The 230417-nt window shown below is 72.8% G+C and carries 199 protein-coding genes, 1 tRNA gene and 3 pseudogenes (1 of these 203 only partly in view); 124 read left to right on the forward strand and 79 right to left on the reverse strand.

The features are described from left to right. A protein-coding gene (locus B073_RS0103430; protein WP_018536687.1) for a methyltransferase crosses the window boundary here: on the forward strand, nucleotides 1–490 show its 3' portion. 266 nt of this gene lie to the left of the window's left edge; 490 of the gene's 756 nt are visible here — the last part of the coding sequence; its start codon lies beyond the left edge, outside the window; its stop codon occupies nucleotides 488–490. Between the two features lie 429 nt (nucleotides 491–919). Beyond that, a complete protein-coding gene (locus B073_RS0103435) occupies nucleotides 920–1321 on the forward strand; it encodes a DUF3040 domain-containing protein (protein WP_018536688.1) in 402 nt (133 codons plus the stop codon). Between the two features lie 445 nt (nucleotides 1322–1766). Here B073_RS0103435 and B073_RS0103440 read toward each other — a convergent pair whose 3' ends face one another. The 4 genes from B073_RS0103440 to B073_RS0103455 form a co-directional block, all read right to left on the reverse strand. Then, entirely contained in the window at nucleotides 1767–4193 is a 2427-nt protein-coding gene (locus tag B073_RS0103440; protein WP_037810835.1) for a transglutaminaseTgpA domain-containing protein, read from the reverse strand. Beyond that, a complete protein-coding gene (locus B073_RS0103445) occupies nucleotides 4190–5584 on the reverse strand; it encodes a DUF58 domain-containing protein (protein ID WP_018536690.1) in 1395 nt (464 codons plus the stop codon). Before B073_RS0103445 ends, B073_RS0103440 begins: the two co-directional genes overlap by 4 nt. Further along, complete coding sequence (locus B073_RS0103450; protein ID WP_018536691.1) at nucleotides 5584–6609, reverse strand: AAA family ATPase; 1026 nt, start codon at nucleotides 6607–6609, stop codon at nucleotides 5584–5586. The genes B073_RS0103445 and B073_RS0103450 overlap by 1 nt, the downstream gene beginning before the upstream one ends. Nucleotides 6610–6862: 253 nt before the next feature. After that, nucleotides 6863–7423 (reverse strand): beta-class carbonic anhydrase, encoded by a 561-nt coding sequence (locus B073_RS0103455; RefSeq protein WP_018536692.1) that lies wholly within the window; start codon nucleotides 7421–7423, stop codon nucleotides 6863–6865. 413 nt (nucleotides 7424–7836) lie between these two features. Here B073_RS0103455 and rsmH point away from each other — a divergent pair, with 413 nt between their 5' ends. From rsmH to B073_RS43240, 16 genes are all read left to right on the forward strand, one after another. After that, nucleotides 7837–8796 carry a 16S rRNA (cytosine(1402)-N(4))-methyltransferase RsmH gene (gene rsmH, locus B073_RS0103460; protein ID WP_026247022.1) on the forward strand — a complete coding sequence of 320 codons (960 nt, stop codon included), beginning with the start codon at nucleotides 7837–7839 and terminating at the stop codon, nucleotides 8794–8796. Continuing rightward, nucleotides 8793–9458 carry a hypothetical protein gene (locus B073_RS0103465; RefSeq protein WP_018536694.1) on the forward strand — a complete coding sequence of 222 codons (666 nt, stop codon included), beginning with the start codon at nucleotides 8793–8795 and terminating at the stop codon, nucleotides 9456–9458. The genes rsmH and B073_RS0103465 overlap by 4 nt, the downstream gene beginning before the upstream one ends. Before the next feature lie 111 nt (nucleotides 9459–9569). Next, nucleotides 9570–11519, forward strand: coding sequence for a peptidoglycan D,D-transpeptidase FtsI family protein (locus tag B073_RS0103470; protein ID WP_018536695.1), 1950 nt, complete (start codon nucleotides 9570–9572; stop codon nucleotides 11517–11519). An 18-nt stretch (nucleotides 11520–11537) separates the two neighbouring features. Further along, nucleotides 11538–13337: a Mur ligase family protein gene (locus B073_RS0103475; protein WP_018536696.1), complete on the forward strand. Its 1800-nt coding sequence runs from the start codon at nucleotides 11538–11540 to the stop codon at nucleotides 13335–13337. A gap of 62 nt (nucleotides 13338–13399) precedes the next feature. Then, a complete protein-coding gene (locus B073_RS0103480) occupies nucleotides 13400–14857 on the forward strand; it encodes a UDP-N-acetylmuramoyl-tripeptide--D-alanyl-D-alanine ligase (protein WP_018536697.1) in 1458 nt (485 codons plus the stop codon). A gap of 5 nt (nucleotides 14858–14862) precedes the next feature. Next, a complete protein-coding gene (gene mraY / locus B073_RS0103485; RefSeq protein WP_026247023.1) occupies nucleotides 14863–15927 on the forward strand; it encodes a phospho-N-acetylmuramoyl-pentapeptide-transferase in 1065 nt (354 codons plus the stop codon). Beyond that, on the forward strand, nucleotides 15924–17387 hold the full coding sequence (gene murD / locus B073_RS0103490; protein ID WP_018536699.1) for a UDP-N-acetylmuramoyl-L-alanine--D-glutamate ligase: 1464 nt from the start codon (nucleotides 15924–15926) through the stop codon (nucleotides 17385–17387). The genes mraY and murD overlap by 4 nt, the downstream gene beginning before the upstream one ends. Nucleotides 17388–17446: 59 nt before the next feature. Continuing rightward, the gene (gene ftsW, locus B073_RS0103495) at nucleotides 17447–18799 is read left to right on the forward strand and encodes a putative lipid II flippase FtsW (protein ID WP_018536700.1); all 1353 of its coding nucleotides are present in this window, start codon (nucleotides 17447–17449) and stop codon (nucleotides 18797–18799) included. Between the two features lie 6 nt (nucleotides 18800–18805). After that, entirely contained in the window at nucleotides 18806–19897 is a 1092-nt protein-coding gene (gene murG / locus B073_RS0103500; protein ID WP_018536701.1) for an undecaprenyldiphospho-muramoylpentapeptide beta-N-acetylglucosaminyltransferase, read from the forward strand. 22 nt (nucleotides 19898–19919) lie between these two features. Continuing rightward, nucleotides 19920–20735: a cell division protein FtsQ/DivIB gene (locus B073_RS0103505; RefSeq protein WP_018536702.1), complete on the forward strand. Its 816-nt coding sequence runs from the start codon at nucleotides 19920–19922 to the stop codon at nucleotides 20733–20735. Nucleotides 20736–21016: 281 nt separating this feature from the next. After that, complete coding sequence (gene ftsZ / locus B073_RS0103510; RefSeq protein WP_018536703.1) at nucleotides 21017–22255, forward strand: cell division protein FtsZ; 1239 nt, start codon at nucleotides 21017–21019, stop codon at nucleotides 22253–22255. A 13-nt stretch (nucleotides 22256–22268) separates the two neighbouring features. Then, entirely contained in the window at nucleotides 22269–23021 is a 753-nt protein-coding gene (pgeF, locus tag B073_RS0103515) for a peptidoglycan editing factor PgeF (protein WP_026247024.1), read from the forward strand. Further along, nucleotides 23018–23752: a YggS family pyridoxal phosphate-dependent enzyme gene (locus B073_RS0103520; protein WP_018536705.1), complete on the forward strand. Its 735-nt coding sequence runs from the start codon at nucleotides 23018–23020 to the stop codon at nucleotides 23750–23752. Before pgeF ends, B073_RS0103520 begins: the two co-directional genes overlap by 4 nt. A 123-nt stretch (nucleotides 23753–23875) precedes the next feature. After that, nucleotides 23876–24496 (forward strand): cell division protein SepF, encoded by a 621-nt coding sequence (locus B073_RS0103525; protein ID WP_018536706.1) that lies wholly within the window; start codon nucleotides 23876–23878, stop codon nucleotides 24494–24496. A 66-nt stretch (nucleotides 24497–24562) separates the two neighbouring features. Continuing rightward, a complete protein-coding gene (locus B073_RS0103530; protein WP_018536707.1) occupies nucleotides 24563–24856 on the forward strand; it encodes a YggT family protein in 294 nt (97 codons plus the stop codon). 49 nt (nucleotides 24857–24905) lie between these two features. Further along, a complete protein-coding gene (locus B073_RS43240) occupies nucleotides 24906–26012 on the forward strand; it encodes a DivIVA domain-containing protein (RefSeq protein WP_026247025.1) in 1107 nt (368 codons plus the stop codon). 226 nt (nucleotides 26013–26238) lie between these two features. On the opposite strand, the gene ileS is transcribed toward B073_RS43240, so the two are convergent. Then, complete coding sequence (ileS, locus tag B073_RS0103540) at nucleotides 26239–29382, reverse strand: isoleucine--tRNA ligase (protein WP_018536710.1); 3144 nt, start codon at nucleotides 29380–29382, stop codon at nucleotides 26239–26241. 566 nt (nucleotides 29383–29948) lie between these two features. Between ileS and B073_RS43545 the strand changes: the two genes are divergently transcribed. The 4 genes from B073_RS43545 (at nucleotide 29949) to B073_RS0103565 (ending at nucleotide 34249) form a co-directional block, all read left to right on the forward strand. Continuing rightward, entirely contained in the window at nucleotides 29949–30755 is an 807-nt protein-coding gene (locus tag B073_RS43545) for a TraR/DksA family transcriptional regulator (protein ID WP_078507887.1), read from the forward strand. A gap of 128 nt (nucleotides 30756–30883) precedes the next feature. Then, on the forward strand, nucleotides 30884–31486 hold the full coding sequence (gene lspA, locus B073_RS0103555; protein WP_018536713.1) for a signal peptidase II: 603 nt from the start codon (nucleotides 30884–30886) through the stop codon (nucleotides 31484–31486). 79 nt (nucleotides 31487–31565) lie between these two features. After that, entirely contained in the window at nucleotides 31566–32507 is a 942-nt protein-coding gene (locus B073_RS0103560; protein WP_018536714.1) for an RluA family pseudouridine synthase, read from the forward strand. 149 nt (nucleotides 32508–32656) lie between these two features. Then, complete coding sequence (locus B073_RS0103565; protein WP_018536715.1) at nucleotides 32657–34249, forward strand: Na+/H+ antiporter; 1593 nt, start codon at nucleotides 32657–32659, stop codon at nucleotides 34247–34249. Nucleotides 34250–34289: 40 nt separating this feature from the next. Here B073_RS0103565 and B073_RS0103570 read toward each other — a convergent pair whose 3' ends face one another. Beyond that, nucleotides 34290–35429 carry a mechanosensitive ion channel family protein gene (locus B073_RS0103570; protein ID WP_026247026.1) on the reverse strand — a complete coding sequence of 380 codons (1140 nt, stop codon included), beginning with the start codon at nucleotides 35427–35429 and terminating at the stop codon, nucleotides 34290–34292. A gap of 94 nt (nucleotides 35430–35523) precedes the next feature. Here B073_RS0103570 and B073_RS0103575 point away from each other — a divergent pair, with 94 nt between their 5' ends. Then, complete coding sequence (locus B073_RS0103575) at nucleotides 35524–36147, forward strand: dienelactone hydrolase family protein (RefSeq protein WP_199788103.1); 624 nt, start codon at nucleotides 35524–35526, stop codon at nucleotides 36145–36147. A gap of 65 nt (nucleotides 36148–36212) precedes the next feature. On the opposite strand, the gene B073_RS0103580 is transcribed toward B073_RS0103575, so the two are convergent. The 4 genes from B073_RS0103580 to B073_RS0103595 all read right to left on the reverse strand — a co-directional run bounded on the left by B073_RS0103580 (nucleotide 36213) and on the right by B073_RS0103595 (nucleotide 40481). Further along, entirely contained in the window at nucleotides 36213–37142 is a 930-nt protein-coding gene (locus tag B073_RS0103580) for a thioredoxin domain-containing protein (RefSeq protein ID WP_018536718.1), read from the reverse strand. Between the two features lie 328 nt (nucleotides 37143–37470). Further along, nucleotides 37471–38319, reverse strand: coding sequence for a thioredoxin domain-containing protein (locus B073_RS0103585; RefSeq protein ID WP_018536719.1), 849 nt, complete (start codon nucleotides 38317–38319; stop codon nucleotides 37471–37473). A gap of 112 nt (nucleotides 38320–38431) precedes the next feature. After that, a complete protein-coding gene (locus tag B073_RS0103590) occupies nucleotides 38432–39088 on the reverse strand; it encodes a hypothetical protein (RefSeq protein WP_026247027.1) in 657 nt (218 codons plus the stop codon). Between the two features lie 73 nt (nucleotides 39089–39161). Then, on the reverse strand, nucleotides 39162–40481 hold the full coding sequence (locus tag B073_RS0103595) for a DUF2252 family protein (RefSeq protein WP_018536721.1): 1320 nt from the start codon (nucleotides 40479–40481) through the stop codon (nucleotides 39162–39164). Between the two features lie 345 nt (nucleotides 40482–40826). On the opposite strand from B073_RS0103595, the gene dnaE reads away from it, so the two are divergent. Beyond that, nucleotides 40827–44375, forward strand: coding sequence for a DNA polymerase III subunit alpha (gene dnaE, locus B073_RS0103600; protein WP_018536722.1), 3549 nt, complete (start codon nucleotides 40827–40829; stop codon nucleotides 44373–44375). Nucleotides 44376–44504: 129 nt separating this feature from the next. Here the strand turns inward: dnaE and B073_RS47050 are convergent, their stop codons facing one another. Continuing rightward, nucleotides 44505–44669 carry a hypothetical protein gene (locus tag B073_RS47050; protein ID WP_018536723.1) on the reverse strand — a complete coding sequence of 55 codons (165 nt, stop codon included), beginning with the start codon at nucleotides 44667–44669 and terminating at the stop codon, nucleotides 44505–44507. A gap of 269 nt (nucleotides 44670–44938) precedes the next feature. Here B073_RS47050 and B073_RS0103610 point away from each other — a divergent pair, with 269 nt between their 5' ends. The 4 genes from B073_RS0103610 to B073_RS39020 all read left to right on the forward strand — a co-directional run bounded on the left by B073_RS0103610 (nucleotide 44939) and on the right by B073_RS39020 (nucleotide 49073). After that, nucleotides 44939–46207, forward strand: a complete 1269-nt coding sequence (locus tag B073_RS0103610) for an NYN domain-containing protein (protein WP_018536724.1) — start codon at nucleotides 44939–44941, stop codon at nucleotides 46205–46207. 115 nt (nucleotides 46208–46322) lie between these two features. Continuing rightward, nucleotides 46323–47312 carry an ATP-binding cassette domain-containing protein gene (locus B073_RS0103615; RefSeq protein ID WP_018536725.1) on the forward strand — a complete coding sequence of 330 codons (990 nt, stop codon included), beginning with the start codon at nucleotides 46323–46325 and terminating at the stop codon, nucleotides 47310–47312. 106 nt (nucleotides 47313–47418) lie between these two features. Beyond that, the gene (locus B073_RS0103620; RefSeq protein ID WP_018536726.1) at nucleotides 47419–48264 is read left to right on the forward strand and encodes an ABC transporter permease; all 846 of its coding nucleotides are present in this window, start codon (nucleotides 47419–47421) and stop codon (nucleotides 48262–48264) included. An 86-nt stretch (nucleotides 48265–48350) separates the two neighbouring features. Beyond that, nucleotides 48351–49073, forward strand: coding sequence for a DUF2567 domain-containing protein (locus B073_RS39020; RefSeq protein ID WP_018536727.1), 723 nt, complete (start codon nucleotides 48351–48353; stop codon nucleotides 49071–49073). A gap of 251 nt (nucleotides 49074–49324) precedes the next feature. Here B073_RS39020 and ybaK read toward each other — a convergent pair whose 3' ends face one another. The 3 genes from ybaK to B073_RS0103640 form a co-directional block, all read right to left on the reverse strand. Continuing rightward, nucleotides 49325–49849: a Cys-tRNA(Pro) deacylase gene (gene ybaK / locus B073_RS0103630; protein ID WP_018536728.1), complete on the reverse strand. Its 525-nt coding sequence runs from the start codon at nucleotides 49847–49849 to the stop codon at nucleotides 49325–49327. A gap of 65 nt (nucleotides 49850–49914) precedes the next feature. Then, a complete protein-coding gene (locus B073_RS0103635) occupies nucleotides 49915–50652 on the reverse strand; it encodes an LON peptidase substrate-binding domain-containing protein (RefSeq protein ID WP_026247028.1) in 738 nt (245 codons plus the stop codon). 48 nt (nucleotides 50653–50700) lie between these two features. Further along, the gene (locus B073_RS0103640; RefSeq protein ID WP_026247029.1) at nucleotides 50701–52302 is read right to left on the reverse strand and encodes a hypothetical protein; all 1602 of its coding nucleotides are present in this window, start codon (nucleotides 52300–52302) and stop codon (nucleotides 50701–50703) included. A 394-nt stretch (nucleotides 52303–52696) separates the two neighbouring features. On the opposite strand from B073_RS0103640, the gene hisD reads away from it, so the two are divergent. The 8 genes from hisD to hisF are packed head-to-tail and all read left to right on the forward strand — an operon-like array spanning nucleotide 52697 to nucleotide 58551. Continuing rightward, nucleotides 52697–54022 (forward strand): histidinol dehydrogenase, encoded by a 1326-nt coding sequence (hisD, locus tag B073_RS0103645; RefSeq protein ID WP_018536731.1) that lies wholly within the window; start codon nucleotides 52697–52699, stop codon nucleotides 54020–54022. An 8-nt stretch (nucleotides 54023–54030) separates the two neighbouring features. Further along, nucleotides 54031–55164 carry a histidinol-phosphate transaminase gene (locus B073_RS0103650; protein ID WP_018536732.1) on the forward strand — a complete coding sequence of 378 codons (1134 nt, stop codon included), beginning with the start codon at nucleotides 54031–54033 and terminating at the stop codon, nucleotides 55162–55164. Then, complete coding sequence (gene hisB, locus B073_RS0103655; protein WP_018536733.1) at nucleotides 55161–55766, forward strand: imidazoleglycerol-phosphate dehydratase HisB; 606 nt, start codon at nucleotides 55161–55163, stop codon at nucleotides 55764–55766. The genes B073_RS0103650 and hisB overlap by 4 nt, the downstream gene beginning before the upstream one ends. Beyond that, nucleotides 55766–55930 carry a hypothetical protein gene (locus B073_RS47055; protein WP_018536734.1) on the forward strand — a complete coding sequence of 55 codons (165 nt, stop codon included), beginning with the start codon at nucleotides 55766–55768 and terminating at the stop codon, nucleotides 55928–55930. The genes hisB and B073_RS47055 overlap by 1 nt, the downstream gene beginning before the upstream one ends. Next, nucleotides 55921–56601: an imidazole glycerol phosphate synthase subunit HisH gene (hisH, locus tag B073_RS0103665; RefSeq protein ID WP_051093904.1), complete on the forward strand. Its 681-nt coding sequence runs from the start codon at nucleotides 55921–55923 to the stop codon at nucleotides 56599–56601. The genes B073_RS47055 and hisH overlap by 10 nt, the downstream gene beginning before the upstream one ends. A gap of 14 nt (nucleotides 56602–56615) precedes the next feature. Next, entirely contained in the window at nucleotides 56616–57338 is a 723-nt protein-coding gene (gene priA / locus B073_RS0103670) for a bifunctional 1-(5-phosphoribosyl)-5-((5-phosphoribosylamino)methylideneamino)imidazole-4-carboxamide isomerase/phosphoribosylanthranilate isomerase PriA (protein WP_026247032.1), read from the forward strand. A gap of 40 nt (nucleotides 57339–57378) precedes the next feature. Continuing rightward, complete coding sequence (locus B073_RS0103675; RefSeq protein ID WP_018536737.1) at nucleotides 57379–57789, forward strand: Rid family hydrolase; 411 nt, start codon at nucleotides 57379–57381, stop codon at nucleotides 57787–57789. Nucleotides 57790–57795: 6 nt separating this feature from the next. Continuing rightward, on the forward strand, nucleotides 57796–58551 hold the full coding sequence (gene hisF, locus B073_RS0103680) for an imidazole glycerol phosphate synthase subunit HisF (RefSeq protein WP_018536738.1): 756 nt from the start codon (nucleotides 57796–57798) through the stop codon (nucleotides 58549–58551). A 13-nt stretch (nucleotides 58552–58564) separates the two neighbouring features. On the opposite strand, the gene B073_RS0103685 is transcribed toward hisF, so the two are convergent. Genes B073_RS0103685 through B073_RS0103695 form a run of 3 tightly spaced genes read right to left on the reverse strand, consistent with a single transcriptional unit; the run spans nucleotide 58565 to nucleotide 61915 of the window. After that, nucleotides 58565–59308 carry a succinate dehydrogenase/fumarate reductase iron-sulfur subunit gene (locus B073_RS0103685; protein WP_018536739.1) on the reverse strand — a complete coding sequence of 248 codons (744 nt, stop codon included), beginning with the start codon at nucleotides 59306–59308 and terminating at the stop codon, nucleotides 58565–58567. Continuing rightward, nucleotides 59305–61254 (reverse strand): fumarate reductase/succinate dehydrogenase flavoprotein subunit, encoded by a 1950-nt coding sequence (locus tag B073_RS0103690; RefSeq protein ID WP_018536740.1) that lies wholly within the window; start codon nucleotides 61252–61254, stop codon nucleotides 59305–59307. The genes B073_RS0103685 and B073_RS0103690 overlap by 4 nt, the downstream gene beginning before the upstream one ends. Before the next feature lies 1 nt (nucleotide 61255). Next, complete coding sequence (locus B073_RS0103695; protein ID WP_018536741.1) at nucleotides 61256–61915, reverse strand: succinate dehydrogenase; 660 nt, start codon at nucleotides 61913–61915, stop codon at nucleotides 61256–61258. 193 nt (nucleotides 61916–62108) lie between these two features. Between B073_RS0103695 and B073_RS0103700 the strand changes: the two genes are divergently transcribed. Continuing rightward, on the forward strand, nucleotides 62109–63008 hold the full coding sequence (locus B073_RS0103700; RefSeq protein ID WP_018536742.1) for a LysR family transcriptional regulator: 900 nt from the start codon (nucleotides 62109–62111) through the stop codon (nucleotides 63006–63008). A 39-nt stretch (nucleotides 63009–63047) separates the two neighbouring features. Here the strand turns inward: B073_RS0103700 and B073_RS0103705 are convergent, their stop codons facing one another. Both B073_RS0103705 and B073_RS46210 read right to left on the reverse strand, forming a co-directional pair. Next, nucleotides 63048–63680: a TIGR03085 family metal-binding protein gene (locus B073_RS0103705; RefSeq protein ID WP_018536743.1), complete on the reverse strand. Its 633-nt coding sequence runs from the start codon at nucleotides 63678–63680 to the stop codon at nucleotides 63048–63050. Between the two features lie 63 nt (nucleotides 63681–63743). Continuing rightward, nucleotides 63744–63887 carry a hypothetical protein gene (locus tag B073_RS46210; RefSeq protein ID WP_158690083.1) on the reverse strand — a complete coding sequence of 48 codons (144 nt, stop codon included), beginning with the start codon at nucleotides 63885–63887 and terminating at the stop codon, nucleotides 63744–63746. Between the two features lie 32 nt (nucleotides 63888–63919). Here B073_RS46210 and hisI point away from each other — a divergent pair, with 32 nt between their 5' ends. The 11 genes from hisI (at nucleotide 63920) to lgt (ending at nucleotide 72960) form a co-directional block, all read left to right on the forward strand. Then, nucleotides 63920–64300 (forward strand): phosphoribosyl-AMP cyclohydrolase, encoded by a 381-nt coding sequence (gene hisI / locus B073_RS0103715; protein ID WP_018536745.1) that lies wholly within the window; start codon nucleotides 63920–63922, stop codon nucleotides 64298–64300. A gap of 11 nt (nucleotides 64301–64311) precedes the next feature. After that, nucleotides 64312–65856 carry an anthranilate synthase component I gene (locus B073_RS0103720; protein ID WP_018536746.1) on the forward strand — a complete coding sequence of 515 codons (1545 nt, stop codon included), beginning with the start codon at nucleotides 64312–64314 and terminating at the stop codon, nucleotides 65854–65856. A gap of 55 nt (nucleotides 65857–65911) precedes the next feature. Next, a complete protein-coding gene (locus B073_RS0103725) occupies nucleotides 65912–66565 on the forward strand; it encodes a TIGR02234 family membrane protein (protein WP_018536747.1) in 654 nt (217 codons plus the stop codon). A gap of 86 nt (nucleotides 66566–66651) precedes the next feature. Beyond that, nucleotides 66652–66894 carry an HGxxPAAW family protein gene (locus tag B073_RS0103730; protein WP_018536748.1) on the forward strand — a complete coding sequence of 81 codons (243 nt, stop codon included), beginning with the start codon at nucleotides 66652–66654 and terminating at the stop codon, nucleotides 66892–66894. Nucleotides 66895–67016: 122 nt separating this feature from the next. Continuing rightward, nucleotides 67017–67445, forward strand: a complete 429-nt coding sequence (locus B073_RS0103735; protein WP_018536749.1) for a DUF2752 domain-containing protein — start codon at nucleotides 67017–67019, stop codon at nucleotides 67443–67445. Between the two features lie 199 nt (nucleotides 67446–67644). Beyond that, the gene (gene trpC, locus B073_RS0103740; protein WP_018536750.1) at nucleotides 67645–68454 is read left to right on the forward strand and encodes an indole-3-glycerol phosphate synthase TrpC; all 810 of its coding nucleotides are present in this window, start codon (nucleotides 67645–67647) and stop codon (nucleotides 68452–68454) included. Between the two features lie 28 nt (nucleotides 68455–68482). Next, nucleotides 68483–68653, forward strand: coding sequence for a tryptophan biosynthesis modulator TrpM (gene trpM, locus B073_RS49215; RefSeq protein WP_420706421.1), 171 nt, complete (start codon nucleotides 68483–68485; stop codon nucleotides 68651–68653). 167 nt (nucleotides 68654–68820) lie between these two features. Further along, on the forward strand, nucleotides 68821–70095 hold the full coding sequence (gene trpB / locus B073_RS0103745; protein WP_018536751.1) for a tryptophan synthase subunit beta: 1275 nt from the start codon (nucleotides 68821–68823) through the stop codon (nucleotides 70093–70095). Beyond that, entirely contained in the window at nucleotides 70095–70937 is an 843-nt protein-coding gene (gene trpA, locus B073_RS0103750) for a tryptophan synthase subunit alpha (RefSeq protein WP_018536752.1), read from the forward strand. The genes trpB and trpA overlap by 1 nt, the downstream gene beginning before the upstream one ends. A 78-nt stretch (nucleotides 70938–71015) precedes the next feature. Beyond that, entirely contained in the window at nucleotides 71016–71813 is a 798-nt protein-coding gene (locus B073_RS0103755; protein ID WP_026247033.1) for a DsbA family protein, read from the forward strand. Nucleotides 71814–71934: 121 nt separating this feature from the next. Beyond that, nucleotides 71935–72960, forward strand: a complete 1026-nt coding sequence (lgt, locus tag B073_RS39025; protein WP_018536754.1) for a prolipoprotein diacylglyceryl transferase — start codon at nucleotides 71935–71937, stop codon at nucleotides 72958–72960. Nucleotides 72961–73051: 91 nt separating this feature from the next. Here lgt and B073_RS39030 read toward each other — a convergent pair whose 3' ends face one another. Beyond that, nucleotides 73052–74344 (reverse strand): ADP-ribosylglycohydrolase family protein, encoded by a 1293-nt coding sequence (locus B073_RS39030; protein WP_018536755.1) that lies wholly within the window; start codon nucleotides 74342–74344, stop codon nucleotides 73052–73054. Nucleotides 74345–74702: 358 nt separating this feature from the next. Between B073_RS39030 and B073_RS0103770 the strand changes: the two genes are divergently transcribed. The 3 genes from B073_RS0103770 (at nucleotide 74703) to B073_RS0103780 (ending at nucleotide 81829) form a co-directional block, all read left to right on the forward strand. After that, nucleotides 74703–75434 (forward strand): VIT1/CCC1 transporter family protein, encoded by a 732-nt coding sequence (locus B073_RS0103770; RefSeq protein WP_026247034.1) that lies wholly within the window; start codon nucleotides 74703–74705, stop codon nucleotides 75432–75434. A gap of 322 nt (nucleotides 75435–75756) precedes the next feature. Further along, nucleotides 75757–80376: a glutamate synthase large subunit gene (gene gltB / locus B073_RS0103775; RefSeq protein WP_018536757.1), complete on the forward strand. Its 4620-nt coding sequence runs from the start codon at nucleotides 75757–75759 to the stop codon at nucleotides 80374–80376. Continuing rightward, nucleotides 80369–81829, forward strand: a complete 1461-nt coding sequence (locus tag B073_RS0103780; protein WP_018536758.1) for a glutamate synthase subunit beta — start codon at nucleotides 80369–80371, stop codon at nucleotides 81827–81829. Before gltB ends, B073_RS0103780 begins: the two co-directional genes overlap by 8 nt. A 146-nt stretch (nucleotides 81830–81975) precedes the next feature. Here B073_RS0103780 and B073_RS0103785 read toward each other — a convergent pair whose 3' ends face one another. Beyond that, on the reverse strand, nucleotides 81976–82542 hold the full coding sequence (locus B073_RS0103785) for a hypothetical protein (protein WP_018536759.1): 567 nt from the start codon (nucleotides 82540–82542) through the stop codon (nucleotides 81976–81978). A 67-nt stretch (nucleotides 82543–82609) separates the two neighbouring features. On the opposite strand from B073_RS0103785, the gene B073_RS0103790 reads away from it, so the two are divergent. After that, nucleotides 82610–83401, forward strand: a complete 792-nt coding sequence (locus B073_RS0103790; RefSeq protein WP_018536760.1) for an ArsR/SmtB family transcription factor — start codon at nucleotides 82610–82612, stop codon at nucleotides 83399–83401. Here B073_RS0103790 and B073_RS0103795 read toward each other — a convergent pair. After that, complete coding sequence (locus tag B073_RS0103795) at nucleotides 83379–83954, reverse strand: MarR family transcriptional regulator (protein ID WP_018536761.1); 576 nt, start codon at nucleotides 83952–83954, stop codon at nucleotides 83379–83381. The two genes, B073_RS0103790 and B073_RS0103795, sit on opposite strands and share 23 nt — an antisense overlap. Nucleotides 83955–84056: 102 nt before the next feature. Here B073_RS0103795 and B073_RS0103800 point away from each other — a divergent pair, with 102 nt between their 5' ends. Next, on the forward strand, nucleotides 84057–84779 hold the full coding sequence (locus tag B073_RS0103800; RefSeq protein WP_018536762.1) for an SDR family NAD(P)-dependent oxidoreductase: 723 nt from the start codon (nucleotides 84057–84059) through the stop codon (nucleotides 84777–84779). Between the two features lie 30 nt (nucleotides 84780–84809). On the opposite strand, the gene B073_RS0103805 is transcribed toward B073_RS0103800, so the two are convergent. Together B073_RS0103805 and B073_RS0103810 are read right to left on the reverse strand one after the other, a co-directional pair. Next, nucleotides 84810–85286, reverse strand: coding sequence for a PPOX class F420-dependent oxidoreductase (locus B073_RS0103805; protein ID WP_018536763.1), 477 nt, complete (start codon nucleotides 85284–85286; stop codon nucleotides 84810–84812). 89 nt (nucleotides 85287–85375) lie between these two features. Next, a complete protein-coding gene (locus B073_RS0103810; protein WP_018536764.1) occupies nucleotides 85376–85873 on the reverse strand; it encodes a hypothetical protein in 498 nt (165 codons plus the stop codon). A gap of 175 nt (nucleotides 85874–86048) precedes the next feature. Here B073_RS0103810 and B073_RS0103815 point away from each other — a divergent pair, with 175 nt between their 5' ends. After that, the gene (locus B073_RS0103815) at nucleotides 86049–86741 is read left to right on the forward strand and encodes an alpha/beta hydrolase (RefSeq protein WP_018536765.1); all 693 of its coding nucleotides are present in this window, start codon (nucleotides 86049–86051) and stop codon (nucleotides 86739–86741) included. Between the two features lie 19 nt (nucleotides 86742–86760). Here the strand turns inward: B073_RS0103815 and B073_RS0103820 are convergent, their stop codons facing one another. Then, nucleotides 86761–87684 carry a hypothetical protein gene (locus B073_RS0103820; protein ID WP_018536766.1) on the reverse strand — a complete coding sequence of 308 codons (924 nt, stop codon included), beginning with the start codon at nucleotides 87682–87684 and terminating at the stop codon, nucleotides 86761–86763. Between the two features lie 274 nt (nucleotides 87685–87958). On the opposite strand from B073_RS0103820, the gene B073_RS0103825 reads away from it, so the two are divergent. The 6 genes from B073_RS0103825 (at nucleotide 87959) to B073_RS0103850 (ending at nucleotide 96444) form a co-directional block, all read left to right on the forward strand. Beyond that, nucleotides 87959–88762: a S1 family peptidase gene (locus B073_RS0103825; protein WP_018536767.1), complete on the forward strand. Its 804-nt coding sequence runs from the start codon at nucleotides 87959–87961 to the stop codon at nucleotides 88760–88762. Nucleotides 88763–88877: 115 nt separating this feature from the next. Further along, nucleotides 88878–89552 carry a response regulator gene (locus B073_RS0103830; RefSeq protein WP_018536768.1) on the forward strand — a complete coding sequence of 225 codons (675 nt, stop codon included), beginning with the start codon at nucleotides 88878–88880 and terminating at the stop codon, nucleotides 89550–89552. 5 nt (nucleotides 89553–89557) lie between these two features. After that, complete coding sequence (locus B073_RS0103835) at nucleotides 89558–90706, forward strand: sensor histidine kinase (RefSeq protein WP_018536769.1); 1149 nt, start codon at nucleotides 89558–89560, stop codon at nucleotides 90704–90706. A gap of 98 nt (nucleotides 90707–90804) precedes the next feature. After that, complete coding sequence (gene pepN / locus B073_RS0103840) at nucleotides 90805–93345, forward strand: aminopeptidase N (RefSeq protein WP_018536770.1); 2541 nt, start codon at nucleotides 90805–90807, stop codon at nucleotides 93343–93345. 256 nt (nucleotides 93346–93601) lie between these two features. Continuing rightward, nucleotides 93602–95005, forward strand: a complete 1404-nt coding sequence (locus B073_RS0103845; RefSeq protein ID WP_018536771.1) for a pyridoxal phosphate-dependent decarboxylase family protein — start codon at nucleotides 93602–93604, stop codon at nucleotides 95003–95005. After that, entirely contained in the window at nucleotides 95002–96444 is a 1443-nt protein-coding gene (locus tag B073_RS0103850; protein WP_018536772.1) for a lysine N(6)-hydroxylase/L-ornithine N(5)-oxygenase family protein, read from the forward strand. Before B073_RS0103845 ends, B073_RS0103850 begins: the two co-directional genes overlap by 4 nt. A gap of 25 nt (nucleotides 96445–96469) precedes the next feature. On the opposite strand, the gene B073_RS0103855 is transcribed toward B073_RS0103850, so the two are convergent. The 7 genes from B073_RS0103855 to B073_RS0103885 form a co-directional block, all read right to left on the reverse strand. Continuing rightward, nucleotides 96470–96976: a Pycsar system effector family protein gene (locus B073_RS0103855; protein WP_018536773.1), complete on the reverse strand. Its 507-nt coding sequence runs from the start codon at nucleotides 96974–96976 to the stop codon at nucleotides 96470–96472. Between the two features lie 19 nt (nucleotides 96977–96995). Then, nucleotides 96996–97367, reverse strand: a complete 372-nt coding sequence (locus B073_RS0103860) for a hypothetical protein (protein WP_018536774.1) — start codon at nucleotides 97365–97367, stop codon at nucleotides 96996–96998. Continuing rightward, nucleotides 97364–98389 (reverse strand): hypothetical protein, encoded by a 1026-nt coding sequence (locus B073_RS0103865; protein WP_158690084.1) that lies wholly within the window; start codon nucleotides 98387–98389, stop codon nucleotides 97364–97366. Before B073_RS0103865 ends, B073_RS0103860 begins: the two co-directional genes overlap by 4 nt. Beyond that, complete coding sequence (locus B073_RS0103870) at nucleotides 98386–100512, reverse strand: hypothetical protein (RefSeq protein ID WP_158690085.1); 2127 nt, start codon at nucleotides 100510–100512, stop codon at nucleotides 98386–98388. The genes B073_RS0103865 and B073_RS0103870 overlap by 4 nt, the downstream gene beginning before the upstream one ends. A 5-nt stretch (nucleotides 100513–100517) precedes the next feature. Next, nucleotides 100518–101309 carry a hypothetical protein gene (locus B073_RS39035; RefSeq protein ID WP_051093905.1) on the reverse strand — a complete coding sequence of 264 codons (792 nt, stop codon included), beginning with the start codon at nucleotides 101307–101309 and terminating at the stop codon, nucleotides 100518–100520. A gap of 101 nt (nucleotides 101310–101410) precedes the next feature. Further along, nucleotides 101411–102106, reverse strand: a complete 696-nt coding sequence (locus B073_RS0103880; protein WP_018536777.1) for a Crp/Fnr family transcriptional regulator — start codon at nucleotides 102104–102106, stop codon at nucleotides 101411–101413. Between the two features lie 150 nt (nucleotides 102107–102256). Further along, complete coding sequence (locus B073_RS0103885) at nucleotides 102257–104065, reverse strand: bifunctional metallophosphatase/5'-nucleotidase (protein WP_018536778.1); 1809 nt, start codon at nucleotides 104063–104065, stop codon at nucleotides 102257–102259. Nucleotides 104066–104246: 181 nt separating this feature from the next. On the opposite strand from B073_RS0103885, the gene B073_RS0103890 reads away from it, so the two are divergent. Both B073_RS0103890 and pyk read left to right on the forward strand, forming a co-directional pair. Next, nucleotides 104247–104945 (forward strand): SIMPL domain-containing protein, encoded by a 699-nt coding sequence (locus tag B073_RS0103890; RefSeq protein ID WP_018536779.1) that lies wholly within the window; start codon nucleotides 104247–104249, stop codon nucleotides 104943–104945. A 145-nt stretch (nucleotides 104946–105090) separates the two neighbouring features. Next, nucleotides 105091–106527, forward strand: a complete 1437-nt coding sequence (gene pyk / locus B073_RS0103895) for a pyruvate kinase (protein WP_018536780.1) — start codon at nucleotides 105091–105093, stop codon at nucleotides 106525–106527. Between the two features lie 54 nt (nucleotides 106528–106581). Here pyk and B073_RS0103900 read toward each other — a convergent pair whose 3' ends face one another. Beyond that, complete coding sequence (locus B073_RS0103900) at nucleotides 106582–107349, reverse strand: hypothetical protein (protein WP_026247037.1); 768 nt, start codon at nucleotides 107347–107349, stop codon at nucleotides 106582–106584. A 109-nt stretch (nucleotides 107350–107458) separates the two neighbouring features. Continuing rightward, a tRNA-Leu gene (locus tag B073_RS0103905) sits at nucleotides 107459–107531 on the reverse strand. Nucleotides 107532–107631: 100 nt separating this feature from the next. Here B073_RS0103905 and B073_RS0103910 point away from each other — a divergent pair. Continuing rightward, a complete protein-coding gene (locus tag B073_RS0103910; RefSeq protein WP_018536782.1) occupies nucleotides 107632–108312 on the forward strand; it encodes an ANTAR domain-containing response regulator in 681 nt (226 codons plus the stop codon). Nucleotides 108313–108433: 121 nt separating this feature from the next. Here B073_RS0103910 and B073_RS0103915 read toward each other — a convergent pair whose 3' ends face one another. Continuing rightward, nucleotides 108434–108907: a PaaI family thioesterase gene (locus tag B073_RS0103915; RefSeq protein WP_018536783.1), complete on the reverse strand. Its 474-nt coding sequence runs from the start codon at nucleotides 108905–108907 to the stop codon at nucleotides 108434–108436. A 123-nt stretch (nucleotides 108908–109030) separates the two neighbouring features. Further along, a complete protein-coding gene (locus tag B073_RS0103920) occupies nucleotides 109031–111343 on the reverse strand; it encodes an FdhF/YdeP family oxidoreductase (RefSeq protein WP_018536784.1) in 2313 nt (770 codons plus the stop codon). Between the two features lie 202 nt (nucleotides 111344–111545). Between B073_RS0103920 and polA the strand changes: the two genes are divergently transcribed. Then, nucleotides 111546–114260, forward strand: coding sequence for a DNA polymerase I (polA, locus tag B073_RS0103925; RefSeq protein ID WP_026247038.1), 2715 nt, complete (start codon nucleotides 111546–111548; stop codon nucleotides 114258–114260). 68 nt (nucleotides 114261–114328) lie between these two features. Here the strand turns inward: polA and B073_RS0103930 are convergent, their stop codons facing one another. Next, nucleotides 114329–115219, reverse strand: coding sequence for a DUF4184 family protein (locus B073_RS0103930; RefSeq protein WP_018536786.1), 891 nt, complete (start codon nucleotides 115217–115219; stop codon nucleotides 114329–114331). A 182-nt stretch (nucleotides 115220–115401) separates the two neighbouring features. Here B073_RS0103930 and B073_RS0103935 point away from each other — a divergent pair, with 182 nt between their 5' ends. The 3 genes from B073_RS0103935 (at nucleotide 115402) to B073_RS0103945 (ending at nucleotide 118607) form a co-directional block, all read left to right on the forward strand. Continuing rightward, nucleotides 115402–117255 (forward strand): lytic transglycosylase, encoded by a 1854-nt coding sequence (locus B073_RS0103935; RefSeq protein ID WP_026247039.1) that lies wholly within the window; start codon nucleotides 115402–115404, stop codon nucleotides 117253–117255. 149 nt (nucleotides 117256–117404) lie between these two features. Beyond that, nucleotides 117405–117539 carry an SPW_0924 family protein gene (locus tag B073_RS45515; protein ID WP_018536788.1) on the forward strand — a complete coding sequence of 45 codons (135 nt, stop codon included), beginning with the start codon at nucleotides 117405–117407 and terminating at the stop codon, nucleotides 117537–117539. A gap of 72 nt (nucleotides 117540–117611) precedes the next feature. After that, entirely contained in the window at nucleotides 117612–118607 is a 996-nt protein-coding gene (locus tag B073_RS0103945; protein WP_018536789.1) for a DUF3068 domain-containing protein, read from the forward strand. Between the two features lie 153 nt (nucleotides 118608–118760). On the opposite strand, the gene hrpB is transcribed toward B073_RS0103945, so the two are convergent. After that, the gene (gene hrpB, locus B073_RS0103950; RefSeq protein WP_018536790.1) at nucleotides 118761–121364 is read right to left on the reverse strand and encodes an ATP-dependent helicase HrpB; all 2604 of its coding nucleotides are present in this window, start codon (nucleotides 121362–121364) and stop codon (nucleotides 118761–118763) included. Between the two features lie 67 nt (nucleotides 121365–121431). Beyond that, complete coding sequence (locus tag B073_RS0103955) at nucleotides 121432–122265, reverse strand: class I SAM-dependent methyltransferase (protein WP_026247041.1); 834 nt, start codon at nucleotides 122263–122265, stop codon at nucleotides 121432–121434. 374 nt (nucleotides 122266–122639) lie between these two features. On the opposite strand from B073_RS0103955, the gene rpsA reads away from it, so the two are divergent. Beyond that, a complete protein-coding gene (gene rpsA, locus B073_RS0103960; protein ID WP_018536792.1) occupies nucleotides 122640–124148 on the forward strand; it encodes a 30S ribosomal protein S1 in 1509 nt (502 codons plus the stop codon). A gap of 437 nt (nucleotides 124149–124585) precedes the next feature. On the opposite strand, the pseudogene B073_RS49220 reads toward rpsA, so the two are convergent. After that, nucleotides 124586–124768: pseudogene (locus tag B073_RS49220) on the reverse strand (sheath polysaccharide-degrading enzyme); the annotation flags it as partial. A gap of 372 nt (nucleotides 124769–125140) precedes the next feature. Here B073_RS49220 and B073_RS0103970 point away from each other — a divergent pair. The 4 genes from B073_RS0103970 (at nucleotide 125141) to B073_RS0103985 (ending at nucleotide 127909) form a co-directional block, all read left to right on the forward strand. Continuing rightward, nucleotides 125141–126094 (forward strand): PAC2 family protein, encoded by a 954-nt coding sequence (locus B073_RS0103970; RefSeq protein ID WP_026247042.1) that lies wholly within the window; start codon nucleotides 125141–125143, stop codon nucleotides 126092–126094. A 127-nt stretch (nucleotides 126095–126221) separates the two neighbouring features. After that, nucleotides 126222–126812, forward strand: coding sequence for a dephospho-CoA kinase (gene coaE / locus B073_RS0103975; RefSeq protein WP_018536794.1), 591 nt, complete (start codon nucleotides 126222–126224; stop codon nucleotides 126810–126812). Between the two features lie 23 nt (nucleotides 126813–126835). Next, nucleotides 126836–127291, forward strand: coding sequence for a cupin domain-containing protein (locus B073_RS0103980; protein WP_018536795.1), 456 nt, complete (start codon nucleotides 126836–126838; stop codon nucleotides 127289–127291). Between the two features lie 207 nt (nucleotides 127292–127498). Further along, nucleotides 127499–127909, forward strand: coding sequence for a tetratricopeptide repeat protein (locus tag B073_RS0103985; RefSeq protein WP_018536796.1), 411 nt, complete (start codon nucleotides 127499–127501; stop codon nucleotides 127907–127909). A gap of 57 nt (nucleotides 127910–127966) precedes the next feature. On the opposite strand, the gene B073_RS39045 is transcribed toward B073_RS0103985, so the two are convergent. Then, nucleotides 127967–128272 (reverse strand): DUF6343 family protein, encoded by a 306-nt coding sequence (locus tag B073_RS39045; protein WP_051093912.1) that lies wholly within the window; start codon nucleotides 128270–128272, stop codon nucleotides 127967–127969. A gap of 46 nt (nucleotides 128273–128318) precedes the next feature. Next, a complete protein-coding gene (locus tag B073_RS0103995) occupies nucleotides 128319–129881 on the reverse strand; it encodes a UvrD-helicase domain-containing protein (protein ID WP_018536798.1) in 1563 nt (520 codons plus the stop codon). Between the two features lie 609 nt (nucleotides 129882–130490). On the opposite strand from B073_RS0103995, the gene B073_RS0104000 reads away from it, so the two are divergent. The 4 genes from B073_RS0104000 (at nucleotide 130491) to B073_RS39055 (ending at nucleotide 139481) form a co-directional block, all read left to right on the forward strand. Beyond that, nucleotides 130491–133505 (forward strand): DEAD/DEAH box helicase, encoded by a 3015-nt coding sequence (locus B073_RS0104000; protein WP_026247044.1) that lies wholly within the window; start codon nucleotides 130491–130493, stop codon nucleotides 133503–133505. Continuing rightward, the gene (locus B073_RS42675) at nucleotides 133502–135100 is read left to right on the forward strand and encodes an SWIM zinc finger family protein (RefSeq protein WP_018536800.1); all 1599 of its coding nucleotides are present in this window, start codon (nucleotides 133502–133504) and stop codon (nucleotides 135098–135100) included. The genes B073_RS0104000 and B073_RS42675 overlap by 4 nt, the downstream gene beginning before the upstream one ends. Beyond that, nucleotides 135097–137037, forward strand: a complete 1941-nt coding sequence (locus B073_RS48695; RefSeq protein ID WP_026247045.1) for a helicase-associated domain-containing protein — start codon at nucleotides 135097–135099, stop codon at nucleotides 137035–137037. Before B073_RS42675 ends, B073_RS48695 begins: the two co-directional genes overlap by 4 nt. 218 nt (nucleotides 137038–137255) lie before the next feature. Continuing rightward, a complete protein-coding gene (locus tag B073_RS39055; RefSeq protein WP_018536801.1) occupies nucleotides 137256–139481 on the forward strand; it encodes an NB-ARC domain-containing protein in 2226 nt (741 codons plus the stop codon). Nucleotides 139482–139540: 59 nt separating this feature from the next. Here the strand turns inward: B073_RS39055 and B073_RS0104020 are convergent, their stop codons facing one another. From B073_RS0104020 to B073_RS46215, 3 genes are all read right to left on the reverse strand, one after another. Then, on the reverse strand, nucleotides 139541–141280 hold the full coding sequence (locus tag B073_RS0104020) for a CDP-glycerol glycerophosphotransferase family protein (RefSeq protein WP_018536802.1): 1740 nt from the start codon (nucleotides 141278–141280) through the stop codon (nucleotides 139541–139543). Nucleotides 141281–141712: 432 nt separating this feature from the next. Next, nucleotides 141713–143347: an NAD(P)/FAD-dependent oxidoreductase gene (locus B073_RS39060; protein ID WP_018536803.1), complete on the reverse strand. Its 1635-nt coding sequence runs from the start codon at nucleotides 143345–143347 to the stop codon at nucleotides 141713–141715. Then, nucleotides 143344–143490 (reverse strand): hypothetical protein, encoded by a 147-nt coding sequence (locus B073_RS46215; protein WP_158690087.1) that lies wholly within the window; start codon nucleotides 143488–143490, stop codon nucleotides 143344–143346. The genes B073_RS39060 and B073_RS46215 overlap by 4 nt, the downstream gene beginning before the upstream one ends. A gap of 580 nt (nucleotides 143491–144070) precedes the next feature. Between B073_RS46215 and B073_RS0104030 the strand changes: the two genes are divergently transcribed. From B073_RS0104030 to B073_RS0104050, 5 genes are all read left to right on the forward strand, one after another. Next, nucleotides 144071–145015 carry a quinone oxidoreductase family protein gene (locus tag B073_RS0104030; RefSeq protein WP_018536804.1) on the forward strand — a complete coding sequence of 315 codons (945 nt, stop codon included), beginning with the start codon at nucleotides 144071–144073 and terminating at the stop codon, nucleotides 145013–145015. Nucleotides 145016–145102: 87 nt separating this feature from the next. Next, nucleotides 145103–145984, forward strand: a complete 882-nt coding sequence (locus tag B073_RS0104035) for an IclR family transcriptional regulator domain-containing protein (protein ID WP_018536805.1) — start codon at nucleotides 145103–145105, stop codon at nucleotides 145982–145984. 106 nt (nucleotides 145985–146090) lie between these two features. Then, entirely contained in the window at nucleotides 146091–146537 is a 447-nt protein-coding gene (locus B073_RS0104040) for a hypothetical protein (protein ID WP_026247046.1), read from the forward strand. Between the two features lie 41 nt (nucleotides 146538–146578). Then, nucleotides 146579–147220, forward strand: a complete 642-nt coding sequence (locus B073_RS0104045) for a uridine kinase (protein ID WP_018536807.1) — start codon at nucleotides 146579–146581, stop codon at nucleotides 147218–147220. A 172-nt stretch (nucleotides 147221–147392) separates the two neighbouring features. After that, entirely contained in the window at nucleotides 147393–147854 is a 462-nt protein-coding gene (locus B073_RS0104050) for a type II toxin-antitoxin system PemK/MazF family toxin (protein ID WP_018536808.1), read from the forward strand. Between the two features lie 33 nt (nucleotides 147855–147887). Here the strand turns inward: B073_RS0104050 and B073_RS0104055 are convergent, their stop codons facing one another. The 3 genes from B073_RS0104055 to B073_RS0104065 all read right to left on the reverse strand — a co-directional run bounded on the left by B073_RS0104055 (nucleotide 147888) and on the right by B073_RS0104065 (nucleotide 150097). Further along, nucleotides 147888–148430 carry a DUF1697 domain-containing protein gene (locus B073_RS0104055; RefSeq protein ID WP_018536809.1) on the reverse strand — a complete coding sequence of 181 codons (543 nt, stop codon included), beginning with the start codon at nucleotides 148428–148430 and terminating at the stop codon, nucleotides 147888–147890. A 100-nt stretch (nucleotides 148431–148530) separates the two neighbouring features. Then, nucleotides 148531–149130, reverse strand: coding sequence for a methylated-DNA--[protein]-cysteine S-methyltransferase (locus B073_RS0104060; protein ID WP_018536810.1), 600 nt, complete (start codon nucleotides 149128–149130; stop codon nucleotides 148531–148533). A 91-nt stretch (nucleotides 149131–149221) separates the two neighbouring features. Then, nucleotides 149222–150097 carry a glycerophosphodiester phosphodiesterase gene (locus B073_RS0104065; protein ID WP_018536811.1) on the reverse strand — a complete coding sequence of 292 codons (876 nt, stop codon included), beginning with the start codon at nucleotides 150095–150097 and terminating at the stop codon, nucleotides 149222–149224. Nucleotides 150098–150589: 492 nt separating this feature from the next. Between B073_RS0104065 and uvrB the strand changes: the two genes are divergently transcribed. The 3 genes from uvrB (at nucleotide 150590) to B073_RS0104080 (ending at nucleotide 156394) form a co-directional block, all read left to right on the forward strand. Beyond that, nucleotides 150590–152728, forward strand: coding sequence for an excinuclease ABC subunit UvrB (gene uvrB, locus B073_RS0104070; RefSeq protein ID WP_018536812.1), 2139 nt, complete (start codon nucleotides 150590–150592; stop codon nucleotides 152726–152728). A 364-nt stretch (nucleotides 152729–153092) separates the two neighbouring features. Further along, nucleotides 153093–155243, forward strand: coding sequence for a TerD family protein (locus B073_RS0104075; protein WP_018536813.1), 2151 nt, complete (start codon nucleotides 153093–153095; stop codon nucleotides 155241–155243). Nucleotides 155244–155395: 152 nt separating this feature from the next. Beyond that, the gene (locus tag B073_RS0104080; RefSeq protein WP_018536814.1) at nucleotides 155396–156394 is read left to right on the forward strand and encodes a TerC family protein; all 999 of its coding nucleotides are present in this window, start codon (nucleotides 155396–155398) and stop codon (nucleotides 156392–156394) included. Between the two features lie 60 nt (nucleotides 156395–156454). Here B073_RS0104080 and B073_RS0104085 read toward each other — a convergent pair whose 3' ends face one another. From B073_RS0104085 to B073_RS0104095, 3 genes are all read right to left on the reverse strand, one after another. After that, a complete protein-coding gene (locus tag B073_RS0104085; protein WP_026247047.1) occupies nucleotides 156455–157111 on the reverse strand; it encodes an MBL fold metallo-hydrolase in 657 nt (218 codons plus the stop codon). 10 nt (nucleotides 157112–157121) lie between these two features. Further along, nucleotides 157122–157862: a maleylpyruvate isomerase family mycothiol-dependent enzyme gene (locus B073_RS0104090; RefSeq protein ID WP_018536816.1), complete on the reverse strand. Its 741-nt coding sequence runs from the start codon at nucleotides 157860–157862 to the stop codon at nucleotides 157122–157124. 181 nt (nucleotides 157863–158043) lie between these two features. Beyond that, a complete protein-coding gene (locus B073_RS0104095; RefSeq protein ID WP_037810846.1) occupies nucleotides 158044–159594 on the reverse strand; it encodes an FAD-dependent oxidoreductase in 1551 nt (516 codons plus the stop codon). 72 nt (nucleotides 159595–159666) lie between these two features. Between B073_RS0104095 and B073_RS0104100 the strand changes: the two genes are divergently transcribed. Together B073_RS0104100 and uvrA are read left to right on the forward strand one after the other, a co-directional pair. Beyond that, nucleotides 159667–160374 carry a TetR/AcrR family transcriptional regulator gene (locus B073_RS0104100; RefSeq protein ID WP_420706423.1) on the forward strand — a complete coding sequence of 236 codons (708 nt, stop codon included), beginning with the start codon at nucleotides 159667–159669 and terminating at the stop codon, nucleotides 160372–160374. Nucleotides 160375–160646: 272 nt separating this feature from the next. After that, complete coding sequence (uvrA, locus tag B073_RS0104105; RefSeq protein WP_018536819.1) at nucleotides 160647–163730, forward strand: excinuclease ABC subunit UvrA; 3084 nt, start codon at nucleotides 160647–160649, stop codon at nucleotides 163728–163730. Between the two features lie 92 nt (nucleotides 163731–163822). Here uvrA and B073_RS0104110 read toward each other — a convergent pair whose 3' ends face one another. Continuing rightward, nucleotides 163823–164788 carry a carbohydrate kinase family protein gene (locus B073_RS0104110; protein ID WP_018536820.1) on the reverse strand — a complete coding sequence of 322 codons (966 nt, stop codon included), beginning with the start codon at nucleotides 164786–164788 and terminating at the stop codon, nucleotides 163823–163825. Nucleotides 164789–164837: 49 nt separating this feature from the next. After that, on the reverse strand, nucleotides 164838–165866 hold the full coding sequence (locus tag B073_RS0104115) for a LacI family DNA-binding transcriptional regulator (protein ID WP_018536821.1): 1029 nt from the start codon (nucleotides 165864–165866) through the stop codon (nucleotides 164838–164840). Between the two features lie 383 nt (nucleotides 165867–166249). On the opposite strand from B073_RS0104115, the gene B073_RS0104120 reads away from it, so the two are divergent. After that, the gene (locus B073_RS0104120; RefSeq protein WP_018536822.1) at nucleotides 166250–166663 is read left to right on the forward strand and encodes a Rieske (2Fe-2S) protein; all 414 of its coding nucleotides are present in this window, start codon (nucleotides 166250–166252) and stop codon (nucleotides 166661–166663) included. Between the two features lie 21 nt (nucleotides 166664–166684). Here the strand turns inward: B073_RS0104120 and B073_RS0104125 are convergent, their stop codons facing one another. Next, complete coding sequence (locus tag B073_RS0104125) at nucleotides 166685–167644, reverse strand: hypothetical protein (protein WP_018536823.1); 960 nt, start codon at nucleotides 167642–167644, stop codon at nucleotides 166685–166687. Between the two features lie 239 nt (nucleotides 167645–167883). On the opposite strand from B073_RS0104125, the gene B073_RS0104130 reads away from it, so the two are divergent. From B073_RS0104130 to pgi, 13 genes and pseudogenes are all read left to right on the forward strand, one after another. Continuing rightward, on the forward strand, nucleotides 167884–168477 hold the full coding sequence (locus tag B073_RS0104130; RefSeq protein WP_018536824.1) for a papain-like cysteine protease family protein: 594 nt from the start codon (nucleotides 167884–167886) through the stop codon (nucleotides 168475–168477). A gap of 4 nt (nucleotides 168478–168481) precedes the next feature. Next, complete coding sequence (locus B073_RS0104135; RefSeq protein WP_018536825.1) at nucleotides 168482–169366, forward strand: hypothetical protein; 885 nt, start codon at nucleotides 168482–168484, stop codon at nucleotides 169364–169366. Nucleotides 169367–169482: 116 nt separating this feature from the next. Then, the gene (gene uvrC / locus B073_RS0104140) at nucleotides 169483–171549 is read left to right on the forward strand and encodes an excinuclease ABC subunit UvrC (RefSeq protein ID WP_018536826.1); all 2067 of its coding nucleotides are present in this window, start codon (nucleotides 169483–169485) and stop codon (nucleotides 171547–171549) included. Further along, on the forward strand, nucleotides 171546–172499 hold the full coding sequence (gene rapZ, locus B073_RS0104145) for an RNase adapter RapZ (protein WP_199788104.1): 954 nt from the start codon (nucleotides 171546–171548) through the stop codon (nucleotides 172497–172499). Before uvrC ends, rapZ begins: the two co-directional genes overlap by 4 nt. Continuing rightward, nucleotides 172496–173557 (forward strand): gluconeogenesis factor YvcK family protein, encoded by a 1062-nt coding sequence (locus B073_RS0104150; protein ID WP_018536828.1) that lies wholly within the window; start codon nucleotides 172496–172498, stop codon nucleotides 173555–173557. The genes rapZ and B073_RS0104150 overlap by 4 nt, the downstream gene beginning before the upstream one ends. Beyond that, nucleotides 173548–174537: a DNA-binding protein WhiA gene (gene whiA / locus B073_RS0104155; protein WP_018536829.1), complete on the forward strand. Its 990-nt coding sequence runs from the start codon at nucleotides 173548–173550 to the stop codon at nucleotides 174535–174537. Before B073_RS0104150 ends, whiA begins: the two co-directional genes overlap by 10 nt. A gap of 250 nt (nucleotides 174538–174787) precedes the next feature. Further along, complete coding sequence (gene gap / locus B073_RS0104160) at nucleotides 174788–175792, forward strand: type I glyceraldehyde-3-phosphate dehydrogenase (protein ID WP_018536830.1); 1005 nt, start codon at nucleotides 174788–174790, stop codon at nucleotides 175790–175792. A 111-nt stretch (nucleotides 175793–175903) separates the two neighbouring features. After that, a complete protein-coding gene (locus tag B073_RS0104165; RefSeq protein WP_018536831.1) occupies nucleotides 175904–177115 on the forward strand; it encodes a phosphoglycerate kinase in 1212 nt (403 codons plus the stop codon). A 6-nt stretch (nucleotides 177116–177121) separates the two neighbouring features. Further along, the gene (gene tpiA, locus B073_RS0104170) at nucleotides 177122–177898 is read left to right on the forward strand and encodes a triose-phosphate isomerase (protein WP_018536832.1); all 777 of its coding nucleotides are present in this window, start codon (nucleotides 177122–177124) and stop codon (nucleotides 177896–177898) included. Between the two features lie 140 nt (nucleotides 177899–178038). After that, on the forward strand, nucleotides 178039–178275 hold the full coding sequence (gene secG, locus B073_RS0104175; RefSeq protein WP_018536833.1) for a preprotein translocase subunit SecG: 237 nt from the start codon (nucleotides 178039–178041) through the stop codon (nucleotides 178273–178275). A gap of 152 nt (nucleotides 178276–178427) precedes the next feature. Next, nucleotides 178428–178763 (forward strand): RNA polymerase-binding protein RbpA, encoded by a 336-nt coding sequence (locus tag B073_RS0104180; protein WP_016578660.1) that lies wholly within the window; start codon nucleotides 178428–178430, stop codon nucleotides 178761–178763. 224 nt (nucleotides 178764–178987) lie between these two features. Further along, nucleotides 178988–180347: pseudogene (locus tag B073_RS39065) on the forward strand (MFS transporter). A gap of 57 nt (nucleotides 180348–180404) precedes the next feature. Beyond that, complete coding sequence (gene pgi / locus B073_RS0104190) at nucleotides 180405–182060, forward strand: glucose-6-phosphate isomerase (RefSeq protein ID WP_018536836.1); 1656 nt, start codon at nucleotides 180405–180407, stop codon at nucleotides 182058–182060. A gap of 89 nt (nucleotides 182061–182149) precedes the next feature. On the opposite strand, the gene pgl is transcribed toward pgi, so the two are convergent. Genes pgl through tkt form a run of 5 tightly spaced genes read right to left on the reverse strand, consistent with a single transcriptional unit; the run spans nucleotide 182150 to nucleotide 188807 of the window. Beyond that, entirely contained in the window at nucleotides 182150–182956 is an 807-nt protein-coding gene (gene pgl, locus B073_RS0104195) for a 6-phosphogluconolactonase (RefSeq protein ID WP_018536837.1), read from the reverse strand. Then, nucleotides 182953–184017 (reverse strand): glucose-6-phosphate dehydrogenase assembly protein OpcA, encoded by a 1065-nt coding sequence (opcA, locus tag B073_RS0104200; protein WP_018536838.1) that lies wholly within the window; start codon nucleotides 184015–184017, stop codon nucleotides 182953–182955. Before opcA ends, pgl begins: the two co-directional genes overlap by 4 nt. Then, complete coding sequence (gene zwf / locus B073_RS0104205; RefSeq protein ID WP_018536839.1) at nucleotides 184014–185546, reverse strand: glucose-6-phosphate dehydrogenase; 1533 nt, start codon at nucleotides 185544–185546, stop codon at nucleotides 184014–184016. The genes opcA and zwf overlap by 4 nt, the downstream gene beginning before the upstream one ends. Nucleotides 185547–185550: 4 nt before the next feature. Next, a complete protein-coding gene (gene tal, locus B073_RS0104210; protein ID WP_018536840.1) occupies nucleotides 185551–186669 on the reverse strand; it encodes a transaldolase in 1119 nt (372 codons plus the stop codon). Nucleotides 186670–186704: 35 nt separating this feature from the next. Further along, nucleotides 186705–188807, reverse strand: coding sequence for a transketolase (gene tkt / locus B073_RS0104215; protein WP_018536841.1), 2103 nt, complete (start codon nucleotides 188805–188807; stop codon nucleotides 186705–186707). A 538-nt stretch (nucleotides 188808–189345) separates the two neighbouring features. Between tkt and B073_RS0104220 the strand changes: the two genes are divergently transcribed. From B073_RS0104220 to B073_RS0104230, 3 genes are all read left to right on the forward strand, one after another. Then, entirely contained in the window at nucleotides 189346–190302 is a 957-nt protein-coding gene (locus B073_RS0104220; protein ID WP_078507890.1) for a heme o synthase, read from the forward strand. A 170-nt stretch (nucleotides 190303–190472) separates the two neighbouring features. Further along, nucleotides 190473–190859 carry a hypothetical protein gene (locus tag B073_RS0104225; RefSeq protein WP_018536843.1) on the forward strand — a complete coding sequence of 129 codons (387 nt, stop codon included), beginning with the start codon at nucleotides 190473–190475 and terminating at the stop codon, nucleotides 190857–190859. A 128-nt stretch (nucleotides 190860–190987) separates the two neighbouring features. Next, nucleotides 190988–192031, forward strand: a complete 1044-nt coding sequence (locus B073_RS0104230; protein ID WP_018536844.1) for a hypothetical protein — start codon at nucleotides 190988–190990, stop codon at nucleotides 192029–192031. 43 nt (nucleotides 192032–192074) lie between these two features. Here B073_RS0104230 and B073_RS0104235 read toward each other — a convergent pair whose 3' ends face one another. From B073_RS0104235 to B073_RS0104245, 3 genes are all read right to left on the reverse strand, one after another. Next, entirely contained in the window at nucleotides 192075–193067 is a 993-nt protein-coding gene (locus B073_RS0104235; protein ID WP_037810898.1) for a COX15/CtaA family protein, read from the reverse strand. An 84-nt stretch (nucleotides 193068–193151) separates the two neighbouring features. Continuing rightward, a complete protein-coding gene (locus B073_RS0104240; protein ID WP_018536846.1) occupies nucleotides 193152–193946 on the reverse strand; it encodes an ABC transporter permease in 795 nt (264 codons plus the stop codon). After that, nucleotides 193943–194902, reverse strand: a complete 960-nt coding sequence (locus B073_RS0104245; protein WP_018536847.1) for an ABC transporter ATP-binding protein — start codon at nucleotides 194900–194902, stop codon at nucleotides 193943–193945. The genes B073_RS0104240 and B073_RS0104245 overlap by 4 nt, the downstream gene beginning before the upstream one ends. A 219-nt stretch (nucleotides 194903–195121) precedes the next feature. Here B073_RS0104245 and B073_RS0104250 point away from each other — a divergent pair, with 219 nt between their 5' ends. The 11 genes from B073_RS0104250 (at nucleotide 195122) to B073_RS0104300 (ending at nucleotide 204142) form a co-directional block, all read left to right on the forward strand. Further along, nucleotides 195122–195940 carry a helix-turn-helix transcriptional regulator gene (locus B073_RS0104250; protein WP_018536848.1) on the forward strand — a complete coding sequence of 273 codons (819 nt, stop codon included), beginning with the start codon at nucleotides 195122–195124 and terminating at the stop codon, nucleotides 195938–195940. Next, nucleotides 195937–197358 (forward strand): Fe-S cluster assembly protein SufB, encoded by a 1422-nt coding sequence (sufB, locus tag B073_RS0104255; protein WP_018536849.1) that lies wholly within the window; start codon nucleotides 195937–195939, stop codon nucleotides 197356–197358. The genes B073_RS0104250 and sufB overlap by 4 nt, the downstream gene beginning before the upstream one ends. Before the next feature lie 60 nt (nucleotides 197359–197418). Further along, entirely contained in the window at nucleotides 197419–198606 is a 1188-nt protein-coding gene (gene sufD, locus B073_RS0104260; protein ID WP_018536850.1) for a Fe-S cluster assembly protein SufD, read from the forward strand. Further along, nucleotides 198603–198920: a non-heme iron oxygenase ferredoxin subunit gene (locus B073_RS0104265; RefSeq protein ID WP_018536851.1), complete on the forward strand. Its 318-nt coding sequence runs from the start codon at nucleotides 198603–198605 to the stop codon at nucleotides 198918–198920. The genes sufD and B073_RS0104265 overlap by 4 nt, the downstream gene beginning before the upstream one ends. A gap of 7 nt (nucleotides 198921–198927) precedes the next feature. Next, nucleotides 198928–199692, forward strand: a complete 765-nt coding sequence (gene sufC, locus B073_RS0104270; RefSeq protein ID WP_018536852.1) for a Fe-S cluster assembly ATPase SufC — start codon at nucleotides 198928–198930, stop codon at nucleotides 199690–199692. After that, on the forward strand, nucleotides 199689–200945 hold the full coding sequence (locus B073_RS0104275; protein ID WP_018536853.1) for a cysteine desulfurase: 1257 nt from the start codon (nucleotides 199689–199691) through the stop codon (nucleotides 200943–200945). The genes sufC and B073_RS0104275 overlap by 4 nt, the downstream gene beginning before the upstream one ends. Nucleotides 200946–201012: 67 nt before the next feature. Then, entirely contained in the window at nucleotides 201013–201471 is a 459-nt protein-coding gene (gene sufU / locus B073_RS0104280) for a Fe-S cluster assembly sulfur transfer protein SufU (RefSeq protein ID WP_018536854.1), read from the forward strand. Continuing rightward, nucleotides 201468–201803 (forward strand): metal-sulfur cluster assembly factor, encoded by a 336-nt coding sequence (locus B073_RS0104285; RefSeq protein WP_016578639.1) that lies wholly within the window; start codon nucleotides 201468–201470, stop codon nucleotides 201801–201803. The genes sufU and B073_RS0104285 overlap by 4 nt, the downstream gene beginning before the upstream one ends. Nucleotides 201804–201926: 123 nt before the next feature. Beyond that, nucleotides 201927–202085: a hypothetical protein gene (locus B073_RS43560; RefSeq protein ID WP_018536855.1), complete on the forward strand. Its 159-nt coding sequence runs from the start codon at nucleotides 201927–201929 to the stop codon at nucleotides 202083–202085. A gap of 143 nt (nucleotides 202086–202228) precedes the next feature. Next, nucleotides 202229–203218 (forward strand): 2,3,4,5-tetrahydropyridine-2,6-dicarboxylate N-succinyltransferase, encoded by a 990-nt coding sequence (dapD, locus tag B073_RS0104295; RefSeq protein ID WP_018536856.1) that lies wholly within the window; start codon nucleotides 202229–202231, stop codon nucleotides 203216–203218. A gap of 117 nt (nucleotides 203219–203335) precedes the next feature. Then, complete coding sequence (locus B073_RS0104300; protein WP_026247052.1) at nucleotides 203336–204142, forward strand: EI24 domain-containing protein; 807 nt, start codon at nucleotides 203336–203338, stop codon at nucleotides 204140–204142. Nucleotides 204143–204226: 84 nt separating this feature from the next. Here the strand turns inward: B073_RS0104300 and B073_RS47060 are convergent, their stop codons facing one another. Continuing rightward, nucleotides 204227–204367 (reverse strand): hypothetical protein, encoded by a 141-nt coding sequence (locus B073_RS47060; protein WP_018536858.1) that lies wholly within the window; start codon nucleotides 204365–204367, stop codon nucleotides 204227–204229. Between the two features lie 152 nt (nucleotides 204368–204519). Next, nucleotides 204520–206358: an endonuclease/exonuclease/phosphatase family protein gene (locus B073_RS0104310; RefSeq protein ID WP_018536859.1), complete on the reverse strand. Its 1839-nt coding sequence runs from the start codon at nucleotides 206356–206358 to the stop codon at nucleotides 204520–204522. Nucleotides 206359–206575: 217 nt separating this feature from the next. Here B073_RS0104310 and B073_RS0104315 point away from each other — a divergent pair, with 217 nt between their 5' ends. Next, the gene (locus B073_RS0104315) at nucleotides 206576–208072 is read left to right on the forward strand and encodes a hypothetical protein (protein WP_018536860.1); all 1497 of its coding nucleotides are present in this window, start codon (nucleotides 206576–206578) and stop codon (nucleotides 208070–208072) included. Nucleotides 208073–208102: 30 nt separating this feature from the next. Here the strand turns inward: B073_RS0104315 and B073_RS0104320 are convergent, their stop codons facing one another. After that, the gene (locus B073_RS0104320) at nucleotides 208103–208999 is read right to left on the reverse strand and encodes a class I SAM-dependent methyltransferase (protein WP_018536861.1); all 897 of its coding nucleotides are present in this window, start codon (nucleotides 208997–208999) and stop codon (nucleotides 208103–208105) included. A 168-nt stretch (nucleotides 209000–209167) separates the two neighbouring features. On the opposite strand from B073_RS0104320, the gene B073_RS39070 reads away from it, so the two are divergent. Then, on the forward strand, nucleotides 209168–210145 hold the full coding sequence (locus B073_RS39070; RefSeq protein WP_018536862.1) for an MsnO8 family LLM class oxidoreductase: 978 nt from the start codon (nucleotides 209168–209170) through the stop codon (nucleotides 210143–210145). Nucleotides 210146–210149: 4 nt separating this feature from the next. Here the strand turns inward: B073_RS39070 and B073_RS0104330 are convergent, their stop codons facing one another. From B073_RS0104330 to B073_RS0104355, 6 genes and pseudogenes are all read right to left on the reverse strand, one after another. Then, complete coding sequence (locus B073_RS0104330) at nucleotides 210150–211376, reverse strand: TerD family protein (protein WP_018536863.1); 1227 nt, start codon at nucleotides 211374–211376, stop codon at nucleotides 210150–210152. Nucleotides 211377–211467: 91 nt separating this feature from the next. Continuing rightward, nucleotides 211468–211740: a GlsB/YeaQ/YmgE family stress response membrane protein gene (locus tag B073_RS0104335; protein ID WP_018536864.1), complete on the reverse strand. Its 273-nt coding sequence runs from the start codon at nucleotides 211738–211740 to the stop codon at nucleotides 211468–211470. Between the two features lie 139 nt (nucleotides 211741–211879). Then, nucleotides 211880–212689: an NAD-dependent epimerase/dehydratase family protein gene (locus B073_RS0104340; RefSeq protein WP_018536865.1), complete on the reverse strand. Its 810-nt coding sequence runs from the start codon at nucleotides 212687–212689 to the stop codon at nucleotides 211880–211882. Nucleotides 212690–212938: 249 nt separating this feature from the next. Next, nucleotides 212939–213655: pseudogene (locus B073_RS39075) on the reverse strand (class F sortase); the annotation flags it as partial. Nucleotides 213656–213679: 24 nt separating this feature from the next. Then, nucleotides 213680–214336: a hypothetical protein gene (locus tag B073_RS0104350; protein WP_018536867.1), complete on the reverse strand. Its 657-nt coding sequence runs from the start codon at nucleotides 214334–214336 to the stop codon at nucleotides 213680–213682. A 170-nt stretch (nucleotides 214337–214506) separates the two neighbouring features. Continuing rightward, nucleotides 214507–215277, reverse strand: a complete 771-nt coding sequence (locus tag B073_RS0104355) for an IclR family transcriptional regulator (RefSeq protein ID WP_018536868.1) — start codon at nucleotides 215275–215277, stop codon at nucleotides 214507–214509. Between the two features lie 168 nt (nucleotides 215278–215445). Here B073_RS0104355 and B073_RS0104360 point away from each other — a divergent pair, with 168 nt between their 5' ends. Further along, a complete protein-coding gene (locus tag B073_RS0104360; RefSeq protein ID WP_234024993.1) occupies nucleotides 215446–216096 on the forward strand; it encodes a GNAT family N-acetyltransferase in 651 nt (216 codons plus the stop codon). Here B073_RS0104360 and B073_RS0104365 read toward each other — a convergent pair. Continuing rightward, nucleotides 216044–216733, reverse strand: a complete 690-nt coding sequence (locus B073_RS0104365) for a class I SAM-dependent methyltransferase (protein WP_018536870.1) — start codon at nucleotides 216731–216733, stop codon at nucleotides 216044–216046. The two genes, B073_RS0104360 and B073_RS0104365, sit on opposite strands and share 53 nt — an antisense overlap. A gap of 157 nt (nucleotides 216734–216890) precedes the next feature. Here B073_RS0104365 and B073_RS0104370 point away from each other — a divergent pair, with 157 nt between their 5' ends. The 3 genes from B073_RS0104370 (at nucleotide 216891) to B073_RS0104380 (ending at nucleotide 219938) form a co-directional block, all read left to right on the forward strand. Continuing rightward, nucleotides 216891–217586, forward strand: a complete 696-nt coding sequence (locus B073_RS0104370; RefSeq protein ID WP_018536871.1) for a DsbA family oxidoreductase — start codon at nucleotides 216891–216893, stop codon at nucleotides 217584–217586. A gap of 76 nt (nucleotides 217587–217662) precedes the next feature. Next, nucleotides 217663–218736 carry an aminotransferase class V-fold PLP-dependent enzyme gene (locus tag B073_RS0104375; protein WP_018536872.1) on the forward strand — a complete coding sequence of 358 codons (1074 nt, stop codon included), beginning with the start codon at nucleotides 217663–217665 and terminating at the stop codon, nucleotides 218734–218736. Between the two features lie 137 nt (nucleotides 218737–218873). After that, nucleotides 218874–219938 (forward strand): alkene reductase, encoded by a 1065-nt coding sequence (locus B073_RS0104380; protein ID WP_018536873.1) that lies wholly within the window; start codon nucleotides 218874–218876, stop codon nucleotides 219936–219938. Between the two features lie 136 nt (nucleotides 219939–220074). On the opposite strand, the gene thpD is transcribed toward B073_RS0104380, so the two are convergent. The 4 genes from thpD to ectA form a co-directional block, all read right to left on the reverse strand. Further along, nucleotides 220075–220977 carry an ectoine hydroxylase gene (gene thpD / locus B073_RS0104385; RefSeq protein ID WP_018536874.1) on the reverse strand — a complete coding sequence of 301 codons (903 nt, stop codon included), beginning with the start codon at nucleotides 220975–220977 and terminating at the stop codon, nucleotides 220075–220077. 73 nt (nucleotides 220978–221050) lie between these two features. Next, on the reverse strand, nucleotides 221051–221455 hold the full coding sequence (locus B073_RS0104390) for an ectoine synthase (RefSeq protein ID WP_018536875.1): 405 nt from the start codon (nucleotides 221453–221455) through the stop codon (nucleotides 221051–221053). Between the two features lie 54 nt (nucleotides 221456–221509). After that, nucleotides 221510–222778: a diaminobutyrate--2-oxoglutarate transaminase gene (gene ectB, locus B073_RS0104395; protein ID WP_018536876.1), complete on the reverse strand. Its 1269-nt coding sequence runs from the start codon at nucleotides 222776–222778 to the stop codon at nucleotides 221510–221512. A gap of 67 nt (nucleotides 222779–222845) precedes the next feature. Next, complete coding sequence (gene ectA, locus B073_RS0104400; protein ID WP_018536877.1) at nucleotides 222846–223412, reverse strand: diaminobutyrate acetyltransferase; 567 nt, start codon at nucleotides 223410–223412, stop codon at nucleotides 222846–222848. Between the two features lie 471 nt (nucleotides 223413–223883). Here ectA and B073_RS0104405 point away from each other — a divergent pair, with 471 nt between their 5' ends. Beyond that, the gene (locus B073_RS0104405; protein WP_078507891.1) at nucleotides 223884–224975 is read left to right on the forward strand and encodes an amidohydrolase family protein; all 1092 of its coding nucleotides are present in this window, start codon (nucleotides 223884–223886) and stop codon (nucleotides 224973–224975) included. Nucleotides 224976–224993: 18 nt separating this feature from the next. Here B073_RS0104405 and B073_RS0104410 read toward each other — a convergent pair whose 3' ends face one another. Continuing rightward, nucleotides 224994–225428, reverse strand: a complete 435-nt coding sequence (locus tag B073_RS0104410) for an ArsR/SmtB family transcription factor (protein WP_018536879.1) — start codon at nucleotides 225426–225428, stop codon at nucleotides 224994–224996. Between the two features lie 159 nt (nucleotides 225429–225587). Between B073_RS0104410 and B073_RS0104415 the strand changes: the two genes are divergently transcribed. From B073_RS0104415 to B073_RS0104425, 3 genes are all read left to right on the forward strand, one after another. Then, a complete protein-coding gene (locus tag B073_RS0104415; RefSeq protein WP_018536880.1) occupies nucleotides 225588–225992 on the forward strand; it encodes a hypothetical protein in 405 nt (134 codons plus the stop codon). A gap of 9 nt (nucleotides 225993–226001) precedes the next feature. After that, nucleotides 226002–226748 carry an SDR family NAD(P)-dependent oxidoreductase gene (locus B073_RS0104420; protein WP_018536881.1) on the forward strand — a complete coding sequence of 249 codons (747 nt, stop codon included), beginning with the start codon at nucleotides 226002–226004 and terminating at the stop codon, nucleotides 226746–226748. A gap of 251 nt (nucleotides 226749–226999) precedes the next feature. Continuing rightward, entirely contained in the window at nucleotides 227000–227992 is a 993-nt protein-coding gene (locus B073_RS0104425) for an SCO1860 family LAETG-anchored protein (protein WP_018536882.1), read from the forward strand. A 358-nt stretch (nucleotides 227993–228350) separates the two neighbouring features. On the opposite strand, the gene cobC is transcribed toward B073_RS0104425, so the two are convergent. Beyond that, nucleotides 228351–229439 (reverse strand): Rv2231c family pyridoxal phosphate-dependent protein CobC, encoded by a 1089-nt coding sequence (gene cobC, locus B073_RS0104430; protein ID WP_018536883.1) that lies wholly within the window; start codon nucleotides 229437–229439, stop codon nucleotides 228351–228353. Next, nucleotides 229436–230314: a sirohydrochlorin chelatase gene (locus tag B073_RS0104435; protein WP_018536884.1), complete on the reverse strand. Its 879-nt coding sequence runs from the start codon at nucleotides 230312–230314 to the stop codon at nucleotides 229436–229438. The genes cobC and B073_RS0104435 overlap by 4 nt, the downstream gene beginning before the upstream one ends. Nucleotides 230315–230417: the final 103 nt, after the last annotated feature.

Raw genomic sequence — 230417 nt, forward strand, 5'->3', positions numbered from 1 at the left:
GGGCGACGCCCACGGCCTGTTCCAGGTCGTCGAGCGCGGCGGCTACGACGCGGTGCTCTGCCACGGCGTGCTGGAGTACGTCGACGACCCCGCCGAGGGCCTGCGCAACGCCGTCGGCGCCCTGCGCCCCGCCGGCACCCTCAGCCTGCTCGCCGCCGGCCTGGGCGGGGCGGTCCTCGCCCGCGCCCTGGCGGGCCACTTCACCGAGGCCCGCCGGGCCCTCACCGACCCGGCCGGCCGCTGGGGCGAGGGCGACCCGGTGCCCCGCCGGTTCACCGCCGAGCAGCTCACCGACCTGGTCACCGCCAGCGGCCTCCAGGTCGGCGCGGTGCACGGCGTACGGATCTTCGCCGACCTGGTCCCCGGCGTCCTGGTCGACACCGAGCCCGGCGCCATGGACGCTCTGCTGAAGCTGGAGACCGCCGCGGCGGAACAACCCGCGTTCCACTCCGTCGCCACCCAGCTGCACGTCCTCGCCGAGCGCGACTGACCGGCCGCGCGGCCGCCCGCCCCCGGCGCGACCGCTCCCGACCGCACCCGACTCCGTACCGCCCGTGGGCCCCGCCTCGGCGGGCCGTGCGGTGCAGCCGCACCGGCGCGCCCAGGAGCACGGCCGTCGCGGACGGGGGCGGCGGGCCGCGCGGGAGCACCGTCGAGGCGACCGGGCGATGCCCGCGAGCACCGCGTGCGGTCGGCCACAGGCCACCCGAACAGCCGCTTCGCCCCGTATGATCGGGGTACCACGTTCCGGCATGACGGACAGGCGGGTGGGGAATGCAGCCAGCATCACCACCGCGCAGCCGCGGCGGTGCGGACGGTGAAGTGGCGTAGAGGGGCGGGTTTCACGGGGGCGATTCCCTGCCTATCCTGAAAGGGCCGCACCCGGTCGCCCCCCGCGACCGACGAGTAGGAGGACTCCGTGCCGCTCTCGGAGCACGAGCAGCGCATGCTCGAGCAAATGGAGCGAGCGCTGTACGCCGAAGATCCCAAGTTCGCGACAGCGCTTGAGGGAAGCGGGCTGCGTACGTACACCCGGCGACGGGTCTACCAAGCGGTCGCGGGCTTCCTGGTGGGTATCGGCCTGCTCATGGCCGGCATGGTCGCGCAGCAGATCTGGTGGGTCAGCATCGTCGGCTTCCTCGTCATGCTGGGCTGCGCCGTCCTGGCCGTCACCGGCTGGCGCAAGGCCCCCAAGCCCGGTGAGCGCGCTGCGCGCCCGGCCGAGACGCAGGCCCGCCGCCAGGTCAGGCCGCGCCGTTCGATGATGGACCGCATCGAGGACCGCTGGCAGCGCCGCCGCGACGAGCAGCAGGGCCACTGACCGGCGCCCCCGAAGCCCCCGCTCCGGTGCCCGACGCGTTTTCCTTCTCCGATTCCGCGGCATGGATCCGGCCAATTTTTTCGGCCTCGGCGACGGGCTGACGGCTGCTTGGTGATCGCTTGATGGCCGATTTCGGGGGTCTCGGACGCGGGGTCTCAGGGCGCGGGCCGCGGGTCTGGGCCGTGGGCCTGGGTCTGGCTCCGGTGATCGACTTACGGCTGTCGTGCCTTGCGAGGTGCGAGGTTGCGGGGTGCGGGGTGCCCGGCGTCCCTTCGTCTGACGTGCCCCGAATCCGTGATGCGGCCTCGCATGTCCGTGGGCGGCCCCCGAGGGTTCGGGGACCGCACCGTCATTCCGTGTCGTGCCTCTCACGTTCTTCCAGGCATCCCGCTTGCGTTCTTCCAGGCACCCCGCGCCCCCATGCCGCCGCAGGCACCCGCCTCGCCTACGTCCGTTCGCCGCGCCGCCACCCCGCCGTGCGCAGTGCGGCCGTCGCGCGCCGGGCCATGACCGCCGGGCGGCTGTTCCGGCAGCGCAGGCGGAGGGCCGACGTTCGTGCCGCCCAGGCGTGGCGGAGTCGGGCCGCCGAGCGCGGGGCGAACTGCGCCCGGAGTCGCAGGGACCGCGGCGCCCCGTCCCGGAGGCCGGCCTGGACCTGCCGGACGTCGGCGGCGAGCCCGGCCGCCGGGGCCGGTCGCGGGGCGTACAGGACCTGTTCGACCGCCGTGGCGACGCGTCGGGCGGCGGCCGCGGCGTCGGGTCGCAGTTCCCCGATGCGAATGATCCGGGCCGCGGCCGTGCGCGGTGTCAGCGACTCGTCCGGGAAGATCCCGAAGTCCCAACCGGTGTCCAGCAGCTCCTGCCAGGCGGCGAGGGTGCCCGCCGCGGCGTCACCGCCCGGGCCGCCGGCCAGCCGGCGGGCGCGGACCCGGCTCCGCCACAGCACCGGCGCCGCGGGCAGTGCCACGATCAGCAGCGCGGCGAGGACGACGGCCGCGAGCGTCCAGGGCGAGGGCCCGCCGCCCGGCGAACCGGCCGTCGGCACTGGGGGAGCGGCCGCGCAGTCCGCCCCCGAGTCCGCCCGGTGGTCGCCGGCGCCGCAGGACGGGATCGCGGACGGGCCGGTGGAGGGCACCGCGGACGGCGCCGGTGCGTGCTCGGGGCCGGTGGAGCCCGGCGTCTGCGAGGTGTCCGGGTAGGCGTAGTCCGGGACGCTGCCGCGGCTCGGGGTCGGCTCGAAGCGCGTCCAGCCGACGCCCTGGAAGTACAGCTCGGGCCAGGCGTGCGCGTCCTTCAGGCCCACCGACGTGGTGCCGTCGGGCTGCCGGGTGCCGGGGGTGAAGCCGACCGCCACCCGGGCGGGGATGCCCAGCGTGCGGGCCATCGCCGCCATGGAGAACGAGAAGTGGACGCAGAAGCCCTCCTTGTCGTGCAGGAAGCGGGCGATCGCCTCGGTGCCGCTGCCGGCCCGGACCTCGGTGTTGTAGGTGAAGCCGCCGTAGAGCGCGAACCAGTCCTGGAGCTTGACCGCCTTGTCGTAGGCGGTGCGGGCGCCGCGGGTGACCTGGCGGGCGGTGGTGCGGACGACCGGGGGGAGCGAGGCCGGCACCTTGGTGTACTCGCGCTGCAGCGCGGCGGGCGGCGGCGGGGCCGAGGCCAGCTGGCGGGCGGTGGGCCGGACCTGGAGGCTCTCGGCCTGGTACTGGAGGCCGTGGGTGTTCTGCCCGCGGTCGCCGACCAGGGTGCGGCCCTCGGGCTCGAACCGCCAGCGGCCGGGGATGTCCACCTTGGCCGCCGGATAGGGGAGCGGCAGCCAGTTCTGCGCGTACCACTGGGCGGTGGACAGGGAGGTGTTGATCCGGGTGACGGGCACGTCGGGACTGAGGCCGGGCGGTCGCGGCAGCTCGGTGGGGACATCGGTGACGGTGCGCTCGGAGGGTTTCCACGCCGTGCCGTCGAACTGGTCCAGGGCGACGATCCGCAGATACATCTCACGGGTGTCGAGGGCGGTCGTGCGGTAGTTGAGGACCTCGCGGTCCTCGGGTTGGTTGAGGCTGTCCTGGAGCGAGACCAGGGGGTTGACCGCCGAGATGGTGCCGCCCCCGCCGGCCGGGCCCTCGCCGGCGGCGTTCGGGCCGAGCAGCCCGCCGTCCAGGGACGGCAGCACGGCGGGCACCAGCAGCGCGACGCCCAGCGACAGCGCGCCGATCCGGCGGCCCCGGCGGATCGGCACCGGACCGTCGCGGCGCTCTCCCGGCCGGCCCGCGCCCGCGGACGGACTGCCGAACACCCGGCCCCACTGGGTGAGCCGGTCGCGGCCCTCGGCGAGCAGGAGCAGCAGATAGCCGGCGGCCGCCACGACGAACCACAGCCAGCCCGAGCCGCCCTGGGACAGCCCCGCCGCCACGGAGTACAGCGCGAGCAGCGGCAGCCCCGCGGGCGCGGCGCTGCGGTAGGTGACCGCCAGCGCGTCCACGACCAGGCCGATCAGCAGTACCCCGGAGACCAGCAGCAGCCGGATGCCGGGGGTGACCGGGGCCGGGACGGCGTACCGGCCGACGTCCCGGACGCCGGCGTGCGCCAGGTCGGCGAGGGCGGTGACGGCGTCCGGGCCCGGCAGCAGCCCGACGATCGCCTGGCCGCGGGCGAACACCACGGTGAGCAGCAGGACGGCGGCCAGCGCCTGGACGCCGACGGTCAGCGGCCGGGCCAGCGGGATCCGCCGGGCCAGCGCGCCCACCCCCGTCACCAGCGCCAGCAGCAGCGCCGCCTGGAACATCCAGGTGACCGGGTCCACCAGCGGCAGCAGCGCACCCCCGGCGCACAGCGTCGCCACCATCGCGCACAGCGCAAGCCGCGCCCGCCCGCTCATGCCGAGCCCCCGTTTCGTCCGGGGCCGCCGTCTCCGCTGCGGCCCGGGGCCGCCCCGGCCGTGGCGGCCGGCGTAGCCCCCGCCCGGTCAGCGGCCCGCCACAGATCGGCCAGCGCGGCGCCGGGCGCCACCGGCAGCGCCGTCCAGCCGGCCTCGCGCAGCATCCGCAGCCGCTCGCCGACCGGCGCCCCGCCGCGGGAGAGGTGGATACCGCCCGGCCCCCGGGACCAGGCGTCGGCGTCCAGCACGAAGGCGACCGCGGTGGCGCTGCGCCGGCGGATCCGTCCGGCCAGCGCCGCCTGTTCCTCGTCCAGCTCGCCGAAGAAGGCGACCAGCAGTCCTTCCGTGCCGCCGCGCAGCGCGTCGTACGCCGCGGCGAGGCCCTCCTCGGCGGAGTGCTCCACTACGGCCAGCGCGTCCAGCAGCAGGCCCCCCGCGTCGGCGGCCTCGCCGGCGCCCGCGAAGCCGCCGCCCTCCGGGCCGGGCACCGTGCGGCCGGTGTCCGTCAGCAGCCGCACCGAGAAGCCCCGCTCCAGCAGGTGCAGGGCGACCGAGGCGGCGCCGGCCACCGCCCACTCGAAGCCGGAGTCGGGGCCCGTGCCCTCGTGGGCGACGGCCCGGGTGTCGAGCAGGACGGTGCAGCGCGTCTTCTGCGGCTGCTCCTCGCGACGGACCATCAGTTCGCCGTGGCGCGCGGTGGAGCGCCAGTGGACCCGGCGCAGGTCGTCGCCGTGGCGGTAGCCGCGCGGGATGATGTCGTCCTCGCCGGCCAGCGCGAGCGACCGCCGGTGGCCGTCGCCGTACCCGGCGGCCTCGCCGGCCAGTCGGACCGGCGGCAGCGGCTCGACGCGGGGCACCACCGTCAGGGTGTCGAACGTGCTGAAGGACCGGGTCAGCTCGCACATCCCGAACGGGTCGGAAAGGCGCAGCTGCAGCGGCCCCAGCGGATAGCGGCCGCGCAGGTCGGAGCGGACGCGGTAGGACACCTCGCGGTGCCCGCCGGGCTCGACGCGGTCCAGGACGAAGCGCGGCCGGGGCCCGAGGACGTAGGGGACCCGGTCCTGGAGCATCAGCACGCCGGTCGGCAGCCGGGCCACGTTCTCCACCCGGAGCCGGACCCGGGCCTCGGCCGCGGCCGGCACCCGGGCGGGCGCGAGTGTGCGGCTGCCCGCGACGCGGTAACGGGTGCGGTACAGCACCAGGACGCACACCAGCGGCAGCGCCGCCAGCAGCAGCCCGACCCGCAGCAGATCCGCCTGCCCCAGGAGATACGCGCAGGCCGCGGCGGCCACTCCGGCCGCCAGGAACGACCGGCCGCGGGTCGTCAGTCCCGCGAGCGCGGCGCGCAGCCCGCCCGGCTCGGGCGTCCCGGTGCTCCCCCCGCCGGACATCACAACCCCCGGGCGCCGGGCGGCTGCTGGCCGCGAACGGGCTGCCGCCACTGCGGGGCGGACGGGTCGGGCACCGGTGTGCGCTGCACGATCTCCAGCACCACCTGCTCGGCCGTGCGGCGGCTCAACTGGGCCTGCGCGGTGGGCAGCAGACGGTGCGCGAGCACCGCCACCGCCAGCGACTGGACGTCGTCCGGGAGCGCGAACTCCCGCCCGGCCATGGCCGCCGCGGCCTTCGCCGCGCGCAGCAGATGCAGGGTGGCCCGCGGTGAGGCGCCGAGCCGCAGATCGGGGTGGCTGCGGGTGGCCGCGACGAGGTCGACGGCGTACCGGCGGACGGCCTCGGCGACGTGGACGGTGCGCACCGCCTCGGTCAGCCGCACGATCTCGTGGGCGTGCGCCACCGGACGCAGATCGTCCAACGGGGAGGTGCCGCCGTGCACGTCGAGCATCCGCAGCTCGGCCGCCGGGCTGGGGTAGCCGATCGACACCCGGGCCATGAAGCGGTCCCGCTGGGCCTCCGGGAGCGGGTAGGTGCCCTCCATCTCGACCGGGTTCTGCGTCGCGACGACCATGAAGGGGCGGGGCAGGTCGTAGGTCTGCCCGTCCATGGTGACCTGGTGCTCCTCCATGGACTCCAGGAGCGCGGACTGGGTCTTGGGGGAGGCGCGGTTGATCTCGTCGCCGATCACGATCTGGGCGAAGATCGCGCCGGGCTTGAACTCGAAGTCCTGCCGCTGCTGGTCGTAGACGCTGACGCCGGTGATGTCGGACGGCAGCAGATCGGGGGTGAACTGGATGCGCCGCACCGAGCAGTCGACGGACCGGGCCAGCGCCTTGGCGAGCATCGTCTTGCCGACGCCGGGCACGTCCTCGATGAGCAGGTGCCCCTCTGCCAGCAGGACGGTCAGCGCGAGCCGTACGACCTCCGGCTTGCCCTCGATCACGCCCTCCACGGACCGGTGCACCCGCCCGGCGGTGGTGGTCAGATCGGCAAGGCTCGCTCGTTCGTCATACGTCGTCACTCGGCCCTCCTCGGCCCGTCGACGGGTGGCCGACGCCCCCTCGACGGACCCGGTCCTCCCCGCGCGCATCCCGCCCGGCTCGGGCCGGGGCGATGTCACGTAGGCATTCTGGCCGCCCGCGCGGCCTCGCGTCATGGCCTGTGGACAACTCACACCCTTCGAGTCCGACAAACCAGAAGAATCCGGCGAAGCGGTCGCAGGGGAGGAGAAGCAAACGGGACCCGCCGCCCATCGCGGCAGGTCCCGTCCCAGGTCAGTGCCGCGGGTCGATCTCCCGCAGCAGGCCCGTCGTCACGTCGAAGACAAAGCCGCGGACGTCGTCGGTGTGCGGCAGGAACGGCGAGGTGCGCACCCGCTGCATGGACTGCCGGACGTCCTCGTCCAGGTCCTTGAACGCCTCGACCGCCCAGGTGGGCCGCTGGCCGACCTCGGCCGCCAGCTCGTGCCGGAAGTCCTCGGTCAGGCCGAGCAGACCGCATCCGGTGTGGTGGATGAGGACCACCGACCGGGTGCCGAGTGCGCGCTGGCTGATCGTCAGGGAGCGGATGATGTCGTCGGTCACCACGCCGCCGGCGTTGCGGATGGTGTGGCAGTCGCCGAGCTGCAGGCCCAGCGCGGCGTGCAGGTCGATCCGGGCGTCCATGCAGGCCACGACGGCGACCTTGCGGACCGGCCGGGCGTCCATGCCCGGGTCGGTGAAGGCGGCGGCGTAGCGACGGTTCGCCTCGACGAGCTGGTCGGTGACCGTGCCCTCGGAGGCGGCGGACGTGCTGTCGGCGGACGGGGGCAGCGGCTGCGACGCAGGTATGGACATGGATTCACGGTAATCGTTCAGGGCTTGAACGGCCCCTCCGGAAAGCAGGGCGTAGGGGGCAACGTCACACCTTGTGAGGTAATCCACAGGGTGGGACGTCCCCACCCAAAGCCGCCGGAAAACCTTCGGACACACCCTGCGGGGGACGCGCGGAACCGGTTGATTGACCGGGGCGGCAGGTGGACTAAAGTGGCGCGAAGTGGGAGGCGTGACGCTCTCCTTGGATCCCGGATCCCTCGTGTGCGTGACCGTACGTACGGTTCGGCCTCCTCCCGCTCCACCGGTCATCCGACGTCACTTCCCCGTCGCCGGAGGGCCACTTCCCCTTCAGAGCGGGCGGGGACCAAGCGGTACGTGCGGCATCCCCCAGCCAACGGCCGGGGACCCACCTGCCGCCCACCATCGGAAGGCGCATGAGTAGCAACACTCGCCACGTACCGGTCATGCTCCAGCGCTGTCTGGACATGCTCGCCCCCGCGCTCGCCGAGCCCGGCGCGGTCGTCGTCGACTGCACCCTCGGCCTCGGCGGGCACAGCGAGGCGCTGCTCGAACGGTTCCCGGAGGCCCGGCTCGTCGCCCTCGACCGCGACCCGTCCGCGCTCCGGCTCGCCGGTGAACGGCTGGCCCCCTACGGCGACCGCGCCACCCTCGTGCACGCGGTCTACGACGAGCTGCCCCAGGTACTCGACCGGCTCGGGCTGCCCCACGTCCAGGCCGTCCTGTTCGACCTCGGGGTCTCCTCCATGCAGCTCGACGAGGCCGACCGCGGCTTCGCCTATGCCCAGGACGCCCCGCTCGACATGCGGATGGACCAGACGACCGGCATCAGCGCCGCCGAGGTCCTCAACACCTACCCGCCCGGTGAACTGGTCCGGATCCTGCGCTCCTACGGCGAGGAGAAGCAGGCCAAGCGGATCGTCGCGGCGGTGGTCCGGGAGCGGGAGAAGGAGCCGTTCAGCACCAGCGCCCGGCTGGTCGAGCTGATCCGCGACGCGCTGCCGCAGGCCGCCAAGCGCACCGGCGGCAATCCGGCCAAGCGCACCTTCCAGGCGCTGCGCATCGAGGTCAACGGCGAGCTGGCCTGCGTCGAGCGCGCCGTCCCGGCCGCCGTCAAGGCGCTCGCGGTGGGCGGCCGGATCGCCGTGCTCTCCTACCACTCGCTGGAGGACCGGCTGGTCAAGCAGGTCTTCGCGGCCGGCGCGAGCAACACCGCGCCGCCCGGCCTGCCGGTCGTCCCCGAGCGCTACCAGCCGCGCCTGAAGCTGCTCACCCGCGGCGCCGAGCTGCCCACCGAGGAGGAGGTCGCCGAGAACCGGCGGGCGGCCCCCGCCCGGCTGCGCGGCGCCGAGCGCATCCGTGAGGACATCGCGTGACAGGGCAGGGGAGCCGCCCGCGCGGCCGGCAGCGGCTGGCCGCGCTGCTGCCCTCCCCGCCCCGCGGCGGCACCGCCGCGCGCACCCCCTTCGTCCTGCTCGTCGTCGTGCTCCTGGGCTCCGGGCTGATCACCCTGCTGCTGCTCAACTCCGCGCTGAACCAAGGCTCGTTCGAGCTGAGCCGACTGGAGCGGAAGACCGGCGAGCTGACGGACGAGCAGCAGGAGCTCCAGCAGGAGGTCAATGGCTACTCCGCGCCCGACGAGCTGGCGCGGCGGGCCCACAAACTGGGTATGGTGCCGGGCGGCAACCCGGCCTTCCTGATGCCGGACGGCACCGTCCGCGGCGCGCCGGGCCCGGTCTCGTCCTCCGGCACTCCGTCGGCCGCGTCCGCCGCGCCGCTGCCGCTCGGCCCGGTGCTCCCGCGGCCGGCGCCCCAGGAGACCCCGCCGGCGTCCGTGGTCCCCCCGCCGGCCCCCGCCGTCCGCGCCGCTTTCGGGCCGCTCGCCCCCAGCACCCCGGGCGTCCCGCCGTCCCCGGGCCCGCTGGCCACCCCCGCGGCCCCGGCGTCCGTCCTCACGGCCGACGCGCCCGCCCCGGCCGCCGCCGTCCGCCTGTCCGAGCCGCCGGCCGGGCCCACCCCGTCGGCCCCCGGCAGGTGACCGCGTGACGCCCGCCGCCCGCCGCTGCCGCGGTCCCGCCGCCCCGGACCCCGGGGCGCACGGCGCCGCGCCGCTCCCCGCCACCCCCGTGCCCGACCCGGAGACCGCGGTATGACCGAGCCCAGGGACCCCCGTCGCGTTCCGCGCCCCGCCCGGACCGGCGGCCGCCCGTCCGCCGGCCGGTCCGGCGCGTCCCGGACGCCCGCCGCCCGCCGCCCCGCCGCGGGCCCGCTGCGGCCGGTCAGCCCGCGCCCCCGGCTGCGGCTGGTGGCCCTGGCGCTGACGCTGGTGATGCTGGCGTTCGTCTTCCGGCTCGTGCAGGTGCAGGCCGTGGACGCCGCGGCCTACGCCGCCAGGGCCAACGAGAACCGCTACGTCCCGGTCAAACTGGCCGCCGAACGCGGCGCGATCACCGACCGCAACGGCGTGGCGCTGGCCACCACCGTGGACGCGTACGACATCACCGCCGACCCGAGCCTGCTGGCGCCCGCCAAGATCAAGGTCAAGGACGCCCCGCGGCAGGCCGCCGCGCTGCTCGCGCCGATCCTCGGCGAGTCCGAGAAGACGCTCGCCGCCAAGCTCGACCAGCCCGCCTCCCGCTACGTCCTGCTCGCCCGCCAGCGCACCCCCCAGGTCTGGAAGCGGATCAAGGACCTCCGCAAGGAGCTGGACGCGAAGGCGGCCGCCGCCCCCAAGCGCGCCCCCCGTCCCAACGTCCTGGTCGGGATCTTCGCCGACAAGCACAGCAAGCGGGTCTACCCGGGCGGCGACCTCGCGGCCGGCCTCCTCGGCTTCGTCAACGGCGCGGGCAAGGGCGCCGGCGGCCTGGAGGCCCAGCTCGACAAGCAGCTGGCCGGCAAGGACGGCAAGCTGGTCTACGCCCAGTCCGGCGGCCGCCGGGTCCCCACCGCCGACACCCAGGAGCACCCCGCCGTCCCCGGCACCGACGTCCAGCTGACGATCGACCGCGACATCCAGTGGGCGGCCCAGCAGGCCATCTCGCGGCAGGTGGAGAAGTCCGACGCCGACCGCGGCTACGTCGTCGTCCAGGACACCCGCACCGGCCAGATCCTGGCCCTCGCCAACGCCCCCGGCTTCGACCCCAACGACCTCTCCAAGGCCGGCCGCGACACGCTCGGCAACCCCGCCCTCACCGACGCCTACGAACCCGGCTCCACCAGCAAGCTGATGTCGATGGCGGCCGTCCTGGAGGAGGGCGCCGCGACCCCGTACACCCGGGTCACCGTGCCCAACCGGCTGCACCGCGGCGACCGGCTCTTCTCGGACGACGTCGACCACGCCACCTGGAACCTGACGCTCAACGGCGTGCTCGCCAAGTCCAGCAACATCGGCACCATCCTGGCCACCGGCCAGCTGGGCACCACCCAGCCCCAGGCCAACCAGGTCCTCTACTCCTACCTGCGGAAATTCGGCATCGGCCGGCCGACCGGACTCAACTTCCCGGGCGAGACCGACGGCATCCTGGCCAAGCCGCAGGACTGGAACACCTCGCAGCAGTACACCATCCCGTTCGGCCAGGGCCTGTCCCTCAACGCCGTCCAGGCCGCCTCCGTCTACTCCACCATCGCCAACGGCGGTGAGCGGATCGCCCCCACCCTCGTCCGCGGCACCACCGGGCCGGACGGCCGCTACGCCCCGATCCCCGCGCCCGCCCGGAGCCGGGTGGTGAGCCCGAAGACCGCCACCACGCTCTCCACCATGCTGGAGTCGGTGGTCGACGACGAGGAGGGCACCGGCGCGAAGGCGAAGATCGACGGGTACCGGGTCGGCGGCAAGACCGGCACGTCCAACCGGGTGGACCCGAAGACCGGCCGCTACCACGGCTACACCGCCTCCTTCGCCGGCTTCGCGCCCGCCGACAAGCCCCGCGTCACCGTCTACTGCGCCGTACAGAACCCCAAGCGGGGCAGCTATTTCGGAGGCCAGGTCTGCGGCCCGATCTTCCAGCAGGTCATGGCGTTCGCACTGAAGACCCTCCAGGTCCCCCCGACCGGCGCGCAGCCGCCGCGGCTGCCGGTCACCTTCAAGCCAGGCGAATGAAATCGAGGCACAACCGCCGTGACGACCATCACCCCCGACGGCCCGCAGCTGCCCGGCGACGGCCCCCCGGCGAAGCCCTCACTTCGCCCCGGGCCCGTTCTGCCCGGTACGCTCACCGCCGTGTCACAAGCTGATCAGTCCCCCAAAGCCCAGCACGCGGAGAAGGGCGGCCCCGGCAGATATCCGGGTGCGCCGCGCCCCGACGAGGTCCGCCCCACCCCTCTGGCCGACCTCGCCCAGCAGCTGGCGATCCCCGTCCCGGACGGTGCCGCAGCCGTCCAGGTCACCGGCATCACCCACGACTCCCGGGCGGTGCGGCCCGGTGACGTCTACGCCGCGCTGCCCGGCGCCCGTCTGCACGGCGCCGACTTCGTCGCCCAGGCCGCCGACCTCGGCGCCGCCGCGATCCTGACCGACCCGTCGGGCGCCGAGCGGGCCGCCGCGACCGGCCTGCCGGTCCTGGCCGTCGACGACCCGCGCGGCCGGATGGGCGCCCTGGCCGTCTCGATCTACGGGGCGCCGGGCGACGACCTCCTCCAGATCGGCATCACCGGCACCTCCGGCAAGACCACCACCGCGTACCTCATCGACGGCGGTCTGCGGGCCGCGGCCGCCAAGGAGATCGAGCGGGGCCTGCACGAAGCGCAGCCGGCCGGGGGCGCCGCCGGGCGACGGGTCGGCGGACCGACCGGACTGATCGGCACGGTCGAGTCGCGGATCGGCGACGAGCGCCTGAAGTCCGAGCGGACCACCCCCGAGGCCACCGACCTCCAGGCGCTGTTCGCGGTGATGCGCGAGCGCGGCGTCCGCTCGGTCACCATGGAGGTCTCCAGCCACGCGCTGGTGCTCGGCCGGGTCGACGGCTGCGTCTTCGACGTCGCGGTCTTCAACAACCTCAGCCCGGAGCACATGGAGTTCCACTCCGGCATGGAGGACTACTTCCACGCCAAGGCGCAGCTGTTCACCAAGGCGCGCAGCAAGGCCGGTGTGGTCAACCTCGACGACGAGTACGGCCGCCGGCTGGCCGCCGGCGAGTCCGAGGTCCCGGTCACCACGTTCTCCGCCGAGGGCCACCCGGACGCGGACTGGCGCGCCGCCGACGTCGAGGTCGGCACGCTCGGCTCGACGTTCACCGTGCACGGCCCCGGGGGCGTGACGGTGCGTGCCGCCTGCCCGATCGCCGGTCCGTTCAACGTCTCCAACGCGCTCGCCGCCATCACGGCCCTGGCCGTCGCCGGCGTGGACCCGCAGACCGCGGCCGACGGCGTCGCCGCGGTCCCCGGCGTCCCCGGCCGCCTGGAGCGCGTGGACGCCGGCCAGCCCTATCTGGCGGTCGTCGACTACGCCCACAAGACCGACGCCGTCGAATCGGTTCTGCGCGCCCTGCGCAAGGTCACCACCGGGAAGGTGCACGCCGTCCTCGGTTGCGGTGGCGACCGCGACCGGCAGAAGCGGATGCCGATGGGCGCCGCGGTCGCCCGGCTCGCCGACACCGCCGTGCTGACCTCCGACAACCCCCGCTCCGAGGACCCGCTCGCGATCCTCGCCACCATGCTCGCGGGCGCCGCCGAGGTGCCCGTCCACGAGCGCGGCACCGTCCTGGTCGAGGAGGACCGGGCCGCCGCGGTCGCCGCCGCCGTCGCCCGCGCCGAGCCCGGGGACACCGTGATCGTCGCGGGCAAGGGCCACGAACAGGGTCAGGACATCGCCGGAGTGGTACGCCCCTTCGACGACCGTCAGGTGCTGCGCGCCGCGATCGAGTCCGCCATGGCATCGCAGCCGCCGCAGCAGTCACAGCAGCCGAACCACCAGGGATGACACACCGCCATGCGCGCACAATCCTCTTGTTGGCACCTCCTGCACGGCCCCGGGGGTGACCTGTGATCTCCCTGTCCCTCGCCGAGATCGCGAGCATCGTCGGCGGGCAGCAGCACGACATACCGGACCCGGGCCGCGAGGTCACCGGGCCGGTCGTCTCGGACTCCCGGGCGGTCCGCCCGGGTGGCCTGTTCGTCGCGTTCGCCGGTGAGCGGGTGGACGGCCACGACTTCGCCGCCGGCGCCGTGGCAGCCGGCGCGGCGGCCGTCCTCGCGTCCCGCCCGGTCGGCGTCCCGGCGATCGTCGTCGACGACGTCGTCGCAGCCCTCGGCGCCCTCGCCCGGGCCGTCGTGGAGAAGCTGGGCGCCACCGTCGTCGCGCTGACCGGCTCGGCCGGCAAGACCAGCACCAAGGACCTGATCGCCCAGCTGCTCCAGCGGCACGGTCCGACGGTGTGGCCGGAAGGCAACCTCAACAACGAGATCGGGCTGCCGCTCACCGCGCTGCGCGCCGACGCCACCACCCGCCACCTCGTGCTGGAGATGGGCGCCCGCGGCGTCGGCCACATCCGCTACCTCGCCGGGCTGACCCCGCCCCGGATCGGGGTGGTCCTCAACGTCGGCACCGCGCACCTCGGCGAGTTCGGCGGCCGCGAACAGATCGCCCAGGCCAAGGGTGAACTGGTGGAGGCGCTGCCCGCGGCCGAGGACGGCGGGGTGGCCGTGCTCAACGCCGACGACCCGTATGTCCGGGCCATGGCGTCCCGTACGAAGGCCCGCACGATCCTCTACGGCGAGTCCGCGGAGGCCGCCGTGCGTGCCGAGAATGTCCGGCTCAACGCTCTCGGACAGCCCGCTTTCACGCTTCACACACCCTCCGGGTGCAGTGATGTGACCATGCGGCTGTACGGTGAGCACCACGTGTCGAACGCGCTCGCCGCGGCCGCCGTCGCCCATGAGTTGGGCATGCCCGCAGACGAGATCGCCAGCGCGCTCTCCGAAGCCGGCACGCTCTCCCGCTGGCGTATGGAGGTCACCGAGCGCGCGGACGGCGTGACGGTCGTCAACGACGCCTACAACGCGAACCCCGAGTCCATGCGAGCGGCGCTGCGTGCGCTGGTCGCCATGGGCACCGCCGCCAGGGCGAAGGGGGGCCGGACGTGGGCGGTGCTCGGTGAGATGGCCGAGCTGGGCGAGGAGTCGCTCGCCGAACACGACGCGGTCGGGCGGCTGGTCGTCCGGCTCAACGTCAGCAAGCTCGTGGCGGTCGGCGGCAGGGAAGCGGCCTGGCTCGACATGGGCGCCAAGAACGAGGGTTCGTGGGGTGAGGAGTCGGTGCACGTGTCCGACACGCGGGCGGCGGTGGACCTGTTGCGCAGCGAGCTGCGACCGGGAGACGTCGTGCTGGTGAAGGCGTCCAGGTCGGTGGGTCTGGAGCGGGTGGCCGCGGCATTGCTGGCCGGGGACGGCCAAGACGCCGATGGCTGCTCCGGCGCCGAGGGCGGAGCCGCGTCCCGATGAACTCCATGAAGCAGATCCTCTTCTCCGGGACGATCGGGCTCTTCCTGACCCTGATCGGCACCCCCCTGCTGATCAAACTGCTGGCCAAGAAGGGCTACGGGCAGTTCATCCGCGATGACGGCCCCCGCACCCACGGCAGCAAGAAGGGCACGCCCACCATGGGCGGCATCTCCTTCATCCTGGCCACGATCATCGCCTACGCCCTGACGAAGGTGATCACCTCCAGCGACCCGACCTTCTCGGGTGTGCTGGTGCTCTTCCTCTTCGCGGGCATGGGCCTGGTCGGCTTCCTCGACGACTACATCAAGATCGTCAAGCAGCGGTCGCTGGGCCTGCGGGCCAAGGCGAAGATGGCCGGCCAGCTGATCGTCGGCATCGCCTTCGCGGTGCTCTCGCTGCAGTTCGCTGACCTGCGGGGCGCCACCCCGGCCTCCGACCGGCTCTCCTTCACCCAGGACTTCGGCTGGCAGATCGGCCCGGTGCTCTTCGTCATCTGGGCGCTGTTCATGATCCTGGCGATGTCCAACGGCGTGAACCTCACCGACGGCCTGGACGGCCTGGCCACCGGCGCCTCGGTGATGGTCTTCGGCGCGTACACCTTCATCGGCATCTGGCAGCACCAGGAGTCCTGCGCCAACCTGGTCACCGCCGGCCCCGGCTGCTACGAGGTCCGCGACCCGCTCGACCTGGCGGTGGTGGCCTCCGCCCTGATGGGCGCGTGCTTCGGCTTCCTGTGGTGGAACACCTCGCCCGCCAAGATCTTCATGGGCGACACCGGCTCGCTGGCACTGGGCGGCGCGCTCGCCGGCCTGGCGATCTGCTCCCGCACGGAGATGCTGCTGGCGGTCCTGGGCGGTCTGTTCGTCCTGATCACCATGTCCGTGGTCATCCAGGTCGGCTCGTTCCGGATGACCGGCAAGCGGGTCTTCCGGATGGCGCCACTCCAGCACCACTTCGAACTCAAGGGGTGGTCCGAGGTCCTTGTGGTGGTCCGGTTCTGGATCATCCAGGGCATGTGCGTGATCGTCGGTCTGGGCATCTTCTACGGCGGCTGGCAGGCGGCGAAGTGACCGTGTACGACCCGAAGGCTCCCGAGGACTTCGCCGGCAGGCACGTCACCGTGGCCGGTCTCGGCGTGAGCGGCGTCCCCGCCGCCCGCGCCCTGGCCGGCCTCGGCGCCCGCGTCACCGTCGTCAACGGCAGTGACGGCGAGGGCGAACGGGCCCAGGCGGCCGAGCTGGAGAAGCTCGGGATCACCGTCCGGCTCGGCGACGGCGAGACCCTCCCCGAGGGCACCGAGGTGGTGGTGACCTCCCCCGGGTGGAAGCCCACCAGCCCGCTCTTCCTGGCGGCCGAGAAGGCCGGCGTCCCGGTCTGGGGCGACGTCGAGCTGGCCTGGCGGCTGCGCGGTCCCGACGCGGCGCCCTGGCTTGCGGTCACCGGCACCAACGGCAAGACCACCACCGTCCGGATGCTCGCCTCGATCCTCGCCGCGGCCGGTCTGCGCACCGCCGCGGTCGGCAACATCGGCGTCCCGCTGGTGGACGTGGTGCTCGGCGAGGGCCGGACCGACGAGACGGCCTACGACGTCCTGGCCGTCGAGCTCTCCAGCTACCAGCTGCACTGGGCGCCGTCGGTGCGGGCGCACTCCGCGGCCGTCCTCAACCTCGCCCCGGACCACCTCGACTGGCACGGCTCCATGGCCGCCTACGCCGCCGACAAGGGCCGGATCTACGAGGGCAACACCGTCGCCTGCGTCTACAACGCCGCCGACCCCGCGACCGAGGAACTGGTCCGCGAGGCCGACGTCGTGGAGGGCTGCCGGGCCATCGGCTTCACCCTCGGCACCCCCGGCCCCTCCCAACTCGGCGTCGTCGACGGCATCCTCGTCGACCGCGCCTTCGTGGAGAACCGGCAGCAGCAGGCCCAGGAGCTCGCCGAGATCGCGGACATCGCCCCCGCCTCCGGCAAGGCCGCCCCGCACAACATCGCCAACGCGCTGGCCGCCGCGGCGCTGGCCCGCGCCTTCGGCGTCCCGGCCACCGCGGTCCGCGACGGGCTGCGGGCCTTCCACCCGGACGCCCACCGCATCCAGCACATCGCGGACGTCGCCGGGGTCTCCTACATCGACGACTCCAAGGCCACCAACACCCACGCCGCCGAGGCGTCGTTGGCGGCGTACGAGCACATCGTGTGGCTCGCCGGCGGGCTGGCGAAGGGCGCCACCTTCGACGACCTGGTGCGCACGGCCGCCGGCCGGCTGCGCGGGGTGGTCCTGATCGGTGCCGACCGGGCGCTGATCAGGGAAGCACTGGCGCGACACGCCCCGGATGTCCCGGTTGTCGACCTCGACCGGACCGACACTGGGGCGATGTCCGAGGCGGTCCGGGAGGCGGCCCGGCTGGCCGAGCCGGGCGACACCGTGCTGCTGGCCCCGGCCTGTGCCTCGATGGACATGTTCGTCAATTACAACAAGCGGGGCGAGGCGTTCGCCGACGCGGTGGGCGAGCTGGCCGCCGCGGGTCACTAGCCCGGTTCTCCCCGCTGCCGTCGTCGCCGGCGGCGAGCGCACCTGTGGAGGGGACGAGGATGACCGCCCGATCGGCGAAGCCGGCGCAGCCGCGCCCGGCCCGCCGGACCCCCGCCAAGGTGCGCCCGCCGCGGGTCGTCCGCACACCGCCCGGCCCGCGCGGGCTCTACACCCGCGCCAGGCGCGCCTGGGACCGCCCGCTCACGGCGTACTACCTCATCCTCGGCGCCCCCCTGCTGATCACCGTGCTGGGCCTGGTGATGGTCTACTCGGCCTCCCAGATCAAGGCCCTGCAGTCTGGTCTGGCGCCGTCGTACTTCTTCCGCAAGCAGCTGCTGGCGGCCGCCATCGGCGGCGGGCTGCTGCTGCTCGCCTCCCGTATGCCGGTGCGCCGGCACCGGTCGCTGGCCTATCCGCTGCTCGCCGGCTCGGTCTTCCTGCTTGGCATGGTGCAGATCCCGGGCATCGGCGTCTCGGTCAACGGCAACCAGAACTGGCTCAGCCTGGGCGGCCCTTTCCAGGTGCAACCGAGCGAGTTCGCCAAGCTCGCGCTCGTCCTGTGGGCCGCCGACCTGCTGGCCCGCAAAGAGGAGAAGAAACTCCTGACGCAGTGGAAGCACTTGCTGGTTCCCCTGACGCCGGTGACATTTCTCGTACTCGGGCTGATCATGCTCGGCGGGGACATGGGCACCACGATCATCCTGACCGCGATCCTCTTCGGTCTGCTGTGGCTGGCCGGCGCCCCGACCCGGCTGTTCGCCGGGGTGCTGGGCGCCGCGACCGTGCTCAGCCTGCTGCTGATCAAGACCAGCGCCCACCGGATGTCCCGCCTCGCCTGCATCGGCGCGACCGATCCGGGCCCCGGCGACCAGTGCTGGCAGGCCGTGCACGGCATCTACGCGCTGGCCTCCGGCGGCCTCTTCGGTTCCGGCCTCGGGGCGAGTATGGAAAAATGGGGAGAACTCCCCGAACCGCACACCGACTTCATCTTCGCCATCACCGGGGAGGAACTGGGCCTGGCGGGGACGCTGTCGGTGCTCGCCCTCTTCGCGGCTCTAGGCTATGCGGGTATCCGCGTGGCCGGACGCACGGAGGACCCCTTCGTACGGTACGCAGCGGGTGGTGTGACCACCTGGATCATGGCTCAGGCCGTGATCAACATCGGTGCGGTGCTCGGCCTCCTGCCGATCGCCGGTGTCCCGCTCCCGCTGTTCTCCTACGGGGGCTCCGCCCTGCTGCCGACGATGTTCGCCGTCGGGCTGCTGATCGCCTTCGCGCGTGACGAGCCCGCCGCACGGGCGGCGTTGACGGCACGGTCGGCGCGGAAGCCTGCTCCCGGCAGGAAACCGGCTGGGGTGAGATGGAAGACGATGAGACGGCGCGTTAAGAGGCGGCCGTCCGGAGAGCGGTGAATTTCGGTGCATGTCGTACTCGCCGGTGGGGGGACCGCCGGCCACATCGAGCCCGCGCTCGCCCTCGCGGACGCCCTGCGCAGGCAGGACCCGACCGTGGGGATCACGGCACTGGGCACGGAGCGCGGCCTGGAGACCCGGCTGGTCCCCGAGCGCGGCTACGAACTGGGCCTGATCCCGGCGGTACCGCTGCCCCGCAAGCCCACCCCCGAGCTGATCACCGTCCCCGGACGGCTGCGCGGCACGATCAAGGCCGCCGAGCAGATCCTGGAGCGCACCAAGGCGGACTGCGTCGTCGGCTTCGGCGGCTATGTGGCGCTGCCCGGCTATCTGGCCGCCAAGCGGCTCGGTGTGCCGATCGTCGTCCACGAGGCCAACGCCCGCCCCGGCCTGGCCAACAAGATCGGCTCGCGCTACGCCACGTACGTCGCCGTCAGCACCCCGGACAGCAAGCTGCGCGGCGCCCGCTATGTGGGCATTCCGCTGCGCCGCTCCATCGCCACCCTGGACCGCGCCGCGGTGCGCCCCGAGGCGCGCGCCGCGTTCGGCCTCGACCCCAACCTGCCGACCCTGCTGGTGTCCGGCGGTTCCCAGGGCGCCCGCCGGCTGAACGAGGTCGTCCAGGCCGCGGTCCCGGTGCTGCAGCGCTCCGGCATCCAGGTACTGCACGCGGTCGGCCCGAAGAACGAACTGCCGCACGTGGACAACATGCCGGGAATGCCGCCCTATGTCCCGGTACCGTACGTGGACCGGATGGATCTCGCGTACGCCGCGGCCGACATGATGCTCTGCCGCGCGGGCGCGATGACCGTCGCCGAGTTGTCCGCCGTCGGGCTCCCGGCCGCCTTCGTCCCGCTGCCCATCGGCAACGGCGAGCAGCGGCTCAACGCCCAGCCGCTGGTCAACGCCGGCGGCGGCCTGCTGGTCGACGACGCCCAGCTGACCCCGGACTGGGTGCAGGACAACGTGCTCCCGGTCCTGGGCGATCCGCACCGGCTGTACGAGATGTCCCGCGCGGCCGCCGAGTTCGGCCGCCGGGACGCCGACGAGCTGCTGGTCGGCATGGTCTACGACGCGATCGAGCAGCGCCGCAAGTAGCGGACGAGAGAAGGCGGAGAGCGTGGCCGGACCGACCACCGCCAGGCGCGGAGCGAAGAAGTCGCGGTCCGGCCCGCCCCCTTCGCCGCGGTCCGGCGTCCTGCGCCTCCGGCTGCCGCGCCCGCCGCTGCGCCGCCCGGGCCGCCGCGGTGTGATCATCGTTGCGGTTCTCGCGGCGCTGCTGGGCGGGTTCGGCGCCTGGGCGCTCTACGGTTCGGACTGGCTCCGGCTGGAGAAGGTCCGGGCCTCCGGCACCGACGTGCTCACCCCGGAGCAGGTGGTCGCCGCCGCGTCCGCGCCGATGGACGCGCCGCTCGCCTCCGTGGACACCGGCGCGGTGCGCCGCCGGCTGCTGGCCCGGCTCCCGCGCCTCAAGAGTGTTGACATCACCCGTTCCTGGCCGCACACCCTCGGACTGGAAGTGACCGAAAGGACGCCGGAACTGCTGCTGCGAGCGAACGGGAAGTTCGTGGAAGTGGACGGCGAGGGCGTCCGTTTCGCCACGGTGAGCCACCCGCCCCGCGGTATCCCCCTTCTGGAAATGACTGTTTCCGACTCTCCGAGCCTGCACCGTTTCGGAACCGGCCGTTTGCTGCGCGCCGCGGTCACCGTCGCCCGGGACCTCCCGGCTGCCGTCCGCAAGGACATCCGCACTCTCCGGATGCGCTCCTACGACTCCGTCACCCTCGAACTCGCAGGTGGCCGCACGGTGATGTGGGGCAGCTGCGAACAGGGCGCCGAAAAGGCGAAGGTGCTGGCCGAGCTGATGAAGGCTGCGCGTGACGCGCGCCACCTCGACATCTCGGTGCCCAGCGCGCCCGCGGTGTCCGGGAGTTGACGTACCGCGGCGCAGGCCAGCACCCTGGATGGCTACGACTATGGGTGATCACATAGGGTGAAAAGAAAAACGGGAGGTTCGGCGTGTTCGTTGAACGCGCGCACCTTGTCGACTTAGTGTCTCGTTCCAAAGGGACCGTGGAACCAGGAACACAGGCACAGTAACCCTAAACTTCAGGGTTAGGGTTCGGGTCGGCAGAGCGGACCATCCCTTCGGCATCAGTCGGCGTCCACACGCAATGTGCGGCGACGACACGTAAATCGAGGCGAGAGGCCTTCGACGTGGCAGCACCGCAGAACTACCTCGCAGTCATCAAGGTCGTCGGCATCGGCGGCGGTGGCGTGAACGCCATCAACCGGATGATCGAGGTCGGGCTCAAGGGCGTCGAGTTCATCGCGATCAACACCGATGCGCAGGCGTTGCTGATGAGCGACGCCGACGTCAAGCTCGACGTCGGCCGCGAGATGACGCGCGGACTCGGCGCCGGCGCCAACCCGGACGTGGGCCGCAAGGCGGCCGAGGACCACCGCGAGGAGATCGAGGAGGTCCTCAAGGGGGCCGACATGGTCTTCGTGACCGCGGGTGAGGGCGGCGGGACGGGCACCGGCGGTGCTCCGGTCGTCGCCAACATCGCCCGCTCGCTGGGCGCCCTGACGATCGGCGTGGTCACCCGGCCGTTCACCTTCGAGGGTCGCCGTCGCGCCAACCAGGCCGAGGACGGCATCGCCCAGCTGCGCGAAGAGGTCGACACCCTCATCGTGATCCCCAACGACCGTCTGCTGTCCATCTCGGACCGCCAGGTGAGCGTGCTCGACGCGTTCAAGTCCGCGGACCAGGTGCTGCTGTCGGGCGTCCAGGGCATCACCGACCTCATCACCACCCCGGGTCTGATCAACCTCGACTTCGCCGACGTCAAGTCCGTGATGTCCGAGGCCGGCTCGGCGCTCATGGGCATCGGTTCGGCGCGCGGCGACGACCGCGCGGTCGCCGCCGCGGAGATGGCGATCTCCTCGCCGCTCCTGGAGGCGTCCATCGACGGCGCCCGCGGCGTGCTGCTCTCCATCTCCGGCGGCTCCGACCTCGGCCTCTTCGAGATCAACGAGGCCGCGCAGCTGGTCAGCGAGGCCGCGCACCCCGAGGCCAACATCATCTTCGGCGCGGTCATCGACGACGCGCTGGGCGACGAGGTCCGGGTCACGGTCATCGCCGCGGGCTTCGACGGCGGTCAGCCGCCGGCCCGCCGGGACGTCCAGCAGGCCGGCATGCCCTCCCCGAAGCGCGACGAGCCCGCCCCGGCGCCGGTCCGCCCGACCGCGCCCCCGGTCGAGCCGCCCCGCCCGGCACCGTCGTTCGGCGGCCTGGGCGCGGTCCCGCCGGTCCGGGACGAGGCCCCGACGTCCGAGTCCCCGTCGCTGGGCGAGGTGTCCACCCCGCCGGCCGGCGGCCCCTCGGTTCCCCCGGCCCGTCCGTACTCGGACTCCGCGGCCGAGGAACTGGACGTTCCCGACTTCCTGAAGTGACGTAAGCACCGACGTGATAGGGCAACAGCACCACGTGAGCGGCGCGCACTTCGCCTTCACCGACAGGTGGGGCGGGGTGAGCGCCGCTCCGTATGAGCAGCTCAATCTGGGCGGCGCGGTGGGCGACGACCCCGCCGCCGTCCGCGCCAACCGCGACCTGGTGGCCCGGGACCTGGGCCTGGACCCGGCCGCGGTGGTCTGGATGAACCAGGTCCACGGCCGGGACGTGGCCGTGGTCGACGGACCCTGGGGGGAGGGCGAGATCCCGTCCGTGGACGCGGTGGTGACCGCCCGCCGGGGCCTGGCCCTGGCCGTGCTCACCGCCGACTGCACCCCGGTCCTGCTCGCCGACCCGGTCGCCGGGGTGGCGGGCGCCGCGCACGCCGGCCGGCCGGGGCTGGTCGCCGGGGTCGTCCCGGCGGTCCTCGCCGCCATGGCCGAGCTGGGCGCGGAGCCGTCCCGGATCCTCGCGTACACCGGCCCCGCGGTCTGCGGACGCTGCTACGAGGTGCCCGAGGAGATGCGCGCCGAGGTCGCCACGGTGGTGCCGGAGTCCTGGGCGACCACTTCCTGGGGCACCCCGTCGGTGGACGTCACCGCGGGGGTGCGCGCCCAACTCGCCGCGAAGGGCGTGCAGTTGCGGGCGCAATCGCCGGTCTGCACCCGGGAGTCGGCGGACCACTACTCGTACCGGCGCGACCGCACGACCGGGCGGCTCGCGAGTTACGTATGGCTCGGGGGCGGCCCCGGAGAGGCTGAGCTGTGACCGACGACCGCAGAACGCAACTGGCCGACAACCTGGCGCGGGTGGAGGATCGTATCTCCACAGCCTGCGCCAAGGCCGGCCGGTCACGGGACGAGGTCACGCTGATCGTCGTCACCAAGACCTACCCCGCGAGCGACGTCCGGCTGCTCGCGGAGCTGGGGGTGCGCCAGGTCGCGGAGAACCGCGATCAGGAAGCGGCACCCAAAGCGGCCGAATGCGCCGATTTGCCGCTGACTTGGCACTTCGTCGGTCAATTGCAGACCAACAAGGTGCGGTCGGTGGCCGGTTACGCCGGTGTCGTCCAGTCGGTCGACCGGCCCCGGCTCGTCACTGCGCTCTCCAAGGAAGCGGTCCGTGCCGAGCGGGAGCTGGGCTGTCTGATCCAGGTGGCATTTGACGTCGAGTCAGGACAGAACGGACACATCACGGGGGATCGCGGCGGGGTGGCGCCGGAGGGTGTCGCGGAACTCGCCGAGGTGATCGCCGCCGCACAAGGGCTGCGTCTGGACGGTCTCATGACGGTCGCGCCGCTGGTCGGACCGTACGCGGGACGTCAACGCGCCGCTTTCGAGCGGCTCATGGAAATCTCATCCGACCTGCGCGTGACCCATCCTGCTGCCACCATGGTGTCGGCAGGCATGAGTGCGGACCTCGAAGACGCGGTGGCGGCCGGGGCGACACATGTGCGCATCGGTACCGCGGTACTCGGAGTCCGACCACGGCTCGGGTAACGTCGCCAAGCAAGTCGGACCACAGCACAAAATATGGTCATTCCCGCAGGAGGCGGGCAGGCCGAGTGGATCCAAGGGCCCCGGTGACGGAGCCGATCCACCACAGAGCGGAGGACGCAGAGAATGGCCGGCGCGATGCGCAAGATGGCGGTCTACCTCGGCCTCGTGGAGGACGATGGGTACGACGGCCGGGGGTTCGACCCCGACGACGAGTTCGAGCCCGAGCTGGACCCGGAGCCCGATCGGGGACGGCGTCAACAGCACCAAGTCCCGGCCGAAACACGCCCGGAACGGGAGGAACCGGTCCGTGCCGTGACGCCTCCCGCGCCGCGTGAACCCGCCCCGCTCGCCGCGGAAAGCGGACGACCCGCGCGTATCGCCCCCGTGGCATCCATCACACCCGAACGCCCGAACCTGGAGAAGAACGCACCGGTGATCATGCCCAAAGTTGTGTCCGAGCGGGAGCCTTACCGCATCACCACACTGCACCCCCGGACCTACAACGAAGCCCGTACCATCGGGGAACACTTCCGTGAGGGCACTCCGGTGATCATGAATCTCACGGAGATGGACGACACCGATGCGAAGCGACTTGTCGACTTTGCGGCCGGTCTGGTCTTCGGACTGCACGGGAGCATTGAGCGGGTGACGCAGAAGGTGTTCCTGTTGTCGCCTGCTAACGTCGATGTCACGGCGGAGGACAAGGCCCGTATCGCAGAGGGCGGATTCTTCAACCAGAGCTGAGACGCAACACCGGGCACACCAGGGCCGTAAGGTCGGCACAGGAACAAGGGGAGAGGGCAGCGCGAGATGAGTGTCGCTGGTCAGGTGATCTACATCGCGCTGTACTGCTTCCTGATCCTGCTGATCTTCCGCCTGGTGATGGACTATGTCTTCCAGTTCGCCCGTTCATGGCAACCCGGCAAGGCGATGGTGGTGGTTCTTGAGGCCACCTACACTGTCACCGATCCGCCACTCAAGCTTCTGCGGCGGGTCATCCCGCCGCTGCGTCTCGGGGGCGTGGCGCTCGACCTGTCCTTCTTCGTATTGATGATCATCGTCTACATCCTGATCACCGTCGTGAGGTCGGTGTTGTTGGTGTGAACGATACGGTCTTGCCGATTGCCGACGACTACGTTGAGGTGAAGTAGAGATGCCGTTGACCCCCGAGGATGTGCGGAACAAGCAGTTCACGACCGTCCGCCTCCGAGAAGGCTATGACGAGGACGAGGTCGATGCCTTTCTCGACGAGGTCGAGGCCGAACTGACCCGCCTGCTCCGGGAGAACGAGGACCTGCGCGCCAAGCTGGCCGCCGCCACTCGTGCCGCCGCGCAGAACCAGCAGCAGGGTCTGCGCAAGGGTCCCGACCAGCAGCAGGAGCAGCCGCAGCGGCCGGGGCCCCCGGTGCCCGCCGCCATATCCGGTCCGCAGCCGGTTCCGCCGCAGCAGCAGGGGATGGGTGGCCCGCCCCAACTGCCCGGTGGTGCACCGCAGCTGCCTCCCGGTCCTGGTGGCCACGGTCCGGGTCCGCAGGGTCCGCACGGTCCCGGCCCGATGGGCCAGGGCGGCCCACTGGGCGGTCCGATGGGCGGCCCCGGACAGCAACTGCCGCAGCCGGCCCAGCAGCAGGGCGGCCCCGGCGGTGACAGCGCGGCCCGCGTGCTGTCGCTGGCACAGCAGACCGCCGACCAGGCGATCGCGGAGGCCCGTTCCGAGGCCAACAAGATCGTCGGCGAGGCGCGCAGCCGTGCCGAGGGCCTGGAGCGGGACGCCCGCGCCAAGGCCGACGCGCTGGAGCGGGACGCGCAGGAGAAGCACCGCGTGGCGATGGGCTCGCTGGAGTCGGCCCGCGCGACGCTGGAGCGCAAGGTCGAGGACCTGCGCGGCTTCGAGCGCGAGTACCGCACCCGTCTGAAGTCGTACCTGGAGAGCCAGCTGCGTCAGCTGGAGAACCAGTCCGACGACTCGCTGGCCCCGCCGCGGACCCCGGCTGCCCCCTCGCTGCCGCCGTCGCCGTCGATGGCGTCGGCCGGTGCGGGCACCATGGGCGGCAACCACACCATGGGTGGCGGCCAGTCGATGGGCGGCAACCACTCCATGAGCAGCCCGTCCAGCGGTGGCCCGTCCTACGGCGGCCAGCAGCAGATGTCGCCGGCGATGACCCAGCCGATGGCACCGGTGCGGCCGCAGGGTCCGTCGCCGATGCAGCAGACGCCGTCGCCGATGCGTGGCTTCCTCATCGACGAGGACGACAACTGACGGACGGCTGACGCCGGTACGGCGCGCAGAGTCGGCAATCAGGGCCGGGCCCCGAGGGAGAGATCCCTCGGGGCCCGGCCCTGTTCGTGCCACCGTGCGGGTGCCGGGCGTCCGCCGTCGTCCGTGCGGGGGGCGCGGCGGTGGTACGCGGGGGCGGACAAGAGCGAGGGCCCCGGCGCGCAGTGCGCCGGGGCCCGGTCGTGCTCTGCCGTGCTTCCGTGCTCCGTTATGCCTTGCGGAGGTGGAAGGTCAGGGACAGCGCCTCGTCGGTGAAGGCCGGGCCGTAGGAACCGTCCGGCTCACCGGCGGCGAAGTCGGTGGCCAGCACCTCGTCGGCGATCAGCGTGGCGTGGTCCGCCAGTGCCGTGCGCACGTCGTCGTCGGCGGCGGCCCAGCGGAGCGCGATCCGGTCGGCGACGTCCAGGCCGCTGTTCTTGCGGGCCTCCTGGATCAGCCGGATCGCGTCGCGGGCCAGGCCGGCGCGGCGCAGCTCCGGGGTGATCTCCAGATCGAGGGCGACCGTCGCGCCCTGGTCGGAGGCGACCGACCAGCCCTCGCGCGGGGTTTCGGTGATGATGACCTCTTCGGGAGTGAGGCCGACCGTCTCGCCGTCCACCTCGACGCTCGCCGTGCCCGCGCGCAGCGCGAGCGAGAGGGCGGCGGCGTCCGCGCCGGCGATCGCCTTGGCGACCGCCTGGACGCCCTTGCCGAACCGCTTGCCCAGGGCACGGAAGTTGGCCTTGGCGGTGGTGTCGACGAGGGAGCCGCCCACCTCGGAGAGGGAAGCCAGCGAGCTGACGTTCAGCTCCTCGGCGATCTGGGCGCGCAGCTCCTCGGAGAGGTCCGCGAAGCCGTGCGCGCCGACCAGGGCGCGGGACAGCGGCTGGCGGGTCTTGACGCCGGACTCGGCGCGGGTGGCGCGGCCCAGTTCGACCAGCCGGCGCACCAGCTGCATCTGCGCGGAGAGCGCCGGGTCGATCAGTGCGCGGTCGGCCGCCGGCCAGGTGGTGAGGTGGACCGAATCCGGGGCGTCGGGGGTGACCGGGACGACCAGGTCCTGCCAGACCCGCTCGGTGATGAACGGGACGAGCGGGGCCATCAGCCGGGTGACCGTCTCGACGACGTCGTGCAGGGTGCGCAGCGCGGCCGCGTCGCCCTGCCAGAAGCGGCGGCGGGAGCGGCGGACGTACCAGTTGGAGAGGTCGTCGACGAAGGCGGAGAGCAGCTTGCCGGCGCGCTGGGTGTCGTAGCTCTCCAGGGCCTCGGTCACGCCCTCGACCAGGGTGTTGAGCTCGCCGAGCAGCCAGCGGTCCAGCAGCGGGCGGTCGGCCGGGGCCGGGTCGGCGGCGGACGGCGCCCAGCCGGAGGTGCGGGCGTAGAGCGCCTGGAAGGCGACGGTGTTCCAGTACGTCAGCAGGGTCTTGCGGACGACTTCCTGGATGGTGCCATGGCCGACGCGGCGGGCCGCCCAGGGGGAGCCGCCGGCCGCCATGAACCAGCGGACCGCGTCGGCGCCGTGCTGGTCCATGAGCGGGATCGGCTGGAGGGTGTTGCCCAGGTGCTTGGACATCTTCCGGCCGTCCTCGGCGAGGATGTGGCCCAGGCAGACCACGTTCTCGTAGGACGACTTGTCGAAGACGAGTGTGCCGACGGCCATCAGCGTGTAGAACCAGCCGCGGGTCTGGTCGATGGCCTCGGAGATGAACTGCGCCGGGTACCGCTTCTCGAAGAGTTCCTTGTTGCGGTACGGGTAGCCCCACTGTGCGAAGGGCATCGAGCCGGAGTCGTACCAGGCGTCGATGACCTCGGGGACGCGGACCGCGGTCAGCGTGCAGCCCTCGTGGGTGCAGCCGAAGGTGACCGCGTCGATGAAGGGGCGGTGCGGGTCCAGGCCGGACTGGTCGGTGCCGGTCAGCTCGGTCAGCTCGGCGAGCGAGCCGACGCAGGTCAGGTGGCCCTCCTCGCAGCGCCAGATGGGCAGCGGGGTGCCCCAGTAGCGGTTGCGGGAGAGCGCCCAGTCGATGTTGTTGTTCAGCCAGTCGCCGAAGCGGCCGTGCTTGACCGACTCCGGGAACCAGTTGGTGTTCTCGTTCTCCCGCAGCAGGGCGTCCTTGACCGCGGTGGTGCGGATGTACCAGGACGGCTGGGCGTAGTAGAGCAGCGCGGTGTGGCAGCGCCAGCAGTGCGGGTAGCTGTGCTCGTAGGCGAGGTGGCGGAAGAGCAGGCCGCGGGAGTCGAGGTCGGCGACCAGCGCCTCGTCGGCCTTCTTGAAGAACTGGCCGCCGACGAGCGGGAGTTGATCCTCGAAGGTGCCGTCCGGGCGGACCGGGTTGACCACCGGGAGGCCGTAGGCGCGGCAGGTGCGGAGGTCGTCCTCACCGAAGGCGGGGGCCTGGTGGACGAGGCCGGTGCCGTCGTCGGTGGTGACGTACTCGGCGTTGACGACGAAGTTGGCGCCGTCGAGGTCGACGAGGTGGAACGGGCGGTCGTAGGCCCAGCGCTCCATCTCACGGCCGGTGAAGGACTCCCCGGTGGTCGTCCAGCCCTCGCCCAGCGCCTTCTCCAGCAGCGGCTCGGCGACGATCAGCTGCTCGCTGCCGTCGGTGGCGACGACGTAGGTGACGTCGGGGTGGGCGGCGACGGCGGTGTTGGAGACCAGGGTCCAGGGGGTGGTCGTCCAGACCAGGAGGGCGGCCCGGCCGGCCAGCGGGCCGGAGGTCAGCGGCAGGCGGACGAAGACCGAGGGGTCGACGACCGTCTCGTAGCCCTGCGCCAGCTCGTGGTCCGACAGGCCGGTGCCGCAGCGCGGGCACCAGGGGGCGACGCGGTGGTCCTGGACCAGCAGGCCCTTGTTGAAGATCTCCTTCAGGGACCACCAGACCGACTCGATGTAGTCGGGGTCCATGGTGCGGTAGGGGGTGTCCAGGTCCGTCCAGTAGCCCATGCGCGTGGTGAGCTCGGAGAAGGCGTCGGTGTGCCGGGTCACCGACTCGCGGCACTTGGCGTTGAACTCGGCGATGCCGTACGCCTCGATGTCCTTCTTGCCGCTGAAGCCCAGCTCCTTCTCCACGGCCAGCTCGACCGGGAGGCCGTGGCAGTCCCAGCCGGCCTTGCGGTCGACGTGGTAGCCCTGCATGGTGCGGAACCGGGGGAAGACGTCCTTGAAGACGCGGGCCTCGATGTGGTGGGCGCCGGGCATGCCGTTGGCGGTCGGCGGGCCCTCGTAGAAGACCCACTCGGGGCGGCCCTCGGACTGCTGGAGGCTGCGGGCGAAGACCTTCCGCTCCTGCCAGAAGTCGAGCACCGCGTGTTCCAGGGCGGGCAGGTCTACCTGGGCGGGTACCGGTCGGTACTGGGGTGTGGGGCTCATCGGTTCCTCCGGCGGACACCTGGGTGCGTTCTCCGACCGGAGGGACGAGAGCGCTGGCTCCCGCGGTACCACCCTCCTTGGCGGTGCGCGCCGCACCGCCCCCTCATTGGGGTCGCGCTGCCGGTTCTAGTCGCCTGTGGATCCGCGGCCCGTGGGCGGGGCCCGCTGTCCGGAGGCTTTCTTCCGGCGGCTCCGGGGTGATCTTCACGTCATGCACGCCTCCGGGCTCGCACCGTCCCCGGATCGCTGCAGGCTGCGTATGACGCTACTCGTCCCATCGACGCCTTTCGCTGGGCCCCAGTGTAAAGGGCCGCGCCGACACCGGCCGACCGGATTTCGGTCCGCCGGCCGTCGCCCGGCGGCTGACCCGAATGCCGGGCCCCGCGGAGCCGGTCGTCCGGGGCGGATTACCGCGCGGACAGCGGGGCACAAACGAGGCAGACCGGACGTACGGTCCCGGTGGCGGGGTGGCCGGGCGGTGCGTCCCGTTGCCGCGTGCCGTGAGGCGATTTATCGTTCCGGTCACGATTCGCGAACAAGATCACATATGTGAAGGGGTCGCGGCCATGGTGGCGAAGAAGACCGCCGCGGAGAAGACCACGACGTCCGCCGGGCCCACTGACGAGGACGTCGCGCAGCAGTCCGTGCGCGAGGAGGCGACCGGGCCCGCGCCGGAGAAGGCCGCCGGGAAGAAGGCGGCCGCGAAGAAGACGCCGGCCAAGAAGGCGGCGCCCGCCAAGGCCGCGGCCAAGAAGACGGCGGCGAAGAAGACCGCCACGAAGAAGGCGGCTGCGAAGAAGACGACTGCCGCGAAGAAACCTGCGGCGAAGAAGGCGAGCGCCGTGAAGGCGGTGGCCGGGGAGACGGCCGGGCCGGCGGAGGAGACGGGAGCCAGGACGGTGGCGAAGAGGACGGCGGCCGCGTCGGCCACGGACGGCGCGGACTCCGGGGCGCCCCCGGCCCGTACGGCCGCGGCACCCGGCGAACTCGCGGTACGGCCCGGTGAGGAGCCCTGGACGCCGGCGGAGGTGGCCGAGGCGCGGTCCGGCCTGATGGGGGAGGTGGTCCGGCTGCGGGCGGAGATCACCTCGGCCGAGGACGCCATCGCCGGGCTGATGCGGGACTCCGGGGACGGCGCGGGCGACGACGAGGCCGACACCGGCAGCAAGAACATCACCCGCGAGCACGAGCTGGCGCTGGCCTCCAACGCCCGCGAGATGCTGCACCAGACCGAGCGGGCGCTCGGCCGCCTCGACGCCGGCACCTACGGCCTGTGCGAGAACTGCGGCAAACCGATCGGCAAGGCGCGGATGCAGGCGTTCCCGCGGGCGACGCTCTGTGTGGAGTGCAAGCAGAAGCAGGAGCGCCGCTGAGCCGTGCGCCGCCGCGCCGGGCGAGCCGGCCGGCCCCCGTCCGGCCCGTTCCCGCAGGCGGGTGCCGTACTCTCGTGGGCAGCCGGGCTGGGCCTGGTGAAGGACTCGACGGGCTGAGGGACGCACACGTGGCAGAGGCGGAACGCATCACCGGTACGCCGGAATCCGAACCGGGTTCCGGGGCGGAGACCGCGGCGGGATCCGAGGGGGGCCGGCCGGCGGAGGGCGAGCGGCCGACCGGGCGCGGCAAGCGGCGGATCGCCGCGCTGCTGCTGGTGGCCGCGGTCGTCTACCTCCTCGACCTGGGCAGCAAGCTCGCGGTGGTCGCCAAGCTGGAGCACCACGCGCCGGTCGAGGTCGTCGGGACGCTGCTGCAGTTCAGCGTGATCCGCAACCGCGGGGCCGCCTTCGGGTTCGGCGAGGCGCTGACGGTGTTCCTGACCATCATCGCCGCGGTGGTGATCGTGGTGATCGCCCGGATCGCCCGCAAGCTCCACAGCCTGCCCTGGGCGATCGCGCTGGGCCTGCTGCTGGGCGGTGCGTTCGGCAACCTCACCGACCGGATCTTCCGCTCGCCGGGCGTCTTCCAGGGCGCGGTGGTGGACTTCATCGCCCCGGCCCACTTCGCGGTCTTCAACCTCGCCGACTCCGCGATCGTCTGCGGCGGCGTGCTGATCGTGCTGCTGTCCTTCCGGGGCCTGGACCCGGACGGCACGGTCCACAAGGACTGACGGCCGGCCCGCGTCCCGGCCGGGTGGCCGGGGCCCTCCGCCGGGCGGGGCAGTGCCGGGGGACTGCCATACTCGTGGGGTGAGCACCTTCCCCGAGATCCGCACCCTGCCCGTACCGGACGGCCTGGAGGGCGAGCGCGTGGACGCCGCGCTGGCCCGCATGTTCGGCTTCTCCCGGACGAAGGCCGCCGAGCTGGCCTCGGCCGGCAAGGTCCGGGTCGACGGCTCCGAGGTGATGAAGTCCGAGCGGGTGCACGGGGGCGCCTGGCTGGAGGTCGAGATGCCGCCGGCGGCCGCGCCGGTGGAGATCGTGGCCGAGCCCGTCGAGGGCATGGAGATCGTGCACGACGACGAGGACGTCGTGGTGATCGGCAAGCCGGTGGGGGTCGCCGCGCACCCCAGCCCCGGCTGGAGCGGCACCACCGTCATCGGCGGTCTGGCCGCGGCCGGGTACCGGATCTCCACCTCCGGGGCGGCCGAGCGGCAGGGCATCGTGCACCGCCTCGACGTCGGCACCTCCGGACTGATGGTGGTCGCCAAGTCGGAGCGGGCGTACACCTCGCTGAAGCGGCAGTTCAAGGAGCGGGTGCCGGACAAGCGCTACCACGCGCTGGTGCAGGGCCACCCCGACCCGCTGAGCGGCACCATCGACGCCCCCATCGGGCGGCACCCGAACCACGACTACAAGTGGGCGGTGACCGCCGACGGCAAGCCCTCGGTCACCCACTACGACCTGATCGAGGCGTTCCGGGCGGCCAGCCTGCTGGACATCAAGCTGGAGACCGGCCGGACGCACCAGATCCGGGTGCACATGTCCGCGCACCGGCACCCCTGCGTCGGCGACCTGACCTACGGCGCGGACCCCACTCTCGCCAAGCGGCTGGGTGTCGCCCGGCAGTGGCTGCACGCGGTGCGGCTGGGTTTCGAGCACCCTTCGGACGGGCGCTGGGTGGAGTTCGAGAGCGCCTACCCGGCGGATCTCCAGCACGCGCTGGACACCGTCCGGGAGGAGAGCCACTGACGCCGGGGCGCGGCACGGGAGCCGGGCCGGCGCGGATCGGCCCGGATCGGTTCGGAGCGACCCGGTCGGCGAAAGCGGGCATCTGATCACTTCGTGGCACGCTTGGGGCGGAATGTGATCGAAATCGACCGCCCCGGAGCGTAGCCACCGTGGATCAGTTGGCCCTGCTGTTCGTCCTCCTCCTCGGAGCGGTGGTGATGGTGCCGCTCGGCGACCGGCTGGGCCTGCCCTCGCCGGTACTGATGACGCTCGCGGGCGCGGTGCTGGCACTGCTCCCGTTCGTGCCCAACGTCCAGGTGCCGCCGGAGTACATCCTGCCGATCGTGCTGCCGCCGCTGCTCTACGCGGCCGTCCAGCGCACTTCCTGGCGGCAGTTCACGGCCAACCTCCGGCCGATCTTCCTGCTCGCCGTGCTGCTGGTGTTCGCCACTACGGCGGCGGTCGCGGCGGTGGCCCAGGCGGTGGTGCCCGGGATGCCGGTGGCCGCCGCGGTCGTCCTGGGGGCGCTGGTCGCCCCGCCCGACCCGGTGGCCGCCACCGCGGTGGCCGGCAAACTCGGGCTGCCCCGCCGCATGGTCTCCATCCTGGAGGGCGAGGGGCTGTTCAACGACGTCACCGCGATCGTGCTGTACCACGTCGCACTGGCCGCGGTGGTCAGCGGCAGCTTCTCGGTGCCCGGCGCGGTGGGCTCGCTGGTGCTCTCCGCCGTCGTCGCCATAGCGGTCGGCCTGGCGCTCGGCTGGGTCACCAACCAGCTGATGGGGCGGCTGGGCGATCCGACGCTGCAGATCGGGCTGACGCTGCTGGTGCCGTTCGTGTCGTACGTGCTGGCCGAGGAGTTCAAGGGGTCGGGCGTGCTCGCGGTACTGACCTGCGGGCTGTTCCTGGCCGAGTACGCGGTCGACGCGGACGACGTGCTGGGCCGGCTGGCCGGCTACACCTTCTGGGAGGTCGTCGACACCCTCGTCACCGGCGTCGCCTTCGGGCTGATCGGCCTGGAGCTGCACAACATCATCGGCGCCGCCGCCGGCCGTTGGGGCCCGATGCTGGCCGCCGGCGCCGCGGTGGTGGGGGTGGTCGTCGCGGTACGGCTGGTGTGGCTGCTGCCCGCGGCCTGGCTCGCCAAGCGGATGCACAAGCGCCGGGACTACGACGAGGACATCCCGATGAGCTGGCGCGAGACGGTCATCATGTGGTGGTCCGGGATGCGCGGGGTGGCCTCGGTGGCGCTGGCGCTGGCCATCCCGTTCGGCGTGGACGGCGGGCCCTTCCCGGCCCGCGACGAGATCCTCTTCATCGCCTTCGCGGTGGTGCTCTCCACCCTGGTCGTCCAGGGGCTGACGCTGCCGTGGCTGGTGCGCAGGCTGCGGGTGCGGGCCGACACCGACGCGGCGGACGCGCTGGAGCGGGAGCTGGCGCTGCGGGTGATCAAGGCGTCCAAGCGGCGGCTGAAGGAGGTCCTGGAGGTCGAGGAGGTGTCCGACGAGGTCGCCGACCAACTGGCCCGCCGGGCCTACGACATCGGGGCCCGGATCGCGCCGGACATCGTCGACGACGAGCGGCGCGAGCTGTTCGAGAAGCGCATCTCGCGGCTGAAGAAGGTCCAGCGGATCCAGAACGAGATGCTCTCGGCCGCCCGGCACGAGGTGCTGGCGGCGCGCAGCGAACCGGGCGCCGACCCGGAGATCGTCGACCGGGTGCTGCGCCATCTGGACATGCGGAGCCTGCGGGCGGCCCCGTAGGGCCGGCGGGCCCGGGCGCGGCCCTCGGGGCGGTGGCCGGTCAGCGGCCCCCGGTGGCGCCCGGGCCGTGCCGGTCGTGCGGGGCGTCCCGGCCGTGCGGGCCGTCCGCCGGGCCGGACGGCAGGCCGCGCCGGTGCTCCTCGGCGGACGGCGCCGGCGCGGTGGCGATCCGCGGCAGCGCGTAGGCGTGCTCGGTGCGCAGCCACTCGATCATCCGCTCGCGGACCTGGCAGCGCACCGTCCACAGCGCGTCCGAGTCCCGGGCGGTGACCAGGGCGCGCACCACGATGGTGGACGGGGTGGTGTCGGTGACCACCAGGCTCCAGGACCGGGCGTCCCACTCCGGGCTCTCCTGGAGCAGCTCGTGCAGATGCTGCCGCATCTTCTCCACCGGGGCGGAGTGGTCGAGGTGGAAGAAGACCGCGCCGGTCATCTGGGCGCCGCCGCGCGACCAGTTCTCGAACGGCTTGCTGGTGAAGTACGACACCGGCATGGTGATCCGGCGCTCGTCCCAGGTCCGCACGCTCAGGAACGTCAGGGTGATCTCCTCGACGGTGCCCCACTGGCCGTCCACGACCACGGTGTCCCCGATGCGGACCATGTCGCCGAACGCGATCTGGAGTCCGGCGAAGAGATTGCCCAGCGTGGACTGGGCGGCGATACCGGCGACGATGCCCACCAGCCCGGCGGACGCCAGCACGGACGTGCCCACCGCCCTCATCTGCGGGAACGTCAGCAGCATCGAGGCCGCCGCGATCAGTATCACGGCCGCGGTCACCACCCGCTGGATCAGCGTCACCTGCGTCCGCACCCGCCGCACCCGCGCCGCGTCCCGGGCGCCGGCCGCATAGCGGGTGTACGACGACTCCACGATCGCCGCCGCGGCCCGCACCAGCAGCCAGGCGGTGGCGGCTATCAGCACCAGCGTCAGTGCCTGGCCGATGCCCACCGCGTGGTGCACCACGACCGGGATCTCGGTCTGGTCGAAGGTGCCGAGCAACAGGGCGGCGGCGAGCATGAGTTGGAGCGGTATCCGGCAGCGCCGCAGCAGCCCCCACAGCGGGGTCTCCGGGTGCCGGGTGTCGATTCGCGCAAGGGCCCGGTCGATCAGCCAGACCAGGACGGTCGTGACCACCAGCGAGCCCCCGACGACGGCGATCGGGCGCAGCACGGCCTCCAGGGACACGGTCTCCTCCTCGGTGCGGTGTGCTCCTTCGGGTTCTCCCGACCGTAGCTGGCACGATGGGGGCAAGCGATCCAACCCCAGGGAAGTGATGTCAGTGCCCGCCTCCGCCGAGCCCGCGACCAGCGGTTCCTCCACCATCGTGCTGTTTCATTCGGTGTGCGGGCTGCGCCCCGCGGTGCACGCCGGCGCGGACCGGTTGCGCGCCGCGGGCCACGAGGTGATCGTCCCCGACCTGTTCGGCGGCCGGACCGCCGACTCGGTCGCCGACGGCATCGTGATCAAGGACGAGATCGGCAAGGACGAACTGCTCCGCCGCGCCGTCGCGGCCGCCGCCCCGTATTCCGACCGCGGACTGGTCTACGCCGGCTTCTCCTTCGGCGGCGCGGTCGCGCAGAACCTCGCCCTCGCCGACGAGAAGGCCCGCGGGCTGCTCCTGCTGCACGGCACCTCCGACCTCCCCGACGGCGCCGTCGCCGACGAGCTGCCGGTGCAGCTGCACGTCGCCGACCCCGACCCGTACGAGCCGCACGACTGGCTGAACGCCTGGTACCTGCGGATGCGCCGGGCCGGCGCCGACGTCGAGGTGTTCCGCTACGCCGGCGCCGGCCACCTCTTCACCGACCCCGACCTGCCGGACTACGACGCCTCCGCGGCGGAGAGCGCCTGGAAGGTGGCGCTGGGGTTCCTGGCCGATCTGCCCGAGCGGGGCTGAGCCGGGGCCGGTCGAGGCCGGGCACGGCGTTACAGGGCGGGGCCCCAACCGCCGTGCCGCGGCGGTCAGTTGCCGCCGGTCGGGTCCTTCTCGCCCTTGGCGATGCCCTGGCCGCCGCCGTCCTTGCCGGCGTCCCCGCCCTTGTCCGCGCCGCCCTTCGCCGGGCCGAACTCCGCGTCGATCATCTTGCGGAAGTTGGCCTGCGCGAGCGCCTCGTACTGCTGCTGCGTCATCTGCCGCTGCGGGATCTCCGCCATCGTCAGCTTCTTGTCGCCGTGCATGAAGGTGGGGGTGCCGCGCACGCCCTTGCGGCCGAAGAGCGCGGTCATCTCCATCGCCCAGCGGTCGTAGGTCCCGTCCTTCACCTGCTTCTCGAACGCCTTGTTGCCCTTCAGCTCCGGCACGTCGGCGGCCACCTTCAGCAGCTCGGCGTCCTTCGCGTAGAGGTCCTCGCGCTCGTCGGGGTGGTACTTGGCCGAGTACAGCGCCGACTTGTACTTCAGGAACACCTCGGGGCTGATGTTCAGGGCCGCGCCGAGCGCGCTCAGCGCGTTCTTGGAGCCCTCGCCGCCCTGCGCGTCGTCGATGAAGGAGTACATCGTGAAGCGGACCTTGAAGCGGCCGTCGTGGATGTCCTTGAGCAGTTCCCTGCCGGTGGTCTGCTCGAAGGCCGCGCACGCCGGGCAGCGGACGTCCTCGAAGACCTCCAGCGTCTGCGTGGCCTTCTTGTCGCCGATGAGGATCTCGGTGCCGTTCTTGCCCTGGGTGTGTGCCGGGGTGACCAACTTGGCCTCCTTGGCGGCCTCCCAGCCGGTCGGCTCGTTCGCCTTCATCACGGCGTAGCCGATGCCGCCGGCGACCGCCAGGACGCCGACGACGGAGACCGCCACGATCAGCTGCCGGCGCAGCCGCTCCTTCTTCTTCTCCTTCTCGCGCTGGGCGCGGATCCGCTCGCGGGCGGCCTGCTTGCTGGCCTGGGTGTTCCGGTTGCTCATGGGGGGTGTCCGATCCTTCGGTGCTGCCTGGCTGGTGCGGTACGGGCGTCAGACGGCGGCCGGGACGGGCGGGCCGCGGCGGCGTACGCAGTGCGCGGGCGGCGGGAGCGGGCGAGCGGCGTGCGGACAGGCGGGGGTGCGGGCCCCCGCGCGGCTCCCGGGCGAGGCCCCGGGCCGGGCCGCCGGGCCAACTCCCCTCCCCTGCATGGCCGGGAGTCTGCCATGGGCACGACGGAAAACCGGGTCAAGATTTGGCATCGGCCGGCGTGCGCGCAGCACGCCGGCCGATGCCGGTGCCGGGGCGGAGCCCGGCGTCAGGACCCGGGGGTCACTTCTTGAGGTTCTTGTCCACCTGGGCGGTGAAGTCCGCGACCGAGGACGGCGCGACCGGGCCCTGCGCGGTCTGGGTGCCCAGCTCCGCGCCGTTCATCTTCACCGTCGGGGTGCTGCGGACGTCCTTGTGCGAGTCGAACTCCTTGGACATCGCCATCGCCCAGGCGTCGAAGGTGCCGCTCTTGACGGCCTTCTGGAAGGCGGCGTTGCCCTTCAGGGCCGGGACGGTGTCGGCCACCTTGAGCAGGTAGCCGTCGTCGGCGAACTTGTCCGGGCCGGTCTCGTCCGGGTGGTACTGCTTGGAGTACAGCGCGTACTTGTACTTCAGGAAGGCGTCCGGGGAGACGTTCAGCGCGGCGCCCAGCGCGCTCAGCGCGTTCTTGGAGCCGGTGCCCTGGAGGTTGCCGTCCAGGAACGTGCCGATGTGGTACTCCGCCTTGTACTTGCCGTCGCTGATGTCCTTCTCGACCGTCGCGCCGACGGTCTCCTCGAAGGCGGCGCAGCCGGGGCAGCGCGGGTCCTCGAAGAGCTGCAGGGTGTTCTTGGCGTCGGCCTTGCCGACGACGACGGTGGTGCCGTCGGGGCCGCTGGTGTGGGCGGGCGGGACGGGCTTGGCCTTGGCGGCCTTCGCCCAGACGTCGGCGCCGGAGCCGCTGCCGCCGCCGCTGCCGCCGGAGTTGGCGACCGCGAGGCCGATGCCGCCGGCCACCGCCAGCACCGCGACGACCGAGCCGGCGACGATCAACTGCCGGCGGGTGCGTTCCTTCTTGGCCTGCCGTTCGCGCTCGGCGCGCAGCCGCTCGCGGGCTGCCTGCTTGTTGGCCTGGCTGTTGCGGTTGCTCATGACTGTTCTGCTCCGTGGTTTCCGTGGACCGTGGGACGGGATGCGCGCTACCGGGGGCGTACGCGCCGTACCTGCCGTACGGGCGTGCGCCGGCCGCCGGGCCCGGAGGCCGTCAGGCGGCGAGCGCGCAGGGCGGTCCGCGGCGCACCACGGAGTGCACGAGCAGGGGCCGGGACCGGGGGGTCGGCGCGGTCCGTACGGGGGCGGGCACCGCGCGGCGCGGCGTCAGGACGCGGCCCAGGACCGCGGCCGCCAGCAGCAGCGGGCGGAAGGCGAAGCCGGCCACCGCGCCCAGCAGCCGCACCAGCGCGGCCTCGCCGCGGCGCAGCCAGCCGGCCGCCAGCAGCCCGACGGCCAGGTGCGCGGCGAGCAGCAGCAGCCAGGCCGGGGCCGGGGCGCCGCCCTCCCGGGTCAGCTGGGCCAGCGGTCCGCCGACCGGTCCGCCGCCGCAGAGCAGCATCGTGCTCAGCGAGTGGGACGGTCCGGCCGGGGCTCCGTCCGCGCCGTAGCAGGTGTGCTGGCCGAGGCTGAAGACCGCGTCGGCGGCCAGCTCCAGGGGGAGCAGCAGCCCGGCGATCCGCCAGTAGCCGCGCTCGCGGCCGGCCAGCGCGTAGGCCAGCGCGAACACCGCGGCGCCGGTCACGGCGACGGTGACCGGCGGCAGCGGCATACGGGAGAGCAGCACATGGGACGCCGACGACAGCGCGACGCACAGCGCCGTGAAGAGCGCCGCGCGCAGTGCCCGCAGGTGTGCCGCCGAGATGTCCATCGCCAGCGAGTGTGCCATGGGGCCGGCTAAAGGGGTACTAAGGGGGCACGCCCGTGTGGTCGGACTCGCTCGTCTAGACGACCGGGAACCGGCCGTCGCGGAGCAGGTCGACGAAGATCCGGTGGTCGGCGCGGGCGCGGGCCGCGCCGGCGTGCGCGAAGTCCGCCAGCAGCGGTCCAAATCCGTCCTCGTCGGCCGCGAGGGCGGCGTCGACGGCCCGCTCGGGCCGGAACGGCACCAGCGGATGCCGCTGCTTGCCGTCGCCCGCGGCGTGCGCGGCCGCGGTGACCCGGCCGAGCCCGGCGACGGCCGCGGCGATCTCCTCCGGGTCGTCGAGCGCGGACCAGTCCAGCCCGGCCGTGTACGGGGCGACCTCGCCCACCAGGAGGCCCACGCCGTCCAGCGCGGTCCAGCCCAGCCACGGATCGGCGTGCGCCTGGAGGGCCCGCCGGGCCAGCGCCGCCCGGTGCCCGTCGTGCCGGACGTGCTCCGCGACGTCCGGGACCGGGCGGTACCGGGCGAGCGACGAGGCCGGCGCCGGCCGCACGGTCAGCACCACATCGCTCTCCAGGACGTCGCTGGCGCCCTCCAGCAGCAGGTCGTAGGCGGCCGCGCCGTCCGTGCCGGGGCCGCGCCGGCCCACCACGTCCTTGATCCGGTACGCCTCGGGGCGGGCCGGGCCGGTCTCCGGCAGCGTCTCCAGATAGCCGTCGAACGCCGCCAGGACCGTGTAGCGGGCCGCCGCGTCCAGCTCGACGACGCCGCGGCCGCCGGTGAACCGCCGCTCCCCGTCGGACAGCTCGGTCAGCGGCGCCAGCAGCCCGGCCCGGGTCCGGCCGCGGGCCGCGCGCAGCACCGCGAGCAGCGGGCCGTCGGCGGTGTCCAGGGTGCACGGCGGCGCCGCGTCCGCGCCGGAGGCCAGCGCGTGGACGTGCTCCCGGTAGGACGCGGCGAAGGCCCGCACCAGTTCGGTGATCCGCGCATCGCTCAGCCCCCGGGCGTGGCCGAGCAGCGCCACCGAGGTCGCGCACCGCTTCAGGTCCCAGGTGAACGGGCCGACGTATCCCTCATCCGATCCGGTGACGCCGAACACCAGACGGCCCGTGGCGTCCAGGTAGGCGCCGAAGCTCCCGGCGTGCAGATCGCCGTGGATCCACACCCGGCTGGTCCGCTCGTCCAGATACGGCGCTCCCTGTGCACCCGCGCCGGAGGCCGCCAGGTCGTGGTGGAACAGGGCCGCGGCGCCCCGGAAGAACGCGGTGGGGGAGCCGGCCATCCGGCGCAGGGCCGGCCCGGGGACGGCGTCGAGGGCGGCGAGGATCGCCCCGTCGCGACGGTCGGTGTCCTGGCCGGGGTGCGTGCTGTGCCGGGCCGGGGCATGGGGGATCGGCATCGCTGGTGCCTCCTGGAGTGCCGGGAAAGCTGACGGAAAACGGACGGAAAGCGGACGGAGATCAGACCGGAGAACGCACGAGGGCGCCCGGGAGTGCCCGGCGGTCCGCCCGGCGGGGCCCCGGCGGCGTCCCCGGCGGACTCCGGGCGGGCGCGGCGCGGGACGCCGCCCGTCGCGGCGGCCGTCGCCCCGGAGGGTCGCCGGGTGCCCCGGATCCGGCCGCCGCTGTCAGTCCCGGGTCGTAGACTTCAACACCGTCCCACCCATCCCTCCCGACCTCTCCGCCCGCCCCTTCCGACCGCTCCCGACGACCCTGACGACTGTCACCACCGGAGGTTCAGCGCCGTGGCCAAGCCGCCCTTCACGCACCTGCATGTCCACACCCAGTACTCGCTGCTGGACGGTGCGGCGCGGCTCTCCGACATGTTCAAGGCGTGCCAGGACATGGGGATGACGCACATCGCCATGTCCGACCACGGCAACCTCCACGGTGCCTACGACTTCTTCCACTCCGCGAAGAAGGCCGGGATCACCCCGATCATCGGGATCGAGGCGTACGTCGCCCCCGAGTCGCGGCGCAACAAGCGCAAGATCCAGTGGGGCCAGCCGCACCAGAAGCGCGACGACGTCTCCGGCTCGGGTGGTTACACCCACAAGACGATCTGGGCGGCGAACAGCACCGGTCTGCACAACCTCTTCCGCCTCTCCTCCGACGCCTACAAGGAGGGCTGGCTCCAGAAGTGGCCCCGGATGGACAAGGAGACCCTCTCCCAGTGGTCCGAGGGCCTGATCGCCTCCACCGGCTGCCCCTCGGGCGAGCTCCAGACCCGGCTGCGCCTGGGCCAGTACGACGAGGCCCTGAAGTCCGCCGCCGAGTACCAGGACATCTTCGGCAAGGACCGGTACTTCCTGGAGCTGATGGACCACGGCATCGAGATCGAGCGCCGGGTGCGCGACGGCCTGTTGGAGATCGGCAAGAAGCTCGGCATCCCCCCGCTGGTCACCAACGACTCGCACTACACCTACGCCCACGAGGCGACCGCGCACGACGCGCTGCTGTGCATCCAGACCGGCAAGAACCTCTCCGACCCCGACCGCTTCAAGTTCGACGGCACCGGCTACTACCTCAAGTCCACCGACGAGATGTACGCCATCGACTCCTCGGACGCCTGGCAGGAGGGCTGCCGCAACACCCTGCTGGTCGCCGAGCAGGTCGACACCACCGGCATGTTCGAGAAGCGCGACCTGATGCCGCGGTTCGACATCCCGGAGGGCTTCACCGAGGTCACCTGGTTCCAGGAGGAGGTCCGGCGCGGCATGGAGCGCCGGTACCCGGCCGGCGTCCCCGAGGACCGCATGAAGCAGGCCGAGTACGAGATGGACGTCATCATCCAGATGGGGTTCCCCGGCTACTTCCTCGTGGTCGCCGACTTCATCATGTGGGCGAAGAACAACGGCATCGCGGTCGGCCCCGGCCGTGGCTCCGCGGCCGGCTCGATCGTCGCCTACGCCATGGGCATCACCGACCTCGACCCGATCGAGCACGGCCTGATCTTCGAGCGGTTCCTCAACCCCGAGCGCGTCTCCATGCCCGACGTCGACATCGACTTCGACGAGCGCAGGCGCGTCGAGGTGATCAGGTACGTCACGGAGAAGTACGGCGCCGACAAGGTCGCCATGATCGGTACCTACGGCAAGATCAAGGCCAAGAACGCCATCAAGGACTCCGCCCGCGTCCTCGGCTACCCGTACGCCATGGGCGACCGCCTCACCAAGGCCATGCCCGCCGACGTCCTCGGCAAGGGCATCGACCTCGACGGCATCACCAACCCCTCGCACCCGCGCTACAACGAAGCCGGCGAGATCCGGGGGATGTACGAGAACGAGCCGGACGTCAAGAAGGTCATCGACACCGCCAAGGGCGTCGAGGGCCTGGTCCGGCAGATGGGCGTGCACGCGGCCGGCGTGATCATGTCCAGCGAGCCCATCATCGACCACGCCCCGGTCTGGGTGCGGCACACCGACGGCGTCACCATCACGCAGTGGGACTACCCGCAGTGCGAGTCGCTCGGCCTGCTGAAGATGGACTTCCTGGGCCTGCGCAACCTCACCATCATGGACGACGCCCTGAAGATGGTGAAGGCCAACAAGGGCATCGACCTGGAGCTGCTCTCCGTCCCGCTCGACGACCCCAAGACCTTCGAACTCCTCTGCCGCGGCGACACCCTCGGCGTCTTCCAGTTCGACGGCGGCCCGATGCGCTCGCTGCTGCGCCAGATGCAGCCCGACAACTTCGAGGACATCTCCGCCGTCTCGGCCCTGTACCGCCCGGGCCCGATGGGCATGAACTCGCACATCAACTACGCCGAGCGCAAGAACGGCCGCCAGGAGATCACCCCGATCCACCCGGAGCTGGAAGAGCCGCTCAAGGAGACCCTGGGTCTGACCTACGGCCTGATCGTCTATCAGGAGCAGGTGCAGAAGGCCGCCCAGATCATCGCCGGCTACTCCCTCGGCGAGGCCGACATCCTCCGCCGCGTGATGGGCAAGAAGAAGCCCGAGGAACTGGCCAAGAACTTCACCATCTTCCAGGCCGGCGCCAAGAAGAACGGCTACTCCGACGAGGCCATCCAGGCCCTGTGGGACGTCCTGGTCCCGTTCGCCGGCTACGCCTTCAACAAGGCGCACTCCTCCGCGTACGGCCTGGTCACCTACTGGACCGCCTACCTCAAGGCCAACTACCCGGCCGAGTACATGTCCGCGCTGCTGACGTCCGTGCGCGACGACAAGGACAAGTCCGCGGTCTATCTGAACGAGTGCCGCCGGATGGGCATCAAGGTCCTCCCGCCGAACGTCAACGAGTCCGAGGCCAACTTCGCCGCCCAGGGCGACGACGTCATCCTCTTCGGCCTCACCGCCGTGCGGAACGTCGGCCAGAACGTCGTCGACTCGATCATCCGCTGCCGCAAGGCCAAGGGGAAGTACTCCTCCTTCCCCGACTACCTCGACAAGGTCGACGCGGTGGTCTGCAACAAGCGCACCACCGAATCGCTGATCAAGGCCGGCGCCTTCGACGAGATGGGCCACACCCGCAAGGGCCTGACGGCGCACTACGAGTCGATGATCGACAACGTCGTCCAGGTCAAGCGCAAGGAGGCGGAGGGCCAGTTCGACCTCTTCGGCGGGATGGGCGACGCCGGCGACGGCACCGCCGACGGCCCCGGCTTCGGGCTGGACGTGCAGTTCTCCGAGGAGGAGTGGGACAAGACGTATCTGCTCGCCCAGGAGCGCGAGATGCTCGGTCTCTACGTCTCCGACCACCCGCTTTTCGGCCTGGAGCACGTGCTGAGCGACAAGGCGGACGCCGCCATCGCCCAGTTGACCGGCGGCGACTACTCCGACGGCTCGATCGTCACCATCGGCGGCATCATCTCCGGCCTCCAGCGCAAGATGACCAAGCAGGGCAACGCCTGGGCCATCGCCACCGTCGAGGACCTCGCCGGCTCCCTCGACTGCATGTTCTTCCCGGCCACGTACCAGCTGGTGTCGACCCAACTCGTCGAGGACACCGTGGTGTTCGTCAAGGGCCGCCTCGACAAGCGGGAGGACGTGCCGCGGCTGGTCGCCATGGAGATGATGGTCCCCGACCTCTCGGAGGCCGGCGCCAACGCCCCGGTGACGATCACCATTCCGGCGGTGAAGGTGACCCCGCCGATGGTCGAGAAGCTCGGCGAGGTGCTCAGCAGCCACCGCGGCTCCACCGAGGTCCGCATCCGGCTGCAGGGCGTGCGGAAGACCACGGTGCTCCGCCTGGACCGCCACCGGGTCACCGCCGACCCGTCGTTGTTCGGTGATCTGAAGGTGCTGCTCGGCCCGTCCTGCCTGGCCGGCTGAGGCATCCGGCCGGGGCGCCGCCCCGGCCCGGTACGACGAGGGGCGCGCCCGCACGGTTCGGGCGCGCCCCTCTCAAGTCATCAGTGGCGCACGTCGGTTGGGGGACCGCACGGCGGCCCGGCCGGACCGTCAGTTGTGGCCGAAGCGGCGCTGCTGCTTGCGTGCGACGTCCGCCGGGCTGCCCTGGGCCTGCGAGTGCGAGATCGCTTCGAGGGTCGACTTCTCGGACTGCTGCTGACCGCGCTGGGGCTGACTCTCCTTGGACTGCTTCCGGTCCTTCTTGTTCTTGGCCATGATCGTGCCTCCTGAGGGGGATCTTGGGATCGGCCGGAATCAGACTTACACGGCGGACAGATCCCTGCATTTCGGGCAATTACCCTGGGTGACAACGGCAGTTACGCGCCGTGCGGACGGCCGAACGTGAATCCGCCACGCCGAAGATCGAGTTCGCGCAGATAACCCCCGTTCGGTCGGGCAGACTCGAAGGAAGCCGAAGAGCACTCGTGCCACGGGCCGAGCCGGGGGGCGACCGGACTTCAGCACCTCAGGGAAGAGGGTGGAACGTGGACCGCTGCGTCGTCCTGGTGGACGCCGGGTATCTGCTCGGTGCCGCCGCCAGCCTGCTCGCCGGAGAACCCGCCCGTTCCCGGATCACCGTCGACCACGCCGCCCTCATCCAGGGACTGCGCCGGCGCGCCGAGGCCGACACCGAACGGCCGCTGCTGCGCATCTACTGGTTCGACGGCGCCCCCGACCGCGTCCCGCAGCCCGAGCACCGCCGGCTGCGGGTGATGCCCCGGGTCACCGTCCGGCTGGGCGCCCTGACCCGCAGCGACGGGCGCTGGGCGCAGAAGGGCGTGGACGCCGCCATGCACGCCGAGCTGACCGAACTCGCCCGCAACCGCGCCTGCTCCGACATCGTGCTGGTCACCGGCGACGGCGATCTGCTGCCCGGCCTGATGTCCGCCAAGGAGCACGGCGTCGCCGTCCACCTCTGGGCCGTCCAGGCCGCCGACGGCGACTACAACCAGTCCGAGGACCTGGTCGCCGAGGCCGACGAACGGCGGGTGCTGGACCGCGCCTGGATCACCGGCGCGGTCCGCGCCAAGGAGCTGGGCGGCCCCTGCGCCCCGCCGCCCGCCCCGCGCCCCGAGATCGCCGCGATCCTCTCCGCCCCGCTCCCGGAGACCGCGGTCGCCGCCGCGGCGGCCGCCGCCTCCGGCCCCGACGCGGTGGACGGCCACGACGGACCGTCGGGCCCGGCCTCGGCCGCCGACGACGGCGGGCCGGTCGGCGAGAGCGGCCCCGGCGGCTCCCGCGGCGTCCCCACCCCCAAGGACCTCGCCGGCCTCGGCCGGCCCGCGCTGCAGAACTCCGCCCCCGGCCCCGCGCAGAACGGCAGCCAGCCCGCCGCCACCCTCCGCTGGTCCTCCGACAAGGGCTGGATCGAGCGCAGCGGCCCGCTCGGCGAACCGGCCGAGACCGCCTCGCTGCCCACCCTCGCCCAGCTCACCAGCGCCGAACAGCGCTGGGCCGACCGCGAGGAGGACATCACCGCCGTCGGCGGCGACCCCTTCGAGGTCGGCCAGGTCTTCGCCCGCCGCTGGACCGAGCGGCTCTCCGACGCCGTCCACCTCCAGCAGCTCTCCACTGAGTACCCCCGCATCCCGCACCGCATCGACGGGGAACTCCTCCGCTACGCCGCCCGCTTCGGCCTGCTCGCCCACAAGGACGACCAGATCGACGAGCACGACCGCTACGCCATCCGGGCCGGCTTCTGGCGCGAGGTCGACCTCCGCACCGCCGCCGAACACGCCCCGGCCGGCGACTGACCGCCCGGCCCGAAGCTGTGCGCCGGCTGTGCGCGCCGGTCCCGGGCGGCCCCCGGGACCGGCGGCCGCCCCGGGCCGCGTACCCTCGTAGCTCGTGAAGACGGGCGCAAAACAGGTGGAGCACGGCGCGCCGGTGTGCGTCGTGCGGGACCTGGTCAAGACCTATCCCGCGCCGCGCGGGCGGCGCGGGGCGGAACGCGCGCCGGCGGTACGCGCCAGCGACGGCATCAGCCTCGACGTCCGCCGCGGCGAGATCTTCGGGCTGCTCGGCCCCAACGGCGCCGGCAAGTCCACCCTGGTCCGCCAGCTGACCGGACTGCTCCGGCCGGACGCCGGCAGCATCGTCGTCCTCGGCCACGACCTGGTGCGGCACCCGGAGCGGGCCGCGCGGCTGCTGGGCTATCTCGGCCAGGAGTCGACCGCGCTGGACGAGCTGACCGTCTCCCTGGCCGTGGAGACCACCGGCCGGCTGCGCGGCCTGGACGCCGCCGCGGCCCGCGCCGAACGCGACGCGGTCCTCGACGAGCTGGGCCTCGGGCCGCTCGCCGGCCGGGCGCTGAAGAAGCTCTCCGGCGGCCAGCGGCGGCTGGCCTGCTTCGCCACCGCGCTGATCGGCGAGCGCCCGCTGCTGGTGCTGGACGAGCCGACCACCGGCATGGACCCGGTCGCCCGGCGGGCGGTGTGGGCCGCGGTGGACCGCCGCCGCGCCGAGCGGGGCGTGACCGTCGTCCTGGTCACCCACAACGTCCTGGAGGCCGAGAGCGTGCTCGACCGGGTCGCGGTGATCGACCGGGGGCGGGTGATCGCCTGCGACACGCCCGGCCGGCTGAAGGAACTGGTGGGAGAGGAGGTCCGGCTGGAGCTGGTCTGGCGGGACCGGCCGCCGCTCGACGTCCCCGAGGTCGCCGCGCTGGCCGCCGAGGCCCGTGCCACCGGCCGCCGCTGGACCCTGCGGCTCCCCGCCGACCGGGCCCGCTCCGCGGTCACCGCGGTCACCGCGGGCCCCGCCTTCGCGGCCCTGGACGACTTCACCCTGGCCACGCCGAGCCTGGAGGACGTCTACGTCTGTCTGGGCGGGCGCGCGGAGGGGCTGGTGAAGGCGTGAGCACGGCGGCGCCCCCGGCCCGGGGCCGGACGAGCAGGAACGCGGGCGGGCGGCCGCTCGTGCGCACGACGGACCGACCGCGTGTCGAGGAAAGCCGGGTGGCGGCATGAGTGTGATGTCCGCGCGGACAGCGACCGGACCGGCCGGCGGAGCGGGACCGGACGACGGGACCGGACCGGACGACGGGGCCGGCGCCGCCGCCCCGCTCGCGCCCCGGGCCCGGCTGCTGCCCGCCCTCGGTGCCGTCTACCGCGCCCAGCTCTCCCGGGCCCGGGTCGCCCGGATACCGCTGCTGTTCGTCGCCACCTTCCAGTCCGTCGGGATCATGGTCCTGCTGCGCGGGGTGGTCAGCGGCGGCGACCCGGCCTGGTCGGTGGTCTCCGGCTCCGCCGTGCTGGTCGTCGCCTTCGTCGCGCTGAACCTCCTGGCCCAGTACTTCGGTCAGCTGCGGGCCGGCGGCGGCCTCGACCACTACGCGACGCTGCCGGTGCCGCCGGCCGCCGTGGTGCTCGGTGCGGCCGCCGCCTACGCCTCCTTCACCGTGCCGGGCACGGCGGTCACCGCGGTCGTCGGCTGTCTGCTGTTCCAGCTGCCGATGGCCCACCTGTGGGTGCTGGTCGCGGTGGTGCCGCTGGCCGGCGCGGCGCTGTCCGGGCTCGGCGCGGCCCTCGGGCTGCTCGCCCCGCGCCAGGAACTCGCCACCCTCGGCGGCCAGTTGGGCATGTCGGCGGCGCTGCTGCTGGGGGTGCTGCCGGCCGGGCGGATGCCCGAGCCGATCGGCTGGGCCCGCGATCTGCTGCCCTCCACCTACGGGGTGGAGGCGCTGGCGCGCACCTTCGCCCCGCACCCGGACTGGCCCGCGGTCGCCGGCGACCTCGGCATCTGCGCGGCCGTCGGGGTGCTCTCGCTGGCCGTGGCCACCTGGGCGTACCGCCGGGCGGCGGTCCGGTGAACGACGGCACCGGCGCGGCAGGCGCACACGGGGCACGCGGGCGTCCTGCTGCCGGGACCACGGCGCCGGCCTGGCACGATGACGGGGTGACCGCAGCGCAGACGCCCCACGAGAACCAACCGCCCGAAGAGCCCCACCGGCACCCGTCGGCCGCCGGCGGGGAACCCGGCGACTCAGCCGGCCCCGACTCCGGCGCACCCGCCGCATCGGCCGCGGCCGGCGAATCCACCGCACCCGGCACCTCCGCCGGTCGCCCCGAGCTGGCCCGCGAACTGCGCGAAGGCGTGCTGATCGCGCTGGCCGTCGCGGTGAGCGGGGTGCTGCTGGGCGTGCTGTGGGCCTGGCTGGCGCCGCGCGTCCCGCTGATCGCGGACACCCGCAACGTCTACCTCAAGAACACCGAGGGCGAGGAGGCGATCGGCGCCGACGGCACCTTCTTCCTGCTGGCGTTCGGCTTCGGCGTGGTCACCGCGGCCGTGGTCTTCCTCCTCCGGCGCCGCGGCGGCATCCCGCTCGTGGTGTCGCTGGCCGCCGGCGGGCTGCTGGGCGCGGTGCTGGGCTGGCTGACCGGCATGTGGCTGGGCCCCACGCCGGACGTGGTCGCGCACGCCAAGCAGGTCGGCGCCGGGGTCGTCTTCGACGGCCCGCTGCGGCTCCAGGCCAAGGGCGCCCTGCTGGCCTGGCCGATCGCCGGGATGATCACCCAGATCGCGCTGACTGGGCTCTTCGGGCCGCGCGATCCGGAGGCCGACGCGCTGATGGTGCCGGACTGGTCCGGACACCACCAGCAGCCGCCGACGGCCGGCTGAACCGCCCCGCCGGCCGCCCCTCAGGACGGCCGGCGGCCGTGGTTGGCGCGCCCCTTCCGGACGCGCCACTTCCGCTTACGGGTCCTCTTCGACATGGCGTACCTCCTCCCCGGTCGTAACCGAGGACGGGTGCCCGCGGAAGCCCCACCGCGGCGCCGGCGGCGACACCCGGGGGCGCGCGGCGGCACCGACGGGGCTTACGGACCTGCCCGGCGGATCAAGGGCGCGGGCCCGGACCCCGGCTCACTTATCTAGCCCCGTGCGATCGGCGCGACCCGGGCGTCCGTCAGGGCGACCAGGTCGCCGGGGGAGAGCTCGACCTCCAGGCCGCGCCGGCCCGCCGAGACGCACACCGTCGGCCGGCCCTCCGCCGAGGCGTCCACGACCGTCCGCAGCCGCTTGCGCTGCCCCAGCGGCGAGATCCCGCCCCGCACATAGCCGGTGCTGCGCTCGGCCGCCGCCGGATCGGCCATCGCGGCCCGCTTGCCGCCCACCGCGGAGGCCAGCGCCTTCAGATCCAGCGAGCCGGAGACCGGGACCACGGCCACCGTCAGGGCACCGTCCACGTCCGCCAGCAGCGTCTTGAAGACCTGGTCGGGGGAGACGCCGAGCGCCTCGGCGGCCTCCTCGCCGTACGAGGCCGCCGCCGGGTCGTGGTCGTAGGCGTGCACCGTGAACGGGACACCGGCCGCGGTCAGCGCCACCGTCGCGGGCGTGCCCCCGGCCTGCGCGGCGCCCTTCTTCCCCTGCTTCGGTTTCTTCGGCTGCTTCGTCAACGTGTCTCGCCTCGTTCGAACGCGGAGCCGGCGGCCCCGGGACCGTATCTCGTGCTGCCGGTGCGTCAGTTGGGACTGGTCGGCTGCCGGGTCAGCTCCACGGCCGGCAGCGACGGGAGCTTACCGATCACCGCCGCCTCCCGGCGAAGGAGTTCCAGCTCCTGACGCAGCCGGTCCGCGGTGTCCGGCGCCGCCAGCAACTGCTGCTTGGCGGGCACGTCCAGCACGGCCGCCGCGGCGACCAGGTACGACAGCACCGACGGGTCGGCGGGCAGCTCCTGGTCGCCGGTCAGGGTCCGCTCGTTCGCCCAGGCCAGCCGCTTCTGATAGGTGCGGAAGGCCCGCACCACACCGGACGCCAGGGCGCCCGCGCCCTCCCCGTGGTCCTCCTCCAACGGCTCCAGCTCGCCCGTCAGATACGGCCCGGAGGCGTCCACCGACAGTAGCCGGAAGCGGGTGGTGCCGGTGGCCAGGACCTCGTAGCCGCCGGCCGCCTTCTGCTGGATGGTCGCCGCGTCCGCGACGCAGCCGACCGTGTGGAAGGCCACGATCGGGTCGTCGCCGAAGCCCGCGGCCGGGCCGGTGGCGGTCGGCGCGGTGGCGTCCGGCAGGCCCGGCGCGGTGAACGCGACCTCCCGGCCGTCCCGGATGGCGACCACCGCGAACCGGCGGTCGTCCTCGGGCCGCTCCAGCAGATCGCGCATCATGGCCCGATATCGCGCCTCGAAGACGTTCAGCGGCAGCACCAGGCCCGGGAACAGCACCGAATTGAGCGGGAACAGGGGCAGACGCACGGAGGACACAGTCCGTAAGCCTACGGCCTGTCCGGCGCGTCCCGACCGGGGCCGCCCCTACTGCCGCCGCAGCAACCGGGAGGCGCCGGTCGCGATCGTCGTCGCCAGGACCCACCCCGCCATGATCATCACCGCCGCCACCCACTGGGCGGCACCGCCCGGTTTCCACGCGCCGCCCTGGTAGAGGTCTATGACCGGCAGCAGCAGGTCCAGGGAGTAGAGGTACGGGTTCCACGGCGGCGCCTCGTCGTGCTTGAGGGGCGGCGGCGGGTACGCGGCGAAGTACGCCGTGCCGAGCGCCCACAGGATCGCCATCCACACCGCGGCCCGCCCCGGGCGGTAGCCGTACGCCACCGTCCAGTCCTGGAGGAAGCCCCACGCCTTCGCCGCCAGCGGCAGCGTCTCGCGCCGCCGCCGCTGCTTGGCCAGCAGCACCTCCCGGGCGTCCGCGTCCTCCCCCATCGCGCGCAGCGAGGCGGCCAGCATCTCGTACGGCTCGGGCGCGTACTCCGGGGTCGCCGCGGCCACCCACTGGAGCCGCAGCGCCAGCGGGAAGTGGCCGCGCGGGATCAGCGTCTCGTAGGCGAAGCCGGCCATCATCAGCCCGCCCAGCCCCGGCCAGCTCGCCGACTTGTCGACGAGGTTGACGACCCGGGCGCCGGAGAGGATCACCCGGCCGCGCTGCGGGCGCTCGCCCAGGAACCGCAGCTCCGGCGTCTGGATGCGGCGCAGCGACAGCTCCTGGTCGGACTCCATGATGAACCGCGCGTGCTCCAGGTCCACCGCGTCCCCGAACCGCCCGTCGTCCAGCCGCACCCCGCCCTCGCACTCGAAGCGCTGCATCCGGGTGCCCCGGGCCGGGGTGTGGGTGATGCCGTACGGGGGCGTGGCGCCGCTGGAGAACGGGGAGTTGGCCAGGCCCGCGGCGGTCAGATAGAGGGTGCGCTCGACGGTCAGCTGGGGGGCGTTCAGCGCCCGGCGGCCGAACGGATTGCTCAGGTGGCTGCCGCGCAGGCTCAGCGACACCCCGACGGTGGCGCCGCGCAGCGACAGCTCACCGTAGGACTCCAGCATCTCGGCCTGGAGGTCCTGGGCGACGGTCATCCCGTCCGCCATGACCGAGCGGCCCTGCCGGTCCTTGTGCACCACGACCTGATTGAGCATCAGGTCGGTGCCGATGTGGGCGTCGGTCAGCCGGATGCCCGAGTGGACCACGCACCGCGGCAGATGCAGATCGCCCTCGGTGTGCAGCCGGGCCGCCTCCAGCCTGGGTATCGCGCAGTTCACCATCCGCAGGGTGGTGAACCGGCTCTCCGGCAGCAGCACCTCGGCCTCGAAGCGGCAGTCCCGCAGCTCCACGAATGGCTTGATCGTGCCGCCCGCAAGGTCGAGAGTGTCCGTGATGTACGCACCGGTCAGGTGCAGCCCGGACACCCGGCCCGGCTGCGCCGGCGGCCCGTCGAGCAGCAGCAGCGCCACCACCCGGGCCCGGACCCGGCGCTCCGGGCCCCACAGGTGCTGCCCGTGCGGATCGTCCCGGGACGGGTCGCCGCTGTGGAGGTTGCAGGTGCTGCCGTTGCGGAACGCCTGCCACATGCTCCATTCCGCGGACGTCAGTCGCAGGTCGGCAGGCGCGTCGCCGTCCCTGGCTCCGGTCACTGTGGCTCCCCCTCGCTCTCGCGGTGCCTGCCGGCAGGCCGTCTGTGGTGGTCGCTCGTTCGTCGTCTCGTGTTCGCCGTGCCGCGCGCGGTGCCCCGGACACCGGCCGGGGGCGGTGCCCCGGTGGCCGGGACCCTGGCCCCGGCGGTGCGGTATCCGGTCCCGATACCTGTTCGGACGCGTCCCGGCGGGCGCCGTTCCGCCCGCCCCGCGGGGCTCCCCGTGGGCCCGCACCGACCCCTTGCCCGCCCGGTGACGGGTTGAACACGCGTGGTCAGGGCCAACTCCGGTCAACTTCGCGGTCCGGTCCGGCGGTCGTCCGGCCCGTCCGCACTACGTATCACTCACTGATACGGGCGCTCGGGCCCGGCGGCGGGTCTGAGACACTGGGGGAGTGATCTCCCGAATCGATCTGCGTGGTGCCGCCCTCCCCGAGGGCGCCGCCCTGCGCGACCTGCTGCCCCGTGCCGAGTTCGACGTGGAAGCCGCCCTGGAGAAGGTCCGGCCGATCTGCGAGGACGTACGCCATCGCGGCACCGCGGCGCTGATCGAGTACGCGCGGCGGTTCGACGGTGTCGAGATCGAGCGGGTCCGGGTCCCGGCCGAGGCCCTCACCCAGGCGCTCGACGCGCTGGACCCGAAGGTCCGCGCCGCCCTGGAGGAGTCCATCCGGCGCGCCCGGATCGTCCACCGCGAGCAGCGCCGCACCGACGTCACCACCACGGTCGTGCCCGGCGGCACGGTCACCGAGCGCTGGGTCCCCGTCGAACGGGTCGGCCTCTACGTCCCCGGCGGCCGGTCGGTCTACCCCTCCTCCGTCGTCATGAACGTCGTCCCCGCCCAGGAGGCCGGCGTCGGCTCGCTCGCCGTCGCCTCCCCGCCGCAGCGTGACTTCGGCGGCCTGCCGCACCCGACGATCCTCGCCGCCTGCGCCCTGCTCGGCGTCGACGAGGTCTACGCCGCGGGCGGCGCCCAGGCCGTCGCGATGTTCGCCTACGGCACCGACGAGTGCGCCCCGGCCAACCTCGTCACCGGCCCCGGCAACATCTACGTCGCCGCCGCCAAGCGCCTGCTCAAGGGCCGGATCGGCATCGACTCCGAGGCCGGGCCCACCGAGATCGCGGTCCTCGCCGACGCGACCGCCGACCCGGTCCACGTCGCCGCCGACCTGATCAGCCAAGCCGAGCACGACCCGATGGCCGCCGCGGTCCTGGTCACCGACTCCGAGGAGCTGGCCGACCGCACCGAGAAGGAGCTGGCCCCGCAGATCGAGGCCACCAAGCACGTCGAGGACCGCATCGTGCCGGCGCTGTCCGGCCGGCAGTCCGCGATCGTCCTGGTCGACGGCCTCGACGAGGGCCTCGCGGTGGTGGACGCCTACGGCGCCGAGCACCTGGAGATCCAGACCGCGGACGCCGCCGCGGTCGCCGCCCGGGTCCGCAACGCCGGCGCGATCTTCGTCGGCCCCTACGCCCCGGTCTCCCTCGGCGACTACTGCGCCGGCTCCAACCACGTCCTGCCCACCGGCGGCTGCGCCTGCCACTCCTCCGGCCTGTCCGTCCAGTCGTTCCTGCGCGGCATCCACGTCGTGGACTACTCGCGGGACGCGCTGGCCGACGTCGCCCACCATGTGGTGACCCTCGCCGAGGCCGAGGACCTCCCGGCCCACGGCGCGGCGATCAAGGCAAGGTTCGGCTGGACGGTACCCCCGAGCAAGTGAGCAGGCACGTGACCAGGATCGACGATCTCCCCATCCGGGACGAGCTGCGCGGCAAGTCCCCTTACGGCGCGCCGCAGTTGGACGTCCCGGTGCGCCTCAACACCAACGAGAACCCCTACCCGCTCCCCGAACCGCTGGTCCGGCGGATCGCCGAGCGGGTCACCGAGGCAGCCCGGCACCTCAACCGCTACCCCGACCGGGACGCGGTCGAGCTGCGCACGGAGCTGGCCGCCTACCTCACCCGCACCGCCGGCCACCCGGTCACCACCGGCCAGGTCTGGGCCGCCAACGGCTCCAACGAGGTCATCCAGCAGCTGCTCCAGACCTTCGGTGGCCCCGGCCGCACCGCCCTCGGCTTCGAGCCGTCGTACTCCATGCACGCGCTGATCTCGCGCGGCACCGGCACCGGCTGGATCTCCGGCCCGCGCAACGACGACTTCACCATCGACGTGGCGGCCGCCCGCGCTGCCATCGCCGAGCACCGGCCCGACGTGGTCTTCGTCTGCTCGCCCAACAACCCCACCGGCAGCGCCGTCGGGGCCGACACCGTCCTCGCGCTGTACGAGGCCGCACAGGCCGCCCGGGCGGGCAGCGGGGGCGCGCTGGTGGTGGTCGACGAGGCGTACGTCGAGTTCAGCCACCGCCCGTCGCTGCTGCCGCTGATCGAGGGCCGGCCGAACCTGGTCCTCTCCCGGACGATGTCCAAGGCGTTCGGCGCCGCCGGGCTCCGGCTGGGCTACCTCGCCGCCGACCCCGCCGTGGTCGACGCCGTCCAGCTGGTCCGGCTGCCGTACCACCTCTCGGCGGTCACCCAGGCCACCGCGCTCGCTGCCCTGGAGCACACCGATACCCTGCTGTCGTACGTCGAGCAGCTCAAGGGCGAGCGGGACCGCCTGGTCACCGAACTGCGTGCGAGCGGCTGCCAGGTCGTCGACTCGGACGCCAACTTCGTCCAGTTCGGCCTCTTCGACGACGCGCACGCCGCCTGGCAGGCGATCCTCGACCACGGCGTGCTGGTCCGCGACAACGGCGTACCGGGCTGGCTGCGGGTCACCGCCGGCACCCCGGCCGAGAACGACGCGTTCCTCGACGCGGTGCGCGCGGTGCTGAAAGAACGCAGCCTGAAGGAGAACAAGCGATGAGCGGGGCGACCGCCCGCGTGGGGCGCGTGGAGCGCACCACCAAGGAGACGACGGTGCTGGTCGAGATCGATCTCGACGGCACCGGCCAGGTCGACGTCTCGACCGGCGTCGGCTTCTACGACCACATGCTCGACCAGCTCGGCCGGCACGGCCTCTTCGACCTCAAGGTCAAGACCGACGGCGATCTGCACATCGACACCCACCACACGATCGAGGACACCGCCCTCGCGCTGGGCGCCGCCTTCAAGCAGGCGCTCGGCGACAAGGTCGGCATCTACCGCTTCGGCAACTGCACCGTCCCGCTGGACGAGTCGCTGGCCCAGGTGACCGTCGACCTCTCCGGCCGCCCGTACCTGGTGCACACCGAGCCGGAGAACATGGCGCCGATGATCGGCACCTACGACACCACGATGACCCGGCACATACTCGAGTCCTTCGTGGCCCAGGCCCAGATCGCGCTGCACGTCCATGTCCCGTACGGGCGCAACGCCCACCACATCGTGGAGTGCCAGTTCAAGGCGCTCGCCCGGGCCCTGCGCTACGCCAGCGAGCGCGACCCGCGGGCGGCCGGCATCCTCCCCTCCACGAAGGGCGCGCTCTAGTGAACGGCCTGTCCACCGTCTTCATCCTCGTGGGCCTCTTCCTCCTCGGCGGGGTCTACTCGTTCTGGAAGCAGAAGATCCCCAAGTCCGTGATCACCCTGATGGCCATCGCCTCGGCGATGTGCCTGGTGGCCGGGGTGATGCGGCTGGAGGTATGGAATTGAGCGCCGCACAGCAGACCGCGCCGCAGTCGGCGACGGCCGCCAAGAAGGTCGTGGTCCTCGACTACGGCTTCGGCAACGTCCGCTCCGCCGAGCGGGCCCTGGCGCACGTCGGCGCCGACGTGGAGATCACCCGCGACTACGACGCCGCGATGAACGCCGACGGGCTGCTGGTGCCCGGCGTCGGTGCGTTCGCCGCGTGCATGCGCGGGCTGAAGGAGGTCCGCGGCGACTGGATCATCGGTCGCCGGCTGGCCGGCGGCCGCCCGGTGATGGGCATCTGCGTCGGTATGCAGATCCTCTTCGGGCGCGGCATCGAGCACGGTGTGGAGACCGAGGGCCTCGACGAGTGGCCCGGCACGGTCGGCCCGCTCAAGGCCGAGGTCGTCCCGCACATGGGCTGGAACACCGTCCGCGCCGCCGAGGGCTCGCGGCTCTTCGCCGGGCTGCCCGCCGACGCCCGCTACTACTTCGTGCACTCCTACGCGGTCCACGACTGGGAGCTGGAGATCGGCAACGTCCAGATGGCCGCGCCGAAGGTCACCTGGGCCACGCACGGCGAGCCGTTCGTCGCCGCGGTCGAGAACGGCCCGCTGTGGGCCACCCAGTTCCACCCCGAGAAGTCCGGCGACGCCGGTGCCCAGCTCCTCTCCAACTGGATCAGAACCCTGTGAACCCCGTGAACGCTGTGAAGAAGCTTGAACTGCTGCCCGCCGTCGACGTCCGCGACGGCCAGGCCGTCCGCCTGGTGCACGGCGAGTCCGGCTCGGAGACCTCCTACGGCGATCCGCTGCAGGCCGCCCTGGCCTGGCAGTCGGCCGGCGCCGAGTGGCTGCACCTGGTCGACCTGGACGCCGCCTTCGGCACCGGCGACAACCGCGCGCAGATCGCCGAGGTCGCCCGCTCCATGGACATCAAGGTCGAGCTGTCCGGCGGCATCCGCGACGACGACTCGCTGGCCGCCGCCCTGGCCACCGGCTGCACCCGGGTCAACATCGGCACCGCGGCGCTGGAGGACCCCGAGTGGGTCGCCAAGATCATCGCCGAGCACGGCGAGAAGATCGCGGTGGGCCTGGACGTCCGCGGCACGACCCTGCGCGGCCGCGGCTGGACCCGTGACGGCGGCGACCTCTACGAGACGCTGGCCCGCCTGGACTCCGAGGGCTGTGCCCGCTACGTCGTCACCGACATCAACAAGGACGGCACCCTCCAGGGCCCCAACCTGGAGCTGCTGAAGAACGTCTGCGCGGCCACCGAGCGCCCGGTCGTCGCCTCCGGCGGCGTCTCCTCCCTCGACGACCTGCGGGCGATCGCCGCGCTGGTGCCGGCGGGTGTCGAGGGCTCCATCGTGGGCAAGGCGCTCTACGCGAAGGCGTTCACCCTCGAAGAGGCACTGGCGGCGGTGTCGTAGGCCGCGGGTGCCGCAACCGGCCCCACAGGAAGGCGGCGTGATGAGCATCGAGCGGGTTCGGACCGACAGTCCCTGGGAAGAGTCGATCGGCTTCGCACGCGCGGTGGCCGCCGGTGACCGGGTCCTGGTCGCCGGCACCATGCCGCTGGTCGGCGGCGTCCTCCAGGGCGAGGGCGATCCCTACGTCCAGACCAAAGTGGCCTTCGGCAACGCGCTGGCGGCGCTCAAACCCTTCGGGCTGGGCGCCGCCGACGTCCTGCGCACCCGGATGTACCTGACCCACCTGCGGGACGCGGACGCCGCCGCCCGCGCCCACCGCGAGCTGTTCGAGGCCGCGCCGCCCGCCACCACCCTGGTGGTGGTCTCCGGCTTCGTCGACTCCCGGGTCCTGGTGGAAGTAGAACTAGAAGCGTTCCGGGACACCTCCCGGGACACCGAACGAGAGGGCTAACCCGTCATGACCCTGGCGGTCCGCGTCATTCCCTGCCTGGACGTCGACAACGGCCGCGTCGTCAAGGGCGTCAACTTCCAGAACCTCCGCGACGCCGGGGACCCGGTCGAGATGGCGAAGGTCTACGGCGAGGAGGGCGCCGACGAGCTGACCTTCCTCGACATCACCGCGTCCTCCGGCAACCGCGAGACCACCTACGACGTGGTCCGCCGCACCGCCGAGCAGGTCTTCATCCCGCTGACCGTCGGCGGCGGGGTGCGCACCGCGGAGGACGTCGACAAGCTGCTGCGGGCCGGCGCCGACAAGGTCGGGGTCAACACCGCCGCGATCGCCCGCCCGGAGCTGATCGAGGAGATCGCCGAACGCTTCGGCAGCCAGGTCCTGGTCCTCTCCGTCGACGCCCGCCGCACCGCGTCAGGGTCCTTCGAGGTCACCACGCACGGCGGTCGCCGCTCGGCCGGGATCGACGCCGTGGAGTGGGCGCACCGCGCCGCGGAGCTGGGCGCCGGGGAGATCCTGCTGAACTCCATGGACGCCGACGGCACCAAGGACGGCTACGACGTGGAGATGATCGAGGCGGTCCGCCGGCACGTCTCCGTCCCGGTCATCGCCTCCGGCGGCGCCGGCCGCCTCGGCCACTTCGCGCCCGCGGTGGCGGCCGGCGCCGACGCCGTACTGGCCGCCTCCGTCTTCCACTTCGGCGATCTGCGCATCGGCCAGGTCAAGGACGCGCTGCGGGCGGCCGGCCACCCGGTGCGGTGACCGGCCCGCCCGGTCAGCGCTGCCGGCGCGCCGCCCGGACGAACTCCCGGTTCATCCGCGTGATGCTGAACAGCGGGATGCCCTTGGGGCAGGCGGTGGCGCACTCGCCCGCCAGCGTGCAGCCGCCGAACCCCTCCGCGTCCATCTGGGCCACCATGTCCAGCACCCGGGACTCGCGCTCCGGCGCGCCCTGCGGCAGCACGTTGAGGTGGTTGACCTTCGCGGACGTGAAGAGCATCGCCGCGCCGTTGGGGCAGGCCGCGACGCAGGCGCCGCAGCCGATGCACTCGGCGTGCTCGAAGGCGGCGTCGGCGTCCGGCTTCGGCACCGGCGTGGCGTGCGCCTCCGGTGCGGAGCCGGTCGGCGCGGTGATGTAGCCGCCGGCCTGGATGATCCGGTCGAAGGCCGAGCGGTCGACGACCAGGTCCTTCACGACCGGGAAGGCCGCCGCCCGCCAGGGCTCCACGTCGATGGTGTCGCCGTCCTTGAAGGACCGCATGTGGAGCTGGCAGGTGGTGGTCCGCTCCGGGCCGTGCGCGTCGCCGTTGATGACGAGCGAGCAGGCCCCGCAGATGCCCTCGCGGCAGTCGTGGTCGAAGGCGACCGGGTCCTCGCCCTTGAGGATCAGCTCCTCGTTGAGGGTGTCGAGCATCTCCAGGAAGGACATGTCCGGGGATATGTCGTCCACCTCGTAGGTGGACATGGCGCCGTCGGCGCCGGCGTTCCGCTGCCGCCAGACGCGCAGGGTGAGCCTCATGCGTAGCTCCGCTGGGTGGGGTGGACGTACTCGAAGACCAGGTCTTCCTTGTGCAGGACGGGGGCCGTGCCGGTGCCGGTGAACTCCCAGGCCGCCGCGTAGCCGAACTCCTCGTCCCGGCGGGCGGCCTCGCCGTCCGGGGTCTGCGACTCCTCGCGGAAGTGGCCGCCGCAGGACTCGGCGCGGTGCAGCGCGTCGAGGCACATCAGCTCGGCGAGCTCCAGGTAGTCGACGATGCGGTTGGCCTTCTCCAGCGACTGGTTGAACTCTTCGCCGGTGCCCGGCACCTTGATGCGCCGCCAGAACTCCTCGCGGATCTGCGGGATGCGCTCCAGGGCCTTGCGCAGGCCCGCGTCGGTGCGGGCCATCCCGCAGTACTCCCACATGAGTGCGCCGATCTCGCGGTGGAAGGAGTCGGGGGTGCGGTCGCCGTCGACGGCCAGCAGCAGGTTCAGCCGGTCCTCGGTGTCGGCCAGCACCTCCTGGACGACGGGGTGTTCGCAGGTGACCGGGTCCTGGTGCGGGTTGCGCGCCAGGTAGTCGTTGATCGTGGACGGCAGGACGAAGTAGCCGTCGGCCAGGCCCTGCATCAGCGCGCTGGCGCCGAGCCGGTTGGCGCCGTGGTCGGAGAAGTTGGCCTCGCCGATCGCGAACAGCCCCGGGACGGTGGTCTGCAGGTCGTAGTCGACCCACAGGCCGCCCATCGTGTAGTGCACGGCCGGATAGATCCGCATCGGCACCCGGTACGGATCCTCGTCGGTGATCCGCTGGTACATGTCGAAGAGGTTGCCGTACTTCGCCTCGACGGCCGCACGGCCCATCCGCCGGATCGCGTCGGCGAAGTCCAGGTAGACGCCCTGCCCGCCGGGGCCGACGCCGCGGCCCTCGTCGCAGACGTTCTTGGCGGCCCGGGAGGCGATGTCGCGCGGGACCAGGTTGCCGAAGGAGGGGTAGATGCGCTCCAGGTAGTAGTCGCGCTCGTCCTCGGGGATCAGGTGCGGCGGGCGGGTGTCGCCCTTGGCCTTGGGCACCCAGATCCGGCCGTCGTTGCGCAGCGACTCGCTCATCAGCGTCAGCTTCGACTGGTGGTCGCCGGTGCGCGGGATGCAGGTCGGGTGGATCTGGGTGAAGCAGGGGTTGGCGAAGTGCGCGCCGCGGCGGTGGGCCCGCCACACCGCGGTGGCGTTGGAGTTCATGGCGTTCGTCGACAGGTAGAAGACGTTGCCGTAGCCGCCGGAGGCGAGCACCACCGCGTCCGCGAAGTGGGCGGAGATCTTCCCGGTGACGAGATCCCGCGCCACGATGCCGCGGGCCCGCCCGCCGACGACGATCAGGTCCAGCATCTCGGTACGCGGATGCAGCTCCACGTTCCCCGCGGCGATTTGCCGGGACAGCGCCTGGTAGGCGCCGAGCAGCAGCTGCTGGCCCGTCTGGCCGCGGGCGTAGAAGGTGCGGGACACCTGGACGCCGCCGAAGGACCGGGTGTCGAGCAGACCGCCGTACTCGCGGGCGAACGGCACGCCCTGCGCCACGCACTGGTCGATGATCTCGACCGAGATCTGCGCCAGCCGGTGGACGTTGGACTCCCGGGCCCGGAAGTCGCCGCCCTTGACGGTGTCGTAGAAGAGGCGGTGGACGGAGTCGCCGTCGTTGCGGTAGTTCTTCGCGGCGTTGATGCCGCCCTGCGCGGCGATCGAGTGGGCCCGGCGCGGCGAGTCCTGATAGCAGAACTGGACGACGTGGTAGCCCTGTTCGGCGAGGGTGGCGCCGGCCGAGCCGCCGGCGAGCCCGGTGCCGACGACGATGACCGTGTGCTTGCGCCGGTTGGCGGGGTTGACGAGCTTCGCCTCGAAGCGGCGGGTGTCCCAGCGCTCGTGGATCGGGCCGGCGGGGGCCTTGGTGTCGGCGGCCGGTTCCCCGGTCGTGTAGTCGGTGTAGGGGGTCATCTCAGCTCACCACTCCGGTCATGACGCCCACGGGGACGGCGATGAAGCCGGCCGTGAGCAGCAGCGCGAGGACGTTGGCGACGGTCTTCAGGGCCCGGTCGCGGGCCCGGCTGCCGACGCCGAGGGTCTGGGCGGCGCTCCAGAAGCCGTGCCGGATGTGCAGCCCGAGGGCGAGCATCGCCACGAGGTAGATGACGTTGCCGTACCAGGTGGAGAAGGTGTCCACGACGTTCTGGTACGGGTGGCCCTCCTGGAATCCGCCCGGGTGCACGGTGCCGGTCGTCAGGTCGAGGACGTGCCAGACGATGAACAGGCCGAGGATGACCCCGCCCCACCGCATGGTGCGCGTCGCATAGCTCGCCCGCCGCTTGCGGTGCACGTACTTGCTGGGCCGCGCCCTGATGTCGCGCCGGCTGAGCTGGTACGCGGACGTGGCGTGGGCGACCACCGCGACGACGAGGACGGCCCGGATCAGCCAGAGCGTCCACTCGTAGTGCATGAAGGGCTCGCCGACGGTGCGCAGCCAGTGCCCGTAGTGGTTGAACTCCGCGGGCCCGAAGAAGATCTTCAGGTTCCCGATCACATGGGCGACCAGGTACAGCAGCATGATCAGGCCGCTGACGGCCATCACCGTCTTCTTGCCGACGGAGCTGTCCCACATCGTGCGCCCGCCCGTCGCCCGACCACCGCCCCTCACGGAGCGCTGCCGCGCGCTGTGCTGATTCGACGACCGCCGGTCCGTCCGCGTTGCCAATGCCATGAGGCCGACGGTAGGGATGCGGCCCGCCATCAGTCCAAGACATGGTGGAGCTGATCTCCATAGGCTGGACCTATCGTTGATCTATATTCGCCCCATGCAGCTGCAGCAGCTCCGCTATTTCACGGCCGTGGCCGACACCCGCCACTTCACCCGCGCCGCCGAGCGCGAACACGTCGCCCAGCCCTCGCTCTCCCAGCAGATCCGCGCCCTGGAACGGGAGTTGGGCGCCGAACTCTTCCACCGCGCCCGCGGCCACATCACCCTCACCGACGCCGGCGAGACGCTGCTGCCGCTGGCCCGCCGGATCCTCGCCGACACCGAGACCGCCCGCCGCGAGGTCCAGGAGGTCGCCCAGCTGCGCCGCGGCCGGCTCCGCCTCGGCGCCCCGCCCAGCCTCTGCGCCAGCCTCGTCCCCGACGTGCTCAGCGCCTTCCACGCCGGCTATCCGGGCGTCGAGCTGATCGTCACCGAGGACGGCTCCCAGGACCTCGTCCGGGCCCTGGCCGACGGCGAACTGGACCTGGCGCTGATCATCACCCCGCTGCCCGGCCAGGCCCCGGCACTGGCCACCGCCGAGCTGCTGCGCGAGGAACTGGTCGTGGTCTCCGCCCCCGGCCGCCCGGCCCCGGTGACCGGCCGGCGCACCCGGATCCGCGTCGAGGACCTCCGCGGCCGCCCGCTGGCGATGTTCCGCCGCGGCTACGACCTGCGGGAATTCACCACCGCGGCCTGCCGTGCGGCCGGTTTCGAACCCACCTTCACCGTCGAGGGCGGCGAGATGGACGCCGTGCTCGGCTTCGTCCGGGCCGGGCTCGGCATCGCCGTCGTCCCCAGCATGGTCGCCGAACGCTCCGGCCTGCGCGTCACCCCGTTCGCCACCCCCGGCATGCACCGGGTGGTCTCGGTCGCGCACCGCGGCGACGTCTCACCGCCGCGCGCCGCCCGCGAACTCGACCGCATCCTGCGGGCCCACCTGGCGAAGGGCACGCCCTGAGGCCCGCGTGCGCCGGGCGCCGGGGCCGAGGCGCCCCGGTCACACCCCCAGCTCCGCCTCCAGCGCCCGCGCCACCGCGTCCTTGTCCCCGTCCAGCTCGACCTGTGCCGCCTCCTGCCGCCCGAACGCGAACAGCGTCAGCTCGCCCGGCTCGCCGGTGACCGTCACCACCGGAGTGCCCCGATGCGCCACCGCCGTCTGCCCGTCCGGCCGCCGCAGCACCAGCCCCACCGGCGCCTTGCGGCCCAGCACCCGGGCCGCCCGCTCCAGCCGCGCCCACAGCGCGTCCGCGAAGACCGGGTCCGGCTCGCGCGGCGCCCAGTCCGGCTGGGCCCGCCGCACGTCCTCGGCGTGGACGTAGAACTCCACGGTGTTGGACGCCTCGTCGATCGGCTTCAGCGCGAACGGCGACATCCTCGGCGGGCCGGTCCTGATCAGCCGGAGCAGCTCCTCGTACGGCTTCGCCGCGAACTCCGCCTGCACCCGCTCCAGCCGTGCCGCCAGCGGCTTGACCAGGAGGCCCGCCGACGCGTCGGCGCGCCGCTCGCGCACCACCACGTGCGCGGCCAGCTCCCGCGTCGTCCAGCCCTCGCACAGCGTCGGCGCCTCGGGGCCCGCGCTCTCCAACAGGTCGGCCAGAAGGAGCCGTTCACGCTTCGCATGGGTCGACATACGGCCAGCCTACGACCGCCCCGCCCCGCCTGCCACGGCGCATACGCCGGCCCCGCAGGCCCGTCAGCCCCGCAGCACCAGCACCCCCACCACCACCGCGGCCACCAGCGCCGCCGCGAAGACCGCGACCAGCACCCGCACCGCCACCTTCGCCACCCGGTCCGGGTCCGGCGGCGGTGGCGCGTCAGGGGAGGGCGACTGGTCCATGGCAGCAGGATGCCGCACGGCACAATGGACCCATGAGCAGCAGCCGCGTCACCGCATCCGCGCTGGACCCCGCCGTCGCCGCCCGCCTCAAGCGCGGCGCCGACGGTCTGTTTCCGGCCATCGCCCAGCAGTACGACACCGGCGAGGTGCTGATGCTCGGCTGGATGGACGACGAGGCGCTGCACCGCACCCTCACCACCGGCCGCTGCACCTACTGGTCCCGCAGCCGCCAGGAGTACTGGGTCAAGGGCGACACCTCCGGGCACGTCCAGCACGTCCGGTCCGTCGCCCTCGACTGCGACGCCGACACCGTCCTCGTCAAGGTCGACCAGGTCGGCGCCGCCTGCCACACCGGCGCCCGCACCTGCTTCGATTCGGACGTCCTCGTGAGTGCGCCCACCGCCGGCCAGTAGGCTCCGCTCCCATGACCTCGGGAACCACCGGCACCGCCACACCGGACCTCGACACCTTCCGCACGCTCGCCGCGGACCGGCGGGTCATCCCCGTCACCCGGCGCCTCCTCGCGGACGGCGACACCCCGGTCGGCCTCTACCGCAAGCTCGCCGGCGAGCGCCCCGGCACCTTCCTCCTCGAATCCGCCGAGAACGGCCGCACCTGGTCGCGGTATTCGTTCATCGGCGTCCGCAGCGCCGCGACGCTCACCACCCGCGACGGACGGGCGCACTGGCTCGGCACCCCGCCGGTCGGCGTCCCCACCGGAGGCGACCCGCTCGCCGCGCTGCGCGCCACCGTCGAGGCCCTGCACACTCCCCGTGACCTCGTCGAGGGCGAGGGACTGCCCCCGTTCACCGGCGGCATGGTCGGCTACCTCGGCTACGACATCGTGCGCCGCCTGGAGCGGGTCGGCGACCACACCACCGACGACCTCGGCCTGCCCGAGCTGACCATGCTGCTCACCTCCGACCTCGCCGTCCTGGACCACTGGAGCGGCACGGTCCTGCTGATCGCCAACGCCATCAACCACAACGACCTGGCGACCGGCGTCGACGAGGCGTACGCGGACGCGGTGGCCCGCCTCGACGCCATGGCCGACGACCTCGCCCGCCCCGCGCCCGCGAGCGCCGCCGCGCTCCCGCCGACCGCCCTGCCCCCGTACACCGGCGAGTGGGGCGCCGACTCCTTTAAGGCCGCCGTCGAGGACGTCAAGGAGCGCATCCGGGCCGGCGAGGCGTTCCAGGTGGTGCCCTCGCAGCGGTTCGAAACCCCCTGCACGGCAAGCGCGTTGGACGTCTACCGTGTACTGCGGGCCACCAACCCCAGCCCCTACATGTACCTCTTCCGCTTCGAGGGCAACGGGGGCCCCGAGGGGGCGCCCTTCGACGTCGTCGGCTCCAGCCCCGAGGCGCTGGTCAAGGTCGAGAACGGCCGGGCCATGGTGCACCCGATCGCCGGCACCCGCCCGCGCGGCGCATCCGTCCAGGAGGACCAGGCGCTCGCCGACGAGCTGATGGCCGACCCCAAGGAGCGCGCCGAGCACCTGATGCTGGTCGACCTGGGCCGCAACGACCTGGGCCGGGTCTGCGAGCCGGGCAGCGTCGAGGTCGTCGACTTCATGTCCGTCGAGCGCTACAGCCACGTCATGCACATCGTCTCCACCGTCACCGGCACGGTCGCCGCCGACCGCACCGCCTTCGACGTGCTCACCGCCTGCTTCCCCGCCGGCACCCTCTCCGGCGCCCCCAAGCCGCGCGCCCTGCAGATCATCGAGGAGCTGGAGCCGACCCGGCGCGGCCTCTACGGCGGCTGCGTGGGCTATCTGGACTTCGCCGGCGACTCCGACACCGCCATCGCCATCCGCACCGCCCTGCTGCGGGACGGCACCGCCTACGTCCAGGCCGGCGCCGGCATCGTCGCCGACTCCGACCCGGACGCCGAGGACACCGAGTGCCGCAACAAGGCCGCCGCCGTCCTCCGCGCCGTCCACACCGCCAACCACCTCGGGAAATGACCTGCCGCACCCCCGCGCGGCGGCCCGCCGGGGCCGGTAGGCGATAGTGGTACGCGTGAGTGCCGCACCCCAGTCCCGTACCGACACCGAGCCGGCCCCCGCCCCGGCCCGGCCCCGCAGCAGCGCCAAGCGCTCCCTCGCCCTGGCGCTGCTGCTCGGCGCCGCCGGCGCGGGCCTGGCGCTGCTCGCCTCCGGCCGCACCTGGGCCCAGGGCACCGCGGCGCTGGCCCAGGGCGAGCTGCCGCGCACCGTGACCGGCGCCGACGTGACCGGCGTGCCCGGCGCGCTGGCGGTGGTCGGCCTGGCCGCCCTGGTCGCCGTCTTCGCGGTCCGCCGGGCCGGCCGGATCGTGGTCGCCGCGCTGCTGGCCCTCAGCGGCCTGGGCGTCACCGCCGCCGCCGCCCTCGGCTACGCCGACACCTCGGCGCTGCGCGAGAAGGCCGCCGACGCGGTCGGCCTGAACGGCGCCGACGTGCATCACGTCACCCACACCGGCTGGCCCTGGGTGGCCGCCGCCGGCGGCCTGCTGCTGCTCCTCGCCGGGGTGCTGGCCCTGGTCTTCGGCCGCCGCTGGCCCGCGATGTCGGGCCGGTACGAGCGCACCCCCGGCGGCGCCCGCGGCCCGCGGCGCGCCGCCGCGCCGCCGGACCTGGAGCGCCCCGAGGAGATCTGGAAGTCCCTGGACCGCGGCGAGGACCCCACCCGGTAAAAGGGCTCCGCCCGGCATCGGTGACAATGGACGACGACATTCGCGCGCTCGGACCCCGGCGCGACTTCAGTAACGAGGAGCACTCCATGTCGAGCAGTGGCCACGGACACACCCCCGCCGCCTGGACCGGCAGCATCATCGCGTTCATCGGCTTCTGCGTGGCCGGTGCCTTCATCGTGATGGCCAACGTGGCCGGCTTCTGGGCGGGCATGGTGCTGATCGGCGCCGGTGCCGTCGTCGGTGGCGTGATGCGGGCGGCCGGCCTCGGCCAGGAGCCCAAGCGCTCCGCCGCGCCCGCCGCCGCCAAGGCCCAGCCGCAGGAGAGCTGAGCCCCGCTCGGCAACACCCCGAAGGCGCCGCTTCCCGCTCCGTACGGCCCGCGCCCCGTACGGCGGCGAAGAAGCTGCGCCTTCTCGCGTCCGGTAGCACCATCGGCACCGTGAGTGAGCAAGTGGTCCGGCCGCGGCCGGACGCCTCCCGCGGCCCGCTGCGCCGGCTCGCCGCGCCGGCCGGCACCCTGGCGGCGGTGGCCGCCGCCTTCACCTGGGTCGGCACCGTCGACCCCAACGAACCGGGCCACTACCCGGTCTGCCCGCTGCGGCACCTCACCGGCCTGCTCTGCCCGGCCTGCGGCGGGCTGCGCAGCGCGCACGCCGTCGCGCACGGCGACCTCCTCGCGGCGCTCGCCGCCAACGCCCCCGCGATGGCCGGATACGCCGCGTTCGCGCTCTTCTGGCTGGTCTGGGTCGCCCGCGCGGTGCGCGGACTGCCCACCGCGGGCCCGCGGCCCCGGGCGGCCCACTGGTGGGCGCTGGGCGGGCTGCTGCTGGTCTTCACGCTCGTCCGCAACCTCCCCCTCGGCGCCGGACTGCGCCCGTGACACGCACCGGTCCGCGGCCCGCCGCGGCCCCCGGGGCGAACCGCCGGGAAACCCGGAGTTGTCCAGGTTGTGGGACCACGGTCAACCGGATGCGGGACCTGCCCCTCGCGGCGGATACCATCGGAGGACCGGCCGGGACAACGGTTTCCGTCCCACGGGCCGCTGTCCACCTCCACCGTTCAAGAAGGAGGCCGCTCGCGTGAGCGTGCTCGATGAGATCATCGACGGAGTCCGCGCCGACCTCGCAGAGCGGCAGGCGCGCGTCGGCCTCGACGAGCTCAAGGAGCGGGCCCGCAAGGCGCGCCCGGCCAAGGACGGCGTCGCCGCCCTGAAGGGCGAGGGCGTCCGGGTGATCTGCGAGGTCAAGCGCTCCAGCCCGTCCAAGGGCGCGCTGGCCGCGATCGCCGACCCCGCGGGCCTGGCCGCCGACTACGAGGCGGGCGGCGCCGCGGTGATCTCCGTCCTCACCGAGCAGCGCCGCTTCGGCGGCTCGCTGGCCGACCTGGAGGCCGTCCGCGCCAAGGTCGACATCCCCGTCCTGCGCAAGGACTTCATCGTCACCGCCTACCAGCTGTGGGAGGCCCGGGCCTACGGCGCCGACCTCGCGCTGCTGATCGTCGCCGCGCTGGAGCAGGAGGCGCTGGTCTCGCTGATCGAGCGGGCCGAGTCGATCGGGCTGACGCCGCTGGTCGAGGCGCACGACGAGGAGGAGGTCGCCCGCGCGGTGGACGCCGGCGCCCGGATCATCGGGATCAACGCCCGCAACCTCAAGACCCTGGAGGTCGACCGCGGCACCTTCGCCCGGGTCGCCCCCGAGATCCCCGACCACATCGTCAAGGTCGCCGAGTCCGGCGTGCGCGGTCCGCACGACCTGATCGCCTACGCCAACGACGGCGCCGACGCCGTCCTGGTCGGCGAGTCCCTGGTCACCGGCAAGGACCCCAAGGCCGCGGTCGCCGACCTGGTCGCGGCCGGCTCCCACCCGGCGATCCGGCACGGCCGGGACTGACCGGGCCAGGGAAGACAGGCACCCCGAGATGACCGCCGCCCCCCTCCGCCCCGAAGCGAAGTTCTCGGCACTCCCCTCGTGGCACCGTGGCTGCCGGGCGCCCGCCCGGCGGGTCCGGGGGCGCCGCGTGCGGTACCACATCGGCTCCGAGCCGGGGCAGATCAACGGGCGGCGATGGCGCCCGGGGACCGCGCACTGATGCGTCCGTCCCCGTAGGCCCTGTCGTCGGACTCCCGCCCACCTGCCGGGCGGACGACGGGAGTCGGCCGACGGGACCCGGCGGCGCGGCAGTGCGCGGAGCAGCCGTCACGTCATCCCGACATACCGGACCTCCGGGGCGCCGCGCCCCGGTCGAGGAGTGCTCAGATGTCCTCCGACAGTTCCCGTTTCTTCCTTCCCGATCCGGAAGGCCAAGTCCCCAGCGCCGAGGGCTACTTCGGCGCCTTCGGCGGCAAGTTCATCCCCGAGGCGCTGGTCGCCGCGGTGGACGAGGTCGCCGCCGAGTACGAGAAGGCCAAGGCCGACCCGGCCTTCGCCGCCGAGCTCGACGACCTGATGGTCAACTACACCGGCCGGCCCAGTGCCCTCACCGAGGTGCCGCGGTTCGCCGAACACGCCGGCGGGGCCCGGGTGTTCCTCAAGCGCGAGGACCTCAACCACACCGGCTCACACAAGATCAACAACGTGCTGGGCCAGGCCCTGCTCACCAAGCGCATGGGCAAGACCCGGGTCATCGCCGAGACCGGAGCCGGCCAGCACGGCGTCGCCACCGCCACCGCCTGCGCCCTCTTCGGCCTCGAATGCACCATCTACATGGGCGAGATCGACACCCGGCGGCAGGCCCTGAACGTCGCCCGGATGCGGATGCTCGGCGCCGAGGTCGTCGCCGTGAAGTCCGGCAGCCGCACCCTCAAGGACGCCATCAACGAGGCGTTCCGCGACTGGGTCGCCAACGTCGACCGCACCCACTACCTCTTCGGCACGGTCGCCGGCCCGCACCCCTTCCCGGCCCTGGTCCGCGACTTCCACCGGGTCATCGGCGTCGAGGCCCGCCGGCAGATCCTCCAGCGCGCCGGCCGCCTGCCGGACGCCGCGCTGGCCTGCGTCGGCGGCGGCTCCAACGCCATCGGCCTGTTCCACGCCTTCCTGCCCGACACCGGCGTCCGGCTGATCGGCTGTGAGCCCGGCGGCCACGGCATCGAGACCGGCGAGCACGCCGCCACCCTCACCGAGGGCACCCCCGGCATCCTGCACGGCTCCCGCAGCTACGTCCTGCAGGACGAGGACGGCCAGATCACCGAGCCGTACTCGATCTCGGCCGGCCTGGACTACCCGGGCATCGGCCCCGAGCACGCCTACCTCAAGGACGCCGGCCGCGCCGAGTACCGCGCGGTCACCGACGACGCGGCGATGCAGGCCCTGCGGCTGCTGTCCCGCACCGAGGGCATCATCCCGGCCATCGAGAGCGCCCACGCGCTGGCCGGCGCCCTGGAGGTCGGCCGGGAGCTGGGCCCCGACGGCCTGCTGCTGGTGAACCTCTCCGGGCGCGGCGACAAGGACATGGACACCGCCGCCCGCTACTTCGGGCTCTACGACAACGACGCGGACGAAGCGGCCCGCACCGGCGAGGGGGACAAGTGATGGCGGGCAACATCGAACTCCTGACGTCCGTCCTGGCGCAGGCCAGGGCGGAGGACCGGGCGGCGCTGGTCGGCTACCTCCCGGCCGGCTTCCCCACCGTCGACGGCGGCATCCGGGCGCTGACCGAGATGCTCGACGGCGGCTGCGACATCGTCGAGGTCGGGCTGCCGCACAGCGACCCGGTCCTGGACGGCCCGGTGATCCAGACCGCCGACGACATCGCGCTGCGCGCCGGCATCAAGATCGTCGACGTCATCCGCACGGTCCGCGACGTGCACGCCGCCACCGGCGCACCGGTGCTCTGCATGACGTACTGGAACCCCGTCGACCGCTACGGCGTCGAGCGGTTCGCCGCCGACCTCGCCGAGGCGGGCAGCGCCGGCTGCATCCTGCCGGACCTCCCGGTCGAGGAGTCCGAGGTCTGGCGGAAGGCCGCCGAGCAGCACGGCCTGGCCACCGTCTTCGTGGTCGCGCCGAGCAGCCGGGACGAGCGGCTGGCCAGGATCACCGAGGCCGGCAGCGGCTTCGTCTACGCCGCGTCCCTGATGGGCGTCACCGGCACCCGCGAGTCCGTCGGCCGGGAGGCCGAGGACCTGGTGGCCCGCACCCGCGCCACAGCGGGCGCCCGCCGCGGGCTCCCGGTCTGCGTCGGCCTCGGCGTCTCCAACGCCGAGCAGGCCGCCGAGGTGGCCCGCTTCGCCGACGGTGTGATCGTCGGCTCGGCGTTCGTCAAGTGCCTGCTGGCGGCGGACGGCGACCTTGACGCCGGACTGGCCGCCGTCCGGACCCTGGCCGGGCAGCTCGGCGACGGCGTGCGCCGCAACGGCGCGGCCCGGGACTGACCCCGGCGGACCATCCGATCGGGTGAACCTCGGAGCGGAGGGGTGCGGCTGCGCCCCTCCGCTTCGTTGTCCACGGGCGTGAACCAGAAGAACCATGACGGCCCGAAGCGTGACGGAACGAGCAGCGCCCGCGAGCGGCTCCAGGCCCAGCGTGACAAGGAGAGGACGCGCGCCCGGCGGGTCCGCCAGTCGGCCGTCGCCGGCGCGGTGGTGGCGGTGCTCGCGGTGGCCGGCGGCATCGCCGTGTGGGTGTCCTCCGGGGGCGGCAGCGGCAGCACCGCCGACAACGCCTTCGCCCTCCCCAGACAGACCAGCGACGGCGACAAGCCCGCCGTCCCGGTGGGCTCGGCCCGCGCCCGTTCCACCCTCACCGTCTGGGAGGACTTCCGCTGCCCAGCCTGCCAGCAGTTCGAGACCGGCTTCCGCCCGGTGATCCACCATCTCCAGGACTCCGGCAAGCTCAAGGTGGAGTACCACCTCGCCACCCTCATCGACGGCAACGCCGGCGGTACCGGCTCGCTGAACGCGGCCAACGCCGCCCTGTGCGCCCAGGACGCCGGAAAGTTCCGTGACTACCACGACGTCCTCTACTCCCACCAGCCGCCCGAGCAGCAGGACCGCTTCGGCGACAAGAAGTACCTGCTCCAGCTGGCCGGGAAGGTCCCGGGCCTGACCTCGGCCGCGTTCACCAAGTGCGTCCGCGACGGCCGGTACGACGGTTTCGTCCGCAAGTCCAACGAGGCGTTCGCCAGTGGCGGCTTCCGCGGCACCCCGACCGTCCTGCTCAACGGCAAGGACCTCTCCCAGGTCAAGGGCGGCCGGGTCACGCCCGCGGACCTGAAGAAGATGGTCCTGGAGGCCGACAAGGGCAAGTAGCCCGGCCGCGGCCGTCCGGCCGGGGTGCCGGTACGGACCGCCGTGCCGCCGCGGCCGTTACGCAGCCGTTGCCGGGCGGGTTGTCGCCGACCCCGCCCGGCGCGGTAGCGTCGGTCCTGCCATGGACCTCGCATTCATTCCCAGCCCGTCGACCGGTGTCGTCCATCTCGGGCCGATCCCGCTGCGCGGCTACGCGTTCTGCATCATCATCGGCGTGTTCGTCGGCGTCTGGCTCGGCAACCGGCGCTGGGTGCAGCGCGGCGGCCGCTCCGGCACGGTCGCCGACATCGCCGTGTGGGCGGTGCCCTTCGGCCTGGTCGGCGGGCGTCTGTACCACGTCATCACGACCTACGAGCCGTACTTCGGCAAGAACGGCCACCCGCTCGACGCCTTCAAGGTCTGGCAGGGCGGCCTCGGCATCTGGGGCGCGGTCGCGCTGGGCGCGCTCGGTGCCTGGATCGGCTGCCGCCGCCGGGGCATCCCGATGCCCGCGTACGCCGACGCGCTGGCGCCGGGCCTCGCCATCGGCCAGGCGATCGGCCGCTGGGGCAACTGGTTCAACCAGGAGCTGTACGGCAAGCCGACCGACGTCCCGTGGGCGCTGAAGATCGACCCGGACCCGGCGATCGGCCGCATCGGCGGCACCTACCACCCGACGTTCCTCTACGAGTGCCTGTGGTGCCTGGGCGTCGCGGCGCTGGTGATCTGGGCGGACAAGCGCTTCCGGCTCGGCCACGGGCGGGTCTTCGCGCTCTACGTCGCCGCGTACTGCGTGGGCCGCGCCTGGATCGAGTACATGCGCGTCGACGAGGCGCACCACATCCTCGGCCTGCGGCTGAACGACTGGACCTCGCTGGTGGTCTTCGTCCTGGCCGTCGTCTACATGATCGTCTCCGCGAAGAAGGCCCCGGGCCGTGAGGAGATCGTCGAGCCGGAGTGGCAGCTCGCCGAGGGCGGCCAGGGCGGCCAGGACGCCGGGAAGCCTGTCGACCTCGCCAAGGGCGAGAAGAGCGAGCGGGGCGCCGGGACCGCCGAGGAAGCCGGGGCGCAGCCCGCGGCGAAGAAGAAGGACGCCAAGGGCGCCGCCGACGGCTCCGCGTCCGGATCCGGCAAGGCCGCCGGGAGCCCGGGCGGCACGACGTCCTGAGGCCGGCCGCGGACGGCCCGCATCCGACCGGAGCGCCGGGCGGACCCGCTCACCGCGGGACCGCCCGGCGCTCCGCCGTACCGGCCGGTCGTCACCGTCCGCTGGCCTCGGTCATCACCGTCCCCGCCAGCAGGGCGCCGAAGGACTGCTCGTGGCGCCGCCGGCGGGCCCGGTCGCGGGCGAAGACCTCGCGGGCGACGGCGGCCAGCGCGGCGGCCGGGGCGTGCAGGTCGAGCCGGCTGGCCCGGGCGACCTCGGCGCTCCACTCGTCGGGCACCGCCGCCGCGCCGTTCAGGGCGCCGGCGAGCGCACCGGCCATCGTGGCGATCGCGGCGCAGTCGCGCCCGTAGTTGACCGCGCCGAGCACGGTGGCCCGGTAGTCGCCGTCGGCGACCAGCAACATGCCCAGGGCGATGGGGAGTTCCTCGACGGCGTGCACACGGGAGGGCCGGCGGGCGCCCAGCGACGGTTCGCGGTGGTCCGGGCCGACGGTGTCGTACGGGGCGACCGCCGCCCGCAGCGGCACCAGCGCGGACTCGTAGTCGGTGTGCGGCGCGGCGACGTCGCAGACCGCCTCGATCGCCGCCCGGGTGCCGTCCTTCGCCAGCCGCAGGGCGTGCCCGGCGACCGTGGCCGGGGTGGCGTCCGGCAGGAACGCGGCGGCCACCGCGGCGGCGAACACCCCGGCCGCCTCCCGCCCGTAGGAGGACTGGTGGGCGGCGGAGATGTCCAGCGCCTCGGCGTAGGCCCGGTCCGGATTGCCGGCGTTGACGATGCCGACCGGCGTCATGTACATCGCCGCACCGGAGTTGACGATGTTTCCGACACCGGCCTCGCGCGGATCGGCGTGGCCGTAGTGCAGCCGCGCCACGATCCACTTCTCGGCGAGGAAGATCCGCTGCAACGGCAGCGCCTCGGCTTCCAGTTCGGGGATCCAGCGGGGCGTGCCGATCAGGTCGGGGACGAGGTGGTCGGCGACGGCGTAGGCGTCGAGGTGGTCGCGGACCGTTTCGTAGACGCGGACCAGCGCATGGGTCATCAGGGTGTCGTCGGTGATGTGGCCGTCGCCCTTGTGGTACGGCGCGAGCGGCCGGGCGGTGCGCCAGTCGGCGTGGAACGGCCCGACGATGCCCTCGATGCGGCCGCCGTGCCGGGCCACGATCTGCTCTGGGGTCAGGCCCTCGGCCGGCCCGCCGAGCGCGTCGCCGACCGCGGCCCCGACGAGCGCGCCGGCCGCCCGGTCCTCCAGGGGGGAGACCTCGGGCGGCGGGCCGGCCGCGCCGGGCGCCGGGCCGGTGACGCGGGGTGCCGGGGGCCCCTCGGGGTCGGGGGGCTCCGGGTCGGGCCGGGCCGGGCCGGCGGTGGTGGTGGCGGCGTCCGTCATCGGAAGTCCTTTCGCGGGCTGAGCGGGCTGAGGGGGCCGTCGGGGCGGACGGCGGGACGGGGTGTGCGCAGGTCCGTGTCCCGCCCGGTATCCGTCCCCCGCGGCGGCCCGGGTCTCCTGTCCGGGGCCGCAGGGTCACCCGGTCGACCGCCCCGGACGGGTGCCGACGGCCGCCGGCGGCCTTGTGATCCGGATCACAAGCTCGCCGTCCCGGTAAAGCCGCAGGTCAGCGAGGTAAGTTCGGCCTTCCTTGCTAGCGGAGGAGGGTAATCCGCGCATAACTTCGAGGTGTTGGAGGGGGAAGCGCCGTCATCGGCCCACGCCTCGCAAGCAGAGAGCAGGTCTCGATATGTCGGTCATGGAGATCATGGACGCCGCCGCGCCGACCCATGCGGCGCACCGCGACAACCACACCCACCGCGATGTGAACGGCGGCTGGCTGCGCCCCGCCGTCTTCGGCGCGATGGACGGCCTGGTGTCCAATCTCGCCCTGATGACGGGCGTGGCCGGCGGTGCGGTGTCGCAGCAGACGATCGTGATCACCGGCCTGGCGGGGCTGGCGGCCGGCGCGTTCTCGATGGCCGCGGGGGAGTACACCTCGGTGGCTTCGCAGCGTGAACTGGTGGTCGCGGAGCTGGACATCGAGCGGGCCGAGCTGCGCAAGCACCCCAAGGACGAGCAGGAGGAGCTGGCGGCGCTCTACGAGTCCCGCGGGGTGGAGCCGGAGCTGGCCCGCAAGGTCGCCGAGCAGCTCTCCCGCGACCCCGAGCAGGCACTGGAGATCCACGCCCGCGAGGAGTTGGGCATCGATCCGTCGGACCTTCCTTCGCCGACCGTTGCCGCGGTTTCCTCCTTTGCATCCTTTGCGCTGGGGGCGCTTTTGCCTCTGCTTCCTTATCTGTTGGGGGCCGGCGTGCTGTGGCCCGCGGTGCTGCTGGCGCTGCTCGGACTCTTCGGCTGCGGCGCGGTGGTGGCGCGCGTGACGGCCCGTTCGTGGTGGTTCAGCGGGCTGCGTCAGCTGGCGCTGGGCGGTGCCGCGGCGGCGGTGACGTACGGCCTCGGCGCGCTGTTCGGGACGGCGGTGGGTTGACGTCCCATTCGGGTGACCGCATGATGGCCGCGTTACCCAGCGGTTTCGGTTTGTTGACGACCGGGCATAAGGCCCTGGCGTCGCCGGGCAATGTCGCTCGCCGAACGCCGCCGCAGAGGGCGGCTCCCAGTCCGAGAAAGCAGTCGTCCGCATCCCCGTGAATCCCCGAATTCCCGGCGCACCGCCGGTGCGGTGTCCGGATGTTGGAAGGCATCTTTCGCTTTTCGAGAAGCGAGCCATCCTGTAACCTGCACGAAATTTCGCGGAGGGCCAACGTCGTCCCTCGGCAAAGCCTATTGCCACGACGACGTTGGGAGAGCCGATGCGCCACGCGTCCACGCACTCCGCGACCACCAGCAGCGCCGCCGCCGCTTGGTCGCCCATGGACGGCCGCCCCGCCCAGCAGGGTATGTACGACCCGCGCAACGAGCACGACGCCTGCGGTGTCGGCTTCGTGGCCACCCTCACCGGCGAGGCCAGCCACGCCCTGGTCGAGCAGGCCCTGACCGTGCTGACCAATCTGGAGCACCGCGGTGCCACCGGCTCCGAGCCCGACTCGGGCGACGGCGCGGGCATCCTGCTCCAGATCCCGGACGCGTTCCTCCGCGCGGAGACCACCTTCGAGCTCCCCGCGGCCGGCTCCTACGCCGTCGGCATCGCCTTCCTGCCCTCCGACGCCCACGAAGCGGCCGCGGCCGTCTCACGGATCGAGACGCTGGCGGACGAGGAGGGCCTCACCGTCCTCGGCTGGCGGGTCGTCCCGGTCGCCCCGCAGCTGCTGGGCAACGGCGCCCGCGCCACCATGCCGGCCTTCTCCCAGCTGTTCGTTTCGGACCGGCACAGCGCCGCCGACGGCGAGAACACCGGCCTGGCGCTGGACCGCAAGGCGTTCGCGCTGCGCAAGCGCGCCGAGCGGGAGGCCGGGGTCTACTTCCCCTCGCTGTCCGCCCGGACCATCGTCTACAAGGGCATGCTGACCACCGGCCAGCTGGAGCCCTTCTTCCCGGACCTCTCCGACCGCCGGTTCGCCACCGCCATCGCCCTGGTCCACTCGCGGTTCTCCACCAACACCTTCCCGAGCTGGCCGCTGGCCCACCCGTACCGCTTCGTCGCGCACAACGGCGAGATCAACACGGTCCAGGGCAACCGCAACTGGATGCGGGCCCGCGAGTCCCAGCTGGCGTCGAAGCTGTTCGGCAGTGAGGACCTGGAGCGGCTCTTCCCGGTCTGCACCCCGGACGCCTCCGACTCCGCCTCCTTCGACGAGGTCCTGGAGCTGCTCCACCTCGGCGGGCGCTCGCTGCCGCACGCGGTGCTGATGATGGTCCCCGAGGCGTGGGAGAACGCCCCCGCCATGGACCCGGCCCGGCGGGCCTTCTACCAGTACCACTCCACGATGATGGAGCCCTGGGACGGCCCGGCCTGCGTCACCTTCACCGACGGCACCCAGGTCGGCGCGGTACTGGACCGCAACGGTCTGCGCCCGGGCCGCTACTGGGTCACCGACGACGGCCTGGTCGTGCTCTCCTCCGAGGTCGGCGTCCTGGACATCGACCCGGCGAAGGTCGTCCGCAAGGGCCGCCTCCAGCCCGGCCGGATGTTCCTCGTGGACACCGCCGAGCACCGCATCATCGAGGACGACGAGATCAAGGCCCAGCTCGCCGCCGAGCACCCCTACCAGGAGTGGCTGGACGCCGGCCTGATCGACCTGGCCGACCTGCCCGAGCGCGAGCACATCGTGCACACCCACGCCTCGGTCACCCGCCGCCAGCAGACCTTCGGCTACACCGAGGAGGAGCTGCGGGTCATCCTCGCCCCGATGGCCAAGGCCGGCGCCGAGCCGATCGGCTCGATGGGCACCGACTCGCCGATCGCCGCGCTCTCCGAGCGCCCCCGGCTGCTCTTCGACTACTTCACCCAGCTCTTCGCGCAGGTCACCAACCCGCCGCTGGACGCCATCCGGGAGGAGCTGGTCACCTCCCTGATCTCCTCCCTCGGCCCCCAGGGCAACCTCCTGGAGCCCACCGCGGCCTCCTGCCGCAGCGTGACCCTGCCGTTCCCGGTGATCGACAACGACGAGCTGGCCAAGCTCGTCCACATCAACGCCGACGGCGACATGCCCGGCATGAAGTCGGTGACCCTCTCCGGCCTCTACCGCGTCTCCGGCGGCGGCGAGACGCTGGCCGCCCGGATCGAGGAGATCTGCGCCGAGGCCGACGCCGCCATCGCCGACGGCGCCCGGCTGATCGTGCTCTCCGACCGGCACTCGGACGCCGAGCACGCGCCGATCCCGTCGCTGCTGCTCACCGCCGCCGTCCACCACCACCTCATCGCCACCAGGACCCGCACCCAGGTCGGGCTGCTGGTCGAGGCCGGCGACGTCCGCGAGGTGCACCACGTCGCGCTGCTGATCGGCTACGGCGCCGCCGCGGTCAACCCGTACCTGGCGATGGAGTCCGTCGAGGACCTCGTCCGGGCCGGCACCTTCCTGCCGGGCGTGGAGACCGAGACGGCCATCCGGAACCTCATCAAGGCGCTCGGCAAGGGCGTCCTGAAGGTCATGTCCAAGATGGGCATCTCCACCGTCGCCTCCTACCGCGGCGCGCAGGTCTTCGAGGCCATCGGCCTGGACGAGGAGTTCGTCGCCAAGTACTTCCACGGCACCGCCACCAAGATCGGCGGCGCCGGCCTGGACGTCATCGCCAAGGAGGTCGCGGCCCGGCACGCCAAGGCGTACCCGGCCACCGGCATCGCCGCCACCCACCGCGCCCTGGAGATCGGCGGCGAGTACCAGTGGCGCCGCGAGGGCGAGCCGCACCTCTTCGACCCGGAGACCGTCTTCCGGCTCCAGCACTCCACCCGCTCGCGCCGCTACGACATCTTCAAGCAGTACACCCAGCGGGTGAACGAGCAGGCGGAGCGGCTGATGACGCTGCGCGGCCTGTTCTCCTTCGCCTCCGGCCGCCCGTCGGTCCCGCTGGACGAGGTCGAGCCGGCCGCCGAGATCGTCAAGCGGTTCTCCACCGGCGCGATGTCCTACGGCTCGATCTCCCGCGAGGCCCACGAGACCCTCGCCATCGCCATGAACCAGCTCGGCGGCAAGTCCAACACCGGCGAGGGCGGCGAGGACCCGGAGCGCCTGTACGACCCGGCGCGCCGCTCCAGCATCAAGCAGGTCGCCTCAGGCCGCTTCGGCGTGACCTCCGAGTACCTCGTCAACGCCGACGACATCCAGATCAAGATGGCCCAGGGCGCCAAGCCCGGCGAGGGCGGCCAGCTGCCCGGCCACAAGGTCTACCCGTGGGTCGCCAAGACGCGGCACTCGACGCCGGGCGTCGGCCTGATCTCCCCGCCGCCGCACCACGACATCTACTCCATCGAGGACCTCGCCCAGCTCATCCACGACCTGAAGAACGCCAACCCGGCGGCCCGCATCCACGTGAAGCTGGTCTCCGAGGTCGGTGTCGGCACGGTCGCCGCGGGCGTCTCCAAGGCACACGCGGACGTCGTCCTGATCTCCGGCCACGACGGCGGTACGGGCGCCTCGCCGCTCACCTCGCTCAAGCACGCCGGCGGCCCCTGGGAGCTGGGCCTGGCCGAGACCCAGCAGACGCTGCTGCTCAACGGCCTGCGCGACCGCATCGTGGTGCAGACCGACGGCCAGCTCAAGACCGGCCGCGACGTGGTCATCGCCGCGCTGCTGGGCGCCGAGGAGTTCGGTTTCGCGACCGCGCCGCTGGTCGTCTCCGGCTGCGTCATGATGCGCGTCTGCCACCTGGACACCTGCCCGGTCGGCATCGCCACCCAGAACCCGGTGCTGCGCGAACGGTTCAACGGCAAGGCCGAGTTCGTCGTCAACTTCTTCCAGTTCATCGCCGAGGAGGTGCGCGAGCTCCTCGCCGAGCTGGGCTTCCGCACCCTGGACGAGGCGATCGGCCACGCCGAGGTCCTCGACGTCGCCCGGGCGGTGGACCACTGGAAGGCCCAGGGCCTGGACCTCGCCCCGCTGCTGCACGTCCCCGACCTGGCCGACGGCGCGGTCCGCCACCAGATCACCGCCCAGGACCACGGCCTGGAGAAGGCGCTGGACAACGAGCTGATCAGGCTCGCCGCCGACGCGCTGGCCGCGGACACCGCCGAGGCCGCCCAGCCGGTCCGCGCCCAGGTCGCGATCCGCAACATCAACCGCACCGTCGGCACCATGCTCGGCCACGAGGTCACCAAGAAGTTCGGTGGCGCGGGCCTGCCCGACGACACCATCGATCTCACCTTCACCGGCTCCGCCGGCCAGTCGTTCGGCGCGTTCCTGCCCCGCGGCATCACCCTCCGCCTGGAGGGCGACGCCAACGACTACGTCGGCAAGGGCCTCTCCGGCGGCCGCATCATCGTCCGCCCGGACCGCGGCGCGGACCACCTCGCCGAGTACTCCACCATTGCCGGCAACACCCTCGCCTACGGCGCCACCGGCGGCGAGCTGTTCCTGCGCGGCAGGGTCGGCGAGCGGTTCTGCGTCCGCAACTCCGGTGCCACGGTGGTCTCCGAGGGCGTCGGCGACCACGGCTGCGAGTACATGACCGGCGGCAACGCCGTCGTCCTGGGCGCGACCGGACGCAACTTCGCGGCCGGTATGTCCGGCGGCTTCGCCTACGTCGTCGACCTCGACCCGGCCAACGTCAACGGTGAACTGGCCGGCGCGGTCCGCCCGTTGGACGAGAACGACAAGCAGTGGCTGCACGACGTGGTGCGCCGCCACCAGGAGGAGACCGGCTCCACCGTGGCCGCGAAGCTCCTCGCCGACTGGGATGCCGCGGCCGCGCGCTTCAGCAAGGTCGTCCCGCCCACGTACCAGGCAGTGCTCGCCGCCAAGGAAGCCGCCGAGCAGGCCGGGCTCTCCGAGTCCGAGACCCACGAGAAGATGATGGAGGCGGCGACCAATGGCTGACCCCAAGGGCTTCCTGACCCACGAGCGCGAGCACGCCAAGACCCGCCCCGTCGAGGAGCGCGTCAAGGACTGGAACGAGGTCTACCAGCCCGGCTCCCTGCTGCCGATCATCACCAAGCAGGCGTCGCGCTGCATGGACTGCGGCATCCCGTTCTGCCACAACGGCTGTCCGCTCGGAAACCTCATCCCCGAGTGGAACGACTACGCCTACCGCGAGGACTGGAGCGCGGCCAGCGAGCGGCTGCACGCCACCAACAACTTCCCGGAGTTCACCGGCCGGCTGTGCCCCGCGCCCTGCGAGGCGGCCTGTGTGCTGGGCATCAACCAGCAGCCGGTCACCATCAAGAACGTCGAGGTCTCCATCATCGACCGGGCGTGGGACAGCGGCGACGTCACCCCGCAGCCGCCCGAGCGGCTGTCCGGCAAGACCGTCGCCGTCATCGGCTCCGGACCGGCCGGCCTGGCCGCCGCCCAGCAGCTGACCCGGGCCGGCCACACCGTCGCGGTGTACGAGCGCGCGGACCGCATCGGCGGCCTGCTCCGCTACGGCATCCCCGAGTTCAAGATGGAGAAGCGGCACATCAACCGCCGCATCGAGCAGATGCGCGCGGAGGGCACCAAGTTCCGCACGGAGGTGGAGATCGGCCGCGACATCGACGCGAAGAAGCTGCGCAAGCGCTACGACGCCGTCGTCATCGCCGCGGGCGCCACCACCTCCCGCGACCTGCCGGTGCCCGGCCGGGAGCTCAAGGGCATCCACTTCGCGATGGAGTACCTGCCGCTGGCCAACAAGGTGCAGGAGGGCGACCTGACGGTCACCCCGATCAGCGCCGAGGGCAAGCACGTGGTCGTCATCGGCGGCGGTGACACCGGCGCGGACTGCGTCGGCACCGCGCACCGCCAGGGCGCCCTGTCGGTGACCCAGCTGGAGATCATGCCCAGGCCCGGCGAGGAGCGGAACGCCGGCCAGCCCTGGCCGACCTTCCCCATGCTCTACAAGGTCACCTCCGCGCACGAGGAGGGCGGCGAGCGGGTCTACTCCGTCTCCACCACCCACTTCGAGGGCGACGAGGACGGCAACGTCCAGTGGCTGCACCTGATCGAGGTGGAGTTCAAGGACGGCAAGCTGGAGCAGAAGCCCGGCACCGAGCGGAAGATCCCCGCCCAGCTGGTCACCCTCGCGATGGGCTTCACCGGCACCGACCAGAAGAACGGCCTGGTCGAGCAGTTCGGCCTGGAGCTGGACGCCCGCGGCAACATCGCCCGCGACGCGGACTTCGCCACCAACGTCCCCGGCGTGTTCGTCGCCGGGGACGCCGGCCGGGGCCAGTCGTTGATCGTGTGGGCCATCGCCGAGGGCCGCTCCGCCGCCCGCGGCGTGGACCGCCACCTCACGGGAGCCAGCGCCCTGCCGGCCCCGATCAAGCCGACGGACCGCGCACTGACCGTGTGACGCGCCGTCATCCGATGTCCCGTACAGCGTCGTACGGAGGCACGAGGACCGGGTGAGAGCCCGGTCCTCGTACGGCGGCGCCTGTCCCCTCCCCCGACCGGAGGGCAGGCGCCGCGCTGTCTTCCCCGGCCGGACCGCCGCCGGGCTCAGCCGTCCCGCTGGGCGGGGAAACGCCGCCCCAACTGCCGGGCCAGTTCCCGCGCGGGCGCCGGGACGGGTTCCGGCGGGGGAGTGACCGGCGGCCGGAAATCGTGCACCGGGGCGCGCCAGGCCGACACGTCGATGCTGCCGTCGCCCAGCGGCAGCACCCAGCGCGGGTCCGCGTGCACCCGCAGCACCTGCGCCTCGATCTGGGTCCAGGCGCCGTCCGTCATCGTCCGCTCGCCGACCCGGCGGGCCTCCAACTGCACCGGGCAGTGCGCCAGTCGGGGCGGCCGGACCAGCTCGGACGGCTCCGTCCACGGCTCCGCCGGCTCGGTGCCGCAGTCCGTCCCCTCCTGTGCCGCGTCCTCTTGGGGCGGCAGGTTGAAGACAACGTCGGGGCGTACCGCGAGATTCTGCGCGGTGCGCCCCCGGGCGGGCAGCCAGACGCTCACCACCGGCCCGAGGTCCCACCGGATCCGCAGTGCGACCAGCACGAACGTCCCGTCGTCGTTCTCCGTGGACAGCAGCGCCGGCACCACCGAACTGCTCTTCTCCAGCGCGGATTTCATGCTCCCGAGGATAGGAGCCGGACGATTCGGTGCTCACCGAAGTGTTATATGCGATTACGCTCTGCACATGATTCGATGGGACGCCGATCATGAAAACACCGCGGAAACCCCCGATCTGGCCGCCCTCGCGGCGCTGCTCGCGGACCGTACCCGCGCCGCCATCTGCATCGCCCTGCTCGACGGCGGCACCTGGACCGCCGGCGAGCTGGCCGAGTACGCCGGGGTGGCCCCGTCCACCGCGACCGAGCACCTCAACCTCCTGGTCGCCGGCGGCCTGCTGGCCGAGGAGCGGCAGGGCCGGCGGCGCTACGTCAGACTGGCCGGCCCCGACACCGCCGAGACCCTGGAGAACCTCGCCGGCCTCGCCCCCTACCGCCGGGTGCGGATCCGCTCGCTGGCCGAGGCAAACCACCGCCGGGCCCTGCACCACGCCCGCACCTGCTACGACCACATCGCCGGTGCCCTCGGGGTGGCCCTCGCCGAGACGATGACCGAACGCGGGCTGCTGGTAAGGGAGTACGGACTGGAGCTGACCGCCGCCGGCGCAGAGTGGCTGGCCGCGCTCGGCATCCCGCACACCGGCCACTCGCCGGCCCACCGGGCGCATGTGCGCACCTGCCTGGACTGGACCTCGCGCCGCCAGCACCTCTCCGGCGCGGTCGGCGCGGCCCTGTACCGGCACGCGCTGGAGCACCGCTGGATCATCAAGGCCCCCGCCAGCCGCATCCTCGCCATCACCGAGGCCGGCCGGGTCGCCTTCCGCGGCCGGCTGGGGCTGCCCGACGAGGTGCTGACGCCCACGCCGGCGGCGCCGCCGGCGCGCGATCGGACGGAGGTCAGTCCGCGCCGACCTGGGTGATCCGGTCGTCGCCCAGGCGGCGCTGGACGTCCTGGAAGAGGATCCGCAGCAGCCCGGCCAGCTGCTCCTGCTGCTCCGGGTCGAGCGCCTGGAGCAACTCCGCCTCGCGGACGAGCACTTGGTCCACCGTCGACTCGACGAGGTCGTGGCCGGCCGGGGTCAGCTCGACCAGGACGCTGCGCGGGCGGCCCTCGCCCGGCCGGCGGGTGACCAGGCCCTCGCGTTCGGCGCGGGCCACCCGCTGGGACACCGCCCCGGCGGTGACCATCGAACGCCGGCTCAGCTCCCGGGTGCTCAGGGTGTACGGGGAGCCGCTGCGGCGCAGCACGCTCAGCAGGTCGAGGGTGGCGATGTCCACGCCGGCGCGGTGGAGCACCCGGCGCCGGTCGTCGCCCAGCAGCTTCGCCAGCCGCCAGATGGGCGTGACGATCCCGATGGAGGAGACCGGTGTGCCGGGGCGCTCGCGCTGCCAGGCGGCGGCGATCTCGTCCACCGGGTAGGGGGACGGGCCGGCCGTCGTGCCGTCGTCCCGTGCCTCGAAGTCGCTTGCCACCGGTCCTCCTGGAGGTGTTATGTTCAGACCTAAATTTAGCACTGAACGGCGGCCGCTCTGCGCTCCGTACGTTTAGACCTAAAAGTTGGAGGGTTTCCGCACATGGCACGCACCATCCTCGTCACCGGCGGCGGCACCGGCATCGGCCGTGCCCTCGCCGAGCACTTCGCGGCCGTCGGCGACCACGTCGTCCTCACCGGCCGGCGCCCCGGCCCCCTCAAGGAGGCCGCGGACGCGCTCCCCGGGGCGACCGGCCTGGTCTGCGACCACGCCGACCCCGCCGCGCTGCTCCGGCTCGCCGCGGAACTGCCCGAGCGCCTGGACATCCTGGTCAACAACGCCGGCGGCCAGACCGACTTCGATGCCGACGGCGCCACCGACCTGGCCTCCTACGCCCGGGACTTCCGCGCCAACCTCGACGCCAACCTGCTCAGCGCCGCGCTGACCACCCGCGCCGTGGACGACCGGCTGGCGGCCGGCGGCGCCGTGATCCACATCGGGTCCATCGCCGCCGACCAGGGCTCCGGCTCCTACGGGGCGGCCAAGGCCGGTCTGGCCTCCTGGAACATCGACCTGGCCCGGACCCTCGGCCCCCGCGGTATCACCGCCAACGTGGTCTCGCCCGGCTACATCACCGACACCGAGTTCTTCCGCGACCAGCTCGCCGACGAGCGCCGGGAACGGCTGATCGCGGACACCGCCACCGGCTGCCCCGGCAGCCCGGACGACATCATCGGCGCGGTGGCCTTCCTGGCCTCGCCGGGGGCCCGGCACATCACCGGCCAGGTGCTGAACGTCAACGGCGGTGCGCACCCCACCCGTTGACACCGGGAACGGCGTGCCGGCCCGCGCCCGTCAGGTGGTGTCGCCCGCCACCAGCCGGGCCGGGAAACCGCCGGTCGCGATCGGCCCCCAGCGGCGCGGCGTCACCCGGATCAGGGACTTGCCCTGCTTGCGCATCGCGGCGCGGTACTCGTCCCAGTCCGGGTGCTCGCCGGCGATGTTGCGGTAGTACTCCACCAGCGGCTCGATGGAGTCCGGGGCGTCGATCACCTCGGCCTCGCCGTCGACCTGCACCCAGGGCCCCGTCCACTCGTCGGACAGCACCAGCACGTTGACCGACGGGATCCGGCGGGCGTTGCGGACCTTGGCCCGCTCCGGGTACGTCGACATCACCAGCCGGCCCGATTCGTCCACCCCGCAGGTCAGCGGCGAGCCCTGCGGGGTGCCGTCGGAACGGCGGGTGAGCAGGATCGCGCGGTGCCGCGGACGGACGAACTCCAGCAGCCCGGGCAGGTCGACACGGGTGGTACTCGCAAGGGAAGGGCTCATGCCGTGAGCCTAGGGCTTGGAGCGCACTCCAGGAGGAACGCTCGGATGCGGGCCGGCCCGGGCGGGGTGTGGGTGGGCGGGGGCGGTCGTCAACCCTTCAGCAACTGCTTGCCGGTGGCGGCGTCCACCACCTTGCGGCCCGCCAGCGGACTGCTCAGCCGCACCTTCGTCTTCTGCGTGGCCAGCTGCTCGGTGCAGATCCCCTTCGGGTTCTTCTTCCGGCCCCAACCGGAGACCACCACCAGCTCCTTGGACTCCATGACCCGGGCGCCGTAGCCGGCGTCGCAGGCGCTGTGGCCCACGGTCACCGTCAGCTCCCGGACGTCCCGGCTCGCGGGGCGATCGGCGCCGGCCAGCGGCAGCAGCGCCTCGTGCCGGCCGGGCACGGGGGAGACCTTCGGCCAGTCCTGGACGATCTGCGTGGCGCGCTGCGTGAAGGCGTCGCCGGTGCGCTGCGGCGGCGAGCTGTGCACCGTCTGCGTGGCCTGGCCGCAACCGGCGAGCGCGACGGCACCGGCCGCGGCGAGCGGGACGGCCCAGGCGGTCACACGGGTGCGCGGACGGGTGCGGTGGACGGTGTGCGGCATGACGTGCCTCCTCGGTCGGTCGCGGATGGGACGTGCCCGGGACACGACGGGTTCCGCCCGGCGGGGGAGGCGGCGCCGGACTGCTCTTCCGACGGCGTGCACGCGTAACTTCGGCTCCGGTGCGCGGTGCACCGGCGCCCGGACGGGCGGAGGCGAGCGGAGGAGTGAGGTACGCATGCAGCTGCACACCCACGAGTGGGGCACGGGCGACCGGATCGCGGTGCTGATCCACGGGATCATGTCCGACCACCGCACCTGGCACCGGGTCGGCCCGGCCCTCGCCGCCCGGGGCTACCGCGTCCTCGCCGTCGACCTGCGCGGCCACGGCCGCAGCCCGCGCGGCGAGTACGCCCCGGAACTCTTCGCCGACGACCTGGTGGACACCCTGCCGGCCGGTGTCGAGGTGGCCCTGGGGCACTCGCTGGGCGGGCTGGCGCTGGCCCTGGCGGTCGAGCGGCTGCGGCCGCGGCGCGCGGTCTACAGCGATCCGGCGTGGTCGACGGGGCCGAGGAGGGACGTCGACCCGGCGGCGTTCGTGACGTTCAAGAAGGCCGACCCGGGCGTGGTGCGGTACTTCAACCCGCGCTGGGACGACGCCGATGTGGAGATCGAGCTGGCCACCCTCGCGGACTGGGACACCGGGACGGCGCTGGCGCTGTCCGAGGGCCGGCTGCGGGACCGGACGCCGGAGCGTCCGGTGGTGCCGTCGCTGGTGCAGCTCGCGGGGGAGGGGTTCCTCTTCACCGAGGAGGCGGGGAAGGAGCTCGCCGGCCGGGGTTTCGAGGTGCGTACGGTGCACGGCGCCGGGTACACCATCCACCGGGACGACCTGACGGGTTTCCTGGCCGGGCTGGAGGGATGGATCTGACCAGGGAGGTGATCCCTCGTCAGGTGTCGCAGTCCAGCAGGGACTTGCACAGGGCGCAGCGGGCCTGGAGGCGGCCGCGGACCGGGACGCGGATCCGCTGCCAGCAGGTCGGGCAGGGGAAGGACACCCGCAGGGGCGCGTCGCCGGCTGCGGGTTCAAAGGCGTAGCCGTCGCCCGGGCCGGTGGCCGGCGGCCGGGGGTGCGGTGCGGTGCCGTGCCGGCCCTGGGCCGCGCGGCGGTCCTTGGCGTAGCGGAGCCGGGCGGCCCAGCCGGCGGCGGCGAGCGGCGGCCGCCGGGCGTCCTGGCGGGCCCGCGCCCGGCCGGCGGTGTACGCGTCGTACGCCTGCGGGCTGGTGAACCACGGCGCGGGGTCCTCGGCGAAGAAGTCGGCGCGCTTGGCCAGGACGTAGCCGAACTCCTCGGGCGTCAGATAGCCCAGCTTCTGGGAGAACGGGCCGTGCTCGCGGTAGGCGTCCAGCAGCAGCCAGCCCGCGCCGAGATAGGCGGCGGCGGTGTCGGTGAGGATCTCGTTGTCGCGGGTGCCGGGGAAGGACAGGTCCAGCCGGTGCAGCCAGACGTGGGTCACCTCGTGGGCGAGGGCGGCGCCGATGTCCTTGCGGTGGCGCCGGAAGCGGTCGTTGAGCTCGACGAAGTACTCGGGCCCGGCGGTCAGTTCGACCGTCGCGGCGTGCTCCATCTCGCGGAAGGTGAGCACGATCCGGGCGTCCGGCAGATGCAGTTGGCGGACCATGGCGTGCGCGACCCGCTGGGCGCCGAGGTGGAGGTCCTCCTCGTCGTCGAAGGCGACGTCGACCGGCAGCACGCTGGTGGGAAAGGTGCTCACGGTGTCGTGGGACAGGCGCCGGAAGAGCGCCGTGAGGGCGGCGCGGACCGTGTCGAGATGGGGGAAGCCGTGCGCGATCGCGCTGCCGCCGGTCGTCATCCGCACACTGTACGGCTGGGGCGCCGGGCCCGGCACCGGGCGTACGGGGCGTACGAGGCGTACGGAGTACGGGAGTTGGCCGGATGTTGACCCTTGTCACTCTTATCCCGCAGTCCACATAATCGCAGGGCGCTTTACGGGTTCATTGCCTGGATGTCCCGAGGCTTTGCGGTGTGCTGCCGTCGTTCACACGGACTTTGCGGTCGGCATGCCCGGCCCTGGGGTTGGCATGGGCCTGACATGGCGCACTCGACCCCCCACGAAAGGAAGCCCGTTGCGCAGCTCCCTGAAGCACCTCAAGAGATCCACCGCCGCCGGCGCCGTCGCCCTGGCCGCCCTCAGCCTCCAGCCGGCCGCCGCGCACGCCGCCTCCGCCCCCGGCGGCTCCACGCACCCCCACGTCGTCGGCGGCACCCGCGCCGGCCAGGGTGAATTCCCCTTCATGGTCCGGCTGTCGATGGGCTGCGGTGGCGCCCTCTACACCAAGGACATCGTGCTCACCGCCGCCCACTGCGTCGACCGCAGCGGACCCGACACCTCCATCACCGCCACCGCCGGCGCCGTCGACCTGGAGGACGCGGCCGCCGTCAAGGTCAACTCCACCCAGGTCCTCCAGGCCCCCGGCTACAACGGCAAGGGCAAGGACTGGGCTCTCATCAAGCTCGCCAAGCCCCTCGACCAGCCCACCCTGAAGATCGCCGAGAACGACACCTTCAACAAGGGCGACTTCACCATCGCCGGCTGGGGCGCCGACAAGGAAGGCGGCGACCAGCAGCGCTACCTCCTCAAGGCCACCGTCCCGTTCGTCGACGACGCCACCTGCCAGAAGGCATACGGCGACTCCCTCACGCCCGGCGAGGAGATATGCGCCGGCAAGCTCGACACCGGTGGCACCGACACCTGCCAGGGCGACTCCGGCGGCCCGATGTTCCGCAAGGACGACGGCGGCCAGTGGCTCCAGGTCGGCATCGTCTCCTGGGGCGAGGGCTGCGCCCGGCCCGGCAAACCCGGCGTCTACACCGAGGTGAGCACCTTCGCGGCCGACATCAAGAAGGCCGCCGGCCAACTCGGCGGCTGACCCGCCCTGCAGCACCCGCGACGGCCGGGGCCCGGGGGTGTGCCCGGGCCCCGGCCCGTTCCGCCATCCGCCACCGCGGCTTGCGGGGCCCGCCCGCCGTGGTTCCGATGGAACCATGCCGATCAGCGTGGTCATCGCCGACGACCAGGAGATGGTCCGGACAGGCTTCCGGATGATCCTGGAGAGCCAGCCCGACATCGAGGTCCTCGACGACGTCACCGACGGCGCCGCCGCCCTGGAAGCCGTCGAACGGCTCCAGCCCGACGTGCTCCTGCTCGACATCCGGATGCCGCACGTGGACGGCCTGGAGGTCACCCGCCGGCTCGCCGAGCGCGCCGCCGGCCACCCCGAATTCCACGACCGCCCCCGGATCGTCATCGTCACCACCTTCGACCTCGACGAATACGTGCAGGCCGCCCTGCACGGCGGCGCCTGCGGCTTCCTCCTCAAGGACGCCAGCCCCGCCCTGCTCGTCGAAGGCGTACGCGCCGCGGCCGCCGGCGACGCCCTCGTCTCACCCGCCCTCACCCTGCGACTGCTGCGCACCATGAGCCCCGACCCCGGCCGCGCCCCCGCAAGGACCCCCTCCGAACCGCTCACCGAACGCGAGGAACAGGTCGTCCGCGCCCTGGCCACCGGCCGCACCAACGCCGAGATCGCCGACGAACTCTTCGTCTCGCTCTCCACCGTCAAGACCCACCTCGCCAACGTCCAGGCCAAACTCGCCGCCCGCAACCGCGTGGAGATCGCCGCCTGGGCCTGGGAAACCGGGCTGGCCACCGGCGCATGAGCCCGATGACCGGGTGGGCCCGCGCCCACCCCCACAAGGCCGCCGCGGCCAAGACCGGACTCGCCGCCGTCCTGCTCTTCCTCGTCGCCGTCGAGACCGTCGTCCTCGCCCGGCAGCCCACCCGGCCGCACGCCATCGTCGTGGCCGCCGCCGTCGTGGTCTGCCTGTGCGCCGTCCCCTACCGCCGGCTCCCGCTCGTCACCCGCGCCCGGATCGCCCTCGCGGTCTCCCTCACCGCCTCCGTCGTCCTGATCGCCGGCCAGCACGCCCTGCGCGTCTGGGGCCTGGGCGAAGGCATCGCCCTGCTCGTCCTGCTCACCGCCGTGGTGCGCGGCGCCCCCGGCCGCACCGCCGCCGTCCTCGGCCCCCTCCTCGGCCTGGCCTGCGTCCTGGCCCCCATGCGCGACATCCGGATGGGCGCCTTCACCGTCGTCTACGGCGTCCTCACCGTCGTCGTCACCGCCTACTCGCTGATCCTGCGCTGGCAGGACGCCCAGCGGCTGCGCGACCTGGCCGCCGTCCGCGACGCCGAACGCCTCGAACTGGCCAGGGAACTGCACGACGTCATCGCCCACCACGTCACCGGCATCGTCGTCCAGGCCCGCGCCGCCCGCTTCACCGCCCTCGACGGACCACGGGCCGGCGCCGCCTTCACCCGCATCGAGACCTCCGGCGACGAGGCACTCGCCGCCATGCGCCGCCTGGTGCGGGTACTGCGCGAGGGCGAGGCCCGCACCACGCCGGTCGCCGGGCTCGCCGAGGTCCGCGCCCTCGCCGACGCGTTCGCCCGCACCGGCCCGCCGGTCACCCTCGACCTCGAACCCGGCCTGGACCGCACCCTGCCCCCGGAGGCGGCCGCCGCCGTCCACCGCATCGTCCGCGAGGCCCTCACCAACGTCGGCAAGCACGCCGCCGACGCCACCGCCGTCCGGATCACCCTGCGCACCGTCCCCCGCGGCGCCGAACTCCGCATCGCCAACGACGGCGGCCACCCCGCCCGCCTCTCCGAACAGGCCCGCGGCGGAGGCTTCGGCCTGGCCGGCCTCACCGAACGCGCCGAGGCCCTCGGCGGCACCCTCACCGCCGGCCCCGCCCCCGAAGGCGGCTGGGAGGTCACCGCCGTCCTCCCCCTCACCGGCCCCGACGGCGACTGACCGCGGAACCGGCCCTTCAGGAGCCTTCCGCACCCACCGCGCCGGCCCCCGCGAAACCCCCCGCACCACCGCCGAACGGCCGTGGCAAGCTGCACCCCATGCCCGTACTGCAGCGTCCCGAAGCCGAAGCCCGCGCCCGCCGGCTCCACGTCGACCGCTACGAGATCGCCCTCGACCTCACCCACGGCGACGAGGAGTTCACCTCCCGCACCGTCATCCACTTCACCGCCCGCGAACCGGGCGACACCTTCGCCGAGATCCGGCCCGCCGCACTCCACACCGCCACCCTCGACGGCCGGCCCCTCGACCCCGCCACCCTCGACGACAACCGCCTGCCCCTCACCGGCCTCACCGCCGGCCCCCACCAACTCCGCCTCGACGCCACCATGCGCTACTCCCGCACCGGCGAGGGCATGCACCGCTTCACCGACCCCGCCGACGGCGAGAGCTACGTCTACACCCAGCTCTTCATGGACGACGTCCAGCGAGTCTTCGGCGCCTTCGACCAACCCGACCTCAAGGCCGCCTTCGACCTGACCGTCACCGCCCCGCCCACCTGGACCGTCCTCGCCAACGGCCGCACCGCACAACTCCCCGACGGCACCTGGAAAGCCGCCACCACCCCCCGCATCAGCACCTACCTCCTCGCCGTCGCCGCCGGCCCCTGGCACTCCGTCCGCACCGAACACGCCGGCCTGCCCTTCGGCATCCACTGCCGCCGCAGCCTCGCCCCCCACCTCGACACCGACGCCGAGGAAATCCTCGACCTCACCCGCCGCTGCTACGACCGCTACCACCAGATCTTCGACGAGCCCTACCCCTTCGACTCCTACGACCAGGCATTTGTGCCCGAATTCAACGCCGGCGCCATGGAGAACCCCGGCCTGGTCACCTTCCGCGACGAATTCGTCTTCCGCTCCGCCGTCACCGACACCGAACGCCAGACCCGCGGCATCGTCATCGCCCACGAAATGGCCCACATGTGGTTCGGCGACCTCGTCACCCTCCAGTGGTGGGACGACATCTGGCTCAACGAGTCCTTCGCCGAATACATGGGCTACCAGGTCCTCTCGGAAGCCACGCGCTTCCGCGACACCTGGACCGACTTCGCCGTCGCCCGCAAGGGCTGGGGCTACGACGCCGACCAGCGCCCCTCCACCCACCCCGTCGCCCCCGCCCCCCACGACGTCCCCGACACCGCCTCCGCCCTCCTCAACTTCGACGGCATCTCCTACGCCAAGGGCGCCTCCGCCCTGCGCCAACTCGTCGCGTGGATGGGCGAGAAGGACTTCCTCGCCGGCATCAACGACCACTTCGCCCGGCACCGCTTCGGCAACGCCACCCTCGCCGACTTCCTCGACTCCCTCGCCCGCGCCACCGACCGCGACGTCCACACCTGGGCCGAACGCTGGCTGCGCACCACCGGCGTCGACACCCTCACCCCCGCCGTCACCGAGCAACCCGGCACCTGGCACCTCGACATCACCCACACCGGCAGCCGCCCGCACCGCATCGCCGTCGGCACCTACGACCCCGACCCCCACCACCCCGGCCGGCTCACCCCGCGCGACCGCTTCGACGTCGACATCCCCACCGACGGCCACCCCACCCGCCACACCTTCCCCCAGGCCGCCCCCGCCCTCGTCGTCCTCAACGACGGCGACCTCACCTACGCCAAGGTCCGCTTCGACCCCGCCTCCTGGCAGACCGCCGCCCGCAGCCTCTCCGCACTGCCCGACCCCCTCACCCGCGCCGTCGTCTGGAACGCCGCCCGCGACCTCGTCCGCGACGGCCAACTCCCGCCCACCGCCTACCTCGACGCCGCCCGCGACCACCTCCCGCACGAGACCGACCTCGCCATCGTCCAGGGCGTCCTCGCCTTCGCCCGCACCCAGATCGCCGACCGCTACCTCACCCCCACCGACCGCCACACCGCCCTGACCACCCTCACCGCCCTCAGCCGCGACCTGCTGCGCCGCACCGAAGGCCCCGGCCACGGCCCCACCGCCGGACTGCGCCTGACCGCGGTCCGCACCCTCATCGACAGCGCCACCACCCCCGAAGGCATCCAGGACTGGCTCGACGACGGCAGCGTCCCCGGCGGCCCCGCCCTCGACCACGAACTGCGCTGGCGCATCCTCGGCCGGCTCGCCACCCTCGGCGCCGCACCCACCGACGCACTCCACGCCGCCATCGACGCCGAACTCGCCCGCGACCAGAGCGCCACCGGCCGCGAGGGCGCCGCCCGCTGCCGCGCCGCCCTCCCCGACCCGGCCGCCAAACAGGCCGCCTGGGACGCCCTGTTCACCACCGACGAGGAGACCGCCCTCTCCAACTACCTCTTCACCGCCACCGCCGACGGCTTCTGGGCCCCCGAACAGACGGACCTGCTCCGCCCCTACGTCACCCGCTACTTCACCGAGGTCCCCGCCCTCGCCGCCCGCCGCGGCCCCGCCCTCGCCCGGGCCGCCGGCCGCAACGCCTTCCCCACCCCCTTCGTCGAGGACACCACCCTCCGCCTCGGCGAGACCTGCCTGGCCGAGAGCGACCCGACACCGGCCCTGCGGCGCACCCTCGCCGACCAACTCGACGACCTGCGCCGGGCGTTGCACGTCCGCGCCGCCGACACCGAGCGTTAGGGCGCTGGCGGCGCGGGGCGCGGGTGCCACCCGGCGGAAGCCGCCGGTGGCACCCGCGTCGCGTCCGCGCCACCCCCGGCGCCCGCTCCTCGACGGTTCGCAATACCACAGGCAACCGAACATCTGCGGGACGCCCATCCCACGAACGGGTGATACCGGCGCAACGGGTGGATACCCGTCGTACCGGACCAGTAACTTAGGGCGGCCTAAGACCCGGTGCCAGAGCACCCAACTCCCTTTGAAGAAGAGCCCCTTGATGCCAGTCGCCCCTGCCGGCACCGCCCTCGCAGGCGGCACCGACGGCCCCCGCGCGCTCCGCCCCCTCCTCGACACCGTCCTCGACGCCCTCACCACCGGCGCCCAGGACCGCTCCGGCCCCCTCCCGCCCGGCGGCCCCGACGCCGTCGCCCGCGCCGTCCGCGACGCCTGCCTCCCCCTCCTCCCCGAAGAGGGCACCGGCCCGCACACCGCCCTGCGCACCCTCGTCCACACCCTCACCGCCGGCGCCGCCGACCCCGCCGACCCGCACTGCGCCGCCCACCTGCACTGCCCCCCACTGGCCCTGGCCGCCGCCGCCGACCTCGCCGCCAGCGCCCTCAACCCCTCCATGGACTCCTGGGACCAGGCCCCCGCCGCCTCCGAACTCGAAACCCTCACCGCCCGCACCCTCGCCGCCCTCGTCTACCCCGAGGCCACCGCACCCGACGCCCTCGTCACCACCGGCGGCACCGAGTCCAACCAACTCGCCCTCCTCCTCGCCCGCGAAGCCCACCGCACCGCCGGCCCCCTCCGCATCGTCTGCGGCGCCAACGCCCACCACAGCATCCACCGCGCCGCCTGGCTCCTCGGCCTCCCCGAACCCCTCACCCTCCCCACCCCCGACGGCACCCTCGACCCCGCCACCGTCCACACCTGCCTCACCGAACTCACCGGCCGCAGCAGCGCTGTTCTGCTCACCGCCACCGCAGGCACCACCGACGCCGGCGCCATCGACCCCCTCCCGGCCCTCGCCGACCTCGCCGACCAACACGGCGCCCGCCTCCACATCGACGCCTCCTACGGCGGCCCCCTCCTCTTCAGCACCACCCACCGCACCACCCTCACCGGCCTCGCCCGCGCCCACACCGTCACCCTCGACCTGCACAAACTCGGCTGGCAACCGGTCGCCGCCGGCCTCCTCGCCGTCCCCGGCCCCGCCACCCTCACCCCCCTCGCCCACCAGGCCGACTACCTCAACCCCGACGACGACACCGAAGCCGGCCTCCCCGACCTCCTCGGCCGCTCCCTGCGCACCACCCGCCGCCCCGACATCCTCAAGATCGCCGTCACCCTCAAGGCCCTCGGCCGCCAGGGCCTCGGCGACCTCGTCGACCGCACCCTCACCGCCGCCCGCACCCTCGCCGACCTCATCGACGCCCACCCCCGCTACGAACTCCACTCCCGCCCCACCCTCACCACCGTCCTCTTCCGCCCCACCGGCGCCGACGACACCACCCTCGCCACCATCCGCCGCACCCTCCTCACCGAAGGCCACGCCGTCCTCGGCCGCGCCACCACACCCACCGGCCTCTGGCTCAAAGCCACCCTCCTCAACCCCCACACCCAACCCGGAGACCTCACCACCCTCCTCAAACTCGTGGAAGGCCACACCCCGCGATGAACACCCCACCGCACACCGAGCCCGACACCCCCACCGACACCCCCGGCCCCGAAGAGCCCCTCGACCTCATCGGCATCGGCATCGGCCCCTTCAACCTCTCCCTCGCCGCCCTCGCCCACCCCCTCACCCAACTCCGCACCGCCTTCTACGACCAGCGCCCCGCCTTCCACTGGCACCCCGGCCTCCTCATCGACGGCACCACCCTCCAAGTCCCCTTCCTCGCCGACCTCGTCACCCTCGCCGACCCCGCCAGCCCCTGGACCTTCCTCAACTACCTCAAGACCCGCGAACGCCTCTACCCCTTCTACTTCGCCGAGCGCCTCCACATCCACCGCGCCGAATACGACGCCTACTGCCGCTGGGTCAGCGAAAACCTCCCCACCCTCCACTTCGGCCACCACATCGACGCCGTCCGCTGGAACCACGAACGCCGCCTCTTCGAAGTCGACTACACCCAACTCGACGCCGACGGCGAAGCCGAAGCCCTCGGCCGCACCCACGCCCGCAACATCGTCCTCGGCATCGGCACCGCCCCCCACATCCCCATCCCCCTCCGCCCCCTCGCCGAGGCCCCCACCGTCCCCGTCATCCACTCCGCCGACTACCTCGACCACCGCGAACGCCTCCTCGCCGCAGACCACCTCACCGTCATCGGCGCCGGCCAGTCAGGCGCCGAGATCTTCCTCGACCAGCTCCGCGCCCGCCCCGCCGGCCACGAGAACCTCCACTGGCTCGCCCGCACCCCGGCCTTCGCCCCCATGGAATACAGCAAACTCGGCCTGGAACACTTCACCCCCGACTACACCCGCTACTTCCACGCCCTCCCCGAACGCACCCGCGACGAACTCCTCCCCGCCCAATGGCAGCTCTACAAGGGCATCGACCACGACACCCTCGCCGCCATCCACGACGAGCTCTACCGCCGCACCCTCGACGGCGGCTGGCCCAACGCCGTCCTCACCCCCGGCGTCCAGGTCCGCACCGCCGGCCGCGTCGGCACCACCAAAGTCGAACTCCACCTCGAACACGCCCAACAAGGCAGCCGCTCCCGCCTCACCACCGACGCCGTCGTCCTCGCCACCGGCTACCGCGAACGCCGCCTCGACACCCTCCTCGCCGCCCTCGACCCCTACCTCCGCCACGACGCCTCCGAACGCCCCCGCATCGACGAACACCACCGCCTCGTCCTCGACCCCGCCATCACCGGCTCCGTCTACGTCCAGAACGCCGAACGCCACACCCACGGCGTAGGCACCCCCGACCTCGGCCTCGCCGCCTGGCGCAGCGCCACCATCCTCAACTCCCTCACCGCCACCCCCACTTACCCCCTCCCCACCCGCACCTCCTTCACCACCTTCGGCCTCGCCCAACCCCCGACCCGCCGCACCGGCACCGTCCCCCGCCAGGGCTCCACCCTCGTCCCGCAGAGCCGGCGCTGAGGCGCCAGCCCCGCAGAACACGCACCTACTCGATCAGCAGCATCACGGGGAACGCCACGGCACCCACCGCGAAGCAGCCAAGGCCCCAACGCACGCAACGGTGTTTGGTCATGGCGATGACACTCAGTTCGTCGAGCAGGGAGAGCAGGCCCGGCAGCGGGTCTCTCTCCGTGCGGTGCAGCGCCGCCTCGAGTTGCCCGCACACCACGGCACACTGGATGTCACGGAAGTACGTCAGCCCACGCTCCACCGACCACGGCCCGCGCTCGTAACGCGGCACCACCGCCAGCAGCAGCAACCCCAGCGCCGCACCCCAGGCGACACAGCCGAACCACCACGCGACACCCGCCGCGACCGACAGACGCCAGGGCCGCCACTCCGTGGCGGACAGCGCGCCCGTGAGGGCCCCCACCGTCACCCCCAGCCCGGCGACCAGCACCGCCGCCTTGTTGTCGGCCCGGGCGATCTCGGCGCGCAGATCGGCGATGAGCCGCTCCGCGGTACGCAACCCGGGAACCACCGACTCCGTCATCGTCCTCTCCCACCGCTCGTCAGCCCAGGAACGGGCAGGTCGTCAGACCCGCCACCGCCACACTCACGACGGCCGCCCCTACATGGTTCAGCCGTGCCAGCACCGACTGCGCCGCCGTCGAGACGACCTCCACGCACGCATGGGCGCCGAGCGCCGCCCCGCACACCGCGTCACCGTAGACGTAGGCGAACGGCGCCGCCCGGCCCGAAGTGCGCCGCATCGCGGACGTGCACAAGAACTCCGGGTACAAGAAGCCCGCCGCGACCACGTCCACCACATGACCGCCCGCACGGGCCAGGTGCAGCACCGCCAACGGCGCCGTCCACCGCAGCAGCACGTAGCACAGCGCGGTCACGATGACGAACCCGATCAGCCATCGCCAGTCGGTCACTCCAACTCCCGCTTCCCGGCGTCGTCCACGTCGCCGAACGCCTCCGGCTTCTCACGACCGATGGCATGCCTCCGCAGCTTTCCCTGCGCGGCACTGCCGAGCTGCGACTCGAGCATCTCCACCGCCTTGTGCAGCAACTGCTCCTGTACATGGTCCTCGGGCGGACTGGACGCCAGGACCTCCTTGATCAGCTGAAGCTGGTTGCGGTTCGCCTCCCGGCTGTCGTCACGGATCCCGGCCAGCACCAGCGGCAGATCCGCTTCGTTGGCGGCCAGCTGCATCGCCCACCGGTGGACGTCGCCCTGCTCCAGCATGTCCCGGAACGCCTGGCTCTTCTCCTCGATCAACTGGTGATGACCGCGCGCCCGCTGCAGCTCCAACTCGTGCTGACTGCGCGTGGTGTCCTTGGCGTAGTCGATCCGGCGCAGCGCGACGAAGTGCTCACGCGCCGCCTCGTCCAGACTGAGCCGCACCGTGCACACGATGCGCAGCCCCTCGTCCGCACCGAACTCCGCCTCGGACAGGGCCCGGCGCACGGCGTCCTCCGCCTGCGCGCTCTGCTCGATCGGGAACTGCCGCGTCACCGACCGCAACAACTGCTGCAACTGCGGATCCAGCAGCGCCCGCACATCGCGCAGCTGCCGCTCCACCACCCGCTCCGGGAGGGTCACCTCCCACCGCACGTCCGTCTCCGCCAGGAAGAAGAACGCATCCCCCTGCGCCGGCACCCGGTGCTCCAGCGTCATGTGCTGAATCCCGGCCTGCACCTCATAGAGCACCCGCAGGTTGCGGTTGACCAACTCACCCCGGGTCGGCTGGCGCTGCGGCGGATATACCACACAACAGCCGTCCGCGGCGAGGAACACCATCGACCGGTCCGCCGCCACCGGCGGCCGGCGCCTGATGAACTCGAAACGCTGCAGGGGACGTTCGGCGCGCACCGGATCGTTCACGACCCAGTTCCCCCCGTCCCGCACGACGGGGACCGGATCGTCCCACCCCGCCCGCATACCGTCGCTCACCACTTCTGACTCTCCTTCACACAAGAGGGAACAAGGGACTTCGACGCGGTCGCGGCGCCGTCCAGCACCGCACGCAACCGCTGGGCCACCGGCAGGATCCGGCCCTCCTCGTCGACCGTTTTGCGCAGCAGGTGGTCCAGCCGCCCACGCTCCATGTCCGTGCCGGCCAGCGCCGGCAGCAGATCCGCCAGGGCACGCTCCTCCGACGGCGACGTCTGCGCGGCCCGCACCCACCAGCCCAGAACCCGCAGCGCAGCCCGCTGCGTCTCCCGATGGCCCAGAGCACGACGCCACAACGCCACCAGCGCCCGCCGCAGCCGCGGGTCCTCCGACGGCGCCGCCAGCCACGAGGACAGTGCCAGACCACCCGCCGAGACCTCGTCGACATGCGAGATCGCCCGCAGGAACGCGGTCAGCGCGAGATCCTTGCGGCTGCTGGCGGACAGCCACTCCGCCAGCTCCACCAGCACCGCCGCCGACGCGCCGCCCACCAGAAGCGTCTCCAGCGTCTGCACCACGGCGCGAGCCAGCGCCGTGTCGGGGTCGATCCCACGGTCGACGACCGCACCCAGGTCCCGCATCGCCGCCCCCGGAGCCCGATTGCCCAACACCGCGTGCGCCCGGATCGCGGTCCACCGCCGCCGCTCACCACCCGACCGGCACCACTCCCGCAGCAACCGGTGGACAGCGGTGCCCGCCCCGCCCTCGACGGCCGCCACCAGCGCCCACGCCGCCAACTGGCGATCGGCGAGCCTCTCCGCCCCCGACCAAGGCACCAGAAAACGGTCGTAAACCTCCGCGAAGTCACTGCAGGCCAGCGTTCCCACCGCTACAGCCGCCCGCACCCGCACCTCACCACGGACACTCCGCCCCAGCTCCTGCAACCACGCGACCAGCGAACGCCGCACCACCGGATGCTCCGCCCACACGTGCGCCAACACCGCCGACCACATCTCGGTGTCCTGGAACGCCAGCCCCGGCGGCTTCGGCGCACCCCACCGGTCAACCTCCGACGACACCGGCTCGTACGCCCGAGCCGCCTTCATCCGCGCGGCCCGGGAGACCCCGAACACCTCCACCACGGGCGACGCGTCCGGAGCCTCGACCTGACGCAGCATCCGATACAGGGCATCACCGGACTCCGAGATCAACGGATACCCGAAACCGTCGAACACGGACAGGGACAACAGAAACGCCTGCTCGCGCAGCTGCCCCCCGCCCGGCGAGAACCACTGCTCCAACGTCGAACGCCGCGCCGCCCGGCCGTAGTGCGCCAACTGCTCCGCATCCACCTCCTGCCGGCCGTACAGGGCGAGCAATCGGGCGAATCCCGCGGCCTCCCGCGGAGTCGGCCGCCCACTCAGGAACGACCGCACCTCCTGGAGCGCCAGCAACTCCGCCCCGGCGACCGCCGTACCCGACGGCTGCGCCAGGTGCGCCCTGACCACGTCCTCCGCCCGCGGCGCCTCCCACTCCACCGGATCCGCCCCGTCCACAACCGTGCCCGCGTCCACCGTGATCACCAGGTAGCCCTCACCCAGCTCACGCAACTGGTCACCGGCGGCATGCAGATGGACATCGCGCAACTCGCCCCTGACATTCAACGGATCGCACTGGAGATGCCCATGGCCCGCACGCAGCAGACCCCGCAACGTGACCGGATCCGCCGCCGGATCGACGCACACCACGGGACGCCGCTCCCCGCACACCTGGTGCAGCAGGCGCAGCCCCGCCATACGGCGGCCCGAATCGGGCACACCACGGAGCACCAGAACCCGATCCCGCTCCAACCGCCGCAGCGCCTCGTCGTACCGGCGCGACGCGGCGAAGACGCGGGCGAGCGACCGGCGCTCCCGGAACGGAACCGGCCCGACCACATGCTGGGCCGCCACCGCACCGTGGAAATGCAGTCCCACGTTCTTGTCGCCGCCGACCATGTCGCCCGACACCGCGGCGTCCCGCATCACGTTCACACTGCGCGCCCACAGGTGCGGCGCCTGCGAATAGAGCTGCCGCACGGCCTCGAGCGCGTCCGGAAGCTCCTCGTCCGGGGCCGCGCCGTCCGCTCCCGCTCCCGCTTCCGGCCCGCCGCCCGCCTTCTCGTCGACCGGCTGCTCCGCCACCCCACTCACCCGCGGTCCCGGTACGTGACGTTCTTGTCCCCGGCGACCATGTCCTGCACCGACTGCGGCCCCGCACCGAAGAAGAAATTGCCCGACCCGATGTGCCCGATCCCCGGCACCGCGGTCGAACCCGGCCCCGCCTCCGCGGCCCGCCCCGGCGGCTCCGCCTCCGCCTCCGCGGCCGTGCCCCGCCCCGCATCGCCCCGACCGGAAGCCGCCTGCACATGGACCCGGCCGCCGTCGTACAGCCAACCGGTGAGCGCCCCCTCCTTGCTGTCGGCCACGAACGGATGGAAGTGCTCCGGATCGATCCCCGGATGGCCGTACTCCACCACCGAACGATGGATCAGCTCCGACACCGCCAGCACACTCGGCTGCGAAGAACTCCGCAACGCCCCCCGGAGCTCCGCGGTGTCGAGCAGCCGGAACGCCTCCACCACCTCCTTGCCCAGCGTCCCCTGCGCATCCTGCGCCACCTCCCCGGCATGCAGCACGACCCGCAGGCGCACCTGCGTACCCGCACTCGCCAACCGGTTCGCATGGAGCAACTGCGTCGGCGTCTCCGTCAGCGCCGCCCGCAGCAACTGCGGCTTCGGAACGGCACCACCGACGATCACAAGGACGGCATCACCACGGTCCTCCGTGCGGTACTCCGTCGGCTCCACCTGCGCCGCCCGCAAGGTGTCGTGCACCACCGAATAGAGCATCCGGCGGATCATCGCCTGCTCCGCTCCCGACCGACGGCCGAAGCCCTCGACATCGAACAGCACAAGGGACTTGTGCACCGGTTCAGTCATCGTGTTCCCCCAACAAACGGGTCCTCATATGCGTCGCCGACCAGCTTTCCGCCGCGACGCCGGGACCAACAGGAACACCGACACACACCCAATGTGACCGATTACCCAGAACCGATCGCCTCGCCCAGCTCCTTCGGCCGCACCAGACACAACGTCTTCCGCCCCGTGATCAGGATCCCCCGCTTCCGCGGTTCCGCCAGCAGACGCGTGACCGCCTCCCGCGAGGCCCCCACCGAACCCGCCAACTCCTGCTGCGTCAAAGGCACACGGATGACAATGCCCTCATCCGTCCGCTCCCCGTGATAGCGCGCCAACTCCAACAGGAGATCGGCCAACCGCTCTCCCACCGTGTGCGCCGCGTACTGCAGGCGCCGGCGATCCGCCGCCCGCAGCCGACCCCCCACCAACAGCAGCAACTGACGCGAAGCACGCGGTGCACCATCCAGGAACGCCAGGAACTCCTCGGCTCGGACCGCCACTGCCGACACCCGCTCCAAAGTCGACACGGTGGCCGACCGCGGTCCGCCCTCCAAAGCCGACATCTCGCCGACGATGTCACCGGGCCCCCGTAACCCCAACAGCGCCTCATAGCCCGAGCGGGCGCCCGCACTGACCTTCAACCAGCCCTGGGTGATCACCAGGACGTGCGACGACGGCTCGCCCTGACGGATCACCTCCGTCCGCGCCGGATACCTCATCGGCACCCCGAGGCCCATCAACTTCGCGCGATCGGCCTCATCGAGCCGCGCGAGATACGGCACCCCGTCGGCCAACCACCCCCTGCCGCCCTGTGCCATGCCTGACACACCGCCACCCGGTTCCTGTCGCGTCATTGCCACCCCACGCTCTGTCCAGAACGCCATTGTCGCGTTCCGAACCGCCGTCGGGAGGACGAACAACATGATCCGCACAGGCGCCCGCACGCCGGCCGTGCGGGCGCCGCCGCCTCAGAACACCGGCACCCCGGCCCGCGTCAGCCGCCACCCCGCCGAAGCGAACACCGCCGGATCGATGACCTTCTTCGCCTTCACCCACGCGATGATCGTGTTACGGATCTCCTCCGAACTCGACCACACCGACGCCGCCTTCGCCACATGCGGGAAACCACCACCGCCGTTCGCCCGGTAGTTGTTCACCGCCAGCACGAACTGCGCCTTGTCATCCAACGGCTTGCCCTGATACCGCAGGTTCGTGATCCGCGAACCCGCCGACTTCGCGATGTCGATGTCATACGTGAGCCCGCCGACCACGTCATAGTTGAAGTCAGGCGTGTTGTCCGCGTTCGTCAGCTTCGCCGGATCCACCGGCACACCCGGCGCCGTCTGCACGAAATACCGCGCCGAGAACTCCAGATAATCCCGCAGCTGCGCACCTGTCATCAGCCGCGCATCCAGCGTGTTCTCGTACACATACAGCCCCGCCACATCACGCAGCGACACCCGGCCCGCCGGAATCGCCGCCGACCGCGAGAAACACGCCGCCTGCGACAGCACCGGAAGCGCCGCGTACTTCGTACCGGCCAGCGCCGACCTCACCGTGTCCACCTGCACGAAATTGATGAAGTCGATGATCGGCGTGTCCTTGTACGGAGCCTCGGCCGCCGACATCGCCGCCTTGCACGTCCCGACCACCTGGTTCACATACGCCACGACCGCCCGGTGCTCACGCCGCACCAGCCGCGCGATCTCCGGATCCTCCGCCGCCGTATTGGCGTTGCGCACCTCCGCCTTCACCGACACCACCTCCCAGCGACCCCGGCACCACTCCACCTCGAAATCGAAGACACTCAGCCGCATCCCCCACATCAGCGGCTCGGACAGCACCACGCTCCGGCCGGTTTCCTTGTTCACCACCGTCCGGGACGCCACCTCCTTGTGCGTATGACCCACCAGAATCGCGTCGATACCCGGCACCTGCTCGGCCACCAGCGACGACGCATTCTCCGGATACGGCACCGCATCCCCGTACGACGTCCCACCGTCCAGACCCGAATGATCCGTACAGACCACCACATCACAGCCGAGCGAGCGCAGCTTCGGCACATACACCTTCGCCTGCTCCACCAGCCCCGGGAACGTCAACTTCCCCTGCACATGGGCCTTGTCCCACACCGCGATACCAGGATTCGTCAGCCCCAGAACGCCCACCCGGATATCCCGGTGACCCGGCACCTTGATCCGCTTCACCACATACGGCGGAAACGCCGGCTTCAACGTCCGCGCATCCAGCGCGTTCGCCGCCAGCAACGGGAAATCACACTGCTCCTGGAACTTCCGCAGCACCGGAATCCCGTAATTGAACTCGTGATTGCCGAGCGCCGCCGCGTCGTACCCCATCCTGTTCATCGCCAGCGCCATCGGATGCTTCGGCCCGTGCGGCGCGGTGATCGGATCGACCCGCGCGTAGTAATACGACAGCTGAGTGCCCTGAATGATGTCACCCGCGTCGATCAGCAACGTACGATGCCGCCCCGCCTCCCTGCGGGCCGCCGCCACCAACGTCGAGATCTTCGCCAACCCGACATCATTGTGCGCCGCGTCGTCATACTCCTTGTCGGTGAAATAGTCCCAGTTCAACACGTGCCCGTGCACATCCGTCGTGCCCAGCACCCGGAACGGGACCCGCCTGCCCCGCCCGCGCCCCGGCCGCAGCTCCGGCTCCCGCGCCTCCGCGCCCTGCGGCAGCGCCCCCGTGAGCGCCACCCCCGCACCGGCCGCGGCCGAACGCCCCAGAAACTTCCGGCGGTTGAACGACATAGCAAATCCCCCAAGAGGTCAAAAACGGTCCGCATGCGCCCGGTGGTACACCACCTCGGAACAACGCGCGTAGATTGTGGCCCCGACCACCCCCCTCGCAACAGCCCCACAACATTGCGAACAGGTGACTCCCCGGTGACCAGTTGACCGAAAGACCGACACCGACTGGCAAGCTGACACCATGACCGACCCCACCCTCCCCGCCCTCCCCTACGGCACCCCCGACGCCCCCCGCGTCGCCGTCCGCGGCGAAGCCCACCTCGAAGTCGACCCCGAAATCGCCCGCATCACCGTCACCGTCAGCACCCGCGGAACCGACCGCACCACCGCCCTCACCGACCTCACCCGCCGCAACGAACACGCCCTCACCCTCATCAAGAGCTACGGCGACGCCGTCGAACAACTGGAAACAGGCAGCTTCACCCTCACCCCCCAACTCACCGACAAAGGCCGCCACGAACGCATCCGCGCCTACCACGGCCGCGTCACCCTCACCGCCACCCTCAACGACTTCACCGCCCTCGGCGAACTCACCACCCGCCTCGCCGACCTCGAACTCACCCGCGTCGACGGCCCCTGGTGGGCCCTCCGCCCCGACTCGCCCGCCCACCGCAGCGCCCGCACCCAGGCCGTCCACGAAGCCGTCCAACGCGCCCGCGAATACGCCGAAGCCCTCGGCGCCACCCTCGACGCCGTCCTCGAAATCGCCGACATCGGTGCCGAAGGACAGGCCCAGCAGCAGGGCTACGGCTTCGCCGCCCCCGCCGGCGCCCGCAGCGCCGCCCTCGAAACCGCCCCCGCCCTCGACCTCGAACCCCGCCGCCAGACCGTCCACGCCAGCGTCAACGCCCGCTTCACCATGACCCGTCCCGCACTGTGAGACCACCCCGCGCGAAGCCGTAATTCCGCTCATCGGAGCGGCTTCGCGCCCATTCCAAAACTTGTCAACAGGCTTTCACCAAGCGGTCGTTGAGCGGTCACGTCGCCACACTTCCCTACCGCCCGGTAAGTCATAGGGTCGAAGCATGCGCCGAGCAAAAATCGTCTGCACACTGGGCCCCGCCACCGACTCGTACGAGCAGATCAAAGCCCTCGTCGACGCCGGAATGGACATCGCCCGCTTCAACCTCAGCCACGGCACCTATGCCGACCACGAAGCCCGCTTCGACCGGGTCCGCAAAGCATCCGAGGAATCCCACCGCAGCATCGGAATCCTCGCCGACCTTCAAGGCCCGAAGATCCGCCTGGGCCGATTCCGCGAAGGCCCCGTACTCCTTGAACGCGACGACACCTTCACCATCACCGTCGAAAACGGCGTCGAAGGCGACCGCCACCTCTGCGGCACCACCTACTCCGGCCTCGCCGGCGACGTCACCCCCGGCGAACGCATCCTCGTCGACGACGGCAAGGTCACCCTCGAAGTGACCGCCGTCGAAGGCCCCCGCGTCCGCACCAGGGTCATCGAAGGCGGCATGGTCTCCGACCACAAGGGCCTCAACCTCCCCGGCGTCGCCGTCTCCGTCCCCGCCCTCTCCACAAAGGACCAGGACGACCTCCGCTGGGCCCTGCGCTACGGCGCCGACGTCATCGCCCTCTCCTTCGTCCGCAGCGGCCGCGACATCCAGGACGTCCACCGCATCATGCGCGAGGAGAACCGCTTCCTCCCCGTCATCGCCAAGGTCGAAAAGCCCCAGGCCGTCGAGAACATCGACGACATCGTCGCCGCCTTCGACGGCATCATGGTCGCCCGCGGCGACCTCGGCGTCGAAATGCCCCTGGAAACCGTCCCGATCGTCCAGAAGCGCGCCATCAAACTCGCCAAGCGCAACGCCAAACCGGTCATCGTCGCCACCCAGATGCTCGACTCGATGATCGACAACTCCCGCCCGACCAGGGCCGAGGCCAGCGACGTCGCCAACGCCGTCATCGACGGCACCGACGCCGTGATGCTCTCCGGCGAGACCAGCGTCGGCAAGTTCCCGTTCGAGACGGTCCGCACGATGTCCCGCATCGTCGAAGCCGCCGAGGAAGACCTGCTCGCCAAGGGGCTCCCACCGCTCACCGAGGCCAACAAACCCCGCACCCAGGGCGGCGCCGTCGCCCGCGCCGCCGCGGACATGGGCGACTTCCTCGGCGCCAAGTTCCTCGTCGCCTTCACCCAGTCCGGCGACACCGTCCGTCGCCTCTCCCGCTACCGCTCGCCCATCCCCCTCCTCGCCTTCACCCCCGACCCGGCCACCCGCTCCCAACTCAACCTCACCTGGGGCGTGGAGACCTTCCTCGGCCCCACCGTCAACTCCACCGACGAGATGGTCGCCCAGGTCGACGAGCAGCTCCTGAAGATCGGCCGCTGCAAGAAGGGCGACGTCGTCATCATCACCGCCGGCTCCCCGCCCGGGGTCCCCGGCTCCACCAACCTCGTCCGCGTCCACCACATCGGCGAGGACGAGATCCAGCACTAGCCCCACCCGCACACCCCCGAACCCGCTGGGCCGAGGAACTGACCGCCGTCCCTGTCAGTACTTCGGCCCGATGTGTTGATCCATGAGGGAGACGGAGGCGCGCTTGGCGACGGAGATGTTGTAGGTCTCGCTGCCGCGTCGGGTCGCTTTCCACTCAACGCCGACTCTGTCCAGCGTTTCCGAGTAAAGCCGGCGGATGTCCGCGGACTTGTTCGTGAAGAAGTACCTCGGGTACTCGTAGCGCTTGCGTTTGCCCGCCACGACTCTTGTTGTCCAGTTGATGATGCGGCACCCGTCCGAGTGGACGAGGCCGCGGATGAACTCCCACGGGTGGGCGTCCATAATCGCCCGTTGCCATGTCTCCGGGTGGATACGGCGGTCGTGCTTCTTGCCGGGCCCGTGCTGGGGGACCAGGCACTTCCAGTGAACCGAGAACGACTTGACGTCGGTGCAGCCCTGTTTCTGGCTTCGGCTGACGCTAGCCGACGGCAGCACTCGACGCATGGCGGCCTCGGCTTCGTCGATCAGACCGGGCCAGGCGTCGGCGCATGTGATGGTCAGGTGGTGCTGTCTTGGCTTGGACATGACGTGGCCATCACCGAGATAGAGCCCGAACAGGTAGCTGTAGGCGGCAGCGTCGTGCGGTGCGCGGGGGATCGGAGTGCAGCGCACGCAAGCCGGCGAACGTGGGATTGGTTGGATGCGGGTCAGCCAGGTCCTGATGGCATGCCGCGAAATGCCCATCTCGCGGCTAACGGAATTGAGGCTGCGCCCTTGTGACACGAGTTTGGGAGCTCGCTTGCGCGTTTCTAATGCATACATGGCCACGAGCCTGGCGGGAACTGTGCCCACCGCGATCGATTCGAAGGAGTGTTCACCGCTACGAGTGAAGATCTCCAACGAGCGAGTGGCCTTCGAATTGAAGGTGAAGTGCCCTGGGTGGGATTCGAACCCACGCTGTCGGTGGTTTGAGCACCGTGCCTCTCCCGCTGGGCTACCAGGGCCTACCTTGGAAACCAAGGCTAGCGGAGACCCGCCGTGCATCAAACATACAGGAGATAGGTAGGCTCATGGGGCACCACCTGCCTGGAACGAGGAGTCCCCTTGAGCGCCGCCGAGCCCCAGCAGCCTGTCGCCGATGGCGACCAGTCGCACGTACCGCCGCTGACCACGCGCGTCGTGATCGCCGAGGACGAGGCCCTCATCCGCCTCGACCTCAAGGAGATGCTGGAGGAGGAGGGGTACACCGTCGTCGGCGAGGCCGGAGACGGACAGAAAGCCGTGGAGCTGGCCCGGGAGCACCGCCCCGATCTGGTGATCCTTGACGTGAAGATGCCGATCCTTGACGGGATCTCGGCGGCCGAGAAGATCGCCGAGGAGAGCATCGCGCCGGTCCTGATGCTGACCGCGTTCTCGCAGCGCGAACTCGTGGAGCGGGCCCGGGACGCGGGCGCCATGGCGTATCTGGTGAAGCCGTTCAGCAAGACCGACGTCGTGCCCGCGATCGAGATGGCGGTGTCGCGGTTCACCGAGCTGCGGGCGCTGGAGCAGGAGGTCGCGGACCTCACCCAGCGGTTGGAGACGCGGAAGCTGGTGGACCGGGCGAAGAGCATTCTGCAGACGCAGTACGGGCTGACGGAGCCGGCCGCGTTCCGGTGGATCCAGAAGACGTCGATGGACCGTCGGCTGTCGATGCACCAGGTGGCCGAGGCGGTCATCGAGGACGCGGCGGAGCGTCAGCAGCAGAAGGACCAGTCGAAGAAGGAGCAGGGGAAGGGCCAGTAGGGCCCAGGACCTGTTCCGGGGTTGAACGCCGGCGGTGCCTGTGGGCGCCGCCGGCGTTTTCTGTGGGCGGGCGAGACCGGGGGGCTGGTGCAGGGGCCGGCCGGGTCGCCGATGTGCGACGTCAGGCGCGGTACATGCCGGGGTCGGCGTCGCGCAGCAGGCAGGTCAGGCGGGCGGTGCAGACCCGCTTGCCCTGGTCGTCGGTGATGACGATCTCGTAGGTGGCGGTGGTGCGGCCGCGGTGTACGGGGGTGGCGACGCCGGTGACGAGTCCGGAGCGGATGCCGCGGTGGTGGGTGCAGTTGAGGTCGACGCCGACGGCCGCCTTGGCGGGGCCGCCGTGCAGCATGGCGCCGACGGAGCCGAGGGTCTCGGCCAGGACGGCGGAGGCGCCGCCGTGCAGGAGTCCGTAGGGCTGGGTGTTGCCCTCTACGGGCATGGTGCCGACGACGCGTTCCGGGGCGGCCTCGGTGACCTGGACGCTCATGCGCTCGCCGAGGTGTCCGGCGGAGAAGAGGGCGGGCAGGTCGACGCCGATGCCGGCCCACTGGTCGAGGATCTCCTGCGGGAACGTGGTCGTGCTCTGCTCACCCATGGACTGCTCCGTTTCGCTCGCCCTTGAACGTGGCCGTGGATCCGCTGTTGATCGTGGCGGGTCCGTGCCTGTTCCTATCAGGCCGCCGGGCGGGTGCCCGCCGCGGGGTGCCCGTCGGCGGGGTCAGTCGTTCCGTGCGGTCTCCAGTCGGATGACCACGGACTTCGAGGCCGGGGTGTTGCTGGTGTCGGCGGTGTGGTCCAGGGGTACCAGGACGTTGGTCTCGGGGTAGTAGGCGGCGGCGCAGCCGCGGGCGGTGGGGTAGTGCACCACTCGGAAGCCGGGGGCGCGGCGTTCGCTGCCGTCGGTCCACTCGCTGACGAGGTCGGCGTAGGAGCCGTCGGGGAAGCCGAGGCGGTGGGCGTCGTCGGGGTGGACGAGGACGACGCGGCGGCCGTTGGTGATGCCGCGGTAGCGGTCGTCGAGGCCGTAGATGGTGGTGTTGTACTGGTCGTGGGAGCGGAGGGTCTGGAGGAGGAGTCGTCCTTCGGGGGCGGTGGGGTATTGCACGGGGGCGGCGGTGAAGTTGGCTTTCCCGGTGGCGGTGGGGAAGCTGCGGCTGTCGCGGGGGGCGTGGGGGAGGGTGAAGCCTCCTGGGCGGGCGATCTTGGTGTTGAAGTCTTCGAAGCCGGGGATGACGCGGGCGATGCGGTCGCGGATGTGGGCGTAGTCCGTTTCGAAGGTTTCCCAGGGGGTGGTGCTGGTGGGGCCGAGGGTGCGGCGGGCGAGGCGGGCGACGATGGCGGGTTCGGACAGGAGTTGGGGGCTTGCGGGTTCCAGGCGGCCGCGGGAGGCGTGGACCATGCCCATGGAGTCTTCGACGGTGACGAATTGGTCGGCGCTCGTCCCGTCGGGGCGGACTTGGCGGTCGCGTTCGGTGCGGCCGAGGGTGGGCAGGATCAGGGCGCGGGCGCCGGTGACGGCGTGGGAGCGGTTGAGTTTGGTGGAGACGTGCACGGTGAGGCGGGCGCGTCGGACGGCGGCTTCGGTGACGTCGGTGTCGGGGGTGGCGGAGACGAAGTTGCCGCCCATGGCGAAGAAGACCTTGGCGTCGCCGTCGCGCAGGGCGCGGATGGCGCGGACGACGTCGTAGCCGTGTTCGCGGGGCGGGGTGAAGCCGAATTCCTTCTCCAGGGCGTCGAGGAAGGCGGGTGCGGGGCGTTCGAAGATGCCCATGGTGCGGTCGCCTTGGACGTTGCTGTGGCCGCGTACGGGGCAGACGCCGGCTCCGGGGCGGCCGATGTTGCCGCGGAGCAGGAGGAAGTTGACGACTTCCTGGATGGTGGGGACGGAGTGTTTGTGCTGGGTCAGGCCCATTGCCCAGCACACGATGGTGCGTTGTGAGGCGAGGACCATGGTGAGGGCGCGTTCGATCTCGTCGCGGGTGAGGCCGGTGGCGCGCAGGGTCTCGTCCCAGCCTTCGTCGGCGGTGGCGAGGGCGGCGAAGTCGTCGAAGCCGTGGGTGTGGTCGCGGATGAAGTCGTCGTCCAGGATGCCGGGGGTGGTCTTGGCTTCTTCGAGGATGCGGCGGTTGAGGGCGCGGAAGAGGGCTTGGTCGCCGCCGATGCGTACTTGGAGGAAGAGGTCGGTGAGGGCGGTGCCGCCGCCGGCGAGGCCGCGTGGGGTCTGGGGGTTCTTGAAGCGTTCGAGGCCGGCTTCGGGCAGTGGGTTGATCGAGATGATCTTGGCGCCGTTGGTCTTGGCCTTTTCCAGGGCGGTGAGCATGCGGGGGTGGTTGGTGCCGGGGTTCTGGCCGGCGACGATGATCAGGTCGGCTTTGTAGAGGTCTTCCAGGAGGACGCTGCCCTTGCCGACGCCGAGGGTGTCGGTGAGTGCCGAGCCGGAGGATTCGTGGCACATGTTGGAGCAGTCGGGGAGGTTGTTGGTGCCGAATTCGCGGGCGAAGAGCTGGTAGAGGAAGGCGGCTTCGTTGCTCGTGCGGCCGGAGGTGTAGAAGACGGCTTCGTCGGGGGAGGTGAGGGCGGTGAGTTCCTCGGCGATGAGGTCGAAGGCGCGGTCCCAGGTGACGGGTTGGTAGTGGTCGGCGCCTTCGGGGAGGTACATGGGGTGGGTGAGGCGGCCTTGCTGGCCGAGCCAGTAGCCGCTGCGGTCGGCGAGGTCCGCGACGGAGTGGGCGGCGAAGAAGTCCGGGGTGACCCGGCGCAGGGTGGCTTCCTCGGCGACGGCCTTGGCGCCGTTCTCGCAGAATTCCGCGGTGTGGCGTTTGTCGTCCTCGGGCCAGGCGCAGCCGGGGCAGTCGAAGCCGTTCTTCTGGTTGACCCGGAGCAGGGTGAGGGCGGTGCGGCGGACGCCCATCTGCTGCTGGGAGATCTTCAGGGCGTGGGTGATGGCCGGGATGCCGACCGCGGAGTGCTGGGGCGCGCCGACCTCGGGCGCGTCCTGGACGGGGTCCGACGCGGGCGGCTTGCCTGCCATGGCGCTCTCCCTGGGGTCGTGTGCCGGGCCGCCGGGTCGCGGCGGGTTGTTGCCGGCACCTCTGAGTGGTGCGTTTTCCGATCCTGTCATGGACGCGTGGCGGGCAGTAAGGGGACGGCGGGCGGTGCGGTGCCGGCGGTCGCGGCGGGGATTGTCAGTGGGCCGTGGCAGGATCGGGGGCGTGGCAGGAAAGGCAGTGAAGATGAGCGAAGCGACCGGCGGCGAGGCGGCGGGCGGCCGTCCGCGTCTGCTCCTGATGGACGGGCATTCCATGGCGTACCGGGCGTTCTTCGCCCTGCCTGTGGAGAATTTCACCACCGCGACCGGGCAACCGACCAATGCGATCTACGGCTTCGCGTCGATGCTCGCGAACACCCTGCGTGATGAGGCGCCCACGCATTTCGCGGTGGCGTTCGACGTCTCCCGCAAGACGTGGCGGTCGGAGGAGTTCCCCGATTACAAGGCGAACCGTTCCAAGACGCCCGACGAGTTCAGGGGCCAGGTCGAGCTGATCGGTGAGCTGCTGGACGCGATGCACGTCAAGCGTTTCGCGGTGGACGGCTTCGAGGCCGACGATGTCATCGCGACCCTTGCCACCCAGGCCACGGCCCAGGGTTTCGAGGTGTCGATCGTCACCGGCGACCGGGACTCCTTCCAGCTGGTCTCGGAGGACGTCACGGTCCTGTACCCGACCAAGGGCGTCTCCGAGCTGACGCGCTTCACTCCGGAGAAGGTCGCTGAGAAGTACGGCCTGACCCCGGCCCAGTACCCGGACTTCGCCGCCTTGCGCGGCGACCCGTCGGACAACCTCCCTGGTATCCCCGGTGTCGGGGAGAAGACGGCCACGAAGTGGATCAACCAGTTCGGTTCGTTCGCCGAGCTGGTGGCGCGGGTCGATGAGGTCAAGGGCAAGGCGGGGCAGAATCTCCGCGATCACCTGGAGTCGGTGAAGCTCAACCGCCGCCTGACGGAGATGGTCCGCGACGTGGAGCTGCCGTGTGGCCCCGCCGAGCTGACCCGCCTCCCCTATGACCGCGAGGCCCTCAAGGTCTTTCTGAACGCCCTGGAGATCCGCAATCAGGGCCTGCGGGACCGCCTCCTGGCGGTGGATCCGGGTGCTGCCGAGAGTGCGGAGCCGGTCACGCCGGCGGCCGGCGTGGAGGTGGACGGCACGGTTCTGGGTACCGGTGAGCTCGCTCCGTGGCTGGTCGAGCACGGTGCCGGCCCGCTGGGCGTGGCCACCGTCGACGTGTGGACGCTGGGCAGCGGCAGTGTCGCCGAGGTGGCGCTGGCCACCGCGGACGGCCCGGCCGCCTGGTTCGATCCGGCGCAGCTGGACGAGGCCGACGAGCGGGCCTTCGCTGCCTGGAGTGCCGATGCCGCCCGTCCCAAGGTGATGCACAACGCCAAGGGTCTGATGCGGGTCTTCGGTGAGCACGGCTGGCGCATCGACGGCGTTGCCATGGACACGGCGCTGGCCGCCTATCTGGTCAAGCCCGGTCGCCGTTCCTTCGCGCTGGACGCGCTGTCCATCGAGTATCTGGGCCGTGATCTGGCCCCGGCTGCCGCCGGTGACGGGCAGCTGGCGTTCGGCGTGGACGAGCAGGCCGAGGCGGAGGCCCTGATGGCGCAGGCCCGCACGGTGCTGGATCTGGGGACGGCGTTCGGCGCCAAGCTGGCCGAGGTGGGCGCGGCCGATCTGCTGCGTGAGGTGGAGCTGCCCACCAGTGAGCTGCTGGCCCGGATGGAGCGGGCGGGTATCGCCGCCGACCGGGGCTGGCTGGAGCGTATGGAGCAGCAGTTCGCCGGCGCCGTCCAGCAGGCCGTGAAGGAGGCGCATGCCGCGGCGGGTCACGAGTTCAATCTCGGCTCGCCCAAGCAGCTCCAGGAAGTCCTCTTCGGCGAGCTGGGTCTGCCGAAGACCAAGAAGACCAAGACCGGCTACACCACTGACGCCGACGCCCTGGCCTGGCTGGCCGCGCAGACCGACAACGAACTCCCGGTGATCATGCTCCGTCACCGGGAGCAGGCGAAGCTGCGGACCACGGTCGAGGGTCTGATCAAGACCATCGCCGCGGACGGCCGGATCCACACCACGTTCAACCAGACTGTCGCGGCCACCGGCCGGCTCTCCTCCACCGACCCCAATCTGCAGAACATCCCGGTGCGGACGGACGAGGGCCGGGCGATCCGCCGCGGCTTCGTCGTCGGTGAGGGTTTCGACTCGCTGCTGACCGCCGACTACAGCCAGATCGAGCTGCGGGTGATGGCCCACCTCTCCGAGGACGAGGGTCTGATCGAGGCGTTCACCTCCGGTGAGGACCTGCACACCACTGTTGCCTCGCAGGTGTTCTCGGTCGCCAAGACCGAGGTCGACCCGGAGATGCGCCGCAAGATCAAGGCGATGTCCTACGGTCTGGCCTACGGGCTGTCCGCGTTCGGTCTCTCCCAGCAGTTGGGTATCCAGCCCGACGAGGCCCGCAAGCTGATGGACACCTTCTTCGAGCGGTTCGGCGGGGTGCGGGACTATCTCCAGCGCGTCGTCGAGGAGGCCCGCGCGACCGGCTACACCGAGACGATCCTCGGCCGCCGCCGCTATCTGCCCGATCTCAACAGCGACAACCGCCAGCGTCGCGAGATGGCCGAGCGGATGGCGCTGAACGCCCCGATCCAGGGCACCGCCGCCGACATCGTCAAGATCGCGATGCTGCGGGTGGACGCGGCGTTGCGTGCGGCGGAGCTGTCCTCGCGGATGCTGCTCCAGGTCCACGACGAAATCGTGGTCGAGGTGGCGCCCGGCGAGCGTGCCCGGCTGGAGGAGCTGGTCCGGAAGGAGATGGCCGCCGCCGTGGAGCTCCGTGCCCCGCTGGACGTCTCGATCGGTTCGGGCGGGGACTGGGAGTCGGCGGCGCACTGACGCCGTCCCGGGGTGCGTACGGTGTCCGCGCGTCCGCACCCCGGCAGCTCCGTCCCCGTCGGCCGGCGTCAGGCGGGCCCGGCCTCGGCGCCCGCCGGGCGGCCCGGTGCGCTCCCGTCCGCCGTGGCCGTGCCGCGCCGTGCCCGCCGGTTTCGCAGCCGGAGCGCCGCCGCGCAGACGAGCAGTCCCGGTACGAGCCCGGCGCCGGCACCGAAGAGCAGGTCCGGCAGGTAGTCGAACCACCCCACCGCCGCGCCGTGGAGGGCGTACGCCCGCAGCGTGCGGTATCCGCCGCCGAGCAGCATCCCCAGGGCCGCTACCGCGGTGAGCGACAGCCGCAGTCGTAGCGGCAGTTCGGGTGGCGCGAGCCCGGCCCCACCGGTCCCGGTCGCGCGGCGGGCCCGCGACGCCGCCCACAGGAACCACCCGACCACCGCCAGGCCGAGCGCCGAGGTCGTGTACTGCAGGTACATCGCCAGCGGTCGGCCGGCCACGACGGTGTCGAGGACCGGCAGCAGTCGGGCGCCCCAGCGGCCGGGGTGGGTGAAGGCGTCCCAGCCGACGTGCGTCGCCGCGCCGAGCACCGCCGACACCACGAACCAGCTCGCCGCCAGGGCCCGTTCGCGGGCCGTGTGCGGCAGCCGGGGCCGGCCCCGGGCGACGGCCGCCGGCTGCGTCCACCCGGCCCGCGGCAGCAGCGCGCGCAGCGGCTCGCGCACCAGGAGCCAGCCGCCGGCCAGCACGGCGCTGAGCAGCACGTCCACCGTCACCACACCGGCCGGGGAGTGGGTGACGGTGCCGAATTCCATGCCGCCGGGAACGACGGTGGCCGCGTAGTACGTCACATCCGGTGCGAACGACCCGGCGACCAGTGCCGAGGCGACCAGGGGGCCGCGGGCCGTGCCGGTGCGGCGGAGGAACGGCAGGACGGCGGCGGCGTGGCTCAGGGTGAACGGCATCGGCTTCTCCTTGATCGATTCGGATCATTATGTGGCCGATGGGAGTGGTGGCTGTGCGGCCCGAGTTGTCGTAGTGTCACCGGAGTTGGGCGCCGGGGAGCGCGATACGGCGTCACACCCGGGAAGCCGGACTGCGGCGACCGGTGGGCACGCGCCAGGTCGACACGGAGGGGACACCACGTATGGCAGCCACATTCCGGCGGCGGCTCCAAAGAGGAGTGGCCTCCACGGCCGTGGCGGCGGCCGCGCTGGCCGCGCTCACCGCCTCCCAGGCGCCCGGTGCCGCCGAGCGTGCGGCCGCCCGCGCCGATCGCACGCCGCCGCCCGCCGACACTCCCATCGACGGCGGCTCGTCCTACTTCACCGACCTGCCGCCCCGCAAGACCCCCGCCCCACCGAAAGGTTCCGGCCACTCCGGAGACACCGGCGGCGTGCTCCACGGCCCCTCCCAGGCGGGCATTCCGGCCACCGTCCTGGCCGCCTACAAGAAGGCCGAGGACCGACTCCGCGCCTCGGACCCGGGCTGCCGGCTGCCCTGGCAACTGCTCGCCGGGATCGGCGAGGTGGAGTCCGGCCACGCCCGCGGCGGCGCGGTCGACGCCGCGGGCACCACCCTCTCGCCGATCCTCGGGCCCCGGCTCGACGGCCACGGCTTCGCCCTGATATCCGACACCGACGGCGGCCGCTACGACGGCGACACCACCCTCGACCGCGCCGTCGGCCCGATGCAGTTCATCCCCTCCACCTGGTCCCGGGGCGGCCCGCACGGCGCGGGCTGGGGCGCCGACGGCAACGGCGACGGCATCAAGGACCCCAACAACGTCTTCGACGCCGCCCTCGCCGCCGGCCGCTACCTCTGCGCCGCCGGCCGGAACCTCTCCGACCAGGCCGACCTCGACCGGGCCGTCCTCGGCTACAACGACTCCACCGAGTATCTGCGCCTGGTGCTGTCCTGGTACACGTTCTACCGGAAGGGCACGTTCGAGGTGCCGGATGGCAAGGGCGCGCTCCCGGTCCACCGCGGCGGCGGCACGCCCGCCACCCAGGGCGGTCCCGGAAGGCGCCCAGGTGGCGAGCAGACCGCACCCCCGGCGCGCGGCGGCACGGCGGGCCGGACGAAGCCCACCACCCCGGCGGTTCCGGGCGGTTCGCCCCGCCCCGGCGGTTCCACCGGCCCGACCCACGGCGGCGGCACGCCGGTCCCCGCCCCGTCGCCGAAGCCCAAGCCGGTCCCGCACCCGAAGCCCACCCCGACGCCCACCCCCACCCCGAAGCCGCCCACGAAGCCCGCCCCGCCCACCGCCCTCGAAGCGGTCGCCGACAAGGACGGCAAGGCCCTGACGGCCACCGTGGGCACCGACTTCGCCACCACGCCCCGGGTGCGCGCCAAGGACGCCGAGGGCAGGCCGGTGGCCGGCGCCACCGTCCGCTTCACCCTCACCCCCGGCACCACCGGCACCCGGCTCCCCGGCGGCGCCACCGAGGTCACCGTCACCACCGGCAAGGACGGCCTGGCGACCGCCCCGACGCTGCACGCCGGCGACACCGCCGGCCCGTTCACCGTCCGCGCCACCGCTGCCACAACCGGCCGCGCCGTGCCGCCCGTCGACTTCACCGGAACCGTCACCGCCAGGCCCGCTCCCCGGGCCGACGCGCTCGTCCGGACCTCCGACAAGGAGCTGACCGCGGCGGCCGGCGGCGCGTTCGCCGACGACGCGGTCCGGATCGAGGCGACCTACCGCGGCAAGGCCGCCGCCGGAGTGCCGGTCACCGCCACCCTGGTCACCGACGACCCCAAGAAGCCCGTCGAGAACGACCGCGGCCCCTACTTCAAGGACCCCAAGGCCACCGGCGCCGGCAAGAACAAGCCCGTCCGCACCCTGACCGGCCTCACCACCGGCGCCGACGGCCTGCTCACCCTCCCGAAGCTCTACACCGACGCCCACCCGGGCACCTTCCGGCTCCGGCTGACCACCGCCGACGGCGCCGTGCTGACCGTCACCCTCACTGTGACGGCACCGGCCGCCACCTCCTGACCACCGGCCCCCGGCCGGAGCCACCGTCACCGCCGTGCCGCCCGTCCACCGGGACGGCACGGCGGTGAAACGTGTTCTCATCTCGGCCACCCGTTGCTACCGTGCCCCCGCCCTGACGCTGCATCAGACAGTTCTCCGGGAGGACGGCCATGCGCGCCCTGACAGCAGCCGCGATCGGACTGGCCGCGGCGCTCGCCCTCGTCTTCACCGTCACCGCGATCGGCGCCCCCGAGGGCCCAACGTCCCCCGAGCCGCTGCTGACCACCGTCCCCGCACACCCCTGAGGGAGGGACGTCACCGCCATGCGCCGAACCCCGCCCGGCCCCGGGGCGCACCCGGCGAAGCCGCCGAGAGGGATGCGCCGCCCCGCGAGCCTCGTCCTGCTCGGCCTCGCCGCCTTCTTCGCCGCCCTGTCCCCGCTGATGCGGTGGTACGCCTTCCCCCGCCTCGCCAAGATCCCGCCCAGCCAGTACCAGGACATGGTCCTGGAGGCCCGGCCCGCCACCCTCCTCGACTACGGCACCATGAAGGCCCGGCAGGTCCCCAAGGTCACCATCGTGCAGACCCTCAAGGGCAACGTTGCCGAGGCCCACCGGGTCGAGCGGACCGCCGGCCGCGACGTCGTGGTCTGGGACACCCTCTCGTTCGTCGCCGGACCCGACGGCAAGATGGTCTCCGAGATCCCCGAGCGCTACATCTTCGACGCGCACTCCCAGGAACCCGTCCACGCCGCCGGGGAGATGGTCGACGGCGACCCCGTCCGCCGCTCCGGCATCGAGTACAAGTGGCCGTTCCTCACCGAGAAGCGGGACTACGCCTACTTCGACGCCCAGACCCGCACCTCCGCCCCCATCCACTACGAGGGGACCCGCACCTTCCACGGCCTGGAGGTCTACTACTTCGAGCAGACCATCCCCTGGACCAGGGTCCCGCTGCCCAAGAAGATGCCGGTCCAGGGCATCACCCCGCAGACCGTCGCGAAGGCGGGCACCACCCGCTGGTACTCGACCAAGCGGATGTTCTGGGTCGACCCGGTCACCGGCGCCCCGGTCGACGGCGAGGAGATCCACCAGGAGGAGCTGCGCGGCGGCCAACTGGTGCCCGGCGGCGGCAAGGTCACCGCCTTCGCCGGCCATGTGAAGATGCGTGCCGACTACGTCGCCTCCACCCTCGCCCTCGTGACGTCCCAGCGCACCCTCGTCCTGCTGCTCACCAGCTACCTCCCCTGGGGCTTCCTGGCCCTCGGCGCCGCCCTCCTCGCCGCCGGCCTGCTTCTCGAAGCCCGCGGCCGTCGCCCCCGCCCGCGGCCGGCGCGGTCGGCGTCCGAGGGCGTTGTCAGTGGCGGGCCGTAGCGTGGAGGCATGACATCGACGAAGCGGCCGAAGCGACCACGCATCCTCCAAAACGCCAGGCCGAGAAGGGAGTTGACGTTCCCCGGCGCCCCCGGGGAGCCGGGCGCGCGGGGCCGTCCGCCCCGCGGCGGGACGGCCCCGCCCGGCGGGCTCTCACCCCCGCCGCAGCCGCGCCGTGGTGTGCCGGGTCGGCTCGGCCGTCGAAGGGTCCTCCGGCCAGGGGTGCTTGGGGTAGCGGCCGCGCAGTTCCGCCCGCACGGCCCGGTAGCCGTCCCGCCAGAAGGACGCCAGATCCGCCGTGACGGCCGCCGGCCGCCCGGCGGGCGAGAGCAGGTGCACCAGCACCGGCACCCGCCCGTCCGCGACCCGCGGCGACTCCCGCAGACCGAAGAGCTCCTGCAGTTTGACGGCCAGTACGGGCTGCTCGCCCCCGTAGTCCACGCGCACCCGGGAACCGCTCGGCACCTCGATCCGCTCCGGTGCCAGCTCCTCGAAGCGCACCGCCTCACCGGTCGCCCACGGCAGCAGCCGGGTCAGCGCCTGCCCCGCGTCCACCCGCGCCAGATCGGCCCGCCGCCGGGCCCGCCCCAGCTCGGTCCCCAGCCACTCCTCGACGCGCTCCAGCAGCGCCGCGTCGGAGACGTCCGGCCACGGCGCGCCCAACTCCCGGTGCAGAAAGGCCATCCGCTGCCGCACCGCGGTCGCCCCGGCCGTCCACCGCAGCAGCCCGAGGCCCTCCCGTCGCAGACCGTCCACGACGGCATCCCGCAGCAGTCCGGCATCCGGTGCGGTCAGGGGGCGGGCCGCCAGCTCGATCGCGCCCAGCCGGGTCACCCGCCGGGCCACCACCTCGCCGTCCGCCCAGCACACCTCCTCCCCGGAGGAGTACAGCGCCGCTGCCGCGGTGCGGGCGGTCTCCTCGTCGATCACCGCCGCGAGCCGGATCCGCGCGGACGCCGCGGTGACGGGCCGGTCCGCCACCGCGACCGCCAGCCAGGCCGCGTCCCGCAACCGCGAACCGTCCCCGGCCCGGCCCCCGGCCTCCGCCCCGGCCAGTTCGGCGCCGGTCCCGGACGCCATCAGATAGCTGCCGGCCGCGCGCGCCCGGGCCACCCGCTCCGGGAAGGCCAGCGCCGCGATCAGCCCGGCCGCCGCGTCCTCCGGGAGCGGGCCCGCGCCCGCCCCTTGCCGGTCTTCGGGGGCGCGTTCGGGCTCCCCGGCCGCCGAGGCCAGCCGCCGTGCCTCCTGGCGCCACCGCGCGGCGTAGGCGTCGCCGCCCCGGCGCGCGGTGCGCCAGGCGGTCGCCAGGTCGTCCCCGTAGGACCGCGGCGGCTCCTCGCTCAGCAGCGCCACCACCTCCGCGGCGCGCCGCACGCCGATCTCGGGTGCGCCGTCCAGCAGCGCGCGGGCCAGCCGCGGGTGCAGCCCCAGCCGCGCCATCCGGACGCCCCGCCCGGTCGCCCGGCCCTCGGCGTTCACCGCGCCGATCGCCGTCAGCACCTCCCGGGCGGCGGCCAGCGCCCCGGCCGGCGGCGCGTCGAGCAGCGCCAGCCCGCTCGCGGACGGATCGCCCCAACAGGCCGTCTGCAGGGCGAACGCGGTCAGGTCGGCGACCTTGATCTCCGGATCCGGGAAGCGCGGCAGCCGCCCGTCCTCCCCCTCGGCCCAGCAGCGGTAGACCACCCCGGGGCCCTGCCGGCCGGCGCGCCCGGCCCGCTGCCGGGCCGCCGCCCGGGAGGCGCGCACGGTCGCCAGCGCGCTGAGCCCCCGCGCATGATCCATCCGCGGCACCCGGGCCAGCCCGCCGTCCACCACGACCCGTACCCCGGGCACGGTCAGGCTGGACTCCGCCACCGAGGTGGCCAGCACGACCCGGCGGGCCCCGCCCGTACTGCCCGCCAGCACCGCGTCCTGCACCTCGGCCGGCGCCCGCCCGTGCACCTGCAGCACCTCGGCCCCGACCCCGGCCAGCTGCCCGGCCACCCGTGCGATCTCGCCGACCCCGGGCAGGAAACACAGCACATCGCCGGACCGCTCGCGCAGTGCCCGCCGCACCACGGCCGCGACATGCGCCAGCAGCGCCGGATCCACCCGCATCCCGTGCGGTGGCGCCACCGGCCGCTCCGGCGGCGCCCACACGACCTCCACCGGGTGCGAGACGCCCTCCGCCGCCACCACGGGCGCCGGCTCCCCGGCGCCGCCCAGCAGCCGCGCCCACCCCTCCGCATCCGTCGTCGCAGAGGCGGCGAGCAACTGCAACTCCGGGCGCAGGGCCGCCCGTACGTCCAGCAGGAAGGCCGCGCAGGTGTCGGCGTCCAGATGCCGCTCGTGGCACTCGTCCAGCACCACGACGTCCACCCCGGCCAGCTCCGGATCGCGCTGCAGGCGCTGCAGCAGCACCCCGGTGGTCACCACCTCCACCGCCGTGCGGGGCCCGGCCCGCCGCTCCCCGCGCACCGTGAAGCCGACGCGGTCGCCGACCCGCTCGCCGAGCAGCCACGCCATCCGCCGCGCCGCCGCCCGGGCCGCGATCCGGCGCGGTTCGGCGACGAGCACCCGCCGCCGCGGCCCCGCGCCGGTCAGCCCGGCGAGTTCCAGCGGCACCAGCGTCGTCTTGCCGGTGCCAGGCGGCGCGCACAGTACCGCGGCACCGGTCGTGTCGAGGGCGGTCCGCAGCGCGGGCAGCGCACTGCGCACGGGCAGCTGGGCGAGGGCGGCGCCGGGCGTACCGGCGGCCGGGGAAGGGGTGCGGCTCACCGCTCCAGTCTGCCGCCCGGGCGCCGGCCGCCGGCCGCCCACCCCGGCGCGATCCGCCGCAGGAGCGCTACGCCCCGTCCGCCGCGCACACGAAGATCGCCGTCCCCGGGATCAGATGCCCCCGCAGCGGCGACCAGCCGCCCCACTCCTGGGTGTTCCACTCCGGCCACTCCGGTTCGACGAGGTCCACCAGCCGGAAGCCGGCCGCCACCACGTCGCGCACCCGGTCGCCCAGCGTCCGGTGGTGCTCCACGTACACCGCCCGGCCCTCCTCGTCCTGCTCGACGTACGGCGTGCGGTCGAAGTACGAGGCCGCCACCGACAGGCCCGCCGGCCCCGGCTCGTCCGGGAATGCCCAGCGGATCGGATGGGTCACCGAGAAGACGAACCGCCCGCCCGGCCGCAGCACCCGCCGGACCTCCCGCAGCACCCGAACCGGATCGGCCACGAACGGCAGCGCCCCGTAGGCGGAGCACGCCAGGTCGAAGCAGCCGTCGCGGAACGGCAGCGCGCCCGCGTCCGCCTCCACCAGGCCGACGGGCCCGCCGGTGTCCGCGCCGGCGATCCGCAGCGCGTGCTGGAGCTGCCGGTGGGAGAGATCCAGAGCCACTGGCAGCGCACCCTGGGCCGCCAGCCAGCGGGAGCACTGCGCCGCGCCGGCCCCGATCTCCAGGACCCGCCGGCCCGGCAGCTCCGCGGCCGGCCCCAGCAGCGCGGCCTCCGCCTCGTCGAGCCCTTCGGGACCCCACACGAACCGGTCGTCCCCGAGGAAGGCGCCGTGCTCCCTCTGGTACTCGTCCGCGTTGCGGTCCCACCAGCCGCGGCTGGCCCGGCTGCTCTCGGCGTCCGACGCGTCACGGCGCGTCGCCTCCGGCTCGCTGTCCATCACGTGTTGGCTCATCGCGCCCGTCGTCGTAGTCTTCGCTGTGCTTGTCGCAGCGGGGGACTGCGAGGCCGTCCAGCCTCGCGGAACAATCGCGTGCGCCGGTTATGGGGCGTTCCGCCCCGGCTGTGCGCCTTTGGCGCATTGACCCTGTCCGGCTGCCCCCGTATGCTACAAGTTGCGCTGCGGGCCTGCGCGCCTCGGACGGAGCAGGCCGCGCTCGCATCTGTATGAATGTCCCCTCGGTATTGAGGCGTTTCGGTCGGCTCCCGTTTTCTACGGGGCTCCGGAGGGTGCGCCTTAGACGCTGTCCGGTCTGATGCAGAGGCGATACGGGCTCTCGGCGTAGCAGTACCTACGACTTCAATGTCCGTACCGGAGCCCTTTCCCACATGACGAGCAGCACCGAGACCACCGCCACCACCCCGCAGGTTGCGGTCAACGACATCGGTAACGAGGAAGCTTTCCTCGCCGCGATCGACGAGACGATCAAGTACTTCAACGACGGCGACATCGTCGACGGCGTCATCGTGAAGGTCGACCGGGACGAGGTCCTGCTCGACATCGGTTACAAGACCGAAGGCGTCATCCCGAGCCGTGAGCTCTCGATCAAGCACGACGTCGACCCCAACGAGGTCGTCGCCGTCGGTGACGAGATCGAGGCGCTTGTTCTCCAGAAGGAGGACAAGGAAGGCCGCCTGATCCTCTCGAAGAAGCGCGCCCAGTACGAGCGTGCCTGGGGCACCATCGAGAAGATCAAGGAAGAGGACGGGATCGTCACCGGTACCGTCATCGAGGTCGTCAAGGGTGGTCTCATCCTCGACATCGGCCTCCGTGGCTTCCTCCCGGCCTCCCTGGTCGAGATGCGCCGCGTCCGCGACCTTCAGCCCTACGTGGGCAAGGAGCTCGAGGCCAAGATCATCGAGCTGGACAAGAACCGCAACAACGTGGTCCTGTCCCGCCGTGCCTGGCTGGAGCAGACCCAGAGCGAGGTCCGCCAGACCTTCCTCACCACCCTGCAGAAGGGCCAGGTGCGCTCCGGCGTCGTCTCCTCCATCGTCAACTTCGGTGCCTTCGTGGACCTGGGCGGCGTCGACGGTCTCGTCCACGTCTCCGAGCTGTCCTGGAAGCACATCGACCACCCGTCCGAGGTCGTCGAGGTCGGCCAGGAGGTCACGGTCGAGGTCCTGGACGTCGACATGGACCGCGAGCGCGTCTCCCTGTCGCTCAAGGCGACCCAGGAAGACCCGTGGCAGCAGTTCGCCCGGACCCACCAGATCGGTCAGGTCGTCCCGGGTAAGGTCACCAAGCTCGTTCCGTTCGGTGCGTTCGTCCGCGTGGACGAGGGCATCGAGGGTCTGGTCCACATCTCCGAGCTGGCCGAGCGCCACGTGGAGATCCCGGAGCAGGTCGTCCAGGTCAACGACGAGATCTTCGTCAAGGTCATCGACATCGACCTGGAGCGCCGCCGCATCAGCCTCTCGCTGAAGCAGGCCAACGAGTCCTTCGGCGCCGACCCGTCGGCGGTCGAGTTCGACCCGACCCTGTACGGCATGGCCGCGTCCTACGACGACCAGGGCAACTACATCTACCCCGAGGGCTTCGACCCGGAGACCAACGACTGGCTGGAGGGCTACGAGGCCCAGCGCGAGGCGTGGGAGCAGCAGTACGCCGAGGCGCAGCAGCGCTTCGAGCAGCACCAGGCCCAGGTCATCAAGTCCCGCGAGGCCGACGAGCAGGCCGCGGCCGAGGGCGCTGCCGCTCCGGCGGCCGGCGGCCAGGGCGGCGGCAACGTCTCCGGTGGCTCGTACTCCTCGGAGTCGGCGGACAACTCCGGCGCCCTGGCGTCGGACGAGGCCCTCGCCGCGCTCCGCGAGAAGCTGGCCGGCGGCCAGAGCTGAACGGTCCCACCGTCAGCGCTAGCCGGTTGAGGTAGCTGAAGACGCGAGGCCCGCTCCCTTCGGGGAGCGGGCCTTCGTCATGTGCGGGCCTGAGGCCCGAGGGCTGCGGGTGGCGGCCGGGGAGAGGGCTGGGCGGGGCGTGAGGACGGCCCCGGCCGCCGGTGACCGAGTTGTCGCCTGTGATGGTGAGGGGCAGCTGCCACAACCCCGGCCGGCTGCCGGGTGTGGTCTCGTTCGTAGCCGTTGTCCGTGGTGTGGGTCCTCCGGGCGCCGGTGGCGCCCTCCTTGATGTCGGCGTTCTCCCCGCTGACACACGGGCCGATCGTGTTGTCCAAGATCCGCACGTGGCCACTCTTGCTTGTCGTTCGTGCCCCCGCGCTGCCGACGCAGACGCCCTTGCCCATTCCCCGGCCGTCCTTGCCGGTGTCCCGGATGGCCCAGTAGGACGCCCCGTCCAGATGCAGGCCGTACCCGCCGCTCGCAGTGAGCACGGCCTTCGAGGGGCCGGTCAGGGGGATGCGGGACGCAGCGGTGCCGGCTGTGGCGGCGGAGAAGTTGCCGCGGTGACTGCCGTCGTCGGCGAGGCGGATGGTGTCGCCGGGTGCGGCGGCGGTCAGAACGCCGGCCGTGGCCAAGAGCGCGGCGACGAAGAAGACCGAAGGGCCCCGTACGCATCCAACTGCCGTCCCATATATGAACATTGGGTGGGACAGTGAATCGCTGGAGCGTGGTGAAGGTAGAGGGTAAGGGCGAAGCGGCGTCCAGGGATCGCCTCGGGGTGGGGGCAAGGCGGGCCGAGCGCCGTGTGGCGGGGGAGCGGAACAACCGGGCTGGGAGGTATGAGGGGTTCATCGACGTGAACGCTGGGTGATGTGGAGGAGGACGGAGGGGGGCGCGCGGCGGCCGTGGTGTGGGGACCGGGGCGGCGGGATGGGAATGCCGGGGGCTGCTCGGGACGTTGTCACTCATGGACACGAGGAGGAGCGGTCACTGTGTTGGATCCGCAGGGGTTGTACGAATGGGAACCGAGCGGGCTGGCGGCGGTCGAGGCGATCACCGCCAGGGACTCCGCCGGTCTGGTGCTGCTGTACCACTTCGAGGGCTACATCGACGCCGGTGAGACCGGTGAGCAGATCGTGGAGCGGCTGCTGGACGGCCTGTCGCACCGGGTCGTGGCGCGCTTCGACCACGACCGGCTGGTCGACTACCGCGCCCGCCGGCCGCTGCTCACCTTCGAACGGCACCGCTGGACGGCGTACGAGGCCCCGAGCATCGAACTCCACCTGGTCGAGGACGCCACCGGCGCGCCCTTCCTGCTGCTGTCCGGGCCCGAACCGGACGTGGAGTGGGAGCGGTTCGCGGTGGCGATTCGGCAGATAGTGGAGCGGCTCGGTGTCCGGCTTTCGGTCAACTTCCACGGCATCCCGATGGGCGTGCCGCACACCCGGCCCGTGGGCCTCACCCCGCACGGCAACCGCACGGACCTGATGCCGGGCCACAGCAGCTTCTTCGACGAGGCGCAGGTGCCGGGCAGTGCGGAGTCCCTGGTCGAGTTCCGGCTCGCCGAGGCCGGGCACGACGTCCTGGGCGTGGCGGCGCATGTGCCGCACTACCTCGCCCGGTCCGCGTATCCGGACGCCGCGCTGACCGCGCTGGAGGCGGTGACGGCCGCCACCGGCCTGGTGCTGCCCAACGCCGCGCACGCGCTGCGCACGGAGGCGCTGCGGACGCAGGAGGAGATCGAGCGGCAGATCTCCGAGGGCGACGAGGAATTGGTCGCCATGGTGACCGGCCTTGAGCACCAGTACGACGCGGTGGCCGGGGCGGAGACCCGGGGCAACCTCGTTGCCGAGCCGGTGGAGCTCCCGTCGGCCGACGAGATCGGCCGGCAATTCGAACGCTTCCTGGCGGAGCGCGAGGCCGAGGGCGGCGGGGGCGCGATCTGACGCCGGCCGGACGGGGGCTAGGGCAGTTGGTGTCGGGTTGGTTGGCGTCCGGGCGGGGGAGGCGTCGGCCGTGTGCGGGATGCCACCCGGGCGTTCTCCGGCAACGTCCGCCGTATAGCGTGGGGTCATGGTGAAGGTGGGGCTGACCGGCGGGATCGGTGCCGGCAAGAGCGAAGTGTCGCGGCTGCTGGCGTCGTACGGCGCGGTGATCGTGGACGCGGACAAGATCGCACGCGAGGTCGTCGAGCCCGGTACGCCCGGACTGGCCGCGGTGGTCGAGGAGTTCGGGGAGGACATCCTCGCCGCGGACGGCACCCTGGACCGGCCGAAGCTGGGCGCGCTGGTCTTCTCCGACCAGGAGAAGCTGAAGGCGCTCAACGCGATCGTGCACCCGCTCGTGGGCGCGCGGTCGGCCGAACTCGAGGCGTCGGCCGGACCGGACGCCGTGGTGGTCCACGATGTGCCGCTCCTGACGGAGAACGGCCTGGCGCCGCTCTACGACCTGGTCGTGGTCGTCGACGCGGCACCCCAGACCCAACTGGACCGGCTGGTACGGCTGCGGGGCATGGCGGAGGACGAGGCGGCACGGCGGATGGCAGCACAGGCCACCCGCGAGGAGCGGCTGGCCATCGCCGATCTGGTGATCGACAACGACGGTCCGCTGGAAGCGCTGGAGCCCCAGGTCCGCAAGGTCTGGGAGCGCCTGCGGGACGCCTGAGACCGGGCGGTAGCCTCACCGCCATGGCATCTACCACACCTACCGACCTCGACCCCAAGGCCGTCGGTACCGGGCCCGGCTCCGCCGCCGCGGAGCCCTTTCCGGCGGCCGGCCCCGCCGATGCTGCTCCTGCCTCCTTCGTGGTGAACGTCCCCGGACTCGCCGACACCGACCTGGAGCCGGAACCCCTCGACCCCGAACAGATCGTCTCCGGTGACCCGGTGGTGACCGGCAAGGTGCTGTGGGAGTCACCGGACGGCCGCCAGATCCGCGGCATCTGGCAGATCACACCGGGCGTGGTGACGGACACGGAGGCGAACGAGCTCTTCGTGGTCGTCGGCGGGCGCGCCACCATCGAGGTCGAGGGCGGCCAGGTCCTGGAGGTCGGGCCGGGCGACGCCTGCGTCCTGCGCGAGGGCGACCGCACACGCTGGACGGTGCACGAGACCTTGCGTAAGGCGTACCACATCAGCCTCTAGCCACGGATGCATCGGCGTCAGCGTGAGGGGCTGACGTCGGTGCGGGACGCGCCTCGGCAACGGGGCACCCGACGGCCGAGATCGCCGGACCGGGAATGCGGCACCGCACTCGAGTGTTCACGACGTGGTTGTTGCACCGCACAGACCGCGGTGCGGAGCATGGCCGTCCACGGCCTGCCCCGACGACCCCCGGAGAGGAGACGGTCCGTGCCCGAGCGCAGTCCCGAGACGCATGTCATCGACTACCGTGCCGCCGAGCAACTGCTGGCCGCCCGTGACCCGGGCGGTGCGATCCGGCTGTTGGATTCGGTCATCACCGCACACCCCGAGAACACCGCGGCGCGACTGCTGCGGGCCCGTGCCTTCTTTCTCTCCGCCCAACTCCGCCCCGCGGAGCTGGAGTTCCAGATCGTCCTGGAGCGCGAACCGGACAACGCTTTCGCGCACTTCGCCCTCGCCCGCACGCTGGAACGCGCCAGCCGTCCCGATGAGGCACTGCGGCACTTCCGCCTGGCGGCGGCCTTGGAACCCCGTCCGGAATTCCTGGAAGCCGCCCGCTTCGGCCCCGAGCGGGGAAACGGTGACCGCGCCGCCGGCCCGAACGACGGTGCTCCGTGACCGGGACGACCAGTGCCGGTGAGGCCGTCACCGCCCACCGCTGGTGACCGGCTGCGGCTACGGTCTGGAGTCGCGCCGCCGACCGGCGGTGTCACGTATCTCGTTGCGCCCTCGGTCGGGCTCGTAGGGCGGTATGTTCCTGCCGGGCTGGTAGTGCGGTCCCTGGTGGATGTGCCGGATCACCATGGCCAGGTCCGCGAGGGTCACCGCGGCCAGTGCGGCACAGGCGGCTGCCCACTGTGGCCGGCCGGCCATCACGAACGCCACGGCGCCGGCGACCGTCCACAGCAAGCCCCACAAGGCCAGCGTGAATCGCATGCGCAGTGGGCTGCGCGCGTGAAGAGGCTCATCACCTGTGCGCATGGCCATCCATCTCCCATCTCCAGCATCCTCCTGATCGTCACGTCCGTCACGTCTGTTGTGTGCCGTTGCGCTTCTCCCTTGCGGACCCGTTCTGTCGCCTTTCCCGCCCCGGCGGGGAGTTGCCTTGCGGGCGTGGGTCGCCGGCCGGGTGGGTGTTGATCCAGGACAGCCCACCGATGTCGAGTCGGGACCGGGCGCGGGTCACCGCCACATAGGCCAGGCGGGCCTCGTCGAGATCGACCGGGCCGGGCAGCGGTGTGCCGTCGTCGTCGCGCTCGTCGAGATCGTCGGGGCCGGTGAAGTCGTCGGCGATGCGCACGTCGGACCACTCGCGGCCCTTGGCGCGATGGGCCGTGGACACCGTGACCTCGGCGGACGCCTCCGGCGAGAGATGCTCCAGGGCCCGGAGCACGGCGTCCGCGCCGTGTTCGTCGATGAGCTCCACCAGGGGCAACAGGTCGCGTCCGGCCGGGTCGTACTCCGCGTACTCGCGGAGTTCGGACCAGCTCTCGAAGAGCATCAGCTCGGGATGCGCGGTGCGTCGGCCCGCGGCGAGGTCCTGCGCGGCGCGGGCCAGGGCGCTCAGCGGCTCACCGCCGCCCGCGAGCGCGACCGTACGGTCCGCCTCCAGCTGCCGTATCACCTCGACCATGGCGCCCACATTCGTCCGGCACAGGATCGCCTCGGGCCGGGGGAGCCGGCACAACTCGGTCTCCTGGTGGGGCGAACCCGTGAGGCGGATGGGGGCCTCGACGATCGCCAGCCAGCGGTTGGCCTCGGCGGCGAGCGCGGGCCCGAAACGGAAGGACCGGGAGAGGCTGAGATGGGTGCCGTCGAAGCCGGTCATCACATCGCGGGCACCGCGCCAGCCGTAGATGGCCTGCGCGGAATCCCCGACCAGGACCAGCTGTGCGTGATCGCGCTGCGCGGTGAGGACCTGTTCGACGACCGGGTTGGTGTCCTGCGCCTCGTCGAGGAGGAGGAAGTCCGCCGGGATGACGGGGTCGCTCAGTGCCCACATCTTGAGGTAGTGATCGTGCTCAAAGCGGACCACGCCGTGATCGGGATGGTGCAGATCGGCCCACGCTTTGCGGGCGTAGGGCAGGACGACGTCGGCGAGGTGGGCGTGCAGCGGCTCGGACTCGGCCCCGCGCAGCGGCGGGACGTGATGGTGGGCGATCTCCTTGTCGGCGGACTGGCAGAAGCGGGTGACGGTGCGCAAGACGGTGTAGGAGAGGGCCTTGTTGTTGACCTTGCGCGGGCCGATGCGTAAGCACCTGCCCTCCTCGATCCCGAGGGCGGCGCCGGTGCGCCAGCCTGCCTGACGAGGGGCGTTCAGGCGCGCTTGGTAGTGCCTGCCCACGGCTGTGTAGGCGAGGGCGTGGGCGGTTCCGCAGCTCACCTCGGCGGGGAAGGTGCGGGCGGCATGGCGGGCGACGGCGCGGTTGAAGGCGAGATAGCGGCCGGTGCGGCGCTGCCGGCGGGCAGTGTGCGCCAGCATCGCCAGGGTCGTCGTTTTGCCCGTGCCGGCACCGGCCTGGATCACGAGGTGCGCGCCGGTCGGAAAGGCTTCTGCCGCGGCGGTCTGCTCGGGGGTGGGGGTGTGCATGGGGGCTCCTGTCTGTGTCGTCGTTCAAGTGGGTTGTTGTCTTGGTTCGGCGTCCGTGCGGTATGTCTCCGTGCGGTGCGTTGCCGTGGTCACCTGACGGCAGCTTCCGCGAGCGATTTCGTTACTGACTGTAATCGAATCGGTGTGGACGCGAGTGGGGTTCACTCGGCCTGTGGATAACTTCGTCGCGAGGCGGTTGCGTGTCGCCTGTGAGGCTCCATCGGCGGGCCTTTGTGCTGGTCAGGTGGGTAACGGCGGAAGGTGTCGGTTGCGCTGCCGGGGGCGCGTGCGGGCTGGGTCGGCGGCGGCGCGCGGGGGATTGTCAGTGGCGTCTGCTTTCCTCGACATCACGCAGAGCCGCGATGGCGCGGACGGCTCGGAAGGTCGTAGGAGAGGGAAGCGCAGGAAGAGAGTGAGGGGTGCGGGCCGACCGGCCGGAGAGTGCGCCGTGACTGCTTGAGATCGCCGCGGCCGCCGGAGAACGACGGGGGAGACGACATGAGGACGACCGTAGACTCGCAGGTCGGGGGCTTAGCAGAAGGTGACTGGGCGCGACAGGCCCGGTGGGCGCCGTTACCGGCGTCGAACGATCCGATGGCAGGGGACGGCATGACGAGGTGGCAGGAGGCGTCGGAAAAGACGCCTCGGTCGTCCGTCACTCCTGCCCGCGGTGCGCCCGTGCCGGTGGGAAGAAGCGGCACGGCTGACGGCGGGGATGGTGACCGGGCCGCGGCGGTGTCGGCCTGTGCCGCGCTTTTCCTGCCCTCCCGGACGCCGCGTGCCGGAACGGTCGCCTTCTGGCGGCCGGACGGCGGGGCGCTCCCCCATGCCGCGGCCGGAGCGGCTGAGGCGGACGAGGGCCGGCAGACGGGGTCGCACGGCGAAATCACACGGCTGACCGTGGCCCGGCGCCATGGCGACGGCGCGCGGAGCCGTAGCGTGCCCGCACTGGTGCTTCCTTTGCCCGAGGCCGTTCCCCTGCTGGTCCGGGCGCGGTATGCACCGGAGGCCCACCCGGCCGCGGCCTGCTGGGGCGCGGCTACTCTGCATGCCTTGCACCTGGCCGCCCGGGGCCGGATCTTGCCGGGCCTGACCAGTGAGGACACCGACGCCTGGCGGGCCGGCCCGCTCGACCCGGACGACGTCGCGCACCTCCGGGCCATCACCGCCGCCATGCCGGCAGAGGCGTATGCGACACCCCTTCCCGGCAGCCGGCCGCTCCGGCTGCCCGATCCGGCCGACCTGGTAAGGGAGTTCGTGGACGCCGTCGTCGACACCCTGCCACGCACCCCGGCCGCCGCGCTGGTGGCCGGCGCCCCGTTCGCCGCGACGGCGCCGCAGCACCTTCCGGCCGCCCGGGAGTGGGCGAGCGAGGTCGCGGCCGGTACCGACGCCGGAGTGCGGCTCTCGCTCCGCCTGGACCTCTCCCCGTCCCGGCTCTTCGACACCACGGGGGCGGGTGTGGCCACGGAGGAGGGCGCAGGGAGTGAGACCGGGGGAGGGGTGGTGCCCGGGGATGGCGCCATCGAGGAGCGCCGAGCAGCGGCGGCCGTGCTCCAGGTCCACAGCCTCAGCGATCCGACGCTGATCGTCGATGCCCGCCAACTATGGGAAGGCGGGGCGCCCGACGCCTTCGGTGCGCGGTCCCGCGCCGGTGCACTCCTCGCGCTGCGCCGGGCCACCCGTGTCTGGCCCCCGCTCAGTCGCCTCCTGGAGCGCCCGGTACCCGACGTACTCCCGCTCAGCGAGGACGAGTTGTACGACCTGCTGGGGGAGGCGACCGGTCGCCTGGGTGCAGCCGGGGTCACCGTCCACTGGCCCAGGGAGCTGACCCGCGGCCTGACCGCGACGGCCGTGCTGCGTCCCGCGCCGGGCTCGGCTGCGGACGGCTTCGGATTCTTCGACGCCGATCAACTCGCGGAGTTCCGATGGCAGTTGGCCATGGACGGTGTACCGCTCGACGAGGCGGAGATGGACGCCCTCGCCGAGGCACACCGCCCGATGGTCCGACTGCGCGATCAATGGGCTCTCGTCGACCCCGAGCTGGTCCGCAAGGCACGTAAGCGCGAACTGGGCTATCTGGACCCGGCCCAGGCGCTCGCCGCGACGCTCGACGGCACCGTGGAGGTGGACGGCGAGGAGGTCGAGGTGGTGCCGCTGGGCGCACTCGCCGACCTGCGGGGCCGGCTCACCACCCGGGAGCGCCCGCTGCCCCAGCCGCCCGGGCTCCGCGCGACCCTGCGCGACTACCAACTGCGCGGCATGGCCTGGCTCGACACCATGGTCGCCACCGGAGTGGGCGGCTGCCTGGCCGACGACATGGGCCTGGGCAAAACCGTCACCGTCATCGCGCTCCACCTCCACCGGCGGCCCACCGCCCCCGTACTCGTCGTCTGCCCCGCCTCCCTGCTGGGCAACTGGCAGCGTGAGATCGAACGCTTCGCCCCCGGCACTCCCGTGCGCCGCTTCCACGGCACCGGCCGCAGCCTCGACGGCGTGGACGGCGGTTTCGTGCTGACGACCTACGGGACGATGCGCAGCAGCGCCGGTGAACTGGCCGGCCGCACCTGGGCATGGGTCGTCGCCGACGAAGCACAGCACGTGAAGAATTCGCGTTCCTCGACCGCCAAGGCGCTGCGCGCCATCAAGGCACCCGCGCGGATCGCCCTCACCGGCACGCCTGTGGAGAACAACCTCTCCGAGCTGTGGGCGCTGCTGGACTGGACGACCCCTGGCCTCCTCGGCCCGCTCAAGACGTTCCGGGCGCTGCACGCCCGGGAGGTCGAGGGCGGCGAGGACTCGCGGGCGGCGGAACGACTGGCCAGACTGGTGCGGCCGTTCATCCTCCGCCGCAGGAAGTCCGACCCCGGTATCGTGCCCGAACTCCCGCCCAAGACCGAGACCGACCACCCGGCGCCCCTGGGGCGCGAACAGGCCGCGCTGTATCAGGCGGTGGTCCGCGAGACCCTCGCCCGGATCGAGGGCGCCGAGGGCATGGCGCGGCGCGGCCTGGTGATGAAGCTGCTCACCGCCCTCAAGCAGATCTGCAACCACCCCGCGCAATACCTCAGGGAGGCCGCCCCGGGCCTCGCCGCGCGCTCGGGGAAGCTCGAACTGCTCGACGAACTCCTGGACACCATCCTCGCGGAGGACGGCGCCACACTGGTCTTCACGCAGTACGTCGGGATGGCACGGCTGCTCGAACGCCATCTCGCGGTCCGGGGCATTCCCCACCAACTGCTGCACGGGGGCACGCCGGTGGCCGAACGGGAGAGGATGGTCGACCGCTTCCAGGAGGGCCGGACGCCGGTCTTCCTGCTGTCGCTGAAGGCGGCCGGGACGGGGCTGAATCTCACCCGCGCCGGACACGTCATCCACTACGACCGCTGGTGGAATCCGGCGGTGGAGGAGCAGGCAACCGACCGTGCGTACCGCATCGGCCAGACCCAGCCCGTCCAGGTCCATCGGCTGATCACCGAAGGCACCGTGGAGGACAACATCGCCCAGCTCCTCACCGCCAAGAAGGCCCTCGCCGACGCGGTGCTCTCCGGTGGCGAGAGCGCACTCACCGAGCTGACCGACGCCGAACTCGCCGATCTCGTCTCCTTGAGGAGCACCCGATGAGCCCCGAGCCGATGAGCCCCGGGCGGCGGCACCGGGCTGCCGGCTCCGGGAGAGCCGCGGCGGCGGATCGACTGGTCCGCGCCGACCGTTCGCGCACCTTCCCGCCACTGCCGCGCCCCGACGGCGCGGACGGGCCCTACGCGGCGTCCTGGTGGGGCCGTGCCTGGCTGGAAGCACTGGAGAGCAGTGCGCTCGATGCCGCCCGCCTAGTCCGCGGCCGGGACTACGCCCGCGACGGCCATGTCGACACGATCAACGTCACCCCGGGCCGGGTGATCGCCACCGTGCGGGGCAGCCGGCCTCGCCCGTACAGCGCCGAGGTACGCATCAGGACGCTCGGCGAGCAGGAGTGGGAAGCCCTGCTGGACGGCGTGGCCGCCCGCCCCGAGCGGCTCACCGCGCTGCTGGGCAAGGAGTTGCCCCGCGCGCTGGCCGAGGGGGACGTGTCGCTGCTGCCGGGGCCGGAGGAGCTGGTGCCCCGGTGTTCCTGCCCGGACAGCGGCCGGCCTTGCAAGCACGCCGCCGCGCTCTGCTTCGAGGTGGCCCGGTTGCTGGACGCCGACCCCTTCGTCCTGCTGCTGCTCCGCGGCCGGGGCGAGCGGGAGCTCCTCGACGAACTGGCCCGCCGTAATGCCGGCCACGACTCGCGGGAAAGCCGGGTGCGGGCCGCGCTTCTGGCTGTGAGGGCACCCGGGAACGGAGGCTCCGCTTCGGCAGCGATGTCGGTATCCACGTCGGCACCGGTAGCCACGCCGGGATCGGCATCGGCGTCGGCACGGGCGTCGGCACGGGCTTCGGCATCCGGGGACGCCGTGGCGACGGCGTTCGCGTCGCCCTCGGTGCCGGGGGCCACAACCCTCTCTGCGCCCCGGCCCCGAGGGGCCGTTGGCAGCGAGGGGGAGGCCGTGTCCGTGGCGACCGCCCCCGGTGGCGTCCTCGCCCGCCAGGCCCTCGCCCACCGGGCCCGGCCGCAGCTGCCGCCGCCCATGACGGTGCCCGCGCGCCCCGGTCAACCGCCGGCCCTCCCGGACACCGCCGGCCTCCCGTTCGACGCAGCGACCCTCGAACTCCTCGCCGGCGACGCCGCGGCACGCGCTCACAGTTGGCTGTCCGCCACCGGACCCGACAGAGAGGCCGGACCGGGCGGCCCGGGCCCGTTCGCGACGCTGCCTCCCTGGGAGGACGCCATCCGTCTGGCCGCGACCGCCCACCCCACCGCCGGGCTGACGGCCACCACCCGTGCGCTCTACCGCGAGGTCGCGGCGGCGACCGGCCGTACTCCCGCGGACATCGCGCGTTCCGTCGCCGCGTGGCGGCAGGGCGGCGCCGAAGGACTCGCCCTCCTGGAACGCACCTGGAACCCCCCGGCCGGCGACTTCGACCGGGCCCGCAGCGCCCTCCTGGCCGCCGGTCTGCCGGCGCTGCGTCCGCACGGCAACCACCTCACCGACGCCGGCCGCGGCATCCAGCTGCGCTTCGGCCGAGACCGCCGCTGGTACCCCTACGAATCCGAGCCCGGAGCCGCCGACTGGTGGCCCACCGGCCCCGCGTCCCCGGACCCCGTGGGCGCCCTGAGCACCCTGCTGGCACGATGACTAACCTCAAGGCCGTGGAAGGTCTCGACGCACTCACCCGCTCCCTCGCGCAGCGCACCCCCGAACAGCTCGCCGCGCTCCTCACCCGCCATGCCGAGCCGCTCGCCCGCCGGCCCGCGCCCACCGAACTCCGCGGCCTGGCCGGTGCGTTGTGGTCCTACGAAACCCTCCACCACGTAGTGCTGCACCTCGATCACCCGCGACTGCAGGTGCTCGCCGCCACCGCCCGCACCAGCCAGCAGCGCGCCGCCCGCGACGCCGCCGTGCCCGCCGCCCCCGTCCCGGGCGCCGACTACCAGTCCCTGATGGCCCACCGGCTGTCCTTCCCGCAGCTGGCCAGCGAACCGGTCCATCCCGAGGACATCCATGCGGCGCTCGGCACCGCCGCCCCCGGACCCGCGCGGACCGCGGCCGAAACCGCCCTCGACGCACTGTGCGCCGACGGCCTCGCCGCCCCCGCGGAGGACGGCTCCATCGTCGTGCCGCCCCGTATCCCGCAACTCCTCGCAGCCCACGACCTGGGCCCGTTCGCACCGCACGCCCCGGCGCCCGTTCCCGACGGCGCCGCACCGCACGACGGCCGCCCCGGCGCCCCCGCCGTGCCCGCCCCGCAGACCTCGCCGTCCGACGAATCCCAGGCGGCCGCGGCGCACCTGGCCACCGCCGTCGAGCGGCTGCTCGCCTCCCTGGCCAACGAGCCCGCCACGCTGCGCAAGTCCGGCGGTCTGACCGTCCGCGAGGTCAAGCGCCTGGCCAGGGCGGCCGGCACCACCGAACCGCACACCCGACTCCTGCTCGATCTCGCCCTGGCCGCCGGCCTGATCGCGCTGACCCGCAGCCCGTCCGGGATCACCGCGCTGCCCACCCACGCCTACGACGACTGGCTGGCCCGCCCTCCCGGCGCCCGCCTCGCTCCCGTACTGGCCGCCTGGTACGCCCTGTGGGACATCCCCACCCACACCCCGTTCGGTGAGACGCCGACCGCCCTGGTCCGCGGCCACGACCGGCACGCCCCCGCGCTGCGGCACGCCCTTCTCGCCGCCCTGGCCGACGTCCCACCGGGCACCGGCTCGGTACCCCCGCCCCTGCCCCTCCCGGATTCGCCGGAGGACGAGGACGCGCTCGCGCCCCTCCGCCACCTGCTCCGGACGGCGGATTGGTACCGACCGCTCGCCGTCACCGCGCAGCCGATGGCCGAGGAGCGCGCAGCGCACACCCTCCACGAGGCGGCCTACCTCGGGCTCACCGCCCATGGCACCCTCACCCCGCTGGGCCGGGCCTTGCTCGCCGACCCGACGGACCTCGACGAGCCGCTCCGCGACCTGCTCCCGCCACCCGTCGAACGAGCCCATTTCCAGGCCGACCTGACCGCCGTCGTGCCCGGCCGCCCCGCTCCCGAGCTCGCCGGGCTGCTCGCCGCCGCGGCCGACCGGGAGTCCGAGGGCCACGCCGTGACCTGGCGCTTCACGCCTGGCTCGGTCCGCCGCGCACTGGATTCCGGTCACACGGCCGACACCCTCCGCGACGCACTCACCGCCGCCTCGGCCACCGGCACCTTGCCGCAGCCCCTCGGCTACCTCATCCAGGACACCGCCCGCACCCACGGCCGGATGCGGGTCGTGCCCGCCGCCTGTTGTGTCCGCTCCGACGACGAGGTGCTGATCGCCGAACTCGCCGCCCACCACGCCCTGCGCGAGCTGGAACTGCGCACCCTTGCCCCGACCGTCCTGGTCAGCGCCCGCCCGCCGGCCGCCACTCTGGACGCCCTGCGTGCCGCGGGCTACGCCCCCGCCCTGGAGTCCGACACCGGCGCCGCCACCGTCGAACGGCTCCCCAGCCACCGCACGGCGGCGCCCGGCCCCACCCGCGATCCGCAGGCCACCCTCGCCCTCGCCCAACGCCTCCTGGGACAGCGGTCGGAGCGGACGGAGCGGTAGGAGAGTGCGACGAGCGGAGCCGTCTGATCCGCCTCGTCGCCCCCACCCGTCTGTCATCGACCGGTGGTCGATCACTGACCGAAACTCATCGCTATGGATCGATGGTGACCGGTTTGTGGCGCCGAGGCGTCCGCGCGAACCACCGCCGTGCCGCGTTGTCAGTGGCGTCAAGTAGCGTTTTTCGTGTAGGGAGTCGATCGATGTGGGGGGGAGCCGACATGGGGGACAACGGTGCGGACGTCGGACGCGTCCGGAACGATTTCAGTGGGACCGCACACGGCCCGGTGATCCAGGCCGGGGTGATCCACGGCGATCTGCGCTTCGAGATGCCGCGGCGGGAGCGTCCGGTGCCACGGCAGGTGCCGGCCGCGCTCCGGCAGTTCGTCGACCGGGAGCCGGTGCTGGCAGAGATTGACGGCTGGGTGGGCGACGCCGGCGGTCTGGCGGTGCTCAGCGGCCTGCCCGGAGTGGGCAAGAGCGCGACCGTACGGAGATGGGCGGAGGGGGAGCGCGGCCGCTTCCCCGGCGGCGAGTTCTACATCGACTTCGCCGAGCTGCGGGCGCAGAGGGGCGGCGATGTCTCGGCCGGGGTGAGCCACTGCCTGCGCGCACTCGGTGTCGAGGACGAGTATCTGCCCGGCACCCTGGGCGAATTGACGGCCCTGCTGCGCAGCCGGACGGCAGACGACCGGGTGCTGATGGTGCTCGACGACGTGACCGAGCCGGCGCAGGTACGGGCGCTGATCCCGGGTGCTCCGGGTAGCGTCGTCCTCGCGACCAGCCAGTCGAGGCTCGGGGAACTGCTCCGCGAGGGCGCCCGCCTCATGTCGCTCGAACCACTGTCGCCGGAGCACGGGCTGGAGTTGCTGCGGGCGCTGTGCGGGGAGGAGCGCATCGCCGCGGGCGACGAGGACGCGGCACTGCGCATCGTGGACAGCTGCGGTGGGCTGCCGGTGGCGCTGCATGTCGCGGCCGCGCGACTGGTGATGCATCCAGGTTTGCGGGTCGCCGCGCTGGCCGATGAATTGGCCGACGACCGGCGTCGGTTGGAGGCCCTGCGCCAGGGAGGGGAGCGCCCGGTGTCCGCTGTCTTCGGAGTGGCCTACGCGGGGCTGCCCGCACCCGCCGCCCGGCTCTACCGACTGCTCGGCCTGCATCCCGGCCGCCGCTGGGACGCCGCATCGGCCGCCGCGGCAGCCGGGACGACCGTTGCCCACACGGCCGAGCAGCTCGACGTCCTGGAGGCCGCGAGCCTGGTCACGGTGGCCGCGGACGGGCGCTACGAGTTCCACGACCTGGTGCGCCTGCACGCCCGTGAGCAGGCCGTCCAGGAGGACGACGAGGCCGCGCGCACCGCGGTCGTGGCCCGCGTCGTCGAGCATCTGCTCACCCGCGCCGCACAGGCCGATCTCGCCGTCATGGGCCGCCGGATGCGTATCGGGACGTATACGGAACGGCTGGGGGAGGCGGACCGCGCCACCGCCTTCGGCGACCGACAGCAGGCGCTGGACTGGCTGGACGCCTGGCGCGCCGAGCTGCTGTCGGCCCAGCAGACCGCCGCGGACCACAGATGGCACCGCCAGGTCTGGGAGCTGGCCGAGGCGCTCACCGCGCTCTTCCTCAACCGCCGCTACCTCAACGACTGGGTCAGAAGCGGCGACTTGGGCGTCCGCCATGCCGCGGCGGACGGCAACCCCGCCGCCGAGGCCCGGCTGCGCACCCTGCTGTCCCGTCCCCTGATGGACCGCGAGGAGCTGCGCCGCGCCCGCAGGGAACTGGAAACCGCCGTCGCCCGTGCTGACGAGTCCGGCCACACTCTGCTCCGCGCCTCCGCCCGCGAGTTCTACGGCCGCTACTGGGACCGCTGTGACCCGGTCCGCGCCGTGGCGACCTACGAGGAGGCGATGGTCCTCTACCGCGCCGCGGGTGACGACCGCGGCATCGCCATCGGCCGTTACTTCATGGGCTGCGCCCAGCACGCCGTCGGCAGCACCGAGGAGGCCCGGGCCACCCTCGAAGGGGCCTACGACGGGTTCATGGCCATCGACGACCGTCGGATGGGCGCCCGCGCACTGGCCGCCATCGGGGGCGTGCTCCGCGACCTCGGGCGGCCTGCGGAGGCCGTTGCCGCGCTGGAGGAGGCCGGTGCCATGCTCCGCGAGCGCGGAGCCGTCCACTACGAGGCGCAGGTGTGCGAGACTCTGGCCGAACTCGCCGAGCAGCGCGGTGATCACGAGCGGTGGCGGCGCCATCTGATGCGCGCCCTGGAGATATACGAGGCGGGCGGCGGCCCGCGCGCTGTGGAGCTGCGTCGCAGACTGACGGAGACCTCGGCCGGTGCGCAGGGCCGGAACGGTACGAGCGGCGGAGAAGGCGCCGGCCATACCGACACCGACACCGATGCCAACACCGACACGGACACCACCGACGGCAGCTCGGGGTAGTACCGACGGCGTGGCGCCGGCGGGCATCTCCCCACGGCGGCTGTCCGCGAGTGGGCCCGTCAGCCGGCGGGGCGTGGCCCGGTCGCTCGCCAGGTGAGGCGGAGCACCACATCCTCGGTACGGCCGCCGAGGGCGAGGGTGGCGAAGCCTTCCAGCGGGTGCCGGGCGCGCAGGCAGGCGTAGACGACGGCGGCCAGGACGGCGGCGTCGTCCAACCGGCCGGTGGCGGAGACCTCGACGGTCCGGCCGTCGCGCAGCCCGGCCCGGCAGCCCCGGCCCGCGACGGTGACGGCGGCGAGCAGACAGCCGGGATAGCGGGCGAAGGTGTCGTCGATCCACCGGTCGGCGCCCACGGCGGTACCGGCCGCGGTCCGGCGGACGAGGACGGAGGCGCTCTCCGGCCACTGCCGGTCCCACTCGTCGTCGGCACAGGACAGATGGCGGAACGGGCCCTCGGGAGTATCGCCCTGGGTGTCGGAGGAGAAGCCGGCGACGGCGGCGGGGAAGCGTTCGACGGATATCCGGGCGCCGGAGGGGCCGCCGGCGCCCTCGGAGAGGGAGGTGTGGACGTAACAGGCGGTGGCCGGTCCCGTTTCCGGGCGATCCTGGGGGACGGGTGGCTCCGGGGCACGGCGCGGAGGTGGCGGGCCGACCGGCTCGGGAAGGCCCAGCAGGTCATAGATGGCGGTGCGCAGGAGCCGCAGGGCCCGGCCCTGCGCGGCGAAGGCGCTTTCACCGACCTTGCGCACCCGCTCCATGGTGTCGTCGCCGGCCGTTCCGGCCAGGTCGAGCACCCGCTCGATCTGCGGACGCAACGGTTCTTGGGGGAGCAGCCGCGGGGCGATCCGGCCCAGCTCGGCCATGGGCGTGTCGGCGACGGCCTCGTCGTCGCCGAACGCGCCGAGCAGCAACGGCGTGCCGAGCGCCGCGCCGTAGAAGGTGACCGACCCGTGGTCACCGATCAGCAGGTCGGCGGCGAGCAGGGTGGCCTGCCAGCCGGCGGTCGGCGGGATCGTCAGCAGCCCGGCGTCGTGCGCGGAGTCGAGGTGCGAACGGAGGGAGTATCCGCCGTGGGCGGAGGTGATGTTGGGGTGGGTGATCAGTGCAACGGCGTAGTCGTCCAGGGGGAGTTCGGCGAGCAGGCGGGCCGGGAGGGCGGGGTCCCGGCCCAGGGCCGAGTGATCGCGCCAGGTCGAGCTGATCATGATCAGGCGCCGCCGGTCCGTGAGGCCGAGCGCCCGGCGGTAGCGGTCCCGCAGCTCCCGCCCGTCGAGCAGCGCGTCGTAGCAGGGGTCGCCGACGAGCAGGGTGCAGCCGGAGGTGGCGGGGTGGGCGGCGGCGAGTTGGGCCGCCTGGTCCGGGTGGGAGACCGCGAGCCGGGCGCGGCCACTGCGCAGCAGCGTGTCCGGGACGACACCGGCCAGTCGGTCGCGGTCGCTGCGGGAATCGGGGACGACCTTGTGAAAGCCGACCCCGTGCGGCAGTACCAGCACCGGGCAGGTGTGGTGCCCGGCGGTGAGATCCGCGTTCTCGGTCGCCGTGATGATCAGGTGAGGGGAGATCCGGGTGAACTGGTGCCAGGGCAGCACCCGGGCGCCGACCGAGCGCAGCAGGGCATGGACGCCGTCGTTGAAGGCGGAGCTGGGATCGAAGGCGAAGACCAGGTGGAGACGCGGGTCGTTGCGCAGGACCGGGCGGAGGACGTCGAGGACCCGGACCGTCGAGGTGACGGTGCGGGCGATGACGACGACCAGCCGCTCACCGGGGAACGTCTGCCAGCGCTCGGGATCGTCCCCCACGGGTACCCGCAGCGGAGGCAGCAGCCCATGGGTGGTGTCAGCCGTCTCCGCGCACGCGCACCCACCCGCACAGCCGCCGACCCCAGCCCCAGCCCCTGGTTCGCGGTTCGCGGTTCGCGGTTCGCGGTTCGCGGTTCGCGGTTCGCGGTTCGCGGTTCGCGGTTCGCGGTTCGCGGTTCGCGGTTCGCGGNGGTTCGCGGTTCGCGGTTCGCGGTTCGCGGTTCGCGGTTCGCGGTTCGCGGTTCGCGGTTCGCGGTTCGCGGTTCGCGGTTCGCGGTTCGCGGCCAGTGTGCGTTGTAGCGCGCGTCACCTTTTTCCGCAACCCCCTGGTGGTGACGATCGCCCGTGGCCGCGCCGCCGGCGATCGGAGATGTATACCTGGCGCCCACCGTAATTCAGAGCCGGCGCTGTGCCGGGACCAGGGCCGGGGTCTCAGTCCCCGCCGGGCTTCCGGCGGCCGCCGTTGAGCCGTCGTCGGCGCAGCGATGCGGCGCCGAAGCCGAGGGGGCGGGGCAGTCGGCGGGGCGTCTGCTCGGGGCCGGGGCCGCCCGGCGCGGCCGAGGGCGGCGGCGCCGTGAGCGCGGCGGCGGAGGGCGTGAGCGGGGACGGCAGGGCGGGCGGGGTGCCCGGGGCATCGGGCTCCGGTGACCGTACCGCGGACGACGGCGTGGCGGATGCCGGTCGCGGGGCGAGCGGGTGCGGCGGATGGGCCACCGGGGCAGCGGGCCTGACCACGTCCACGTAGGCGCGGCAGACCGGGGGCAGGCCGGTGGTGGGGACGCGTAACCCGCTCATGGCGCCGTGCACGACGCGCGTGGCCAACGACGGCCGCAGTGCACCGGGACGCGGGGACGGCGGCAGCTCCGCCCCGGTGGCCAGCGCCCACGGTGCCTCGACGAGACCGCCGATGACACGCTGCACCCGGCGGCCCAGCGCGGGGTCGTCCAGGCCATACCGCCGCAGCGCCGTGCGGAGCGCGGCGGCGCCGTGCGCGGCGAGGGACAGGCCCTGCCCGGAGTCCGGGGTGACCGAGGCCACCGCGCCGCCGAGGGCGAGGAACCCGGAGGGCCAGCTGGGCAGTTGCTCGTAGCGGTGGCGGCGGCTGGAGGTGTCGCGGGTCAGTCGTACCTCGCTCAGCGGCTCGGCGTCGGCGATGAGGTCCCCGATGGACGTGTGGATGCGGCGGGCGAACGGCACGAAGCGGTCGGCGCGTTCGGACGGCCGCTCAGTGCCGTTGCCGCCGGTGAGGGTGACCAGCCAGCGCCCGTGCTCGATCGGGACCAGGGTCGCGGTCCGCGCGGCCGGGAGCAGGGACGCCGGCGACGCGTTGCCGCCACCGGCGGCGCCGACCGGACAGCAGTCCGAACGGGCGGTGAGCACCGGGCAGTTCTCGTATCCGGGCGGTGTACGGAAGATGCGGGTGGCACTGACGATGCCGGCGTCCCGGACGTCCTCCGGCGCGGCCGGCAGGCCGAGCGCCGCCAGCCGGTCCGGGGTGGTGGACGAGCGGCCGGTGGCGTCGACCACGAGATCGGCGTCCAGGCGGTACGTTTCACCGCTGGTGGTGTCGCGGACCCACACCCCGGTGACGTGCTCGGCGGTGCCGGTCAGCCGCTCCGCCTCCGTGCCGTCCAGGACCGACACCCCAGGGAGGGCCGGCACCTGCTCGCGCACGACCCGGTCGAGCAGATCGCGGGAGCAGGCGAACACCTGCCGCGTACGGACCCGGCGAGCGGGCCGGCCGGGCTGCAGCGGACCGGCGGCCTCCGACGGCATCGCGAGCCGGTGGGCGCCCGCGGCCAGCCACCGTTCGACCGTGCCGGGCAGCAGGCTCTCCACGACCCGGGCGCCGTCCGACGCCAGCAGGTGGGTGTGCCGCGGCTGCGGAAGATCCGTGCGTAACGCGGGCGTACGGGACAGCCGTTCCCGCTCGACCACGATCACGTCGGCGTACGCGGACAGTGCCGCGGCGGCGAGCATGCCCGTGAAGCCGCCGCCGAGCACCACGGCGAGGTACGGGTGCGTGAACTGGAGCCCGGCGCTGGTCGTTCGACTCGACGCGTTCATGGGCGGTCCCTTTCTCGGCGGTGGCGCGCGAATCCCCGGCCGGGCCGGGCCGCCTCCAGAAAGGGCGGTGCGGCGTACGGCCGGGAGTGGCGGCGCGCGGCGGCGATGACGGCGTCGGCGGCGTCGGTGACCCGTGCAGTCAACGACGGCAGGGAAGCAGACGCGGTTCGCAGGATGCGCAGAGGCGCCGGCGGAAGAGGCAGAGCCCGTTGCGGGTCCCGGCAGGCCGGCGCGAACGCCGGCCTGCCGCCCCCCGATTTCCCCATCATGATTCCCCCTCAGGCCGTGTCCGCCCCGGCGCGGCCCGGGCCCCGTCCTCCGCCACTCCCCGCCCGGTTCACCGGGTGGGGCGGGCCGGCACCGCTGCCTCGCGCGCTGTGCTCTGCCCTTGGGAACGCGGCCGTCGGCTCTCGTCAACGGCGGACACACGTCCGGATCGTAGGCGGCGTCGATCACTTCCGGTAGCCGAAGCCGAGTGAGGGATGTGTGGGAGCCACCCGCCGTATACCGCCCGGTAGATCCACGCCAAAACGTCCCAATGGGTATGAACCGAACCGAACTTTTCTCGCGACACGAGAAAACTCCCGGGAAACCGGGGTGCCAGGGGGGCCACCGCGCCCAGAAAGTCCGAAGGGTTGGCGCGAAATGATCGGGAGGCGGCGCTCCGACCGGCGTCGTGCCTACCCTGTGCGGGCACCGCACCGGAGAATCTGAGGGAGAGTCGTGCGCGCGATCGTGATGCGAGAATTCGGCGACCCGGACGTGCTCCGCCTGGAGGACGCCCCCGAGCCGACGCCCCGCGCCGGGCACGCGCTCGTCGACGTGAGGCTGGCGGGTGTCAACTACGCCGATGTGCACGTCCGCGGCGACACCTACCTCGCGCCGGTCGAACTGCCGTACATACCCGGCAACGAGGTCGTCGGAACCCTCGACGGCGGCCGGCGGGTCGTCGGGCTCACCCGAGGCGGCGGCTACGCGGAACGGGCCCTGCTGCACCGCCGCGTCACCTGGGACGTGCCCGACACCGTCGGCGACGAACAGGCGGTCGCGCTGGCCCTCCAGGGCAACAGCGCCTGGCACCTGCTCTTCACCGCGCTGCGCCTCAGCGAGGGGGAGAGCGTCGTCGTCCCGGCCGCGGCGGGCGGGGTCGGCACACTCGCCGTCCAGCTCGCGGCGCGGGCCGGCGCGAAGGTCATCGGCCTCGCCGGCTCCGAGGCCAAGCGCCGACTGGCCCTGGAACTGGGCGCGCACGCGGTCGTCGACTCCACCGCCGAGGACCTCACCGAGCGCATCCTGGACGCGGCCGGCGGCCCGGTCGACACGGCACTGGAGATGACCGGCGGCGCCACCTTCGCCCGGACCCTGGCTGCCGTCGCGCCGCGCGGCCGGCTCGCCGTCTACGGCTTCGCCGGCGGCGAGTTGGCGAACGTGTCCACCCGGGAGCTGATGGAGCGCTCCCTCACCGTCTCCGGCTTCTGGCTGCCCCAGCTCTACGCGGACCGGACGGCACTGCAGACCTCCATGCGGGCGCTGTTCGGCGCCGTCGCCGACGGCTCCCTCAGGACACTGACCGGCACCACCTACGCGCTCGGGGAGGCGGCGCGGGCCCACCGCGACCTCGCCGCCCGCACCCCGACCGGGAAACTCGCCCTCGACGTCACCCGGTGACGCGGGTGCCCTCGGGGGCGGGGCACCGAGCCCCGCACACGCCGTGCGCCTTCGGGCGCGGACCACTGCCAGGAGAGAGAGCACACGATGGGCCAACGCACCGCAGCGTCGCAGGCCACGGCTCCGGAGGCCGCGCAGCACACCGGCCGGGCCTCCAGGAGCGCGGCCTCCGGCGGCTCCCGGACGTCCGGGTCCGGTCATGCCGAGCGGGTCTTCCTCGTCCAGACCGCCTTCGCCGAACTCGGCGGGTCCGCCCACGGGCCCGGTGAGATCGCGGAGTTCACCGGCCTGGACGACTCCGTCGTCTACCGCATCCTGCAATCCGGCATCTACCAGCGGATCTTCGAACGGGTGGACCGCGGCCTCTACCGGTTGCGGACCTCGGCCGCCCAGCTCGCCTTCACCGCCCTCGACCACCGCCTCGACGGTGCGCAGACGGTCCTGAGCGACCTGCGCGAGGCGACCGGCAACGGGCTGGCGTTCCTCTACATGGTCGCGCCGTTCTCCGGCGCGCAGCGGCAGTGCGTCGACATGGCCGTCGGCGACTCCGACCTCGCCGAACTGGGCATGACCCCGCGCGATGTGCTGTCCGTGACCCGCTCCCTGCGCACCGGCGCCTCTGGGCGCACCATCCTCGCCTACCTCCCCGAGGTCCTCCAGCAGCGCGTACTGGCCGAGCCCGTGCCCGAACAGGCAGGGCCCGGTGTCTACCGGGACAACGACGCGCTGCTGGCCTCCCTGGCGGAGGTCCGCGACCTCGGCCACGCGGTCGGCTACGAGGAGTGCATGGCCGGCTGGAACTCCTGCGCCGCACCGATCATGTGGGACGGGGCCATCATGGGCGCGGTGCTGCTGCTCAAGCAGAAGACCGTGATGCCGGAGGTCCCCCGGAGCGTCATCGAGGCGACGAAGGAGGCGGCGGCCGTGCTCAGCCGCTACGGAGCCGCCCGGCCGGCCATGGAGAGCTGAGTCCGGATCACGGCGCAGCCCGGCCCGAAAGCTGTGCACGAGGCGATTCGCCTCTCTACTGTGACACCACGTGCGACACCGCGCGCACGACGGCCGAGGGGGTCCGATGGAAGCAGAGTTGGTGGCGCTGGCCACGACCGGGGCGACGACGCTGGTGCAGCAGATGGCGACCGAGGGCTGGGGCGCGCTCCGCCGGCGGATGGCGGCCCTGCTCGCCCGGCGCCGCGGCGCCGACGAGGAGGAGGTCGGCCGCGAGCTGGACGAGACACACGCCGAGGTCGTCAACGCCCAGGAGGCCGGCGATGAGTTGGCGGTCCAGGACGCGGTCGGGCAGTGGCGGATCGAACTGCGGCGGCTGCTCTCCGAGGACCCGGCCGCGGCGGACGAACTGCGCCGGCTGCTGGACGAGGTGGCGCCCCGGCGCGACCAGGGTGCCACCGTGCGGGACGTCCACAACACCGTCAGCGGCGGGGTGAACGGCATGGTGGTGCAGGCCGGCATCATCGCGAACGTCCACCCCGGTGGCCAGCCCGGCGGACCGCACTCCCGCTGACCGCCGGCGCCCGACGCCCGCCGACGGGGCAGAATGGGCGGGTGCGGCTCGAAGCGATCACCTGGGAACGGCTCTCCGACGCACTCGCCGCGCGCATCGACGCGCTGACCGCGCACGACGGGAGCCCCTGGCTGCGGGTGGCGGTCGACGGGGCTCCCGCCGCCGCCCCCGGCGACCTCGCCGGGCGGCTCGCCGAGGCACTGCGGCTCCGGGGGCGGGCGGTGCACATGGCCGACACCCACGGCTTTCTGCGGCCCGCTTCGCTGCGCCTGGAGTACGGCCACGAGGACCCCTACGCCTACCACGACGAGTGGTTCGACCGGCGGGCCCTGTGGCGCGAGGTCTTCCAGCCGCTGGAACCGGGCGGCACCGGGCGGGTGCTCCCGGACCTGTGGGACCCGGAGGCCGACCGGGCGACCCGCAGCCCCTACGTGGAACTTCCGCCCGGCGGCGTGCTGTTGCTGCACGGTCCGCTGCTGCTCGGGCATTGGTTCCCCTTCGATCTCTCCGTGCACCTGAAGCTGTCGCCGGGGGCGCTCGCCCGCCGTACGCCGGAGGACCAGCGCTGGACGCTGCCGGCGTTCGCCCGCTACGAGGCCGAGACCCGGCCGGAGCAGGCGGCGGACGTCGTCGTACGCGCCGACGATCCCCGCCGGCCGGCCTGGAGCGGAGCGACCGGCTGAGCCGTCCGCTGAGAGGTACCTCGTGATCTTGGACATGACGGTCCTTTCCGGGCGGCCTCGGCGACCGTCCCCCGCTGTGAAAAACCGTACGACCGACCACTGACAATCGACCGGAAACGCCCCAACGCGGGCCGCTGAGCAGCGTGTTCACCGCTGCCGGTAGCGTGCGGGGATGACCGCATCGTTCTACGCAGCAGATCCGCATCCGCCCCTGCCCGGCAGCCAGGGGCCCACCGCGACCGCGGAGATACCGCCGCGCGTCGTCGGCGCCGTCGCGATGACCTACGCCCCCGACCCGGACGGCGACCCGGACCCCGGCGAGATCGTCTGGACCTGGGTCCCCTTCGAGGAGAACGACGGGCGCGGCAAGGACCGGCCGGTGCTGGTGGTGGCCCGGGAGGCGGCCGGGACGCTGCTGGCCGTGCAGCTGTCGAGCAAGCGCCACAACGACGACCGGGACTGGGTGGCGATCGGCGCGGGCCCCTGGGACCGCGCGGGGCGCGACTCCTGGGTCGCGATGGACCGGGTGCTGCGGGTCCACCCCGACGGTATGCGGCGGGAGGCGTGCGCGCTCGACCGGGGCCGATTCAACCTCGTCGCCAACCGGCTGCGGGAACTCCACGGCTGGCGCTGAGGGGCCGCCGTCCCGGACACGCCGTCCGGGAGATCAGGCGTCGGCCAGCGCCAGCAGCGTGGTGACGGTGTTCCAGTTGCGGGCGGTGGCCGTCACGCCGAGCCGGGCGCGGCCGACCGCCTCGGCGAGCCTGGAGCGCCCGACGCCCTGCGGGCACCACAGATACAGCTCGCGGCCGAGCAGCCGGAACCGGTCCGGCGCGTACGCCGCCTCGTCGAGCGCGTCCAGGCCCGCGGTGTCCGCCGGCGCCTCGGCCAGGAACGTCACATGCAGCGTCCTGGGCTCCGGCACGGCGGCCGGGAACGGGTTCCCGGCGACGGTGGCGGCCAGCTCGTCGCGGGTCCGTACGAGCACCGGTACCGTCAGGCCCAGCTCGGCCGCGATCCGCTCCTCGAACCGCCGGGCGGTCTCCTGCGGCGGCACCCCCGGATCGGCGAAGACGATGTTGCCCGTCTGCAGGAGGACGGAGACGTCGGACAGCCCCAGGGAACGGGCCAGCTCCAACTGGTGGGCCTTGGGGAAGCGGTTGTGGCCCCCGACGTTGATGCCGCGGAGCAGGGCGATCTGACGGGACATGCGCGGCCCTTCATGGACGGTGCCGGCCGGCGGGACGGAGCCGCGGCGACAGGGACGGGGAACGGACGGGACACGACCGGGGGCGGAGCGACCGCGGTGCTCAGAACAGGGGAGCGGGCAGCACGCCCTCCAGGGCCAGCAGCAGCCGCTTGGCCTCCAGGCCGCCGCCGAAGCCGCCGATCCCGCCGTCGCTGGCCACGACCCGGTGGCAGGGCACGACCACGGGGAGCGGGTTGGAGCCCATCGCGGCGCCCACCGCGCGGGCCGCGCCCGGCTCCCCGACCCGGTCGGCGAGGTCCTGATAGCCGACCACGCTGCCGTACGGGACGTCGTCGGCCAGCGCGTGCAGCACCCGGGCGTTGAAGCCCCCGGACAGGGACCAGTCCAGGGGGACGGTGAAGCTCCGCAGCTCACCGGAGAAATAGCGGGACAGCTCGGCGGCGGCCGTCGCCAGATGAGGTGTCTCCGGGACCGGCGGCCCGCCGAAGGCGCCCTCCAGACGGGCCAGTGCCCGCCGGGTCACCCGCTCACCGGCGTGGAAGACGACCTGTACCAGGCCCTCCCCGGTCGCCGCGAGCAGCAGTGGGCCGATCGGGGTATCGATGCGCCTCCAGGCCCAGTCGCGGCGGGTCGGGCGGGCCGCCTCCGGGGCGGCGTCCGGCGCCGGGGCCGACTCTGGGCCGTGCTCTGCGTTCGTCACGTGTCCAGCGTAGGACGGGCCACTGACAACGTGGCGGGCAGCGGGCCACGGCCCCGCCGGACCCGCTCCTCGCCCGCAGTGCCGGGGGTGGTCAGGAGCCGCCCCCGTTGAGCGCGTCGCGCACCACGTCGGGCTTGTTGCTGATGATCCCGTCGACCCCCAGGCCGGCGATGCCGACCGCGCCCTTGGCGTCGTCGACGGTCCAGGTGTAGACCTCCAGCCGCCGGTGGTGCGGGCCCCGGAGTCCGTGCACCGCCTTCACGTACTTCCGGGTGACGGCGGTGTGCGGAGCGTTGATCTGATCGCAGTAGGCGGCGTACTTGGGCAGGTCGGCGACCGTGGGGCTGCCGAGGAAGCCCGTCTTGACCGCCGGGTCCAGGTGGTGGAACTTCTTGATCGCGTCGGCGTTGAAGCTCTGGACGATCAGGCGGCGCCGGATGTGCCCGCTGTCCAGCCAGCCGTCGCGGCGCAGCTCCCGGACCGCCTGCCGCTCGATACCGGGATAGAGCTCGGGGTTCTTCAGCTCCATCAACAGCTTCTGGCCGTTGTCCTCGACCTCCTCCAGATACTCCTCCAGCGTCGGCACCCGTTCGCCCTTGAACCGGGAGCCGAACCAGCTGCCGGCATCCAGCTTCTCGATCTCCCGGAGCGTGAAGTCGCCGACGTTCCACGGGGAGCGGTCCGGGAAGACCTTCTTGACGTTGGTCGTCCTCGCCAGCGAGGTGTCGTGCAGGACGACCAGCTCGCCGTCCTTGGTGCGCTGGACGTCGTTCTCGACCCAGGAGATGCCGAGCCGGTCGGCCGCGTCCACCGAGGCGAGGGTGTTCTCGGGCGCGTACGCCGCGGCGCCGCGATGGCCGACCACCACAGGATGATGCCCTGCGGCCTGGGCGCCGGAGGCGGGCACGGCGAGCGCGGACAGACCCATGAGGGCACCGGTGACGGCGACGACGTGGCGGATACGCATACGGACTCCTCGTGACGTCGTGGAGGTGAGCTGACGTGAAGTGAGGTGAACGGGGCGGACGGACGGAGCCTCGCAGCCGGGCCGGAGCGGGAGCCGGACGTGCGGTGGCCGGGCGTGGAATGAGAAGTGGCCGGTTTCCGTGCGGAGCGTCGTAGTTGCAGGATGCCCGGAATGGCCGTGCAGCAGACGTACGTCCCGACGTCGTCCAACTTGCCGGAGCCACGGCATCCGCGCATCTTGACCGACGATGAGTCACCCGTCGCGCAGTTGACCGTTTTTGCCGGACGTGACCGGGGCATACCGCCCTACCCGGCCTCGACGGCTTCGGGCCGCCGGGCCGCCCGGGCCCGGCCGCCGCGGGCGGGCTGCCGGAACACCCGCCGCCGGACATGGCCCGCCCGCCGCGCCCCGCCGCCCCGGCGGCCCCCGGAAAGCCGCAGGTCAGGGCCGATGCGGCACGCATTGTCAGTGGCGAGTCGTACGGTGGATCCCATGCGGCCCGTTTCACAGATCGAACGCACGGTGGCGCCCTTCGAGGTCGTCAGCTCCTACAAGCCCAGTGGCGACCAGCCGGCGGCCATCGCCGAGCTGGACCGCCGCATCCGCGGTGGTGAGAAGGACGTCGTCCTGCTGGGTGCGACCGGCACCGGCAAGTCGGCCACCACCGCGTGGATGATCGAGAAGCTCCAGCGCCCGACGCTGGTGATGGCGCCCAACAAGACCCTCGCGGCCCAGCTCGCCAACGAGTTCCGCGAGCTGCTGCCCAACAACGCCGTCGAGTACTTCGTCTCGTACTACGACTACTACCAGCCAGAGGCGTACGTCCCGCAGTCCGATACGTACATCGAGAAGGACTCCTCCATCAACGAGGAGGTCGAACGCCTGCGCCACTCCGCGACGAACTCGCTCCTCACCCGGCGCGACGTGGTCGTCGTCGCCTCGGTGTCCTGTATCTACGGCCTGGGTACGCCCCAGGAGTACGTCGACCGCATGGTGCCGCTCAGGGTCGGCGACGAGATCGACCGCGACCTGCTGCTGCGCCGCTTCGTCGACATCCAGTACACCCGCAACGACCTGGCGTTCACCCGGGGTACCTTCCGGGTCCGCGGCGACACCATCGAGATCTTCCCGGTCTACGAGGAGCTGGCCGTCCGGATCGAGATGTTCGGCGACGAGATCGAGGCGCTCTCCACCCTGCACCCGCTCACCGGCGAGGTGATCAGCGAGGACCAGCAGCTCTACGTCTTCCCCGCCAGCCACTACATCGCCGGACCCGAGCGCATGGAGAAGGCCATCGCCGGGATCGAGGCGGAGCTGGCCGACCGGCTCGCCACCCTGGAGAAGCAGGGCAAGCTGCTGGAGGCCCAGCGGCTGCGCATGCGCACCACCTACGACATCGAGATGATGCGGCAGATCGGCTCGTGCTCGGGCATCGAGAACTACTCGATGCACATGGACGACCGCGAGCCGGGCTCGGCGCCCAACACCCTCCTGGACTACTTCCCGGACGACTTCCTGCTGGTCGTCGACGAGTCGCATGTCACCGTCCCGCAGATCGGCGCCATGTACGAGGGCGACGCCTCCCGCAAGCGCACCCTCGTCGACCACGGCTTCCGGCTCCCGTCCGCGCTGGACAACCGGCCGCTGAAGTGGGAGGAGTTCCTGGAGCGGGTCGGCCAGACCGTCTACCTCTCCGCGACGCCCGGCCCGTACGAGCTGTCCCGCAGCGACGGCTTCGTGGAGCAGATCATCCGGCCGACCGGCCTGGTCGACCCGGAGGTGGTGGTCAAGCCCACCGACGGCCAGATCGACGACCTGGTGCACGAGATCCGCAAGCGCACCGAGAAGGACGAACGGGTCCTGGTCACCACCCTCACCAAGAAGATGGCCGAGGACCTCACCGACTACTTCCTGGAGCTCGGCATCCAGGTGCGCTATCTGCACAGCGACGTGGACACCCTGCGCCGTGTGGAGCTGCTGCGCGAGCTGCGGTCGGGCGAGTTCGACGTGCTCGTCGGCATCAACCTCCTCCGGGAGGGCCTGGACCTCCCGGAGGTCTCCCTGGTGGCGATCCTGGACGCCGACAAGGAGGGCTTCCTGCGCTCCGGCACCTCCCTGATCCAGACCATCGGCCGAGCGGCGCGCAACGTCTCCGGTCAGGTGCACATGTACGCCGACAAGGTCACCCCGGCGATGGCGAAGGCCATCGAGGAGACCAACCGCCGCAGGGAGAAGCAGCTGGCGTACAACAAGGCGAACGGCATCGACCCGCAGCCGCTCCGCAAGAAGATCGGCGACATCGTCGCCACCCTCGCCCGTGAGGAGATCGACACCCAGGAGCTGCTGGGCACCGGCTACCGCAAGGCCGGCGACAAGGAGGGCAAGGCCAAGGCACCGGTCCCGGCACTCGGCGGCAAGGCCGGGAAGGCGGCCAAGGGCAAGGGCGGCAAGGGCACGGAGACGCTGACGGACCGTCCCGCCGCCGAACTCGCCGAGACCATCGAGGAGCTGACGGAGCGGATGCGGGCGGCCGCCGCCGAGCTGCAGTTCGAGGTCGCCGCCCGGCTCCGGGACGAGGTCGGCGAGCTGAAGAAGGAGCTGCGCCAGATGAAGGAGGCCGGACTGAAGTAGGCGGCGGGGCATCGGCGGCCCACTCCGGGGCACCGGCGGGTGAGGGGCGCGGAGCCGCCGGGCCGACAGCAGGTCCGTCACCCGGGCGTGTCGCGGCTCCGCCACGGAAGGGGGGCTCGGCGCGCCCCGGACGGGTCAGGTGCGTAGGGTCGGGAGCAGCCGCCCGACCATTGGTCACCGCACCGGTCGGCGGGAGTGGTGAGGTGGCGCCGCGGGCCGGTCGCCGGGCCGGGCGGGGCGTCGACCTGCGGACGTCCGACGGGACGCCGACCGCGGTCCGGAAGGGCCCGCCGACAGTCCTGCCGCGCCCGTGGGCGCGCCGCGGCACTGACGAGCGACCCGTACGACACGCAGGGGGAGAACGATGACGGCGGAGCTCGTCCGGGGGCAGAACCACCCGCTGGACCGCACCCGGGTGGAGATCCGGATCGCGGCCGCCGCGCCCGTGCTGGCCGCGGTCGCGCTCGGCGATGAGCAGGGCCGGCTGCCGGGCGCCGAGGCGGTGGCCCATCCGGGCGCACCGCGGCGGGCGGGCGTCGAGGTGCCGTCCCGTGTGGCCGCCGAACAGCGCATCGCGGTTGATCTCGCCGCGCTGCCCGGCACGGTGCGGCGGGTGAGTGTGCTGCTGGTGCTGCCGGACGGGCCCGGCGTGCCGCGCGGCTTCGGTGCCCTCGCCGCGCCGTCGGTCGCCGTGACGAGCCCCGACGGCACCCGTCTCGTCGGCTGCACCCTCACCGGCCTGGGCCCCGAGACCGCACTGGTCGCCGTGGAGCTCTACCGGCGGCGGGGCGCCTGGCGGATCCGCGCCGTGGGCCAGGGGTACGCCGGAGGGCTGGCGGCACTGCTGCACGACCAGGGGCTGCCGGAGGCCGCGGAACTGGCCGCGGAGATCACGACGGTGACCGGCCGGCAACCGGAACCGGCCGGCCCGGCGTCCACCCCGTCGGCCGGCCAGGAGGCCGCCCCGAACGGCCCGGAACCCGCTCCGGCGACCGGCCCCAGCCACGCCCCGGTGGCGGCCCCCGATCCGGCCGTGGCGAGCCGCCCCGAACGGCCCACGGCCGCCCCCGCGGCCGCCCCCACCACCGACACCCCGGCGACCGAGCCCGGCGCGCCCACCACTCCGCCGTCCGTCTCCACCGCCCCGGCCGCCACGCCCGCCACCCCGCCGCCCGGCTCCCGCATCGACTACCGCCACCCCCGGCGCCCCACCGACCCCGCAGCGGCCCGTATGCCGTCCGCCCGCCCCGTCGCTGCGCCCCCGGCCCCGCCGTCTGCCGGCCCCGTCGCCGCGCCCGGTGCCCCGGAGGACCCCGCCGTGCCGGTCGCCGGTGACGCCAACGGCTGGAGCATGGAGGAGCGGCTCTACAACCAGGTCCGGGGCATGTTCGAGGACCTGGCCCGGTCGGTCGCGGCGTACCGCGGCGCGGCCGGCTTCGCCGCCTCCCGTCTGGAGCGGGAGCTGGACGAGGCGCTCGCCGACCCCCGCGCCCGTATGGACGGCGCCACCGAGGCCGCCCGCGCCGCGTCCCGGCAGCGGCACGCCGACCTGGTCGGCCGGGCCCGCGCCGTCCTCGACCGCGACCTCGCCCAGCTCACCGCCGTGTCGGAGGTGGTCGAGCCCGCGCTGCCGCCCGCGCTGGCCCGTTGGGACAGCCCGGTGTGGCACGGCTACGAGGCGCCGCGGCAGCATCCGATGGCGGTCCGGCTGGGCGATCTGCACCTCCCGGAGGCCCCTGGCCTGCGCATTCCGCTGCTCGTCCGGCTTCCTCTGGAGCGCGGCCTGTGGATCGACAGCGGTCCCGGCCCGTATCCCCGTGCCGGGTACGCCCCGGAGCGGGAGGTCGGTCGCCGGGAGCTGGGCAGTGCGCTCACCGACGCGCCGCCCGACGAGGCCACGCTGGCGCGCCTCGCCCTGGAGACCGCCGTCGCCCTCGCCGCCCGCCTGCTGGCCGCTCATCCGCCGGGCGCGTACGCCCTCCAGGTCATCGACGCCGCCGGGGCGGCCGGGCCGGCGCTGGCCCCGTTGCGGGAGAGCGGCGCGCTGCCCGAGCCGCCGCCGGCCGGCGCCCGGGGCGTGGCCGCGGTCCTGGGGGCGCTGACCCGCCGGGTCGACCTCCTCCAGATGGCGGTGCGCCACCGCGCCACCGAGGCCCTGCCGCCGGAGCTGGACCCGGCCGAGCAACTCGTGATCGTCCACGACTTCCCGCACGGCTTCGACGACCGCGCCCTGAACCAACTGCGCTATCTGGCCGACGAGGGCCCCGCGGTCGGGGTCCATCTGATGCTGGTGGCCGACCGGGAGCGGGCACGGGAGTACGGGCCGCTCCTGGACCCGCTGTGGCGCGCCCTGCTGCGGTTGACCCCGGTGCCCGACGACCATCTCGCCGACCCCTGGGTCGGCCATGCCTGGACGTACGAGCCCCCGCTCGCGCCCCGGCGCAGCGAGGTGGTCCGCCGGGTGATGGACCGTGTCGCCGAGGCCCGCCGCGCCGCGGGCTCGCACCCCGGCTGACCGTCAGTCGCTCGAGAGACCAGCCCCCACCAGCGGCTTTATCCTTTCCTTTGCCATTTCATGAACTGCCTTTACTCTTTCTTGTACGGAGGGCGCCGAGTCCCCCGGCAGCGACGACGCTGTGCGTGCCGTACGACATTGCCGGAGGAGCAGTGGACGTTTCCCCCACCCTCTGGGCGCTGACCATCCTCGGTCTGTGCGCCCTGATCGCCGTCGACTTCTTCATCGGCGGACGCAAACCCCATGAGGTCTCCCTCCAGGAAGCCGGCATCTGGACCGGTGTCTGGATGGGGCTCGCCGCGCTGTTCGGGCTCGGCCTGTTGGTGTTCGGCGGCGGCGCGCCGGCCGGCGAGTTCTTCGCGGGCTTCATCACCGAGAAGTCGCTGAGCGTCGACAACCTCTTCGTCTTCGTCCTGATCATGGGCAAGTTCGCGGTCCCGGCCGTCTACCAGCAACGGGTGCTGATGGTCGGGGTGCTGATCGCGCTGGTGCTGCGGGCCGGCTTCATCGGCGCCGGCGCGGCGATCATCGCCAACTTCTCCTGGGTGTTCTACCTCTTCGGCGCGTTCCTCATCTGGACGGCGTGGAAGCTGATCCAGGAGGCGCGGTCCGGGCACGAGGACGAGGAGTTCGAGGAGAACCGCTTCCTGAAGGCGGTCGAGCGCCGCTTCCCGTCCACCGACCGGTACCACGGCACCAGGCTGTTCGTCGTGGAGAACGGCCGGCGGCTGATGACGCCGATGCTGATCGTCATGCTGGCGATCGGCACCACCGACGTCCTGTTCGCCCTGGACTCGATCCCGGCGATCTTCGGCCTGACCCAGGACCCGTACATCGTCTTCACCGCCAACGCCTTCGCCCTGATGGGGCTGCGGCAGCTGTACTTCCTGATCGGCGGGCTGCTGAAGAAGCTGGTCCACCTCTCCTACGGCCTGTCGGTGATCCTCGGGTTCATCGGCGTGAAGCTGGTGCTGCACGCCCTGCACGAATCCGGGGTGGCCGTCCCGGAGATCAGCATTCCGGTCTCGCTGGGCGTGATCGGTGCGGTGCTGGTCATCACGACCGTGACCAGCCTGCGGGCCTCGCGGCGCCAGGCGGCCGAGGAGTCCGTGGAGGCGGCCGAAGAAGCCGAGGTGGCCACCCGCGGGTGACGCGGAGGGCCCGGCGGGCGGTGTGTCGCCCGCCGGGCCCTCAGCCGGTCTCCGGTCCGCTTACCAGCCGCGGGCCCGCCACTCGGCGAGATGCGGCCGCTCGGCGCCGAGCGTGGTGTCGGCGCCATGGCCCGGATAGACCCAGGTCTCGTCCGGCAGTTCGTCGAAGAGCTTGCGCTGCACGCCGTCGAGGAGGGTGCCGAACCGCTCCGCGCTGCCCCAGGTGTTGCCGACGCCGCCGGGGAAGAGACAGTCCCCGGTGAAGACGTGCGGGTGGCCGTGCGGGTCGTCGTAGACCAGCGCGATGCTGCCCGGGGTGTGCCCCACCAGATGACGCGCGGTCAGGCGGACCCGCCCGACGGTCACGGTGTCGCCGTCGTCGAGCAGCACGTCCGTGGGGACGGGGATGCCCTCGGCGTCGTGCCGCCCCGCGTACGTCCGCGCACCGGTGGCGTCGACCACCTCGCGCAGCGCGCCCCAGTGATCGCCGTGCTGGTGCGTGGTGACCACGGACGCCAGACCGCTGTCGCCGATCAGCGTCAGGAGCGTGTGTGGCTCGGCGGCCGCGTCGATCAGCAACTGCTCGTCGGTGGCCCGGCACCGCAGCACATAGGCGTTGTTGTCCGTCGGACCGACCGCGACCTTCGAGATCATCAGGTCGGTCAGCTCGTGCACGTCGGCCGGTCCGCCGACCTTCACTGCTCCGCTGTAGGTCATGGCACCAACTCTAGAGCGGGGGAACGACAGGCAGCGGTCCGCCGTGGGTGTCCAGACGGGCGCCGTCCGCGCGCCCGGTCAGCCAGCCGACCAGGTCGCGCGCCGAGCCGCTCACCACCGCCGGAGCGGCCGTGCCGCCGGCGTCGGGGCCGCGGCGCCCGGTGTGCCACCGGCGGCCGTCGTCGTCGCGCAGCTCCAGCGCGGGCAGCTCCGGGTGGCCGGCGAACTTGATCCCGGTGAGGAAGTCCAGCTCGCTGTCCACGAAGGCCGGCGACAGCTGGTCGACGGTGTAGCCCACGCCCAGGTCGACATGGTGCAGTTCGACCTCGGCCAGCCGGCGCAGCGCCAGCCGGTCGGCCCGCTCGACGACGCCGTTGCGCATCTCGACCTGGTACGCCCGGCGGTCCTCCGGGAGGGACTGCGCCGCCGCGTCGAAACGGGCCGCGGACTCCCGGAGGTCTTCCAGGTGGGTCGCCAGCGGACGGTCGGCGCCCCGCTCGATGTCGCCGTCGCGCGCCGCGGTACTCGCGTACATCGGCGTGCGGACGCCGGTCCGCGCCCAGGTCAGGAGATTGGTCAGGGCGTCGGCGTTACGGGCCAGATGGGCCAGGACATGGCCCCGGGTCCATCCGGGGAGCAGCGACGGCTCGCCGACCGCGGCGTCGTCGAGCTTGCCCAGGGAGACCAGCAGCCGGTCGGTGGCCTCGTGGACGGCGGCCGCATCGCGCGGGAAATCAGGAGGGATGGTCATGGCCCGACGCTAGCGCCGGCCTGGCCCGTCCGGGAGGCGAACGGCAGCGTTCGGGGCGGAAGCGGGGTGTGCCGGTGGCACGGGCGGTGCGCGCGGGCGTGGAAGGGGCGGACGGGGCGACCGCCTCTTCCACGCCGTCCGCCCCCTGAGGGCCGTCCGACGGGACTTCGGACTCACTCATCTAGGCAGGCACCGCGGCGGGCGAGCCGAACCACTGGCCCAGCGCCGCGTCCAACTCCTCGTAGGCGCCCGGGGTGTCGGCCGCCCAGGCGGTGCAGCCGTCCGGGCGCACCAGGAGGCCGGCCAGGTCGGGCCGCTCCGGGCACGCCACCGTCAGGACGCGCACCCGGTCCTCGTGGCCGGCCGCGCGCTCGCGCAGGGCCGGGTCGTCGGCGAGGTCGAGCAACAGGCCCTGGCCGCCGTGCAGATGGTCCGCGAGCCGGTGGCCGTCGGACAGCTCCAGGTCGGGCGCGCTGCGGCCGGTCAGCGGGTGGCTGCCGGGCAGGTCGTAGCGCTGCCAGACGCCGGAGATCTTCTTGACGAAGAAGGTGGTGGCGTCGGACGTCCCGGACAGTTCGGCGATCACCTTGCGCAGCGCCCCGGCGTGCGACTCCGGCCGCATCAGCGCCACTTGGGCCCGGGTCCACTCCAGCACCCACGCGCCGATGGGGTGCCGCTCGGCGGTGTAGCTGTCGAGCAGCCCCTCCGGGGCCCAGCCGCGCACCGTGGCGGCCAGCTTCCAGCCGAGGTTCATCGCGTCGCCGATACCGAGGTTGAGGCCCTGGCCGCCGAACGGGGAGTGCACATGGGCCGCGTCACCGGCGAGCAGCACCCGGCCCCGGCGGTAGTCGGGCACCTGGCGGGCGTTGTCGGTGAAACGGGTGGCCGTGAGCACCTTGGTGATCGTCACGTCCGGGACGCCGGAGACCCGGCGCAGCGAGGTCTGCAACTCCTCGGCGGTGATGGGGGCGTCGCGGTCCGTGGGCGGTCCGTCGAACTCCACGGTGAGGATCCGGCCGGTCGTCGGCCCGTGGACGTAGGTCCCGGTGTCGGTCCACGTCCAGCCGGCCCCCAGGGCGTCGGCACCGGTCATCTCCACGACGGCCTGGTGGCCGGTGATCTCCGGATCGGTGCCGGGGAAGGGGAATCCGGCGAGCCGGCGCACCGTGCTGCGGCCGCCGTCGCAGCCCACCAGCCAGCCGGCGCGCAGCGAGCCCTCCGAGGTGTGGACGTGCACCCCCGCGTCGTCGGCGTCCAGACCGGTCAGGGTCACCCCGCGGCGCAGGCTCACGCCCAGCTCGGCGGCGCGGGCGGCGAGCAGCCGCTCCAGGGCCTCCTGAGGGACGAGCCCGACCTCGGTGGCCGGGCCGCTGGTGCCGAACTCCGGGTCCGACTCGTCCAGGAGGTCGGCGCGGAGCATGATGCCCGCGAAGTGCCCGGCGAACCGCGGCGCCGCCTTGACCGTGGAGGCGTCGGCCGCCTCCCGCTGCCGCATGAACGAGCTGAACTGCGCCATGGCGGCGCGCTGCACCTCGGCCAGTCCGGGCAGCATGCCCCGCCGGTAGAAGGCTTCCGAGCTGGGGGTGTTGATGGCCCCCGCCTTGATCGTGGTGTCCACCTCGGTCAGTCGCTCCAGGACGACGACCGAGACGTCCGCCAGTGCCAGTTCGCAGGCGAGCATCAGCCCCACCGGGCCGCCCCCTGCCACCACTACGTCTGCGTCATGCTTCATGGAGCGAAAGTGTAGTCACTAAAAATTTGTCCCCGCTACAATTTTCTCTGGAAAGCGGCGAAAGGAGAGACGGTGACGGAAAGGGAGCCTTCGGGGGAGCGGCGGCGGGTGGCGGCCGAGGAGGGGGAGGGGGGTGCGGTGCCGAGCCTGCGCGAGCGCAAGAAGCGGCTCACCCGGGAGCGGATCTCCGGCGTCGCCACGCGGCTCTTCGTCGAGCGCGGCTTCGACAACGTCACCGTCGCCGAGGTGGCCCGCGCCGCCGAGGTCTCCACGATGACGGTCTTCAACTACTTCCCGCGCAAGGAGGACCTCTTCCTCGACCGGATCCCGGAGGCGGTGGAGCTGCTCGTCGGCGCGGTGCGGGAGCGCGGCGCGGACGAGACGCCGCTGGCCGCGCTGCGCCGGCTCGCGCTGGACCTGCTGGCCGAGCGTCATCCGCTGGGCGGGCCGGGGGAGGGGTTCGACCACTTCTTCCGCACGGTGCTGGAGGCGCCGGCGCTGCGGGCGCGGGCGCGCGAGGCGGTCGAGGAGGTCGAGGGTGCGCTGGCCGGGGCGCTCGCCGAAGCGGCCGGCGGCGACCCCGCGCGGCCCGGCCGGAGCGCCCGGCTGGCCGCGGCGCTGATCATCGCGGGGTGGCGGACGTGCTACGTGGAGGCCGCCGCCCGGCAGCTGGCGGGTGACCCCGCGGACGAGGTGGCCGCTGACCACGAAGCAGTGATCCGGCACACCTTCGAGGCGTTGGAGCGGGCGCTGCCGGACGGGGGCCCGGGGCGGGGCTGACCGCGGGGCGCCGGCCACCGGACGGCGTAATGGCTGGTCATCGCGGCGGGAAGGGTGCGGCGTCGCCACACGTTTGGGTGAAGAGGGCTTGCGCGGCCCGTAAATCGAATGCACGTGCTATAGGCTCGTGTGTGGCATCCCAAAGACAGTGCCGCGGCGGTCCCCATACCCTTGGTCGGGGGCCCCGCTCCGTCCCGCCGCCTCTGCTCGCTCACCGCGCGGCGGGCGCAGCCCGTGGCTTCCGCCCCTCTCCAAGAAAGGTGCCGACCGGCGTGGCCGACCGTCTCATCGTCCGTGGCGCTCGCGAGCACAACCTCCGCAACGTCTCGCTCGACCTCCCCCGCGACTCCCTCATCGTCTTCACGGGGCTCTCCGGGTCGGGCAAGTCCTCGCTCGCCTTCGACACGATCTTCGCCGAGGGGCAGCGGCGCTATGTCGAGTCGCTCTCCTCGTACGCCCGGCAGTTCCTCGGGCAGATGGACAAGCCCGATGTGGACTTCATCGAGGGCCTGTCCCCCGCGGTCTCGATCGACCAGAAATCGACCTCGCGCAACCCGCGCTCCACGGTCGGCACGATCACCGAGGTCTACGACTACCTCCGCCTGCTCTTCGCCCGGATCGGCAAGCCGCACTGCCCGGAGTGCGGGCGCCCGATCGCCCGGCAGTCGCCCCAGGCCATCGTGGACAAGGTCCTGGAGCTCCCCGAGGGCAGCCGCTTCCAGGTGCTCTCGCCCCTGGTGCGCGAGCGCAAGGGCGAGTTCGTCGACCTCTTCTCCGACCTCCAGACCAAGGGCTACAGCCGCGCCCGGGTCGACGGGGAGACCGTCCACCTCGCCGACCCGCCGAAGCTGAAGAAGCAGGAGAAGCACACCATCGAGGTGGTCGTCGACCGCCTCACGGTCAAGGACGGCGCCAAGCGCCGGCTGACCGACTCCGTGGAGACCGCCCTCGGGCTCTCCGGCGGCATGGTCATCCTCGACTTCGTCGACCTCGACGCCGACGACCCGCAGCGCGAGCGGATGTACTCCGAACACCTCTACTGCGCCTACGACGACCTCTCCTTCGAGGAGCTGGAGCCCCGCTCCTTCTCCTTCAACTCGCCCTTCGGCGCCTGCCCGGACTGCACCGGCATCGGCACTCGCATGGAGGTCGACCCCGAGCTGATCATCCCGGACGAGGAACGCTCGCTCGACGAGGGCGCCATCCACCCCTGGTCCGGCGGCCACACCAAGGACTACTTCGGCCGCCTGGTCGGCGCCCTCGCCGACGCCCTGGGCTTCCGCACGGACATCCCCTGGGCCGGCCTGCCGCAGCGCGCAAAGAAGGCCCTGCTCTACGGCCACAAGACCCAGATCGAGGTCCGCTACCGCAACCGCTACGGCCGCCAGCGGGCCTACACCACCGCCTTCGAGGGCGTGGTGCCGTTCGTCAAGCGGCGGCACAGCGAGGCGGAGAGCGACAGCAGCCGGGAGCGCTTCGAGGGCTATATGCGCGAGGTGCCCTGCCCGACCTGCGACGGCACCCGGCTCAAGCCGATCGTGCTCGCCGTCACGGTCCAGGAGAAGTCGATCGCCGAGGTCGCGGCCATGTCGATCAGCGACTGCGCCGACTTCCTGCGCACCATGACGCTCACCGCCCGTGAGAAGACCATCGCCGAGCGGGTCCTCAAGGAGGTCAACGAGCGGCTGAAGTTCCTGGTCGACGTCGGCCTGGACTACCTCTCGCTGAACCGCGCGGCCGGCACCCTCTCCGGCGGCGAGGCCCAGCGCATCCGCCTCGCCACCCAGATCGGCTCCGGCCTGGTCGGCGTGCTCTACGTCCTCGACGAGCCGTCGATCGGCCTGCACCAGCGGGACAACCACCGCCTGATCGAGACCCTGGTGCGGCTGCGCGACATGGGCAACACCCTGATCGTGGTGGAGCACGACGAGGACACCATCAAGGTCGCCGACTGGGTCGTCGACATCGGCCCCGGCGCCGGCGAGCACGGCGGCAAGGTCGTCCACAGCGGCCCCATGAAGCAGCTGCTGGCCAACAAGGACTCGATCACCGGCCAGTACCTCGCCGGCAAGAAGGCCATCGCGACGCCGGACGTCCGCCGCGCCACCGACCCGGCCCGGCAGCTGACGGTCCACGGCGCGAAGGAGAACAACCTCCGCGACATCGACGTCTCCTTCCCGCTCGGCGTGCTCTCCGCCGTCACCGGCGTCTCCGGCTCCGGCAAGTCGACGCTGGTCAACGACATCCTCTACACCCACCTGGCGCGCGAGTTGAACGGCGCCAAGTCGGTTCCCGGCCGGCACACCCGGGTCGCCGGCGACGACCTCGTCGACAAGGTCGTGCACGTCGACCAGTCGCCGATCGGCCGGACCCCGCGCTCCAACCCGGCCACCTACACCGGCGTCTTCGACCACGTCCGCAAGCTCTTCGCGGAGACGATGGAGGCCAAGGTCCGCGGCTATCTGCCGGGACGCTTCTCCTTCAACGTCAAGGGCGGCCGCTGCGAGAACTGCTCCGGCGACGGCACCATCAAGATCGAGATGAACTTCCTCCCGGACGTCTACGTCCCGTGCGAGGTCTGCCACGGCGCGCGCTACAACCGCGAGACGCTGGAGGTGCACTACAAGGGCAAGTCCATCGCCGAGGTGCTGGACATGCCCATCGAGGAGGCGCTGAGCTTCTTCGAGGCGGTGCCCACCATCGCCCGCCACCTCAAGACGCTCAACGAGGTCGGCCTCGGCTACGTCCGGCTCGGCCAGTCCGCGCCGACCCTCTCCGGCGGCGAGGCGCAGCGCGTCAAGCTGGCCAGCGAGCTCCAGAAGCGCTCCACGGGCAGCACCGTCTACGTCCTCGACGAGCCCACCACCGGTCTGCACTTCGAGGACATCAGCAAGCTCATCAAGGTGCTCTCCGGCCTGGTCGACAAGGGCAACACGGTCATCGTCATCGAGCACAACCTCGATGTGATCAAGACCGCTGACTGGGTCATCGACATGGGCCCCGAGGGCGGCAACGGCGGCGGCCTGGTCGTCGCCGAGGGCACCCCGGAGCAGGTCGCGGGGATTCCGGCCAGCCACACCGGCAAGTTCCTGCGGGAGATCCTCGGCGAGCGGGTCAGCGACGCGGCGCCGGCCGACGGCGGGCCCCGGAAGCCGGCCGCCCGGAGGGCCACGGCGAAGAAGGCGGTGGCCGCCGCCAAGTCCGCCGGGAAGACGACGGTGACGGCCTCGACCGCGGCGAAGAAGACCGCCGCCAAGAAGGCCACGGCCAAGACCGCCGCGACGGCGGCCAAGAAGGCACCGGCCAAGAAGACCGCCGCCAAGAAGACGGCGACGCGGGCCCGCCGGTCCTCCTGACGCCACACCGGCCGCAGCCGCACCGCACAGCGGGGGCGGAGCCTCGGGGAGAGGCTCCGCCCCCGCTGTCGTGCACTGGGGACGCCGGCGGCTCAGGCGGCCAGTTCCGCGGCGAACGGCGGCTCCGCGCCCGCCCGGGAGCAGGTGACGGCGGCCGCCCGGGCGGCGAAGCGGAGGATGTCCTCCCAGTCGCCGTCGGTGAGCCCGCCGACCGCCGCGTCCGACAGCGCGCCATGGGCGTCGAGCCGGTGCAGCAGCGCCGCGTTGACGGTGTCGCCGGCGCCGATGGTGTCGACGACGGTGACCCGCTCCCCGGGCACCGCCAGCTCGCCGCCGCCCCGCGTCAGCACCGTCAGCCCGTCGCCGCCGTGGGTGAGGACGACCGCCGCGGGGCCGGCGGCCAGCCACTCCCGGGCCGCCGCGAGCACCGCCGCCCGCCCGGCTCCGACCGGTTCTGGGGCCGCCCCGGCCAGCCACAGCGCGTCCTCCTCCGACAGCTTCACCAGCGCCAGGTCCGGCAACCATGACCGGAAACGCGCCCGGTAGGCGTCCGGATCGGCGATCAGCCCCGGGCGGATGTTGGGGTCGAGCGCGGTGAACACCCCGCGCCGCGCCTCCCGCCGCAACAGCGCCTCGTACGCCCCGGCACCCGGCTCCAGCACCAGCGAGCAGGTGCCCAGCGAGAGCGCCCGCACCGCCTCGGGCAGCGCCGGCGGCAGGGTGAAGAGCCGGTCGGCGGTGCCCTCCACATAGAAGCCGTAGCCCGCCGAGCCGTCCGCACCGATGTCCGCCACCGCCAGAGTGGTCGGCTCCGGACCGCGCTGCACCAGCGAGGTGTCCACCCCGCCGTCGCGCAGCCCGCGCAGCAGCGACGCGCCGAAGGCGTCGGTCGAGACCCGGGAGCAGAACGCGACGGGCGAGCCCAGCCGCCCCAGCGCCACCGCGGTGTTGTACGGCCCGCCGCCGCGCCGCGGCAGCAGCGCCGGCAACGAGCCGTCCGGGGACGGCGGTTGACTGGGGACGAGGTCGATCAGCGCCTCGCCGGCGACGACGATCACGGGATACGGGTCCTTTCCTCCACCGGCCGGGTCCGGCCGGGCATGGCCGTCAGGGCGCGTCCGAGGGCCTGTCCGAGGCGGTCTCGGGGCAGCCGCACGAGGTGCGGTGCACGAAGGTGCAGGGCAGCCGGACGGTGCGCGGCGGCCGGTCCGGGGCGTCCAGCCGCTCCAGCAGCAACCGGACCGCCGCGGCGCCCAGTTCCCGGCTGGGCCGGGCGATCGCGGTCAGCCGCGGGGTGAAGAGGTCGGCCCAGGCGAAGTCGTCGAAGCAGGCCAGCGCGATGTCCCGGGGCACCTCCAGGCCCAGGGCGCGCAGCGCCTGGAGCGCGCCGATGGTCATCGCGTTGTTGGCGGTGATGATCGCGGTGGGGGGCGCCGGCGCGGCGAGCAGATGGCGGGTGGCGTCCTGGGCGCCCTCCGCCTCGGAGTTGCCGCCGGCCAGCAGCTCGGGCGCGAACGGCAGTCCGCGGGCGCGCAGCCCCGCGCGATAGCCCTCGACCCGCTCGGTGGTGGTGCTGAGTCCGGGCAGGCCCGCGATCAGCCCGATCCGGGTGTGCCCCGCGCCGGCCAGGTGCTCGACGAGCCGGCGGACCGGGCCGGCGCTCTCCGCGCAGACCTGGTCGAAGCCGTCGTCCACCAGCCGGTCGAGGAACACCGTGGGGATCTGGCGCTTCGTCACGTAGTCGACCATCTCGGCCGGTTCGGCGGACGGCGCGACGATCATGCCGTCCACCCGCCGCTCGTGCAGCAGCTGGACGACCTTGCGCTCGTGCCGGGGATCGTCGTGCGGGTCGGCGATCAGCAGGCTGTAGCCGGCCTCCAGGGCGCCGGCCTCGACGCCCTGGAGGATCTCCGTGAAGTACGGGTTGCTGATCGCCGAGACGGCCAGGCCGATGGAGCGGGTGCGGGAGGTGACCAACGAGCGGGCGAGGGTGTTGTGGGTGTAGCCGAGCTCCTCGATGGCGGCCAGCACCGCGGCCCGGGTGTCCGGGCGGACCGGCCGGGTGCCGTTCACCACATGCGACACCGTGGCGACGGAGACGCCCGCGCGCCGTGCCACATCCACCATCGTCGTCATCCGGCTCTTTCCCCCCGTCCCGGCGCACCGTGTCCGGCGCCCGGCCGACGGTCTTTCCTGTCGGTCCGCCGCAGTCCATCACAGTACGTGGGCGCCGGGCCAAACGTAAACGCTTGCGCAAGCGCTTACGCGCTGGTGGTTCTTCTGTGGTGTCCCCGCCATCGAATCCGCACGACGTCGTGCGGAGGCGCCGATGCGCGCTCTCGTGGTCACCGCACCGGGCTCCGGGGTCTCTTCGTCCAGCGGCTGCTGCCCGAGACCAAGGGCCGCAGCCTGGAGGAGATCGAGGCGGAGCTGCTGCGGGGCCGGGCGGACCGCCGTCCGGCCGGGCCGGCCGCCCCGGTATCGTCTGGGGCCGACGCCCACTGACCAGGAGGTACCCCATGAGCGTGTCCCCGGACCGCCGGACCATGCTGCGGGGGGCCGCACTCGCCGGCATCGCCTGTTTCGGCGCCGCCGCCTGCGCCGCGGGCGGGCAGGGAGCCGGCAAGCGGCCGTCCTCGGACGCGCCGGTCGAGCTGGGCCCGGCCGCGGACGTGCCGGTCGGCGGCGCCAAGCTCTACGCCGCGCAGCGGTTGCTGGTCTCGCAGCCCGCCAAGGGCGAGTTCAAGTGCTTCAGCGCCGTGTGCACGCACATGGGCGGGACGCTGAACAAGATCGAGAAGGGGCAGGCCGTCTGCCCGTTGCACGGCAGCCACTTCGAGGCGGCCACCGGCAAGGTCGCCCAGGGCCCGGCGAGCACTCCCCTGGAGGAGGTCCCGGTCAAGGTCGAGGGCGGCAAGCTGATCGCGGGCTGAGCGGGCGGCCCGCCGCCCCGTTCACCCCCAGTCCCAGGCGATCCCCAGGATTCCCGGCCGCACTCCCTGCTCGACCACGTGCACCGCGTGGTGCCGGCCGCTCAGCGTCAGCTCCTGCCGGCCGGTGCGCGGCCCGGTGGCCGACGCCTGGGCGAAGCGGCGGCAGCGCACCGGCAGCGCCGCCTCGTCGAACCGCACCTGGAGGACGTACTGGCCGCCGGCGAAGCTGAAGCCGCGTACGTACTCGGAGCTGGTGCCGCCGCTGCCGTCCTCGAAGGCGTAGCCGAAGACATGGGTGTCGCCGGCCCGCAGCCGGGTGTCGAAGAGCAGCTCGGCGACGATCACGCCGTTGGCCCCGTCCCCGCGCACCCGCCCCAGCCGGCAGTTCTCGCCCGCCCGCACCCGCACCCGCGACGGGTCGCAGCCCGCGTCGCCCCGGTGGATGGCGATGTAGCGGTCCACGCCGTCCCGGTGGGCGCGCACCACCTGCAGCGACTCCCGTTCACTCAGCTCGCGCCGGGCCCCGATCCGTACCCGTTCGTGGTGGCCGACGGTGTGCACCCCGCCGTCCGCGGGGGTCTCCAGCTCGGCGAAGAGCTGCTGGAGGCAGTCGGCCGGGGCCACCAGCGAGCGGTACGAGCGGCCCGGCGGCCGTTCGACCTCCGGGCGGGGGCCGCCCTCGGGCACCAGGAGCCGGTGCAGCGACCGGTCGGGCAGGCCGAGGACGTCCTCCAGGGCGCGGACCGCGCGCAGCGACTCGGGGCGCTGCGGGCGCCGGGCGCCCTGCTGCCAGTAGCTCAGGCTGGTGACCCCGATGGTGATGCCGCGCTGGGCGAGCTTGTGCTGGACGCGGGTGAGCGCCAGCCCGCGGGCGGTGAGCGCGCTGCGCAGGGCGAGATGGAACGGGCCGGTGCGCAGCAGCTGCGCCAGCTCGGCCGAAACGGGAAGGCTCTGTGCGGTGTCGGGAGTGTTCTGTGCCATTGCCTCAATCCTCCGGCGCGCGCGGTGAATGTTCACAACCAGAACGCACGGCGCACGCGCTCCCTGCTCGTTCACTGCAGGACGCCGGGCACCGGACGTTCACATCCGGTCCCGCTCGTCCACACCCCCATGTCACCTCGCATTGAAGCGTGTTGACCTGCCTGCGACAACACCCGATGCTCCTCGACAGCATCCGGATGCGCTCCTCTCTCCCCCTCACCCCACACGGGAGGAACGCCATGTCCCACTCTCCGTCCGCCCGGCGCGGGCGCCGCAGATGGCTGTCGGCAGCCATGCTCGCCGCCGTGGCCCTGACCGGACTCCCCACCACCGCCGCCACCGCCGCCCCGCAGGCCGTCAACCGCCTCGACATCACCATGCAGGCCCAGCAGAAGACCAACTGGTGCTGGGCCGGTTCCGGTAACACCATCGCGACCTGGTTCGGCCGGAACTACAGCCAGAACCAGTTCTGCAACGCCGCGTTCAACCGCCAGCAGGGCACCACCTGCCCCAACAACCAGGCCACGCTGGGCAATGTGCAGAACGCATTCGACTGGATGGGCATCAATCCTGGCTCGTATGTGACCGGTTGGCTCCGCTACACCACCGTCCAGAACGAGATCAACGCCAACCGCCCCATCGAGACCCGCATCGAGTGGGCGTCCGGCGGCGGCCACATGCACGTCCTCTACGGCTTCGACACCTCCCGCAACTGGGTGTACTGGGGCGACCCCTGGGCCTCCAACAACCGCTACAACTGGGGCGACTTCGACTACTACGTGAACGGCGACTCCTTCTCCTGGACCCACTCCCTCTACCGGATAGGAGCCTGAGGCCATGCCGAAGCGCATCGTCGCCCGCGCCGCCGCCACGGGCACCCTCGCCGCCGCTCTCCTGGGCCTCGCCCCGCACGCCGCCCTGGCCGCCGCGCCGGTCCCGCTCGCCCCGCCGCCCGCCGGCCTCGCCGCCGCCCACGACGCGGCCACCGCCCCGGCGACCCTGGACACCCTGGCCCGCTTCTTCGCCGCCGCCCCGGGCAAGGACGGGGCCCGCGCCGGGCTGACCGCACCGGCCCGGACCGCCCCGCGTGTCGAGGGCGCCACCGTCCCCGTCTACGTCCTCTCACCCGACTTCGTCCGTGGCCGGGCCGACGCCCCCGTGGCCCGGCTGGAGTTCATGGCGACCCGGGCCGTCGCCGCCGACGGCCGCACCGCGTCCGTGTGGACCGCCCGCCGGGGCGCCTCCTGGAAGGTCGTCAACATCGCCAGCGGCGACGACGAGACCCGCTACGCCGCGGCCGGCGCCGGACAGGGCGGCGGCACGGTCTTCCACGAGCCGCAGATCGACGCCTGGTACGTCCAGCGCGGCGACCGCATCGAGCCCCTGGACGCCGCCGCCCGCAAGGCCGTCGGCGCGCACGGCACCACCGTCGCCGCCTACCGGAAGCGGGTCGCCGCCGCCTACGGCGACAAGCTCCCGGGCTCCGCGTACGACAAGCGCGGCGAGGCCGGCGGCTTCGGCCCCGGCGGTGCGCCGGCCGGCCCCGACACCGGCCGCGCGCCGCACCCGCTCGCCGCGGACGAGGCTCCCGTGGCGGCCGCGGAGACGGCGGCCGGCGACACCTTCCCGGTGACCGCCGCCTCCACCGTCGCGGGCGCCGCCGCCGTGCTCGCCCTGGGCCTGTCGGCCGCCGCGGCCGCGCGCCGGCGCCGCCCCCGCTGACCGCGCGCCGCCCGCTCCACCGGAGCCCGTCCCTCCGCCCCCACGCCGGGGTGCCGCAGGGGCGGGCTCCGCCGCCTCGGGCCGGATTGTCGGTGGCGGTCAGTAGGGTGGTGGGCATGGCAGACCCCAGTAGCTACCGACCCAAGCCGGGACAGATCCCCGACTCGCCGGGGGTCTATAAATTCCGCGACGAGCACGGCCGGGTCATCTACGTAGGCAAGGCCAAGAGCCTGCGGCAGCGCCTGGCCAACTACTTCCAGGACCTGGCCGGGCTGCACCCGCGCACCCGCACGATGGTGACCACCGCCGCCTCGGTGGAGTGGACCGTGGTCTCCACCGAGGTCGAGGCGCTCCAGCTCGAATACAGCTGGATCAAGGAGTTCGACCCGCGGTTCAACGTCAAGTACCGCGACGACAAGAGCTATCCGTACCTCGCGGTGACCCTCGGCGAGGAGTTCCCCCGCGTCCAGGTGATGCGCGGCGCCAAGAAGAAGGGCGTGCGCTACTTCGGCCCGTACGCCCACGCCTGGGCCATCCGCGAGACCGTCGACCTGCTGCTGCGGGTCTTCCCCGTGCGGACGTGCTCCGCCGGCGTCTTCAAGCGCTCCGCCCAGATCGGCCGCCCCTGTCTGCTCGGCTACATCGGCAAGTGCTCGGCCCCCTGCGTCGGCCGGATCTCCCCCGAGGACCACCGCGAACTCGCCGAGGAGTTCTGCGACTTCATGGCCGGCCGCACCGGTGCCCACATCCGCCGCCTGGAGCGCGGGATGCAGGAGGCGGCCGAGGAGATGGAGTACGAGCGCGCCGCCCGCCTCCGGGACGACATAGGCGCGCTCAGGCGGGCCATGGAGAAGAGCGCGGTGGTGCTCGCGGACGCCACCGACGCCGACCTGATCGCCCTCGCCGAGGACGAACTCGAGGCCGCCGTCCAGATCTTCCACGTCCGCGGCGGCCGGGTGCGCGGCCAGCGCGGCTGGGTCACCGACAAGGTCGAGGCGGTCACCACCGGCGATCTCGTCGAGCACGCCCTCCAGCAGCTCTACGGCGAGGAGCAGGGCGACGCGGTCCCCCGGGAGGTGCTGGTCCCGGCGCTGCCCGACCCGCTCGAACCGGTCGCCCAGTGGCTCACCCAGCGCCGCGGCTCCCAGGTCTCGCTGCGCATCCCGCAGCGCGGCGACAAGAAGGACCTGATGGCCACCGTCGCGCGCAACGCCCAGCAGGCACTCGCCCTGCACAAGACCAGGCGCGCCTCCGACCTGACCACCCGCTCCCGCGCCCTGGAGGAGATCGCCCAGGCCCTCGACCTGGACTCGGTCCCGCTGCGCATCGAGTGCTTCGACATCTCGCACCTCCAGGGCGAGGACGTGGTCGCCTCCATGGTGGTGTTCGAGGACGGGCTGGCCCGGAAGAGCGAATACCGCCGCTTCCAGATCAAGGGCTTCGCCGGCCAGGACGACGTCCGCGCCATGCACGAGGTCGTCGGCCGCCGCTTCAAGCGCTACCTCCAGGAGAAGCAGAAGTCGGGGGAGTGGACGGAGGAGCCCGCGGAGGATACGGCGGGAGAAGCGGGCGAAGGGGCCGAGCCGCCCGCCGAGGCCGGCCCGGCCGCCGGCCTCACCGACGAGGACGGCCGCCCCAAGCGCTTCGCCTACCCTCCCCAGCTCGTGGTCGTCGACGGCGGCGCCCCCCAGGTCGCGGCCGCCCGCCGCGCCATGGACGAGCTGGGCATCGACGACGTCGCGGTCTGCGGCCTGGCCAAGCGCCTGGAGGAGGTCTGGCTGCCCGGCGAGGACGACCCGGTGGTGCTGCCGCGCAGCAGTGAGGGGCTCTACCTCCTCCAGCGGGTCCGCGACGAGGCGCACCGCTTCGCGATCACCTACCAGCGCAGCAAGCGCGGCAAGCGGCTGAAGTCCTCCCCGCTGGACGCCGTCGCCGGGCTCGGCGAGACCCGCCGCCAGGCCCTGCTGAAGCACTTCGGCTCGCTGAAGAAGCTGCGGGCGGCCACGGTCGAGGAGATCTGCCAGGTCCCGGGCGTCGGCCGGAAGACCGCCGAGACGGTTGCCGCCGCGCTGGCCGCCGCGGCCCCGTCCGCCCCCGCGGTGAACACCGCAACAGGAGAGATCATTGAGGATGACGAGGCCCCACCGGCCGCGTCGTCAGCAGAACGGGGGCAGGACCGATGAGCACACCGCACGAGACGCAGGAAACCGAGAGAGACGGTGCACAGGTGAGTACGGGCACGATGCGCGAAGCCGACCAGGGCGAGAGCGCCGCGATCCCCGAGCTGGTGATCATCTCCGGCATGTCCGGCGCCGGCCGCAGCACGGCGGCGAAGTGCCTGGAGGACCTCGGCTGGTTCGTCGTCGACAACATCCCGCCCGAGCTGATCCCGCCGATGGTCGAGCTCGGCGCCCGCTCCCAGGGCAACGTCGCCAAGATCGCCGTGGTCGTCGACGTCCGCGGCCGCCGCTTCTTCGCCAACCTCAAGGAGTCCCTGGCCACCCTCGACGCACAGAACGTCAAGCGCCGCATCGTCTTCCTGGAGTCCTCCGACGAGGCCCTGGTGCGCCGCTTCGAGTCCGTCCGCCGCCCGCACCCGCTCCAGGGCGACGGCCGGATCGTCGACGGCATCGCCGCCGAGCGCGACCTGCTGCGCGAACTGCGCGGCGACGCCGATCTGGTCATCGACACCTCCAGCCTCAACGTCCACGAACTCCGCGCCAAGCTCGACGCCCAGTTCGCCGGCGAGGAGGCCCCGGAGCTGCGCGCCACGGTCATGTCGTTCGGCTTCAAGTACGGCCTCCCGGTCGACGCCGACATGGTCGTCGACTGCCGCTTCATCCCCAACCCGCACTGGGTCCCCGAACTCCGCCCCTTCACGGGCCTGAACGACGAGGTCTCCGACTACGTCTTCAAGCAGCCCGGCACCAAGGAGTTCCTGGACGGCTACACCGACCTGCTGCGCCTGGTCGCGGCCGGCTACCGCCGCGAGGGCAAGCGCTATGTGACGATCGCGGTCGGCTGCACCGGCGGCAAGCACCGCAGCGTCGCGATGTCCGAGAAGCTGGCCCGCCGGCTGACCTCCGACGGTGTCGAAACGGTCGTGGTGCACCGGGACATGGGGCGCGAGTGACCTCCCGTACACCGCGGCTCCGCCGGGTCCGCCGCTTCGTCCCCAGCGGCCGCGCGACGAAGGGCGCCACCCCCAAGGTGGTGGCGCTCGGCGGCGGCATGGGGCTGTCCGCCTCGCTCGCCGCGCTGCGCCGCATCACCCGCGATCTGACCGCCGTGGTCACCGTCGCCGACGACGGCGGCTCCAGCGGCCGGCTCCGCGACGAGCTGGGCGTGCTGCCCCCCGGCGACCTGCGCAAGGCGCTGGCCGCGCTGTGCGGCGACGACGACTGGGGCCAGACCTGGGCCCGGGTCATCCAGCACCGCTTCCAGAGCGAGGGCGAGCTGCACGACCACGCGGTGGGCAATCTGCTGATCGTCGCGCTGTGGGAGCAGCTCGGCGACCACGTCCAGGCCCTCGACCTGGTCGGCAAGCTGCTGGGCGCGCACGGCCGGGTGCTGCCCATGTCGGCGGTGCCACTGGAGCTCCAGGCCCAGGTCAGGGGGTTGGACGCCGAGCGCCCGGACGCGATCGGCACGGTTCGCGGCCAGGCCACGGTCGCCCTCACCCGCGGCGAGGTGCTGTCCGTCCACGTCGTCCCTGAGGACCCGCCGGCCGTCCCCGAGGCGGTCGCCGCGGTCCGTGACGCCGACTGGGTGGTGCTCGGCCCCGGTTCGTGGTTCTCCTCGGTCATCCCGCATCTGCTCGTGCCCGAGCTGCGCGAGGCCCTGGAGGAGACCCAGGCCCGGAAGGTCCTCTCACTCAACCTCGCGCCCCAGCCGGGCGAAACCGAGGGCTTCTCCCCGCAGCGTCATTTGGAGGTTTTGGCCCGACACGCCCCTAAACTCGCCTTCGACGTGGTGCTGGCCGACGAGGCCGCGGTGCCCGACATCGATGGTCTGACGGTTGCCGCCAAGCAGCTGGTGGGCAGCGAGGTCGAACTCGCCGCGGTCGCCCGACGCGGAGACGACGCCCGGCCCGGTGCCGGGGGAGCCCCCGACCGGCACGATCCGGAACTGCTGGCAGCCGCGTACGACCGTATTTTTCGGATGCATGGAAGGATCGGCCCATGGCGATGACGGCTGCGGTGAAGGATGAGATCTCCCGGCTCCCCGTCACCCGGACCTGCTGCCGGAAGTCGGAGGTCTCGTCGATCCTGCGGTTCGCGGGTGGCCTGCACCTGGTCAGCGGCCGCATCGTGATCGAGGCGGAGCTGGACACGGGCATCGCCGCCCGCCGGCTCCGCAAGGACATCCTGGAGATCTTCGGGCACTCCTCCGACCTGGTGGTGATGGCCCCCGGCGGGCTCCGGCGCGGTAGCCGCTACGTCGTCCGCGTGGTGGCCGGCGGCGACCAGCTCGCCCGGCAGACCGGCCTGGTCGACGGCCGCGGCCGACCCATCCGCGGACTGCCACCACAGGTGGTCTCCGGCGCGACCTGCGACGCCGAGGCCGCCTGGCGCGGCGCCTTTCTGGCCCACGGCTCGCTCACCGAGCCCGGCCGCTCGTCCTCCCTGGAGGTCACCTGCCCCGGCCCCGAGGCCGCCCTCGCCCTGGTCGGCGCGGCCCGCCGCCTCGGCATCGGCGCCAAGGCCCGCGAGGTGCGCAGCGTCGACCGCGTGGTCGTCCGTGACGGTGACGCCATCGGCGCGCTGCTGACGCGGCTCGGCGCCCACGAGTCGGTGCTGGCCTGGGAGGAGCGGCGGATGCGCCGCGAGGTCCGGGCCACCGCCAACCGCCTCGCCAACTTCGACGACGCCAACCTCCGCCGCTCCGCGCGGGCCGCGGTCGCCGCCGGCGCCCGGGTCCAGCGCGCCCTGGAGATCCTCGGCGAGGAGGTCCCTGAGCACCTCGCCGCGGCCGGCCGGCTGCGCATGGAGCACAAGCAGGCGTCCTTGGAAGAGCTGGGCGCGCTGGCCGATCCGCCGCTGACCAAGGACGCGGTCGCCGGGCGCATCCGCCGCCTGCTGGCGATGGCCGACAAGCGCGCCCAGGACCTCGGCATCCCGGGCACGGAGTCCAACCTCACCGAGGAGCTCGCGGACGGCATGGTCAGCTGACGCGGCCGCCTTCTTCCCCCGCGCCCCCGGCGCCCGTCATCGGGCACCGGGGGCGCCTGCGTGCGGGCCGCCGGAGGGGCCGGAGCGGGCCGTGCGTCAGAGGGGCTCGAAGCCGCTCACCTGAGCATCTTTCGGCGCCGATGTCAATGTCACGTACGTCTCGTTGAGGGGGTAGGGTCGGAGTCGGTCGGGGACAGCCCATACAGCTCGCCGGTATCCAAAACCGGCGTACCAACGAGGAGATCGGTTCGTGACGATCCGCGTAGGCATCAACGGATTCGGCCGCATTGGTCGCAACTACTTCCGCGCGCTCCTGGAGCAGGGTGCGGACATCGAGATCGTCGGTGTCAACGACCTGACCGACAACGCCACCCTGGTCCACCTGCTGAAGTACGACACCATCCTGGGTCGCCTCAAGCAGGACGTCAGCCACACCGACGACACCATCACGGTCGGCAACCAGACCTTCAAGACGATGGCCGAGCGCGACCCGGCGCAGCTCCCCTGGGGTGAGCTGGGTGCCGACATCGTCATCGAGTCGACCGGCATCTTCACCAAGCGCGAGGACGCCGCCAAGCACCTCGCCGCCGGCGCCAAGAAGGTCATCATCTCCGCGCCCGCCAAGGGCGAGGACATCACCGTCGTGATGGGCGTCAACCAGGACAAGTACGACGCGGCCAACCACCACGTCATCTCCAACGCCTCCTGCACCACCAACTGTGTGGCGCCGATGGCGAAGGTGCTCGACGAGAGCTTCGGCATCGTCAAGGGCCTGATGACGACGGTCCACGCGTACACCAACGACCAGCGCATCCTGGACTTCCCGCACAGCGACCTGCGCCGTGCCCGGGCCGCCGCGGAGAACATCATCCCGACCTCGACGGGCGCCGCCAAGGCCACCGCCCTGGTCCTCCCGCAGCTCAAGGGCAAGCTGGACGGCATCGCCATGCGCGTCCCGGTCCCCACCGGCTCGGTCACCGACCTCGTCGTCGAGCTGGACCGCGAGGTCAGCAAGGACGAGATCAACGCCGCCTTCCAGAAGGCCGCCGAGGGTCAGCTCAAGGGCATCCTGGAGTACACCGAGGACCCGATCGTCTCCTCGGACATCGTGAACTGGCCGGCCTCCTGCACGTTCGACTCCTCGCTTACGATGGCGCAGGGCAAGCAGGTCAAGATCGTCGGCTGGTACGACAACGAGTGGGGCTACTCCAACCGCCTGGTGGACCTCACCACCTTCGTCGGCGGCCAGCTCTGATCACCGCCTGACGTCACCCAAGGCACCGGAATGTGAGGACGGGGCTCGCAGGGCGCGGAAACGCGTGCTGCGGGCCCCGTCCCATGACGGACTACAACGGAGTCACTTCACATGAAGACGATCGACGACCTCGCCACGGAAGGCGTCGCTGGCAAGCGGGTCTTCGTCCGCGCCGATCTCAACGTTCCCTTGGACGGCACCACCATCACCGACGACGGCCGGATCCGCGCCGTCGCCCCGACGATCGCCAAGCTCGCCGGGCTCGGCGCCAAGGTGATCGTCGCTTCCCACCTCGGCCGCCCCAAGGGCGCACCGGACCCGGCCTTCTCGCTGGCCCCGGCGGCCGCGCGGCTCGGCGAGATCCTCGGCCAGGACGTGGCGTTCGCCACCGACACGGTCGGCGAGTCGGCCGCGTCCGTGGTCGCGGGCCTGGCCGACGGACAGGTGGCCGTCCTGGAGAACCTCCGCTTCAACGCGGGCGAGACCAGCAAGGACGACGCCGAGCGCGGCGCCTTCGCCGACCGGCTCGCCGAGCTCGCCGACCTCTACGTGGGCGACGGCTTCGGCGCCGTGCACCGCAAGCACGCCTCCGTCTACGACCTGCCCAAGCGGCTGCCGCACGCCGCCGGCGACCTGATCGCCACCGAGGTCGGCGTCCTGAAGAAGCTCACCGAGGACGTCAAGCGCCCCTACGTGGTGGTGCTCGGCGGCGCCAAGGTCTCCGACAAGCTGGCCGTCATCGACCAGCTGATCGAGAAGGCCGACCGCATCCTCGTCGGCGGCGGCATGGCCTACACCTTCCTCAAGGCCAAGGGCCACGAGGTCGGCATCTCGCTGCTCCAGGAGGACCAGGTCCCGGCCTGCCTGGAATACCTGGCGCGCGCCGAGAAGCGCGGCGTGGAGTTCGTACTCCCCGTGGACGTGCTGGTCTCCGCCGAGTTCCCGGACCTCAAGGGCAAGACCCCGGCCACCTACGACGTCGTCGCCTCGGACGCCATCCCGGCCGACAAGGAGGGCCTGGACATCGGCCCGAAGACCCGCGAGCTGTACGCCGCCAAGCTCGCCGACGCGGGCACCGTCTTCTGGAACGGCCCGATGGGCGTCTTCGAGCACCCCGACTACGCGAACGGCACCAAGGCCGTCGCGCAGGGGCTGCTGGACTCGCCCGCCTTCACCGTCGTCGGCGGTGGCGACTCGGCCGCCGCCGTGCGCCTGCTCGGCTTCGACGAGAATGCTTTCGGCCACATTTCGACCGGTGGCGGCGCAAGCCTCGAATACCTCGAAGGCAAGACGCTCCCCGGCCTCGCCGCTCTGGAGGACTGAACAACCGTGAGTGACCGCACCCCGCTGATGGCGGGCAACTGGAAGATGAACCTCAACCACCTCGAGGCCATCGCCCACGTCCAGAAGCTCGCCTTCGCCCTCAACGACAAGGACTTCGACCAGGTGGAGGTCGCGGTCCTGCCGCCCTTCACCGACCTGCGGTCGGTGCAGACCCTCGTCGACGGCGACAAGCTCAAGATCAAGTACGGCGCCCAGGACCTGTCGGCGCACGACTCCGGCGCCTACACCGGCGAGATCTCCGGCGCCATGCTGGCCAAGTTCAAGTGCGCCTACGTGGCCGTCGGCCACAGCGAGCGCCGCCAGTACCACGGCGAGGACGAGGAGGTCTGCAACGCCAAGGTGAAGGCCGCCTTCAAGCACGGCGTGACCCCGATCCTCTGCGTCGGCGAGGGCCTCGACGTCCGCAAGGCCGGCAACCACGTCGCGCATACCCTCGCCCAGCTCGACGGCGGCCTGAAGGACGTCCCGGCCGCGCAGGCCGAGACGATCGTGATCGCCTACGAGCCGGTGTGGGCCATCGGCACCGGCGAGGTCGCCACGCCCGAGGACGCGCAGGAGGTCTGCGCGGCCATCCGCGGCCGCCTCGCCGAGCTCTACAGCCAGGAGCTGGCCGACAAGGTCCGTATCCAGTACGGCGGCTCGGTCAAGTCCGGCAACGTCGCGGCGATCATGGCGCAGCCGGACGTGGACGGCGCCCTGGTCGGCGGCGCCTCCCTGGACGCGGACGAATTCGTGAAGATCGTCCGCTTCCGCGATCAGTAGCAGCTATGACGACGGGCCCGGCCCGTCGTACCCTGTCGGGGCCGGGTCCGGTGTCGTGCGCACCGCGCCCGGCCCCGCACCGTCCGGCAGCGCCCGGCCGGCACGTTCCGTCCGACAGTCCTCAGAGAGTTGGTCCAGCCGTGGTCATCGGGTTCTCGATCGCCCTCATCGTCTTCAGCGTGCTGCTGATGATGTTGGTGCTCATGCACAAGGGGAAGGGCGGCGGCCTGTCCGACATGTTCGGTGGCGGCATGCAGTCCTCGGTCGGCGGCTCGTCGGTCGCCGAGCGCAACCTCGACCGGATCACCATCGTGATCGGTCTGTTGTGGTTCGCCTGCATCGTGGTGCTCGGCATCCTGGTCAAGTTCGGCAGCTGACATGCCGTCGGGGGCGCGGCCTATCATGAAGGCAGCGTCCTGGGACGGTAACTCGTGTCACTGGACGCGCGTTGGGCCTTACGTACACTGGGGCGCCCGCAGCGCAGTTGCTGTGAGAGGCACGCGGCACCATTACGCAGGGAGTTACGACCGTGGCAAGTGGCAACGCGATCCGAGGAAGTCGGGTCGGGGCGGGGCCGATGGGGGAGGCCGAGCGCGGCGAGTCCGCGCCGCGCATCCGCATCTCCTTCTGGTGCTCCAACGGGCACGAGACGCAGCCCAGCTTCGCCGGCGATGCCCAGGTGCCGGACACCTGGGACTGCCCCCGCTGTGGTTTCCCGGCCGGCAAGGACCGGGACAGCCCGCCGGACCCGCCGCGCACCGAGCCGTACAAGACGCACCTCGCCTACGTCCGGGAGCGCCGCAGCGACGCCGACGGTGAGGCGATCCTGGCCGAGGCGCTCGCCAAGCTCCGCGGCGAGATCTGACGGCTCCGCGGCGCACCGCGCACACCGCTTACGACGACCGGCCCGGCCGGAGAGGACATCGCGCCCGCTCCGCCGGGCCGTTCGCGTGCCCGGGGCCGCTCGCATCTGAGGAGCGGGGTAGGGACGTTGCCCCAGGCCCGTTGTCAGTGGCCGCCCCTACGGTTGGGAGGAGCGGCGGATCCCGCTCGGGGGTCCCGGGGAGGCGTGGTACGGGGGGGCGGGCCATGGCGCGGGCGGCGGCGGAAGCGGGCGGCGCGGCGGAGGTTGGCGCGTGCGTCCGGCGCGGCGGGTTCGGGCGGCTGTGGAGCGCCGCGGCCGTGTCCCGCTTCGGCGATGCGCTGCGGGGTACCGCCCTGCCGCTGCTCGCCCACGCGTCGACGTCCGATCCTCCCCCAAGCTCTCGGCTTCACTCGAGCAGGGAGGTGCCCCCACTGATCGCGCTGGTCGCCGCCTTCGGCTTCGCGCCGTGGCTGCTCTTCGGGCTGCTCGGCGGTGCGCTCGCCGACCGGGTGGACCAGCGGCGCGCGATGTGGGCGGTCGATGTCCTGCGCGGGCTGCTCATGGGGGGCTTCGCGCTGGCCGTGGCGGCCGGTGCGGTCGGCATCGGGCTGCTGCTGGCGCTGTCCCCCAAGCTCTCAGCTTCGTTCGAGCAGGGAGGTGCCCCCTCTCGCGCTCACCACCCTCCAGACGCTCTTCGACAACGCCGCCATGGCCCTGCTGCCCGCAGTGGTGCCCAGGGAGTCGCTGACCTCCGCCAACGCCCGTCTGATGACCGGCCAGGAGGTCGTCGGCCGGTTCGTCGGGGGACCGGTGGCGCCGCTGCTGATCGGGGTGGGCACGGCGCTGCCCTTCGCGGTGGACGCGGCGACGTACCTGATCGCCGCGGCCCTGGTGGCCTCGCTGCGCACCGGCGCATCGCCCCGGCCGCCGGCCGCCTCCGGGCGCACCCTGTGGCGGGAAATCGCCGAGGGCATACGGGCGTTGTGGGGCGACCGGGAGCTGCGCGGGCTCTGCCTGTCGGTGGCGCTGGCCAACGTCGGCGTGGGCGCGCTGATCGCGGAGCTGGTCGTGGTCGTCAAGGACTGGCTGGGCGCCGGGGACTTCGGCTATGTCGCGGTGACGACGGGGTACGGCGCCGGCACGGTGCTCGGCGGGCTGCTGACCGGCCAGTTCGTCGCCGCGGCCGGCGGCCGCATCCGCACCCTGCTGCTGGCCGGCGCGGTGCAGACCGCGGCGCTGGTGGTGTTCGGCACGGTGCGGGCACTGTGGCCCGCGGCCCTGGCGCTGGCCCTGTTCGGCTGCGCCGGCACGGTGTGGAACGTCCTGGAGACCACGCTGGTGCAGCAGCGCGCCCCCGGGGCGATGCTGGGCCGGATCAGTTCCGCCTTCCGCACGGTCTCGATCGCCGGCACACCGCTGGGCGCGCTGCTGGGCGGGGCCGCGGCGGTGGCCTGGGGGCCCAACTCCCCGGCGCTGATGGCCGCCGCGCTGCTGGGGGCGGGTGCGGTGGTGCTGATACCGCTTGTTCGGGGCGGCGACAGCACCTCGTCCGACAGCGGACAGATACCTCATACCGCGCTCTGATCCCTTAGGTTGGAGGGCGGCGGGGCCGCTAACGAGATGAAGAAGGCTGATGTCCGAATGAACGCAGAAGGCCGCGGCAGGCTCGACCAGACGCCCGAGTGGACGGCGTTGAGCAAGCACCGTGAGCAGATGGGGGAGGTGCACCTGCGCGAGCTGTTCGCCAAGGACCCCGGCCGCGCCGGGCGCTTCACCCTCCAGGTCGGCGATCTGCACCTGGACTACTCCAAGCACCTGGTCACCGACGAGACGCTGCGGCTGCTCCGCGAACTCGCCGCGGCGACCGGCGTGGCCGAGCTGCGGGAGGCGATGTTCCGCGGCCAGAAGATCAACCTCACCGAGGACCGCTCCGTGCTGCACACCGCGCTGCGTGCCCCCGGTTCGTCGGTCGTCACCAGCGACGGGCAGAACGTCGTCCCCGCCGTGCAGCACGTCCTGACGAGGATGGGCACCTTCGCCGACCGGGTCCGCTCCGGCGACTGGAAGGGCCAAACCGGCCGGCGGATCAAAACGGTCGTCAACATCGGTATCGGCGGCTCGGATCTGGGCCCCGCGATGGCGTACGAGGCGCTGCGCGCCTTCACCCACCGGGACATGCAGTTCCGCTTCGTCTCCAACGTGGACGGCGCCGACCTGCACGAGGCGGTCCGCGATCTGGACCCGGCCGAGACGCTGTTCATCATCGCCTCGAAGACCTTCACCACCATCGAGACGATCACCAACGCCACCTCCGCCCGCGACTGGCTGCTGGCCGGCCTGGGGGCCGAGAGCGGGGGAGCGGTCGCCAAGCACTTCGTGGCGCTGTCGACCAACGCCGAGAAGGTCGCCGCGTTCGGCATCGACACCGACAACATGTTCGAGTTCTGGGACTGGGTCGGCGGCCGCTACTCCTACGACTCCGCCATCGGTCTGTCGCTGATGATCGCGATCGGCCCGGAGCGGTTCCGCGAGATGCTGGCCGGCTTCCACCTCGTCGACGAGCACTTCCGCACCGCCCCGCCGGAGGAGAACGCCCCGCTGCTGCTGGGCCTGCTGGGCATCTGGTACGGCAACTTCTGGGACGCCCAGTCGCACGCCGTACTGCCCTACAGCCACTACCTCTCCAAGTTCACCGCCTACCTCCAGCAGTTGGACATGGAGTCCAACGGCAAGTCCGTGGACCGCCAGGGCCGGCCGGTCGGCTGGCAGACCGGCCCGGTGGTCTGGGGCACCCCCGGCACCAACGGCCAGCACGCCTACTACCAGCTGCTCCACCAGGGCACCAAGATGATCCCGGCCGATCTGCTCGGCTTCGCCCGGCCGGTCGAGGACCTCCAGCCGCACCTGGTCGCCCAGCACGACCTGCTGATGGCCAACCTCTTCGCGCAGGGCCAGGCGCTGGCGTTCGGCAAGACCTCGGACGAGGTGCGCGCCGAGGGCGTCGCGGAGGAGCTGGTGCCGCACCGCACCTTCCAGGGCAACCACCCCACCACCACGATCCTGGCGTCGGAGCTCAGCCCGTCCGTGCTGGGCCAGTTGATCGCGCTCTACGAGCACAAGGTGTTCGTCCAGGGCGCGGTGTGGAACATCAACTCCTTCGACCAGTGGGGCGTCGAGCTGGGCAAGGTCCTGGCCAAGCGCGTCGAGCCGGCGCTCACCGAGGGCGCGGCGGTGCCGGGCCTGGACGAGTCCACGGCCGGCCTGGTCGCCAAGTACCGCGAGCTGCGGGGGCGTTGAGCCATGAACGCCGACGGCCCCACTCCCGCGCGGGGGTGGGGCCGTCGGCGTCGGCGCGGCGCTTCCGGTGACCCGGTGCGCCGTTCTCCTCAGGAGGAGGCCGGGGGGTACAGGTCGCGCGGCAGCTGGGCGGCGGCCGCCTCGTCCAGCAGCCACAGCGTCCGGCTGCGGCCGCGGGCGCCGGCCGCCGGGGCCTGCACCTCGCCCGCGCCGGAGAGCGCGATGGCCGCGGCGTTGGCCTTGTCCTCGCCGGCCGCGAGCAGCCAGACCTCCCGTGCCGCGCGGATCGCGGGCAGGGTCAGCGAGATCCGGGTGGGCGGCGGCTTGGGCGCGCCGTGCACCCCGACCACCGTCCGCTCCTGCTCGCGGACGGCGGGGAGTTCGGGGAACAGCGAGGCGACGTGGGTGTCCGGGCCGACGCCCAGCAGCAGGACGTCGAAGGCCGGCACCGTGGCACCCGCGGCGTCGGCCGCCGACTGGTAGTGCTCCGGGCCCGTGGCGGCGGCGAGTTCGGCGGCGTACGCCTCGGCGGCGGCGTCCGCGTCATGGCCGTACGGGCCGTCCGAAGGCGCCATCGGGTGCACCCGCGCCGGGTCCAGCGGGACGCTGTCCAGCAGCGCCGCGCGGGCCTGGGTGTGGTTGCGCTCGGGGTCGCCGTCCGGAAGGAACCTTTCGTCACCCCACCAGAGGTCCAGCCGGGACCAGTCGACCGCGTCCCGGGCGGGCGCCTCGGCCAGGGCCGCGAGCAGCCCGTTGCCGTTGCGCCCGCCGGTCAGCACGACGGAGGCCGAGCCCCGGGCCGCCTGGGCATCGACGATCCTGGTGATCAGCCGGGCCGCGGCGGCCCTGGCCATCAGCTCCTTGTCGCGGTGGACGACGACCTGCGGGGTGCTCACTTGGCGGCCGCCTTCTTGGCCGGCGCCTTCTTCGCCGCCTTCTTGGCGGAGGGGTCCCCCGCCTCCCCGGCGTCCGCCGCCGGGCCGCCGTCCGCCGGGGCGGTCCGGGCCTCCGCGGCGGGCGTCCCGGCGCCCGGCACCTGGAGCCGTTCCACGCCGTACTTCAGCGCGGCGGCGTAGATGTCGTCCGGGTCGAGCCGGCGCAGCTCCTCGGCGAGCAGCTCGGAGGTCTCCCGGCGCTTGAGCGCCACCGCCCGGTCCGGCTGGCCGGGCATGGTGAGCGTGGCCAGCGAGGCGTCCGGGCGGCCCAGCACGATGGTGCCGGCGGTGGTCTCCAGCCGGACCTCGGTGAGCCCGGGGCCGCCCGAGACGGCGCGGGTGACCGGGACGTCCAGCCGGCCGGCGAGCCACATGCCGAGCAGCTCGCAGCTGGGGTTGAACTCCTCGCCCTCGACCACGGCCGAGGTGACCCGGCACGGCGACTGGTCGAGCGCCGCCGCCAGCATCGAGCGCCACGGCGTGATCCGCGTCCAGGACAGGTCGGTGTCGCCGGGGGTGTAGGTGTCGGCGCGACCGGTCAGCTCGGCGATGGGCTCCTCGGCGGCGTAGGCGTCGGTGACCCGGCGCTGGGCCAGCGCGCCGAGCGGGTCCTTGGCCGGGTCCAGCGGGGCGTTGACGGCCCACCAGACCACGACCGGGGCGTCCGGCAGCAGCAGCGGCAGCACCACGGACTGGGCGTGGTCGATCGCCTCGCCGTACAGCCGCAGCACCACCGTCTCGCCGGTGCCGGCCTCCGTGCCCACCCGCACCTCGGCGTCCAGCCGGGCCTTGGCGCGGTCGCGCGGGGTCCGGCTGACCCGCTTGATGACGACGAGCGTGCGCGAGGGGTGCTCGCGCGAGGCGTCGTTGGCGGCCCGCAGCGCGTCGTAGGCGTTCTCCTCGTCGGTGACGATGACGAGGGTGAGCACCATGCCGATGGCCGGGGTGCCGATCGCGCGGCGGCCCTGGACCAGTGCCTTGTTGATCTCGCTGGCCGTGGTTTCCGTCAGATCGATCTTCATGGCCGACGCCAGCTCCGTCCGTCTCGTGCGAGCATTTCGTCCGCCTCGACGGGGCCCCAGGTGCCCGCCGGGTACTGCGCGGGCTTGCCGTGCTTGTCCCAGAACTCCTCGATCGGGTCGAGGATCTTCCAGGACAGCTCGACCTCCTCCAGCCGCGGGAAGAGGTTGGCGTCGCCGAGCAGCACATCGAGGATCAGCCGCTCGTACGCCTCGGGGCTGGACTCCGTGAAGGACTCGCCGTACGCGAAGTCCATCGACACGTCGCGCACCTCCATGGAGGTGCCCGGGACCTTGGAACCGAACCGCACGGTCACGCCCTCGTCCGGCTGGACGCGGATGACCAGGGCGTTCTGCCCCAGCTCCTCGGTGGCGGTGTGGTCGAAGGGGGAGTGCGGGGCGCGCTGGAAGACCACCGCGATCTCGGTCACCCGGCGGCCCAGGCGCTTGCCCGTCCGCAGGTAGAACGGGACGCCCGCCCAGCGGCGGTTGTCGATCCCGAGCTTGATCGCCGCGTAGGTGTCGGTCTTCGACTTGGGGTCGATGCCGTCTTCCTGGAGGTAGCCGACGACCTTCTCGCCGCCCTGCCAGCCCTCCGCGTACTGCCCCCGGACGGTCTCCCCGCCCAGGTCCTTGGGCAGCCGGACGGCGCCCAGCACCTTGGTCTTCTCCGCCACCAGCGCGTCCGCGTCGAAGGAGGCGGGCTCCTCCATGGCGGTCAGTGCGAGCAGCTGGAGGAGGTGGTTCTGGATGACGTCGCGGGCCGCGCCGATGCCGTCGTAGTAGCCGGCCCGGCCGCCGATGCCGATGTCCTCGGCCATCGTGATCTGCACGTGGTCGACGTAGGAGCGGTTCCACAGCGGCTCGAACATGGTGTTGGCGAACCGCAGCGCCAGGATGTTCTGGACCGTCTCCTTGCCCAGGTAGTGGTCGATCCGGAAGACCTCGTTGGGCGGGAAGACCTCGTGGACGATCTGGTTGAGCTCCTGGGCGCTCTTCAGGTCGTGGCCGAACGGCTTCTCGATGACCGCGCGGCGCCAGGAGCCCTCCTTCTGGTCGGCCAGTCCGTGCTTCTTGAGCTGCTGGACGACCTTGGGGAAGAACTTCGGCGGCACCGAGAGGTAGAAGGCGTAGTTGCCGCCGGTGCCCTGGGCCTTGTCGAGCTCCTCGATGGTGTCCTTGAGGGTCTCGAACGCCTCGTCGTCGTCGAAGTCGCCGTGGACGAAGCGGCAGCCCTGGACCAGCTGCTGCCAGACCTCCTCGCGGAAGGGTGTCCGGGCGTGCTGCTTGACGGCCTCGTACACCTCCTGCGCGAAGTCCTCGTTCTGCCACTCGCGACGGGCGAAGCCGATCAGCGAGAAGCCCGGTGGCAGCAGACCCCGGTTCGCGAGGTCGTAGACCGCGGGCATCAGCTTCTTCCGTGACAAATCGCCCGTGACGCCGAAAATGACCAGGCCCGACGGCCCCGCGATACGCGGGAGCCGTCGGTCCGCGGCGTCACGGAGCGGATTCGCTCCATGATCAGCGGTCAAGGGATCAGCCCTCCGAGGGAGCGAGGCGCGCCAGCTCCGCCTCGGTCGACTTGAGCAGGTCGTTCCAGGCGGCCTCGAACTTCTCCACGCCCTCGTCCTCCAGGAGCTGCACGACGTCGTCGTACGAGATCCCGAGCGCGGCGATCGCGTCGAGGTCGGCCTTGGCGCCGGCGTAGGTGCCGCGCACCGTGTCGCCGGTGATCTCGCCGTGGTCGGCGGTGGCCTCCAGGGTGGCCTCCGGCATGGTGTTGACGGTGCCCGGCGCGACCAGCTCGTCCACGTAGAGGGTGTCCTTGTACGCGGGGTCCTTCACGCCGGTGGAGGCCCACAGCGGACGCTGCTTGTGGGCGCCCGCCTTGTCGAGGGCGGCCCAGCGGTCGGAGGAGAAGACCTCCTCGTACGCCTGGTACGCGAGCCGGGCGTTGGCCAGGGCGGCCTTGCCCTTGAGGGCCTTGGCCCCGTCCGTGCCGAGCTTCTCCAGGCGCTTGTCGATCTCGGTGTCCACCCGGGACACGAAGAACGAGGCCACCGAGCGGATCAGGGACAGGTCCAGGCCCGCGGCCTTGGCCTTCTCCAGACCGGCGAGGTAGGCGTCCATCACCTCGCGGTAGCGCTCCAGCGAGAAGATCAGCGTGACGTTGACGCTGATGCCCAGGCCGATCACCTCGGTGATGGCCGGCAGGCCCGCCTTGGTGGCCGGGATCTTGATCAGCGTGTTCGGCCGGTCCACCAGCCACGCCAGCTGCTTGGCCTCGGCGACGGTCGCCGCGGTGTTGTGCGCCAGCCGCGGGTCCACCTCGATGGAGACCCGGCCGTCCTGGCCACCGGTGGCGTCGAAGACCGGGCGCAGCACATCGGCCGCGTCCCGGACGTCCGCCGTGGTGATCATGCGGAGGGCTTCCTCGACGGTGACCTTGCGGGCGGCGAGGTCGGCGACCTGCTGCTGGTAGCCGTCGCCCGAGGAGATCGCCTTCTGGAAGATCGAGGGGTTGGTGGTGACGCCGACGACGTGCTGCTGGTCGATCAGCTCGGCCAGATTGCCGGACGTGATGCGCTTGCGCGACAGGTCGTCCAGCCAGATCGCCACGCCTTCGTCGGAGAGGCGCTTGAGTGCGTCTGTCATGGGTTTAAGCATCTCCTACTTGTCGTTTACGGGCGTCAGCGCGCGGCGTCGGCCAGCGATTCGCGGGCGGCGGCGGCCACCGCTTCCGGGGTGAAGCCGAACTCGCGGAAGAGGAGCTTGCCGTCGGCCGAGGCGCCGAAGTGCTCCAGCGACACGATCCGGCCGGCGTCGCCGACGTAGCGGTACCAGGTCAGGCCGATGCCCGCCTCCACCGCCACCCGCGCCTTCACGGACGGCGGCAGCACGCTGTCCTTGTACGCCTGGTCCTGCTCCTCGAACCATTCCACCGACGGCATCGACACCACGCGGGTCGGGACGCCCTCGGCCTGCAGCTGCTCGCGCGCCGCCACGGCCAGCTGCAGCTCGGAACCGGTGGCGATCAGCACGGCCTGCGGCTCGACGGCCTGACCGTCGACCGCTTCGGCCTCGAAGCGGACGTAGCCGCCCTTGGCGGTGTTCTCGTCGGCCTCGTACGTCGGCACGCCCTGACGGGTCAGCGTCAGACCGTGCGGGGCGCCCACACGGAACTCCTTCGTCCAGCGGCGCATGATCTCGCGCCAGGCCAGCGCGGTCTCGTTGGCGTCGGCCGGGCGGACGACGTTCAGGCCCGGGATGGCGCGCAGCGAGGCCAGGTGCTCGACCGGCTGGTGGGTCGGGCCGTCCTCGCCCAGGCCGATGGAGTCGTGCGTCCACACGTACGTCACCGGCAGGTGCATCAGGGCCGACAGCCGGACGGCGTTGCGCATGTAGTCGGAGAACACCAGGAAGGTGCCGCCGTAGATGCGGGTGTTGCCGTGCAGCGCGATGCCGTTCATCTCCGCGGCCATGGAGTGCTCGCGGATGCCGAAGTGGACGGTGCGGCCGTACGGGTCGGCGCCCGGCAGCGGGTTGCCCTCCGGCAGGAACGACGAGGTCTTGTCGATGGTGGTGTTGTTCGAGCCGGCGAGGTCGGCGGAGCCGCCCCACAGCTCGGGGACGACCGCGCCCAGCGCCTGGAGGACCTTGCCGGAGGCGGCACGGGTGGCCACCGCCTTGCCGGTCTCGAAGGACGGGAGGTGGTCCTCCCAGCCCTCGGGCAGCTTGCCCGCGGCGATCCGGTCGAACTCGGCGGCGCGCTCGGGGTTGGCGGTGCGCCAGGCGGCGAACGCCTTCTCCCACTCGGCGCGGGCCTCGCGGCCGCGGTCCAGGGCGCGGCGGGTGTGCGCCAGCACCTCGTCGGCGACGTCGAACGACTTCTCCGGGTCGAAGCCCAGCACCCGCTTGGTGGCGGCCACTTCCTCGTCGCCCAGCGCGGAGCCGTGCGCGGCCTCGGTGTTCTGGGCGTTGGGGGCCGGCCAGGCGATGATCGAGCGGGCCGCGATGAACGACGGGCGCTCGGTCTCCGCCTTGGCGGCCTCCAGGGCCCTGGCCAGACCGGCCGGGTCCAGGTCGCCGTTGGGCAGCTGCTCGACGCGCTGCACGTGCCAGCCGTACGCCTCGTAGCGCTTGAGGGTGTCCTCGGAGACGGCGGTCTGGGTGTCGCCCTCGATGGAGATGTGGTTGTCGTCCCACAGCATGACGAGGTTGCCGAGCTTCTGGTGGCCGGCCATGGAGGACGCCTCGGCGGCGATGCCCTCCTGGAGGCAGCCGTCACCGGCGACGACATACACCATGTGGTCGAAGGGGGAGGTGCCCTGCGCCGCGTCGGGGTCGAACAGGCCGCGCTCGTAGCGGGACGCCATCGCCATGCCGACCGCGTTGGCGACGCCCTGGCCCAGCGGGCCGGTGGTGGTCTCCACGCCGGTGGTGTGGCCGTACTCCGGGTGGCCCGGGGTCTTCGAGCCCCAGGTGCGGAAGCCCTCCAGGTCCGCCAGCTCCAGGCCGTAACCGGCCAGGAAGAGCTGGATGTAGAGGGTCAGGCTGGAGTGGCCCGCGGAGAGGACGAACCGGTCCCGGCCGGTCCAGTCCGCGTCGGCGGGGTCGTGCCGCATCAGCTTCTGGAAGAGAACGTAGGCGGCGGGCGCCAGGCTCATGGCCGTACCCGGATGGCCGTTACCGACCTTCTGCACGGAATCCATGGCCAGGACGCGGACGGTGTCCACCGCCCGCTGGTCCAGTTCGGTCCACTCGAAATCTGTGGTGGTCGGCTTGGTGCTCACCCTGAGTCAGGGCTCCTCTCCACATGTCGAACGCGGACGGCAGATCCGCCCAGGCGGTGTCGAGCCTACCCCCGCGAATGCGCCCGCCTTTTCGACGCTCAGTCGGCGATTCAGACGCTCAGTCGGTGCTCAGTCGGCGGTCCTGGCGCTCACTCGGCTGGTGGTGTCGCGCTCGCGGGAACATCTGTCGCTTCGGGCAACCAAAACGGCACTCGGTACATTCCCGGCGCGGGCCGCGCGCAGGGGCTTCGGACTCGCTCATCTAGGTCCAGACTGCCGGGCCGGGGGCGCCCGCGCCTCCCGAACGCCCGGCGGACGAGCCGGGAAAGCTCGGGACATTCCGTCGCCGGGCCCGTCCCGGGAGCCGCCGTGACCGCCCCGCGGCCGGGCGCCCAACACGACCCCACCCCCGCGAGAGCCGCCGTATGGCCAACGTCTAAAGTGGCGTGGTAAGCGCAAGCCTTTACCGGGTGTTCACCGCCGGCGGAGCTTGCTGGCCTCATCTCCGCGGCTGCGGCCGCAGACGTTACTTCCAGGGGTGTGCGTGACGGCCGTCGAAACCCGTCCTGCGGGGGGGCTCTCTCAGGTCCCCGGGAGTCCCGGTAACCGGCCGTTCGGGGCCCGGCTCAAGGGGTTCATCGCGCTGACCAAGCCGCGGGTCATCGAACTGCTGCTGATGACGACGGTGCCGGTGATGTTCCTGGCGGCCGGCGGGGTGCCGGACCTGTGGCTGGTACTGGCCACCTGCGTCGGCGGCTACCTCTCCGCCGGCGGCGCCGCCGCGTACAACATGTACCTCGACCGCGACATCGACGCGATGATGGACCGCACCTCCCAGCGTCCGCTGGTGACGGGCGTGGTCTCGCCGCGCGAGTGCCTGGTCTTCGCCACCGCCCTCGCGGTCGGCTCCACCGCGTGGTTCTGGTTCCTCGTCAACCCGCTGTCGGCGATGCTGTCCCTCGGGGCGCTGCTCTTCTACGTCGTCGTCTACACGATGATCCTCAAGCGGCGGACGAGCCAGAACATCGTCTGGGGCGGCATCGCGGGCTGTATGCCCGTCTTCATCGGCTGGTCCTCGGTGACCGGCACGGTCTCGTGGGCCTCGTTCATCCTCTTCCTCGTCATCTTCTTCTGGACGCCGCCGCATTACTGGCCGCTGTCGATGAAGGTGACCGACGACTACAAGCGGGTCGGCGTGCCGATGCTGCCGGCGGTGGCGGGCAACAAGGTCGTCGCCCGGCAGATCGTCGTCTACAGCTGGGTGATGGTGGCGGTCTCGCTGCTGCTCCAGCCGCTGGGCTACACCGGCTGGTTCTACACCGGCGTCGCGCTCGCCTGCGGCGCCTTCTGGCTGTGGGAGGCGCACGCCCTCCAGGCCCGCGCCAAGGCCGGCGTCACCGGCGCCAAGCTCAAGGAGATGCGGCTCTTCCACTGGTCCATCACCTACGTGTCGCTGCTCTTCGTCGCGGTCGCGGTGGACCCGTTCCTGCGCTAGGGCGAGACGGATCTTCGCGGCCTCGCGGCCTCGCGGCGTTCGGTGCACGCACTCCGCCTGCCCCGGCTCGGCTCCTTGGATCGATTCCTCGGAAGCCGGGCCGTTCGCGTGTGTGCCGAGGCGGGCGGGTGTGGGGGATCACCCTTACAAAAGTGCTACCGGTGGGTAGCATGCTGTTCATGGCAGACACCCAGCAGGCGGACGAGCAGGCGGCGGGCGGCGCGGCCGCCGCGACCACGGCCGAGAAGCGGGCCGACAAGCAGGCGGCCCGGCTCGCCCGGCAGATCCGCGCCTTCGCCAGCTCGCACGGCGGCAGCGCCGAGGGCCAGCTCGCCCACATCGGCCGCGGCCGCACCCGGATCGCGCTGGTCGGCGCCAACGGCGAGTGGGGCAACCTCGTCGCGGACAGCTACTCCGCCGCCGAGAAGGCCGCCGAGCTGGCCGGCATCGCCCTCCAGGACGCCTTCGACGGCGAGCTGGCGGCCAAGGTCCGCACCGGCCGCTACGAGTGGTCCCGGATGGCCGGTATCCAGCTGGGCGGCCCGGCCAACGCCTGAGCCGCGCGCCCGCCCCGGTGCCGTGCGCCGGGGCGCATCGCCCGCTACCTCACCACCCGCTCGGCCGTTAAGCTCACCAGGCGCGGTGGACCGGCCACGCCCGGCGGGCTGACGGCGAGGAGAGGCGGATGGACACACTCCCCCCGCTCATCGACCAGTACAGTCACGGCGCCGTCCACGGTGAACTCGGCCTCGGTTCCTTCGAGGCCCATCTGGCCGCCGCCGTCGGTGCCCAGGGTCCGGCCCCCGCGGGCACCAGCCACTTCGACACCCGCACCGGACTGGCGTTACGCCGCTGGTGCCCCCCGCTGCTCGGCCTGGAGCCGCACTGTGCGCCGGTGCGCTATCTGGCCCGGCGGCGCGCGGTCGGCGCCTTCCGCGCGGGCCGGACGCTGCTCCGCGGCACCGGCATCGGCACGTTCCTGGTGGAGGCCGGCGCACCCGGCGGCCTGACCTCGGCGGCCGAACTCGCCGCCGCCGCGCAGGGCCGCGCCCATGAGGTCGTCCGCCTGGAACCGCTCGCCGAACAGGTCGCCGACACCTCCGGCAGCGTCGACTCCTTCCTCGGCTACACCGCCGAGGCCCTCTACTCCGCCGCCCAGCACGCCACCGCCTTCGCGTCCGGCGCCGGCTACTGCGAGGGGCGGGCCCCGGAGGCGGGCGAGGTGCGGCGGGCCGCGGACCGCTGGCTGCGCGGGCGCCGCCCGGGGGAGCCGCTGGGGGAACCGGCGCTCGTCCGGCACCTGTTGTGGAGCGCGGTGGCGACCGGGCTCCCGGTGCAGCTGCACTGTGCCGATCCGCAGCCGCTGGCGGCCTTCCTGCGGGCCACCGCCGGGCTCGGCTGCGATCTCGTCCTGCTGCCCCGGGCCCCGCACCACCGGCGGGCCGCGCAGCTCGCCGCCGTGCACCCGCACGTCTACGCGGACGCCGGGCCGTGCCCCGAGGAGACGCTGGGCCAGGCGCCGTTCGGCAAGCTGCTGTTCTCCTCGGGGGCGCGCGGGCTGCCCGAGCTCTACGTCACTGCCGCGCGGCTCTTCTCACGGGCCATGGCCCGCGTCGTGGGGGAGTGGACCGCCGAGGGCCTGTGCGCCGCCGCGGACGGGCGGCGGATCACCGAACTGGTCGGCTCGGGGACCGCGCGCCGGGTCTACCGGCTGGCCCCCGCGGCGTAGGTGTTCCCGGGCGGGTCCTAGACCGCCTGTTCCCGGGCGGGTCCTAGACCGCGGTGGTGGCGGCCGGCCGGGCCTTCGCGGTCTCGCCGTCGGCGAGTGCGTCCAACGTGGCGGGCACCGGGCCGCGGTCGCGCAGGGCGAGGAAGATCCGCAGCGTCGCGATCCAGACCAGCGTCGAGCCGAACATGTGCAGCCCGACGACCAGCGTCGGCAGGCTCAGGAAGTACTGGACGTAGCCGACGACGCCCTGGAAGGCGAGGGTGCCGAACAGGGCCAGGGTGGCGCGGCGCGGGGCCCGCGGTGCCTTGATCGCGCGCAGGGTGAAGAACAGGGCGACCGAGAGCCCGACGACGACGTAGACGAAGTCGACGTGGAGCTGGGTCACTTCCTGCCAGTCCAGCGGGATCCGGTGGACCTTCCGGGCATCGCCCGCGTGCGGGCCGGTCCCGGTGACGACCGTGCCGATCACCGTGAGGGCGGCCACCGCCACCACCAGCACCCAGGAGAGCTGCCGGACCGCCGGGGACACCAGGTCGCGCGGCTCCTCGTCGCCCTCCTTGGCGCGCTGCCAGGCGAGGACGCAGACGGTCAACAGGGCGCTGGTGAGCAGGAAGTGCGCGGCGACAAGGTAGGGGTTCAGGCCGGTCAGCACGACGATGCCGCCCCAGACCGCGTTGCCCATCACGATCCAGAACTGCGCCCAGCCGAGCCGGGTGAGCGAGCGGCGGTGCGGCGCGCGGGCCCGGGCCGCCACGATGAACAGCCCGATGAAGGCGCACAGGACGTAGGTCAGCAGGCGGTTGCCGAACTCGATGAGGCCGTGGACGCCCATCTCGGCGGTCGGGGTGAGGCTGTCCGGCGTGCACTGGGGCCACGTCGAGCAGCCCAGCCCGGACTCGGTCAGCCGGACCGCTCCGCCGGTCACGACGATGACCACGGCCATCACGACGGTGGCGAGCGCCGCCCGCTCGACGAAGCGCGCGGAGGGCTGCCAGCGGCGGGCGATCAGCTCAAAGGGATTCAGCGTGTTCGGCACGGGAGCCATCGTAGGCGGGCCGCTTGTGCGAGTTTTCACGAGGGTCGGGTTGCGGGCGTTCCGGCCGGTGGGCCGGGGTGCCCGCTACTCCCAGCGGAAGAACCGGGCCGCCGCGCCCAGCCCCAGCACGGCCCAGACCGCGAGGATCCCCAGGTCGGCCCAGGGCAGTGCGGCGCCGTGCTGGAGCACCTCCCGCAGGCCGTCCGAGAGGGCGGAGATCGGCAGGAACTGGAGCACTTCCCGGGCGCCGGCCGGGAACTTGTCCAGCGGGACGATCACCCCGCCGCCGACGAGCAGCAGCAGGAAGACCAGGTTGGCGGCGGCCAGGGTGGCCTCGGCCTTGAGGGTGCCGGCCATCAGCAGGCCCAGCCCGGAGAACGCGGCGGTGCCCAGCAGGAGCAGCAGGACCACGGAGACCGGGTTGCCGTGCGGGGACCAGCCCAGCGCCAGGGCGACCGCGGTCAGCAGCACGACCTGGAGGACCTCGGTGACCAGCACCGCGCAGGTCTTGGCGGTCATCAGCCCCCAGCGCGGCAGCGGCGAGGCGGCCAGCCGCTTGAGCACGCCGTAGCGCCGCTCGAAGCCGGTGGCGATGGCCTGCCCGGTGAACGCCGTGGACAGCACGGCGAGTCCCAGGATGCCCGGGGCGAGGAAGTCCACCGACCGGCCGGCGCCGGTGTCGATGATGCGGACGGCGGAGAACAGCACCAGCAGCAGCGTCGGGATGATGACGGTCAGCAGCAGCTGCTCGCCGTTGCGCAGCAGCATCCTGGTCTCCAGGGCGGCTTGCGCGCGGATCATCCGGGGCAGCGGAGCCGCCCCGGGGCGCGGGGCGAACGTGCCGGTCGCGGCACCGGCACCGGTCTCGACGGCAGTCATGCGCGCAGCTCCTTGCCGGTCAGTTCCAAGAAGACGTCCTCCAGCGTGTGGCGCTCGACGGCTATCGCGTCGGGCAGCACGCCGTTCTGGGCGCACCACGAGGCCACGGTGGCCAGTAGTTGCGGGTCGATCCGGCCCTGGACGCGGTAGGTGCCGGCGGTGAGTTCGGCGGCGGCGCACCCGGCGGGCAGGGCCTTGAGGAGCGAGGCGATGTCCAGGCCGGGGCGGCCGGAGAAGCGCAGGCTGTTCTCGGCGCCGCCCCGGCACAGTTCCTCAGGGCTGCCCTGGGTGACGACCCGGCCGCCGTCGATGATCGCGACGTCGTCCGCGAGCTGCTCGGCCTCGTCCATGAAGTGGGTGGTCAGCACCACGCTGACGCCGTCGGCGCGCAGCTCCCGGACGAGGTCCCAGGTGGCGCGGCGGGCCTGCGGGTCGAGGCCGGCCGTCGGCTCGTCCAGGAACACCAGCTCGGGGCGGCCGACCACGGCCATCGCCAGGGCCAGGCGCTGCTGCTGGCCGCCGGACAGCCGCCGGTAGGGCGTCCGTCCACAGCTGCCCAGCCCCAGCCGCTCGATCAGTCCGGGGACGTCGAGGGGGTGGGCGTGCAGGGTGGCGGTGTGCCGGAGCATCTCCTCGGCCCGGGCGCCGGCGTAGACGCCACCCGACTGGAGCATCACGCCGATCCGGGGGCGCAGCGGGGCGGCGTCGGCGACCGGGTCCAGGCCCAGGATGCGGACCCGTCCGGAGTCCGGGCGCCGGTAGCCCTCGCAGGTCTCGACGGTGGTGGTCTTCCCGGCGCCGTTCGGGCCGAGGACGGCGGTCACGGTGCCGCGTGCGACGGTGAGGTCGAGCCCGTCCACGGCGGTCTTGGTGCCGTACCGCTTGACCAGGCCGACGACCTCGACGGCGGGCTCGCCGGCGGAGCGGGGGGCGTCCCCCGGGGAGGTGCTGGGCATGCCGGGAAGTCTACGGAGCGGGCCGGGGCGCCGGGAGCGGGGGCCGGAACTGCTCCGGGATCGGGTGGGCGGATGCGCGGGCGGCCTACCGGTGACCGGCGGCGGTTCCGGAGCGTGACGAAAGGCCCCGAAATTAGGTAACCCTTAGTGACGGAGGCCACCGGTCCGTGATCCGGTACAGGCTTGAATCGATTTGACGAATTACGCAACAATGGCGTTGTGAAAAACGTTCGCGAGGACCGGAAGAGGCCAACGGCCCGGCAGACCGCCGGCCCCGTTTCGTCCGCCCCTGCGCACGACGACCAGCACGGCACCCGCAACCGCGTCGCCCGCTCGATCCTCGACCACGGCCCGTCCACCGCGGCCGAGCTGGCCCTCCGCCTGGAGCTGACCCAGGCCGCCGTCCGCCGTCATCTGGACGCGCTGGTCGCCGAGGGCGTCGTGGAGCCCCGGGAGAAGCGGGTCTACGGCACCCGCGGCCGCGGCCGCCCCGCCAAGGCGTTCGCCCTCACCGACTGCGGACGGGACGCCTTCGACCAGGCGTACGACGACCTCGCCGCCGACGCACTGCGCTGGATCGCGCAGAGCGCGGGCGGCGGCCCCGAGGGCGAGGCGGCGGTCGCCGCGTTCGCCCGCGCCCGGATGGCCGCACAGGCCGAGAGCTATCGCGAGGCGGTCGAGAACGCCGAGCCCGAGGCCCGCACCCAGGCCCTGGCGAAGGCGTTGACCGCGGACGGGTACGCTGCTACGGCGCGCAGTGCGCCCAATCCCCAGCTCGGTGAACAGCTCTGCCAGCACCACTGCCCGGTCGTCCACGTCGCCGAGCAGTACCCGCAGCTGTGCGAGGCGGAGACCGAGGTCTTCTCCCGATTGCTCGGGACCCACGTACAGCGCCTTGCCACCATCGCCCACGGCGACGGGGTGTGCACGACCTTCGTCCCGAAGGCCGGCGCCGGCAAGGCAGCTCACCGCACCGGTGAGCGCCCCACACAGACCACCACAGCATCTGCTAGCACGGCCGGGAGGAACCCCGCATGACGCTCCCCACGGAGACTGCTCACCCTGAGCTCGAGGGGCTGGGCAACTACGAATACGGCTGGGCCGACTCCGACGTCGCCGGTGCCGCCGCCAAGCGCGGCCTCTCCGAGGCGGTCGTCCGCGACATCTCGGCGAAGAAGAACGAGCCGGAGTGGATGCTCAAGCTGCGGCTGAAGGGCCTGAAGCTGTTCGACAAGAAGCCCATGCCGACCTGGGGCTCCGACCTCTCGGGCATCGACTTCGACAACATCAAGTACTTCGTCCGCTCCACCGAGCAGCAGGCCGCCTCCTGGGAGGACCTGCCCGAGGACATCAAGAACACCTACGACAAGCTCGGCATCCCCGAGGCGGAGAAGCAGCGCCTGGTCGCCGGTGTCGCCGCGCAGTACGAGTCGGAGGTCGTCTACCACCAGATCCGCGAGGACCTGGAGAAGCAGGGCGTCATCTTCCTGGACACCGACACCGCGCTGAAGGAGCACCCGGAACTCTTCCAGGAGTACTTCGGCACCGTCATCCCGGTCGGTGACAACAAGTTCGCCTCGCTGAACACCGCGGTGTGGTCCGGCGGCTCGTTCATCTACGTGCCCAAGGGCGTCCACGTCGACATCCCGCTGCAGGCGTACTTCCGGATCAACACCGAGAACATGGGCCAGTTCGAGCGGACGCTGATCATCGTGGACGAGGACGCCTACGTCCACTACGTCGAGGGCTGCACCGCCCCGATCTACAAGTCCGACTCGCTGCACTCGGCCGTCGTCGAGATCATCGTGAAGAAGGGCGGCCGCTGCCGCTACACGACGATCCAGAACTGGTCGAACAACGTCTACAACCTCGTCACCAAGCGCGCCGTCGCCTACGAGGGCGCGACGATGGAGTGGGTCGACGGCAACCTCGGCTCCAAGGTCACCATGAAGTACCCCGCGGTCTACCTCATGGGCGAGCACGCCAAGGGCGAGACCCTGTCCATCGCCTTCGCGGGCGAGGGCCAGCACCAGGACGCCGGCTCCAAGATGGTCCACATGGCGCCCAACACCTCGTCCAACATCGTCTCCAAGTCGGTGGCGCGGGGCGGCGGCCGGACCTCCTACCGCGGCCTGGTCGAGATCGGCGAGGGCGCCGCGGGCTCCAAGTCCAACGTGCTGTGCGACGCGCTGCTGGTCGACACCATCTCCCGCTCCGACACCTACCCCTACGTCGACGTCCGCGAGGACGACGTGTCCATGGGCCACGAGGCGACGGTCTCCAAGGTCAGCGAGGACCAGCTCTTCTACCTGATGAGCCGTGGTCTGAGCGAGCAGGAGGCGATGGCGATGATCGTGCGCGGTTTCGTCGAGCCGATCGCCCGTGAGCTGCCGATGGAGTACGCGCTGGAGCTCAACCGGCTGATCGAGCTGCAGATGGAAGGCGCGGTCGGCTGACCCCGGCCCCCGCAGCGAACGACTCCCGACAGAACGCAGAAAGCGAGCTAGACGACAGCCATGGCTGAGGCTCAGACGACCATCCCGGCGGGTTCCACGACCACCGGCTCCATCGCGGTGGCCGCGGAGTCCACCGTCGCCACCCGGATGAGCGCACCGCCGTCCTTCGACGTGGCGGACTTCCCCGTCCCGCACGGCCGCGAGGAGGAGTGGCGGTTCACGCCGCTCGCCCGGCTGCGCGGGCTGCACGACGGCACCGCCACCGCCGGCGGCCCGGACCTGAAGATCGACATCAGCGCGCCCGAGGGCGTCACCCACGAGCTGGTCGACCGCGCCGACCCGCGGGTCGGCAAGGCCGGCAAGCCGGTGGACCGCGTCGCCGCCCAGGCGTACAGCGCCTTCGAGAAGGCGTCCGTGGTCTCCGTCCCCAAGGAGACGCAGCTCACCGAGCCGATCCGGATCCGGGTGCACGGCGAGGGCGGCACCGCCTTCGGCCACCAGGTCGTGGAGCTGGGCGCGTTCGCCGAGGCCGTGGTCGTCATCGACCACACCGGTGACGGCGTGCTCGCCGCCAACGTCGACTACCTCCTCGGCGACGGCGCCAAGCTGACCGTGGTCTCCGTCCAGGACTGGGACGACACCGCCGTCCACTGCGGCCAGCACAACGCCCTGATCGGCCGGGACGCCACCTTCAAGTCCGTGGTCGTCACCTTCGGCGGCGACCTCGTCCGCCTGCACCCGCGGATCGACTACCAGGGTCCCGGCGGCGAGGCCGAGCTCTACGGCCTGTACTTCACCGAGCAGGGCCAGCACCAGGAGCACCGCCTCTTCGTCGACCACGACACCCCCAACTGCCGCTCGCACGTGACGTACAAGGGCGCCCTCCAGGGCCAGGACGCGCACGCGGTGTGGATCGGCGACGTGCTGATCCAGGCGGCGGCCACCGGCACCGACACCTACGAGCTCAACCGCAACCTCGTCCTCACCGACGGCGCCCGGGTCGACTCGGTGCCCAACCTGGAGATCGAGACCGGCGAGATCGTCGGCGCCGGCCACGCCTCGGCGACCGGCCGGTTCGACGACGAGCAGCTCTTCTACCTGATGGCCCGCGGCATCCCGGCCGACGAGGCGCGCCGCCTGGTGGTCCGCGGCTTCTTCGCCGAACTGGTCCAGCAGATCGGCGTCCCGGACGTCGAGGAGCGCCTGATGAGCAAGATCGAGTCCGAGCTGGAAGCGTCCGCGGCATGACCTACGTACGCGCAGCCGCGCTGAGCGAGCTGGAGGAGGACACCCCGAAGAGGGTGGAGATCGACGGCACGCCGGTCTCGCTCGTCCGCACCGAGGGCGAGGTGTTCGCGATCAACGACATCTGCTCGCACGCGAACGTCTCCCTCTCCGAGGGCGAGGTCGAGGACTGCTCGATCGAGTGCTGGCTGCACGGCTCCAGCTTCGACCTGCGCACCGGCAAGCCGTCCGGCCTCCCCGCGACGCGCCCCGTCCCCGTTTACCCCGTAAAGATCGAAGGGGACGACGTGCTCGTCTCCGTCACCCAGGAGTCCTGAGTCACCCATGGCAACGCTTGAGATCCACGACCTGCACGTCTCCGTCGAGGCCGAGAACGGCCAGCGCGAGATCCTGAAGGGCGTCGACCTGACCGTGAAGCAGGGCGAGACGCACGCCATCATGGGCCCCAACGGCTCCGGCAAGTCGACCCTCGCCTACTCCCTCGCGGGTCACCCCAAGTACACGATCACCGGCGGCACCGTCACCCTCGACGGCGAGGACGTCCTGGAGATGTCCGTCGACGAGCGGGCCCGGGCCGGCGTCTTCCTCGCCATGCAGTACCCGGTCGAGGTCCCCGGCGTCTCGGTCTCCAACTTCCTGCGCACCTCCGCCACCGCCATCCGCGGTGAGGCCCCCAAGCTGCGGACGTGGGTCAAGGAGGTCAAGGAGGCCATGGAGCGTCTTCACATGGACCCCGCCTTCGCCGAGCGCAACGTCAACGAGGGCTTCTCCGGCGGTGAGAAGAAGCGCCACGAGATCCTCCAGCTGGAGCTGCTGAAGCCGGCCATCGCGATCCTCGACGAGACCGACTCCGGCCTCGACGTCGACGCGCTCCGCATCGTCTCCGAGGGCGTCAACCGCGTCCGCGAGACCGGGGAGGTCGGCACCCTGCTGATCACCCACTACACGCGCATCCTGCGCTACATCAAGCCCGACCACGTCCACGTCTTCGCCAACGGCCGGATCGCCGAGTCCGGCGGCCCGGAGCTGGCGGACAAGCTGGAGGCCGAGGGGTACGAGGCTTACGTGAAGGGTGGTACGACCGCGTGACACAGCTGCCGGGCCTCCTCGACACAGAGGCGATCCGCAAGGACTTCCCCCTCCTGGACCGCCAGGTCCACGACGGCAAGAAGATCGTGTACCTGGACAACGCGGCGACCTCGCAGAAGCCGCGCCAGGTGCTGGACGCCCTGAGCGCCTACTACGAACGCCACAACGCCAACGTCCACCGCGGCGTGCATGTGCTCGCCGAGGAGGCCACGGCGCTGTACGAAGGCGCCCGCGACAAGGTCGCCGCCTTCGTCAACGCACCCAGCCGCGACGAGGTGATCTTCACCAAGAACGCCTCGGAGTCGCTCAACCTCGTGGCCAACATGCTCGGTTGGGCCGACGAGCCCTACCGTGTGGACCGCGACACCGAGATCGTCATCACGGAGATGGAGCACCACTCCAACATCGTCCCGTGGCAGCTGCTCTCGCAGCGCACCGGCGCGAAGCTGAAGTGGTTCGGGCTGACCGACGACGGCCGGCTGGACCTCTCCGACATCGACGAGGTCATCACCGAGCGCACCAAGGTCGTCTCCTTCACCCTGGTGTCCAACCTCCTGGGTACCGTCAACCCGGTCGAGGCGATCGTCCGCCGCGCCCAGGAGGTCGGTGCGCTGGTGGTGGTCGACGCCTCGCAGGCCGCGCCGCACATGCCGCTGGACGTGCAGGCGCTGCAGGCCGACTTCGTGGCCTTCACCGGCCACAAGATGTGCGGCCCGACCGGTATCGGTGTGCTGTGGGGCCGCCAGGAGCTGCTGGAGGACCTCCCGCCGTTCCTCGGCGGCGGCGAGATGATCGAGACCGTCTCGATGCACTCCTCCACCTACGCCCCCGCGCCGCACAAGTTCGAGGCCGGTACGCCCCCGATCGCCCAGGCCGTCGGCCTCGGCGCCGCGGTGGACTACCTCACCTCGATCGGCATGGACAGGATCGCCGCGCATGAGCACGCGATCACCGAGTACGCCGTCAAGCGGCTGCTGGAGGTCCCCGACCTGAGGATCATCGGCCCGAGCACGGCCGAGGACCGCGGGGCGACGATCTCCTTCACGCTCGGCGACATCCACCCGCACGACGTGGGCCAGGTCCTCGACGAGCAGGGCATCGCGGTCCGGGTCGGGCACCACTGCGCGCGCCCGGTCTGCCTGCGCTACGGAATTCCCGCGACCACGCGAGCGTCGTTCTATCTGTACTCCACTCCGGCCGAGGTGGACGCCCTGGTCGAGGGCCTGGAGTACGTGCGCAACTTCTTCGGTTAACGAGCACCGCCTTCGGTTGATGAAGACCGCATGAGCACAGCGGATGAGGACGAGGACTGACTGAGTCGTGAAGCTGGATTCCATGTACCAGGACGTCATCCTGGACCACTACAAGCACCCCCATGGGCGCGGTCTTCGGGACGGCGACGCCGAGGTGCATCACGTCAACCCCACGTGCGGTGACGAGATCACGCTGCGCGTGAAGTACGACGGCACGACGATCGAGGACGTGTCCTACGAGGGCCAGGGCTGCTCCATCAGCCAGGCCAGCGCGTCGGTCCTCAACGACCTCCTGGTCGGCAAGGAACTCGGCGAGGCGCAGCGGATCCAGGAGACGTTCCTGGAGCTGATGCAGTCCAAGGGCCAGGTGGAGCCGGACGACGCCATGGAGGAGGTGCTGGAGGACGCGGTGGCGTTCGCCGGCGTCTCGAAGTACCCGGCGCGCGTGAAGTGCGCCCTGCTCAGCTGGATGGCCTGGAAGGACGCCACGGCCAAGGCCCTTTCCCAGGAGGCGAAGACCGCATGACCGACACCCCGACCACCACCAAGCCGGCCTCGGAGGAAGAGGTCCGCGAGGCGCTGTACGACGTCGTCGACCCCGAGCTGGGCATCGACGTCGTCAACCTCGGCCTGATCTACGGCATCCACATCGACGACGCCAACATCGCCACCATCGACATGACGCTGACCTCGGCGGCCTGCCCGCTGACCGACGTCATCGAGGACCAGGCGAGGTCCGCCACCGACGGCATCGTCAACGAGCTGAAGATCAACTGGGTCTGGATGCCGCCGTGGGGCCCGGACAAGATCACCGACGACGGCCGCGAGCAGCTGCGGGCGCTGGGGTTCAACGTCTGAGCGAGCGCTCCTGAGTGCTCTCTCGGCGGCACGCCGCACACGTCGCACGGTCCGGAACGGCCGTGCCCACCGGTTCTCCGGCGGGCACGGCCGTTCCGTCGTGCCGGGCCGCCGGCCGACGAGGTGGCGCCGCTCGGCCGGCGGATCGGCGACCCGGCCACCGCCCGGGCGGTGGTGGCCGTCACCGACGGACTGCTGCTCCAGCACCTGCGCACCGGCCAGCCCTTCCAACCGGCCGTGGTGCGCGAGGGGTTGGCGGGGGTGCTGGGTCCGTCCCGCTGACCGGTGGCGGCGGCCGGGCGGCTGGTGCGACCGTACGAGACAGGCGGTGCAGGCGGGCCACCGGGATCGTGCGACCGTACGGGGCGGGACCGATCGCTGAGACCGGTTCGCCTCCGCGGGCGGGCTCCGGTTAGGTTTCCAGCATGACCGATGCTGCAACCCCCCGTACGACCGGCGCCGTCGCCGCCGGGCTCGCCACCGTCGCCTCCGACGGCACCGTTCTCGACACCTGGTTCCCCGCGCCCGAGCTGGTCGACGCGCCCGGCCCGGCCGGCACCGAGCAGCTGGCGGACGACCGCGCCGCCGAGCTGCTGGGCGACGCCGTCCGCAAGGCGGTCGGCCCCGACCCGGTCCGCGGCGTGGAGGTCGTGGCCGTCCGCACGGTCATCGCCTCCCTGGACGACAAGCCGCTGGACGCGCACGACGCCTACCTGCGTCTGCACCTGCTCAGCCACCGCCTGGTCAAGCCGCACGGCCAGAGCCTGGAGGGCATCTTCGGCCTGCTGGCCAACGTCGCCTGGACCTCGCTCGGCCCGGTGCCGGTCGACCGGCTGGAGACGGCCCGGCTGAACGCCCGCGCCGAGGGCCTGCACCTCCAGGTCACCAGCGTGGACAAGTTCCCGCGGATGACCGACTACGTGGCGCCCGCCGGCGTCCGGATCGCCGACGCCGACCGGGTGCGGCTCGGCGCCCACCTCGCGGCCGGCACCACCGTCATGCACGAGGGCTTCGTCAACTTCAACGCCGGCACCCTGGGCACCTCCATGATCGAGGGCCGGATCAGCGCCGGTGTGGTGATCGGCGACGGCTCCGACATCGGCGGCGGCGCCTCCACGATGGGCACCCTCTCCGGCGGCGGCAAGCAGATCATCTCGATCGGCGAGCGCTGCCTGCTCGGCGCCGAGTCCGGCATCGGCATCGCGCTGGGCGACGAGTGCGTCGTCGAGGCCGGCCTGTACGTGACCGCCGGCACCCGGGTCACCCTGCCCGACGGCCAGATCGTCAAGGCACTGGAGCTCTCCGGCGCCGACAACATCCTCTTCCGCCGGAACTCCACCACCGGCACCGTCGAGGCCCGCCCGAACAAGGCGGTCTGGGGCGGTCTGAACGAGATCCTGCACAGCCACAACTGACCGGGCGCCGCCCGCAGTCGGTGCCCGCCCCGGGGCCGGCGGTCCCTCCGCCGGCCCCGGGGCGTGCCCGCTTCCGGGCCCGGACCGGCCGCCGTGCCGCGCCGATAGGGTGGCCCCATGCGTGATCTTGTCGCGGGGATGCGGTATCTGGGCCGGGGTGTGCGGTGGGCCGCCCGGCACGGCCGGTGGTGGGGGTTCGGGCTGATCCCGGCGCTGATCGCGCTGGTGCTCTACGCGGGGCTGCTCACGGTGCTGGCTCTGTGGGCAGGCGACGTCGCCGCGTGGGCGACGCCGTTCGCGGACGGCTGGGGCTCCCCGTGGCAGGGGCTGCTGCGCGGGCTGTTCGTGGCGCTGCTGCTGGCCGGCGGGCTGACGCTGTCGGTGCTGACGTTCACCGCCGTCACCCTGCTGATCGGCGACCCCTTCTACGAGTCGCTCTCGGAGCGGGTCGAGGAGAGCGAGGGCGGCTGCCCGCCCGGCCCGGACCGCCCGCTGTGGCGGGAGATCGGCATTGCGCTGCGGGAGATGGTCCATGTCCTGCTGCGCGCCGCCGGGTTCGGGGTGCTGCTCTTCCTCCTGGGCTTTCTGCCGGTCGTCGGGCAGACCGCCGTCCCGGCCGTCGGCTTCTGCGTCTCCGGCTTCTTCCTCGCGGTGGAGCTGACCACGGTGGCGATGCAGCGCCGCCAGGTGCCGGTCCGCGAGCGGCTGCGGCTGCTGCGCGGCCGGCTCGGGCTGGCGGTCGGCTTCGGGACGCCGCTGGTGCTGCTGTTCCTGATTCCGTTCGCGGCGGTGCTGCTGATGCCGGGCGCGGTCGCGGGGGCCACCCTGCTGGTGCGGGACCTGATCCCCGCCGGGCCGGATACCGGGGCGGCGGTGGCCGGCGGGGGCGGGCCCGAGGACCGGTCGGTGCCCGCCGCCCGGTGACGCGCCCGCCGGCGCCCGGAAGCGACGGAGCGGCCGCCGCACCAGCCGGTGCGGCGGCCGCTCAGGCGTACTGCCCTACCCGCGTCAGTCAGCCTTGCGCGACCGCGGCTTCAGGTCCTGGGTACGCTCGGCGGCGGACTCCGGCGACTGCGACCGGTGCTGTTCGGAGCGCCGCTCGGCGGCCCGGTCCTGCTTGCCCGACTTACGGTTCTGCGACTTCGGCATCATGACTCCTTTTGTCTCGCCGAAATGGTGCTTACACAGCCCAGTACCGCACCCCCGGGCGCGGTTGGCCCCCGGGGGTGGGCCGGTGGAGTGACGGGACGATCACCCCGGGTGAGGCGCGGGGCAGGAGTGCGGGGCGGGACCGCGGGGTGTCAGGGCCTGATCCGCAGCACCTGCGGGTCGTGGTCGCTGGTCTGGTCCGCGTACTCGGCGTTGATGTGCACGATGTCGTAGTCGGTCCGGGTCAGCGCCCTGCTGGTGAGCAGGTGGTCCAGCACCTGGGAGTTGCCCTGGTACACGTAGCTGTAGCGCTCGGCCGGCGGCAGCTCGGTGACCTGGTCGGTGAGCACCCCGCCGGCGGTGAGGGTCTTCAGCGCGGGCGAGAACTGGTAGTCGTTGAGGTCCCCGGCCACCACCACATCGGCCTTGGGGTCCTTGGCCAGCAGCTGCTTCACGAAGCCGTTGACGAGCCCGGCCTGGGCGGTGCGCTGGGTCTCCGAGGTCCGGGCCGGCGGCTGGAACCGGCTGTCCAGACCCTGGTCGCCGCCCTTGGAGTTGAAGTGGTTGGCGATCACGAAGACCCGGCGGCCGGGCCTGCTCTTCAGCGTGAACTCGCCGACCAGCGGCTTGCGGCTGGACTTCCACGCCGCGTCGCCCGGTGCGATCCGGCCCGGCGACGCCGACAGCCCGGCCCGGCCGTGGTCGTCGACGACCTTCACCGGCGTGGTCGCGTCGCCGCCCTTGACGTCGGTGAACGCCACCCGCTGCGGGTTGAAGAGGAACACCACCCGGATGTTGCCGCCGGGCCGGCCGCCGTCCTGGTCGTTCCGCGGGTCGATCGACCGCCACCGGTACGACGGGCCGCCGGCCGCCCTGACGGCGTCGGTGAGCTTCTTGAGGGTGACCCCGGCGGTCACCGTGCCGTCGTCCTTGGCGCCGCTGTCGTCCTGGACCTCCTCCAGGGCGATCACGTCGGGCGCGGCGAGGTTGTGCACCAGCCCCTTCGCCAGCCGGTCGAACTTCTCCTGCGGGTTGTCCGGCGCGAGGTTCTCGACGTTGTAGGTGGCCACCGCCAGCTCGTCGGCGGTCTGCTTGCGGGTGACCTCCGGCGCCGGGGTGTGGGCGGCGAGCCGGCCCAGTTCGGTGGCCTGGACGGTGTAGCCGCCGAAGTTGTCGTAGTCCAGCGGGCCGGCGGTGGTGCCGGTCAGCCGGTCGCCGACATTGGCGACCGGGAACGGCCGTTGGGAGAAGGGGATCAGGGACTGGACCTTGATCCGGCCGCCGTTGGGGTCGGCGTAGGAGCCGTAGAGCGTGCCGCCGCGGGCGGTGCGGTGGTGGCCGGGGGTGGCGGTCACCCACAGCTCGTGGTGGGTGTTGGTGGGGCCGACGACCGGGGCGTTCGAGAGCGCGACCCGCATGCCCTCCAGCGACTCCAGCCGGTCCAGGGCGTACGTGGCCGGCCGCAGGGGCAGCGACTCGATGCTCTTTCCGCCCGCGTCGGGTGCGTAAGTCGCGGGAATTGAGGAGGTGTTGAGCTTGACCGGGGCCGGCAGCGGCTGGTGGGCCGCGGTGACCTGCCAGGTGGCGTCCGTGATCTCGGTGACGGACTGGCCGCCGGCGGCCTTGCCGCCCGGGTAGTACTCACTGACCGTGCCGGTGAAGGTGATCGCGTCGCCGACCGCGACCTCCGGCGTCTTTTTGCCGGTGAAGACGAAGACCGCCTCGCTGGTGGCCGGGTCGCCGTCCGGGTGCGGGTCCTGCACCCAGAAGCCGCGCGACGAGCCGAACGCCCGGATCGCGGTCACGGTGCCGGGCACGCCGTCGACCTGCTTGCCGGCCAGCGGGGATATCCGGGTTCTGCCCTGTATGTCGTGGATCCGGGTGCCGGCCGCGGAGGCGGACTGCATGCTGAGCAGTCCGCCGGCGAGGGCGGCACAGGCGGCCACCGCGGTGAGGGCGACCGGCCTGCGGAGCGTACGACGGGATGGCATCCAAGCCTCCGGAGAAAGGGGGGTAGGGGGGTGGAGAGGCGGCGGAGCGGGACCGGCGCTCGCGCTACGCGCGTCAATCTCTTGTGTGCGCAAGGGAGTTGTCAAGGTTCCCCGGGTGGACGGGAGCGTACGGGAGGGTGAACCGCCCGACATGGGGAGAATTCCGTCTACGCTTGGGCGGCGCACAAGCCGACGTCCGTCCGAGGAGCTGAGCCAGATGTCCGCAGACCGCCCCACGATGCCGCCGGTGCGGCTGCACCCCGAAGCGGAGCTGGCCCGGGCCGCGCTGAGTGCCCCGCTGCTGGCCCGCGCCGCCCGGCTCGCCCGCTGGGCGGAGTCCGGCGTCCCGGTCGGCGTCGGCGGCGAGCTGCTGGCCAAGCCGCTGGCCGCCGCCACCGAGCATCTGGGCCTGGCCGGCGACGAGGACGGCCCCTCCTACACCGCCGAGGCATGGCAGCTGGCGGTGGACACCGGGCTGGTCGAGATCACCGAGCACGAGGAGGACGACGCCGAGGACGCCGCGAACCTCCCCGACGACGCCGCGGTCGGCACCGCCACCCCCGGCGAGGAGCTGGGTCTGCTCACCGCCGGCAGCCCCCAGGACGTGCTGGACATCTGGCTCGGCGGCATGGAGACCGTGCTCGCCGACGCGGTCGCCCCGGACCTCTCCGACATCGCCGAGCAGCTCGCCGACGGCGGCGAACTGGACCTGGACGCCCTCGACTGGAACCCCGAGGAGGAGGCCGAGCTGCTGGACGGCATCCTCGGCAACCTCTACCTCCTCAGCGCGCTGAACGAACTGCCCGACCAGGACGTCCCGCTGCCCGCGCTGGCCGCCTCCATGATCGTCCCGGACGACATGGACGAGCCCACCGACGAGATCCTCGAAGAGGTCTCCGAGGCGATGATGCGGCTCGACGACCAGTTCCGGGTGCTGGAGCCGATCGGGCTGGTCGTCTACCGGCCCGTCGACGAGGCGCTCATCGAGGAGCTGGACGAGGAGGGCGAGACGGTCCGGGCCGCCGAGCCGCTGGCCGACGAGGACGTCGCCCGGTACGGCATGGTCCGGCTCACCCCGCTCGGCGTCTGGGCGGTCCGCGCACGGATGCTGGACGCCGGTGTGGAGGCCCCGGCCGTCGGCGACCTCGTCGGCAAGGACGCCGAGGTCCTGCTGGAGGCGCTGCCCGACTACCCCGAGGCGCTGGCGCAGGCGGAGGCCGAGCAGTGGCTGGCCGCCCGCACCCCGCTGGACGCCGCCCGGGGCCTGCTCGCGGCCGCCCGCGGCGACGACGACCGCGGCCCGCTGCGCCGGCTCGCCGCCCAGCAGGCCCTCTCGCTGATCGGTCCGGCGGCCGAGCCGGCGCTGCGCGAGGTCCTCGACGACCGTCACCTGGGCGGACTGGCCCGGGTCTGGCTCGCCGAGCGCGCGCTGCCCGACATCCCCGAGCCGTCCCAGGACATGGTCTTCTGGCTGACGGTGGACACCATCGCGGCCCAGCTGGGCGACACCGGCGACGAGGCGGCGGCCGAACTCAGCGAGCTGGTGGGGGCGCTGACCGAGCAGCACAGCGGGTTCTTCGACGCGGTCTGGCGGGTGGACCACCCGGCCACCGCGGAGGTGCTGGAGGCCATGGGCCGGCTGCACCCGGACAAGAAGGCCGCCAAGGAGGCCCGCAAGGCCGCCTTCAAGGCGCGCTCACGGCGCGGCGAATAGCGGGCAGGGCCTGTCGGCGCGTGCCCCGGCTCAGTCGGCCGGGGCCGCCGCCGTGAGCAAGTAGTAGTCCAGCAGCCCCGTTTGATAGGCCGTCAGGTACTGCCGGGGCCATTTGTCGCGCAGCTCCGGCCGCTGCTCCATGTAGCGGTCGTAGGGCTCCCAGACGCCGTCGCCGATCGGTGTCACCGCGACGTCCCGCAGCCCGGCCGCGGCGAACGTCTCGGCCACGTCGTCCACCAGGTGCGGGACGTCCAGCCCGTCGGCGTACGGCGGCAGCAGCTGGGGCAGCACCCGGACCGCGTCCGGGACCCGGGCGAAGAACGTGGCCAGCGCGAACCCTCCGCCCGGGCGCAGCACCCGCACCGCCTCCCGCGCGAAGCCGGCCAGGTCGCGGAAGTGCTGGGCGGCCTCGACGGAGAAGACGAAGTCGGCGCAGGCGTCCGGCAGCGGCATCCCCTGGGCCGGGCCGAGCACGAACTCCAGCCGGCGGGGGCCGGCGTCCTCGCGGAGCAGGTCGGCGTTGGCCTCCAGGGCGCGGGCGATCTGGTCCGGGTGCGCGTCCAGGCCGATCATCGAGCCGAAGTCGAACTCCCGCAGGGCCAGCGCACAGCCCAGCCCGCGCCCGCAGCCGACCTCCAGGGCGGTGCGGCCGCGCGGCCGGTCGTAGGTGTCCAGCACGAGTCGGTAGAGGTCCTGCTCGCTGCGGAGCCGGTCGTCCTCGGTCAGCGGGCGGTCCGCCGGCTCGGGGAGCCAGGCCCAGTACCCGAAGTTGATGAAGCCGCCGGTGAACGCGGGGACCGTGCTGAGGTCCTCCGCGCCGTAGGTGGCGGCGACCCGCTCGGGGAGGTCCGGGCGGGGTGCGCCGTCCGGGTGGTCCGGGGGCCCGGGCCGGTCGGATCCGCCGGCCGGGGGCGGCTGCTGGGTCATCGGACGCTCCTCGTCGTCAGGCGTGGGGGAGGGGGCCGAGGGGGCGCGGGGACGGAATCCTGGGCGCGGACGGATGTTGAAGGGAAGGTGAGCGCGACTGTACGGACGACACAATTCTCAATCCTGGACCGCTCCCGCACCAGGGAGGGACACCCGCCCGCTGCGGCGTTGCGGGACACCGTGGAGCTGGCACGGCATGCCGAGCGCCTGGGGTACCACCGGTTCTGGGTCGCCGAGCACCACAGTGTGCCCGGCGTCGCCGGCTCCGCGCCCACTGTGCTGGCCGCCGCCGTCGCCTCCGCCACCGCCACGATCCGGGTCGGCACCGGCGGGGTGATGCTGCCCAACCACCGCCCGCTCGTCGTGGCCGAGCAGTTCGGGGTCCTGGCATCGCTCTTTCCCGGCCGGATCGACATGGGGCTGGGCCGCTCGGTCGGCTTCACCGGCGGCATCCGGCGGGCCCTGGGCACGGAGAAGGACGCGGCGGAGGACTTCGAGGAGCAGCTGGCCGAGCTGCTCGGCTACTTCACGGGGACCCAGACGGCCCATCCGCAGGTGCACGCCCGGCCGGCCGAGGGGCTGGCGGTGCCGGCGTTCGTGCTGGCCACCGGCGCCGGCGCGCGGATCGCGGCGCGCGCCGGGCTGGCGCTGGTCGTCGGCGACTTCCGGGACCCGGAGAAACTGCTCGCGGCCCTCGACGAGTACCGCGCCGGGTTCCGTCCGTCCGGGCTCTGGCCGCGGCCGTACGTGGTGATCTCCGGGACGGTCGCGGTGGCCGGGACGGCGGACGCGGCCCGGCGGCTGCTGGTCCCGGAGGCGCGGGCGCTGGCGTACTCGCGGACGCACGGGGTGTTCCCGCCGCTGCGGCCGGAGGCCGAAGGGGACGCGATGACGACCGAGCGGGAGCGGGGCTTCTACGAGGACGCGCTGCGGGGGCACGTCCACGGTACGGAGGAGCAGGTCGCCGAGGCGCTCGGGACGCTGATCGAGCGCACCGCGGCGGACGAGGTGCTGGTGACCACCAGCACCTACGACCGGGCGGCGCTGCGGGAGTCCTACGAGCGGCTGGCGCGGGTGGCGGGGCTGGCCGGCCGGGGCGGCCCGGCCGCGGTGGGTGCGGGGGCCGGCCCCGCACCCGCTCCGTAGCGGCCTACAGCGCGGCGGCCGCGGGCTTGACCATGCCGCGCACCGTGCGGGCGTCGACGAAGCTGCCCAGCGCGGTCATCTCCCACTCGCCGGAGTACTGGCGGACGAGCTTGGCCATCAGCACGCCGGTCCGTGGCTCGGCGCCGGCCAGGTCGAAGCGGACCAGCTCCTCGCCGGTCTGTGCGTCCGTCAGCCGGCAGTACGCGTTGGCGACCTCGGAGAACTTCTGGCCGGAGAAGGAGTTGACGACGAAGACCAGGCCGGTGACCTGCGGGGGGATTCCGCCGAGGTGGACGGTGATCACCTCGTCGTCGCCGGCGCCGTCGCCGGTGAGGTTGTCGCCGGAGTGCTGGATCGCGGCGTCCAGGATCCTGAGCTTGCCGAAGTAGCAGCTGTCGATCGTGTCGCGGTCCGGGCCGTAGGCGATCACCGAGGCGTCCAGGTCGATGCTCCGGCCGCGCCGCGCGGGCTCCCAGCCCAGGCCCATCCGGACCGAGGCGAGCAGCGGGCGGCCGCCCTTGACCAGGGAGACGGTCTGGTTCTTCTGCAGGCTGACCCGGCCCTTGTCGAGGTTGATCTTGCCGGTGGCGGGCGCGGGGGACGGCGGGGCCGGGGCGGCCGGCGGGGGCGGGGCGACCGGGGCGGGGGCGCCGGTGGGCGGTGCCCACTGGGCCGGCGGGACGGGCGCCGCCGGGGCCGGGGGCACGGCGGGTGGCTGCGGGGCGGGCGCCGCCGGGGCGGCCGGTTCCGCCACGCTCACCCCGAAGTCGGTGGCGATGCCGGCGAGGCCGTCGGCGTACCCCTGGCCGACCGCGCGGACCTTCCAGCCGCCGCCGCGGCGGTAGATCTCCATGACCACCAGCGCGGTCTCCGGGCCCAGCCGCGGCGGGGTGAAGGTGGCCAGCACGGCACCGCCGTCGGCGTCCCGGACCGTGCCGGTCGGCTCGGTGCCGGCGAAGGTGGCGCCGGGCGCGTCCAGGCTCGCGGTGACCACGACCTTGTCGATGTCCGCGGGCACCGCGGCGGTGTCCACCGTGATGGTGTCGCCGTCGGACGCCGTGCGGTGGCTCACCCCCGGCCCCGCCGGCTGGTTGTAGAAGACGAAGTCGTCGTCGGAGCGCACCTTGCCGCCGGCGGTCAGCAGCAGGCCCGACACGTCCAGCCGGACGGGGGCGGTGACGGTCACCGCCACCCGCGCGGTGGCGAGCGGGAGGTTCGAGCCAGGAGTCATTGCGGTCATGCCAGCCCTAACGGTCAGGGGAGGTACGCGGTTCCCCGCGCCGGCCCGCCCCTGAGGCGGCCGGGGCGGGCGTCCGCGCCGGTCAGCGCCGGGCCCGGGAGTTGCCGAAGAGCAGCCGGTAGGCGATCAGCAGGATCAGGGAACCGGCCACCGCGGAGACCCACATGGCCGGGTCGAAGAAGTCCTTGGGGATCGGGCGGTGCAGGAAGCGGGTGGAGAGCCAGCCGCCGAGGAAGGAGCCGGCGATCCCGGTCAGGGTGGTGCCGGCGAGGCCGCCCGGGTCCCGTCCCGGCAGCAGGACCTTGGCGATCACGCCTGCGATCAGGCCCAGGAGAAGCCAGCTGACGATGCCCATGGTGTGTACCTCGTTCTCGCGTGTGTGGTGCGGCCCGTCCGGACGCGGTGTGCCGATACCGGGCGGGCGTTGTGCCCTCAAGGACGCCGGGGGACGGGGACGAGGTTCCGTACGGTGCCGGATCGCCCGGGAAACGTCACTAATGCGGCCACATGGGCGGGTTGGTGCAGAACGTCCCGCCGAGGTGGGCGTGGTCGGGGTCGTCCGGGTCGAGTTCGCCCTGGGCGGCGAGGAGTTGGGCGGCGTACGGCTCGGAGTCGTCCTGCGGGTCGTAGCCCAGGGCGCGGGCGGTGGACAGGTCCCACCACAGGCGGGTGTTGGCGGAGGAGCCGTAGGCGACGGTGTGGCCGACGTGTTCGGCGGTGAGCGCGGCGTGCAGCAGCCGTGCGCAGTCCGCCGGGCTCAGCCAGAGGGAGAGCATCCGGACCGTCGTCGGCTCCGGGAAGCAGGAACCGATCCGCAGCGAGACGGTCTCGATGCCGTGCCGGTCCCAGTAGAGGGCGGCGAGGTCCTCGCCGAAGCCCTTGGAGAGGCCGTAGAAGGTGTCCGGGCGGCGCGGGGTGTCGACGGGGATGGCGGCCGAGCCGTCCGGTGGCCGCGGGGTGAAGCCGACTGCGTGGTTGGAGGAGGCGAGGACCACCCGCCGGACACCCGCCGCCCGGGCCGCCTCGTAGAGCAGGTAGGTGCCCTCGATGTTGGCCCGCAGGATCTTCTCGAAGGACGACTCCACGGAGATGCCGGCGAGGTGGACGATCGCGTCGACCCCGCGGACCGCCGCGCGCAGCGCCTCGGTGTCGGCCAACTCCGCGGTGACCGCGTCCGGTTCGCCCTCGATCGGGCGCCGGTCGAACAGCCGCAGCCGGTAGCCGTACGGCGGCAGCAGCTCGCGCATCAGGGTGCCGATCCCGCCGGCGGCGCCGGTGAGCAGGACGGTGCGGGGTGCGGTCATGGGCGGTAGTCCTCCGGCTGGGCGGCGGGGCCGTGCCCGCGGACGTCGCCGGCCGGGGCCACCGGACCCGGGTTCACAGGGAGGACGTGCCGCGAACGGAGGGACACGCTAGGAAGCCGGGTCCCGGCCGGTCAAGGCGGTCGGCGCGGTGGCCGGACCGGCTGGTGCGGCGCGGGGTGCGCCGTGGGCGCTGAACCGGTCGGCGGGTGGCCGGGCCCAGGGCAGCGGCGCCGCCTCCGTGCCCTTGGCCTGACTTCCCGTCAGGTGGGCGAAGACCACGACATTGCCCAGATACTCCTGCCGGGCCCGGCTGAAGCCGCCACCGCAGGTGATCAGCCGGAGTTCGGGCCGGCGGGCCTCGCCGTAGACCTTCTCGTCGGGGAAGTGCCGGCCGTCGTAGACCTCCACCGCGTCGACGGTGAACACCGCGGTCCGGCCGTCCGCGCGCAGGATCCGCACGGTGTGCCCCTTCTTCAGGGCGCCCAGGCGGTAGAAGACCGCGGGACCGGTGCGGGTGTCCACATGGCCGGCGATCAGGGCGGTGCCGGTGGCGCCCGGCGGGGTGCCCTCGGCGTACCAGCCCGCCAGATCGCGGTCCCCGGCCGACGGCGGGGCCAGGCTGCCGTCCGCGGCCAGCCCCAGCCGGATCAGCGGGGCGTCGATGCGCAGGGACGGCACCGCCACCCGCAGCGGTTCGGCGGGCGGCAGCGGCGGCGCGGCCCGTTCGGTGGCCGGGGCCCCGCCCGGCGGTCCGCCGGTGAACCCCTGTGCGGCGGGCGGCTGGGGCGGCGGCGCGGTCTCCCGGGTGCCGCCGGCGATCAGCCAGGCGCCGGCGCCGCACGCCAGGACGGTGACCGCGGCCGCCGCCGCACCGGCCGGCCGGGCCCGGCCGCGCCGCCGGCCACGCCGCCCGCCCTCCGGAGGCGGTGGCGGGGGAGCGGGGCCCGCGGGGGCGTCGGGCGGCATGGCAGGCCGGGAGCGCGGCCGGGGTCAGTACCGGCCGCCGGGGCGGCGCCGGCGCACCAGCCAGACCCCGCAGGCCGCGGCCGCCAGCGCCACCCCGGCGCCGGCCGCGATCTCGGTGGTGTTGATGCCGTCCTCGCTGGTGGAGCCCTCACCGGTCTTCATCTTGCCCTTGGGCGGCGTGGTGGGGCCGGCGCCGCCGGGCGCGGGCGGAGCGGAGTGCTCCTTGGCCGGCATGCTCGGCGCCGCGCTGCCGTGGCCCGTCCCGGGGCTCGCGCTCATCCCCGGACCCATGCCCGAACCCGGGCTCGCGCTCGGGCCGGTGGACGACTCCTGGGTGGCGACCCGGACCGTGCCGGTGAGCGCCTTGCCGTCGGCGCACTTGCCGCCGATCCCGTAATTCCCGGGCTTGGTACCGGGCTTGACCGTCACCTTCCCCACCAGGGAGCCCTTGGCCGGGCCCGGGGCGAAGGCGACCGTGCCCCCGCCCAGCGCGGCGGCGTCCACGCTCGCCGAGCGGCTGGCCCCGCACCCGGTGGTGGAGAGGGAGACCGTGGCGCCGGCGGTGGCCGTGCCCGGCGAGACCTCGATGGTGCCGAAGTCGCCGGCGTACGCCGCGGTGGCGGCCAGGCCCAGTGTGGCGGCGGACAGCGCGGCACCGGTGAGCAGTCGGGTGGAACGCATGGGCACAACCTCCGCGAAGCGCGGCCGTGGCACACGTGCGCCACTGGGAAGTCGGTGGAGTTCCGCGCCTCCACCCACGAGATAAGCCGCAGCCGGCCGGGCGGTCCTGCTGGCCTACGGAGAACGGGTGAGCGGGCCCGGCCGGCTGGGCCGACCGGGTTCCGCGGGGCTCAGAGCCGCCGGGTGGCCAGCGTCAGCCGGTCCCGGGCGTCGAACAGCGCGTCCTTGATCGTCTGCTCGTGGGCCGGGGTCAGCCGGGCCACCGGCACCGAGCAGCTGATCGCGTCCCGGGCCGGGGTGCGGTAGGGGACCGCCACGCCGAAGCAGCGCAGGCCGAGGGTGTTCTCCTCGCGGTCGACCGCGAAGCCCTGCGTGCGGACCGTGTGCAGCTCCTCGATCAGCCGCTCCCGGTCGGTGAGGGTGTGCTCGGTCAGCGCCGGCAGGGTGGCCGGCAGCAGGGCCCGCACCTGGTCGTCGGTGCAGGTGGCGAGCAGCGCCTTGCCCAGCGAGGTGGAGTGCGCGGGCAGCCGCCGGCCGACCCGGGTGAACGGGCGGAGGTAGTGCGGCGACTGACGGGTGGCGAGGTGGACGACGTCGGTGCCGTCGAGCCGGGCGAGGTGGATGGTCTCGGTGGTGTCGTCGGAGAGCCGGTCCAGGGTCGGCCGGGCGGCGGCCACCACCTCGTCGCCGTCGATGTACGACGTGCCGACCAAGAGGGCGCGGACGCCGATGCCGTAGCGGGTGCCGGTGGCGTCGGTCTCCACCCAGCCGAGGTCGACCAGGGTGCGCAGCAGCATGTAGAGGCTGGACTTGGGATAGCCGACGGCTTCCTGGACGGAGCCGAGGCTGTGCATGCCGGGGCGGCCCGCGAAGTACTCCAGCAACTCCACCGTCCGCACTGCGGACTTGACCTGCGCCCCACCGGTCTCGGCAGCTGCCATCGCCCTTGACCCCTCTGTTCGCACGGCCATAGAGTCCCAGGGATTCATCATCTGGGACAGCGTTCAGCATAGAGAACGTCGTCCTGTGTGGGGGCAAGGGTCCGCGCGGCAACGGCTTCGCCCGGGAGGACGCACATGACGGCAGCGGAAGCAGTACCAGTCTGGAGCGTGGACCCCCGAACCGGGAAGCGCCGGGAGCGCGTTGGGGCGGAGGCCACGGCGGACGCGGTGGACGCCGGCCGGGTCCCCGGCGGGGGAGGGGACCGGCCGGTGAGCCCCGCCCCGGAGGTCCGCCCCGCCACCCCCGCCGACGTGGAGCGGATCGCCGCCCTGCACACCGCCGCCCGGGCCGCCTACCTCCGTGCCCGGGTGCCGGACGCGCCGTTCGACGCGCCCGCCGAGTACGCCCGTCGGTGGGACGCCTGGGACCGGATGCTGCACCGCGACCGGGCCCCCACCCTCTGCGCCGTCCGGCACGGCACCGTCCTCGGCGCCGCCTCCTGGGGCGAGCCCCAGCACTCCCCGCACACCGGCCCCGCGAGCACCGTCGAACTCCGCCAGCTCCACGTCGACCCGGCCCACTGGGGCGCCGGCGTGGGCCGCGCGCTGCACGCCGCCTGCCTGCACGCCTGGCGCGCCGCCGGCTTCTCCCGGGCCGTCCTCGACGTGCGCTGGCACAACCGCCGGGCGCGCGCCTTCTACCACCGCCTCGGCTGGCGCCCCGACGCCGACCGCCGCCCCGCCCCCGACGCCACCCACCTCGCGCTCACCCTGCCGCTGGCCGGTCCGGAGCAGCCGCCGGCTCCCGCCGCGCCATGAGCTGCAGCCGCTCGGCGGTGTGGCCGTTCAGGGTCGGCACCACCGTGCGCCGCTCCCGCAGCACCGTGAAGCCCGCCGCCCCCAGCAGCCCCCGCAGCCACTCCGGCGCATGGTGCCGGAACACCCCGCCGTCCTCCGCCTCGAACACCCCGTACGTCCCGTACCGCGCCGCGAACCGCTCGTACCGCTCGCGGTTGAACGGGTCGTCCTGCAGCGGCACATCGCTCACGTACAGCACCCCGCCCGGCCGCACCAGCCGCGCCAGCTCCCCGACGATCGCCCGCTGGCCCGCGTCGTCCGGCACGCAGGTCAGCACCGCGAACAGCAGGGCCGCGTCGAAGATCCGGTCCACGAACGGCAGCGGCAGCCCGGCCCAGCGCATCAGCGCCAGCTCCGGGTGCTCCCGCCGCCCCCGCGCGATCAGCGCCGCGGACCGGTCCACCCCGCGCACCGAGCAATACCCCGCCGCCACCAGCTCCGCGGTGAGCCGCCCGTACCCGCAGCCGTAGTCCAGCACCCGCGCGGTCCGCGGTACGAACTCCGCCAGCAGCTCCGGGTCGATCGGGTGGGTGAACGTCTTCGCGGCCCCGGTCGTCTCCCAGAACCCGGCGTTGTCCTGCGACGATGGCATACCCATGGTGGGAAGGTACCGCCTGGCGCCCGGCCGCCCGCCGACCCGCCGCCCGCGCGTGGCCGCGGCGACCGGCCCCCGGAATAACCCGTTCCGCCGCGCCGTTGCACCCCTCCGTACCCCCGGCCGGCCCCGGCCGGTCCCCCCGAGGAAAGTCACCCCCATGCACGTCGAAATCTGGTCGGACATCGCCTGCCCCTGGTGCTACGTCGGCAAGGCCCGCTTCGAGGCCGGCCTGGCGGCCTTCGCCGGGCGGGCGGACGTCGAGGTCGTCCACCGGTCCTTCGAGCTGGACCCGGCCGCGCCGCCGGCCACCGACGTCCCGGTCCTGGAGATGCTCGCGGCGAAGTACGGCGTCAGCCGGGAGCAGGCCGAGGCGATGGAGGCCCGGGTCGCCGAGGCGGCCGCCGGCGAGGGGCTGGACTACCGCTCCGACCGCGTCCACGGCAACACCTTCGACCTGCACCGGCTGCTCCACCTGGCCAAGGCGCACGGCGTCCAGGACGCGCTGCTCACCGCCCTGTACCGCGCCAACTTCGCCGAGGCCCGCCCGCTCGGCGACGCCGCGGTGCTCACCGGCATCGCGGCCGCGGCCGGGGTGCCCGAGGAGGAGGCCGCGCGGGTCCTCGCCGACCCCGACGCCTACGCCGAGGAGGTCCGCGCCGACGAGCGCACCGCCGCCGAGCTGGGCGCCACCGGTGTCCCCTTCTTCGTCATCGACCGCCGCTACGGCATCTCCGGCGCCCAGCCCGCCGACGTCTTCCGCCAGGCCCTGGAGCGGGCGCACGCCGACTCCGGCGTGCAGGTCCTGGCCGCCGACGACGCGGACACCTGCGGCGACGGGAGCTGCGCGGTCTGAGCAGGCGCGCGCCCTAGGCGTCCTGCGGCTCCGTTTTCCCGTGGACGCCGGGTCGGTGACCGGCCAGAGTGGGGCCATGCAGCGACACACGGCACTGGGCGGGGACGAGTTCGCGCCCGAGACGGTCTATCTGAACTCGGCGTCCAGCGGGCTGCTGCCCGCCCGGAGCGCCGCCGCGGTGACCGCCGCCCTGGCGGAGTCGGCCTCGTACGGCACGATGGGGCCTGACTACTTCGGGGCGGCGGCCCGGGCGCGCGCGGCGTTCGCGCGGCTGACGGGGGTGCCCGAGGAGCGGGTGGCGCTGGGCAGTTCGGTCGCGGTGCAGTCGGCGTTCGTCGCCGGCTCGCTGCCGGCCGGCAGCGAAGTACTGGTCGCCGAGGGCGACTTCAGCTCCCTGGTGAATCCGCTGGCGGCGCGCGCCGACTGCACGGTGCGGGCGGTGCCGCGGGAGGCGCTCGCCGACGCGGTGCGGCCCGGTACGGCGCTGGTCGCGGTGAGCGCGGTGCACGCGCTGGACGGGCGGATCACCGATCTGGCCGCCGTCCGGGACGCCGCCCGCGCACACGGCGCGCTGACCTACGTCGACGCCACCCAGGCGGCGGGCTGGCTGCCGCTGCGGGCCGCCGACTTCGACTACGTGGTGTGCGGGGCGTTCAAGTGGCTGCTGTGCCCGCGCGGGACGACGTTCATGGTCTTCGGCGGGGAGCGGGGCGAGCCGGGCGGCCCGGGGTGGCCGGTGCCGGCGCACGCGGGCTGGATCGCCGGGGAGGACCCGGGGGAGTCCAACTACGGCGTGATCGACCGTCCGGCGGCCACCGCCCGGCGCTACGACGAGCCCTACGCCCACTACTCCTACGTGGCCGCCGAGCACTCCCTCGGGCTGCTCGCGGAGCTGGGCGTGGAGACCGTCCACGCCCACAACACCGCGCTGGCCGACCGCTATCGGGCGGGCCTGGAGGCCGCCGGGTTCGCCCCGGTGCCCGCGCCCGGCTCCGCGATCGTCTCCACCCCGGGGCTGGCCGACGCCGAACCGCGGCTGGCCCGCGCCGGGGTGCGGGTCTCGGTCCGCGGCGGGCTGCTGCGGGCGGCGTTCCACCTCTACAACTCGGCCGCGGACGTGGACCGGGCGCTGTCCCTGCTGGTTCCGTGACGGGGCGGGCGGGCCCGTCTCCGCATGCCGTGCGGGAGGCGGGAATGCGGGACGCGGGACGGTGGCTGATGTAATGGCCAAGCGTCCGGCTCGGCAGCCGAGTTGACGTCCCGTGACACCCAGCTGAGAGGCCGTCAGTGACCACCGCGTTCGACCCCATAGAACTCGCCGGCATCCCGCTCGCCAACCGCATCGTCATGGCGCCGATGACCCGGAACCGCGCCACCGCCGAGGGCGTCCCCACCCCGTCCATGGTCGAGTACTACACCCAGCGGGCCTCGGCCGGCCTGATCATCACCGAGGCCACCCAGACCGAGGTGGTCGGCCGCGGCTACCCGCTCACCCCGGGCCTGCACACCGCGGACCAGGTCGCCGGCTGGCGCCGGGTCACCGACTCCGTGCACGCGGCCGGCGGCCGGATCTTCGCCCAGCTGTGGCACGGCGGCCGGATCGGCCACCCGGTGCTGCTGCCCGACGGACTGGTGCCGGTCGGCCCGTCCGCGGTCCGGGCGGCCGGCCAGGGCTTCACCCAGGACGGCCCGACGGACTTCGTCACCCCGCGCGAGCTGACCGGCGAGGAGATCCGCGCGACCATCGACGGGTTCGCCGCCGCGGCCCGCAACGCCCTGGACGCCGGCTTCGACGGTGTGGAGATCCACGGCGCCAACGGCTACCTCGTCCACCAGTTCCTGGCTCCCAACGCCAACCTGCGCACCGACGAGTGGGGCGGCTCCGACGAGGCCCGCGCCCGGTTCGCGATCGCGGTGGTCGAGGCGGTCGCCGGCGCGGTCGGCGCGCACCGCACCGGTCTGCGGCTCTCGCCCGGCAACCCGTTCAACGACATCGCCGAGCCCGCGCCCGAGGCCACCTACACCGCGCTGGTCGAGGCCGTCGCCCCGCTGGGCCTGGCCTATCTGCACACCTGCGACGTGCGCGACGGGGAGCTGCTGGCCCGGCTGCGGAAGCGGTTCGGCGGCCCGTTCCTGCTCAACCCGGCCACCGACGGCCGGCCCACCGGCCCGGAGGAGCTCCCGCTCGTCGAGCGCGGCGAGGCCGACCTGCTGGCGTACGGCGCGCTGTTCCTCGCCAACCCCGACCTGCCGCGCCGCCTGGCCGCCGGCGGTCCGTTCAACACCCCGGACCGCAGCAGCTTCTACGGGGGCGACGACACCGGCTACCTGGACTACCCGGTCCTGGACTGACGGAAGTTGACGGAGCGTCAGTATCAGTGGTGGCGATGACGACGGCCGCCGCGCCGCACCCCCGTGGTGCGGCGCGGCGGCCGTGCGCGGGGCCTGCCCGCCCGCTGCCGGGTGCTCGGAGCACCCCGGCCGGCCCCTACTTGACCGGGGTGAACGGGGCACGTGCCCCGATGTACTCCGGGCGCGGGACCGGGGCCGCGAACGGCTCGACCGCGGTGTTCTCCATGCTGTTGAAGACGATGAAGACGTTGCTGCGCGGGTACGGCGTGATGTTGTCGCCGGAGCCGTGCATGGCGTTGCAGTCGAACCAGGTCGCCGAGCCGGCCTTGCCGGTGAACAGGCGGATGCCGTGCCGGTCCGCCATCCTGGTCAGCGCCTCGTCCGACGGCGTGCCCGCGTCCTGCATCTGCAGCGACTTCTTGTAGTTGTCCTTCGGGGTGGCGCCCTCGCACCCGACGAAGTACCGGTGCGATCCGGGCATGATCATCAGGCCGCCGTTGGTGTCGTAGTTCTCGGTCAGCGCGATCGACACCGACACCGTGCGCATGTTGGGCAGCCCGTCCTCGGCGTGCCAGGTCTCGAAGTCCGAGTGCCAGTAGAACCCGGAGGCGCCGAACCCGGGCTTGACGTTGATCCGCGACTGGTGGACGTAGACGTCCGAGCCGAGGATCTGGCGGGCCCGGCCGACCACACGCGGGTCGGAGACCAGCTTCGCGAACACCTCGCTGATCCGGTGGATCTCGAAGACCGAGCGGATGTCCTGCGACGTCGGCTCCACGATGGAGCGCGGGTCGGCGCGCATCGCCGGGTCGGTCACCAGCCGTTCCAGCTCGGCGCGGTACACCGCGACCTCGTCCGCGGTGAGCAGCTCCGGCATGGCGAAGAAGCCGTCGCGTTCAAAGTCGCCCAGCTCGGACGCGGCGAACGGGCCCTGCGCTCCGGGCTGCGACCACACCACCGGGTCCTGCCGCGGGGTGATGACCTCGGCGGTCCCACGGGTCGGGTACAGGTCGGCGGTGCGCTCGGGTGCGGTGGTCATGGTGGTGCCTTCCTCTCCTCTCGTACGGAATCTCGCGGCAGCGCGCCGGCGCGCGGTGGTACCGGCTCCGCGATCAGCTCGCCTCGGGCTCGGTGAGCAGCGGGTAGACGCCGTTCTCGTCGTGGTCCTCGCGGCCGGTGACCGGCGGGTTGAAGACGCACAGGCAGCGGAAGTCCTCCTTGATCCGCATGGTGTGCCTCTCGTGCCCGTCGAGCAGGTACATCACGCCGGGCGTGATGAGGTGCTGCTCGCCGGTCTCGTCGTTGGTCAGCTCGGCCACGCCCTCGACGCAGACCACGGCCTCGATGTGGTTGGCGTACCACATCGACGTCTCGGTGCCGGCGTAGAGGACCGTCTCGTGGAGGGAGAAGCCGACCCGCTCCTTGGCGAGCACGATGCGCTTGCTCTCCCAGGTGCCGGACTTCGCCTTGACGTGGCGGTCGGTGCCTTCGATGTCCTTGAACGAGCGGACGATCATGTTGCGTGGTTGCCTTTCTGTGGAACGGTGAGGGCGTCGGGAAGGGGGCGGCGGTCAGGCGCAGTCGCGGACCGCGCGGGCGAGCGTCCGCAGCCCCTCGTCCAGCTCCTCGGGGGTGGTCGTCAGCGCGGGCAGCAGCTTGACGACCTCGCTCTCCGGGCCGGAGGTCTCGATCAGCAGACCCAGCTCGAAGGCGCGCTTGGCGATCTTTCCGGCGAGCGGCTTGTCGGTGCACTCCAGGCCCCACACCAGACCGCGGCCGCGGTACTCGGCGAAGGTGCCCGGGTGCTCCTCGACGATGGCCTTCAGGTGCGCCTCGACGATCTCGCCGCGGGCCAGCGTCTGCTTCTCCATCTGGCCGTCGGCCCAGTACGTGTCCAGGGCGGCGGCCGCGGTGACGAAGGCGGGGTTGTTGCCGCGGAAGGTGCCGTTGTGCTCGCCGGGCTCCCAGATGTCCAGCTCCGGCTTGAACAGGGTCAGCGCCAGCGGCAGGCCGTAGCCGCTGATGGACTTGGAGACGGTGACGATGTCCGGCACGATGCCCGCCTCCTCGAAGGAGAAGAAGGCGCCGGTGCGGCCGCAGCCCATCTGGATGTCGTCGACGATCAGCAGCATGTCCTGGCGCTCGCACAGCGCGGCCAGTTCGCGCAGCCACTCGGGGCGGGCGACGTTGATGCCGCCCTCGCCCTGCACGGTCTCCACGATCACGGCCGCGGGCTTGTTCAGACCGGAGCCCTGGTCCTCCAGCAGCCGCTCGAACCACAGGAAGTCCGGGGTCTGGCCGTCGAGGTAGTTGTCGAACGGCATCGGGGTGCCGTGCACCAGCGGGATGCCGGCGCCGGCCCGCTTCATGGAGTTGCCGGTGACCGCGAGCGCGCCCAGCGACATGCCGTGGAAGGCGTTGGTGAAGGACACGATCGACTCGCGGCCCTTGACCTTACGGGCCAGTTTCAGCGCGGCCTCGACGGAGTTGGCGCCCGTCGGGCCCGGGAACATGACCTTGTAGGGCAGGTCGCGCGGCCGCAGGATGATGTTCTGCAGCGACTCCAGGAAGGCCCGCTTGGCCGTGGTGGACATGTCCAGGCCGTGGGTGATGCCGTCCCGCTCGATGTAGTCGATCAGGGCGCGTTTGAGGACCGGGTTGTTGTGTCCGTAGTTGAGCGAACCGGCGCCGGCGAAGAAGTCCAGGTAGGTGTGGCCGTCCTCGTCGGTGATGCGGCTGCCCTGTGCGCGGTCGAAGACGGTGGGCCAGCCACGGCAGTAGCTGCGCACCTCCGACTCGACGGTTTCGAAGACGCTCAGATCGGGCTGGGTGATGGTCACAGCATGCTCCTGGGAGATGAGTGCGGGAGGGAGAAGTCCGGGGGCGGCGCCGTGCGCGCGGCCCGGCTCAGCGGCCGCTGCCGGGCGGCGTCTCGAACGGGCCGATGAGGTGCAGGACCTCCGGCTCGTGGCCCTGCTCGGGGAAGAGCGCCGCGTCGAAGAGGACCTCGCGCTCGACCGGCACCGAGTGCCGCTCGGCGAAGGACGCGAACAGCCGGTTGGAGGCGGCGTTGCCCGGGGTGATCGTGGTCTCCACGCGGGATATGCCCAGTTCGTCGATGGCGCGGGTGGTCAGCCCGTCCAGCAGGGCGGCGGCCAGGCCCCGTCCGCGGTGCGCTGCGTCGACGGCGATCTGCCAGACGACGAGGGTGTCCGGCCGGTCCGGGCGCAGGTAGCCGGTGACGAACGCGGCCGGCTCGCCGGTCGCGTCGCGGGCGACGGCGGAGGTGGCGGCGAAGTCACGGCACCACAGGAGGTAGCTGTAGGAGGAGTTCAGGTCCAGCGCCTTCGAGTCGCGGGCGATGCGCCAGATCGCTGCCCCGTCCTCCGCCCGGGGGGTGTCGAGCTTGAAGCCCTCCGGAATTTCTCTGATTTCGCTTCGGGCACCGGCATGGTCTGCTTGTGCGGCGGTCATGGAAATTAAATTTACCGAGGTGGAAAGCAAATTGCATCGCGGGCAGGGGTTACGCGAGAAGCGGTTTTGTGTTATCGCGCGGGGGCACGCGAGCGCGCGAACCGGTTGCAGAATGTCACGATTTGACCCTGGTGGTTCGGGATGAAACGGACACGTTGTGTAGTCAGTCACAGATCGGTAACGCTCCTGTGAAGTGCCTGAATTACGTGACTTGGCACTAGCGGAATCTTGGCGTTTGAGGCTGGGGAAAGCGGGCATACGAATACGGGAAGCTGTTCTGTCGGGGAATTGGAAATTCGCCCGAGGACACGCTCGGGGCGGCTTCTTCAAAGGGGTACGGGAGCGCCCACCGCGTTTTTCGAATAACCGTCCGCCGGAGCGGCGACACGGGCCCGCGCACGGGCGCCGCACGGGCCCCGCACACCGTGGCCGCCGGCTCCGGCCCCCGCATACAGTGCGTGCATGACGTCCATGAGCGAAGGTGCGGTGCTGCACCTCAAGGGGAGGGTCCTCGTCGGGCCGGAAGACGTCCGCGACGAGCTGTGGGTCGTCGACGGCCGGGTCACCTACGAGCGGCCGGCGCTGGCACGCGATGCCAGGACGGTCACCGGCTGGGTGTTGCCGGGCCTGGTCGACGCCCACTGTCACGTCGGGCTGGACGCGCACGGACCGGTGGACGCCGCCACCAGCGAGAAGCAGGCACTCACCGAGCGTGACGCCGGCGCCCTGCTGATCCGGGACGCCGGCTCGCCCTCGGACACCCGCTGGATCGACGACCGCGCCGACCTGCCGCGGATCATCCGTGCCGGCCGCCACATCGCCCGCACCCGGCGCTACATCCGCAACTACGCGCACGAGATCGAGCCGGACGACCTGGTCGCCTATGTCGCCCGGGAGGCCCGGCGCGGCGACGGCTGGGTCAAGCTCGTCGGCGACTGGATCGACCGCTCGGTGGGCGATCTGACCGCCTGCTGGCCGCCCGGCGAGGTGGCCGCCGCCATCGCCGAGGCGCACCGGCTCGGCGCCCGGGTCACCGCCCACTGCTTCGCCGAGGAGTCGCTCGCCCCGCTGGTCGAGGCCGGCATCGACTGCATCGAGCACGCCACCGGGCTGACCGAGGACACCATCCCGCTCTTCGCCGAGCGCCAGGTCGCGATCGTCCCGACCCTGGTCAACATCGCCACCTTCCCGCAGCTCGCGTCCGGCGGCGAGGCGAAGTTCCCGCGCTGGGCGGACCATCTGCGCCGGCTGCACGAGCGCCGCTACGACACCGTGCGGGCCGCCTACGACGCCGGCGTCCCGATCTACGCCGGCACCGACGCCGGCGGCTCGCTGCCGCACGGCCTGGTCGCCGACGAGGTCGCCGAGCTGAGGAAGGCCGGCCTGCCCGTGGAGGCCGCCCTCTCGGCGACCACCTGGGGCGCCCGGGAGTGGCTGGGCCGCCCCGGCCTCACCGAGGGTGCCCCGGCGGACCTGGTCGTCTACGAGGCCGATCCGCGGGCCGACGTCCGGGTGCTGGCGGCGCCGCGCCTGGTGGTGCTGCGCGGCCGCGTCGTGGGCTGACCGCCCGCCGGCCGCTCCTTACGCGGACTCCGGCGCCCCCGCCGGCTCCGCCGCCGCGTCGCGCTCCGCCGCGTCGGCCCGCAGCAGCGCCTCCACCAGGCCGGGGAAGCGCTCTTCGAGGTCGGCGCGGCGCAGCGAGACGTACCGCTCGCGGCCGGACCGGCGGGTGTGGGTCCAGCCCGCCGTCCGCAGGATTCGGAAGTGGTAGGAGCCGGTGGCCCGGCTGACCGGCAGCTCGATGTCCCCGCACCCGGCCTCGCCCTCCGTGGCGAGCCGGTGCACGATCCGCCGCCGCAGTGGGTCGCTGAACGCCTGGAGCAGGTCGCCGAGCCGGATCCGGGCGGTCTCCGGCTGGTCGGGGTCGGCCGGGGCGGAGGTGGCGGCGGGTTCCGCCGCCGGCGGGCGTGACGCGGGGTCCGCGCCCAGGGCGCCGGCCGGGTCCGTGCGAGGCATTGTTCGAGAACTCTCTAAACGAGTGGTACGGTCGGTGAGCGTCGATACGTTGACGATTCTCTAATTATTCACCCCCCGCCACCCGCCGACGGTGCCCGCGCCGCACGCCCACTGGCCTGCCCGCCCGCACCGCCGCCCCGACGTTCCCCGAGGCCCGCGATGACCACCGCCGACCCGGCAGCCGCACCCGCCCCCGCGCCCCCTGCGGAGCCGCCCGCCGCCCCGCTGCGTACGCTCTTCTGCCTCGGCGTCACCCAGGACTTCTTCGCCGCCGACGACGCCCTGCGCGCCACCGTGGCCGCCGCCATCCCGCCCGCCTTCGACCGGCTCGGCGAGCGCTTCGGCGTACGGGTGCTCGGCACCCTGGACGACGACCGGCTGATGGTCGGCGCCAGCACCGCCTGGCCCTGGACCTCGTACGTCCTCGCCGACGTCCCCGACCTGGAGACCGTCTCCCGGGTCTGCGGCATCGTCCGCGACACCCCGGTCGGCGACAGCCGCCTGTGGCGCTATCTGCGCTTCGAGGCCAGGGTCGGCCGCCCGCTGTTCTTCGGCACGGCCTGAGGGGGCGGGATGCTCGACACCGGACTCGACGGCCGGACCGTACTGATCACCGGCACCGCCTACGGGCTCGGCGCCGCCCTGGTCCGCGCCTGCCATGCCGAAGGTGCCCACATCGCNGCCCTGGACGTCGACGACGCGGCCAACCGCGCCCTCGCCGCGGAGCTGGATCCGGGCGGCGAACGGATCCGGCCGGTCCGGGCCGATCTGCGCGACCCGGACGCGCTCGCCGCCGCCCATGCCGAGGTCCGCGCCTGGCGCCCGGTCGACGTGCTGATCAACAACGCCGCCCGGCCGCTCGCCAAGTCGCTGTGGGAGATCACCCCCGAGGAGTGGGACGACGTCTTCGCGGTCAATCTGCGCGCGGTCTTCCTGCTGACCCGCGCGGTCGCCGCCGACATGCGCGACCGCGGCTTCGGCCGGATCGTCAACATGGCCTCCGTCGCCGGCCAGACGCCCCGCCCCACGGGCGCCGCGTACGGCACCAGCAAAGCCGGGATGATCGCCCTCACCCGGGTCTTCGCGGCCGAACTCGCCCCGTACGGCGTCACGGTGAACGCGGTCGCCCCGGCCATGATCGACACCCCGATGGTCCGCTCGGTCGGCCCGGAGGCGCTCGCCGAGCTCACCGCCCAGGTGCCGATGGGCCGGATTGCCACCCCCGAGGAAGTCGCCCGGGTCGCCCTCTTCCTCGCCTCCCGGGAGACCTTCGTCACCGGCGCCACCTATGACGTCAACGGCGGCGTGCTGATGCGCTGATGGCGCCCTCCGGCGGTCGGCCGGGCCCGCGTGGCCCGGTACGGCTGGGGCGCGGGAGGGCCGCCGGGACGGGGGAGCCGGAAGGAATCGAATCGGGATGCGAAAACCACCCTTTGGGGTGAACTGACCTCGCGTGGCTGACCGTTCACCCTCCGTGCGTCCACGATGTGCGGGTCGAGGCCGTCGGCCCGCGTGATGTCCCCCATCGGCGCGGCCGGCGGCTCCATCTCTCATGTGGGGGTTCCACACACGTGTCCACCAGTTCCACCAGAGGCACCGGCGTCACCGGCACCACCCGGCGGATCGGCGCCGCGCTGGTCGCCGCCGCACTGACCGCCGGTCCCGCCGTCGCCCTCGCCGCCGCGCCCGCCGCGTACGCCACCGGCAACGACACCCGCGGCCACGGCACTTCGGGGGCGGTGGTGCTGCGCACCGCCCTGGACGTCGGCCTGCTCGACAAGACCCTGAACATCCCCGTCCGGGCCGTCCTCAACGACGTCCAGGCCCCGGCCTCCGCCGAGAAGACCGCGCTCACCGTCCGTCTGGACGGCATCGACGGCGGCCGGCCGGTCGACCTGCTGCGCGCCGACGTCGCCACCGCGCGCGCCACCGCCGACGGGCGCACCGCCGAGGGCTACGCCAACCTCGTCCGGGCCAAGGTCCAGCTCCCCGGCCTCCCCGCGCTGCCGCTGGCCCAGGTCCAGCAGGTCACCGCCCGCGCCGTCTGCACGGCCGGGCAGCGGCCGCGGGCCGAGTCCCAGGTCCTCGGCGACATCGTGGTGCTGGGCAAGCGGGTCGCGCTCCGCGCGGGCGGCACCACCGAGGTCAAGGTGCCCGGCGTGGGCGACGTCCGGCTCGACCTCTCGCAGAAGAGCACCACCTCGGCGAGCGCCGCCGCCACCGCCCTCCGACTCCGCGTCTCGGTCGACCCGTTGAAGCTCAATGTCGCGGAGGTGCACGGCGACGTCACCCTCGCCCGGGCCACCTGCACCACCCCGCACGGCACCCCGGCCGAGCCCAGCAGCCCGCCCTCCGGCGGGCCCCACGCGCCCGGCACCGGCAGCGGTACCCAGGTGCACTCCGGCGGGGCCCGTCCCGTCGACGGGCAGAACCTCGCCGAGACCGGCGGCAGCGCCGCCACCCCGTACCTCGTCGGCGGCGCGGCCCTGCTGGTCGCCGGCGGCGCCGGGGCGCTCGGCTACGTCCGCCACCGCAGGAACGCCGCGGCCACCGGGCGCGGCTGACCGGTCCGCCCCGCACCGGTGCCGTGGGGGCGCCGGTACGGGGACGGGGGTGCGCCGCGTGGGCCCGCGCGGCGCACCCACCCCTCGCCGGGGCGCCCGCCGGGGTGTGGGGCCCGGTGGCCCCCGGCGGGGGCACCGCCCCGAAGGAGGCCGCGGGCGCGCTCCGTTACCGGGACAACACACCTAGGGCGCTTCTAGGGCGCTTCTGACGGATCTCCGTGGAGGAAGGAGCGGCGTCTGGTGCGTGCTCTCGCAAGGCGCCGGGATGGCTTCATAGCGGAGCTATGGAGACATTCCGGCAACGCCGCGAGAGTGCGTGCCAGGCGCCGCGACGCCGCGGAGATCCGTCAGAAGCGCCCTAGCGCCCCAGCACGTCCGCCAGCGCGGCCACGAACCGGTCCGTGGTCGCCCGGTCCCGCACGGCCAGCCGGAGCCAGTCCGGGCCCAGCCCCGGGAAGGTGTCGCCGCGGCGCACCGCGAAACCGCGGGCCCGCAGCGCGGCCCGGACCGCCGCCGCGCCGGGCAGGCGCACCAGCACGAACGGCCCGGCCGCCGGTCCGGTCACCGCCACCGAGGGGAACGCCGCCAGCCGGGCCAGCAGATGGGCCCGGTCCGCGGCGATCTCCTCGGCCGCCGCGGCCGCCTCCGCCAGCGCCGCCGGCGCACAGCACGCCTCGGCGGCGGCCAGCGCCGGCGTCGAGACCGGCCACAGCGGCTGGGCCCGGGTCAGCTCCGCCACGGTCTCCTCGCCCGCCAGCACATAGCCGATCCGCAGCCCCGCCAGCCCCCAGGTCTTGGTGAGGCTGCGCAGCACCACCAGCCCCGGCAGCTCGCCCACCCGCCCGGCCAGCGACTCCCGCTCCCCGGGCACCGCGTCCATGAACGCCTCGTCCACCACCAGCGTGCGCCCGGGCCGCGCCAAGGAGGCCAGCGCGCCCGCCGGATGCAGCACCGAGGTCGGATTGGTGGGATTGCCGACGACGACCAGATCCGCGTCGTCCGGCACCGCCGCCGGATCCAGCCGGAAACCGTCCCGCTCCGCCAGCAGCACCCGCCCCACCGCGTACCCGGCGTCCCGCAGCGCCGCCTCCGGCTCGGTGAACTGCGGATGCACCACCACCGGCCGGCGGGCCCGGACCGCCCGCGCCAGCAGCACGAACGCCTCCGCGGCACCCGCCGTCAGCAGCACCCGCTCCACCGGCAGCCCGTGCCGCACCGCGACCGCCCGACGGGCCGCCCGGCCGTCCGGATACGCCGCCAGCCCGTCCAGCGACGCGGCGATCCGCACCTTCAGCCAGGCCGGGGGAGTGCCCGCGCGGACGTTGACCGCCAGGTCCGTCAGATCCGCACCGCGCACCTCGGCGTCGCCGTGGTGCCGCAGATCCACCGCATCGGACGCCGGCTCGCCGGGCGCCGCGGTCGCCGGGGACGGCGCCGGCCCGGTCACGCCGCGCCCCCGGCGGCCGCCGCGGCACCCACGGCCGCGCCCGGCAGCACACCGCCCGCCGGAGTGCCGCCCGCCGCCCCGTCCGCCACCGTCGCCCGGTAGCGCTCCATGACCACCTCGGCCAGCTCCGGCGCCGCACCGACCGGCTCCGCACCCAGCACCTCGATCCACGGGTGCACCGCCGCCCAGCCCTCGGTCTGCATCCGCAGCCGCTCCAGCAGGTCACCGGCGAAGAAGAAGCCCGGCAGCACCACGATCCGGTCCGGGCCGGGCCCGCCGGGCGCCGCCGCGGCCAGCACCCGGCACCGCTCCAGCCCGGCCGGCACGTCCGGCGCCGCCAGCGTCACGAACGCGCTCTCCACGCCCGCGAAACCGCGGCCCTCCCACAACAGCCGTGCGGTGCGGACCACTTCGGCGTTGGCGTACGGATCGGCCGCGCCCCGGCCCACCAGCAGCACCGTCGTACGGGCCCGGTCCTCGGGCCGCCGCGCCCCGCCGCCCAGCGCCGCGTCCAGCCGCCGCTCCAGCACCTCCAGCAGCCGCGGATGCGGCCCCAGCGCGGGCTCGCAGACGAAGCCGAGGCCGGGGTGCGCGGCGGCCGCCCGCGCCACCGCCTCCGGCAGGGACTCCCGGATCGGCCCGGTGGGCGCCAGCAGCAGCGGCACCACCACCAGCCGGCCGGCGCCCCGCGCGGCCAGCTCGTCGACCGCGCCGGACAGCGGCAGCGGCGACGCCGGGGCGCCGAAGAAGCCGCCGGCGACCGGCACGTCCGGGTGCCGCTCGGCGAGCATCGCCACCAGGGCGCGCAGGGCGTCGGCCGCCCCTTCATGACGGGTGCCGTGACCGGCGATGAGCAGTGCGGGTCGGGTGGTCACAACAACTCCTCGGTACCAGGGGCTTCGCTGTCGGGGCGTCCCCCGACCTCCGCCGCCCGTCGGTCCGCGCCGGGACGGGGCGGGCGGGGGGAGGGGACGACGA

The organism is Streptomyces sp. MspMP-M5 (assembly GCF_000373585.1).
Classification (GTDB): domain Bacteria; phylum Actinomycetota; class Actinomycetes; order Streptomycetales; family Streptomycetaceae; genus Streptomyces.

Bases quoted from the DNA above. Each gene is read 5' to 3' on its own strand.
- uvrB (WP_018536812.1), top strand. From the start codon at position 150,590: ATGCGGCCCGTTTCACAGATCGAACGCACGGTGGCGCCCTTCGAGGTC.
- B073_RS42675 (WP_018536800.1), top strand. From the start codon at position 133,502: ATGAGCCCCGAGCCGATGAGCCCCGGGCGGCGGCACCGGGCTGCCGGC.
- B073_RS0104340 (WP_018536865.1), bottom strand. From the start codon at position 212,689: ATGACCGCACCCCGCACCGTCCTGCTCACCGGCGCCGCCGGCGGGATC.
- sufD (WP_018536850.1), top strand. From the start codon at position 197,419: ATGGCTGAGGCTCAGACGACCATCCCGGCGGGTTCCACGACCACCGGC.
- B073_RS0103590 (WP_026247027.1), bottom strand. From the start codon at position 39,088: ATGGACATCTCGGCGGCACACCTGCGGGCACTGCGCGCGGCGCTCTTC.
- B073_RS0103880 (WP_018536777.1), bottom strand. From the start codon at position 102,106: ATGGCACAGGGCGGCAGGGGGTGGTTGGCCGACGGGGTGCCGTATCTC.
- B073_RS0104165 (WP_018536831.1), top strand. From the start codon at position 175,904: ATGAAGACGATCGACGACCTCGCCACGGAAGGCGTCGCTGGCAAGCGG.
- B073_RS43545 (WP_078507887.1), top strand. From the start codon at position 29,949: ATGGTGGCGAAGAAGACCGCCGCGGAGAAGACCACGACGTCCGCCGGG.
- B073_RS0104065 (WP_018536811.1), bottom strand. From the start codon at position 150,097: ATGCGTATCCGCCACGTCGTCGCCGTCACCGGTGCCCTCATGGGTCTG.
- sufB (WP_018536849.1), top strand. From the start codon at position 195,937: ATGACGCTCCCCACGGAGACTGCTCACCCTGAGCTCGAGGGGCTGGGC.
- B073_RS39035 (WP_051093905.1), bottom strand. From the start codon at position 101,309: ATGACTGAACCGGTGCACAAGTCCCTTGTGCTGTTCGATGTCGAGGGC.
- B073_RS0104265 (WP_018536851.1), top strand. From the start codon at position 198,603: ATGACCTACGTACGCGCAGCCGCGCTGAGCGAGCTGGAGGAGGACACC.
- B073_RS0103935 (WP_026247039.1), top strand. From the start codon at position 115,402: ATGGCAGCCACATTCCGGCGGCGGCTCCAAAGAGGAGTGGCCTCCACG.
- hisI (WP_018536745.1), top strand. From the start codon at position 63,920: ATGAGCAGCAGCCGCGTCACCGCATCCGCGCTGGACCCCGCCGTCGCC.
- B073_RS0103945 (WP_018536789.1), top strand. From the start codon at position 117,612: ATGCGCCGCCCCGCGAGCCTCGTCCTGCTCGGCCTCGCCGCCTTCTTC.
- hisB (WP_018536733.1), top strand. From the start codon at position 55,161: ATGAGCGGGGCGACCGCCCGCGTGGGGCGCGTGGAGCGCACCACCAAG.
- B073_RS0103470 (WP_018536695.1), top strand. From the start codon at position 9,570: ATGACCGAGCCCAGGGACCCCCGTCGCGTTCCGCGCCCCGCCCGGACC.
- B073_RS0103440 (WP_037810835.1), bottom strand. From the start codon at position 4,193: ATGAGCGGGCGGGCGCGGCTTGCGCTGTGCGCGATGGTGGCGACGCTG.
- B073_RS0103585 (WP_018536719.1), bottom strand. From the start codon at position 38,319: ATGAGCAACCGCAACAGCCAGGCCAACAAGCAGGCAGCCCGCGAGCGG.
- gltB (WP_018536757.1), top strand. From the start codon at position 75,757: ATGCGCCACGCGTCCACGCACTCCGCGACCACCAGCAGCGCCGCCGCC.
- B073_RS0104000 (WP_026247044.1), top strand. From the start codon at position 130,491: ATGACGAGGTGGCAGGAGGCGTCGGAAAAGACGCCTCGGTCGTCCGTC.
- B073_RS0103685 (WP_018536739.1), bottom strand. From the start codon at position 59,308: ATGAGGCTCACCCTGCGCGTCTGGCGGCAGCGGAACGCCGGCGCCGAC.
- B073_RS0103455 (WP_018536692.1), bottom strand. From the start codon at position 7,423: ATGTCCATACCTGCGTCGCAGCCGCTGCCCCCGTCCGCCGACAGCACG.
- tal (WP_018536840.1), bottom strand. From the start codon at position 186,669: ATGACAGACGCACTCAAGCGCCTCTCCGACGAAGGCGTGGCGATCTGG.
- rsmH (WP_026247022.1), top strand. From the start codon at position 7,837: ATGAGTAGCAACACTCGCCACGTACCGGTCATGCTCCAGCGCTGTCTG.
- ileS (WP_018536710.1), bottom strand. From the start codon at position 29,382: ATGAGCCCCACACCCCAGTACCGACCGGTACCCGCCCAGGTAGACCTG.
- B073_RS0103690 (WP_018536740.1), bottom strand. From the start codon at position 61,254: ATGACCCCCTACACCGACTACACGACCGGGGAACCGGCCGCCGACACC.
- B073_RS0103830 (WP_018536768.1), top strand. From the start codon at position 88,878: ATGCCGATCAGCGTGGTCATCGCCGACGACCAGGAGATGGTCCGGACA.
- coaE (WP_018536794.1), top strand. From the start codon at position 126,222: ATGGTGAAGGTGGGGCTGACCGGCGGGATCGGTGCCGGCAAGAGCGAA.
- B073_RS0104125 (WP_018536823.1), bottom strand. From the start codon at position 167,644: ATGGCACAGAACACTCCCGACACCGCACAGAGCCTTCCCGTTTCGGCC.
- B073_RS0103820 (WP_018536766.1), bottom strand. From the start codon at position 87,684: ATGACGACCGGCGGCAGCGCGATCGCGCACGGCTTCCCCCATCTCGAC.
- B073_RS0103805 (WP_018536763.1), bottom strand. From the start codon at position 85,286: ATGAGCCCTTCCCTTGCGAGTACCACCCGTGTCGACCTGCCCGGGCTG.
- B073_RS0104050 (WP_018536808.1), top strand. From the start codon at position 147,393: ATGACCGCATCGTTCTACGCAGCAGATCCGCATCCGCCCCTGCCCGGC.
- B073_RS0103845 (WP_018536771.1), top strand. From the start codon at position 93,602: ATGCCAGTCGCCCCTGCCGGCACCGCCCTCGCAGGCGGCACCGACGGC.
- B073_RS0104055 (WP_018536809.1), bottom strand. From the start codon at position 148,430: ATGTCCCGTCAGATCGCCCTGCTCCGCGGCATCAACGTCGGGGGCCAC.
- ectA (WP_018536877.1), bottom strand. From the start codon at position 223,412: ATGACCGCCGCACAAGCAGACCATGCCGGTGCCCGAAGCGAAATCAGA.
- lgt (WP_018536754.1), top strand. From the start codon at position 71,935: ATGGACCTCGCATTCATTCCCAGCCCGTCGACCGGTGTCGTCCATCTC.
- B073_RS39045 (WP_051093912.1), bottom strand. From the start codon at position 128,272: ATGCGCACAGGTGATGAGCCTCTTCACGCGCGCAGCCCACTGCGCATG.
- B073_RS0103890 (WP_018536779.1), top strand. From the start codon at position 104,247: ATGACCGACCCCACCCTCCCCGCCCTCCCCTACGGCACCCCCGACGCC.
- B073_RS39055 (WP_018536801.1), top strand. From the start codon at position 137,256: ATGGGGGACAACGGTGCGGACGTCGGACGCGTCCGGAACGATTTCAGT.
- B073_RS0104120 (WP_018536822.1), top strand. From the start codon at position 166,250: ATGAGCGTGTCCCCGGACCGCCGGACCATGCTGCGGGGGGCCGCACTC.
- trpA (WP_018536752.1), top strand. From the start codon at position 70,095: ATGGCGGGCAACATCGAACTCCTGACGTCCGTCCTGGCGCAGGCCAGG.
- B073_RS46210 (WP_158690083.1), bottom strand. From the start codon at position 63,887: ATGGACCAGTCGCCCTCCCCTGACGCGCCACCGCCGCCGGACCCGGAC.
- pyk (WP_018536780.1), top strand. From the start codon at position 105,091: ATGCGCCGAGCAAAAATCGTCTGCACACTGGGCCCCGCCACCGACTCG.
- trpM (WP_420706421.1), top strand. From the start codon at position 68,483: ATGACCGCCGCCCCCCTCCGCCCCGAAGCGAAGTTCTCGGCACTCCCC.
- B073_RS0103980 (WP_018536795.1), top strand. From the start codon at position 126,836: ATGGCATCTACCACACCTACCGACCTCGACCCCAAGGCCGTCGGTACC.
- B073_RS0104365 (WP_018536870.1), bottom strand. From the start codon at position 216,733: ATGGGTATGCCATCGTCGCAGGACAACGCCGGGTTCTGGGAGACGACC.
- B073_RS0103900 (WP_026247037.1), bottom strand. From the start codon at position 107,349: ATGTATGCATTAGAAACGCGCAAGCGAGCTCCCAAACTCGTGTCACAA.
- B073_RS0103810 (WP_018536764.1), bottom strand. From the start codon at position 85,873: ATGCCGCACACCGTCCACCGCACCCGTCCGCGCACCCGTGTGACCGCC.
- B073_RS0103695 (WP_018536741.1), bottom strand. From the start codon at position 61,915: ATGTGGGACAGCTCCGTCGGCAAGAAGACGGTGATGGCCGTCAGCGGC.
- thpD (WP_018536874.1), bottom strand. From the start codon at position 220,977: ATGACCACCGCACCCGAGCGCACCGCCGACCTGTACCCGACCCGTGGG.
- dapD (WP_018536856.1), top strand. From the start codon at position 202,229: ATGACCGATGCTGCAACCCCCCGTACGACCGGCGCCGTCGCCGCCGGG.
- B073_RS0104035 (WP_018536805.1), top strand. From the start codon at position 145,103: ATGGGCCAACGCACCGCAGCGTCGCAGGCCACGGCTCCGGAGGCCGCG.
- pepN (WP_018536770.1), top strand. From the start codon at position 90,805: ATGCCCGTACTGCAGCGTCCCGAAGCCGAAGCCCGCGCCCGCCGGCTC.
- B073_RS0103580 (WP_018536718.1), bottom strand. From the start codon at position 37,142: ATGAGCAACCGGAACACCCAGGCCAGCAAGCAGGCCGCCCGCGAGCGG.
- B073_RS0104135 (WP_018536825.1), top strand. From the start codon at position 168,482: ATGCCGAAGCGCATCGTCGCCCGCGCCGCCGCCACGGGCACCCTCGCC.
- ftsW (WP_018536700.1), top strand. From the start codon at position 17,447: ATGACCGCCCGATCGGCGAAGCCGGCGCAGCCGCGCCCGGCCCGCCGG.
- hisF (WP_018536738.1), top strand. From the start codon at position 57,796: ATGACCCTGGCGGTCCGCGTCATTCCCTGCCTGGACGTCGACAACGGC.
- B073_RS0104040 (WP_026247046.1), top strand. From the start codon at position 146,091: ATGGAAGCAGAGTTGGTGGCGCTGGCCACGACCGGGGCGACGACGCTG.
- B073_RS0104370 (WP_018536871.1), top strand. From the start codon at position 216,891: ATGCACGTCGAAATCTGGTCGGACATCGCCTGCCCCTGGTGCTACGTC.
- B073_RS0104410 (WP_018536879.1), bottom strand. From the start codon at position 225,428: ATGCCTCGCACGGACCCGGCCGGCGCCCTGGGCGCGGACCCCGCGTCA.
- B073_RS0104230 (WP_018536844.1), top strand. From the start codon at position 190,988: ATGGACACACTCCCCCCGCTCATCGACCAGTACAGTCACGGCGCCGTC.
- uvrC (WP_018536826.1), top strand. From the start codon at position 169,483: ATGGCAGACCCCAGTAGCTACCGACCCAAGCCGGGACAGATCCCCGAC.
- B073_RS0103995 (WP_018536798.1), bottom strand. From the start codon at position 129,881: ATGCACACCCCCACCCCCGAGCAGACCGCCGCGGCAGAAGCCTTTCCG.
- B073_RS0103955 (WP_026247041.1), bottom strand. From the start codon at position 122,265: ATGAGCCAACACGTGATGGACAGCGAGCCGGAGGCGACGCGCCGTGAC.
- B073_RS0104310 (WP_018536859.1), bottom strand. From the start codon at position 206,358: ATGCCATCCCGTCGTACGCTCCGCAGGCCGGTCGCCCTCACCGCGGTG.
- B073_RS0104130 (WP_018536824.1), top strand. From the start codon at position 167,884: ATGTCCCACTCTCCGTCCGCCCGGCGCGGGCGCCGCAGATGGCTGTCG.
- B073_RS0103850 (WP_018536772.1), top strand. From the start codon at position 95,002: ATGAACACCCCACCGCACACCGAGCCCGACACCCCCACCGACACCCCC.
- B073_RS0103855 (WP_018536773.1), bottom strand. From the start codon at position 96,976: ATGACGGAGTCGGTGGTTCCCGGGTTGCGTACCGCGGAGCGGCTCATC.
- B073_RS0104225 (WP_018536843.1), top strand. From the start codon at position 190,473: ATGCTGTTCATGGCAGACACCCAGCAGGCGGACGAGCAGGCGGCGGGC.
- B073_RS0103835 (WP_018536769.1), top strand. From the start codon at position 89,558: ATGACCGGGTGGGCCCGCGCCCACCCCCACAAGGCCGCCGCGGCCAAG.
- whiA (WP_018536829.1), top strand. From the start codon at position 173,548: ATGGCGATGACGGCTGCGGTGAAGGATGAGATCTCCCGGCTCCCCGTC.
- B073_RS0104375 (WP_018536872.1), top strand. From the start codon at position 217,663: ATGCAGCGACACACGGCACTGGGCGGGGACGAGTTCGCGCCCGAGACG.
- B073_RS47050 (WP_018536723.1), bottom strand. From the start codon at position 44,669: ATGGCCAAGAACAAGAAGGACCGGAAGCAGTCCAAGGAGAGTCAGCCC.
- B073_RS0103575 (WP_199788103.1), top strand. From the start codon at position 35,524: ATGTCAGTGCCCGCCTCCGCCGAGCCCGCGACCAGCGGTTCCTCCACC.
- B073_RS0104350 (WP_018536867.1), bottom strand. From the start codon at position 214,336: ATGCGTTCCACCCGACTGCTCACCGGTGCCGCGCTGTCCGCCGCCACA.
- polA (WP_026247038.1), top strand. From the start codon at position 111,546: ATGAGCGAAGCGACCGGCGGCGAGGCGGCGGGCGGCCGTCCGCGTCTG.
- B073_RS39030 (WP_018536755.1), bottom strand. From the start codon at position 74,344: ATGACGGACGCCGCCACCACCACCGCCGGCCCGGCCCGGCCCGACCCG.
- B073_RS0104085 (WP_026247047.1), bottom strand. From the start codon at position 157,111: ATGACCTACAGCGGAGCAGTGAAGGTCGGCGGACCGGCCGACGTGCAC.
- pgi (WP_018536836.1), top strand. From the start codon at position 180,405: ATGAACGCAGAAGGCCGCGGCAGGCTCGACCAGACGCCCGAGTGGACG.
- B073_RS0104245 (WP_018536847.1), bottom strand. From the start codon at position 194,902: ATGCCCAGCACCTCCCCGGGGGACGCCCCCCGCTCCGCCGGCGAGCCC.
- B073_RS0104390 (WP_018536875.1), bottom strand. From the start codon at position 221,455: ATGATCGTCCGCTCGTTCAAGGACATCGAAGGCACCGACCGCCACGTC.
- B073_RS39060 (WP_018536803.1), bottom strand. From the start codon at position 143,347: ATGAACGCGTCGAGTCGAACGACCAGCGCCGGGCTCCAGTTCACGCAC.
- B073_RS0103930 (WP_018536786.1), bottom strand. From the start codon at position 115,219: ATGCCGTTCACCCTGAGCCACGCCGCCGCCGTCCTGCCGTTCCTCCGC.
- B073_RS0104315 (WP_018536860.1), top strand. From the start codon at position 206,576: ATGTCCGCAGACCGCCCCACGATGCCGCCGGTGCGGCTGCACCCCGAA.
- B073_RS0104405 (WP_078507891.1), top strand. From the start codon at position 223,884: ATGAGCGAAGGTGCGGTGCTGCACCTCAAGGGGAGGGTCCTCGTCGGG.
- B073_RS0103885 (WP_018536778.1), bottom strand. From the start codon at position 104,065: ATGTCGTTCAACCGCCGGAAGTTTCTGGGGCGTTCGGCCGCGGCCGGT.
- B073_RS0103920 (WP_018536784.1), bottom strand. From the start codon at position 111,343: ATGGCAGGCAAGCCGCCCGCGTCGGACCCCGTCCAGGACGCGCCCGAG.
- B073_RS45515 (WP_018536788.1), top strand. From the start codon at position 117,405: ATGCGCGCCCTGACAGCAGCCGCGATCGGACTGGCCGCGGCGCTCGCC.
- B073_RS0104330 (WP_018536863.1), bottom strand. From the start codon at position 211,376: ATGACTCCTGGCTCGAACCTCCCGCTCGCCACCGCGCGGGTGGCGGTG.
- B073_RS0104300 (WP_026247052.1), top strand. From the start codon at position 203,336: ATGCGTGATCTTGTCGCGGGGATGCGGTATCTGGGCCGGGGTGTGCGG.
- B073_RS0103675 (WP_018536737.1), top strand. From the start codon at position 57,379: ATGAGCATCGAGCGGGTTCGGACCGACAGTCCCTGGGAAGAGTCGATC.
- B073_RS0104090 (WP_018536816.1), bottom strand. From the start codon at position 157,862: ATGACCATCCCTCCTGATTTCCCGCGCGATGCGGCCGCCGTCCACGAG.
- opcA (WP_018536838.1), bottom strand. From the start codon at position 184,017: ATGAAGATCGATCTGACGGAAACCACGGCCAGCGAGATCAACAAGGCA.
- B073_RS0104095 (WP_037810846.1), bottom strand. From the start codon at position 159,594: ATGAAGCATGACGCAGACGTAGTGGTGGCAGGGGGCGGCCCGGTGGGG.
- B073_RS0104415 (WP_018536880.1), top strand. From the start codon at position 225,588: ATGACCACCGCCGACCCGGCAGCCGCACCCGCCCCCGCGCCCCCTGCG.
- B073_RS0104075 (WP_018536813.1), top strand. From the start codon at position 153,093: ATGACGGCGGAGCTCGTCCGGGGGCAGAACCACCCGCTGGACCGCACC.
- B073_RS0103530 (WP_018536707.1), top strand. From the start codon at position 24,563: ATGAGTGTCGCTGGTCAGGTGATCTACATCGCGCTGTACTGCTTCCTG.
- B073_RS0104355 (WP_018536868.1), bottom strand. From the start codon at position 215,277: ATGGCAGCTGCCGAGACCGGTGGGGCGCAGGTCAAGTCCGCAGTGCGG.
- B073_RS0103915 (WP_018536783.1), bottom strand. From the start codon at position 108,907: ATGGGTGAGCAGAGCACGACCACGTTCCCGCAGGAGATCCTCGACCAG.
- B073_RS0103620 (WP_018536726.1), top strand. From the start codon at position 47,419: ATGAGTGTGATGTCCGCGCGGACAGCGACCGGACCGGCCGGCGGAGCG.
- B073_RS0104240 (WP_018536846.1), bottom strand. From the start codon at position 193,946: ATGACTGCCGTCGAGACCGGTGCCGGTGCCGCGACCGGCACGTTCGCC.
- B073_RS0104115 (WP_018536821.1), bottom strand. From the start codon at position 165,866: ATGACGACGATGGTGGATGTGGCACGGCGCGCGGGCGTCTCCGTCGCC.
- B073_RS0103800 (WP_018536762.1), top strand. From the start codon at position 84,057: ATGGCACGCACCATCCTCGTCACCGGCGGCGGCACCGGCATCGGCCGT.
- B073_RS0103445 (WP_018536690.1), bottom strand. From the start codon at position 5,584: ATGTCCGGCGGGGGGAGCACCGGGACGCCCGAGCCGGGCGGGCTGCGC.
- sufC (WP_018536852.1), top strand. From the start codon at position 198,928: ATGGCAACGCTTGAGATCCACGACCTGCACGTCTCCGTCGAGGCCGAG.
- mraY (WP_026247023.1), top strand. From the start codon at position 14,863: ATGAAGCAGATCCTCTTCTCCGGGACGATCGGGCTCTTCCTGACCCTG.
- B073_RS0104285 (WP_016578639.1), top strand. From the start codon at position 201,468: ATGACCGACACCCCGACCACCACCAAGCCGGCCTCGGAGGAAGAGGTC.
- rpsA (WP_018536792.1), top strand. From the start codon at position 122,640: ATGACGAGCAGCACCGAGACCACCGCCACCACCCCGCAGGTTGCGGTC.
- B073_RS47060 (WP_018536858.1), bottom strand. From the start codon at position 204,367: ATGCCGAAGTCGCAGAACCGTAAGTCGGGCAAGCAGGACCGGGCCGCC.
- B073_RS0103705 (WP_018536743.1), bottom strand. From the start codon at position 63,680: ATGTCGACCCATGCGAAGCGTGAACGGCTCCTTCTGGCCGACCTGTTG.
- hisH (WP_051093904.1), top strand. From the start codon at position 55,921: ATGGAATTGAGCGCCGCACAGCAGACCGCGCCGCAGTCGGCGACGGCC.
- B073_RS0103815 (WP_018536765.1), top strand. From the start codon at position 86,049: ATGCAGCTGCACACCCACGAGTGGGGCACGGGCGACCGGATCGCGGTG.
- B073_RS0103525 (WP_018536706.1), top strand. From the start codon at position 23,876: ATGGCCGGCGCGATGCGCAAGATGGCGGTCTACCTCGGCCTCGTGGAG.
- B073_RS0103730 (WP_018536748.1), top strand. From the start codon at position 66,652: ATGTCGAGCAGTGGCCACGGACACACCCCCGCCGCCTGGACCGGCAGC.
- B073_RS0103770 (WP_026247034.1), top strand. From the start codon at position 74,703: ATGGAGATCATGGACGCCGCCGCGCCGACCCATGCGGCGCACCGCGAC.
- B073_RS0104320 (WP_018536861.1), bottom strand. From the start codon at position 208,999: ATGACCCAGCAGCCGCCCCCGGCCGGCGGATCCGACCGGCCCGGGCCC.
- rapZ (WP_199788104.1), top strand. From the start codon at position 171,546: ATGAGCACACCGCACGAGACGCAGGAAACCGAGAGAGACGGTGCACAG.
- B073_RS48695 (WP_026247045.1), top strand. From the start codon at position 135,097: ATGACTAACCTCAAGGCCGTGGAAGGTCTCGACGCACTCACCCGCTCC.
- B073_RS43240 (WP_026247025.1), top strand. From the start codon at position 24,906: ATGCCGTTGACCCCCGAGGATGTGCGGAACAAGCAGTTCACGACCGTC.
- B073_RS0104335 (WP_018536864.1), bottom strand. From the start codon at position 211,740: ATGGGCATCGTCAGCTGGCTTCTCCTGGGCCTGATCGCAGGCGTGATC.
- B073_RS0103720 (WP_018536746.1), top strand. From the start codon at position 64,312: ATGACCTCGGGAACCACCGGCACCGCCACACCGGACCTCGACACCTTC.
- trpB (WP_018536751.1), top strand. From the start codon at position 68,821: ATGTCCTCCGACAGTTCCCGTTTCTTCCTTCCCGATCCGGAAGGCCAA.
- B073_RS0103780 (WP_018536758.1), top strand. From the start codon at position 80,369: ATGGCTGACCCCAAGGGCTTCCTGACCCACGAGCGCGAGCACGCCAAG.
- B073_RS0103785 (WP_018536759.1), bottom strand. From the start codon at position 82,542: ATGAAATCCGCGCTGGAGAAGAGCAGTTCGGTGGTGCCGGCGCTGCTG.
- B073_RS0103595 (WP_018536721.1), bottom strand. From the start codon at position 40,481: ATGCCGATCCCCCATGCCCCGGCCCGGCACAGCACGCACCCCGGCCAG.
- B073_RS0103790 (WP_018536760.1), top strand. From the start codon at position 82,610: ATGATTCGATGGGACGCCGATCATGAAAACACCGCGGAAACCCCCGAT.
- B073_RS0103700 (WP_018536742.1), top strand. From the start codon at position 62,109: ATGCAGCTGCAGCAGCTCCGCTATTTCACGGCCGTGGCCGACACCCGC.